We start from the raw sequence: 196,221 nt of genomic DNA, 5'->3' as shown, positions 1-196,221 counted from the left end.
GCAGGCCCCAGATATAATAATCGACGCCGACGTCGGGACTGTAGGCGATGCCGGAAAGCGGCGGATAGGCGAGCCAGCCGGTCTTTGCGAATTCGCCGATGAAGAGCGAGATCATGATGATGATCGCACCGGCCGTCGTCATCCAGAACGAGAAGTTGTTCAGGAACGGGAAGGACACGTCGCGGGCGCCGATCTGCAGCGGCACGACGAGGTTCATCAGGCCGGTGACGAAGGGCATCGCCACGAAGAAGATCATGATGACGCCGTGGGCGGTGAAGATCTGGTCGTAGTGGTGCGGCGGCAGGTAACCCTCGGAACCGTTGAAGGCGATGGCCTGCTGCACGCGCATGAGCAGCGCGTCCGAAAAGCCGCGCAGCAGCATGATCAGCGCCAGCACCACGTACATGATGCCGATTTTCTTGTGATCGATGCTGGTGAACCACTCCTTCCAGAGGAAGCCCCAGAGGCGGAAGTAGGTCAGCAGGCCGAGAACGGCGATACCGCCGATGGCGACGCCGATGAAGGTCGCGACGAGGATCGGCTCGTGATACGGGATGGAGTCGAGCGTCAGCCGACCGAAGATGAATTTATAGAGGTCCGGGTTGGAAAACATGGATTGCCTCTGTCCCTTATGAATGTCTTGTTATTGAGCGCATCGGATCAATGATCCTGATGCTGCGCCGAACCGGTCGACGAATCGGAAGAAGAGCCGTTGCCCATATCCATGCCTTGCATGGACATGCCCTGCATCGAGTTGTCTCCATGCTGCATGGTGTGGCCGGCGGAGCCGTCGGCCTTGACGGGCGTGACTTCGGCCGAGGCGCCATCGCGGTTGTCGTAGATCAGACGCTCGCGGTTTTCCTGGCTTTCCTTGCCGCCGCCGCCCTTGGCGTCGATATGCATCATTTCGCTCATGCACATCTTGCTCGGGTCGGCGCACATGTTGAGGATGGCGTTGTAGAGGCCATCGTCGACGGCGTTGAAATACTGCACCGGGTTGCGTTCGCTCGGCTTGGCCAGCGCCAGATATTCCGGGCGGCCAAGCGCCGAGCCCTGGCTCTTGGCCTTCTGGATCCACTGGTCGAAATCCGCCTGGTCGAGGCCATGGAACTTGAAGCGCATGTTCGAGAAGCCCGCGCCGCTATAGTTGGCCGACAGGCCCTGGAATTCGCCGGGATGATTGATGACGGCGTGCAGCTTCGTCTCCATGCCCGGCATGGCGTAGATCTGGCCTGCCAGCGCCGGAATGAAGAAGGAGTTCATGACAGCTGAAGCCGTGATCTTGAAGTTGATCGGCCGGTCGACCGGCGCAGCCATCTCGTTGACGGTGGCGATGCCGTAGTCCGGATAGAAGAACAGCCATTTCCAGTCGAGCGCGACCACTTCGACCGTCAGCGGCTTCACGTCGGCGGTGATCGGCTTGTCGGCCGCGATGCGGTCGAGCGGACGGTAGGGGTCGAGCTGGTGTGTGCTGATCCAGGTCACCGCGCCGAGCGCGATGATGATGGCAAGCGGAGCGGACCAGATGACCAGCTCCAGACGCGTCGAATGATGCCATTCCGGCTCGTAGGTCGCCTCGGTGTTCGACTGGCGGTATCTCCAGGCAAAGAACAGCGTCAGGAAGATCACGGGGATGATAATGATCAGCATCAGCACGACCGAGATGATGATCAGGTCTCGCTGCTGCATGGCGATATCGCCGGAGGGGGCCATCACCACGAGATTGCAGCCAGAAAGCAGCAAAAACAGTGGGATGACAGATAAGCGGCTGAAAATCTTCGATAGTCTTAGCACGTCTTAAAGCTCTTTTTGTTTCGACCCTACCGCGACTAAAGGACGGCGGTCATGAACGATATGAGGTGTTTCGTCGCACCGCAGCAAGTGCGAGTGCAATGCGGTATGGAATGCGGTCCCACCTATCGGGAAAACATGCTGAAATCCAGAAGGTTTTCCATCGATCATTCGCTTTTATCGCGGCTAATATACCCGGATCGGAACAAATGACCATCGGTCGCCTTTTCCCATATTCAGATGACAAGGCGACAAAGCCGGGCAAGGACGGGTTAAATGGCTAATTTGCGAATTATTTCATGCTAGATACTTGATATGTTCGCACGATTGGCCGACATTTTGATTATGCGCGAATTCGTGGAGGAGTTCGCGCTTGGAGAGGGAGGCTCCCATACATGGTCAGCGTGACACATGAAACTTTAAACCCCACGTCTTCAACACTCGAAAGTGACGCTCGCAGCATGCATGCCGGCGGCTCCGTCGCTCCCGGCAACATCGCCATCGGCGTGATCATCGGTCGCACCTCCGAATTTTTCGATTTCTTCACCTATGCCATCGCATCGGTGCTGGTTTTCCCGAAATTGATGTTTCCCTTCGCGGACCCTCTGCACGGCACGCTGCTTTCCTTCCTCGTGTTCGCGCTTGCCTTCATCGCCCGGCCGATCGGTTCGTTCATCTTCATGGCGATCGATCGTCGATACGGGCGCGGCGTCAAGCTCACCATCGCTCTGTTCCTGCTCGGCGGCTCGACGGCTGCGATGAGCTTCCTGCCCGGCTACTCCGAGGTCGGCGCCTATGCGATCGTCCTGCTCGCTCTCTTCCGCATAGGCCAGGGCCTTGCGCTCGGCGGTGCATGGGATGGTCTGGCTTCGCTTCTGGCTCTCAATGCCCCGGCCAACCATCGCGGCTGGTATGCGATGATCCCGCAGCTCGGCGCGCCGATCGGCTTCATGCTCGCAAGCGCGCTGTTTGCCTATTTCGCCACCAGCCTGACGACGGCGGACTTCCTCGATTGGGGCTGGCGTTATCCGTTCTTCTGCGCCTTCGCGGTCAACGTCGTCGCGCTTTTCGCTCGCCTGCGTCTGGTGGCGACAGAAGAATTCGGCACCCTGCTGGAGCGTCATGAGCTCGAGCCGGTGAAGATGACGGAGCTGCTGCGCGTACATGGCCGCGACGTGCTGATCGGCGCCTTCGTGCCGCTGGCAAGCTTCGCGGCTTTCCATCTGGTCACCGTCTTCCCGCTGAGCTGGGTGACGCTTTACAGCGAGCAGACTCCCGGCTCGTTCCTCTTGATGGAATTCCTCGGCGCCATTTGCGGCATTGTCTCCATCATCTGTTCCGGCCTGCTGGCCGACCGGATCGGCCGTCGCAACCAGCTCGCCGTTGCCGCCGTGCTGATCGCCTGCTTTGCTTTCATCGCGCCATGGCTGCTCGATGGCGGCGTGACCGGCCGTCACATCTACGTCGTCCTCGGCTTCACGCTGCTGGGCCTTTCCTTCGGTCAGGCGGCAGGCGCCAGCGCCTCTCGCTTCAGCCGCAACTATCGCTACAGCGGCTCGGCCCTGACCTCGGATCTGTCCTGGCTGATCGGCGCCGGCTTTGCGCCTTTCGTGGCGCTCAGCCTCTCCAGCCAGTTCGGCCTCGTCTATACCAGCCTCTATCTGCTGTCCGGCGTCGTCTGCACGCTGGTTGCGATCTTCTTCAGCAAGACGTTGGAGACACGAGACAACTGAGCCGGATGTTCGAATTGAAAACGGCCGCGGCATGAAGATGCCGCGGCCGTTTTCGTTCAGGCTGAATGCATGAGCCAGGCAAGCGCCGGCGCCGCCAGCACGTTGGTCAGTCCCACCAGCACCATGACGAGACCGGCGATCGATCCTTCCTCGCGTCCGATCTCATGCGCCTTGGCGACGCCGACACCGTGCGCTCCCATGCCGTAAAGCGCGCCCCTGGCCATGCCCGATTGCAGCGGCAGCAGCCGCAACAGCGTCTGCCCGACGATGGCGCCGAACAGGCCGGTGATGACGACGAAGACGGCGGTCAGGTTGGGCACGCCGCCGATATCGCCCGAAACCACCATGGCGAAAGGCGTGCTGATCGAGCGCGGCATCAGGCTGAGCCGCAGGCTGTCGTCGAGGCCGAGGAGGCTGGCAAGCCCCCAGGCCGAAACCATGGCCGTCGTGCTGCCGACCGTCACGCCGAACAGGAGGATGGGCCAATAGCGCCTGATCAGCGCGCGCTGTTCGTAGATCGGCACGGCAAAGGCGACGGTCGCGGGGCCGAGCAGGGCAAGCAGCCAGCGGCTGTCGTGCATGTAGTCCTGATAATTGGCATGCAGCACGAGCGCGATGACGATCAGGACGGCGGGTGCCGCCACCAGCGGCGACAGCCAGATCGAGGGCCAGCGCCGATAGAGCGCCTTGGAGAGATAATAAAGGCCGATCGTCGCCAACGGCCAGAACAGGCCGGATGCGGCGTTTTCAATGGTGGACATGACGGGATGCTCCTGGATGCATCATCAGGCGGTAGCCGATGTCGATGGCTATCGCGGTAACGCCCATGACGATGATGGTGCCGGCGAAGATGACCGCAAGCACCTTCAGCCCGACGATGCCGATGAATTCACCGTGGTCGAGCAGGGCGAGGACCGCCGGCACGAAGAACAGCAGCATCTCGGCGAGAAACCACTCCGCGCCGCGCTTCATGCTCGTCACGCTGGCTTTGCCGCTTGCAAACAATGCGAGCACCAGCAGCATTCCGGCGATCGCGCCGGGTATCGGCAGATGCGCGAGGCGCACGATGGCCTCGCCCGCCTGCCAGAAGGCCAGCAGCAGCAGGATCTGAGCCAGGCGGCTCAGGTTCGGATGGTTCTTTAGCTCGATACGCATGGAAAAACTCGGGAAAATCTGATGACCTGAAGATAGGCCTTTCCGGAGCATGAACAAAATGAATTGATTTCATTGAAACCAGTCCTATAAGGAATAGTGATGGAGCTTCGGACGCTGAGAGCCTTTGTCGAGGTGGTGCGCCAGGGCGGTTTTTCGGAAGCCGCCAAGGTGGTGTTCACGACGCAATCCGCCGTCAGCAAGGCCGTGCGGCAGCTCGAGGATGAACTCGGCCTGCCGCTGCTCAATCGCGTCGGTCATCGCACGACGCTGACCGACGCGGGCGAGGTGGTCTATCGCCGGGCGGTGGCCATTCTTGCCGGGCGAGACGACCTGCTTGCCGAACTGTCCGAGCTGCGCGGCCTGACGCGCGGCACCTTGCGCCTCGGCCTGCCGCCGATCGGCAACGATGCGCTGTTCGCGCCGGTTTTTGCCGTCTTCCGCAACCGTTATCCCGGCATCGAGATCAGGCTGGTGGAACAGGGGGCGAAGCGTCTGGAGGAAATGGTGCTTGCCGACGAGGTCGATCTCGGCGCCTCGCTCCTTCCGACGCTCGATGCGCTCGAGTGGCAAAGCGTGCGCTGCGAGCCGATACATGTTCTCCTGCCGCCGGCGCACCCGCTCGCCGGCCGCGATTTCGTGCCGTTGGCGGCGCTGAAGGGCAATCCCTTCCTCCTGTTCGAAATGGGCTTCGCGCTCAACGGCATCATTCTCGATGCCTGTCGTACGGCGGGCTTCGCGCCGGATATCGCCGCCCGCTCGAGCCAGATCAATTTCATTGTCGAGCTGGTTGCCGCCGGCCTCGGCGTCGGCTTCCTGCCGCGATTGATCGCGGAGCAGCGCTGTCGGCCAGGCATCGGTCACGCTCTCGTCGTCGAGCCGGAAATGGACTGGCATATGGCATGGATATGGCGGCGTGGAGGTTATCTGTCGCATGCCGGCCGCGCCTGGCTCGACCTTGCCGCGGAGATCGCGGTGAAAACTTGACTCCATTCTCAAGCTTTTGTGATAGAGGGATACGACTGTAAACTTGAAAATGGCAGTCAGGAAAAATATAGGCTATCGCATTGCTGCCGGTGGCGGCAGCTTCATAGCGAGGGGATTCATGACTTTTTCCTTTTCTCATCTCACCAGTGCGCTGGCGCTTGCCGCAGGCCTCGCCGTTGCTCCGATGATGGCGAACGCCGCCGACTCCGAAGGCATCGTCGTCTACAACGCCCAGCACGAGGCGCTGACGCAGGCTTGGGCGGATGGTTTCACCAAGGAAACCGGCATCAAGGTCACGATCCGCAACGGTAGCGACATGCAGTTCGCCAACCAGATCATTCAGGAAGGCGCGGCTTCCCCGGCGGATGTCTATCTGACGGAAAATTCCCCCGGCATGACGCTGGTCGACGCCAACAAGCTTTTTGCGCCGGTCGATGCCGATACGCTGGCCCAGGTGCCGGAAACCTTCAAGGCCGCCGATGGCAACTGGATCGGCGTTGCCGCCCGCTCCACGGTTTTCGCCTATGACAAGACCAAGCTGAAGGAAGCAGACCTGCCGAAGTCGCTGCTGGATCTGGCCGATCCCAAGTGGAAGGGCCGCTGGGGCGGCGCTCCGGCCGGTGCCGATTTCCAGGCGATCATCAGCGCGCTTCTGGAGCTGAAGGGCGAGGATGCCACCCGCGCCTGGCTGAAGGCGATGAAGGAAAACGCCAGCTTCTACAAGGGCAACAGCGTCGCCATGAAGGCCGTCAATGCCGGCGAGATCGAAGGCGCTGTCATCTATCACTACTATTGGTTCGGCGATCAGGCGAAGACGGCTGAAAACAGCAAGAACGTCGCCCTGCATTACTTCAAGAACCAGGATCCGGGCGCTTTCGTCAGCATCTCCGGCGGCGGCATTCTCGCCTCCAGCCAGCACCAGAAGGAAGCCCAGGCATTTCTGAAGTGGATCACCGGCAAGGGTGGCCAGGCCGTTCTGCGCGACGGCGATTCCTATGAATATGCCGTCGGCAATGGCGAAGCCTCCAATCCGAAGCTGGTGCCGCTCACCGACCTGCAGGCACCGAAGGTCGAGCCTTCCAAGCTGAACAGCAAGAAGGTCACCGATCTGATGACGGAAGCCGGGCTGATCTAAAGCGAAAGCCCGCCGGAGCGCGTTTCGAGCGTGCTCGGGCGGGCTTTGCTCTTGCATCACTGTCGCATGCCCTGCTAGGGGCATACGGATGGCCTTGGGGCCGATCGATCGGACAACCGCCGCAAGCGGCGGTTGTCTTCCTATTTCAGGGCGTGAAAGGCAGCTCGGATTTGCTGCAGAAGAACACATATGCCGGCGAGCCTGCCGCCATGCGAATGCCCCAGTTGACGGCTGCGCCCCGCAGCCGCGTCCGGCACGCCTCCGTCGTCGCCCTTGCCTCCATCGTCGCGCTCCTGAGCCTCGTGCCGCTCGGCTTCATCATCTGGATCACGATCGATACCGGCTGGGCCGAAGTCGTTGCTCTGATCTTCCGCAATCGCGTCGGCGAACTGCTCGTCAACACCGTCCTGCTCGAAGTCTGCACCATCCCGCTGTCGATTCTGCTGGCGGTGACGCTCGCCTGGCTGACGGAACGTACCGATATTCCCGGCGCCCGCATCTGGTCCTGGCTGGCCGTCGCGCCGCTTGCGGTGCCCGCCTTCGTTCACAGCTATGCCTGGGTCAGTCTCGTGCCGAGCATGCGCGGACTGTGGAGCGGCGTGCTCGTGTCGGTGCTTGCTTATTTTCCCTTCCTCTATCTGCCGGTCGCGGCAACGCTCCGCCGGCTGGATCCCGCGATCGAGGATGCCGCCGCCTCGCTCGGGCTTGGCCCCTGGCGCGTCTTCTTCCGCGCGATCCTGCCGCAGCTTCGTCTGGCCATCTGCGGCGGATCGCTGCTGATCGGCCTGCATCTTCTGGCGGAATACGGTCTCTACGTGATGATCCGCTTCGACACCTTCTCGACTGCGATCGTCGACCAGTTCCAATCGGCCTACAACAGCCCCGCCGCAAACATGCTCGGCGGCGTCCTCGTTTTCTGCTGCCTGCTGCTGCTCGGCATAGAAGTGCTGGTGCGCGGCAACGAGCGCTATGCCCGCATCGGTTCGGGCGCCGCTCGCCCAACGGATCGCCGTCGTCTCGGCTGGTTCGTCGCTCCCGCCATCGCCTTGCCTGTCGTTACCGCCGTGCTGACGCTCGGCATTCCCTTCGTGACCCTTGCCCGCTGGCTCTATCTGGGCGGAATAGGCATCTGGCGGATCGATACGGTCGGTTCCGCCTTGCTGCAAACCATCGTTCTGGCAATCGCCGGCGGTCTGCTCGCCACCATCGCCGCGACGCCCATGGCATGGCTGTCGGTGCGCGCGCCGGGCCGGCTGCAGCGGATTCTCGAGGCCTGCCACTATTATGTCGGCTCGCTGCCGGGCGTCGTCGTCGCGCTGGCGCTGGTCTCGATCACCGTCCGGCTGATCCTGCCGCTCTACCAGACCTTCGCCACGCTGCTGCTTGCCTATGTCCTGCTCTTCCTGCCGCGCGCCATGGTCGGCCTGCGCGCCAGCATCGCCCAGGCACCCGTCGAGCTCGAGCGTGCCGCCATGGCGCTCGGCCGCACGCCCGCGCAGGCCGTACGGCAAATCACCATGCGTCTTGCCGCTCCCGGCTTTGCCGCCAGCGTGGCGCTCGTCGCGCTCGGCATCACCAATGAGCTGACGGCAACGCTGATGCTCTCTCCCAACGGCACGGAAACGCTGGCGACGAAATTCTGGTCGCTGACCAGCGAGATCGACTATGTTTCGGCAGCGCCTTACGCCTTCATGATGGTCGTGCTGTCGCTGCCGCTCACCCTTCTTCTCTACGTGCAATCCAAGCGAACGGCCGGACAATGACCTTTCTGGCGATCAAGAATATCAGCAAGCGCTATGGCCCCGTGCATGCGTTGAACAATATCGACCTGACGGTCGCCGCCGGCAGCCGTACGGCCATCGTCGGCCCTTCCGGTTCCGGCAAGACGACGTTGCTGCGCATCATTGCCGGCTTCGAGATCCCCGACGCGGGACAGGTGATACTGGAAGGCGAAACCCTGGCGGACGGCGAGGCCATCGTGCCGGCGCATCGCCGCGGCATCGGCATCGTCTCGCAGGACGGCGCCCTGTTCCCGCATCTGAGCGTGGCGGAGAACATCGGCTTCGGCATGGAGCGCGGCGCGCGTGATCGCGAGCAGAGGATCAACGCCCTCATCGATATGGTCGAACTGCATCGCGGCATGCTCGATCGCCGCCCGCATCAGCTTTCCGGCGGCCAGCAGCAGCGCGTTGCCCTTGCGCGCGCGCTCGGCCGCAAGCCGAGGCTGATGTTGCTCGACGAGCCTTTTTCCGCGCTCGACACGGGCTTGCGCGAAAACATGCGCAAAGCGGTCGCCCGCGTGCTGCAGATTGCCGGCATCACGGCGGTTCTGGTGACGCACGACCAGACGGAGGCTTTGTCCTTCGCGGACCAGGTCGCCGTGCTGCGCGAGGGCGCTCTGATACAGGCGGGGACCCCGCAGGCCCTCTACCTCAGCCCGCAGGACCGCGAGACCGCGCTTTTTCTCGGCGATGCCATCGTGTTGCCGGCCGATCTCGACGGCGGATCTGCCAAATGTATTCTCGGACACATTCCGGTCGATGCCGCGAACCGGCAGGGACGCACCGACATCATGCTGCGCCCGGAGCAGTTGCGTCTGGGAGCCGTCGATGACGCCGGCGCGAACGCGGCTTGCATCGGCAAGGTCACCGATATCGAATTCGGCGGCGCCATCTGCGCGGTGACCGTCGTCCTGTCCAATGCCAACGGCTCGGAGACATTGAACATCAAGAGCTCCGGCGTCGGCTTGCCCGAAATCGGCAGCATGGTGTCGGTGACCGTTCTCGGAAAGGCGCATGTCTTCAACAAGCTTGATGGCTGAGCATTATTTGCGTTGAAGCAGGCGGTGCTTTGGGGAAGATAGGCTCCGCCATCATTGCCCCATGCCGAAGGAATGACCATGTCTTTGCCCGATGAGATCGCCCAGGATCTCCCTTTCCTCACCTCGCTTCGTCACAACCTTCATGCCTACCCCGAACTCGGTTTCGAGGAGGAGCGCACCAGCGGCATCGTCGCCACCTTGCTGGAGGAGGCCGGGCTGACCGTGCATCGCGGCCTCGGCAAGACCGGCGTGGTCGGCACGCTGCAGGTCGGCAACGGCACGCGCCGCATCGGCCTTCGCGCCGACATGGACGCGCTCGCCATGCCGGAGAAGGCCAACCGGCCGTACAAATCCACCATTCCGGGCAAGATGCACGCCTGCGGTCACGACGGCCACACGACCATGCTGATCGGCGCGGCGCGGCATCTTGCCGCCAAGCACGGCTTTTCCGGCACGGTGCATTTCATCTTCCAGCCGGCCGAGGAGGGCCGCGGCGGCGCGCAGCGCATGGTGGAGGAGGGCCTCTTCGACCTGTTTCCCTGCGATGCGGTTTACGGGCTGCACAACATGCCCGGTCTTGCGGTCGACGAGATGGCCGTCGTCGAAGGGCCGCAGCTTGCTTCGTCGGACAGCTGGCGCATTACCTTCCGCGGCACGGGAACCCACGGCGCCAAGCCGCATCTCGGCAAGGACCCGATCACGGCGGCGGCGACGTTCCTGTCTTCGCTGCAGACCATCGTCGGGCGGGTGGTCGATCCGTTGCAGCCGGCCGTCGTCAGTGCCTGCTCGCTGCAGGCGGGCGATCCGCAGGCGCTGAACGTCATTCCCGATACGGTCGATATCGGCGGCACGGCACGCGCCTATACGCCCAAGGTCCGCGATCAGCTGGAGGAAGAAATCGGACGGCTGGCGCATGGCACGGCCGCCATGTTCGGCATCGCGGTCGACTACCGGTTCGAGCGCCGCATTCCGCCCGTGGTCAACGATGCCGATGCCACCGGGCGGGCGCTGAAAGCCGCAACGACAGTCTTTGGCGAGAACGTGCTGACCCGCTTCCCGCCATCGACCGCCGGCGACGATTTCGCGTTTTTCGGCCAGAAGGCTCCGGGCTGCTACGTCTGGCTGGGCAACGGTCCGGCGGTGGACGGCGCCCTGCATCACAACACGGCCTATGATTTCAACGACGACGCGATCGCCTCGGGCGTGGCCTTCTGGACGACATTGGTCGAGCAGGAACTGGGAGAGTAGTCGGGAGCGTTCTGCTCCAACTGAGCCTCCAAGCTTGTCGCGCAGCTGATATCTCCCTCTGAGTGCTGGCTATGTGAAGCGAAGAACCTGAACCTCCCCGGGCCCAGGCGCCTTGAGTAGCTTGCTGGTCAACATATCGGCAGTGCCTCGATCCTGCTTTCGCTTCCTTGAAAAGGCATTGACGTCGCTCCGAAACCTAATGTAGTTAGGTTAAAAACTAATATCATTAGGAATTGGAATGGCGCGCGCTGGATTGACGACGGATCGGCTGGTGCAGGCCGGGGCGGAACTGGCCGACGAGATCGGATTCGCTCATATCACCGGGGCCGCGCTTGCAAAGCACTTCAACGTGAAGCAGGCCAGCCTCTATTCGCACATGGCAAGCTTCGATGACTTGAAGCGCAGGATCGCGCATCTGGCGCTCGGCGAAATTGCGGCCCGGTCCGCCGAAGCGCTGGCAGGCCGAACGGGCAAGGAGGCGCTGGTCGTGCTCGCGAATGTCTATCGCGACTATGCGCGCGAGCATCCCGGCCGGTTTGCCGCGGCAAGGCATCCCCTGCCGGCAGGACAGGCCAGCGGAAGCGCGGGGCCGGCGATTGCGCAAATGATGCGGGCCGTCCTGCGCAGCTACGATCTTCCGGACGCCGAGCAGGCTCATGCCATCCGCCTGTTGGGCGGCTTCTTCATGGGGTTCGTGACCCTGGAGCTGGCGGGCGGTTTTTCCCACAGCCCGCCCGATCCGGAATCCTCATGGCTGCGGGCCCTGGATGCACTCGACGCGACGTTGCGAACCTGGCCGGCCGCCGCGCCCTGATCGCCATCAAAACGTCGGCGTGCGATCGCCGGCAAACCTGTCGGGAGACATCATGAACGACAAGTGCAACGGAGTAAGGCTGCCGGAGCGGACGGTGCCGTTTCCGCTTTCGATAAGCCGGGAGGCGCAGGAGGCGCTGCGTCGTGCGGTCGGCGAAGACGGCATCCCCTTGAATGCGCTGCATGTCATGCCTGACTTGAGCGATTTCAATGGCTGGATGAAGCTGAAGGCCTTCGCCGATGTCTACTATCAGGCGGCGGCCGAAAGGCTGGCGGGACAATTGCGCGCCAGCGTGGAGACGGTGCGGATCGAAGAGGCCTGCGTCCACATCGCGACGCCGGGCGGCGCGTTCCCGGAAGACTATGCCTATATCGACCTCCATGGCGGCGCGCTCGTCATGGGCGGTGGCGCCGCCTGCCGTGCCGGCGCGCAGACCCAGGCGGACCAGCACGGAATCCGTTGCTACGGCATAGACTATCGCATGCCGCCGGAGCACCCCTATCCCGCGGCGCTCGATGATTGCGTGGCGGTTTATCGCCATATGCTGAAGCAATACAGGCCTGAAAACATCATCATCGGCGGCCGCTCCGCTGGGGGTAACCTGGCAGCTGCGATGACGTTACGGGCCCGCGATGAAGGATTGCCGCTGCCGGCCGCGCTCGTTCTTCTCTCGCCAGAGCTGGACCTCACGGAGTCGGGAGACAGCTTCGAGGTCAATCGGCTCGTCGATGTCGTCCTGCCGGGATCGCTCATGCCGAACAATCTGCTCTACGCGCAGGGCACGGATCTCGCCCATCCTTACCTGTCGCCGCTCTTCGGCGATTTTTCCAAGGGCTTTCCGCCGACATTTCTACAGAGCGGCACGCGAGACCTGTTCCTCTCCAATGCCGTGCGAATGCATCGATTTTTGCGCCGCGCCGGGGTTCCCGTCGAGCTTCATGTCTTCGAAGCTATGCCGCATGGCGGTTTCATGGGCGCGCCCGAGGACCGCGAGTTGAGCGAGGAAGTCACGCGTTTTGTGAGGCAGCATCTGGGTCGGGGCCAGCGCACGTAAGGCAGTGGGAACGACGACCGCCGCCGCCCATCGCGGGAGGTCAGCGACGACCTGCCTCTCGAAGCAGCGCGTCGAATATGATGAGCCGCGTCTTCTCCGCATCGATTTCGGCGGCGAAATGGGCGTTGAATTGCGCATGCGAAGCGCGCGTTTCGACGACGGTGCGCCCGCGCGTATGCTGCCCATATAGTTCCGCGTCGATGCGCGCGTGCCGAAGGGTGGCGATTTCCGGCTCGACGAAAATGGCGGCCGCCGTCGGATCGTAGATGGCCATGGCCGGCCGGCCGCGGCTGATGGCGATGTTGACGTAGCCTGCCAAAAGATCGGCGAGCAGCTGCGCCTTTTCGCCGTCGATCTCGCGAATACGCGCGACATCCTCGGGCCAGGCCAGTACCTTGCGGCAGATATCGAGATCGACCATGCGCAACGGCAGATCATGCGCCAGTACGATGGCGAGCGCCTCCGGATCGGCAAAGGCATTGAATTCCGCCGATGCGGTGTGATTGCCCGAGGTAACCCCGCCGCCCATCCACGTCAGCTCGTCGATGCGGGCAGCGAGGTCCGGCCGCGCCAGCGCCAGGGCCGCGATGTTGGTGAGCGGCCCGAGCGCCAGAATGCGCTTCGGCCCTTTGCCATCGGAAAGCCAGTCGCCGAGCGCGGCAAAGGCATCGCTCACCGCAAGCGGATCGGCCGGCGGCAGGCTCCGCCCTGTCGTCGGAATGCCGGTCTGGCCGAGAATGCTCTGCGCTGTTTCCAGCTTGCACAGAACGGGCAGCTCGCGACCGGTATGGATCGGAAACGTCCAGCCGAAGACGGCGGCTGCGCTTGCCGCATTGGCCTGGACGTGGGACAGCGGCGCGTTGCCGCTGACGAGCGAAACGCCGTCGATGACAAGATCCGAATGCGCCACCACCAGAATGGCGGCGATGTCATCGAACCCCATGTCGGTATCGATCCAGATTCCCATGCTCTATCTCATCGGTCGCGGCAAAAGCGCGAAAACGGGCGTTCGCCTCTCGGTCTGGAAGACGGCCGGTCTCGCCGTCCGGGCGGAATTGGCTGCGGGATGCGCGAGGAAGCTTGCGCGTCCCGCAGATCGCTTAGCCGGCGAGCGCGTCGAGGACGCGGATCCAGGAGCGGATGCCCTTGTGGTAGGATCGCAGTTCGTATTTCTCGTTCGGCGAATGGATGCGGTCGTCGGAGAGACCGAAGCCGATGAGCAATGATTCCATGCCGAGCATTTTCTGGAAATCGCCGACGATCGGGATCGAGCCGCCCATGCCGATGACGATGGCGGGCTTCGGCCATTCGTTGGAAAGCGCCGTCTTCGCCTTGGTCAGGGCCGGCGAATCGTAGGAGAGCTGGATGGCCGGCGAGCCGCCATGCTCATGAAACTCCACCGAGCAGTCCGCGGGGATCTTCGAGCGCACATAGGCGCGGAAGCTTTCGCGGATCGCCGCCGGGTTCTGCTGGCCGACGAGCCGGAACGAGACCTTCGCCGATGCCTTGGCTGCGATCACGGTCTTGAAGCCGGCGCCGGTATAGCCGCCCAAGATGCCGTTGACCTCGGCCGTCGGCCGCGCCCAGGTCTGTTCCATCACCGAGCGGCCCTTTTCGCCCGAAGGGATCGACAGGCCTACTTCGCCGAGGAATTTTTCAGCTGTCATCCCGAGCTTTTCCCAGGAGGCCTTGATGTTGGAGGGTGTTTCCTCGACGCCGTCGTAGAAGCCGGAAAGCGTGACGCGGCCCGTTTCGTCGTGCAGGCCCGCGAGGATGTCGGTCAGGATATGGATCGGATTGGCTGCCGCGCCACCGAAGACGCCCGAATGCAGGTCGCGATCGGCTGCGGTGATGACGATTTCCTCGCCCACCAGCCCGCGCAGGCCGGCAGAAATCGCCGGCGTTTCGCCGTCCCACATGCCGGTATCGCAGACGAGGGCGAAGTCCGCCTTCAGTTCGGCGGCGTTGGCTTCGAGGAACGGCTTGAGCGAGGGCGATCCGGATTCCTCTTCGCCTTCGAACAGGATGGTGATGCGCACGGGAAGCGCGCCCTTGGTCTCCTTATAGGCGCGCACCGCCTCGACGAAGGTCATCAGCTGGCCCTTGTCGTCCGAGGTGCCGCGGCCGGTCAGGATCTTGCGGCCGTTGCCCATGTCCTTGATCGCGGGAGCGAAGGGATCGCTCTCCCAGAGCTCGATCGGGTCGACCGGCTGCACGTCGTAATGTCCATAGAAAAGGACATGCGGCGCATCGGCGCTGCCGGCATCGTGATGGGCAACCACCATCGGATGGCCGGGCGTGTCGCGCACGGAGGCGGTGAAGCCGAGAGAGTTCAGATAGGCGACCAGCCATTCCGCTGCCTTGCGGCATTCCGCCTTGAAGTCCGGATCCGTCGAGATGGACTTGATGCGCAGCAGTTCGAACAGATTGTCGAGGCTGGAGGGGAGGTTCTGATCGGCGCGATCGAGAACGGGCGATAGATCGGTCATGTCCGACTCCTTACATGAGATTTGGAGGGACGATAGACCAAAGCCCAGCTGGTTTCGAGGCATCAAAACCGAAAATTTACCGTAGTTCGCCCCTTGAGGCAGAGGCCTGTTCTTATGTGAGTGATTGAGAATGTAATTTACAAGTTTTTTAGACTATTGGAAATAACCTCAATCCAGGAGCGTATTCTGGAGACGCGAAATGTTTTCAGTGATTGCATGCATTCGTGACGATCATGACATCCGGCTCGTCCTCGTGGCCGCGGTCATCTGCCTCATCGGCAACCTTGCCACCATGCTTTTGTTTTCGCGTGCGCAGGAGTGCCGCTCGCATCAGCGTCGCCACTGGATCGCCGCCGCGGCCTTTGCCAGCGGCATCGGCATCTGGGCGACGCATTTCATCGCGATGCTGGCATATGAGGGTAGCCTTCCTTTTTCCTACGGCCTCTCGCTGACCATGTTCTCGATGATTCTCGCGATCATGGGATCGTGGCTTGCCATTGCCGTCGCCTTCGAATGGGATAGCGGCGCCTCGTTCGCCGTTGGCGGCATCCTGATGGCTTTCGGGATTGCCGCCATGCATTTTACCAGCATGCAGGCCATAGAGGGCTCGGCCCGGCTTTCCTACAGCATGCCGCGCGTATTCGCCTCCATCGCCATGGGGACAGGTTTCTCCTCGCTGGCCTTTCTCGCCTTTCGCAGCCTTCCTGGCGTACGGCGCATCTTTGCCGGCGCCTTCCTGCTGCTGTTTGCGGTCTGCTCCCTACACTTCATCGCCATGAGCGGGGTCACATTCACGCTCGAATCGGAGGTATCGACAGCCGCTCTCTCCATCGACAGAAGCATCCTTGCCGGCATCGTCACGGCTGCCGCCATAGGTCTGATTCTCATTGCTCTCGGCGCCACCTTCATCGACCGCCAGCTCACCGACCTTCGCGGCTTCGCCAATGCCTCGCTCGAGGGGCTGCTCGTCTTGCGCGACGGTCGCGTGCTCGACGCGAACGAGAGATTTTTCGACATTTCCGGATGGTCCGCCCATCAGGTGATCGGCATGGCGCCCGAAACGTTCCTGACGATAGATATGGATGCCGAAGCCGCCGTCCCGTTCGAGACGACGCTTTCGGGCCGGGACGGCAAGGCTATCCCCGTCGAGACGGTGCAGCGCTCCATCACCTATCGCGGCCATGAATGCAGCGTGCTTGTCGTGCGCGACCTGACGGAGCGGCGCCGGGCGCAGCAGATGATCGAGCATCTGGCGCACCACGATATCCTGACGGACCTGCCCAATCGCTCGCTGTTCGAGAAGCGCATGCGCCAGGCGCTGCAGACGGTCAACCGGAGGGGCGGCGAAGTCGCGATCTTCTGCCTGGATCTGGATCGCTTCAAGGCGATCAACGACGTGTTCGGCCATGCCGAAGGCGATCGCATCCTCTGCAAGGTCGCCGGGATCCTGCAACGCGTGATCGAGGAGGGCGATACGGTGGCACGGCTGGGCGGCGACGAGTTCGCCATCATCCAGCCGAAGCGCCCGCAGCCGGAAGGAGCCAGGCGCCTTGCCGAGCGCATCCTCGCGGAGTTCGCCGCGGAAATGGATATGGCGCGCGATCCGACGGCCGTCGGCGTCAGTCTCGGCATTGCCATCTATCCGCGCGACTGCGCGAACGCCGAACAGCTCTATGCCAATGCGGATACGGCGCTTTACCGCGCCAAGCGCGCAGGCCGGGGCCATGCCTGCTTCTTCGATGCGGAAATGGACAAGGCCGTGCGGACGCGCCGTCAGCTCGAGAGCGATCTGCGTCAGGCCATTCTGCGCAAGCAGCTCTACCTTGAGTATCAGCCGATCTTCGATGTCGGCAGCCAGAATGTCAGCGGCTACGAGGCGCTGCTGCGTTGGGCACATCCGGAACGAGGCGTCATCGAGCCGGAAACCTTCATACCCATTGCCGAGGAGAGCGGCTCCATCGCGGCAATCGGCGAATGGGTGCTGGAGCAGGCGTGCGAGGAGGCGGCGCGCTGGCAGGAGCCTGCCAATGTCGCGGTAAACCTGTCGCCGCTGCAATTCATGATTCCCACCCTTTACGACCAGATCGAGCGGATTTTGCGCGAAGCCGGCCTCGATCCGCGGCGTCTCGAGCTGGAGATCACCGAAGCGGCCCTGATGCGGGAGCGTGCGGCTGTCATTGCCACCTTGCAGCGGCTTCACCGTCTCGGCGTGCGCGTGGTCATGGACGACTTCGGAACCGGCTTCTCATCGCTCAGCAATCTGCGCGCCTTCCCCTTCGACAAGATCAAGGTCGACCGCAGCTTTACCGGGGCGCTGGAGCATGATCCGGCGGCGCGCTCGATCGTCCGCGCCATCATCGGTCTTGGAAACAGCCTGAACATGCCTGTCGTGACGGAAGGCGTGGAAACGGAGCTTCAGCGCCGCATCGTCGTCGAGGAAGGTTGCGCGCAGCTTCAGGGCATGTTCTTCGGCAAGCCCGATGTCGGGCCGAGCCAGTATTTCATGCTGGATAAGGCCGTCGGTCAGGCCTGAAGGTTCCTAGCATTTTCCAGAATGCGCCGGATATATTCCAGCAGCAGCTCGCGCTCGAATTGGCGGAAGTTTTTGAGAAGATCCGTATCGGCGGCCATGGCGGCCTCGATGGCGTCGGCCTGCATGGCGGCGGCCTTGCTGGTCAGGAAGATAAGCTGAGCCCGCTTGTCCGAGGGATGCGGGCGGCGCTCCACCAGCCCGTCGCGCTCCATGCGCGACAGCGTATTGGCCATCGTTGCCTGCTCGATATCGACCCGCTCCAGCAATTGCTTCTGCGTGAGCCCGTCTTCGGACCATAGTTCCAGAAGGATGGGAAACTGACCGGGGGAAAATCCAAGCTTTGCCGCGCGTTGCTGTAACGAGCGAGCGAATCCCTTCGCCATCTGGCTGGCAAGGTAGGCAGCGGAGTCCATCCGATTAAATCCCATGATTGCAAATATGCCGACAATTCAAAATCAAGACAATCAGCAATTCTTGGGTAGAGGCGCTCCGAAAACAGCAACTTCGATGCGTTTTTTTACATTCTTGGATTGTATTTTTGGCATGAAAAAGCCGCCATGGCCTGGAGGTTCGCCATGGCGGCTCGCAAAAGGGGGGACAAAGGCCCGGAGAGGGGATAGGCCTTTGTCCGAGTCTGACGTGGCGGGGGACAGGCCGGTTGTCAGACCCTCGGCGTATCAATCGCCGGTGAGTAAGATTTGTGGTTTCAAATGTGGTTTTTCAAGGGAATATGCAGATTAGATTGATTAAAAGTTAGTAACGTTTCGGTGAGAGATCCCGCGCTCCCCAAGGCTGCAAAAGCAGAACTTTATATGGACGTTGGAGGTGCGTCACGCTATCCATGCTTCCATGAAAAAAGGTGATCATCTCTTCCTCGTCGACGGCTCCGGTTTCATTTTCCGGGCCTTTCACGCTCTGCCGCCGCTGACGCGCAAGTCCGACGGATTGCCGGTCGGCGCCGTCTCCGGTTTCTGCAATATGCTGTGGAAGCTGCTGACCTCGGCGCGTGATACCTCGGTCGGGGTGACGCCGACGCATTTCGCCGTCATCTTCGACTATTCCTCGAAGACCTTCCGCAAGGAGATTTTTCCGGAGTACAAGGCAAACCGTTCTGCCCCGCCCGAGGAGCTGATCCCGCAATTCGGCCTGATCCGCGAGGCGACGCGCGCCTTCAATCTGCCCTGCATCGAGACCGATGGCTTCGAGGCCGATGACATCATCGCCACCTATGCCCGCCAGGCCGAGGCGACCGGCGCCGATGTGACGATCATCTCGTCCGACAAGGACCTGATGCAGCTCGTCACGCCGACGGTCCACATGTACGACAGCATGAAGGACAAGCAGATCGGCATTCCCGACGTCATCGAGAAATGGGGCGTGCCACCCGAAAAGATGATCGACCTGCAGGCCATGACCGGCGATTCCGTCGACAATGTCCCCGGCATCCCCGGCATCGGCCCGAAAACGGCGGCACAGCTTCTGGAAGAATTCGGCGATCTCGACACGCTGCTTGCCCGCGCCGAGGAAATCAAGCAGCAGAAGCGCCGGGAGAACATCATCGCCAATGCCGAGCTGGCCCGGATCTCCCGGCAGCTGGTGGCGCTCAGGACCGACGTGCCGCTGGACCTTGAGCTCGACGCATTGATTCTCGAGCCGCAGAATGGCCCGAAACTGATCGGCTTCCTGAAGGCGATGGAATTCACCTCTCTGACGCGCCGCGTCGCCGATGCCTGCGATTGCGATCCGGCGGCGATCGAGCCGTCCGTCGTCAAGGTCGAACTGGGCGATACCGCGCATGGCCCGGATCTCGACGTCGATGAAAATGCCGAACTCGTCGCGGGCAGCGCGGTCGTGGCCGCGGGTTCCTCCGTTCCGGCACCGGCGGTAAAGCCGCGCTTGGCTGTCGACGGGCTGACTGAGCCGGCCGACCTTGCCAATGCGCGCGCGGCAAGCTTCGCCACCGCGCCGATCGACCATTCGAAATATGTGACCATCCGCGATGTCGCCACCCTCGACCAGTGGATTGCCGATGCGCGCGAGACCGGCATCGTCGCCTTCGATACGGAGACGACGTCGCTCGATGTCATGCAGGCGGAGATCGTCGGCTTTTCGCTGGCAATTGCCGATAATCGCGCCGATCCAACCGGCTCCTCCATCCGCGCCGCCTATGTGCCCCTCAGCCACAAGAACGGCGTCGGCGACTTGCTTGGCGGCGGTCTGGCGGACAATCAGATTCCGCTGCGCGATGCATTGCCGCGCTTGAAGGACCTGCTCGAGGACACCTCCATCCTCAAGATCGCGCAGAACCTGAAATACGACTACCTGCTGATGAAGCGCTATGGCATCGAGACCAGGTCCTTCGACGACACGATGCTGCTCTCCTACGTGCTCGACGGCGGCTCCAACGCCCTTCACGGCATGGACAGCCTGTCCGAGCGCTGGCTCGGCCACAAGCCGATCGCCTACAAGGACGTGGCCGGCAGCGGCAAATCCAACGTCACCTTCGATCTCGTCGATATCGATCGCGCCACGGCCTATGCCGCCGAGGATGCCGACGTCACGCTGCGTCTCTGGCTGGTCTTGAAGCCGCGGCTCGCGGCGGAAAAGCTGTCGGCCGTCTACGAGCGGCTGGAGCGGCCCCTGGTGCCGGTGCTCGCCCATATGGAGGAGCGTGGCATCACCATCGACCGGCAGATCCTGTCGCGTCTCTCCGGTGAGCTGGCGCAGGGCGCGGCGCGGCTGGAAGACGAGATTTATACGCTGGCAGGCGAACGTTTCAACATCGGCTCGCCGAAGCAGCTTGGCGATATCCTCTTCGGCAAGATGGGATTGGCCGGCGGCAGCAAGACCAAGACGGGCCAATGGTCGACTTCGGCGCAGGTGCTGGAAGACCTGGCGGCCGCCGGCTTCGAGCTGCCGCGCAAGATCGTCGACTGGCGTCAGCTCACCAAGCTGAAATCGACCTATACGGACGCCTTGCCGGGCTATGTTCATCCGCAGACGAAGCGTGTCCACACCTCTTATTCGCTGGCATCGACGACGACGGGGCGCCTGTCCTCCTCCGAGCCGAACCTGCAGAATATTCCGGTGCGCACGGCGGAAGGCCGCAAGATCCGCACGGCCTTCATTTCAACGCCCGGACACAAGCTGGTGTCGGCCGACTACAGCCAGATCGAACTGCGCGTGCTGGCGCATGTCGCCAATATCCCGCAGCTCAAGCAGGCCTTCGAAGACGGCATCGACATTCACGCCATGACGGCGTCGGAAATGTTCGGGGTTCCGGTGGAGGGGATGCCCAGCGAGGTGCGCCGCCGCGCCAAGGCGATCAACTTCGGCATCATCTACGGCATTTCCGCCTTCGGCCTCGCCAACCAGCTCTCCATCGAGCGCTCGGAAGCCGGCGATTACATCAAGAAGTATTTCGAGCGCTTCCCCGGCATCCGCGATTACATGGACAGCACCAAGCAGACGGCGCGCGACAAGGGCTATGTCGAGACCATCTTCGGCCGCCGCATCCATTTCCCGGAAATCCGCTCCTCCAATCCTTCCGTCCGCGCCTTCAACGAGCGCGCTTCGATCAACGCGCCGATCCAGGGTTCGGCCGCCGACGTCATCCGCCGGGCCATGATCAAGATGGAGCCGGCTCTGGCTTCGGCCGGGCTCGGCGATCGCGTGCGAATGCTGCTGCAGGTGCACGACGAACTGATCTTCGAAGTCGAGGACGCGGATGTCGAGCGCACGACGCCGATCATCGTCTCGGTCATGGAAAACGCCGCCATGCCGGCGGTGGACATGGCGGTGCCGCTGAAGGTCGATGCGCGTGCCGCCAACAATTGGGACGAGGCGCACTGAGGTCAAAGCAGGCATAGCGAGAAGATCAGCCCGCATGGTGGGGTGCTGAGGCCTGAAAGGCCGAAGCCTCGAACCACGGGGGCGGGTGGGGTATCGCTCGGGGCCACCTCGCGCTTCGAGGCCCTGACGCCAACGCGCCAAGGCACCTCAGCATGAGGTGGTGAGAGATCTGCGATCCGGCAGGAATGTGAAAGCGTCGCGATGATCCCGGACCATCGCAAATCCGTAACACTTATTTCCCGATCAGCACTTCCAGCGCGGAGATGATCGTGCGCTCGGCATCCTCAAGCGTGCCGCTATTGTCGATATCGATCACGTCGTAGCTGCCGTCAAAGGTGATGGTGCTGCGATCCAGGCGCTTCAACACGTCTTCACGGCTCTCGCGTCCGCGCGCCATCAGCCGCTCGGCAAGCACCTCGCGCCGCGCCGTGATGTTGATGACCTTCAGCCGTGGGAATGCGGTCTGGAAATGATGCAGCGCCGAACGTGAACCATTGGCGATGACCAGATTGCCGCGCGCAAGCTCGCCGGCAACTTCGGCAGGAATGCCGTATTTCAGCCCATGCGCCTCCCAGGAGACGGCAAAGGCACCGGCCTGCTCCATGGCGTCGAAGTCCGCTTCCGAAACGCTTCTGTGGTCCTCATTGCCGGCATCGCCGTCGCGGGTGATGACCCGGCGGACGAAATGGACGTCCGGCCGGCCGGCGAAATGCCGGGCGGCGAGATTCATCAGCGTATCCTTGCCGGCGCCGCTCGGACCGACGACGACAGCGAGCGTGCCCGCCGCTGTATCCGCCAGGCCGATCTTAGCCGGCTTGATATTCGCGTCCGCGCTCATGCGACCCGCCGTCCTTCGCGCCACACCGAGCGCGTGACCGGCACGCCTTGATCGCGGCGAACGCGAACCAGGTCGCCGCGCAGGCCCTCGGCGATGCGCCCGCGATCATTGAGGCTGACCGTCCTTGCCGGCGTCGTCGTCACCATGGCGATGGCTTGCGGCAACGAAATACCCCCGACTTCGTCGGCGAGGATGAAGGGCGCGTGCAGCAGGCTGAGCGGCACGTAGTCGGAGGAGAGCACGTCCAGCACGCCGAGTTCGGCGAGATCGCGGGCCGCGATGTTACCCGAGTGCGACTTGCCGCGCACGATGTTCGGCGCCCCCATCAGCACGCTCATGCCGGCGCCATGCGATGCCTTCGCCGCGTCGATGCTGGTCGGGAATTCCGCCAGGCGGACGCCGTAGTTGATGGCTTCGTCGACATGGGCGAGCGTCGCGTCGTCATGGCTGGCGATGGTGATGCCGCGCTCGGCGCAGACCTTGGAAATCGCGTCGCGGCTGGGTGTCGCGTACTTCGCCGATTCTTCCTGGCGCTTGGCGACGAACTTGGCAAAGGCCTCGTCGCTCAGGCCGCGCTTCTTCTGGTAGTAGAAGATATATTGGTCCATGGTCTGGAACTGGCGCTGGCCCGGCGCATGGTCCATCAGCGAGACCAGGCGCACGTAGGGATCCTTCTCGAAATCCTCGAAGTGATCGAGAACGTTGTCGGAGGAAACCTCGCAGCGCAGATGGATCAGGTGGTCAGCGCGCAGTCTATCTTCGCGCTGGGCCACCTGGATGGCGTCGGCCATGTCGCGCATCTCGCCCTTTTCGAAGCCGCCGTCCTCGTCCGACCCCATGCGCAGGCAGTCGAATACGGTCGTGATTCCCGAGGTGACGATCTGGGCGTCATGCGCCTGGATGGCGGCCGTCTTGTTCCAGCGCACGCCCGGACGCGGCGAATAATGCGCTTCCAGATGGTCGGTATGCAGCTCGACCAGGCCGGGGATCAGGTAATCGCCCTCGAAATCCTCGCCGATAGCGGACTTGCCTTCGGAAATGCCGGCAATGCGACCGTCACGGATCAGCACGGAGCCTTCGACGATCTTGTCTTCGAGGACGATGCGGGCATTGGAAAGGACGGTTTCTTTGGTCATGTCAGGTCTTTCACTATTAGGCGCCGTTCAGCGGCAGCCAGGAACGGACGGTAAAGGGTGCGCCACGCTTTTCTTCGATAAAGATGGCCAGGCCCGAAATGTCGAGCGGTTTGCCGGTATGCGCGGCGAAGCGCTCACGCAGGACGTCGTGCATCTCGGCCTGGCGCTCGGCCGGGACGCGCCCGGTCAACGTCATATGGAAACGGAACTCGTCATTGACGTAAGGATAGCCCCAGCGCAGCAGATTGGCACGCTGCGGCTCGGTCAGGCCCTCCGGCTTGCGCCGCGCGATATCATGATCCGAAAGCGGCGCGCGGAACGGCTCGAAGGTCTTGACCACGCGCGAGGCGAAATCCTGCAGCGGCTGGCAAAGCGAGCCCGGCACGAGCGCGAAGAAATGGCCGAGCTGGCCAAGCACCAGCTCCGGAATGGTGAACGCCTTGGTCCGCGAGGCGAATTCGGCGGCGACTTCGAGAAGATCGCGTTCGGTCACGGAGCCGGCAAGCTCGAACGGTGCCTTCAGCGTTGCATGGAAGCCGTAGCGGCGCGGATCCGCCGTCAGTTCGGCATGGTCTTCCGGCACCGGCCCCATGGCCTTGTCGGAAAAGATCTCGTCGGAAAATGCATCGCGACCCAGCCAGCGGGCGGCCAGCGACGTCAACGGATGATCTTTGGGCGGCGTAAAATAGAGAGCATAGCGCAAGGCTGCATTCCTTGGAAAAATCGGCTGCGCGGGACACTGTTGGGTGATTTGCGACAAACCGCAAGAGCAGCAAGGCAGCAACGAATCGAATCCGGCTAAAGCCGGCTCGAACGCTGCGGTCTTGCCGGCCTCCGCTACCGGATTCCCGTGACAGAATGATGATGCGCCACGATTTTTCTTGTTCTTTTATTTGCCCCGCGTACCCATCAGGCGGGAGCGCAGTGCGTTGGACGCGGCGTCGAACAGGAAGACGACGATCAGGATCAGCAGCACCATATAGGCGACGTTTTCCCAGTTGGCGTTGGTGCGCATCGCTTCCCAAAGCTTCAGGCCGATGCCGCCCGCGCCGACCGCGCCGATGATGGTCGCGCCGCGCACGTTGGATTCCCACTGGTAAAGCGTCTGGCTGACGATGACGGGCACGATCTGCGGCATGATGCCGTATCGATGCACCAGGATCGTCGACGAGCCGGTGGATTTCACGCCCTCGCGCGGCTTGTTGTCGATGTTTTCCAGGCCCTCGGAGTAGAGCTTGCCGAGCGTGCCGGTCTCGGTGAGGAAGATCGCGCCGCTGCCGGCGAGCGGGCCGGGGCCGAAGGCGCGCGTCAGGAACAGCGCCCAGATCAGCATGTCGACGGAGCGCAGGAAATCGAAGAAGCGCTTCAGCACCTGATTGAGCAGCCGGTTCGGCGTGATGTTGCGGGCCGCGAGGAAGGCGAGCGGGAAGGCGGCGAGCGAACCCAGCAGCGTGCCGAGAAAGGCCATGACGATCGTCTGGAACAGCTTGGTCCACACGTCGCCGTGCTGCCAGGCGCCATTGTTCCAGATGTTGTCGAAAGCCAGCGAGAGATTGGATTGCGAGGGATCGAGCCGCGGCCCGGAGACGATCAGGCCGATGACTTCGCTCGCCGGCTTGTCGAAGAATGGCGAGTGCGTGTCGAAGACGAAATTGGCCCAGCCGAGGAAGCGCTTGCGGATCTTCACGCGGTCCGTGGAAATGCTGACATCGCCGGCAAAGCCCATGTTTGCGAGGATGTTGTCGTCATAGACGGTCATCCAGCTCGGCACCGGCTGCGACCCGACGATCTTCGGCGCGTCGCCGCTGATGTCGATCGGGATGGTGATGCCATGCGCCGTGAGGATCGCCTGCGTCTTGGTGATCGTGACCGTGCGGCTGCTGCCGCTGACCGAGACGGTCATGCTGCCGTCTGGCGCGGTCGTCACCCAGTCCGGGTTGGGGTTGTCGCCGAGCGGCGAGAAGCGTGGATACTTGATGCTGATCTTGTCGCCGGAAATACGGAACTCCGGCTGCACGTCATAGCTGATCCACTCGCTGAGATAGATGCCGACGCGCTCCCAATGCGCTTCCGCGATGACTTTCGGCAGGTCGAAGAACCAGACGGCATAGAAGCCGTAAAGGATCACGCCGACGAACATCATCAGCGCGCCATAGCGCTGGCGGAACGATCGATGAAAGAACTCCGGATAACGCGCTTCGATTTCCTGCATACGGCCGGCGTCGATAACGGACATGGTCAACCTCAATGCTGCAAAAGGAAGGCGTGCTCACCGACGAGGCGGCGGCGGAGCCATGCGGAAAACTGGTCGACGGCGATGATGGTTACGAAGAGCAGCAGCACCAGCGCCATGGTCTTGGCACCGAAGCCGCGCGAGATCGACAGCTTCAGCTCCTCGCCGATACCGCCGCCGCCGACGGCGCCGATGATGGTGGAGGCGCGGACGTTGATCTCCAGGCGCAGCAGCGCATAGGACATGAAATTCGGCAGCACCTGCGGCAGGGCTGCGAAGCGGACACGTTCGGTCCAGCTCGCACCGACGGCGCGCATGCCCTCATCGGGCTTCATGTCGACATTCTCGACGACTTCGTAGAACAGCTTGCCGAGCGCGCCGATCGTGTGCAGGCCGACCGCGATGATGGCGGCGATCGGTCCGATCGACAGAATTGCCGAGAACAGCCCGGCGATGACGATTTCCGGGAAGGCGCGCAGGATTTCCATGATGCGCTTCGTCACCAGGCGGACGGGATTGGACGGCGACAGGTTGCGTGCGGCAAAGAAGCTCAAGGGTACTGCGAAGACGAAGCCGACGATGGTCGACACCAGCGCCACGTTGATCGTGATGATCATTAGCTCGAAATATTCGGGAATATAGAAATCGCCCCAGATATAGACGCGGCCGAGGGGGAAGTTGAATTCCTCGCCGCCGACGCCGTTTGCGCCGTTGGGGCTCGGCAGGTCGAAGAGCGCGCGATAGACGTCCGCCCAATCCTTGGGAATGAGCCAGCTCAGGAAGTCGAAGAGATGCGGTAGCCGCTCGAAGAAATGCCCGGCATTGCTTTCGTCGGCAAAGCGGACGGAACTGACGAAGGCGATCAGCAGGATGAGCAGGCCGATGCCCGTATAGAGGCGGCGGCGTGCCACCATCTTGCTCCAGGCGTCGCCGATATCCCTGGCGCTCTGCGGTGCGCCCTGCATCTTCAGCTGCGTATCGGCAATCGTCATGAAATCCTGCCCTTGTGATAGCAAAAGGGCGGCCGTTGCCGGCCGCCCCGTATTCGGAATGCGCATCAGCCGCCGATAGCAGCCTTACGAACGTCGATAACGGCGTTGTAGAAGTCCGGGGTAACCTTGACGTAACCCTTGAAGTCGCCGCCTTCGATGGCCGAGAAGCACTTGGCGTCGGTCGTCGGCAGCTTCAGGAAGAAGTCCGTCAGCTTGGCCTGCCATTCGTTGCCGAGAGCGTTGCGAACGACGAGCGGGCCGTTCGGGATCAGCGGCGAACGCCATACTTCGACGAGCTTGTTCGGGTCTACGGCGCCCTTGTCGACTTCCTTGCGGAAGGTGCCGGAGGTGAAGCCGTCCTTGAAGTCGCCGATGCCCGAGGAGTCGTCGACAGCGACGTCGACCTTGCCGTCATAAGCGGCAAGCAGGTTGTTCTCGTGGCCGCCGTTGAACTGGGTCGAGGCGAAGAACTTGTCGTTCGGCATGCCCGTGTCCTTCGGGATCTGCGTCAGCGGAACGAGATAGCCCGAGGTGGAGTCCGGATCGGCGTAGCCGAGCTTCTTGCCCTTGGCGTCCTTGATGGTCTTGATGCCGGAGGACTTGAGAGCGAGACCGATCGAGTAGTAGCCGGTCGAGCCGTCTTCCTGCTGCGTGGTCAGGATCGGGGTAACGGCCTTCGGGTCCTTGATGGCGACGGCAGCGTAGCCGGAAGCGCCGAGTTCGGCGAAGTCGAGCGTGCCGCCGAGCAGGCCCTGGATAACGCCGTCATAGTCGGCGGCCGGGAACAGCGATACCTTCTCGAAGCCGAATTCCTTCTTCAGGTGGTCGGAGAGGCAGGCATAGTTGCGCAGGCGGTCGGCTTCGTTTTCGCCACCGAGAATGCCGACGCGGAATTCCTTGAGGTCTTGGGCGGCAGCGCCGCCAGCGAGCGCGAGAAGCGCCGTGGCTGCGAGAAGAGTCTTCTTCAACATTGGGTTCGTCTCCTGATTAACCGGTGTCCCCGGATGCCTTCGGTCTAGAAGAAATGTGCCCTTGACGCGGGCTCTCGATCCCGGCCGTCCCTCTCAGAGACCGGCCAGTGCCAGCGGTTGCGGGCCGGCAGATTCGATGGCCGCGGCTTGCGCGGCCGGATCGGCGAAGTTGATGGAGGTCGACGTCATGGTCTCGTCGATGCCGGCGCCATCCTTGTCGGTGCCGTAGATTTCCTTGACGGCCGCAGCCGTCAGTTCGGACGCCTTGCCGTCGAAGACGACGCGGCCGGCAGCCATGCCGATGATGCGTTCGCAATAGTTGCGGGCCGTATCCAGCGTATGCAGGTTGGTGATGACGGTAATGCCTTCGCGCTCGTTGATATCGCGCAGCGCATCCATGACGATCTTCGCGTTCAGGGGATCGAGAGAGGCGATCGGCTCGTCGGCCAGCATCATCTTCGGCTGCTGCATCAGGGCGCGGCAGATGGCGACGCGCTGCTGCTGGCCGCCGGAAAGCGTGCCGGCCATCTGAAGGGCCGTCTGCTCGATGCCGAGGCGCTCAAGCGCCGCGATGGCCTCGATGCGTTCCTCGCGGGTGAAGACCGAGAGAAGGCTCATGATCGTCGAGCGCTGGTTGAGGCGACCGAGCATGACGTTGGTGAGCACGTCGAGGCGCGGAACGAGGTTGAACTGCTGGAAGATCATGGCGCAGTCGCGCTGCCAGCTGCGCAGCGCGCGGCCTCTGAGCTTGGAAACCTCGACGCCGGAGAAATGGATGGAGCCTGAGCTCGGATCGGCCAGGCGGTTGATCATGCGCAGCAGCGTCGACTTGCCGGCGCCGGAGCGGCCGATGACGCCGACCATCTGCCCCTGGGGTATGTCCAAAGTCACGGAATCGACAGCGAGCTTGTTTCCAAACCGGCGCGAGACATTCCTGAGTTCGAACATAGTGCTTCCCTTTCGCGGCTGCCGGGCTGCAGAAATTTCAGCGGTACCGGTGCTAGAATGGGCGCGTGCCCCAGCCTCGAAGGAAGTTTCGAAGGGGGCTGGCGCCAACCACAAGGCAACCGATTAGCCCCGCTTCATGAAGCTCCAATGTCAGTTTTGTGTAAGTGCTGTTACAATTCCCGGCGATTTTGCAAGATTAGCCGGCTGAATGCTTTCTTTGTATTTAGCCGTCAAACATGCCCGTCGGCAGGCCATCCATGCTGAAGGCATTCTTTTCGCGCCGGTATTCCTCGATGGCCTCCGGCCCTTTCGCCTTCGCCCACTGATCGAGGCTCGGCCTTTCCCCTTCATAGGAGAAGAGCGGCACGCCGAAACCGCAGGATGTCTGCACCAGATCGATATCCAGCCACACGATCTGGCGCGCACCGAGCGGCTCTTCGCCCGCATAGTGATCGTGCAGCAATTCCCGATATTCGGCAGACGATCGATGAATGATCCGGCCATGGCCGTAGAGGCGCAGGATCATCGGCGGCCCCGCGACGGCGCAGAACATGATCGTCAGCCGGCCGTCGGCCTTCATATGGGCCGAGGTCTCGTTGCCGCTGCCGGTGCGGTCGAGATAGATGGCGGTGTTCGGGGAGGTGATGCGCAGGCACAGCGTTTCGCGCGGCGAAACGTTGACACGGGAATCCGATGTCGCCGATGCAGTGAAGAAAACATGTTGCCGCGCGATGAAATCGCGCAGCCGGTCGTCGATGTTTAAAAACTGCTTTGCCATGAGAGAACTCCTCCCGATCCGGGACTAGTAGGGCCGCCTGAAAGCTGGATCGGCCATCGGCGCCTTGCAAGTCCGGCTCGGGCGGAATCAGTTCTCAGGCGTCGTAGCGATCCAGAAATTCTTCCGCCGAAAGGGCGCGGAAGTTCGCGAGCGCCGTGCGAAGGCGGTCGTGATCCCAGTCCCACCAGGCAAGCTTGTCCATGCGCGCGCCGACTTCGGCGGTGAAGCGCTCGCGGATCAGTTTCGCCGGCACGCCGCCGACGATGGTGTAAGGCGCCACATCCTTGGAGACGACGGCGCCCGCACCGATGACGGCGCCATTGCCGACCTCGACGCCCGGCAGGATGGTGGCGCCGTGGCCGATCCAGACGTCATGGCCGATCACGACGCGATGGTCGCGCCGCCAGGTGAAGAAATCGGTTTCCATATCGGCATCCGGCCAGTAGTCGGCGGCGCGGTAGGTGAAGTGATGCAGCGTTGCGCGCCATGTCGGATGGTTCGTGGCGTTGATGCGCACGGCGGCGGCGATGTTGACGAACTTGCCGATCGTCGCGCACCAGACGGCGCCATCCTGCATGATGTAGGAATAGTCGCCGATCTCGGCTTCGTCGATGCGGCAGCGGTCGGAGACTTCGGTATAGCGGCCGAGCGTCGATTTGTTGACGCTGGCCGTGGGGCTGATGAAGGGCGTCTCGCCCAATTCGCGGCTCATGCTGCTGCCTTTCGCGGCGAGAATTGCGAGACGTCGAGAATGCGGCTGCCGACGGCCTCGCGCACCTCCTCGTCATGGAAGATACCGAGAAGGGCCACGCCCTCCCGCTTCTTCTGCTCGATCATGTCGACGACGACGGCCCGGTTCCGGGCGTCGAGCGACGCCGTGGGTTCGTCGAGCAGCAGGATGGCATGGTCGGTGATGAAGCCGCGGGCGATATTGACGCGCTGCTGCTCGCCGCCGGAGAAGGTGGCGGGCGGCAACTGCCAGAGCTCCTGTGGCAGGTTCAGCTGTGCCAGCAGTTCGGCTGCCCTGTCGCGGGCATCGGCCACGGCCACGCCACGGGCCACCAGCGGTTCGGCAACGACATCGATGGCGGCGACGCGCGGCACGGTGCGCAGGAACTGGCTGACATAGCCCATGGTCTGCCGGCGCACCTCGAGCACGGTGCGCGGGTCGGCGGTGGCGAGATCGACGATCCTGCCCTTGTGGGCGACGAGGATCTGGCCGCTGTCGACGGCATAGTTGCCGTAGATCATCTTCAGCAGCGAGCTTTTGCCGATGCCGGACGGGCCGCCGAGCACGACGCATTCGCCTGATGCGACGGAGAAGGAGACATCGGCGACGACGGGCAGGCGAATGCCGTCGCGCAGGTGCATGGTGAAGCTTTTGAAGACTTCGGAAACGACGAGTGGGGTTGCCATATTTGTTCCTCAGACCTGCAGGATCGAAGAGACGAGCAGTTGGGTATAGGGTTCACGCGGGTCATCGAGCACGCGATCGGTCAGACCGTGCTCGATGACGTATCCATCCTTCATCACCATCATGCGATGCGACAGCAGCCGGGCGACGGCGAGGTCGTGCGTGACGATGATCGCCGACAGGCCGAGATCGTTGACGAGGCCGCGCACCAGATCGAGCAGGCGGGCCTGCACCGAAACGTCGAGGCCGCCGGTCGGCTCGTCCATGAACACCAGGCGCGGGCCGGTCACCAGATTGCGGGCGATCTGCAGGCGCTGGCGCATGCCGCCGGAAAAGGCGCGCGGCTGGTCGTCGATGCGGTCGGCATCGATCTCGACCCGCTCCAGCCAGTCGATGGCCGTGTTGCGGATGTTGCCGTAATGGCGGTTGCCGATGGCCATCAGCCGCTCGCCGACATTGGCGCCGGCCGAAACCGTCATGCGAAGGCCATCGGCCGGGTTCTGATGCACGAAGCCCCAGTCGGTGCGCATCAGGAAGCGGCGCTCGGCCTCGTTCATGCGGAACAGGTCGCGATAGGTCTCGTCGCGCATGTGGTATTCGACGCTGCCTGTCGTCGGCAGCAGCCGCGTCGAGATGCAGTTGAGCAGCGTCGTCTTGCCGGAGCCGGATTCGCCGACGATGGCGAGGACCTCGCCGGGCCAGAGCTCGAAGGATACGTCGCGGCAACCGATGCGGCTGCCGTAGAACTTCGAGATGTCCTTGACCTTGAGAAGGGGTGAGTCACTCATTCGGCAGCCTCCTTGCCACCAGGCAGTCCATCGGATGCGAGCCCATCTGACGCCAGCATGTGGCCGGCATGGCCGTGGGCACGACGGTCTTCACAGAAATCGGTATCGGAGCAGACGAACATGCGCCCGCCCTTGTCGTCGAGGATCACCTCGTCGAGATAGACCTGCTCGGCGCCGCAGAGCGCGCAGGGCTTGTCGAAGCGCTGCACCTCGAACGGATGGTCTTCGAAATCCAGGCTGACGACTTCGGTATAGGGCGGCACGGCATAGATGCGCTTTTCACGTCCGGCGCCGAACAGCTGCAGCGCGTCGGACAGATGCATTTTCGGATTGTCGAACTTCGGCGTCGGCGACGGGTCCATGACATAGCGGCCCGCGACCTTGACCGGATAGGCGTAGGTCGTGGCGATGCGGCCGTTGCGGGCGATATCCTCGTAGAGCTTCACATGCATCAGGCCGTATTCCTCGAGCGCATGCATCTTGCGCGTCTCGGTTTCGCGCGGCTCCAGGAAACGCAGCGGTTCCGGGATCGGCACCTGGTAGACCAGCACCTGGTTGGGGCCAAGCTTGGCCTCGGGGATGCGGTGGCGCGTCTGGATGATGGTCGCCTCGTCGGTGCGCGTGGTGACGGCGACATTGGCGACCTTCTGGAAGAAGGCGCGGATGGAAACGGCATTGGTGGTGTCGTCGGCACCCTGGTCGATCACCTTCAGCACGTCGTTCGGCCCGATGATGGCCGCCGTCAGCTGCACGCCGCCGGTGCCCCAGCCGTAAGGCATCGGCATTTCGCGGGAGGCGAAGGGCACTTGATAGCCGGGTATGGAGATCGCCTTCAGGATGGCGCGGCGGATCATCCGCTTGGTCTGCTCGTCGAGATAGGCGAAGTTGTAGGTGGCGAGTTCGGTCATTCGGCTGCCTCCGTCAGGGGATCCATGCCGCTATCGCGAGCGGCCTCGAAATCGCGGCGCATACGCCGCACCAGGTCGAGCTCGGCCTGGAAGTCGACATAGTGCGGCAGCTTCAGATGTTCGACGAAGCCGGTCGCCTGCACGTTGTCGGAGTGGGAGATGACGAATTCCTCGTCCTGCGCCGGCGCAGTGATGTCTTCGCCAAGCTCTTCGGCGCGCAGCGCCCGATCGACCAGCGACATGGCCATGGCCTTGCGCTCGCTCTGGCCGAAGACCAGCCCGTAGCCGCGGGTAAACTGCGGCGGCGCCTTGGCCGAGCCGGCGAACTGGTTGACCATCTGGCATTCGGTCACCTGGATGCGGCCGAGCGAGACGGCAAAGCCGAGTTCCGGCACATCGAATTCCACCTCGACTTCGCCGATGCGGATTTCGCCGGTGAAGGGATGGTTGCGGCCGTAGCCGCGCTGGGTCGAATAGCCGAGCGCCAGCAGGAAGCCTTCATCGCCGCGGGCAAGGGCCTGCAGGCGAAGATCGCGGGTCATCGGGAATTCCATCGGCTCGCGCGTCAGGTCGCCGATCTCATGATCGATCGGCATGGTGCCGTCGCCTTCGATCAGGCCTTCCTGGGCGAGGATTTCGGAAACGCGCATGACGCGACCCTCTTCCGCCGGCCGCTGCATCGGTTCGTCCACCGCCTCGTCGGTCAAGAGGCTCGGGTCGAGCAGACGATGCGTATAGTCGAAGGTCGGGCCGAGAAGCTGGCCGCCCGGCAGGTCTTTGTAGGTGGCGGAGATACGGCGCTCGATTTTCATCGCTGCGGTGTCGAGCGGCTGGGAATAGCCGAAGCGCGGCAGCGTCGTGCGGTAGGCGCGCAGCAGGAAGATCGCCTCGATCATATCGCCGCGCGCCTGGCGGACGGCAAGCGCCGCCAGGGTGCGGTCATAAAGCGAGGCTTCGGCCATGACGCGATCGACGCCGAGCGCGAGTTGCTCGACGATCTGGTCGATGCCGAGCGCCGGCAGCGAACGGTCGCCGCGGCGACGGTCGGCCAGCAGCCTGTGAGCATTGGCGATGGCGGCTTCGCCACCCTTTACGGCAACATACATATGTCACATCTCCGTCGCGATGATCTTGGTGGTGCGCGGCAGGCAAAGGAATTGCCGGCCGGCCGTCAGGATGAGATCGACGCCGCGCGGGAAGAGCGCGCGATTGTCGTTCCAGATGCGCAGGAATGCGTCGGGCAGTCCGGCCGGGGCGATCATGGTCAGATCCTTGATGCCGGGGCCGGAAAGCGCCAGTTGCTTGCCGCCCTCCAGGCTTTCGATCTCCAGCACGATGGTCGTCGAGCGATCCGGATATTCCTGCGTGCCCACGCCGAACTGGCTGAAGGAGGAAAGCGCCATGCCGGCCTCGACGAAGGCGAAATGCGCCTCCAGCCGTTCGGAGACGATGGGTGCTCCCGTGTGGAAGGCCAGCCATTCCGGCAGTGTCGATCTTCCCAGGCTGTTGGAAAGCCAGACCGGCGTGTCGTGATCGCAAAGCGTCAGGCCGATGGCGCCGGCAGCAATGCCGAGCGGCGCCGGCGGCGCGATGTCGGTCGTGACGGTCTGCAGGGTTCCCGGACGCGCCATGGCGTCCATCGTCATCTTGAAGACGCTCTGTGCGTCGAAGACCGGGTCGCTGAAGCCGCCGGTCAAGGCCTCGTTGCCGAAGGTGGGCGTGTTGAAAAGGCTCATCAATCTTCTCCGCGAACCATGGTGAAGAAATCGACGCGGGTCGCGGCCGTCTCTTCGGCGCGCTTGCGATCGTAGTCTGCGATGCGCTGGGTGACCGGCTGCAGGAGCGCCTTCTCGACAAAATCCCTTGTGGCCGATTGCTGCCAGAGGGCATCGAAGATCGCCGAGAGCCGAGCTTTTTCCCGATCGGTCCCAAGCGCGTGCGAATGGCCGATGGCGCCGGATGCCAGCCGTATGGTGGCGCGCGTCACGGTGACTTCGCCGAGGTTGAAGGGGGAGCCGCCGCCGCCGATGCGGCCGCGTACCATGACAAGCCCGGTTTCCGGCCCGCGAACCGGCTGGGCTGCCGGCTTGCTCGGCAGGGCTTCCCATGCCGCCTCTAGCTCGTCGCGCTCCGCCTGCGCCAGAAGATCGGCGACGCGCTTGCGTTCCCGACGCTCCTGTGCGGCCGCTTCCTGCCTTTGTGCTGAATTCATCGCGCTTTCCTCTAAATGTCTATTGATATAGACAACCATACAAGATAGTTTTATATTTATTAGTGAGTCGTGACAAGCGTGTGACAGGGCGAGTGGGCGAGATGGCAGGACAGAAGATACAGAGGCAGACGGGCGTGGCGCTCTGGCGGCAGATCGCCGACCGGATCCGCACATCCATCAACCACGGAGATTTCGACGAGACGGGCATGGTGCCGCCGGAAACGACGCTGGCGCTGCAATTCGGGGTCAACCGGCACACGATCAGAAGCGCGCTCGCTGCGCTGGCGCAGGAAGGGATCGTCAGGGCCGTGCAGGGGCGAGGAACGCTGATCGAGCGCAAGGAGCGCCTGAGTTTCCCGATTTCGAAGCGGACACGTTTCTCGCAGGGCATTGGCGATCAGGTGCGCGAGACCCGCAGCGTCCTGCTTGCGACCAGCGAGGAAGCCGCGAGCACGGAATTGGCCCGGCAGCTCAAGATCAGGGCCGGCACGCCGCTGGTACGCCTGGAAACGCTCGGCCAGGCGGATCATCGCCCTGTGTCGCGCGCCACGAGCTGGTTCCCGGCCGACCGCTTCGGGAAGATCGCCGAAATCTACCAGGCGACCGGATCGATCACCAAGGCATTCAAGGAGCTTGGCGTGCCGGACTACGTGCGCGTCGTCACCGAGATCACCGCGACCCATGCCGACGAGAGCGATCTGGCCGATCTGCAATTATCGCCGGGCGCCATCGTATTGGTTGCCCAGGCGCTCAATGCGGATCTCGACGACGTGCCGGTGCAATATTCGATTTCACGCTTCGCCGCCGACAGGGTGCGTTTCACCGTCGAGAATTGAGGATATAGCTGCCCCTCATCCGGCCTATCGGCCACCTTCTCCCCGTTTTGACGGGGAGAAGGGGAAAGACGCGCCCGCTGTCGCATCTCAACCCCGTGCGAATCGGGAATTTACGACAGAAATCGTCCCCTCTCCCCGTTTACGGGGAGAGGGCTAGGGTGAGGGGCTTTTCAGAGGTAGCGAGTTAAATGGCGCTCAATGCGCGCCGGACATGTCGCCGAGGACTTCCTTCGAGGCGACCGTGGAGTCGGCCTTGAGCTTGTAGACCATCGGCACGCCGGTCGCGAGGTTGAGCTCCAGGATCTGCGCCTTGCTCAGCCGATCGAGAACCATGACGAGCGAGCGCAGCGAATTGCCGTGGGCGGCAACCAGCACGTTCTGGCCGGCAAGCACGCGCGGCAGGATCTCCGTGAGGTAATAGGGCCAGACGCGGGCGCCGGTGTCGCGCAGGCTCTCGCCGCCGGGCGGCGGAACGTCGTAGGAGCGGCGCCAGATGTGAACCTGTTCTTCGCCCCACTTGGCGCGGGCATCGTCCTTGTTGAGGCCGGAGAGATCGCCGTAGTCGCGCTCGTTCAGCGCCTGGTCCCTGATGGTTTCCAGGCCCTGCTGGCCGATTTCATCGAGGATGATCTTCAGTGTGTGCTGGGCGCGCGTCAGCGCCGAGGTGAAGGCGATATCGTACTTGATGCCGTAGTCGGCCAGCGCCTTGCCGCCCGTCTTGGCTTCCTCGATGCCGAGCGCGGTCAGATCGGGATCCTTCCAGCCGGTGAAGAGATTCTTCAAATTCCAGTCGCTCTGCCCATGGCGAACGAGAACGAGAGTACCGCTCATAAAATTTCTCCTTGATAGAGCAATTCCAGGAAAGGTGCGTGGCGGTCTTCCGTCAGGAATTGCGGGACAATAAAAGTGCTGGAGCGGGTCGGCAGTTCCGTGCCGATCCGCTCCAGCATCGCATCAACGTGTGGAGAGCCCGAGAACATCGAGCATGGAATAGAAGCCGGGTTTCTTGTCGCGCGCCCAGAGTGCTGCCTGCAGCGCGCCGCGCGCAAACAGCGAACGGTCGCCGGCATTGTGCGACAGCGTTACCCGCTCGCTCTCGCTGGCGAAGATCACCGAGTGATCGCCGATCACGCCGCCGCCGCGCAGGGTTGCAAAGCCGATCGTGCCTGCCGGCCGCGGGCCGGTATGGCCATCGCGCATGCGCACGGAATTGTCGTTGAGATCGATGCCGCGGCCCTTCGCCGCCGCCTGGCCGAGCAGAAGCGCCGTGCCCGAGGGCGCGTCGACCTTGTGGCGATGATGCATTTCCAGCACCTCGATGTCCCAGTCCTTCGAAGGCAGCGCGCGCGCCGCCTGCTCGACAAGCACGCTCAAGAGGTTGATGCCAAGGCCCATATTGCCCGATTTGACGATGCGGGCATGGCGGGCTGCCGCCTTGAACTTCGCCTCGTCTTCGTCAGAGCAGCCGGTCGTGCCGATAACGTGGACGATGCGCGCCTGCGCGGCCAAGCCAGCAAAGGCAACGCTGCTTGCCGGCGTCGTGAAATCGATCACGGCTTCGGCATGGAGGAAGGCGGCGAGCGGATCGTCAGTGGCTGCAACGCCGATAGGCCCAAGCCCTGCGATCTCGCCGGCATCCTTGCCGATGAAGGGCGAGCCGGGACGTTCGACGGCTGCATGCAGGCTTACGCCGTCCGTCGCATGGATAAGGCGGATCAGGGTCTGCCCCATGCGGCCCGCCGCGCCAACCACCACCAGCTTCATCGCATCGTCGCTCATGTCGTCTCTATCGTTTATTTGCGGGAATTGCTTGATACGGCCGGTAGCTGCAGGTTGTTGAGCCGAGCGTAAAGGCCATTGTCGGCCGTCGCAAGCGTCTCGTGGTTGCCTTCCTCGACAACCCGGCCGTTCTGCATGACGACGATCTTCTCGGCGCGGACAACCGTCGACAGGCGGTGCGCGATGACGACGACCGTGCGGCCGCTCATCGCCTCTTCCAGCGCCTTCTGCACAGCCGCTTCGGATTCGGTGTCGAGCGCCGAGGTCGCCTCGTCCAGAAGCAGGATCGGCGCGTTGCGCACCAGCGCGCGGGCGATCGACAGGCGCTGCCGCTGGCCGCCGGAGAGCGTCACGCCGTTTTCGCCGACGGGGGTGTCGTAGCCCATCGGCTGCGCCTCGATGAAATCATGCGCATAGGCAAGACGGGCTGCTTCCTCGATCTCGGTATCGGTCGCTTCCGGGCGCCCGTAGCGGATATTGTCGCGGATCGTGCCTTCGAAGAGATAGGGCTGCTGCGAGACATAGGCGATCTGCATGCGCAGCGACTGCTTCGTCACATGGGCGATATCCTGCCCGTCGATGAAGATGCTGCCGTCCTTCGGATCGTAGAAGCGCGGAATCAGGTTGATGACGGTGGACTTGCCGGCGCCGGAAGGGCCGACGAGCGCCGTCGTCTGCCCGCCCTCGGCGGTAAAATTGACGCCGGACAGGACTGCTTCGTCGCCATAGGCGAAATGAACGTCGCGGAATTCGATGCGGGCGTTGGTCACGGCGAGCGGCTTGGCATCCGGCAGGTCGCGCTGGCGCGGTTCCATGTCGAGCAGTTCGTAGATCATCCGCGCATTGACGACGGCACGCTCCAGCTGCGTCTGCAGTTTGGCGAGGCGGCGGGCCGGATCATAGGCCAGAAGCAGAGACACGATGAAGGAAAACACCGCGCCTGGCGGCACATTTGCATAGATCGAACGGTAGGCGGCATAGGCAAAAACGCCGGCGACGGCAAAGCCCGCAACCGTTTCGATCAGCGGGCCGTTACGCTCGGAAATGCGAACGATACGGTTTTGCCGATTCTCGGCCGCCGTAATCAGCTTGTTGATCTTGCGGTCGAGCTCGCGCTCCATCGTAAAGGCCTTGACGATGGAAATGCCTTGAATGGTTTCCTGCATCGCCCCGAGCACGCGGCTGTTGAGAACGACCGCCTCGCGCGTGACGGCGCGCAGGCGCTTGGAGATATGGCGCAACGCCAGAAACACGGGCGGGGCTATGACGAAGAAGATAAGGCTGAGCAACGGGTCCTGATAGACCATGTTGCCGAGCAGAAAGACGAACGACAGAAAGTCGCGCGCCGTGGATGTAATGACGAGGTTCATCACATCGCGGATGCCGGAAACGTTCTGGCTCACCCGCGCGGCAATCTGAGCCGAGCGGGCTTCACTGAAGAAACCGACCGACAGCGTCATCAGATGCGCATAGAGGCGCCGTTGATAGCGGGCAATGATGTCGTTGCCGATCTTGGACAGAATAACCGACTGGAAATAGCCGGCAAAGCCTCGCGCTATGAAGGCTGCGAGAATCGCAAGGCAAATCAGCCACATGACTTCGGCGCGGCGCTCGTAGAAAGCGCCGTTGACGATCGGCCTCATGACAAAGGCCATCGTCGCCGTAGATGCCGCGACGACGATGAGACAAAAGATTGCGATCGAATAGCCCCAGATATGATCGCGACCGTTTTCAGCAATGATACGCTTCAGCACAACGGTGATGGTCTCACTGTCGACATCAGTCTTTTTCGGATCTGGCGACTTCAATAATCGGCTTCCTGTGTTGAACCAAGCGAGCCGCATGTGCTGCGTGCTTTCGCGGCTCTATAAAGAGTTAGGACGGCTTTGGCTAGGGATGGCCTGCCGCACTGGTTAAGGCCGATCACGGAGCCGGGTCCATTATAGAGGAAAGCGGCCTCTTCAAAAAGGTATGGCGCACCGGCTGTTTCGGCGCGCCATGGGCTGTTTGCCAAGCGGTTAACGCCGCCAGCGGCGGCCTTCGGTCGCGAGGCCGAAGCTTGCCGGCTTGCGGGCATAGGTCGCAAGGCCGGAAAGGGCGGCCAGCGGATGCGTCACCACATGCGTCGGGATCGTCTTCATCATTTCGGTATGCGGCGCCTTGTCCTCGAAAGCGGCGCGAAATTCCGGCTTCTGCAGCGCCGGCAGGATCTTCTGCGGGATGCCGCCGGAGAGATAGACGCCGCCGCGCGCCATGAAGATCATGGCGATATCGCCGGCGACACGACCCAGATAGGTGACGAAAAGCGTCAGCGTCTCTTCAGCCTGCGCATTGGTGCCGGCAAGCGCGTGGGTGGTGATGTCGGCCGGTTCCTTCAGGCTCGGCTCGATGCCGTCGACCTTGCAGATGGCGTGATAGAGGTTCTGCAGGCCGCGGCCGCAAATGACCTGCTCGGCTGAAATGCGGCCTTCGATGGGTTCCAGGTGCGGCCAGATCTGCAGGTCGCGTTCCGTGCGCGGCCCGAGGTCGATATGGCCGCCCTCGCCGGGCACCGGTATCCATTGATGCTGCGTGTGAACGAGGCCGGCAACGCCGAGCCCGGTGCCCGGTCCGAGAACGGCGCGCGAGGCGGTGGTGTTGCCGGAGGTTTCACCGATGGTTTCGCGATGCTCGTCGGCAACCTCGGCGATCGCCAGCGCCTGCGCCTCGAAATCGTTGATGACGAGCACGTCCTCGATGCCGAGATTGGCGATCATCGTCTTCGGGCGGATTACCCAGTCGCAATTGGTCAGCGGAATTTCGTCGCCCTGCACGGGGCCGGCCATGGCAAGGATGGCGGCGCGCGGCCGCACCTTGCTCTTCTCGAGGGTCAGCTTGATCGCGTCGTCGATCGTCTCGAAATTCGCGGTCTGCACGACCGGAAAATGCTCCTGTTCGGAGTCCGCATCGGCAATAATCGAGAAGCGCGCATTTGTGCCGCCGATATCGCCGATCAGGATTGGGAAAGGCAGGGGGGCATCGCTGTGATTGAGCTCGGGCATGGCCAGGTCCGTGGTCTGCCGCCGGCAAGGCGGACTAATGGTTCAGTGTTTTGATCAGCCGCTCGGCGGTGGATTCGTTGAGCGCCATCGGAATGTCGTAGACAACGGCAAGCCGCGTCAATGCCTTCACGTCGACGTCGTGCGGCAGGGGAGTGAGGGGATCGATGAAGAAGACGAGCATGTCGATCTCGCCGGTGGCGATCAGGGCGCCGATCTGCTGGTCGCCGCCAAGCGGCCCGCTTTTCAGCCGGGTGACTTTCAGATCCGGGCAGGCGTCAAGCACCCGGCCGCCCGTCGTGCCGGTTGCAACGATATGCCAGTCGGCAAGGGCTGCCTGATTGCGCCGCGCAAACTCCGCCATCGCATCTTTTTTCTGATCGTGCGCGATCAGCGCGATGCATTTGCTGCCGGCCATGAAATCCTTGCTCCACCCAACGCTTTCAATCGATTTATTCGCCTTCTATACCAAGGGCGCGCCTTTTGAAAGACTACCCCGACGGGGACAGTCCGGGCTTCACTGCTGCGGGATCTGGCCGGGTGGCGTATTGCCGGAAGCAGGCATCGCGTCCGTTTCCGCCGCCGAACCGCCACCCTTGACGCCAAAGGTGGCGGCGCGGGCGGAAGAGACCGACGGTGCAGCCAATACGGCCTGGCAGGTCTTCGGCAGATCGGAAACCATGACTTCGCGCGGCTTTACCGGAGGTTTCGTGCCGGGCTTCGGCTTCGCCCACGGCTCGGGGCCCAGCCACCAGGCGAGCGTCTTGTCGCAACCGTCGCCGGCGGCGACCGGGGCTTGCGGCGTGCAGCCGACCGAGCCGGCCGGGCAGCTAAGGCGGATATGGAAATGCGAGTCGTGCCCATATTCCGGCCGCAGCTTGCCGAGATTGGTGCGGTCTCCGGTCCATGTGTCGCACATCTTCTTCTTGATCGCCGGGTTGACGAAGATGCGCTCGACTTCCGGATAGCTGGCGGCGCGCATCAGCAGGCGCGCATGCGCCGGCGTCCAGACTTTGTCGTTGATCGTCAGGAACTTGTCTTTCGCCAGCATCGTGGTGAAGGGCAGGGCCTCGCGCTCCTCGGCCGTCATCCTGTGCCGCGGCATCGGCGTCAGCCAGACGTCGGCATCGAGGCCGATCTGGTGCGAGGCATGGCCGTTGAACATCGGGCCGCCACGCGGTTGCGAGATATCGCCGACGAGCAGGCCCGGCCAGCCGTCATTCCTGGCCGCATCGCGCGACAGGCGCTCCAGCAGGCCGATCATTTCGGGCCGGCCCCAGCGGCGATTGCGCGACAGGCGCATGGCCTGCCATGTCGGGCCATCGGCCGGCAGCGCGACGGCGCCTGCAAGGCAGCCCTTGGCGTAGAAGCCGATCGATTGCGGCGCTCCCTGCGTCGGCAGCGTCACCGCTCCGAAGACCGCCTTGGCGCTTCCGGGCGAGGGCGTGGCCTGCTGTGCCAGCGCATCGCCGGCGACAAGACCCATCCCTATCGTCGTGGCGAGGGACAATTTGCCGATCGTTCGAAAGGCGCGTGCCAGAAGTGAAGCCATGCATATCCTTGAAAGGCGGTCGGCACTATCCGAGATGATTTGGGCCGAAGTGATTTGCGGCGAGACTATCCTGAAAAAGGAAGGAAGTTAATCCGCGGCAATCACAGGTGGCCGACGAGCGACCGCCTTTCTTGGCATGGGCCGATGTCCCGGGCCGATCAGTTCGCCAGAATTTCCGCCGTCTTGCGGATGCGCGACAGCCGCGGCAGCACCTTCGCGCAGGCGAAATCCTGCATGTCCTGCGAGAAGGTCGTCACCGCGTCTTCCGCAACGATGACGGCATAATTTGCCGCATAGGCATCGCGCACGGTCGATTCGACGCCGAAATTGGTCGCGACGCCCGTCAGGATCAGCGTCTTGATGCCCCGGCGGCGAAGCTGCAGGTCCAGTTCCGTGCCGTAGAAGGCGCTCCACTGGCGCTTGACGATGGCGACATCCGGCGTCAGCGCTGCTATCTCCTCGGGCGCCGCGAGCGCTGCCGGCGGCAAACCTCCCGGGGGAAGCGTGAAGGTTTCGTCGATCGGCTGATTGACAGCGTCGGCATAGTCCGAGGAAAATCCGACCGTCACGAAAACGGTCGTTCCGCCATCGGCCTTCAGTCTGTTGGCGATGGCGACCGTGTTGGCAACGATCTGCTGGCCGGAGTGGGGCGCAAGCGGGCGGCTGAGAACGAAGCCTTGCAGGTCGATGGAAACGAGGGCGGTGGTCTTGGGATCGTAGAGTGGCATTTGGGGGCTCCGGGAGAAATATGAGGATATCCTCGCAATGAAAAATATGAGGGAATCCTCACAAAAATCAAGTGAAGAATTGAAGACGCGTGTTCCCAAGCGCCAGCGCGGCCATGATCGTGTCGCTGTTCTGCTGGAGGCGACAGCCAGGGTTCTTGCGCGCAAGGGCTACGACGCGGCAACGATGACCGAGATTGCGGTGGAGGCAAATTCCTCCATCGGCTCGCTTTACCAATTCTTTCCGACCAAGCCGCTGCTTGCCGAGGCGCTGCATGTCGATCGCCTGGAGCGGCTGAAGGCGGGGCTTCGGAACATGGCGGACCGCAGCGCCGGTCTCTCCGCAGCCGATAGCGGCGAAGCGATCTTCGATGCTCTCGGCGCCTTCATCGAGCAGTATCCGGAGTTTGTGGTGCTGGCCGGCCGCCGCGATATTCCCAGGGAGCGCAAGGCGCAGTCGCGCGCGGAATTGAAGGAGCTGATTGCGAGCGTTCTGCGGCAGGCGCAGCCGCCGATAACAGACGATATCGGCGTGATGTCCGGCATCGTGCTCGAACTGCTGCGCATCGCCGTCGTCGTCACCAACGATCCGGACGCCGCGGAAGACCGCCGCGTCGTCGGCGAGTTGCGCCTGATGCTGCGCAAGCGCCTGGAGGAGGCGACCGCAACACGCTGATTTCGGATGCCGGTCTTCGGCGTCTTTGTGAGAGGCTTAGCTATTGCGTCCTGCTTTTTGCCCTCATTTGCCTTATGCTGATTCTCAAGAAATCATCAGGAGATCATGAATGGCGTTGTCGCGGTTGAAAGCAGGCTTGGTCGTATCTCTTTTTTGCCTGCTGGCAATGCCGATATCCTCGAAGGCGGAGGAGCCGCAATTCCGCATCGGCACGGCCATTCTCGGCGATCTCAAATACCAGCCGGGCTTCAAGCATTTCGACTACGTCAATCCTGACGCGCCGAAGGGCGGCGATGTGAAGCTGTCTAGCAACGGCACGTTCGACACGCTCAACCCGATCCTGTTCAAGGGAAATCCGGTCGCAGGCATCGCCTCCCTCGGCTCCGGTCTGATCTTCGACAGCCTGTTGAAGTCGGCGGATGACGAGGTCTCCTCCTCTTACGGATTGCTTGCCGAGGGTGTTTCCTATCCGGACGATATCTCCAGCGCCACCTTTCGCCTGCGGCCCGAGGCCAAATGGGCCGACGGGCAGCCTGTGACGCCCGAGGATGTCGTCTTCAGCTTCGACAAGGCGAAGGAGCTCAACCCGCTCTTTACCAGCTATTACAGCCATGTGACGCGCGCCGAAAAGACCGGCGATCGCGACGTGACATTCTCTTTCGACGAAAAGAACAATCGAGAGCTGCCGTCGATTCTCGGTCAGTTCCCGATCGTGCCGAAGCATTGGTGGGAGGGCACGGGGCCGGACGGCAAGCCGCGCGATATCTCCCGCACCACGCTCGAGCCCGTCATGGGCTCGGGGCCCTACAAGATCGTTTCGGTCTCGCCCGGCTCCACCATCCGCTATGAATTGCGCGACGACTATTGGGCCAAGGACCTGCCCGTCAATGTCGGCGAGAACAACTTCAAGTCGATTTCCTATACCTATTTCGCCGACAACGATGTGGAGTTCGAGGCCTTTCGCGGCGGCACCATCGACTATTGGCAGGATAACGTCGCGAGCCGCTGGGTGACCGGCTATGATTTTCCGGCCGCCAAGGACGGGCGCATCAAGCGCGAGGAAGTGCCCAATCCGCTGCGCGCGGCTGGTGTCATGCAGGCCCTGGTGCCGAACATGCGCCGCGATCAGTTCAAGGACGAGCGCGTTCGCGAGGCGCTGAACTACGCCTTCGATTTCGAGGAACTCAATCGCACCATCGCCTTCAATCAATACAGCCGCATCAATAGCTACTTTTTTGGCACCAAGCTTGCGTCGTCCGGCCTGCCGCAGGGCGACGAGCTGAATGTCCTGAACGAGGTGAAGGACAAGGTCCCGGCCGGTGTCTTCACCGCGCCCTACACCAATCCCGCCGGAGGCGATCCGCAGAAAGCCCGCGACAATCTGCGCAAGGCGCTCGATCTGTTCAAGCAGGCGGGCTATGTCCTCAAGGGCAATCAGATGGTGAACGCCCAGACGGGCCAGCCTTTCGCCTTCGAAATCCTGCTCGGCAGCCCCTTCGTGGAAAAATGGGTGCTGCCCTACACGCAGAACCTGAAGAAGATCGGCATCAACGCCACCGTGCGCACGGTCGATTCATCGCAATATATCAATCGTATCCGCAGTTTCGACTATGACATGATCTGGACCGTCTGGGCCCAGTCGCTCAATCCCGGCAATGAGCAGATCGACTACTGGGGCTCCGCTTCGGCCAATCGCCAGGGCTCGCGCAACTACGGCGGCATCTCCGATCCCGGCATCGACGCCCTCATCAACAAGGTCATCTTCGCCAAGGACGTCACCGAAAAGGATGCGACCGCCAAGGCGCTCGACCGCGTCCTGCTGGCCCATCACTACGTGGTGCCGCTGTACTACACGACCAGCTTCCACATCGCCTATTGGAACAAGTTCGAGCATTCGGCTGAGCTGCCCAAATATTCGATCGGCTTTCCCGATGTATGGTGGTCGAAAAACGCCGGGAAATGAGCCTCTCTTGCAATGAAGGGCTTGCTGGCTCCAAATGCTCAGGCTGATTCGGATAGGTTCAAGCCGAAATGACTGCGCCGGCCTGTATCCGGCGGAAGGGACTATGATTTGATCGACGGATGGATTGAGGCGAGGCGGACTATACCCCATTTCGAGGGAGCGGCCGGCTGATGGGCGCTTATATCCTGCGACGCCTGCTGCTGATGATCCCGACCATCGTCGGCATCATGGCGATTTCCTTCACCATCGTCCAGTTTGCGCCCGGCGGCCCGGTCGAGCAGGTCATCGCGCAGCTGACGGGCCAGGGCGACAACGCCACCGGCCGCCTGTCGGGCGGCACCGACATGCTGGCCCAGCAGTCCCTCGACGACAGCAGCTCGAAATATCGCGGCGCGCAGGGGCTCGATCCCGAGCTGATCGCCAAGCTCGACAAGCAGTTCGGCTTCGACAAGCCGCCGCTCGAGCGCTTCGGCCGGATGATGTGGAACTATATCCGCTTCGATTTCGGCGAGAGCTTCTTCCGCAATACTTCGGTCATCGACCTCATAGCCGAGAAGCTGCCGGTGTCGATCTCGCTGGGGATCTGGATCCTGATCTTCTCCTATGCGATCTCGATCCCGCTCGGTATCCGCAAGGCCGTGCAGGACGGATCGACCTTCGATGTCTGGACGTCGGGCATCATCATCATCGGCTACGCCGTCCCGAGCTTCCTGTTCGGCATCATGCTGATCGTGCTGTTTGCCGGCGGCTCCTTTTTCGACTGGTTCCCGCTGCGCGGCCTCGTGTCGGACAATTTCGCTGATCTCAGCTGGTGGCAGAAGATCCTCGATTATCTCTGGCATCTGGTGCTGCCGCTGATTTCGCTGTCGCTCGCCGCCTTCGCCACCACGACGCTGCTGACGAAGAATTCCTTCATCGAAGAGATCAAGAAGCAGTATGTTATCACCGCCCGCGCCAAGGGCCTCAGCGAACGGCGCGTGCTCTATGGCCATGTCTTCCGCAACGCCATGCTCATCGTCATCGCCGGCTTCCCCGGCGCCTTCATCTCCGCCTTTTTCACCGGCTCGCTGCTGATCGAGAACATCTTCTCGCTGGATGGCCTCGGACGCCTCAGCTATCTCTCCGTCGTCCAGCGCGACTATCCCGTGGTGTTCGCAACGCTGTTCATCTTCTCGCTGCTTGGCCTCGTCGTCAGCCTCGTGTCCGACCTGATCTACACCTGGATCGATCCGCGCATCGACTTCGAGCGGAGGGACGTGTGATGGATACAACCAATCATGCCGCGCCCCCGCTCACGGTGAAGCCGCCGCGCAAGGGCCTGTTCTCGCCGACCAACGTGCGGCGCTGGGAGAATTTCAAGGCGAACCGCCGCGGCTACTGGTCGCTCTGGCTCTTCCTCGTTCTGTTCGTCCTCGCCCTCGGGGCCGAGTTCATCGCCAACGACCGGCCGATCCTCGTCTCCTACAAGGGCGAGATCCTGACGCCGATCTTCGTCGACTATCCGGAGGAGAAGTTCGGCGGCTTCCTGGCGCAGACGGACTATCGCGCCCAGGACATTCAGGACGAGATCAACGCCAATGGCTGGATGATCTGGCCGCCGATCCACTATTCCTATCAGACCGCCAATTCCAACCTTCCCCAGGGAATGTCGGCTCCGACCCCGCCTTTCTGGGCGATGAGCAGGGAACAACGCTGCTCGGGCTATGCCGGCGGCGTCGCCGACCCGAACTGCAACTGGAGCAATTTCAACTGGCTTGGCACCGACGACCAGGCGCGTGACGTGCTCGCCCGCCTGATCTACGGCTTCCGCATATCGGTGCTGTTCGGCCTCGTTCTCACCATCTGCTCGGCTGTCGTCGGCGTCTGCGCCGGCGCGGTGCAGGGTTATTTCGGCGGATGGACGGACCTGCTGATGCAGCGCTTCATCGAGATCTGGTCGTCGATGCCGGTGCTTTACATCCTGCTGATTATCGCCTCGGTGCTGCCGCCCGGCTTCTTCATCCTGCTCGGTATCCTGCTGCTGTTTTCCTGGGTGGGGCTCGTCGGTGTCGTGCGCGCCGAATTCCTGCGGGCGCGCAATTTCGAGTATGTCCGCGCCGCCAGGGCGCTTGGCGTCGACAACCGCACCATCATGTATCGCCATCTCCTGCCGAATGCGATGGTCGCGACGCTGACCTTCGTCCCCTTCATCCTGTCCGGTTCGATCACCACCCTGACCTCGCTCGACTTCCTCGGCTTCGGCATGCCGCCCGGCTCGCCGTCGCTGGGTGAGATGATCGCCCAGGGCAAATCCAACCTTCAGGCTCCCTGGCTCGGGCTCTCGGCCTTCTTCACCATGTCGATCATGCTGTCGCTGCTGATTTTCATCGGCGAGGCCGTGCGCGACGCCTTCGATCCGAGGAAGACGTTCCGATGAGCGAAAACTCAACTCCGCTGCTCTCCGTCCGCAATCTGTCGGTCGCCTTTCATCAGGGCGGAAAAACCTCGACTGCCGTCGACGGCGTTTCCTTCGATATAAGAAAGGGCGAGGTGCTGGCGCTGGTCGGCGAATCCGGCTCCGGCAAATCCGTTTCCGCGAATTCGATCCTGAAGCTGCTGCCCTATCCGGCCGCCAGCCACCCCTCCGGCGAGATCCTGTTCAAGGGCAAGGATCTGCTGAAGGCATCGGACAACGAGCTGCGCGCCGTGCGCGGCAACGACATCACCATGATCTTCCAGGAGCCGATGACCTCGCTCAATCCGCTCCATTCGATCGAAAGGCAGATCAGCGAAATCCTGGCCTTGCATCAGGGCATGACCGGCCATGCCGCCCGCAGCCGCACGCTGGAGCTTTTGAACCAGGTCGGCATCCGCGAACCGGAGAAGCGCCTCAAGGCCTACCCGCACGAGCTGTCCGGCGGCCAGCGCCAGCGCGTGATGATCGCCATGGCGCTCGCCAACCGTCCCGAACTGCTGATCGCCGACGAGCCGACGACGGCGCTCGACGTTACCGTGCAGGCGCAGATCCTCGAGCTGCTGCGCGAGCTCAAGGGTGCCCACGGCATGTCGATGCTGTTCATCACCCACGACCTCGGCATCGTCCGCAAGTTCGCCGACCGCGTCTGCGTGATGACCAAGGGCCGTATCGTCGAGACCGGCACGGCGGAAGACGTCTTCACCCGGCCGCAGCATGAGTATACCCGCCATCTGCTGGCAGCCGAGCCGCGCGGCGAGCCGCCGGTGAGCGACGCCGCCAAGCCTGTCGTCATGGAAGGCAGCGATATTCGCGTCTGGTTCCCGATCAAGGCGGGTTTCATGCGCAAGGTCGTCGATCACGTAAAGGCGGTCGATGGCATCGATCTGAAGCTCAGGGCCGGCCAGACGCTCGGCGTCGTCGGCGAATCCGGCTCCGGCAAGACGACGCTCGGCCTCGCGCTCGCCCGGCTCATTTCCTCCCGGGGACGCATCGCCTTCGTCGGCAAGGACATAGCCGGCTATTCGTTCCGGGAGATGCGGCCGCTGCGCAACCAGCTGCAGGTCGTCTTCCAGGATCCCTACGGTTCGCTCAGCCCGCGCATGTCGGTAGGCGAGATCATCGCCGAGGGGTTGAAGGTGCATGAGCGGTCGCTTTCGGCCGAGGAGCGTGACAAGCGCGTCTGCTGGGCGCTGGAGGAGGTCGGTCTCGATCCATCCACCCGCTGGCGTTTCCCGCATGAATTTTCCGGCGGCCAGCGCCAGCGCATCGCGATTGCCCGCGCCATGGTGCTGAAGCCGCGCTTCGTCATGCTGGACGAGCCGACCTCGGCGCTCGACATGAGCGTGCAGGCACAGGTGGTCGACCTTCTGCGTGATCTGCAGAAGAAGCACGACCTTGCCTATCTCTTCATCAGCCACGACCTGAGAGTGGTAAAAGCGCTTGCCAACGAGCTGATCGTCATGCGCTTCGGCAAGGTGGTGGAGCAGGGCGCCTCGGTCGATGTCTTCCGGGCTCCGAAAGAGGATTATACCAAGGCGCTTCTCGCCGCCGCATTCAACATCGAGGCAGTGCCGACTGCCGCCATCCAGCAATGAAGGCCATCGCCATGCCGGCCAAAAGCCCCGTTCTCGTCGATCTCAAATTCGATCCCGCGATCGTTGCCAAAGCGCTCGAAACGGCCTTTGCCGATCGCGGCAGCATCAATCTCGCCGACCCCACCAGCAAGAGCGCGGATCTCTCCCATGTGGATTATGCGCTGCTGTGGAAGCCGGATGCCGATCTGTTCCAGCGGGCGCGCAACCTCAAAGTCATCTTCTCGGGCGGTGCCGGCGTCGATTCCATGATGTCCGTTGCCGGCCTGCCGGACATTCCGATCGTCCGCTTCGTCGATCGCAGCCTCACGACGCGCATGAGCGAATGGGTCGTGATGCAGTGCCTGATGCATCTGCGCGACGTGCAGGGGCACATGCGCAACCAGCGCCAGCATGTATGGGCGCCGCAGCATGGTCCCGAGGCGGCCGACGTCACCATCGGCATCATGGGCCTCGGCGTTCTCGGCTGCGATGCCGCCGCCAAATTGAAGGTCATGGGCTTCAACGTCATCGGCTGGTCGCGCGGCAAGAAGCAGATCGACGGCATGGAAACCTTCGATGCCGGCGGGCTGGATGCGTTTCTGGCGCGCACCGATATCCTCGTCGGCCTGCTGCCGCTGACGCCGGAAACGACGGGCATTTACAACGCCTCGCTCTTTGCCAGGCTGCACCGCCAGAGTGCGCTCGGCAAGCCGGTCTTCATCAATGCCGGTCGCGGCAAGAGCCAGGTTCAGGCCGATATCGCCGCGGCGATCCGTACCGGCATTCTCGGCGGCGCCTCTCTCGATGTCTTCGCCATCGAGCCGCTCTCGGCGGACGATCCGCTCTGGACCCTGGAAAACGTCATCATCACGCCGCATGATTCCGCGGTGTCGGAGGAAAAGGCGCTCATGCGCCATGTCGAGGAGCAGATCGCGCGCTTCGAACGCGGCGAGCCGCTGCAGCATCTGGTGGATCGCAGCCGGGGTTACTAAGTCTGTATCGTCGGCAGCGACCGGGGTCTTTCGCCTCGGCTGTTGCCAGCGATACGCGACCCATTTACTCTGGTATCAATTTTCTTTCAGTGACTGGACTTTCGGTCAACATTTTTTGATAACAGAGCGCTATGCACGCATGCCGGCACGCTTGCTGGCGAGCAGCATGACGTGCGCAGGGCAGGAGACGGGGCAGGAACGACATGACCAAGACGGATATCGCCACCCGCGTCTATAACCATACCTGGAAGCTCGATCCGATCGTCCGCAGCCTGATCGATACGGATTTCTACAAGCTCCTGATGCTCCAGATGATCTGGAAGCTCTATCCTGATGTCGATGCCACCTTCTCCCTGATCAATCGCACCAAGAGCGTTCGCCTTGCCGAGGTGATCGACGAGAAGGAGTTGCGCGACCAGCTCGATCATGCCCGCACGCTCCGGCTCTCCAAGAAGGAGATGATCTGGCTTGCGGGTAACAGCTTCTACGGCCGCGCCCAGATCTTCGAGCCGGAATTCCTCGCCTGGCTGTCGAATTTCCAGCTGCCGGAATACGAGCTTTCGAAGCGTGACGGCCAGTATATTCTCGACTTCCATGGCTCGTGGAAGGAAACGACGATGTGGGAGATCCCCGCGCTCGCCATCATCAACGAGCTTCGCTCGCGCACGGCGCTGAAGGCGCTCGGTCCTTTCACGCTCGACGTGCTCTATGCGCGCGCCAAGGCGAAGATGTGGGAAAAGGTGGACCGGCTGCGGGAGCTGCCGGGCCTGCGCATCTCCGATTTCGGCACCCGCCGCCGCCATAGCTTCCTCTGGCAGCGCTGGTGCGTCGAGGCGTTGAAGGAAGGCGTGCCCCACGCTTTCACCGGCACAAGCAACGTGCTGCTCGCCATGGATTCCGATCTGGAGGCCGTCGGCACCAATGCGCATGAGCTGCCGATGGTCGCGGCGGCACTTGCCAGGAACGACGAAGAGCTCGGCAAGGCGCCTTATAAGGTGTTGCGCGACTGGAACCGCCTCTACGGCGGCAATCTTTTGGTCGTGCTGCCCGATGCCTTCGGCACCGCCTCCTTCCTGCGCAACGCGCCGGAATGGGTAGCCGACTGGACCGGCTTCAGGCCCGACAGCGCTCCGCCGATCGAAGGCGGCGAAAAGATCATCGACTGGTGGAAGAAGATGGGCCGCGACCCGCGCCAGAAGCTGTTGATCTTTTCCGATGGCCTCGATGTCGAGGCGATCATCGACACCTACAAGCATTTCGACGGCCGCGTGCGCATGAGCTTCGGCTGGGGCACCAACCTGACCAACGACTTCGCCGGCTGCGCGCCGACCGAACTCAAGGGCCTCAGCCCCATCTCCATCGTCTGCAAGGTGATCGAGGCCAACGGCCGCCCGGCCGTCAAGCTCTCGGACAATCCCCAGAAGGCGACGGGAGAGCCGGCGGAAGTCGAGCGCTATCTGAAGTTCTTCGGCGCGGAGGACCGTGTCGACCAGGAAGTGCTGGTTTAGAGCGGCTCCGCGTTTCATGGAATGGCGGAACCGCACTATCTCTCAGTTCTAAGCAATTCCGCGCTGAAAACCGCTCTACGCTTTTCCCGGAATTGCTCTAATGCCGGACGGTTGCTTCCATCCGGGCCACACGCCGGAACAGCGTCCAACGGCCGTTTTCCCAGCGATACTGATCCGGCGAAATAACATAGGCCACGTCGCTGAGATCGGCGCTGATCAGCTCCAGAAGCTGCAGGCCCTCGGTGTCGTTCTCATGCGTGAAGAACACCTTGTCGCGGGACAGGAACGCCGCGATCGGGGCAGCGCCGCCGGATTGCTCCTGCACCTGCGCCCAGAAGTTCGGCACGAAGGCGACGCTGGATTCGAACTGGCCGTCCACCTCGACATATTGAAACCGGCTGCGCCTGGCGATCTGAACGCCGGTCTTGGCGAGGAATTTCTGCAGGTTGGCCTGCGCCATCTCCGCCAACTCGCGGACATCTATACCCCAGTCTTCCAACGCCGAGGACATGACGTAGCTGACGGCGGTCTCGCCGTTGACGACGAAGAGCTTGATCAGGTTTTCGGCTTCGTCGAGATAGACGAATTGCGGCGGATCAGGCTCGTCTTTCGCGGCCTGTATCATCTGCTGCCGGGCCACGTCGACGAAATCGCGCGCCTTCAGGACCGGAAGAACCTTGGCGATCTCGCCGTTGTCGGCCATGGTTTCCGTCATGTTGAGATAGTTGAGCAGCGCCTGCGCGCGAGCCCGTCCCCGCTTTTCGCGCAAGGCCAGCAGCGCATTGTTCAGGAACTTCGTCATCGTGTCGCCGTTGCGGCTGTGCAGCGTCAGGCTGCCGGCGGCGGGGTCGTAGTCGACGCGGATCAGGTCGCCGAAGAACGGCAGCCGTTCCTGCAGATAGGCCGCAAAGCTTGCTTCGTCCCGCAGGGCTTCGTCAGGGATGTTGAGGTCGAGCGTCTTCGTTGCCGCCGTGTCCGCAGGCTCGGACGTAGGGGGCGTCTGTTCGCGGCGCGTGTCCGCCTGCTTGCCTTTGCCGAAGAGCCTTTTCAGGAAGTTGAACACGCGCATCCCCGAGTCCTGAACGGTATTGCTGCAGAACCTAGCGCGGCTGCCGTTCCGGGGCAATGCCGGCATGATGATGGGTTACCCCGTAAGTGCCTGCTTGCCCGCGCAAAAAACGCGTATAGTCTGCGGGAACGGGCCAGATGGCCCGATTGCGGGAAGGGCGGCGCATATGAGGAATGTCGGGGGTGGCAGGCTGTCGATCTGGACGCTGCTTTTGTGTCTTTTCGCATTGGCGACGCCGGTTGTGGCGCTCGCGCAGGCTGCGCCGCAACCGGCGGCTCCCCCTCCAGACAAGGTGCGCCAGCTGATCGAGCTGATGAACGAGCCTGACGTCAGGCAATGGCTTGGCGCGCAGCTCAACAATCAGCCGGTTGCCGCCGGCAATCCGGTCACGACCAACGGCGATCAGATGTCGGTTCTGTCGGGCATGCTCGGCCATACGCGGCGCCATCTCGAAGTGGTGTCCGGCGCGGCGATGACGCTGCCCTATGAGGTCATGACGGCATCGGAAAAGCTGGAAGGCGAGGGCAGGGCCGTTGGCCTGCTGCGCATCGTCATCCAGATCGTGATCCTCTTCTTCCTGGGGCTGGTGGCCGAGCTCACGGTTGCGCGTTTCATCAACACCAGGCACATGCAGCGCGCCGAAAGGGCCGCCGGCACCGAGACGGCGTTGCAGGCCGCACGGTTTCAGTTCCTGGGCGGCGTCGTGCCAGCCGTCATTCATGGTCTGGTGACACTCGTTCCGCTGCTTGCTTTCGATTGGCCGCCGGCCATCGAAAGCTTTGCGATTGCCTGCGTCATCGCATTGGTCTCCATCCGATTGGCGATTTCCATCGGCAAGCTGATGATGGAGCTGATCGCGATGCGCCGCGCCAACGATGTGCTGGACGAGGATGGAGGGACCGCCCGCATCGCGGAGCGGCGGCGCGTGGCAACCTACTGGTATCGGCGGTGCACGCTGTTTGCGGTCTATTTCGCCTGCGGCTGGGCTGTCATTCAGGCCGTGATTTCGCTCGGTTTTTCGGCGGGCGCGCAGGATCTCATCGGCTACGCCCTCGGCGTCGGCCTGTTCCTGATCGCCGTGACCGCCGTATGGTCGAGACCGCTCGCGCCGGAGAAGCGCGGAGCGAAGACGGTTTCCTGGCTGCTGACGATTTTCTTTGCGGCTCTCTGGTGCCTGTGGGTGGCCGGTTTCGATGGCCTCCTCTGGCTCGGCATCTATGCGATATTGCTGCCGCGCGTTCTCTCCGTGTCGACGCAGGCGATCGAGGCGCTGCACGATGCCGCCGACGGCATCTTCGGCGCCGGAAAACTGGCGACCGTTCTTCTCGATCGCGGTGTGCGGGCGCTGATCATCACATTCGCCGCGCTCTGGCTGGGCCGGATGCTGGGTGTCGAAGCGCATGCGATGATGAGCGGCAGCGAATCCATTGTCGGTCGGGTGGCGCGCGGCATTCTGGGCGGCATCGTCATCCTGCTGATCGCCGATCTCGTCTGGCAGCTGGCGAAAACCTACATCGACGGTAAGCTGATGCAGGCCCTGCCAGCCGTCAGCGACAGCGAGGACATGAGGGCGAGCCGCGCCCGGCTGCAGACGCTGCTGCCGATCTTCCGCAACATTCTGGCCGTCATCATCGGCATCATCGCGGTGATGATGGTGCTGTCGGGCCTCGGCGTCCAGATCGGGCCGCTGATCGCCGGTGCCGGCGTTGTCGGCGTTGCGGTCGGCTTCGGTGCGCAGACCATCGTCAAGGATGTCATCAGCGGTATCTTCTACCTCTGGGACGATGCTTTCCGCATCGGTGAATATATCGAAAGCGGCCACTACAAGGGCGTGGTGGAGTCCTTCAGCCTGCGCTCGGTGAAGCTGCGCCATCAGCGTGGCCCGCTGGCGACGATCCCCTTCGGTTCTCTCGGCGCGGTCAACAACATGAACCGCGACTGGGCCATCGACAAGATCATCGTCAAGGTCACCTATGACACCGATCTGGTGAAGCTGAAGCGGATCATCAAGGATATCGGCCAGCGCCTGCTCGAGGATGCCGATCTGGCCCCGAGCATCATTCAGACGCTGAAGATGAAGGGCGTCGAACAGTTCGGCGATTTCGCGGTCGAGATCAGACTTGCGATTACCGCCAAGCCCAATGAACTCTCGGTCATCCGCCGCAATGCGCTGGCGCTGATCAAGCAAGCCTTCGACGAAAACGGCATCCAGTTCGCCTTCCCGACGGTACAGGTGGCAAGCGACAAGGATGCTGCTGCAGCCGCTGCCCGGCAGCTCATCGAGATGCGTGCGGCTGCTCTGGATGGCGGGCAGCAGGCCGGCTAGCGGCGGAGCGAGGTCACTGCCTGGGCGCGGCCGTGCTGCCGCGCACGATCAGCGTGACGCCGATCGTCTCGCGTTCGCCCGGCACGGCGTCATCGAGAATGGCCCGCACGGCGCGTTGCGCGATCTCGGCGAAGGGCTGCGCCATGGTCGTCAGCCCCGGCTCCACCATGCCGCCCTCCGGCACGCCGTCGAAGCCGATGACCGAGATGTCGTGCGGAACCGAAAGGCCCCGCGCCCGCAGCCAGTTGATCGCCAGCAAAGCAATGTTGTCGGACATGGCGAGGAGCGCCGTCGGCGGTTCGGGCGCGGAGAACAGCAGTTCCAGGCCGGCCTCGACGCTGGCCTTGTCGTTGATCGTCTCATAGATCGGCACGTCCTGCCGGCGGATACCGAAGGCTTCGAGCGCCTGCCAGTAGCCGAGCGCACGGTCGCGCGACGTGGAGTAGATCGCCTGCCTGATCTCGTCGACGCCGACCGGCCCGACATGGTCGTGCGAAAGTTCGGTCGCGAGCACGGCAAAACGCCTGTGGCCCAGTTCCGCCAGATGTCGGGCGGCGGCGGCCGCGCCGCCGAGATTGTCGACGCTGATCGAAGCGATCGACGGGTCGTCGTCGTTCAGGGCCAGAGCGACGAAGGGCAATTGCCGCTCGCGCGTCAACTGCACAAGCTTTTCGCCGCCTTCGACGCAGAGAAGAATAAAACCGTCGACCAGCGCGCTCCTGATGTTCCAGTCCAGCTTTTGCCGGTCCTTGGCCGAAACCAGCGCCAGGCCGGTGCCGTTGGCGTCGCAGACCTGGGAAACGGCCGCCAGAAGCGCCCTGGCCCAGGGATCGTCGAAGAAATAGGCAAGCGGCTCGACTGCGGCGACGCCGATGGCGTTGACCTTTCCGGCCCGCAGCAAACGACCTGTCAAGCTTGGGCCGGCATAGCCGAGCCGCTTGGCCGTTTCGAGCACATGCTCGCGCACCTCTTCGCGCACCACGTCCGGCCGGCTGAAAACATTGGAGGCGGTTCCCTGCGATACGCCCGCCGCCCTGGCGACATCCGCGAGCCTGATGGTGCCCTTGGCCAATGCAATCTCCCTTTGTTTCGCCGGCAGACCCTAGCAATGAATTTGTATCGGTTCAATTCTGCTTGACAGAAGATTTTTGGAGCGTACGATTGAACCGATTCAATCAATGAATGCGAGTCGATATTGAATCGATTCAATAAAAGGGAAACCGATGCTGACCAACTATTTTTTCAAGGATCTCTATGATGATCGCTGGGGCAACCCCGCCAATCCGAATGCCGCCGATCCGCCCTCGCCGGAGGGCAACGGCGTCGGCGAGCAAGGCATTCTGGGCCGGCTGGCCGGCTTCCTGCGCCGACGGCGGAATCGTCCGTCTGCCTGGTCCTTCACGATCCCGAGCGAAATGCCCGAGGCGGACGGTGAAACCGATAGTCGCCGCTGCACCCGGAACGAAGACCCGAAGTTCCTCGCCGTCGCCAAGGCCCTGTCGCGGAATTGCTAATGCCGTCTCCGCGTCAGAAGTTTTCCTTGTAAGGCCGCAAATCCAGCTCCTGTGTCCAGGCCGAAGGATGCTGGCGATGAATGTGCCAGTAGCTCTCGGCGATGGCGTCTATATTCAGGAGCCCATCGGCATCGACATCCGGCCGGCGCGAGCGCAGCCGCTCCCCGTCGATGCCGCCGTCGATGATGGTGTGGGCGACGTGCAGGCCGAGCGGACCGAATTCGCGCGCCATGCTCTGGCTAATCATGCGAAGGCCCGCCTTGGCGGCGGCAAACTGCGCGAAGCCCGTCTTGCCGCGCAGGCTGGCGGAAGCGCCGGTGAAGATCACGGTGCCGCGGCCGAGCGGCGTCAGATGACGCGCCGCCTCCCGGCCGACGAGAAAGCCGCCGAAACAGCAGATGCGCCAGAATTCCTCGAATTGTGCGGCCGTCAGATCGCGAAAGCCGATCGGACGGTTTATGCCGGCGTTGAAGACGACGAAATCGGGCGCAGCAATGTCGTCTCGCGCCGTGAAGGCATGCTCGAAGAGCCGAATGACCGCAGCTTCATCCGTCGCGTCCGTTTCGACGGCTTCGGCGCTGCCGCCGGATGCCTTGATGCTCGCGGCGACCTGATCGATCTTCGCCGGCGTCCGGCCGGCAATGACGACATGATAGCCCTTGTCGGCGAGAAGGCGGCAGAGTGCGGCTCCCAGCCCCTGTTCCGCTCCCACTCCGACGATGATGGCGCTTGGCGTGCTCATTCGGCGGCCTCCCTGGCATCCAGCGTCGGATAGTCGGTATAACCCTCGGCGCCGCCGCCATAAAACGTGGGGCGATGATAGGGGTTGAGGGGCGCGCCGCTGCGGATGCGCTCCGGCAGGTCGGGATTGGCGATGAACAGCCGGCCGAAGGCGATGGCGTCGGCATGACCGGCGGCAACCGCCGCTTCGGCTGTGTCCGGCTGGAAATTGCCCGCGGCGATCAGCGTGCCCGACCAGGCGGGGCGGAACAGTTCCGCGGCGGACGGCACGTTCTTGTGGTCGACTTCGGCCTGGCCGGCGCCGCTTGCGCGCGGCTCGATCAGATGCAGATAGGCGAGATTGAGCCGGTCCAGCTCGCGAATGACATGGCCGTAGAGACGCAATGGATCATCCTCGCCACTGTCGTTGGCGATGCCGAATGGCGACAGGCGAACGCCGACGCGATCCGAACCCCAGACATCGGAAACCGCCTCGACGACCTCGAGCAGCAGCCGCGTGCGGTTCTCGATCGAGCCGCCATACTGGTCGGTGCGCTGGTTCGTGCGCGCCTGCAGGAACTGCTCGATCAGATAGCCGTTGGCACCGTGGATTTCGACGCCGTCGAAGCCAGCCTGCTTCGCATTGGCGGCCGCCTGCGCATAGACCTCGATCAAGAGCGGCATCAGGTCGATATCGATCGCCTGCGGCGTCTCGAAGGGAACGCGCTCGAAGGAGGCGGTGAAGGCTTGTCCCTTGGCGGCGATGGCGGAAGGGGCAATCGGCAGAGCGCCGCCCGGCTGGTGAGACGAATGGGAAATGCGGCCGACATGCCAGAGCTGCAGGAAAATCCTGCCGCCCTTGCCATGAACGGCATCCGTCACGACCTTCCAGCCGGCGATTTGCTCCACTGTATGGATGCCCGGCGTTGCCGGCATGCCCTGTCCTGCGCGGGAAATCTGCGAGCCCTCGGAAATAATCAGGCCGCCCTTGCTTGCGCGCTGGGCATAATATTCGGCATTCAGTGCGGAGGGCACGTTGCCCGGCTGGCTCGCCCGCATGCGGGTCAGCGGCGCCATGACGATGCGATGTTCAAGCTCGTAGGGGCCGATGGTGAGCGGCGAAAATAAGGTGTTTGTCATAAAATTCTCCTGCCTGGAGCCAAGATTGCTCCCCGGGGCGGAAGGGCCTGTCAGCGGCGATTCGGTCTCGGGAGTTCGAATAAGATGATGTTCATCATTTATTCGAACAATCGGACGTGCGCAACTGAATCTGACGTCAGGCCGGAATCCTCGCAAGAAAGTCGAGCAAGCTGGCGTTGAACTGCGCCGGCCGCTGCAGCGGCGCGAAATGGCTGACGCCGGGCAGAAGGATCAGCTCCGCGCCGGGAATGTGCCGCACGAGATGATCGGCATGTTCGCGCTTGATGAACTCGTCATGCTCGCTGTGCACGATGGCGACGGGCACATGGATATCGGCGAGATCGGCGATCGTATAGTTCGGCTCCGTCCGCTGCATCAGGCCGACGGCCTCGACGAAGGCGTCGAACCTGTCGGGCGTGGCGGAGAGGGCGGCATAATCCTTCGTGTGGCGGGAGAAGCAGCGCTCGATGACGGGCGTCGCCACGAATTCCTTGGTGCCGCTCGGGTCCATGTTGCAGGCAAAGAAGAAAACGCCGGACACGCGCTCCGGATGGGTTCTTCCAAGGATCATGCCCGTGCAGGCGCCATCGCTCCATCCGGCAATGGCTGCCTTTTTAATCTTCAGCCTGTCCATGACGGCGAGAACGTCGGATGCCATCAGTTCGTAGGCGTATGGCCGCTCGTCGCGTGTGCTGCGGCCATGACCGCGGCTGTCGATGACGATGACCTGATGGCCGGCGTCGATCAGGGCCGGCACCTGATAGCCCCAATTGCCGCTGTTTCCGAGCCCGCCATGCAGGAGGATCACCGGAGCGCCGCTGCCATGGGACGCATACCAGATGCGGGCGCCATCGTGATCGACATGGCCCTCCGTCTCGGCTTGCGGCAGGGATGCGGCACCCTCGGCTTCGAAGCGATGAAGCTCGTCGTCGCGAAAATCCATATCCACCTCCCATTGTGCTGCCTCCACCCGACAGCCATCGGACGAGACTATTCGATCCGGCCCCGTTTTTCCAACGGGGTCGCGATCATGCCGTTGCAAGATGCTCGAAGAGATCCCGGGCCGGTGACGGCAGGTCATCGAGGGAGCGCGTGCAGATCGAAAGCCGGCGCGTGGCCCAGCTGTCGGTGAGGCGCAGCGCCGCGATCTTTGCCGACCGGCCGCAGCGACGCGCCGCGGTTTCGGGCACGATGCCGAGGCCGACGCCATGGCCTGCCATGTCGCAGATGCTCTCGAATGTCCGCATCCGCACCCGCATCTTCAATCGGGCGCCGAGGCGGGCGGCCCGCGCGTCGATGTGGTCCTGTAGCGCCCCGCCGGCGAGCCCGATGAAATGCTCGTGCAGGATATCTGCGAAAGCGATCTGCTTCGTTGCGGCAAGCGCATGATCGCGAGACATGACCACCACCAGCCGGTCGATCGCGAAGGGCCGCAATATCAGGCCAGAGGTATCGACGGCGTCGGACAGGATGCCGATGTCGGCGTGCCCGGCTGAAACGGACCGCGCGATTTCGATGCTCTGCCGCTCCTTGAGGTCGATATCGGTTCGCGGATGCCGGCTCATCCAGTCCGCAAGCCGTGACGGCAGGTATTCGGCGATTGCGGCGGTATTGGCCGCAAGCCGGATGGTTGCCCGCAGGCCGCTCGCATGCTCGCCGAGTTCGCCGCGCATCTGCGCCAGCTGCCGCTGTATCAGTCGCGCGTGGTGTGCCAATGCCTCTCCGGCCGGTGTCTGGCGGATGCCGCGTCGCCCGCGTTCCAGAAGCTTTACGCCGCCATTGGCCTCCATGTCGCGCAGCCGCTCGCTGGCGGCCGGCAGCGAAAGCCCGACATCGGCGGCGCCATGGGTAATGCTGCCGGCATCGACGACGGCGAGGAAAAGGCGAAGGTCGGTCAGATCGAAGCGCATGGATCGGAGATTATCGCATGTTCAGCCTTCGGGATAGCCGAAGGCTGCCTTCGCGTCATCCGCATTGTCCATGGCCCTGTATTTGCTAGGGAAGGGATATGATGGATCATTCGATATCGCTTCTCGCCGCCATTTCCGCCACCTTCTTTGTCGCCGGCATGGTCAAGGGCGTCACCGGCATGGGGCTGCCGACCGTGGCGATGGGGGTCTTGAGCACCCTGATTTCGCCGCTTACGGCGGCCAGCCTGCTGATCGTGCCGTCCTTCGTCACCAATGTCTGGCAGCTTCTGGCGGGCCCGAGCTTCCGCGCGCTCGTGCGACGGTTTTCCCTGCTGGCGTTTGCCGTCGTCGTCGGAACCTTTGCCGGCTCATATCTTCTGGCGGCTGGCGATACGCGGCTGACAACGGGAGCGCTGGGCGGGGCGCTCATCCTCTATGCCGGCCATGCCTTGCTTGCCCGCCAGCTTCATGTGCCTTCGACGCTGGAGCCGCTGCTATCGCCGGTCGTCGGTTTGATCACCGGCCTGCTGACCGGCGCGACCGGCGTCTTTGTCGTTCCCGCCGTGCCCTATCTGCAGGCGCTGAGGCTGGAGAAGGAAGAGCTGGTTCAGGCGCTCGGCCTTTCCTTCACCGTTTCCACCGTGGCGCTGGCCGGCGCGCTCGCCTGGCATGGCGCCTTCCGCATCGACAATCTTGCGCTGTCTGCGCTGGCGATCGTGCCGGCGCTCGCCGGGATGTGGGCCGGCCAGATCATCCGCAACCGCGTCAGCCCGGCAACGTTCCGCCGCTGGTTTCTGCTGTGCCTTCTGTTGCTTGGCGCCGAGATGGTCGTCAAAGCCGCTTTCTGAGGCAATCCCGCGTTGCCGGGTTGCCCCGTGCGTTCCCATATGCTTCGAAGTTCGTTTCCGACGGAGGCCGGTTGATCGATGGAAAAAGAGCAGCAAGCGATTTCTGATGGTCATCCGCCCGCCGATGCCCTGCTCGTCGTCGATGTGCAGAATGCCTTTGTCGAGGGGCCGGAGGCCGTGCCCGGCGATGCAACGCTGAGGTCGGTGGTCGAGCTCCTGCTGGATAAGGCGCGGTCGGCATGGGCGCCGGTGATTTTCCTGCAGAACGATGGCCCGGCCGGTGCGCCGGATGAGCCGTTTCAGCCGGGATGGAAACTCCATTTCCCGCCTCAGCCAGGCGAAGTGGTCATTCGGAAGACGGAGGATGATGGCTTCGAGGGCACCGATCTCGATGCCGTCCTCGCCGCATTCGGCGTGCGCGAACTGGTGATATCAGGCGTGCTTTCGGAAATGTGCGTCGCCGCGACGGCGCGGTCGGCACTTCAGCGCGGCTATGGCGTACTGCTGCCGCATGATGCGCACGCCACCCATGACGTTCCCGCCGGGCCGGGGTCGCAAGGCGTGCCCGCAGCCATGGCTGCACGGGCGGCGGAATGGTCGCTGGGCGACCAGGTGCGCATCTGCGCCTCGGCGCGCGATGTTCAGTTCAGAAAGCGCTGTTAATCGCGCGATAGATGCGAAGACAGACGGCGGCGGCCAAATCCCTCTCAGCGCGGCTGAATTGCGCTCGGTGGCACATAAGTCGAGCCAACTCTTGAATATCGCGTCGAATCGTAATAATTGAAGTTACATGAAACGCGACAGCAGACTTTCCTCCGTTCTCCATGCCCTGCTCCATATGGCCGAGCAGGATGCGCCGGTGACATCCGAAACCCTGGCGCAATGCATGCATACCAATCCCGTCGTGGTACGGCGCACCATGGGGCTTTTGCGCGAGGTCGGAATCGTGCGTTCCGCCAAGGGGCATACAGGCGGCTGGACGATCGCCGCCGATCTCGGAAGCGTGACGCTGCGCCAGCTGCACGAAGCACTCGGCGAACCGGCCATCTTCGCCATCGGCAATCGCAACGAGACGCCGGAATGCCTTGTCGAGCAATCGGTCAATTCCGTGCTCGACGATGCTTTTGCGGAAGCGGAGGCGCTTCTGCTCAAGCGTTTTGAGAGTGTCACGCTTGCCGATCTCGCCGTCGAATTTGTAAGGCGTCATGCGCAGTGGCGCACAGAAAGGACCCTCTTATGACCCATGACGTCATCGTTATCGGGGGCAGCTACGCCGGAATGGCGGCCGCCCTCCAGCTTCTCCGCGCCCGGCGCAAGGTGCTGGTGATCGACGCCGGCAAGCGCCGCAATCGTTTTGCGGATGCCTCCCACGGCTTTCTCGGGCAGGACGGCGTCAATCCTGGCGAGATCGCCCGTAAGGCGCGCGAGCAGCTTTCCGCCTATCCGACATTGTCCTGGGTCGAGGGGATCGCCAAGCAGGCCGAGGGCGAGAAGAATGCCTTCGCCGTAACCACGGCAGACGGCGCGCGCCACGATGCCCGGCGCCTGCTTTTCGCCACCGGCGTCTCCGATGCGTTGCCCGAGGTCGAGGGGCTGGGGGAGCGTTGGGGCCGAAGCGTCTTCCATTGCCCCTATTGCCATGGCTACGAGCTCGATCAGGGCCGCATCGGCTGCATCGCCACCGGCCCCATGTCGCTGCATCAGGCGCAATTGCTGCCGGAATGGGGCGAGGTGACGCTGTTTCTCAACGGTTCGTTTGCTCCGGACGAGGCACAGCGCGCCGATCTGGCCGCGCGCGGCGTGGCGATCGAGGAAACGCCGGTCGCAAGGCTTGAGGGAGCGGCCGACGTGCGGCTTACAGACGGACGACTGCTGCAGTTTGCCGGCCTCTTCACAGCATCGCGCGTGTCGCCCTCAAGCCCGGTCGCCGAACAGCTCGGCTGCGCGCTTGAAGAGACGCCCTTTGGCTTGCAGATCCAGACGGATGCTATGAAGGAGACGACCGTTTTCGGCGCTTTCGCCTGCGGCGATGCCGCGCGCATCCCGCATTCGGTGTCGCTGGCCGTCGGCGACGGCGCCTGGGCCGGCGCGCAGCTGCACCGCTCGCTGGTGTTTTAGAACTGGCCCCGGAGGGTGCTTCTGCCCTCCAAGCTCCGGCACCTTTGCCCTATTTCTCTTCGGGCACCTTCAGGATCAGCGCCTCGTCCGGGCCGATGGTGCGTCCGTCCCGCGCCCGGATTTCGAGCTGCACCGGCTGTCCGGTGGCGCGATCCACCAGCAGCGAATGATCTTCCGCCGGCGCGAAGAGATGGCGTTCGCCGAATTGCCGCAATGCCACCATGACCGGGAAGAGGTCCTTTCCCATCGCCGTCAGGCGATATTCCATGCGCGTGCCGCCCTCGCTCGCGGGAGCCAGCTCCAGAATGCCGCTCGCCACCAGCGTCCGCAGGCGCTCGGTCAGAATGTTCTTGGCGATGCCGAGGCTCTTCTGAAATTCGCCGAAGCGTGTCAGCCCGTCGAACGCATCGCGCACGATCAGCAGCGACCACCAGTCGCCGATGACGTCGAGCGAGCGGGCGCTTGGGCAATAATCGCCTTTCAGGCTTTTTCGCGCGACCATCCGCTCAGCGCTCCCGGTCTTTTGTCGGCAAGAATGGTTGCATGATTAAACCAATAATGGTACCTGATTGATGGTTTCATTATTAAACCGAAAAATCGGGAGTTTTGCAATGACGATCGATCAGGACGCGCCGCCGGCGGGCAGCGCGAACGATAGCGCGCGCCTTCATTCCTCGCTTAAAGACGTGTTCGGGAACGAGGGGGTACAGCTCTCCGCCGAAGGCAATCTGCCGCTCACGCGCGCCACGATTTTCCTGTTTGCCGTCGCCAGCGGCCTCGCCGTGGCGAATGCCTATTTCGCTCATCCGCTTCTCGATGTCATGGCTGACGACCTCAAGCTGTCGCGCACGGTTGCCGGCCTGATCGTCGGCGCGACGCAGCTCGGCTATGGGCTTGGGCTGATCCTGCTTGTGCCGCTCGGCGATCTCGTCGACCGGCGCAAGCTCATCGTCGTGCAATCGCTGCTGAGCGTGGCGGCACTCGTCTGCGTCGGCTTTTCGTCCAGTGCGGCCATGCTGCTCGGCTCCATGGCCGCCGTCGGCTTCCTGGCGGTGGTGACGCAGGCCTTGGTCGCCTATGCCGCCAGCCTGGCGCATCCCTCCGAGCGCGGCCATATCGTCGGCATGGTCACGAGCGGCATCGTGCTCGGCATTCTTTTGGCGCGCAGCGTCGCGGGAACGCTGACCGATCTCTCCGGCTGGCGGACGGTCTATATCGTCTCTGCCGTGCTGACGCTGGTGATCGCTCTTCTCCTCTGGCGTGCGCTGCCGCGCCAGCAAAGACCGCAGGCGAGTCTTTCCTATTTCGGCCTCATCCGCTCGCTTGGCATCCTGCTCGCCGAAGAACCGGTCCTGCGCATCCGCGCCGTCATCGCCATGCTGATCTTCGCCAATATCACCACGCTCCTGGCGCCGCTCGTCCTGCCGCTGACCGCGCCGCCTTATTCGCTGTCCCACACCGAAGTCGGCCTGTTCGGTCTTGCCGGCGCAGCCGGCGCGCTCGGCGCCATCAGGGCAGGGCGCTGGGCCGACCGCGGCCATGGTCAGCGCACGACCGGCATCGCGCTCGCGCTGATGCTCGCCGCCTGGCTGCCGATCTCGATGTTGGATCACTCGATCTTCTGGCTCATCCTCGGCGTGCTCGTCATCGACTTCGGCCTGCAGGCGACGCACGTCACCAATCAGGGCATGATCTACCGTGTCAGGCCCGATGCGCAGAACAGGCTGACCGCCGCCTATATGGTCTTCTATTCCATCGGCAGCGCCGTCGGCTCGTCGACATCGACCATCATCTATGCCCATGCAGGCTGGCCGGGCGTCTGCCTGTCCGGCGCGGCCATAAGCCTCGCGACGCTTCTCTTCTGGGCGCTCACCTTGCGGGCAACGCCGAGGGTGGCGACGCAAAGCGTCGTTTAAGACGACAGCCAGCTTTTCAGCGCTCGGGCCTGCTCAGGGCAGGATCGCCGGCAACTGTTCTTCCAGAAGGGAGAGGACCGCTCGAATTCGGAGTGGAACGGGCTTTATGGCCGGATAAAGAGCATGCAGATCGAATCCCGGCACGGTAAATCCAGGCAGCAGGCGTATCAGCCTGCCGCTGGCAAGATCCTCGGCGCAGACCGGCTCCTGCAGCACGCCGATGCCAGCTCCATCGAGCAACAGGCGGTGCAGCGGCCGCCAGTGACTGGTGCTCAGGACGGTGTCGATGGCGGCGAAGCCGATTTGCTGGTCCGCGCCGATCAACGGAAGCCGGCCGTTGTTGAACAGGCCCGAGACCCGAAGGAAAGGGTGGTTGGCAAGCTCATCCGGCTCTGCCGGCGTTCCATGCAGATCGAGATAGCCCGGCGATGCCACCAGAACGCGGGCGATATGGCCGAGCTTCCGGGCAACGAAGCTGCCCTCGCCGAGATCGCCCAGGCGCAGCGAGAGATCGACGCCCTCCGTCACCGGATCGACGATCCTGTCGTTGAGCACCAGATCGATCTTGAGCAGCGGATGACGCTTGCGCATCTGCAGCAGGATCGGCGGCAGGATGATGTCGCCGAGCCCATGAGGCGCCGCGATCCGAAGCGTGCCGCGCAATGACTGATCGCCGTTTACGACCGTCAGGGCGTCGCTTGCGCTGTCGAGAACCTGCTTGCTGCGCTCGTAGAAGGCGGCGCCGACATCGGTGACGGAAAGCTTGCGGGTGTTGCGCAGCAGCAGCCGCGTGCCGAGATATTGCTCCAGCCGATCGATGCGCTCGCTGACGGCGGGCTGGCCCATGCCGAGATCGCGGGCGGCGGCCGACATACTGCCCCGTTCCACCACCCTGACATAGACGCGCATTGCCACCAACAGATCCATGCGGGGCAATATATCGGTACAGCCGATAAATGTAAGTGGATCAAGCGGTCTGGTGGCCGGGTCGCTGATCGCCGAAAACGATGCGCGCTTTGGCTCTCAATCGCAAAACACAGGTCAGGCTCATGGGCGATATCAGGCTTTACATGTTTCAATCGGGCACGCAGCGGTGCAAGGCCCATGACATCAGGATGAACCAGGGAGACGGCGCCGACTATGAAATACCGGTGCCGTGGTTTCTGCTGACCCATCCCAGGGGCAACGTCATCATCGATGGCGGGCTTGCGGCTGAAGGGCTGGCCGATCCGCGCGGTTATTGGGGCGATGTCGTCGATAGCTATCGGCCCATCATGACCGAAGAGCAGGGATGCGTCGCGCAGCTGGCGCAGCTCGGCATCTCGCCCGAGGACGTCCGCTTCGTCGTCTTGTCGCATTTACATTCCGATCACAGCGGCGCTGTCGGCCGGTTTCCCAATGCGACCCACATCGTCCAGCGCCGGGAATATGAATATGCCTTCGCGCCGGACTGGTTCGCGGCCGGCGCCTATGTCCGCCGGGACTTCGACCGGCCCGGCTTGAAATGGCATTTCCTGGAGGGCGATGCCACCGACGCTTACGATCTCCATGGCGACGGAACGCTGCGGATGGTCTTCACGCCGGGTCACAGCGTCGGCCACCAGTCCTTCCTGGTGCGCTTGCCCAACACGGGCGCGGTTTTGCTGGCCATCGACGCCGCGTATACGCTTGATCATTGGAATGAGCGCGCGCTGCCTGGCTTCATGGCTTCGGCCGTCGACACGGTGCGATCGGTCGGCAAGCTGCGCGCGCTCGCCGAGCGGACCGATGCGCTGGTGGTCACGGGCCACGATCCCGAAGCCTGGCCTAAGTTCAGGCAGGCTCCGGCTTATTATGATTGAAGCTGTATCCGGTGAGCCTTGAAAAGCAGGCCCTGCCGGGATGCTCTGAAAATCAGATCCTGCAGGGCCCGCCGGGACGCATTTCGCCGTCGGCGCGCTACTGCGGGATCTTCGGTCTCATTCGACCGACGGCATCTGGCCGGTTTCGTAAAACTGCGTCCGGTGCTGGCGGACCCATTCCTCGATGCCGGTCGGCTGGAAATCCTCCAGACCGGGTTGCGGCACGAATGGAGCAGCCAGCATCGCATCCGCCTCGTGCCGGTGCGATGCGAAGAAGCGGAATTTCGAGGCGACGCGCCGCCCCGTTCCCGGCCCCATCGCCGCATCCACTTCCCTCTCGAATTGATCGAGCGGCTGGGCGCGATAGGTGACGGGGCGTCCGAGCCCCGCACTGATCCGCGAGGCAAGTTCGCTTCCCGACACACTTTCCAGCCCGGCGATGCGATGGTCGCCGGAATGGACGCCGCGCTCCAGCAGCGTGATGGCGGCGCGGGCGCAATCGTCGACCGAGGTCCAGGCGATGCGCTGGGATTCGGCGATCGGCGGCGCGAAAGCCCCCTCATCGATGATTTCCATCCGCGCCGAGGGCTTCAGGAGATTGTCGAGATACATGGTGGGGCGGACGACGGCGAAGGGCAGGCCCGAAGCGCGGGCCACGTCCTCGATCATGGCGTTGGCGACGAAGCTCGGCTCCTCGCAGGGCGCCGGGCGGCTGGCGCTGGCAAGCTTCAGGACAACGGATTCGAGGCCGCAGGCAAGGGAGGCCGACACCGCATTTTCGGCTTGTATGCGCATGGCCTCCTGCGGTCCTATCGGAACCTGCAGCACGGCGTGCCTGATGCCGGTGCTGGCGGCGCGAAGCGAGGCGGGATCGCGAAGGTCACCTTCGGCAAGCTCTATGCCGAGGGCCGCGAGCGCCCGAACGCGCGTCCGGTCCCGGACAAGGGCCCTGACCTTGAAGCCGCGCCGAAGAGCAGCGCGGACGACGGCGCCACCTTGGACGCCGGCGGCGAGATAGACGAGGATCGGTTGGGATTGATCGATAGTGGACATGCAACGGTTCCTTCGAAATAGGTCTGCCGAAGGAACATCGTCGGATGGCCACCGAACAGACCCGAAACGCGCACGAGGCGCAGGGACTGTCGGGGTATCCACGCATCGCGTGGAACAGAGCTTCCCCATTTCGGGAGAAGGGCCTGGGCCTACCGAGACCAAGCCAGCCATTTTCGACAGGGAGAATGTAGGCCGGCTTCAAGATCGGCGTCAATGGAAAGATGGAGCCGCGCCGCGCCATCTTGCACTAGACTTGGGGCAGAAACGCCTCGATCCGTTCGGCATCGTCAGGTGTCGCCGGGTTGTAGACGACCATGCTCAGATCCGTCCGGCCATCGACCGAGAAGGCCGAATATTCGAATGCGAGCGGGCCGAGGACGGGATGGCGTATGTGCTTGACGGCCTCGCCATGCGTGCCTGCAATGACGTTGTCGCGCCACATGGCGCTGAACTCGGGGCTGGCCCGGCAGAGCTCGGCGACGAATGGCTCTATCTCGGCCGCCGCGCCTGCGCGGGCGGCATCGACACGGAACGAGCCCAGAGCGAAGCGCGCCACGCTTTCCCAGTCATATTGCGCCGCGCGGGCACGCGGATCGAGGAAGATATAGCGCAGGATATTGCGCTCTTCCGGCGGCAGCGATCCATAGTCCACCAGCATGATGGTCGCCGCCTTGTTCCAGGCGACGACATCCCAGGTGGCGGTCCTGATGAGGGCGGGGCAGGGGTCGAGGGCATCGAGTACGCGCTGCAGCCGCGGCGTCACGCCGTCGTTCTTGCGGTAGCGTGCTTCGGGTGGGCGCCCAAGCCCGAGCAGGAACAGATGTTCCCGCTCAACCTCTGTCAGCATCAGGGCGCGGGCGATCCGGTCGAGCACGTCGGCGGACGGCGCGCCGCCGCGCCCCTGTTCCAGCCATGTGTACCAGGTCGGGCTGATATTGGCGCGCTGCGCCACTTCCTCGCGCCGCAGCCCGGGCGTTCGCCGCCGCTCGGAGGCAAAGCCGAGGACGGCTGGATCGAGTCTGGCGCGTCGGTCCCTCAGATAGGCCCCGAGCGGATTTTCCGTTTCGAGAAGATCGGTCATCCTGTTAGTGCTTTTACTATGATAAGGTCACTACTTTACCAGAATAGCAGATGGGCTCAAACTTGTCTCCAGCGAAATAAGGAGACTGTGCTTATGCGTGTATTCGTTACTGGCGCGACCGGAAATGTCGGCTCGAACGTCGTCAGGGAATTGATTGCGGCCGGCCATCAGGTGCTCGGCCTTTCCCGTTCCGAAGAGAAGGCCGTGGCGCTCGCCGCCGCCGGCGCCGAGGTTCTTCACGGAACGCTCGAGGATATGGAAATCCTGAAAAGCGGCGCCTCGCAGTCGGACGGCGTCATCCATCTGGCCTTCAATCACGACTTCTCGAGGTTCGCGGCGAATTGCGAAGATGATCGCCGCGTCATCGCAACGCTCGCCTCGGCGCTCGCCGGTTCCGCCCGCCCGCTCGTCATCACCTCGGGAACGGCGATTGCCAATACGGTGCCGGGCGAACCTGCCCGGGAAGACAATCCGACCGTCGGCTCCGACAGGCACCCCCGCGCGGCTTCCGAAGAGGCTGCCACCCTTGCCGGCGAGATCGGCGTCAACGTCTCGGTCGTGCGGCTGCCGCAGGTGCATGATCCGGTCTCGCAGGGGCTGATTACGCCCTTGATCCAGATATATCGGGAAAAGGGCGTCTGCGCCTATGTCGGGGACGGACACAATCGCTGGCCGGCCGCGCATTTTTCCGACGTCGCCCGCCTTTATCGCCTTGTCGTCGAGCGTGCCGAGCCGAACGCGAGATATCACGCCGTCGCCGAGGAGGGTGTCGCGATGCGCGATATCGCCGAGATTATCGGCCGGCGCCTGAACCTGCCCGTCAAATCCGTCGGCGAAGAGGAGGCCGGGCAATATTTCGGCTGGCTTTCCATGTTCGCCGGCCACGACATGCCGGCCTCCAGTGCCCAGACGCGGCAGAAGCTGGGCTGGAACCCCACCGGCCCGACGCTGCTCGCCGATCTTGCCGAGCTGCAGGTTTCCGGGGCGTGATCTTCATTGCAGGATTCCGATCCGCTCGCGGATCGGAATCAGACGGGCCGCATGGCCCAAGGCCCGGTCGGTTTCACTGGCCGGGTTTTTTCGTTTGCGGGAGCCAGGAACGCAGGTTTCCGATCAAGAACGGCAGACAGCCGGCAAGATGCGGGAATTCGGGAAAACAGCGATTGGACAAAAATATATATGGCGGACAGGGAGGGATTCGAACCCTCGGTACGCTTTCACGTACACACGCGTTCCAGGCGTGCGCCTTAAACCACTCGGCCACCTGTCCTTTGGCGTTTCGCACCCGGTCAGGAAGCAAATCGTCGGAACGGCGCGATATATACCGATGAATTTCGCGCAATCAACCCGAATCTGACAGATTTTTGACTTGTCGATGCAAAACTCTGTTTCTCATCCCCATTGCGCTTGTTTCGCGCGCAAATTATCTAAGAAGAAGATGAGGCGGCCTAAGACCGGTCGGCCTGAAAAGGCCGGGCGTAATGTGTATCCGGAGGGGTTTATGCGTTTCCTGCTGCGTTTTGCCAGCCTCGTCGCGCTCGTGGTGGCGGTCATCGCCGGCACCATCGATTCCATTCAATCCGTTGCGGCTTCCGCCGTGGTGCTCACGCCGATGGGCGATGCATGGAACGATGTCAGCCCTTCGTCGCTGGCCAGGCTTCGTTCGGCGATTGCCTATTACGTCCATCCGCAGTTCTACGACATGGTGATGCAATGGCTGTTGTTTCAGCCGGCTTTCGCCGTCTTCCTGGCGGTCTCGCTGCTCCTGTGGATGATCGCCTACAAGCGCCAGCCCGCAGCCGGCCGCTTCAGCGCCTGAGAGGGTTGGAGCGCGCCTTTCGGCCTGTGCCATTTGAGGAATTCGGGGCTGCCGGAGGGTGTCTGGCGACGGGCTTGTTGCCGCGCTGCAAGGGCTGGAGCCAGCGATTGCGAAGCGCCGATCGGCCGCCTCTTTGACCAATAAAATTGCAGTTTTGGGCCGAAATTGTTTAAAAAACGGGTCATTTGGGCGGGTTTTCACCAATTCCCACAAATCTTTACCAACTGAAAAATTTCTCGTGAGTTTTTCGTGCAGCCATGCAAGGATGCGCGCCAGCTTGGCCTCGGGGGAGGTCAGCGGTTCCGCAGACATGCCCGGTCAACGGGCTTGCGGGAGGACCCAACAAGATAGCAACAACAGGGCTGCGACACATGAAAAAATCCCTTCTGACCCTTTTTGCCTTGGCCGCCATGTCGGCAACGGCGCTTGCGGCCGATATCAAACCGGCAATCGTCTACGGAACCGGTGGCAAGTTCGACAAGTCCTTCAACGAAGCTGCCTATAACGGCGCCGAAAAGTTCAAGAAGGAAACCGGCATCGCCTATCGCGATTTCGAGCCGACGGGCGACACCCAGGGTGAGCAGGCGTTGCGCAACTTCGCCAGCAAGGGCTTCAATCCGGTCATCGCCGTCTCCTTCGCCTGGACCTCCGCTCTCCAGAAGGTTGCCGCCGAATATCCGAAGACCGAATTCGTGCTGATCGACGACAGCCTCGATCTGCCGAACGTCCGCTCGGTCAAGTTCAAGGAAAACGAAGGCTCCTACCTCGCCGGCGTCATGGCGGCCATGGCTTCGAAGACCGGTAAGGTCGGCTTCGTCGGCGGCATGGACATTCCGCTGATCCGCAAGTTCGAGTGTGGCTACGAGCTGGGCGCGCGCGCCACCAATCCGAAGATCGAAGTCTTCCAGAACATGACCGGCACGACCGGCGCTGCCTGGAACGACCCGGTTCGCGGCGGCGAGCTCACCAAGAACCAGATCGACCAGGGCGCGGACGTCGTCTACGCGGCTGCCGGCGCGACCGGCCTCGGCGTGCTGCAGACGGCTGCCGACAACAAGAAGCTGTCGATCGGCGTCGATAGCAACCAGAACTACCTGCATCCCGGTTCCGTTCTGACCTCCGTCGTCAAGCGCGTCGATCTGGCGGTGTACAATGCCTTCAGCGATGCCAAGAACGGCAAGTTTACGCCCGGCACCCAGGAGCTCGGCCTGAAGGAAGACGGCGTTACCGTTGCCATCGACGACAACAACAAGCCGCTCGTCACTCCGGAAATGCAGGCTGCCATCGACAAGGCGCGTGCCGATATTGTTGGCGGAACCATCAAGGTCCACGACTATCTGACCGACAACGCCTGCCCGAAGAGCTGATAATGAAACAAGGGCGTATGACGTGGCAAACCGTCATACGCCCTTTTCTTATCCGGAATCCGGTTTCTGGAGCCCCCTATAGTGAGCCAATCGCCTGCCATCGAGCTCGTGGGCATCGACAAGAAGTTCGGTGCTGTCCACGCAAACAAAGATATCAACCTGACCGTCGCCAAGGGCTCGATCCACGGGATCATCGGCGAGAACGGTGCCGGGAAATCGACTCTGATGTCGATTATCTACGGATTCTACCAGGCCGACAGCGGCGAAATCCGCATCAACGGCAACCCCATCGCCATCCGTGACAGCCAGACGGCGATCTCCGCCGGCATCGGCATGGTCCACCAGCATTTCATGCTGGTCGATAATTTCACCGTCCTTGAGAATGTGATGCTAGGCGCCGAAGGCGGCGCGCTGCTCGCCAAGGGCGTCGCCGCCACGCGCGCCGAACTGAGCCGGCTGGAAAAGGATTATGGCCTGGAGGTCGATCCGGACGCGCTGATCGAAGAACTGCCGGTAGGCCAGCAGCAGCGCGTCGAAATCCTCAAGGCGATGTATCGCGGCGCCGAAATCCTCATCCTCGATGAGCCCACCGGCGTTCTGACGCCCGCCGAGGCCGACAATCTGTTTCGCATTCTCCGCGTGCTGCGCGACCAGGGCAAGACGATCATCCTCATCACCCACAAGCTGCGCGAAATCATGGCGATCACCGACACGGTTTCCGTCATGCGCCGCGGCGAAATGGTCGCGACCCGCAAGACGGCGGAAACCACGGTGGAGGAACTGGCCGAGCTGATGGTCGGGCGCCGCGTGCTGCTGCGCGTCGAAAAGGGTGCGTCCAATCCCGGCGAGGTGCTGTTGTCGGTCCGCAACCTCACCGTCAAGGACGGTCGCGGTGTCATCATGGTCGACAATGTCTCCTTCGATGTCCGCGCCGGTGAAATCGTCGGCATTGCCGGCGTTGCCGGAAACGGCCAGTCCGAACTGCTGGAGGCGATCGCCGGCATCCGCAAGCCGGCCTCGGGCGAGATCCTGCTCCATGGCAAGCCGATCGGCAATGCCGATCCGGCCGCCCTGCGCGATCTCGGGCTTGCGCATATTCCGGAAGATCGGCATCACATGGGCCTCGTTCTCAAGTTCGAGGAGTATGAGAATTCCATGCTCGGCTATCACCGCGACCCCAAATACGGGCGCGGCGGCATGCTCGATCTGGAAGCCATGCGCAAGGATGCGATCGAGAAGATCGAAAAATACGATATCCGCCCGCCGAATGCGCGGCTGAAGACCGCCAACTTCTCCGGCGGCAACCAGCAGAAGATCGTCGTCGCCCGCGAGATCGAGCGCGATCCGAAGGCTCTGCTGATCGGCCAGCCGACGCGCGGCGTCGATATCGGCGCCATCGAATTCATCCATCGCCGCATCATCGAGATGCGCGACGCCGGCAAGGCGATCCTGCTGGTATCGGTGGAGCTGGATGAGATCCGCGCGCTTTCGGACCGTATCCTCGTCATGTTCGCCGGCCATATCGTCGGTGAAAAGTCGGCTGAGGCCGGTGAACAAACACTCGGCCTGATGATGGCCGGCATTGCCGCATGAGGCGTTTATGAGCACGGCTTCCGTTCCGCTCCCAAATTGGATCAACTACGGTTTGATCCCCATTCTCAACCTGATCGTTGCCTTCCTGATATCGGGCCTTGTGGTCTGGTTCATCGGCGAAAGTCCGCTCGACGCGCTCGTGCTGCTGCTGCAGGGCGCGCTCGGCAGCGGCGAGGGCATTGGCTTCACCCTCTATTACGCGACGAGCTTCATCTTCACCGGCCTTTCGGTCGCCGTCGCCATCCACGCCGGCCTGTTCAATATCGGCTCGGAAGGCCAGGCCTATGTCGGTGGTCTCGGCTGTGCCCTGGTGGCGCTGGCGCTCGACAAATACGTGCCCTGGTACGTGACCATGCCGTTTGCCGTTATCGGCGCGGCGATCTTCGGCGCGCTCTGGGCCCTCATCCCCGCCTGGCTGCAGGCCAAGCGCGGCAGCCATGTCGTCATCACCACCATCATGTTCAACTTCATCGCATCGGCGATGATGAACTTCCTGCTGGTGCATGTGCTGATCGTGCCGGGCAAGATGGCCCCGGAAACCCGTACCTTCCTCGAGGGAGGCCAGCTGCCCAAGCTCGGCTGGTTGATGGATATCTTCGGGTCGACCATCGGTGCCGCCCCCCTCAACGTGTCCTTCCTGATCGCGTTGGTCATGTGCTTCCTCGTCTGGGTGCTCGTCTGGCGCACCAAGCTTGGCTATGAAATGCGCACGCTGGGCTTGAGCCCCTCGGCCGCCGTCTATGCCGGCATTCCCTATGCCCGCACCGTCGTCATCGCCATGCTTATCTCCGGCGGCCTTGCCGGCATGATGTCGCTCAATCCCGTCATGGGCGCCTCCGCGCGCCTGCAGGTGGAGTTCGTGCTCGGCGCGGGCTTTGTCGGCATCGCCGTGTCGCTGATGGGCCGCAACCATCCGCTCGGCATCATCCTGGCGGCGATCCTGTTCGGCATCCTCTATCAGGGCGGCGATGCGCTATCCTTCGACATGCCGAACATCACGCGTGACATGATCGTGGTGATCCAGGGTCTCGTCATCCTGTTCGCAGGTGCGCTCGAGTACATGTTCCGGCCTGCGCTCGCGCGTATCTACCAGCAATTTGTCAGGACGTGAGGAGCGGACGATGGAATATTATGAGCTTCTCATCAGCATATTGGGCTCGACCATCCGCCTGTCGATTCCGCTGATCTTCACCGCGCTTGCGGGCCTGTTCTCCGAGCGCGCCGGCATCTTCGATATCGGTCTTGAAGGCAAGATGCTTGCATCGGCCTTCGCGGCGGCTTGCATAGCCGCAATCAGCGGTTCGCCCTGGGCCGGGCTCGGCGCCGGTATCGTCGTTTCGATCGTCCTTGGCCTGCTGCACGGCTTCGCATCGATCACCAATCGCGGCAACCAGATCGTCTCGGGCGTTGCGATCAACTTCCTGACCGCCGGTCTGACGATCGTTCTCGGTCAGGCATGGTTCGGGCAGGGCGGACGCACGCCGACCTTGCCCGCCACGGCGCGCTTTTCCGCCATCACCCTGCCGGGCGCCGACGCCATTCGCGATGTGCCCTTCATCGGGCCGCTCTACGCCAACGTCATCTCCGGCAACAACATCCTGACCTATCTGGCCTTCCTCGCGGTGCCGATTTCGTGGTGGATCCTTTATCGCACCCGTTTCGGCCTGCGGCTGCGCGCCGTCGGTGAAAATCCCGGCGCCGTCGATACGGCCGGCATCTCGGTCGAATGGCTGCGCTACCGGTCGCTGATCGCCGCCGGCATTCTCTGCGGCTTCTCCGGCACCTATCTCGCCATCGCCCAGTCGGCCGCCTTCATCAACAACATGTCGGCGGGCAAGGGCTATATCGCACTGGCCGCGCTGATCTTCGCCAAATGGAAGCCGGTACCGGTCATGTTCACCTGCCTTCTGTTCGGTTTCCTCGATGCCTTCGCCAATTTCATGCAGGGCAAGTCGATCCCAGGCATGGGCGAGGTGCCGGTACAGATTTTCCAGGCGCTGCCCTATATCCTCACCTGCATCCTGCTTGCAGGCTTCATCGGCGTCGCCAAGCCCCCGAAGGCGGGTGGCGTGCCCTATACCAAGGAGCGCTAGTCCATGTCGCATGATCTGTTCGAGGCCGCTCGCGGAGCGATGGCTTTCGCTCATGCCCCCTATTCGAAATTTCCGGTCGGCGCGGCGATCCGCGCCGAGGACGGCAAGATCTATGCCGGCGCCAATATCGAAAACCTGTCCTTCCCGCAGGGCTGGTGCGCCGAGCCGACCGCGATCAGCCACATGATCATGGGCGGCGCCAAGAAGATCGTCGAAATGGCCGTCATCGCCGAGAAGCTGCCGCTCTGCCCGCCCTGCGGCGGGTGCCGGCAGAAGATCGCCGAATTTGCCAGCAAGGAAACGCGGATCTATCTTTGCGACGAAACCGGCGTGAAGAAGACCATGACCATGGACGAGATGCTGCCCTTCAGCTTCGAAACCGAGATACTCGGATGAGCGCGGCCGCCGACATCCTTGCCGAGAAGCTTGGCGATCTGAAACCGCGCTACGGCATCGTTCTCGGCTCCGGCCTCGGCACCCTTGTCGATGCGGTCAAGGACGCCTTGCGCATTCCCTATGCCGATCTGCCGGGCTTCCCGGTCAGCGCCGTGTCCGGCCATGCCGGTACGCTGGTCGCCGGCAAGCTCGGGGATGTCCCCGTCATCATGCTGTCCGGCCGCGTGCATTATTACGAAAAGGGCGACGCCAATGCCATGCGCGCGCCGATCGAGACGCTGAAGGCGCTCGGCGTCGATACGCTGATTCTGACGAACTCGGCCGGGTCGTTGCGGGAGGAGATGCCGCCGGGCTCGGTGATGCAGATCACCGACCACATCAACTATTCCGGCATGAACCCGCTGATCGGCGAGGAAAGCGACAAGCGCTTCGTCGGCATGACCAGCGCCTATGACGTCGACTTGATCATGCGGATGCGCAAGGCGGCGGAAAAGGCTGAGATCAAGCTGTCACACGGCGTCTATATGTGGTTTTCCGGACCGAGCTTCGAAACGCCGGCGGAGATCCGCATGGCGCGCATTCTAGGGGCAGATGCCGTCGGCATGTCGACCGTTCCGGAGGTCATTCTGGCCCGTCTTTTCGGCCTGAGGGTTGCCGCCGCCTCCGTCATCACTAACTATGGTGCTGGCATGACCGGTGGCGAGCTCTCGCATGACGAGACGAAGGACATGGCTCCGGTCGGCGGCGCACGTCTGGCCGCTGTTCTGAAAGAAATGATTGCTGACGAAGGAGATCCACAATGACAGGCCATTCCCTGAGAGAAACGGCAGCTGTTGCGCTTTCCCTTCTCGATTTGACCAACTTGAAGGATGACTGCACGCCTGCGCAGATCGAGGCGCTTTGCGCCCGCGCGCAGTCGCCCTATGGCAACACCGCCGCCATCTGCATCTGGCCGCGCTTTGTCGCCCAGGCGCGCGGCATTCTCGGAACCGATCATGCCGTGAAGATCGCGACCGTGGTGAACTTCCCCGCCGGCGACATGGAGGTGGCGGATGTTGCCGCCGAAGCCCGCGAAGCGATCGCCGACGGTGCCGACGAGATCGATCTGGTCATTCCCTACCGCGCCTTCCTGGCCGGCAATGAACAGGCCGTCACCGATATGGTCGCTGCCGTCAAAGCCGAATGCAAGGGGCCGATTATCCTGAAGACCATCCTCGAAACCGGCGAGATCAAGGACGCGGCGCTGATCCAGCGCGCCTCTGAACTTGCGATCGATGCCGGTTCCGATTTCATCAAGACCTCCACGGGCAAGGTCGCCGTCAATGCCACGCTCGAGGCCGCAGACATCATGCTGCGGGCAATTCGCGCCAGCGGCCGCAAGGTCGGCTTCAAGCCGGCGGGCGGCATCGGTTCGGTCGCCGACGCGGCGCTCTATCTGAGCCTTGCCGAAACCATCATGGCGCCCGACTGGGCCATGCCCTCGACCTTCCGTTTCGGCGCATCGAGCTTGCTCGACGATATCTTGAACGTGCTGGCCGGCGGCGAGTCCAAAACGGCCTCATCAGGCTATTAACCCTATGATCCCGCAGGAAATCATCCGGCAGAAGCGGAACGGCGCCGCCCTTTCGGCCGCCGATATCGACAGCTTCATCGGCGCACTCGGACGTGGCGAACTGGCCGAAAGCCAGATCGGCGCCTTTGCCATGGCCATCTGGTTTCGCGGCATGACGCGTGAGGAAACGGTGGCGCTGACGCTGGCCATGGCCCGCTCCGGCGACACGCTGTCCTGGTCCGGTATCGGCAGGCCGATCGCCGACAAGCATTCGACGGGTGGCGTCGGCGACAACGTCTCGCTGATGCTGGCTCCCATCGCAGCCGCCTGCGGCCTTGCCGTGCCGATGATCTCGGGTCGCGGTCTCGGCCACACCGGCGGCACGCTCGACAAGCTGGAATCCATTCCGGGCTATGGCATCACCCCGGATGCCGTCCGTTTCCGCAAGGTGGTCGACGAGGTAGGCTGCGCCATCATCGGCCAGACCGGCGCGCTCGCACCCGCCGACGGCAAGCTCTATGCGGTTCGCGATGTCACCGCGACCGTCGATTCCGTGCCGCTGATCACGGCCTCCATCCTGTCGAAGAAGCTGGCGGCGGGGCTGGAAACGCTGGTGCTCGACGTCAAGATCGGCAGCGGTGCCTTCATGACCTCGCAGGAGGAAGCCGAGACGCTGGCGCGCTCGCTGGTGGAGGTCGCAAACGGCGGCGGGGTCAAGACCTCGGCCCTGATCACCGACATGAACCAGCCGCTGGCCGATGCCGCCGGCAATGTGGTCGAGCTTCGCAACTGCCTGGAGTTCCTGAAGGGCAGCAAGGCCGGCACGCGGCTCGAAACGGTCGTCCTCGCCTTTGCGTCTGAAATGCTGGTTCAAGCCGGCGTTGCGGCTGATATCGTCGAGGCAGAGGGCAGGGCGCGGGCGGCCCTGGCATCCGGCAAGGCGGCGGAGATCTTCGGCCGCATGGTGCATGGTCTCGGCGGCCCGGTGGACCTGCTCGAAAATCCCGATCGCTATCTGGTCAGCGCGCCGGTGCAGAAGCCGGTTCTCGCCGCTGCCGATGGCTGGCTCGGCGCATGCGATGCCCGGGGGATCGGGATGAGCGTGATCGATCTCGGCGGTGGCCGCCGCCGTCCTCAGGACAAGATCGATCATCGCGTCGGCTTCAGCGATATCTTGCCGCTCGGCACCAAGGTAAGCAAGGGTGATCGTATCGCAACCGTTCACGCCGCGGACGAGGCGGGCGCGGAGAAGGCTGTTGCCGATCTCTCGGCCAATTATCGCCTCGTCGACACAGCGCCCGCTGCATCACCCGTCATCATCAGCAGGATCTGATGGAAAAGGCTTAATGGGCGTAGTCACCCATTAGGGGCGATCATATCATTGCTTCAGCAGCAAAGTGCCGCTCTGGACTCCGAAAGAGTTCAGTTTCTTCATGAAGCTCATGCCGATCAGCGTGGTACTGAGAGCGCTGTCCTTCGCCACCACGGCATCGACATCACGAACGCGGACGGTGCCGATCTCCAGACGATCGAGTTTGACATAGGCGACCTTGGATGTGCCATTCGCCGTCTGGATCGGATAGCGATAATCCAGATCGACGCTGCTGAAGCCGAGGCTGCGCGCGGTACTTTCGTTGATCGCGACATACGTCGCGCCGGTATCGATCATTCCATGAACCGTGCGGCCGTTTATCGTGAAATCACCTTGATAGTGGCCGCCCGCATCGGCGCGCAGTGAAACGCTGCCGTAGGAAACAGGCGCGTCCACCTTTGGTGGCGCAAGCGCAACCGCTTCCACCGGCATAGGCTTCTCCGCGTGTTCGCCATAGCCATTCACCAGCATCGGCACCTGGGTCGCCGCAGCGGCGATGATTCCGGCAAAGACAAGAACGCGAACGAGCATCGACAAGACCCCTCCTGCGGGCCTTGCCATTTGTAAGCCAGGTTTACTGAAATCACGCTAAGGCAATCAATAAAAAGCCCGGCAGTTGAACAACTACCGGGCTGCAAGAAGCGTATAGCTGCGGATTTTACTTCGTGCCGTACATGCGGTCGCCGGCGTCGCCGAGGCCGGGCACGATGTAGCCAAGCTCGTTGAGATGGCTGTCGATCGCCGCGGTGAAGACCGGCACGTCCGGGTGCGCCTTGCGGAAGTTGGCAATGCCCTCCGGAGCCGCGAGCAGGCAAAGGAAGCGGATATTGTGCGCGCCGCGCTCCTTCAGCTTGTCGATGGCGGCAATCGAGGAATTGCCGGTTGCCAGCATCGGATCGACGACGATGATGAGGCGTTCGGAAATATCCTCCGGTGCCTTGAAGTAGTATTCGACCGGCTGCAGCGTTTCGTGGTCGCGGTAGACACCGATATGCGAGACGCGAGCCGAGGGCACGAGGTCGAGCATGCCTTCGAGCAGGCCGTTGCCGGCGCGCAGGATCGAGGCGAAGACCAGCTTCTTGCCCTCGAGGATCGGCGCGTCCATCGGCTGCAGCGGTGTCTCGATGGTCTGGATCGTCAGTTCCAGGTCGCGCGTGACTTCGTAACAGAGCAGCGTCGAAATCTCGCGCAGCAACCGGCGGAAGCTTCCCGTCGACGTGTCCTTCTTGCGCATGATTGTGAGCTTGTGTTGCACAAGCGGGTGATCGATGACAGTGACGCCGTCCATGGTTTCAGCCTTCCAGTAATTCCGCGATATGAGATGTTTCTTTCACGGAAATCGCCTCTGGTGCAAGAAAATAGGCCGCTTTTCGAGATTTCATCCCCAACAGCGGCCCAAATCCTGCTTTTACAACTTAGCCAACAATGCCGCCCGCGTTGCCTCGTCCACGAAGGCAGCTTCGATCGCCGTGCGCGTCATGGCATCGATCTCGTTGTCGCTGAAGCCGAAGGCGGATGACGCCAGTTCATACTCACGCTTCAGCGATGTGTGGAAGAACGGCGGATCGTCGGAATTGATCGTGACCTTCACGCCGCCATCGCGCAGCTTGCGCAGCGGGTGCGACTGGAAGTCCGGGAAGACCTTGAGCGCGATGTTGGAGCCGGGGCAGACTTCCAGCACGGTGCCGAGATCGGCAAGGCGCTTGACGAGATCCATGTCCTCGATGGCGCGCACGCCATGGCCGATACGATCAGGGCGCACCAGCTCGACGGCGTCGGCGACGGAAAAGGCGCCGCAGACCTCGCCGGCATGGATGGTAATGCCAAGACCGGCCTCGCGGGCGATATCAAAGGCGCGGGCGTAGTCGGCCACGCGGCCCATGCGCTCTTCTCCGGCCATGTTGAAGCCTGTTATCAGCGGGTTGTCGCTTTTGGCGGCATATTCGGCCGCCTTCACCACGCGGTCCGGGCCAAAATGGCGCTCGCCTGTCACGATCAGCCGCGCCTCGATGCCGGTCTTTGCCTTTGCTGCACGGATGCCGGCCGAAACACCAGCCATATAGGCATCGGCGCCGAGGCCGATACGGTCGCCATGGTCGGGCGAGACGATGAGTTCGCTATAGATCGTGCCGATGCCGGCAAGCTCCTCGAGATAGGTTTCCGTCAGCAGCGCATAGTCTTCCTCGGTGCGGTAGACCTCGGAGACCTTGTCGTAGCAGACGAGGAACTCGGCAAAATCCTTCCAGAGGTAGACGCCGTCCCTGAGGAAGGCGCTGGTATCGACGCCATATTTTTCCGCCTGCGCCAGCGTCAGCGCCGGCGGTGCCGCGCCCTCCAGATGGCAGTGCAGCTCCACTTTCTTCAGATGCGATGTCAAAGGAAACTCCTCCCGTGCGGCCCCGCCGCAATACCCAGATGTCGTGCGACCGTCTCGCCGATATCGGCATAGGTCTGGCGGATGCCGATGGAGCGCGAGCGAATGCCCGGCCCGTAAGCCATGACCGGCACGCGCTCGCGCGTGTGGTCGGTGCCGCGCCAGGTCGGATCGCAGCCGTGATCGGCCGTCAGAATGACGAGATCACCCGCCTTCAGCTTCTTGTGCACCTCCGGCAGGCGCGCATCGAAGGCCTCGAGCGCGGCGGCATAGCCCGGCACGTCGCGGCGGTGGCCATAGACCATGTCGAAATCGACGAAATTGGTGAAGACCAGATCGCCGTCGGCGGCCTCGTCCATCACCGCCAGCGTCGCATCCATCAGCGCCATGTTGCCATTGGCCTTGATGACTTTGGAAATACCCTGATGGGCGAAGATATCGCCGATCTTGCCGACGGCGTGCACGGTGCGCTCGGCCTTGACCAGACGGTCGAGCAGCGTCGGCTCCGGCGGCAGCACCGAGAAATCGCGACGGTTGCCGGTTCGCTCGAATGTCGCCGCGCTCTCGCCGACGAAGGGGCGGGCGATGACGCGGCCGATATTGTAGGGGTCGAGCAGGGTGCGCACGGTCTTACAGAGGGCAATCAGCCGATCGAGGCCGAAATGCCGCTCGTGCGCCGCGATCTGGAAGACGGAATCCGACGACGTGTAGCAGATCGGCTTGCCGCTGCGGATGTGTTCTTCGCCCAGCCTGGCAATGATATCCGTACCCGACGCGTGACAGTTGCCGAGGATGCCGGGCAGGTCGGCTGCCTCGCAGATGGCTTTCACCAGCTCCGGCGGAAAGGCGTCGCCCTCGGCCGGAAAGTAACCCCAGTCGAACATAACGGGCGTTCCGGCGATCTCCCAATGGCCGGACGGCGTGTCCTTGCCGCGGGAGACTTCGCTGGCGCAGCCATAAAGGCCATACAGCTTTTCCGGTAGCGGCATGCCGGCGGGATAATTGCCCGTCGCCGCCTTGGCGATCTCCAGCAGGCCGAGGCCGGCCATGTTCGGCAGCGTCAACGGCCCTTGCCGCAGGCCTTCGCGGTCGGCAGCGCCGGCCGCGCAGAATTCGGCGATATGGCCGAGCGTATCCGCGCCTTCATCGCCATAGCTTGCCGCATCCGGGCCGCCGCCGACGCCGAAGGAATCCAGAACAAAGAGAAAGGCGCGCGCCATACATCACCCGATCAAGAATGTCGTCATTCCGGGAAGGTCCCCCGGAATATAGGACGTCACCCATATAACGGAGGCATCGACTTGGCAATTTTCCGTTTTGGAATGGCCCGCCTGACTACCGTCTCGACGCCGCAGGCCTTAGCAGTCGCTGCAGCTGATCGAATTGCCGACGCGCTGGCGATAATAATATTGCCGGCTGATGGTGATCTGGTTGGTGCCGCTCGGAAGGAAATTGGAGCCGAAGGTCAGAAGCTGATAGGGAAGAGCGAGCTCGCTGCGAACCAGGAAGGTACTTGCCTGGTTCATATTGGCCGGCACGGTGACGGGGCTGCCGGCGCTATAAGGCTTGCTCCCGTCCTGTGCCCAGGACCAGGCCACGGTGGCCTTGCCCGTGCCGTCGATCGCAATACCGGTGATCTTCAGCGTCAGGCCGGTCGTGCTGTAGGGCGCGAAGATGGCGCCCGCCACGGAGGGCATGGTCGCCAGCACGGATTTGGTGACGCTCGACTGCTGCGAGACGATGTCCGCGATCGATCCCGCGGAACGGCTGGCGCGCTTCGAAACATTGAGGCCGACGGTAAGCTCGAAGGCACCGAGATAGAGCATCAGCAGCACGGGAAAAAGAATGGCGAATTCGATCGCGCCGACGCCGCGTTTATCTCCCGCAAAGCGCCGCAGGATGCCGACGGGCGTATTCTCTTTACCAACCATGGTCACCGGCCCGCTCACGGATAGTTCTCGTTCTGGAAGGCTGCTGTCGCAACGATGAGATAGACTGACGCCGAGCCGTCGGACGGGCGTACGTTCGTAAGGTAGGGGCGCAGCAGGTCGGTGATGATTTGCCAGCGATAGTAGGCCCGGACCATGTTCAGAGACTTGGACCCGCCGGGCGTGAACGTGAACCCTGTGGTATCCAGATCGGAATAGGGATCGGTGGACGACTTTCTCGGGATCGTCGTCGGCATGGACGCAAAGCTCGTATAGGTCTTCACGTCGAGATAAAGGTTCGCAGGTGTCTGCACTTCGGACGAGGAGCAAGTAATGAGCACGGAAATCTCATTGCAGAATGCCTGCCGGAACTGCTGTGTGGTGGTATACGACGTCTTGTTGGGGTCGACGGTAATCTGCCCCGTTCTGATCTGACGCGACAAGGTGTCGACGGCATTGGAAACGATCTGCTCGGCTGTGAAGGCGACGAAGGTCTCGATGATCGCAAAGACGATCAGGAAATAGGGAATCGCCAGCAAGGCAAATTCAATCGCTGCCGCGCCATCCCGAGAGCGGACGAAGCCGCGCAATCCGCCGCGGGCATGTCGCCGCGCTGGGCTTGTATTGGCGAGAGGGTCGTCATCTGGCGTCATGGGGAATCCGCGGCGATTTACACGCGGACGACACTAGAATTGCTTTGTTGATAATCCGTTTCTCTTCTCTATTCATATTTAGAGGAAACAGGGATTATTGATCGCCGCGCAAGTATCACGGAATTACTTTAGAATATTTGCGCTAGCGAATGTAACTATTGTCCGGCCGCTGGGGTGGCCGCCGCATTGTTCTGCTGTGCATGCTGCTCGCAATTGGGCGTGCACGACAACACGGCCCGGTCCGTCTGGCGATAGACGCGCACCGTATTGCCTTCGTCGATCGACACCAGGATCTGCTCATCCACGATGGCATTGCCGTCGGCATCGAGCAGAATGATGTTCGTCGTGCCGAAGGCGCGGCCGGTCAGCACGATGGTCTTCGGATCGGCGACCGTGGCGTCGGCAACCTGCGCATTGCCGACGATGACCTTGCTGACGGGCCGATCGAGCTTCAGTACGCGCGCGTGATCCATATACACGCGCAGCATGCTTTCTCCGGCAGCGTGGGAAAGCTGTGGCACCGCGCCGGCCAAGGCGACGATACCGGCTAGGAATGCTGTTCTGCCGCCGATTGGCATGGCTTGGCCTCGCAAAGCATATGGTGAAAAGTGTTGTCGTATAGAATGAGAAAAAATGGTGAATGAACGATTAAGAAGGCCGGCTGTCGTGCGACTATGGTGCAAATGTCCCATATGCGGGCCATGCGGTCGCTGCTTCTTTCAAAACATGAGTTACTTTGAGACGAATCGTATATCGCACTAATATTCATGCATCTAATAATTTCTATTTGGCTGAAGAATTTCTTTAAAAATGCATCGAAGGACATAAGATTCGTATTAACTATTCTATTTTGGCTTTCGTATTTACTGTACGTTAACCTAGTTCTTTAAAGCGATGGAAACGGCAGATGGATACCGTGCAACTCATCCGATCAACGGCAACAGTTGACGGACGTGCTGTCAACAAAGTGGAGTTAAACTCATGTCCAAGCTTATTTCGCGCTTCCTGAACGATGAATCGGGTGCGACTGCTATCGAATACGGCCTGATTGCTGCCCTGATCTCGGTTGCCATCATTGCTGGCGCCACCACCCTGGGCAACACGCTCAGCACCACGTTCAACAATATTTCGACCAAGATGAATGCGGCCTCGACCGCGCATTAATACTTCAAGCTATTGAATCGGTACGTTTAGCCCGGAAACCGCAAAGCGATGGAAAAGGCAAATGGATACCGAGTAACTCATCCGTTCAACGGCAACAGTTGACGGGCTTGATGTCAACAAGGTGGAGTTAAACTCATGTCCAAGCTTTTTTCTCGCTTCCTGAAGGATGAATCGGGTGCGACCGCTATCGAATACGGCCTGATTGCCGCTCTGATCTCGGTTGCCATCATTGCCGGTGCAACGACGCTGGGCAACACGCTCAGCACCACGTTCAACGGCATTTCGGACAAGATGAATACGGCTTCGACCGCACATTAAGCGATCGAGACGTGAACCGGTATGTTTAGCCCGAAAACCGCCCAGTAAAATGGGCGGTTTTAGTTTCCACTACATGGGTTTGGAGCAGTGCCATGCTTGAAGTTGCGGTCTTACTTATCTTTCCGCTTTGCATGTCGACTGCGGCCATTTCCGATCTATTGACCATGACGATACCCAATCGGGTATCGATCGCACTGGCGGTAGCCTTCGTCGTATTGGCGCCGCTCTGCGGGTTGCCGTTGTCGGAGCTCGGTATGCACTTTGCCGGCGCCGGCATTGTCTTCTGTGCCTGCTTCGCTCTTTTTGCGCTCAATGTCATGGGAGGCGGCGACGCCAAGCTGCTTGCCGCCGCTGCATTGTGGTTCGGCCTTGATCCGTCTCTTTTGTCGTTCGCCGTCTATGTCGCCCTCATCGGCGGCCTCATAACGGTCGTCATCGTGCTGTTGCGGTCTCAGTCGCACATTATCATGGCTATCGGCCTCCCCCTGCCGAATTCATTGCTGCATGCCAAGAAGATCCCTTATGGCATCGCCATCGCCACGGGCGGAATTCTCGCCTTTCCGGCATCGCCGCTGGTCATCGCGGCGACAAAAGGGATGCTTTAGGCCCCAATTCGCGAGTACAACTCGCTCTTCATGTGACGCGTCTCTAATTTGCGCCAAGTAATCATGGTTAAGTAACAATAAATGTAACGTACCATTAACCATAATTACACCAATTGCCGGTCATTCTACGGGGCGAAGAATCCTGTTCCCCAAGGAATGACCATGAAACCCGCTCGCTTAATGATACTCGCAGTGGCAGCCGTTGCCGCCGGCATGGCCGGCTTGCTGGCGGTGCGCCTGGCCGGTTCACGCGATATCGTGCCGCAGCAGATTGCGGCGGTGGTGGAAAAGGAAGCCACGGTCAATGTGCTTGTTTCAAGCGCCAATCTGCCCGTCGGCTCGCGGCTGGACGAGAAATCGATTCATTGGATGGGTTGGCCGGAAAGCGGCATCGTCAAGGGCTTCATCACCCAGGCCGATCGACCCGACGCTTTGAAGGATCTGACCGGCGCGGTCGTTCGCCTGCCGATATTTGAGGGCGAGCCGATCCGCGAGGAGAAGGTCGCCGATTCAAACAGCCGCATCCTGTCATCGCTGCTGCCGGCAGGCAAGCGGGCGGTTGCCACCGAGATTTCCGTCTCCACGGGCGCCGGCGGCTTCATCCTTCCGAATGATCGCGTCGATGTGATCATGGTTCGCAAGGGCTCGCAGCAGCAGCTCGTGACCGAAACCGTCCTCAGCAATGTCCGCGTATTGGCCGTCGATCAGCAGATCGAGGAAAAGCAGGATGGAAGCAAGGCCGTGGTCGGCGCGACAGCCACGCTGGAGCTGACGCCGGACCAGACGAAAGTCCTGGCCGTCGCGCATCAGATGGCCGACCGCCTGACCCTGGCATTGCGCTCCGTCGCCGATGCGCAGCAGCCCGATACGACCGCGGCGGATTACCTGCTGGCCGGCGACAATGGCGGCGGGCTCGTCCAGGTCATCAAGTCGGGAGCGATCGTGACCGACGGTCCGACCGGGCCGAAACCACAATGAGTAGGGGCAAGAACATGTTCAAGACAAGCAGGAAAGCCAGCCTTCCTCTCGCTGCGGCTCTCTCTTTCTCGGTTGCCTTCGCCGGTCTGCCCTTGGCCGGCCTGCCGGCCTTTCTTCACATGCCATCTGCGTTTGCGGGCGGCTCCGACAGCATCGTCACCATCGCCGGTCTCGGCAGCAAGCGCACGTTGAAGCTTGGCCTCAACAAGGCGCTCGTGGTGGATCTGCCGGCCGACGCACACGATATTCTCGTTTCCGACCCTAAAATGGCGGATGCGGTGACGCGGACTTCGCGCCGCATCTATCTTTTCGGCAAGACGGTCGGCCAGACCAACATCTTCGTCTTCGGTGCCGACGGCAAGGAAATCGTCAGTCTCGACCTCCAGATCGAGCGTGATATCGCCGGCCTTCAGGACAACATCAAGCGCTTCATCCCCGACTCCGACATCAACGTCGAGATCATTTCCGACAACATCGTTCTCACCGGCATGGTGCGCACGCCGCAGGATTCGATCCGCGCGCAGCAGCTCGCCGAAGCCTTCCTGAAGGGCGGCGAGGCCACGACCCGCACGGAGACCGCTTCCGGAAGCGGCGGCACCGACTCCGTCGCCCTCTTTGCCGAAGGGCGGCAGACCTCGCAGATCGTCAACATGCTGCAGATCGAAGGCGAGGATCAGGTAACGCTGAAGGTCACGGTCGCTGAAATCAAGCGCAGTGTCCTGAAGCAGATCGGGTTCGACAATCTGGTCAGCAATTCCTCCGGTCTCGGTGTCGCCCAGCTCGGCAACATAGGAAATACCGGAACGATAAACTCTCTCGGCGTCAACGGCGATCCCACCAATGCCACCGGTGCGGGCGGTCTCTCGACGCTCTTCAAATATGCCCTCGGCAAGTACAATATCAGCACCTACCTGAACGCACTGGAACAGGCCGGCGCCGTCCGCACATTGGCCGAGCCGACCCTGACGGCGATTTCCGGGCAGGCCGCGACGTTCAACTCCGGCGGCCAGACGCTTTATTCCACCACCGACAAGGACGGCAACACGACGATCACGCCCTATACCTATGGTATCTCGCTGGCGTTTACGCCTGTGGTCCTTGCCGGCGGCCGTATCAGCCTGCATGTGCAGACCCAGGTCTCCGAACCGGTCGCATCGTCATCGGTCCCGACTTACAACAACCGCGCCGCCAACACTTCGGTCGAACTGCCGTCCGGCGGGTCGATCGCTCTTGCCGGCCTCCTCAGCGACAATGTGCAACAGTCCACGTCAGGCACGCCGGGCGCATCGAAAATCCCGATCCTGGGTGCATTGTTCCGTCAAAAGAGCTTCCAGCGGGATGAAAGCGAGCTGGTGATCATCGCGACGCCTTACCTCGTGCGCCCGGTGGCACGCGACAAGCTGGCTCGCCCGGACGACAATTTTTCGCCGACGAACGATGCCGGCATCTTCTTCATGAACCGTGTCAACAAGATCTACGGCCGCAGGGATGGTCCGCCGGTCGCCGACGCCGATTTCCACGGCACCGTCGGCTTCATCTACAAATGAGGGGGAAACGGATCATGAAGCGCGCCTTTTCAACGGGATCAACCAGAGATCAAAAGATGGCAAGCCTCGAACGCAATGCGCCCCGCACCGTGCGGCCTCGTTTCCCGCGGCTGGCGCTGATCCTGCCGGCACTGGTGCTGGCGGGCGCCGTTACCGGCTGTGCCGGCTCTCCGGACGGCATGACGACGAGCGCCATCCGGGACGACTACCGTCAGCGGCATCCGATCGTGCTGACGGAGAAGGAGCACAATATCGACATACCGGTCGCCGCGAGCGACCGCCATCTGACGACGGGTATGCGCGATGTCATTCGCGGCTTCGTGCAGGATTATCGCGCGCATGCCAGCGGCACGGTCGAAATTCTGTCGCCGCGCGAATCGGTAAACACTCCAGCGGCATCGGCGTTGAGCCAGCAGATCCGCCGGGAACTGGTTGCAAACGGCGTTCCGTCCGGGCGCGTCGTCACCAGCTACTACGCGGCCGGCGGCCCCGGCGATGCGGCACCGATCCGCCTGCGCTTCACGGCGACCACGGCAGCCACCAACAGCTGCGGCCAATGGCCCGACGATCTTGCCGACAACGCTTTCGACAACCAGAATTATTACAATTTCGGCTGCGCGACACAGCAGAATCTGGCGGCGCAGGTCGCCAATCCGACGGATCTGGTCTCGCCGCGCGCGATGACGCCGATCGACGCCGATCAGCGCAGCAAGGTTATCGACAGCTATCGCAACGGCTCGTCCCCGGTCAGCTCGGCAGCGGTCGGCGGCTTCGGTAGCGGAAATTGAGAACGAGGGGCCGGCGGAACCGGATGAGATCATGAACGCCATCGAATACGATATTGGTTCGTCTGCCGAGGAGACCGAGGAAGGTTCGCGCTCGGGCAATCTTGAAAATCTGCGGCCGCTGCCGCGTATTTCCGTGCACGCCTTCTGCGAAAGCGAACAGCTGCAGCGGGTGATGGACCAGTGTGCCAATGATCGCCGTATGTCGAAGGTCAGCCTGCGGATCACCAGCGGCGGCGTTGCGGCGGCGGCGAACATGTTCGCCTCGGCGCCCACGCCGAATCTGATCATCCTCGAGACGCGCGCCAATCCGCGCAACGTGCTGACCGAACTTGAGCCGCTCGCCGCCGTCTGCGATCCGAGCACCAAGGTCATCATCGTCGGCTATCACAACGATATCGGCCTGTATCGCGAGCTCATCCGCAACGGCATCTCCGAATACATCGTGCAGCCGACCGATATGGTCGATCTGATGACGGCGATGACGGCGATCTTCATCGATCCGGATGCCGAGCCGCTCGGCCGCAGCATCGCCTTCATCGGCGCCAAGGGGGGAGTGGGTGCATCCACCATTGCCCACAATTGCGCCTTCGGAATTTCGAGCCTTTTCTCCACCGAAACCATCCTTGCCGATCTCGACCTGCCTTACGGCACGGCGAATATCGACTTCGATCAGGATCCGGCCCAAGGGATCGCCGAAGCCGTCTATTCGCCGGAGCGTCTGGATGAAGTCTTTCTCGATCGATTGCTGACCAAGTGCTCGCAGCATCTCTCGCTGCTGGCGGCGCCCTCCATGCTGGATCGCGCCTATGATTTCGAAGGGCAGGCTTTCCTGCCGGTGCTCGACGTTCTTCAGCGCAGCGCGCCCGTGGCTGTCCTCGACGTCCCCCATGTCTGGACTGAGTGGACGCGCTCGGTGCTTGCCGCCGTCGATGAAGTCGTCATTTGCGCGGCACCGGATCTCGCCAACCTGCGCAATGCCAAGAACCTGATCGACGCTCTGCGCAAGCTGCGGCCCAATGACAAGGCGCCGCATCTCATCCTCAATCAGGTCGGCATGCCGAAGCGTCCGGAGATCAATCCTTCGGAATTCTGCGCGCCGCTGGAAACGGATCCGATCGCCATCATTCCCTTCGACATCAACCTGTTCGGCAATGCGGCGAACAGCGGGCAGATGATTTCGGAGACGGATCCGAAGTCGCCGATTGCAGAGACCTTTTCGCAGATTTCGCACATCGTCACCGGACGCGTCGCTTTGAAGAAGGCGAGAAAGGGCGGTCTGCTCGGCCTCCTGAAGCGGAAATAGTCGTTTGATTTTGCGTGAACTTCGCAAAGGCGAACCCTTCGTGAAAATCATGCAGCAGCAGTAGAATTGGATCGAAAGCATGTTTGGCAAGCGCGGAAGTGAAGGTCCTGCAAGGAGCGGCGGCACGATGCCTCCGCCGGCACCGGCGCGTGCGCCCGCCGCGGGTGCGCCCACGGCACCGGCCGTTCTGATCGAGCCGTCGCGCGATACGGCGCAGCCGCGCCAGCAGGTTGCGCCGCCGCCGATGCAGACGCCCAGCCGTCGCCGCCCCGTCCGCACCGAAGAATATTACGACACCAAGTCGCAGGTCTTTTCCGCGCTCATAGACACGATCGACCTGTCGCAGCTCTCCAAGCTCGGCAACGAGGCCGCGCGCGAGGAAATCCGTGATATCGTCAACGATATCATCACGATCAAGAATTTCGCGATGTCGATTTCCGAGCAGGAGGAACTGCTCGAGGACATCTGCAACGACGTGCTTGGTTATGGTCCGCTGGAGCCGTTGCTGGCCCGCGACGACATCGCCGACATCATGGTCAACGGATCGGGCCAGACCTTTATCGAAGTCGGCGGCAAGACCGTCGAATCGGAAATCCGCTTCCGTGACAACGCGCAGCTTCTCTCCATCTGCCAGCGCATCGTCAGCCAGGTCGGCCGGCGCGTCGATGAATCAAGTCCCATCTGCGACGCCCGCCTGCCTGACGGCTCGCGCGTCAACGTCATTGCCCCGCCTCTGGCGATCGACGGCCCGGCACTCACCATTCGTAAGTTCAAGAAGGACAAGCTGACGCTCGATCAGCTCGTCCGCTTCGGCGCCATCACGCCCGAAGGCGCGACGCTGCTGCAGGTCATCGGGCGCGTGCGCTGCAACGTCGTCATTTCCGGCGGTACGGGCTCGGGCAAGACGACGCTTCTGAACTGCCTGACCAACTACATAGACCGCGACGAGCGCGTCATCACCTGCGAGGACACGGCCGAGCTTCAGCTGCAGCAGCCGCATGTCGTCCGTCTCGAAACCCGCCCGCCGAACATCGAGGGCGAGGGCGAGATCACCATGCGCGATCTGGTCAAGAACTGCCTGCGTATGCGTCCCGAACGTATCATCGTCGGCGAAGTGCGCGGACCCGAGGTCTTCGACCTGTTGCAGGCGATGAACACGGGTCACGATGGCTCCATGGGCACGATCCACGCCAATACGCCGCGCGAATGCCTGAGCCGTATCGAATCGATGATCGCCATGGGCGGCTTCAGCCTGCCCGCCAAGACCGTGCGCGAGATCGTTTCCACATCGATCGATGTCATCATCCAGGCCGCGCGCCTGCGCGACGGTTCGCGCCGCATCACGCAGATTACCGAGGTGATCGGCATGGAAGGCGATGTGATCATCACCCAGGACTTGATGCGCTACGAGATCGAAGGCGAGGATGCGAACGGCAAGATTATCGGCCGGCACGTTTCCACCGGCATCGGCAAGCCGCATTTCTGGGATCGGGCCCGCTACTATAACGAGGAACGGCGCCTGGCCGCCGCCCTCGACGAGATGGAACAGAAGGCGCAATAGGATTTACGATGTTCGGTGCCGATCCAACAGTGCTGTTGATTGTTTTGCTGACGGCGGTCTCTGCTGCTGCCGTCTGCTACGGCATTCTCTACTCGCGGATCGAAAACCAGAAGAAGGCCGATAGCCGCGTCAACCGGGTCAAGCAGGCTGAAACCGACCGCGTGAAGGTCAAGGCAGCGCGTGACCGCGTCCAGGAAATGTCCAAGCGGCGCAAGTCGGTGCAGGACACGCTCAAGGATCTGGAGCGGCGCCAGTCCGAAAACAGCAAGAAGAGGCAGTCGCTCAAGGCGCGGCTGGCGCAGGCCGGCCTGTCGCTGACGCCGTCGCGCTTTTATCTCTTCAGCATGTTGTTCGGCCTCTTTGTCATGCTGATCCTTTTCATCCTCCACGCGCCGCCTCTTGTCATCCTGGGGCTGCCCTTTGCCGTGATGTTCGGCCTGCCGCTCTGGGTCATCGGCTTCCTCATCAAGCGCCGCCAGGCCAAGTTTCTCGACGAATTTCCCAATGCGCTCGATCTCATTACCCGTTCGATACGCTCCGGCCTTCCGCTCAACGATGCCGTGCGGCTGGTGGCCGCCGAGGCCCGTGAACCGGTCAAGGCGGAGTTCCGGCGTGTGGTAGAGGCCCAGCAGGTCGGCCTCAGCATGTCGGATGCCTGCACGCGCATGACGAACCACATGCCGCTGCAGGAAGTGAGCTTCTTCGCGATCGTCATCACCATTCAGGCCCAGGCGGGCGGCAACCTGTCGGAAGCTCTGGGCAACCTCGCGAAGGTGCTGCGCGAGCGCAAGAAAATGAAGGCGAAGGTCAAGGCGCTGTCGATGGAGGCAAAGGCATCCGCCGTCATCATCGGCGCTCTGCCCTTCATCGTCATGCTGCTCGTCTACCTGACGTCGCCGCAATACATGATGATCCTGTTCACCGATCCGCGGGGCCATCTGATCCTGATCGGCGCCGGCCTCTGGATGTCGATCGGCATCTACATCATGCGCAACATGGTCAATTTCGAGATCTGAGCGGAAGGGAGCCGCATAGCCCATGTCCGATCTGGCTGCCAAACTGACCGATCCGAGCACGCTGCTCGCCGTCGTCGTCGCGATCGCCGTCTTTGCCACCTTCTACACGATCGCCATCCCCTTGCTGGAGCGCGGCGATCTCAGCAAGCGCATGAAGGCCGTGTCGACGGAGCGCGAGCAGATTCGCGCGCGGGAGCGGGCGCGGTTGACCGCCGAGGGCGGCAAGGCATCGCTGCGCAACCACAACAACCGGAACGTCCGGCAGATCGTCGAGCGCTTCAATCTGCGAAACGCGCTTGTCGATGCCAACACCGTCAATCGTCTGCGCGCTGCCGGCCTGCGCTCGGAAAATGCCCTCAACATGTTCCTCGTGGCGCGTTTTCTGCTGCCGTTCCTGTTCCTGGCGATTGCGATCGTCCTTGTTTTCGTTCTCGGCTGGTTTGCCGCAAAGCCGCTGCCGATCCGCCTGCTCGGCGTCATCGGCACCGCCTATCTGGGCTTCTATTCGCCGAATATCTACGTTTCCAACCGGATGTCCAAGCGACAGAAGTCGATCAAGCGCGCCTGGCCCGACGCTCTCGACCTGATGCTGATCTGTGTGGAGTCGGGCATATCGATCGAAGCCGGCATGCATCGCGTGTCCGAGGAGATGGCGGAGCAATCGCCGGCGCTGGCCGAGGAAATGGTGCTGACCACGGCGGAACTCTCCTTCCTGCAGGAGCGTCGCACCGCCTTCGACAATCTCGCCGCCCGCACGCAGATCGAGCTGGTGAAATCGGTAACGCAAGCCCTTATTCAGGCCGAGCGCTACGGCACGCCGCTCTCGCAGGCCTTGCGCGTCATGGCGCAGGAAGGCCGCGACGAGCGCATGAACGAGGCGGAGAAGAAAGCGGCTGCCCTGCCGCCGAAGCTGACCGTGCCGATGATCGTCTTCTTCCTGCCGGTCCTGATGGCCGTCATTCTTGGTCCCGCGATCATCCAGGCCATGGACAAGTTCTGATCTGCCCGCTTGCCGCGGCATGCGGGTGTGGCTAATCTCGCGCGGCAATGTCGCCGCGCAGAGCGTACGATCTCCCGGATGCAAGCGGAGGTTCCTGTCCGGCCGGCAAGGCTGAACTTCAGCCGTCTCGGGAGGTGCCGCATGTCGTCCATGGCCGTATTTTTCAGTGTCATTGCCGCAGTCTTCATCGGGGCCGTCAGCCCCGGTCCAAGCTTCGTGCTCGTCTCCCGCATCGCCGTTTCCCGGTCGCGCAAGGCAGGTCTCGCCGCAGCCTTCGGCATGGGAACCGGCAGCGTCATTTTCGCCACCCTGGCCCTGTTCGGCCTCAGCGCATTGCTGATGAAGGTGGAGTGGCTGTATCTCGCGCTGAAGGTCGGCGGCGGGCTCTATCTGATCTATGTCGGCATCCGTATCTGGCGCAGCGCCGCACAGGATCTGCCCATCGATATGCCCGCCACGCCTGCGGCGGGAGGTGTTGCGCGCAATTTCCTCTTCGCGCTCGGCACGCAGCTCAGCAATCCGAAGACGGCGATTTTCTATGGCAGCATCTTTGCAGCACTTCTGCCGGCGGCGCCGGTTCCCTGGCTGCTGTTTGTGGTTCCGCCCGCGGTCTTTCTGGTCGAAGTCGGCTGGTATACGGTGGTGACCATCGCCTTCTCATCGAACCGCCCGCGCGCCCTCTATCTGGGTGCAAAGCTCTGGATCGACAGGGTTGCCGGTGCCGTGATGGGCGCGCTTGGAGCCCGGCTGGTGGCGGAGGGCCTGCCGCGCCACATCTGGCGCTGAGCGCCAAGCCATCGGGCAGTCACGGAAACGCCCGATGATCCGAACGTCCGCCTTCAGGCTCGTCGCGCGGAAAACCCTGTTGAGCGCGGCGGATCGTTATTGGACTGTCTGCTTGGCATCGCTGTTGGTGGCAAGCTTCTGCCAGGAATTGCGCTGCGCCAGCATGCCGCGCAGATAGGCGACATTGGCGTTTGCCTGCTCCGGCGTCAGCTCCTGGCGGGCAATCTGTTCGGCCTCGGCGAAACGGCCCTGCAGCCCGACGACCAGCGCCAGATTCTGCCGCACGCGGCTATCCGCGCCGGGCTGGGCAACGGCGGAGCGAAGATAGCTTTCGGCATTCTTGAGATCGCCCGTGAGCACGTAGGACATGCCGAGATTGGACAGGATCGTCGGCTCGTTGGGCGCCAGTAGTAGCGCGTCGCGATATTTGGCGCGTGCATCGACGGAGCGCCCGAGCTGATCGAGGATCGCGCCTTGCGCGGAGACGAGGCGCCAGTCGGGCCGATCCGGAAGCTGGGCGCGGTCGATGGTCGATAGCGCTTCGGCAAGCTGGCCCGCCGCGGCCTGCGCCTTGCCGTAGGCGGCGAGCACGCCACGATCGCCCGGATTGGCGATTGCCACCTGCTGCATGACGGCGAGCGCCTGATCGTTGCGGCCGCTCATGCGCAGGGCATTGGCGTAGTTGACGCCGGCGTCGCGGTCCTTCGGATTGGCGTCGTAGGCCTTGCCGTACGTCGCGGTAGCCTGCGCCAGATCGGTGCTGTTCATCGTGTCGAGAGGCTTCGAGGCCGTGGGGATCGAGCCGGTCGTCATCTTGTCTTTTCCGGTCGTCGAGCAGCTTGCGAGCGCGAGCGCCAGAAGCGCTGCGGAAGCACCCCGGAAAAGGAAGGTTCTGAATGAAGATGTGGTTGAGACCGCGGGCATCTCGCTTATCCCTGAATTCCTTGGATCTTGCGCCCGGCCTAGAATCGGAACAGGGAAAGGTTCGACGCAATGTTCGCTCCAGCAATAATCTGTTAACCCTAACAGACGGTTAACTCTCGATTCCCTGAAGTCAGTGTCAAAGGATGGTCATGGCCCCCTATCAATTCATCGAGCGCGCGACGCCTTTCAATTCGAAGGGTGGCTCGACGCTGCCGATCTTTGCCGTCACCCCGGCGCACATCGAAACGGGCACCATCGATCCCATCGCGCTCGATTGGGCCCGCAAGGCCGGCTACAAGGCGGAAAGCGGCTCGCTGCTGCTGATCCCGACGGCGGACGGACATCTCGGCGGGGCCTTGTTCGGCCTCGGCGCCAATCCCTCCGAGCAGCCCTTCCTGACGGGTAGGCTCGCACGCAGCCTGCCGGCGGGCGATTGGCATATCGAGACGGCGCCGTTGACGGCAAACCGGCTTTCGCTCGGCTTCGGTCTCGGCAGCTATCGCTTCGAGCGCTACAAGTCCGAGAAAGCGACGGTGCCGACGCTGATGATTCCGCGCGATGCCGATGCCGCCGATATCAAGCGTCAGCTTGCCGGTGTCTTCCTGGCGCGCGATCTCATCAACACCCCGACCAACGACATGGGGCCGGAACAGCTCGAAGCCGCTTTTCGGGCATTGGCCGAACACTACAAGGCGGAAATGTCGGTCATCATCGGCGATGATCTCCTGAAGGAGAATTTCCCGCTGGTGCATACCGTGGGACGCGCCAGCGCCGATGCGCCGCGTCTTCTGGAAATGCGCTGGGGCAAGAAGGGCCATCGCCGCATCACGCTCGTCGGCAAGGGCGTGTGCTTCGATACCGGCGGCCTCGACATCAAGCCGGCATCCTCGATGCTGCTGATGAAGAAGGACATGGGCGGCGCCGCCAACGTCATGGGCCTGGCGCTGATGATCATGGATGCCAAGCTCAAGGTCGACCTGCGCGTCATCGTGCCGGTCGTCGAGAACTCGATTTCCTCCAACGCCTTCCGGCCCGGCGATATCTACAGGAGCCGCAAGGGGCTGACGGTACAGATCGACAACACCGATGCCGAGGGGCGGCTGATTCTCGCCGACGCGCTCGCCTACGCCGACGAAGACGCGCCGGACCTGATGATCGACATGGCGACGCTGACGGGCGCTGCCCGCGTCGCGCTCGGCCCGGATCTGCCGCCCTTCTTCACCGACGACAACGACCTTGCCCGCGATCTGACCGAGGCCAGTCTGGAGACGGACGATCCGCTGTGGCGCATGCCGCTCTACATGGGCTACGACAAGGATATCCGCACGAAATTCGCCGATATCACCAACGCTCCGGCCGGCGGCATGGCCGGTTCCATCACCGCTGCCTTGTTCCTCAAGCGCTTCGTGACGAAAACGCCGAGCTGGGCGCATTTCGATATTTACGGCTGGGCCCAGAGCGAGCGGCCGCATTCGCCCGGCGGTGGCGAGGCGCAGGCGATCCGGGCGCTGTATCACCACATCCGCCAAAGCGTGCGCTGACGCCGGCGGACGCCGGGTGAAAATCATCCGGCTGCAGGCTCATCGGCAGCGGCCGCCCCTGGCGGCCGATTGCAAGGAGAGGGCCGCTCGTTGTAAATATTCTGCCCGTTCTTGTTTTGGAGGAGACGGAGCATGGATCGTTTCACGGGCGGTTGCCTGTGCGGCAGCGTCCGGATCGTGGCATCGGGACTGCCGTACCGGGTCGGTCTTTGCCATTGTCTGGATTGCCGCAAGCATCATGGAGCGCTTTTTCACGCGTCCGCCATATTCCCGCAGGATGCGGTGACGATCGAGGGGCAGACCCGCGACTACGCCGGGCGCTTCTTCTGCCCCCGCTGCGGTTCCTCCGTTTTCGCGCGCACGGCAGACGAAATCGAAGTGAATCTGGGATCGCTGGATGCGCCCGACCAGCTGACGCCGACCTACGAGCTCTGGACCGTCCGCCGCGAGTCCTGGCTGCCGCCGTTTCCCGTCGCCAAGCACTATGACCGTGATCGGGACTCCTCCGGCCGTTCCGAGGGATAGCAGCTCGCAACAGGCTTCACCGGGTCGAATTCGTCCTTGCCCCTCGGAAGGGCAGGCCTACCGCTCTTCGTTGCCTTGTTGATGGATGGCTCGCGTTTACCGGGAACCCAACGCCCTCAAGCGTCGTTTTACGCTCAGGAAGAAATACATCCCTTGAAACCACCATAATCCTCCAGCAAACTGGAACGGTAGCGTAACGAATCTCGGGGTTGCCCTTGCCGCTTGAACTCTCTGCCTCGCAGGCTCTAGGCCTCTGGCATGGCGTGACGCTCGCTCAGGTGCGCCGCGAGGACCATGATTTGACACTACGGCAGACGGCGATCCTGCTGCAGATCTATCTCGTGCCGCCGCCGCATACCGTGCGCGGTCTTGCCGCGACGCTCGGCGTCACCAAGCCGGTCATCACCCGGGCGCTTGACACCATGGGCGAGATGGGCTTGGTCGATCGCGTGCGCGACGAGCGCGATCGCCGCAATGTCATCATCAAGCGCACGGTCACCGGCGCGCTTTATCTGGAAAAACTCGGCGATCTCGTCATCGAGCACGGCCGCAAACTGTAATCTGGGAATTTCGTCATGACGCTCGACCGCCGTCTCAATGCTTTCAGGCCCGATCTCGCGGAGGCTTCTCTCAAAGGCAAGGTGGAGGCCGAGCGCTTCGTCGAAGGCGGCAGCGCCCGTGTCGCTATTCCGGTTATCGCGCTCCGGCCCAGGCCGGATCTCGCCTCGGGCATCGATACCGAGCTGCTGATGGGTGAAGAGGTGGCGGTGTTCGAGCGCCGCGACGGCTGGTGCTGGGTCAAGGCGCTGGCCGACGGTTATGTCGGCTATCTTCCCGAGGCCGCGATCAGGGAAGGAACGGCAGCGCCGACGCATATCGTCGTTCCGCAGCGCACCTTCCTCTATCCCGAGCCGGAACTGCGCAAGCCGCATGCCGCCGTCCTTTCCATGGGCAGCCGCGTCCACGTTGCCGGTACGGCGGAGGCGCGCGGCAATCACTATGTCACCCTTGAGGACGGCACCGCCATCTTCGCCAAGCATGTGCAGCCGATCGGCAACAACGAGGGCGGCGACTTTGTCGATGTCGCCTTGCGCTTCCTCGAAACGCCCTATCTCTGGGGAGGCCGCTCGGGGCTGGGCATCGATTGCTCCGGCCTCGTGCAGCTGGCGCTGTCGATGACCGGCCGCACAGCGCCGCGCGATACCGACATGCAGGCCGCCGGCCTCGGTCAGCCGATCGACCGCGACGAGTTGAAGCGCGGCGACTTTGTCTTCTGGAAGGGCCATGTCGCAATCATGGAAGATCCGGAAACCATCGTTCATGCCAACGGCCACACCATGACCGTCGCGCGGGAGAATTTCGCCGCCGCCATCGAGCGCATCGGCTGGCTCTACGAGCGCCCGACGGGCTATCGCCGCTTCGTCGAGTGATCCCGCATCGGAACCGTCCTTTCGCTCGTTCGTTATCTCTTTGATCGAGATATCCTATCGAGAGGAGAAGAGAGATGCCCATCACGGCCATGGAAAAGACGGTCCGGGATATTCTGTTCGACAACCGCATGCGCAGGAACGGCAAGATCGACAGGCTGCGTGAGTTGCGCAATGAGGCGCGCGGTATCCAGCGCGCCGGCAGCGAAAGCGCGATGAGCGCGGATGACGGCCTTCAGGACGATCTGCGCGTGATTGAAAAGGCGCTGCATGATCTCGATGCCGATGTCATGGAAAAAGGCGCCGCGACCTTATAGTCGCTGCGCCTTCGTTCAGCCTGCCCATTCGAGCGGTTTCGCTTTCCCAGGATTGCGGTGAATTGCGTTAGGCCGTGCGTGGCCGCGCAATCCAGATCCCGGCAACGATGACGATGCCGCCGAGGGCCTGCAGCAGCGTGACGTTTTCGCCGAACAGGATCCAGGCGAAAAGGGCGGCCGCGATCGATTCCAGGAAAATGACGAGTGAGGAGAAAACGGTCGGCAGCCGTCCGAGCGCCACCGATAGCAGGCCTTGTCCGCCGGCATGGCTGACGAGGCCGAGTGCCAGAAGCACGCACCATCCCGAGATCGACTGCGGCAGGATCCGCGGCTCGAAGAAGAAGGCGATGAGAAACAGGATGGCCGAGGTTATGATGCTGAGCTCGAAAGTGACGCGGGCGGCATTCGTTCTCGGGCGGGCCGCGCCGACTGCGAGGAAATAAAGGCCGAAGAAGGCGCCGGTGACGATCGCCAACCCGTCGCCGACGGCGCGGCTCGGATTGAACGCCAGGCTTTGCACCACCAGCGCCGTGCCGCCCGCAAGGCAGATCAGAAGCCCGATGAGCGTAGCGCGATCGACCCTCTGCCGCAACAGAAGCCAGCCGAAGATGACGACCCAGAGCGGCGCCATCGTCGCGAAGAACGTGGCGTTGGCAATGGTTGTCCGCATGATGGAAAGGTGCCAGAAGAACAGGTCGCCCGTAAAGGCAATGCCGGCAAGGATGGTCGGCAGCGTAAAGCTGGCGCGAGGCGCATCGGGTTCGGCAGCCTCCGCATATCGCATCCAGATCCAGAGGACCGGCAGCGCCAGGAAGACCCGCCAGAACGCGCTGGCGAACGGCCCGACATCGGCGAGGCGCACAAGGCTTGGCGAGATGCTCATGGCCAGCGCTGCGAGAAGCATCGCCACAACACCGAGGAGAAAGCCATTCGCATCGGCGTTTTCGCCGAGGCTGCGGCTGCGTGTATCGTATTCGGTGTCCGGCTGTGACATTCTTTTGCCTTTGCAAGTCAGCTGAGTTGTGGCGCAAACCTATTACAGACGGAAAGAGTATTTGGCTCCATTTTGAGAGTTTTCATGCAATTTTGTTTCCTCTTTGCGGTAAGGATGTTTTCAAATGCGCAAATCCGCCGATCTCGATGCATTCGACCTGGCGATTCTCGAGATTCTCCAAAAGGACAGCACCGTCCCGCAGCGCGAAATCGGCGAGCAGATCAACCTGTCGGCACCGGCCATACAGCGGCGCATCAAGCGTATGGAAGCGAGCGGCGTCATCCAGGCGAATATCGCGGTCGTCGATCCGGCAGCCGTCGCTTTGCCGATCACAATCATCGTCGAAGTCCAGATCGCCGACGAACGCTACGATCTTCTCAATGCGATAAAGCGCAGCTTCCTCGAGGCCTCCGAGGTTCAGCAATGTTATCAGGTGACCGGCGAGGCGGATTTCGTTCTGGTCGTCGTGGTGGCCAGCATGTCCGATTATCAGGCGCTTAGCCGCCGCCTTTTCCACGACAATCCGAATGTGACGAAGTTCAAATCGCTCGTCACCATGGATCGGGTGAAGGTCGGTCTTTCCCTGCCATTGACGCGGGAGTAGCCGGCTATTCGTATGGCGCGGTCATGCTGGCCGCTTGGGCCAGTCCGCAACGCCGCCGGTCCAGTCCTCGAAGGCCTTGGACAGGCGAAGTACCAGCATGTCGTCGAAGCGCGGGCCGACGATCTGCAGGCCGATCGGCATGCCCGAACGGGAGAAGCCGCAATTGATCGACGCCGCCGGCTGCTCCGACATGTTCCAGGGAACGGTGAAGGCGATGTGTTCGAACGGCAGGGCGGGGTCGTTGGTGGGGGAGGCCCATTCGACGGGATAGGAAACGATCGGGTTGGTCGGCGAAAGCACTGCGTCCACCTGCGTGAAAAGCCTGCCGCAGCTCCTGCGCATCTCGATGGTCTGGTTGAAGCCGCGAACGGCGTCGACACCGCTGACCTCGGCGCCTCGCTTCGCCCAGCTATGGATGTAGGGCAGGATCGAATTGCGGCGTTCCTCGCTCAAGCCCATGATGTCGCCCCAGAAACGCGCGCGCCAGAAGGCATCGAGCCCATCCAGCATCTGCCGCGTCAGCACCGGCGCGACGTCGACGATGACCGCGCCCGCTTCCTCGAAGCGTCTGGCGGCGGCTGCGACCGCATCGCGCACCTCGTCATCGACAGCCAGGCCGCAGCCGGCGTCGAGCATCAGGCCGATCTTCATGCCGCTGACGTCGATGTCGAGATTCATCCAGTCGATCTCGTTCGGCGGCAGGCTGGTGCCGTCGCGCCAGTCGGAACGAGACAGCGTTGCCATCGAGAAGGCGGCATCCTCGACCGTGCGGGTCATCGGCCCGGCGCATCGCCCGACATAATAGGGATCGACCGGAATGCGGCCATGGCTCGGCTTGAAGCCGAAAATGCCGGTCCAGCCGGCCGGAAGGCGCACCGAGCCGCCGATATCCGTGCCGATATGCAGCGGCCCGTAGCCGGCTGCGGCCGCGGCCGACGCGCCGGCGCTGGAGCCGCCCGGATTCTGGCTGGGGTCCCACGGATTGCGGCTGAGCTTGTGGAAGCTGGAAAGGCCTGATGACAGCATGCCGTAGTCGGGGCAGGTGGTCTTGGCGAAAATCACCGCGCCGTCCTCGCGCAGGCGGGCGGCGATTGGCGCGTCCTCGGCGGCGGGAACAAGCTCGACGGCCGCCGTGCCGAGCGGCACCGGCTGTCCCTTGGTGGCGATCAGTTCCTTCAGTGTCACCGGAATGCCGTCGAGGGGGCCAAGCGGCGCACCCTTCGCCCAGCGTTCGGTGGACGCGGCCGCCTGTCTGCGCGCATCCTCGGGATCATAGGCATAGAGCGCCGCTATCGTCGGCTCCCACGCCTCGACATGCTGTTCGAGCGCCAGCCAGTATTCGCTGGGCGAGAGACTCTTGTCGGTGAATTTGCGTCTGAGGTCTCGGATGGAAAGATCGGTCGGTTCGGTCATGGTCTCTACTTTTCTGTCTCAATCAGCGCGTCGCCTCGCGGGGGTCGAGGAGATCGCGCAGCCCGTCGCCGAGCAGGTTGAAGCCGAGGACGGAGAGCGCGATGGCAAGCCCCGGCAGGAGAGCCAGCCACGGCGCGACGTGGAAATAGGTCTGCGCGTCGGCTAGCATCCGTCCCCAGGTCGGCGCCGGCGGCGGCACGCTCAGGCCCAGGAAGGCAAGCCCGGCTTCGGTCAGGATCGCAAGGCCGAGCTGGATCGTCGCCTGGACGATGATGCTGCCCATGATGTTCGGCAGGACATGGCGGAGCGTGATGGCAAGCTGCGTGTTGCCGATGGCGCGTGCCGCCAGCACATAGTCGCGGCTCCACGCCTGCAGCGCCGAGCCGAGCGATACGCGGGCAAAGACCGGCAACATGAACACCGCGATGGCGATAATGGCGGTCATGCGCCCCGTCCCGAGAAATGCGCCAAGGATCATGGCCGAAAGGATCGGCGGCAGCGCGAAGATCACGTCGCAGGCGCGCATGACCAGCGTTTCGAAGAGGCCGCGCTGAGCGGCGGCGGAAACGCCGATGATCGTCCCGATCGTCCCGCCGATCGCGACGGCGGAAACGGAGATCGACAGCGAGTTCCAGCAGCCGGCCATCAGCATCGACAGGACGTCGTGGCCGAGCTGATCGGTGCCGAGAAGCCCGAAGCCGAAGGGTGGCTGCAGCTTGTGGACGATCTGCATCTTTGCCGGCGGAACCGGCGTCCAGAACAGCGAAACGACGGCGACGCAGGCGAGCGAGAGGATGATGAGGGCGCCGACAATCAGGTTGGGGCGGCGCAGCGCCCGAAAACTGCGGCGATGGGGCCCGGCGGTAGCTCTGGCTTCGGCTATCGTCATCGTGCCCCTCCGGCGCGCAGGCGGGGATCGACGGCGAGATAGGAGAGATCCACCAGAAAGTTGACGACGATGACGAGGCCGGCAAAGAACAGCACGACATCCTGAAGCACGATGACATCGCGCTGGCTGAGCGCCTGATAGGCGAGGCGGCCGAGACCGGGCAGGGTGAAGACGTTTTCGATCAGCACGGCGCCGGCGACCAGAAAGGTGAATTGCAGCCCGAGAATGGTCAGCACCGGCACGAGCGCGTTCGGCACCACATGCCCCCAGAGCACGCGGCTGCGCGACAGGCCCTTGGCGACCGCCGTGCGGGCAAAATCCTCATGCAGCATGTCGAGCACGGCCGAGCGCGTCACTCGGGTCAGCACCGCCGCCTGCGGCAATGCAAGCGCCACGGCCGGCAGCACGAGGGATTTCAGGGCCGGCCACAATCCGTTGCTCCAGCCGGGAAAGCCGCCGGCCGGCATCCAGCCGAGCGATGTGGCAAACAGCAGCACCAATAGCAGGCCGACCCAGAAGCCCGGCACGGCGATGCCCATCTGCGAAAACAGCGCGGCAAGGATATCGAAGAAGCCGCCGCGCCTTGCCGCGGCCGCCACGCCGAGCGGCACGGCAATGAGGACGGACAGCACGACGGCGAGGGCGGCGAGCGGCAAGGTCACGGCCAGCCGCTCGGCGATCAGACCGGCGACCGGCACGCCGTAGGTATAGGATTTGCCGAGATCCCCCGTCAGCGCGCCGGCAAGCCACTGCCCGTAGCGGACGATCAGCGGCTGGTCGAGACCCATGTCGTGCCTCAGCGCCGCAAGCGTTTCCGGCGTCGCCGAGGTGCCGAGCGTAATGGCGGCCGGATCGCCCGGCAGCAGCGCCATGACCACGAAGACCAGCAGCGAGACGGCAATCAGCGTCAGGACAAGTCCGAAAATCCGGCGGGTGAGCAGTACGATCATAGCATGTCCATGGCCGATCACGCCGGCATCGAGATGTTTGACGGCGGGCAGCGCGATCCGCCCGTCGGCATCGTCGCACGGAAGCGCTCAGTCTTCCCAGGATACGTTGGTCAGCACGTTCGAGGGGATGGGCTCGTTCTCCCAAAGACCCTTCAGCTTCTTGTCCCAGACGCCGAGCTTCGGCATGACGAAGAGGAAGAGAGCCGGCACATCCTCGGCAAGAATGGTCTGCGCCTCTCCATAGAGCTTGTTTTGCTCGGCGGGATCGGCGGTGAGCTGGATCTTCTTCATCAGCTCGTCGAAGGCCGGATTCTTATAGTTGAAGTAATAGGGGTCGCGCGAATAGATATCGATATCCAGCGGCTCGGCATGGGCAATGATGGTCATGTCGTAGTTGCGGCCGCTGAAGACGTCCTGCACCCATTTCGCCGGGAATTCCGTCGGCTCGATGTTCATCGTCACGCCGATATCGGCAAACATCGCCTGCATCACCTGCGCGCTGCGCGGGGCATAGGCCATCTGCGGCGTCTTGATGGTGAAGCTGAAGCCGTTTGGATAGCCGGCTTCGGAAAGCAGCGCCTTGGCCTTGGCGGGATCGTAGGGCAGCGTGCCGGTCAGGTCCTTGTAGCCGGGGTCGTTCGGGGTGTAGTGGCTGCCGATCGCCGTGCCGAAACCGGACCACGCGCCGTCGATGATCGTCTTGCGGTCGAGCGCCATCATCAGCGCCTGGCGCACGCGCGTGTCGTCGAAGGGCTTGCGGGTGTTGTTCATGCCGGCCACAACCTTCAGCTCGGTATTGCCGACCTTGGTCATCAGCCTGGGGTCGCCGTCGAAGGAGCTCATCAGCTCCGGCGCGGCAAACTCCGGAAAGGCATCGACATCGCCGGCCTTCAGCGCCGCGGCCTCGGCCTGCGGATCGGAAATGAAGCGGAATGTCACCTTTTCGAGCTTCACGTCGACCGACTTGTTCCAGTAGTCCGGGTTCTTGACCAGATCGACATGGTCGCCCTTGGCCCAGGCGGAGAATTTGAACGGACCGGTGCCGACGGGCGTCGTCTTGTCGTTGGCAGAGGATTTCGGCCCGACCATGACCGAAGAGGGCCAGCCGAGCCAGTAGAGCAGGCTGCCGGTCGGCGAGGACAGATGCAGCACCAGCGTTTCCGCATCCGGCGTGTCGATCGAGGCGATGGTCGAAAAGAAGCGCTTCTGCGGATTGACGGAATCGCTGCCTCGGGCGCGATCGACCGCGAACTTGGCGGCGGCCGAATCGAAAGTCTCGCCATCGTGGAATTTCACGCCGCTTTGCAACTTGAACGTATAGGTCAGGCCGTCAGGCGAAATCTCCCAGCTCTTTGCGAGCTGCGGCACGATCTTGCCGCTTTCGTCGATGGCAACCAGCCCTTCGAAGATGTTCTGCCAGGTGACTTGTCCGATCGCGACGGGAGCGGCGATCGTCGGATCGAGGCCCGTCGGCTCGACGCTCATGCCGAGGTTGAGCGTCGTCTTTGCAGCCTCGGCCTGTGTCAGGCCCATCATCAGCAGGCCGGCGGAAAGTGCGGCGCCACAGGCAAGCCGGCGCGCGACATCGCTAAGGCTCTGGCGTGAAAACTTGGTCATCTCAGTTCCCTTGCTTTTGCCCGGAAGCCCGGTTTCCCTCCGGCTTGCGGTCTTTCGATGGATAGTGTCATCTCGCAGGCGCACACACAATTCTGAAAATTTGTGCTAGTGCGGTCGGATGCCCGGCGGCCCGGCGAAACGGTCCCGCCATGCAGGCTGCGCGCCTTCGACCGGCAGCGCCGCCGCCTCAAAGACGCCGCGGGCGATCGCCCGCGCCATGACGATGGCGGCGAGGTGGCAGAGCTCCATGAAACCAGGCATGTCGTCGCGAGCGTGCCTGCCGGTGGAGGCGGCAAACACGGTATCGCCGTCGAGCGGCAGATGCGTCGGCAGCAGGGCGCGGGCAAAGCCGTCATGGGCTGAGATGGACAGGCGATGCGCTTCCGCCTTTGTCAGCCGGGCATCGGTGACGATGGCGCCGATGGTCGTGGCGGTGATGTTGGTGCCCTTCAGCCGCAGGCGTGAATCGATGGTCTCAGGCATGCCGAGACCGCCGAATTCGCCACTCTCTTCGAACGGCGCCGCCCAGAAATGCGGGCCGTTGCCGATGGTGGCGGAGCCGAGGGCATTGACGGCGACGATGGCGGCGATCTTGTATCCCTTGCTGCTGGTGGCGCTGGCCGAGCCAAGTCCGCCCTTGACCGTCGCCGTCGTGGCGCCCGTTCCGGCGCCGACCGAGCCGAGCGCGAATGGGCCCTTGCCGGCCGCCTTGAAGGCGGCATAGCCAAGATCGCGATAGGGCGAATGCAAGCCCCAGTCCTTGTTGCCGCCATTGATGAGGTCGAAGAGGATTGCTTGCGGCACGATCGGCACCAGCGCATTGCCGACCTTGAGGCCTCGGCCGATTTCCCTCAAGCCGGCCTGCACTCCTCCTGCGGCGTCTAGCCCGAAGGCTGAGCCACCCGAGAGAACGAGGCCATCCACCACGCCGACCGTCATTGCGGGATCGAGCAGCGCCGTATCGCGCCCGCCCGGTGCGCCGCCGAGAACGGTGCAGGATGCGACCGCCGGTTCATCGAAAATGATGGCGGTGACGCCGGAGCCAAGCGCAAGATCGGTGGAGTGCCCGACGGCGACGCCTTCGACATCGGTCAGGAGATTGAGATGATCAGCCAATGAAAAATCCTTCGCCGTTTGCAACGCGAGGTCGTCATGGCGATAGGACCGTAAAGAGGATCAAAAGACAAGGTGGGTGTGTTCGGGAGGAGTGCTGTGCGGACCGGCCCTTGTGGTTCGAGGCTCCGGCTTTCAGCCCGCGTGCCTCACCTTGGGGGAGGAGAGAATGCAGCGAGAAACAGCGAAAAGTCTATGCACCGGCTTGATGCGAGAGACCAGCCCTCGTGGTCAAGAGGCCTGTAGGGCGTTTCGAACCAGGAGGGCGGGTGATTTTGTCGGGCAGGCGTAGAGGCGAGCCGATCCATCAAACATGGATCGGCTTTGCCTGCTGGCGGGAGAGGAGATCGCGGATCGCAAGCCTTACTTCGTCCGCGTTTCTGAAATGCTGCTCGTCCAGATCATGGACGTGATATTTGACAGCGATGAACTTGAGCCGATCCTGATCCGGAACGACGATGCCGACGGGAACGCCGGCGTACTCGATAACTTGCTTCTTCATAAATAGACTCCCTCTGCGCACGCACGGCGCAGACATGGCGAATTGACTGTTTGATTCCGGTAGGGAGGACGAACGTCACATTCGACAGCACGGGCGGGAGAGCGCGCCCGAGCGGTCATTGCCAAGCACGGACCGCCCAAGGATCGAAGCGATGACTTCAGTATTCAGCATGTCACTTCCTCATCTGGCGTTGTACTTGACGGGGCTCCAACAACGGAGCACCGCGATCCGGTGCACTATTATCCACTACTTTAGTAGATAATAGCAATTGCATCTTCAGAAACATATTCCGAAAGATGTCAAAATGTCGACGATCGGGAAAATAAAATTCCGAGCCTGGCGGGTTGCGGGGAAGGCTGTGTTAAATGCCTTCACGTTGCTATCCGTGTCGGAACGGCTCGCCGATCACCGACAGACAGATAGGAACTGGCGCGAGATTCGACAATCCCGCAACGGCATTTAAATTCCCTCGCCGCTAAATCACCTCAATGGTTAACGGCGCAGCGAGGGCATCAAAATCCGTCCTCAAGCGCTCTTTCCAGGGCTTTCACGAAGAAATCGGCGCTTTCGGGCGCAAGGCACAGCGGCGGCTTGATCTTCAACACATTCAGGTGATCGCCGGTCGGCTGCATGATGACCCCGAGATCGAGCAGGCGTTCGCAGATCGCGGCCGTTTCTTCGGTCGCCGGCGTCAGCGCCTCGCGGTCGCGAACGAATTCCACGCCGAGATAAAGTCCCGTGCCGTGCACGGCGCCGATCAGCGGGAAGCGATCCATCAGGGCGATCAGCCCTGCCTTCAGCTGGTCGCCGACGACCCGGGCGTTTTCCTGCAGATTCTCGTCCTTGAGGATATCGAGAACGGTCAGGCCGACGACGCAGCTGACCGGGCTGCCGCCGGCCGACGAGAAGAAATAGCCTTCCTTTTCCAGCGACTCGGCAATCTCGCGGCGGGTGATGACGGCGCCGAGCGGATGGCCATTGCCCATGCCCTTGGCAATGGTGATGATGTCGGGCATCACCCCTTGCGTTTCGAAGCCCCAGAAGTGTTCGCCCAGCCGTCCGTAGCCAACCTGCACTTCGTCGGCGATGCAAAGGGCGCCGCGCTGACGGACGGCATCGTAAACGCCGGCAAGATAGCCGTGCGGCAGCGCGATGCCGCCGGCATTGCCGTACACCGGTTCGGCGATGAAGCCGGCAAGCCCGTCGCCTTTCTCGTCGATGGCCAGCAATTTGGCGGCGACGTCGTTGAGATAGTCAGGCCCCGAATCCGGACCCCGGAACGGGCCGCGATAGGTATTGGGCGAGAGGACCGGATGCACCCAGTCCGGCCGTGTCGTCAGCGCCTGCGGGTTGTCGGCAATCGACGTGGAGACGGCATCGCTCGCGACAGTCCAGCCGTGATAGGCCTCCAGCAGGCACAGCATGTTCCTTTTGCCGCTATGGGCCCAGGCAAGGCGGATGGCGAGATCATTGGCCTCCGAGCCGCTGTTGACGAGGAACACGCTGTCCAGCCCTTCCGGCGCCAGCATCGCCAGCCGTTCGGAAAATTCAGCGACGGCGGCGTAGTGGAAGCGGGAATTGGTGTTGAGCCTCGACCATTGCTGCGCGATCGCCGCCGTCAGCCGCGGATGAGCATGGCCGAGCGTGGTGACGTTGTTGACCATGTCGAGGTAGCAGCGGCCCTGCATGTCGAACAGGAATTCGCGCCAGCCGCGCTCGATCTGCGGCGGCAACTCATAATAGTGCTTCTGCGGCTTCGCGAAGCGGGCATTGCGCAGGGAAAGAAGCGCTGACGCATCCGGTCTCGGCGCCTCGCATGCCGGATTGAGGAGAGAGGCGGGCGAGGGCGAGACAACCGACCAGCCGTCCGCCTGATCTGCCGTCGCAAAGAGCGGCGGCACGAGGTTTGGCACGCGGCAAAGCTGCACGCGCAATCCTCCGATCGCCGAGCCTTCGCTACCGATCGTGCCTATTGTCGCACCTTGCTCGATGGCTGCTCCGTCCTCGAGCGCGCTTTCGATACCGTCCAGATGAAGGCTCACGTCCTCGCCGGCCAGCACGAAATGCTGGCCCTCCCTTTGCAGCAGGCCGGCGAAGGGCGCGGCGACGGTGGCTCCGGCTGGCAGGCAGACATCGCAATGAAGGGCGAAATTCTGTGGCGGCGCCATGGTGAGCGGGGCGGCGAGGGACAGGCGGAATTCGCCGTAACGGGTTGCCGCGGCGCCTGACGTCATTGCCGTCTGGGCAAGCAGCCGCCAGTCCATGTCGGGCTTCTGCCAGTTGCCGTCGATGAAGTCGTGTCCGGTAACCGAGAGATCGACGGCCGCGATCTGTGAGGGGTCAAGATCAGGCAGCAGCGGCGACCAGCCTTCGGGCGTAATCGGCGCGACGTCGAAGCCGATCGTCCGCAGGATCGCCGCGTCCATCACGTCCGGCTGCGCGCCGGTCGCGACATCGAAAATCTCGCGCTCGAACTCGAGATTGCCGCGCACATAGTTGTTGTCCGGATCGATGGCGAGCTGCTGCTCGCCGCTGGCGGCAAGGATGACCGCGCGCGCGACGATCAGCGGCCACAGCGCCTTGGCCTCCGCCTCCTGCAGCGGATAGACCGCATGATAGGCCTTGATGGCGGGAAGAATGTAGAAGGGGTTGCCCTCCGCGTGGTGCAGCAGCGAGGCGCAGGTCACGGCAAGGTCGCCGACGAGCCACCCCTGGATGATGTCACCGAAATCGATGACGCCGTCCGGGACGAGCTGGCCATGGGCGTCGGGATGGCTGACGACATTGTCATCGGTAACGTCGTGATGCACCGGCTGCACGCGCAAATCGGCCGCGAGCGGCTGGATGCGCTTGACGGCCGCGACCATTGCCTTGGCGATGCGGTCGCGCGCTTCGTGGTCCGTTATGGCCGACAGGAGCTGCACGGCGACCGGTCCTGCCCGGCGCAGGTCCCATTGCAGGTTCCGGTGGAGGCCGGGATGGTCGAAATCGGCAAGGTCGCGGGCAAGCCTCGCCGAAAGCGCACCGAGCCCGGCGACTGAAGCCGGCGGCAGATGCTTGCAGCGCGTCAGCGTCTGGCCTGGAAGAAAGCCGAGCAGCCGCACGAGATAGTCCTGCTCGCGGAGAGTGACGCTGAGGATGTCGCGGCCGTTCAGCGCCGGCACGACCTCGGGCACGCGCGGGGCATCGGGTTTGTCCTGCAGATGGCGAATGGCGGCGTTCTGCGCCTCGAGCTCCACCAGCTCGTATTCGGCATGACAAATCTTCAGCACATAGGCATTGTCGCCGGCGTCGACGCGGTAGTTGCGATCCTGCTGGCTGCCGAGCTCTGTCAACGTTCCGCTCAGGCCGTAATGCGTCTGCAGGATTTCGGCCGCCTCCTCCGGCGTCACATCCGGTCTCGGCAGTTGCATACGATTTGCAAGCGTGGCGTCGGCCATGGCATCCCCCGGATGGTTCATTTGCATCGACACTAAACCATTCCATCCTAAAGAAAATTACCCAAAACAGATAGGGTGATCGAGCGATGAGGAGGAAGATAGGCCACAGAATGCAGCCGGCTAGGCGTGATCTCTTATTCGACCTCGATCGAATAACTGCAACCGGCGAGGGTCTTGCCCGGGTGGTCGTCAACGGTCGAGACGTTGAGCGAGATGCGCGTGTGCAGCACGGTGTCGGAATTTTCCTGCTGGTCCTTGATCGACAGGATTTCCTTTTCGCCGAGGAACTTGTTCGGCAGATCGACCGAAGCCGTCACGCCGAGCTGCTTGGCAAGCGGATGCGGATCGGGCTCATCGAGCACGGCGAGCGGCCCGGTGGAGGCAAAGACGATCCTGCTCGTCTGCCGTCCGAAGACCGTGACCGGCGCTGAAAGCTGGAATTCCCGCAGGAAGGGATTGTTTGACGGCAGCTCGCTGATGCCGAACCGCTTCATGGCGGTAGCACTCTCCGGCCCCGTCAGCCACATGGCGAAATCGTTGTAGCTCGGCACGTCGTAGGTCGTGCATTCGATCAGCTTGGCGAGATCGATCCGGGCGGGATCCTGTTCCGCGGTCGTGGCAAAAGATGCCGGCGCAGACAGCAGGAACGCCGCCAGCGCCAGCGTTCCATGGCGATAGAATGACATAGTCTCTCCTTCAGCTCCGCACGATTCGATAGCTTCAGTATCAAATCGCGCTTCGGAGCGAAAAGAAAAGAGAGCCGGCCGCAATAGCGCGACGACGCCTCAGCCCATGCGTTCGGATGCGTATGATCCGGGGCTAGCCGGGAAGACGACGGTGCGGTTGCCGTTGAGGAAGGTGCGGAAGTGGATATGGGCATGGATGGCGCGCGCCAGCACCTGGCTCTCCACATCGCGGCCGATCGACACATAGTCGTCGGCAGACTGCGCATGCGTGATGCGCGCCGTGTCCTGCTCGATGATCGGACCCTCGTCCAGATCGGCGGTGACGTAGTGCGCCGTCGCCCCGATCAGCTTCACCCCGCGCTCATAGGCCTGCTTGTAGGGGTTGGCCCCCTTGAAGGACGGCAGGAAGGAATGGTGGATGTTGATGATGCGGCCCGACATCTTCCGGCACAGCGCATCCGACAGCACCTGCATGTAGCGCGCCAGCACGACCAGCTCGGTGCCGGTCTGGTCGACGATGTCGAGCAGCTGCGCTTCGGCCTGCGGCTTGTTGTCCTTCGTCACCTTGATGTGGTGGAAGGGGATGTCGTGGTTGACGACCACCTTCTGGTATTCGAAGTGGTTGGAGACGACGCCGACGATGTCGATCGGCAGCGCCCCGATCTTCCAGCGGTAGAGCAGGTCGTTGAGGCAGTGGCCGAAGCGCGAGACCATCAGCAGCACCTTCATGCGCTTCTTGGCATCGTGGATCTCCGCATCCATGGCGAACTTCTCGGCGATCGGCTTGAAGCCTTCCACCAGCGCCGCCTCGCCGACCCCTTCCTCGGAGATGAAGGAGACGCGCATGAAGAACTTGCCGGTGTCGAGATCGTCGAACTGGCTGGAATCGACGATGTTGCAGCCCTGATCCGCCAGATAGTTCGATATCGCCGCAACAATCCCGCGCGTCGACTGGCACGTCACTGTCAATACATAGCTCGTCATGTCTCTTCTTTCTTATACCGAGGACGCCGCCTGCTTAGATGAAATCCGAGGTCTGGGAAATACCCTCCCCCCAGCCATGTTTCGACGGATATTTAGGCAGGATGGCGAGGAAAAAGCCGTTCCCATTGCGCCTTCGGACGGCGCATCCCCGCCTCAGCTGCTGGTGGCCAGGGCGAGCTTTTGCGGTTGCTTCGCCTGCGTGCCCTCGTGAAATTTTAGGAAGCCGACCAGAAGCCAGACCAGCCCGGCGGTCTTCATGGAGAAGATGGCGGTGGAGCCGATCATCAGGTTCAGAAACAGGAAGAGGGAAAGCGCATGGCCGAGACGCCGCTGGTTGACCGTCTCGCCGCCCGGATAGAGGGAGGCGTAAAGCCAGAACAGGATCAGCCCGAAGATGGTGGCGCCATAGATGATGTAGACGTATCCGCTGTCGAAGAAAATGCCGACCTGGTCGAGCTGCAGGCCGATGGTGCTTTGCAGGTCCATGCCGAGGAAAGCCTTCACCGTGCCGTTGATGCGCCCGACGAAATTATCGCCGGTGACGGTCGGCTTGAGGGCATGAATGACGAAGCCGACGACGATGATCACGGGCATGGTCAGAAGGTCCAGCGCCTTCGGAAGCCAGGGATAGATGAAATAGCCCGCGACGCAGATGAGGCTGAAGATCAGCATCGTGCGGGTGTCGTTCGTGAGCAGGATCAGCACGACCGTCGAGAAGAACAGCAACCGGTCCAACAATCCGAGCCGATTGGAAAAACTGATCAGATACAGCACCATCACGCCGCAGAAGTTGGCGAGAGACACCTGTTCCAGGAAGATCGAGGACGACCGGTGGTCGATCAAGCCAAAGGAAAACCGCCCCTCGAAGCCGAGCGCGCCGCGGAACAGCCCGAGATCGCTATACGTGGCCGGCGGCACGCCGCGCGTGTTCTGGAAATACTCGGCCGGATGGAACAGCGCGACATATTCCTTCACCGACACGATTTCGCAGATGAGCACGGCAAGCACGATAATGCAGGAAATCTTGAAGGTGAGCTTGACCGTGCGCTCGTTGGATAGCCGCCCCATGATCGAAAAGGCGAAGATGATCATGACGTTGCGGAGATGGTCGATATAGGCCTGCTTGTTGATGGCAATGACGAAGATCGTCAGCACGATCGTCAGCAGCAGGTAAAAGAGAGGCGCGATGTCCTCCTCGTAGATCCCTTTGGTCAGGAGATAGCTGAAACTTGCGATCTGGAGCACCACCTCGCACAGCACGACGGCGTTGGGCGTCAGCGGCGTGATATTGTGGTTGATGAAAGCAAGGATGCAGTTATAGCAGACCGCCAGCAGCGAAATCGTGAGAATGACGAAATTGATCGGCTGCTTTTCGCCTGAACTTTGCATTGGATATCCGGGGTCGTGGCGTCTTCTCTGGCCGCGCCAGCATATCAGCCCGATGATTCGCGACAAAGAGCCGGCTGGCCGTCGCCGGTCATTTCGCGGACTTGACCAGCGCGCACGATGGCGCCAGCGCCATTTTTCGGCTCAGGCCCTCGGCCAGGACCTTCATCTGGGGTTTGTCGCGGCCGTTGTGCGGCTGGACGTTGAGCGGCTCCTCCGGCGGCCACCAGTCGCCGGCCGCCCAGTAGCTCCAGCCGAGCCAGACGTCGCTGTTGGCGCTCATGATGCCGAGAACCTGCTTCAGCCCATCAAGGCAGCCGTCATTGGCGGCGACGCCGAACTCGCCCAGAAATCCGCGCTTCCCGTTCTTGCGCAGCCAGTCCGTGACGTCGTTCAGGCCCTTCTTTGCGCTGTCGGTGCCATCGCAGACCGGATGGGTGCCCGAGCTGTCCGCATCGAGGTACTGGTGGAATTCGAAGGCGTAGAAATCGATCGGATCCTTGACGCCGAGCATGACCGTTCCGTTCGCGCCGCCGCCAAGAGCGTCGGCGGACCAGCTATGCGCGCCCGTCCAGTTCGTGCCGGGCACGAGAATGAGATTGCGCGCGCCGACGGTCCGGATGCTGCGGATGGCGGTATTGGCGAGCTCCAGCCAATCGGGGGCCTTGATATCGTGCGGTTCGTTCATCAGGCCGAAGGCGACGCCCTTGCGATTGGAGAATTCGACCGCGAGCCGCGCCCAGAAATCACCGAAGGCCAGATCCGTCGCCGGAGCCTGCTTGAGCTGGATCTTGTCGTAATAGCCGTAATTGTGAGGATCGAGGACGACGGCCATCCCATGCTTCTGGATGAGATCGACGGCATCCTTCAGCCGCTGCAGTTCGTCGCCGTTCAGGGGCTGGCCGAGCGTGGGTTGCAGCCGCTCCCAGCGGAAAGGCAGGCGGATGACGTTCATGCCCTTTTCGGCAAAATAACGCACCGTCGCTTCGGAGGGGTAGGTATAGTTCACGTTGACCGCGCCGTCGCGCTCGCCATATTCCGCACCGGAGAGATTGACGCCGCGGTAGCACAGCTGCGGTGCTGCAAGGCTGCTTTCCGCCTGCGCCGTGAAAGCAAGCATGGCTGCTGCGGCCAGCAGGCGCCGTAACACCGTCTTCCTCTGTGCTGTCATCGCTGCTTCCCGTGTTCCGTGCGGATATCCGCTTCTCATAGGGATCATGGTGTTGAGCAATGATGAAGAGGCAGGTCGTGCCGGCCGCCGTATCGCGATTTCCTTGGAGCGTCCTTAATGTTCCGTTAGCCAAAAATTTCTAAACTCAAGGTATCTGCTGCGTGGAATCCGCCTACGAAGCATTGAAAGTCTGACATGAGCTCAATGGAACGAAGCAAGAGATCGGACCAACTTGCGAGTTGGCACGGTGCCGAGCCGTCTGACGCGCGGCGCGACGGCATGCGCCCGCGCAGTCCGATCTTGCGCCCGCGCGATTTCGTCGACGCAGCCGAGCCAGTCACAGCCGTCGAGCAGCCCAAGACGCCCGCCCCTGACCTTCCGGGGCCTGAAGACGCCGCAGGCAGAGCCGAGCCTGAAGACGCCGCAATCGTGCAAACCGCAGCCGAGCCGGTCGTGATCGCCGCTGCCCCGGCCGTGCAGCCGGCGGCGGTTGCCGCGACGAACGCCGCGGCGCAATCGGCACCGATGCCGGCTGCGAACATGCCGCTGCTCGATATTCGCTCCGCCATTCGCTCGATTTGGGCAAAGAAGCTTGTCGTTGTCGTATTGGCCGGGATCGGTGCCGCGCTGGGTGGCGCGGTCATCCCGCTGATACCGCAGAAATTTACCGCCGAAACGAGCCTTTATTTCGACCCCCGTCCCATCGGCGGGCCCGATTCCTCCCAGCAGGCTCCAACGGCGCCGGAGTTGATCACCACGATGATCGACAGCCAGACGCAGATCCTGTCTTCCGGCAAGGTGCTGGGCCGTGTCGTCGATGCGTTGAAGCTCGATCAGGATCCGCAGTTTGACGGCGGCGCCAGCGGCGAGGCGGCGAAATACATCGCGACGGCTGCCTTGGCAAAAGCCGTGCTGATCGCGCGCGAGTCCAGTACCTATGTCGTGACGGCGAAGGTGACGACCGGCGACCCGCAGAAATCTGCCCGGATCGCCAATCAGATCGTGACCTCTTTCATCGAAGAGGAAAGCAAGGCGGCTGCAAACAGCTATAGAAGCAGCAACACAGCGCTGGACACCCGCCTCGAAGATCTGCGCCAGCAGGTGCTTGCCGCCGAAAAGGCCGTCGAGACCTACCGTGCCGATAACGACATGGTGGCTGTCGAAGGCAATCTGATCTCCGACAAGCGCCTGACTGCGTTGAACGACTTGCTGGTCACCGCCCAACAGAAGACGATCGAGGCGAGAGCCCGGGCCGAGGCGGCCGGCAAACTCAGTTTCGAGGATGTGGTGTCCAACACCTCCTCGTCCGGAACGACGTCGACGGCATTGAGCAGCCTGCGGCAGCAATATGCGACGCTGGCAGCCAATGTCGGCAGCCTTCAAAGCCAGCTCGGCGCCCGCCATCCGCGCCTGCTTGCGGCCAAATCCTCATTGGAAAGCCTTGCCGCGGAAATCCGCGCCGAGTTGCAGCGGCAGATGACCTCGGCCCGCGCCGACTATGAGCAGGCGCAGCGGGCCGAGCAGGATATCGCCAAGGAGCTGTCGGTGCAGAAGGCCTCGCAGGTCAACACCTCAGGCAAGCTTGTCGGTCTGAACGAGCTGCAGCGCCAGGCGACTGCCACCCGCGATATCTACGAATCGCTGCTGAAGCGATCCGGGCAGGCCAGCGATGCGCAGGATCTGTCGCAGAGCAATATTCGCGTGATTTCCGAGGCGGAACCCCCGCTGAAGGCGGATGGGCCGAGCCGGAAGGTGATGATGGTGGCCGGCCTGATTGCCGGCGCGATCTTCGGCGCTGGTCTTGGCATGGCCTTCGCCATTCTTTTCGGCCTGTTTCGGCACCCTGTCATCCGCAGCTATTTCGGCAGGTGATCCCTTTTCCATTTTTCGCGCCGTCGGCTTCTTCAGCATCGAGGATGCAGATGCAATTGTGCGCCGACTGTTCTAGATGTAAATCGGCGCTGGGAATAATTGAAACATGCTAATGAAAGCGCAATGCAGTCATCATACACCGGTGGTGCATCGTGAGACATTCTATGCGAAAGAAGCGCTGTGCTGTCGCGCGCTCCGACGCCGGAGGGAATTGAGCGATGGTGCCTGCGGATAAACTCGTTCTGCCGTTCCTGGCGCTGCCGCGGCCGACCAAGCGCGTGCTGGCGCTCCTGGTCGATGCCAGCCTGTGCGTGCTCACGGTCTGGTTCGCCTATTGCCTGCGCCTCGATGACTGGGTCATTCTCGAAGGCGTCGAATGGCTGCCGGCCATCGTTTCTCTTCTGCTTGCCATACCGATCTTCATCGTCCTTGGTCTTTACCGCGCCATTTTCCGGTATGCGGGTCTTTCGGCGTTCGTGACCGTTGTCAAGGCGGTGGCGATCTACGCTCTCGCCTTCATGACGATCTTCACCGCGATCAGCGTGCCGGGCGTGCCGCGCACGGTCGGCATATTGCAGCCATTGCTGTTGCTGATCGCCATCGGCCTGTCGCGCATGTGGACGCGGTACTGGCTCGGCAATGCCTATCAACGGCTCCTGAACCGCAATCAGCTCGCAAAGGTTCTGATCTACGGCGCCGGGGCGTCCGGGCGGCAGCTTGCGGGTGCGCTTGCCAACAGCGCCGAGCTGAATGTCGTCGGTTATCTCGATGATGACCGCAACCTGCATGGCAGCATCATGGGCGGCCTGCCGATCTACGACCCGACCGATCTGCCCGCGCTCGCGGTCTCGGGCGATATCAGGGACGTGCTGCTGGCCTTGCCGAATGCCACGCGTCAGAGACGCAACGAAATCCTCGAAAACATGCGCAAGGCCCGCGTCACCGTGCGCACCATGCCGGATCTGACGGCGCTCGCCCAGGGGCGTGTCGCGGTCTCGGATCTGCGCGAACTGGATATCGAGGATCTGCTCGGCCGCAATGTGATCGCGCCCGACCGTGACCTGATCGAGAAGAACATTCGCGGCAAGGTGGTCATGGTCACCGGCGCCGGCGGCTCGATCGGCGGCGAGCTCTGCCGCCAGATCCTGAAGAACGGTCCGTCGTCGCTCCTGTTGGTCGAGCAGAGCGAATTCGCCCTCTATGCCATTCATGGCGAGCTGGAGAAACTGGCAGCGTCCGCAGGCTATGCCGAAGTGCGCATCATTCCCTTCCTCGCCTCCGTCAGGGACGGGCAGCGCATCAGGCAGATCATGGAGGCATGGCGGCCGAAGACCGTCTATCACGCCGCCGCCTACAAGCATGTGCCGCTCGTCGAGTACAATCCCGTCGAAGGCATCCGCAACAATGTGCTGGGAACGTTGATAACGGCTGAAGCCGCCCGCGATTGCGGCGTCGAGAATTTCGTCCTCATCAGCACGGACAAAGCCGTGCGGCCGACCAACATCATGGGGGCGAGCAAGCGGCTGGCGGAAATGGTGCTGCAGGCCATGGATGCCGACCGCAGATCGGGTGCCGACAGCACCAATTTCGCCATGGTCCGTTTCGGCAACGTGCTTGGCTCTTCCGGCTCCGTCGTGCCGCTGTTCCGCCAGCAGATTCGCGACGGCGGCCCCATCACGCTGACGCATCCCGACATTACCCGCTATTTCATGACCATCCCCGAGGCATCGCAGCTCGTGATCCAGGCCGGTGCCATGTCCGGTGGCGGCGATGTCTTCCTGCTCGATATGGGCGAGCCGGTGCTCATCGCCGATCTCGCCCGCCGCATGGTGGAACTGTCCGGACTGACGGTGCGCGACGAGGACGAGCCGGATGGCGATATCGAGCTGGAAATCACCGGCCTGAGGCCCGGCGAAAAGCTCTACGAGGAGTTGCTGATCGGCGACAATCCGCAGACGACGGGCCATCCGCGCATCATGCAGGCCAAGGAGGATTTCCTGCCCTGGCCGGAGCTGTCGAACCGGCTTGCCGCGCTGGATGCGGCGCTGGACGAGAACGATATCCCCGAGGCCAGGATCCTGCTGCAGAAGCTGGTCTCCGGCTATGAGCCGAGCAGCGAAGTGGTCGACCTTGTCTATCGCGAGCGCGAGCACGACCTGACGGTCGATCAGCCAAGCCTCGACAATGTCGCGCAGCTATAGGATGTAGCCCCGGAAAATCGGTCCGCCGTTTTCCGGCCTGCCGGACTTAGCGCTCGACGGCCTTTGCCGCCATTCCTTGCTTGGCCTTGATGGCATAGTGCCAGCGCCGCAGCTGATCGCATGTGCGGAACCAGTGCGCCGTCAGCCGCAACAGCGAATGCCGCTTGACGGCCCGGTAGTGGACGCGTTTGCCGATGGTGGTGTCGGCGCGGTGTGGGCTGAAATCGACCAGACCTTCGAGTGTCGTGAACGTCTCGACGCCCGTCGACCACCCCCGCTCCAGAGCGACGTCATAGGGAAGGATCATCGGTTTCAGCGTCGTCAGCAGCTTTTGGGCCGCCTTGCGGTTGACGATATAACAGGCTGCCGACCCCTGCGGGCCGTGCATACAGCGACCGATGATATCGTTTTCGGTGGTCCGACAGATCTGCTTGAAGCCGACGAGACGATGGTTGACGAGCTTGACCAGGCGAGTGCCCTGAACGCTTTCCATTGCGGCGATCGCGCGGGGGATCAGCCTTTCGTTGAGCTCGATGTCGTCTTCCATGATGATCGCCATCTTGTCGCCGCTGGCGACAAATTGCTCGAGCGCGAGCAGGTGGCTGCGATAGCATCCGTATTCGCCCGGCAAAAGCTTGCGGCCGTTGTGATAGATGAACGAATGCGGATGGAAGTCGACGCGATCCTCGTCTGCGATCACGCGCCCATCGATGGCGGGAACGCGTGTAATGTGCAGATCGTATTCCACGGCCTGGTTGCAAAGGCGCTTCCAGCGATCACGCGAACGATCGAGATTGATGACATAGATACGGATTTTCTGGGCGGCATCGCCAGCGATCTCAGAGCCGCCGGGACTCGGAATGCGATTAATCTGTTCGAGAATGACCGTTACTCCTGCAAACAGAAATCGCGTGGACACCAACTAATATGATATTTCTATAGTATATAACATATTCGTGACTTGTCGCAAATGGGTACTGCACGTTTATGTTGTATTTGCAGATAAAAGCATTTCCATTGGTGTAACGCAACGTGATCGAGCCGGCAGCCTCGCGCAGGCAGCCATTTAGGCGCGTTTTTGGTGATTGGGCGTTGGCGCGCATCGGCTGCGTTATTATATTTATGGTATGCGGCACCATGGTGTCGCCTTCGCAGGTAAGGGATCGTCGCAGGCCATGTGGATCAAATCGAAAATCGCTATTGCAGCTGTTCTCCTCGCGAGCCTCGCGCCTGCAGCGGCGTTCGCCGACAATCCGCTTCTCCCCAAGCCATATGTCGCTCCCGTCTATCCTTACAAGAACCTGCCGGGCGTGACGGCGCCGAAAATGGCGGCAGACGAGAAGTTTGAGTGCCGGACGACGACCCTTTATGCGGACTATTTCCGCGAGGGACTGTTCTACAGGAGCCTGCCGCGCCTCGGTTACGTTTGCGAGCAGGATGGCGTCATTTCCAGCAGCACCCGCAAGCCGAACTATAAATATTGGCAATATAACGGCCCGGGCAGATGATGCCGCGGGCAGCCTGCCGAAATAAACGGCAGCGCAATCAAAACTTGCGCGGCGTCAGGCTGACGTCGTGAAAGTTTTGATGATGGTCTGAAAATAAATTTCATGTTTTTGGTAAAATGCGCGAACGTCGTTGACGAATGCGAAAATTTGCCCCAAGATTACGAAAATAAATTACGTAATGGGAACTCAAAAGCATGCGAGTTGGAATCATTGGGCTGGGATTCCGCCTGGGATATCTGGGCTATGTCTTCAAGGCGATCGACGAGAGCTTCGAGATTGCCGGATATGTCGATCCGGAACCTGCGGGCCTGCCTGGTTTGATCGAGCAGGGCATTTCTGCCGGAAAAGCCTATGCGACGCCTCAAGAGCTGATTGCCAACGAAAAGATCGACCTCCTGATGATTGGTTCGCCGAACCACATGCATCTCGATCATATCCGCATCGGCCTTGAGGCCGGCCTCAAGATCTTCTGTGAAAAGCCGATCGTCACGACGATCAAGGACAGCATCGAACTCGCAAAGCTGATGGCGAAATTCGGCCATGAGCGACTGAATGTCGGGCTCGTCCTGCGCTATTCGCCCATGTATCGCGATCTTTTGGTCGCGCAGGCCGAAGGAAAGCTCGGCAAGGTCGTTTCCATCGAGGCATCCGAGCATATCGAGCCCTATCACGGCGCGTTCTTCATGCGTGATTGGCGCCGCTACGAACATTATTCCGGCAGCTTCATGCTGGAGAAATGCTGCCACGACCTCGATCTTTATAATGGCGTGGTCGGCGCTCGTCCGGAAAGGGTCGCAAGCTTCGGCGGACGCAAGAGCTTCATCCCGGAAAACGACCCGGCACGGGAGGGGATCAACGATCTCGAACTTTTCCATCGCAAGCCGAGCGGCTGGATGGGATCGGACAAGGTGTTCGACAGCGATGGCGACATCATCGACTATCAGGTCGCGATCGTCGAATATGCCAATGGCGTCGGCATGAACTTCCACACCAACCTGAACGTGCCGGACCAGTTCCGCCGTTTCGCCATCATGGGCTCGCGCGGCATGGCCGAAGGCGATTTCATTCGCGGTTATTTCAACGTGCATGAGATGCTCACCGGCAAGAAGGTGATCGAGAAAACCTATGCGACGCGCACGACGTTGTCGCAGCACTACGGCGCCGATGAGCAGATGGCCGCCGACATTATCGCGCATGTCAAAACGGGCCTGCACCTGCCGGTTTCGACCCAGAATGCGCTGGAAGCGGGAATTCTCGCCTTGTCGATGGACGAGGCGCGCATGAAGAAGACCGTCGTCGATCTCCGACCGATATGGGACGAGTTCGACGAGGCGCTTCATTCAAGAGCCGCCTAGGGAGGGGCGCAGGATGGGTGTTCAACGCAGCACGGTCATCTTCGCCTGGGTCCTGCTTTTTCCGGCTCTTCTTTACGTCACCGTCATCGTCGCCTATCCGCTGGTGGACACGATAATCCTGTCCTTCACCGACGCGTCGTTGAAGAAGGTGACGAATTGGGTCGGTCTGGAGAACTACGCCAAGATCTTCAACGACACCTTCGCCGGCGTCATCGTCCGAACCTTCATCTGGACCTTCTTTTCCGTGTCGTTCAAGATGGTTATCGGCACCTTGGGCGCGGCGCTGCTGAATTCCGCGGTGCCGGGCCGGTCGCTTTTCAGGGTGCTGACCATGCCGCCCTGGATCGTGCCCATGGCGATCGGCATCTTCATGTGGGGCTGGATGTATAACGGCCAGTTCGGCATGATATCGGGCCTGCTGCAGCGTTTTGGCATCGTCGGCAGTCCCGTCGCATTCCTGGCCTATGGCAGCTCGGCTTTCTGGGCAACGATCGTTACCGACGTCTGGATCGGCGTGCCGATGGTCACCCTTTACATGCTGGCGGCCATGCAGGCGGTCCCGCACGATCTGTATGAGGCCGCCTGGACGGATGGCGCCGGCCGCTTCTATCGCTTCCGCCGCATCACGCTGCCGCTGCTCGTGCCTTCCCTGGTCACCATGTCGATGCTCTCGTTGATTTCGACGTTCAATTCCTTCGACATCATCTGGATTTTGACTCGCGGCGGCCCGAACGGCGAGACGACGACGATGATTATCGACACCTATCGCACCGCGATCGGATCCTACAAATATGGTGAAGGCGCGGCCCGCGCGGTGTTGATCTGCATCTTCCTGTCGCTCTTCTGCCTAGCCTATTTCCGCCTGACCAGCCGCTTTTCCACGGGAGCCAAGCAGCGATGAGCCAGCCTTCGATGATCCATCGCTACAAGTGGTACGAGCTCATCGGCATCTATGCCGGGATCCTGCTGTTCCTCACCTTCGTGCTGGCGCCCTTCGTCGAAGGGTTCCTGGTCTCGCTGAAGCCGCTCAGCCAGCTTTTCTCTTCGCCCTACCGGTTCATTCCCGAAAATGGCTCCTTTGCAGCCTACCGGACGATGTGGACCAGCGTGCCGGGCTTCGGCTGGTACATTTTCAACTCGTTCCTAGTTTCCGGTTCGATCACCATCATCGTGCTCATTCTCGTGGTGCCGGCGGCCTACGCCTTCGCCCGCTTTGAGTTCAAGGGTTCGGGCTTGTTGCTGGGTGGTTTTCTGGCGGTGAAGATGTTTTCGGGCGCTGTGCTGCTCATCCCGCTGTTCCGACTCATGCGGTCCTTCGGCGTGCTGAACACCTATTTCGCCATGATCGTGCCGGGTGTCGCCTTCATCATCCCCACGGGGATCTGGCTGCTGCACACCTATATCAGGCGTATCCCGCGGGAGCTCGACGAAGCCGCTTATGTCGATGGCGCAAGCCAGCTCTATACCCTGCGTCGCGTTATCCTACCGATTGCCATGCCTGGTATCGTCGTCGTCGCGATTTCTTCGTTCATCGAGGCATATGCGCAGCAGTTCATCTATGCTCTTACCTTCAACTCGAAGACTGAATACATGCCACTGCCGGTAGGCCTGTTTGCCTATTTCGGCCGGCAGGAGGTCGTCTGGAATGAGCTCATGGCCGCAAGTTTCGTCGGTATCACGCCGGCGCTGATCCTGATCTTCTTCCTGCAACGGTATCTCGTCAGCGGTCTGACCGCCGGCGCGGTGAAGCAATAAAACCAATCAACCACCAGAGAGAACGGGAGCTTAAACGTGACATTCCATTTCAAGACGGGGCTGCTTGCCCTTGCTTTGCTCGGCTCCACCGCGCTTGGCGTCGTGAACGCCCAGGCCGCCGACAAGGAAATCAGCTGGATCTATTGCGGCGACACCATCGATCCGATCCATGTGAAGTATATCAAGCAGTGGGAAGACAAGAATCCGGGCTGGGCAGTCAAGCCAGAACTCGTCGGCTGGGAATTGTGCCAGGATAAGGCAACGACGCTTGCCGCTGCCGGGACGCCAGTCGCCATGGCCTATGTCGGTTCGCGTACGCTCAAGCAGTTCGCTGACAACGATCTGATCGTTCAGATCCCGATGACGGATGACGAAAAGAAGGCCTATTATCCCGGCATCGTCGATACTGTTACTATCGATGGTCAGCAGTGGGGCACGCCGATCGCCTTCTCGACCAAGGCGCTGTACTGGAACAAGGATCTCTTCAAGCAGGCCGGCCTCGATCCCGAGAAGCCGCCGACCACCTGGGCCGAGGAAATCGCCGACGCCAAGACGATCAAGGAAAAGACCGGCATCCCCGGCTACGGCCTCTCGGCCAAGACCTTCGACAACACCATGCACCAGTTCCTGCATTGGGTTTACACCAACAATGGCAAGGTCATCGACGGCGACAAGATCGTCCTCGACAGCCCCGAAGTTCTGGCAGCTCTCCAGGCCTACAAGGACATCACGCCTTACTCGGTCGAAGGACCGACGGCCTACGAGCAGAACGAAATGCGCGCCATCTTCCTCGATGGCAAGGTCGGCATGATCCAGGCCGGCTCCGGCGCCGCCGCTCGCTTGAAGGAAACGAAGATCAACTGGGGCGTGGCGCCGCTGCCGCTCGGTCCTTCGGCCAAGGGCCAGGGCACGCTGCTCATCACCGACAGCCTTGCTGTCTTCAAGGGCAGCGGCGTCGAGGACAAGGCGATCGACTTCGCCAAGTTCATCACGTCTCCCGGCCCGCAGGCGGAATACGAACTGCAGGGCGGCGCCGGCCTCACGCCGCTGCGCCCGTCGGCGCTGGTTGACGAGTTCGTCAAGAAGGACGCTTCCTGGAAGCCGTTCATCGATGGCATCGCCTATGGTGGTCCCGAGCCGCTGTTCAAGGACTACAAGGGCTTCCAGAACGTCATGATCGAGATGGTCCAGTCGGTCGTGACCGGCCAGGCCCAGCCGGCCGACGCGCTGAAGAAGGCTGCTGCCGACCTCGAGCAGTACAAGTAAGCCTGCAAATCACCGGGCCGCGCGCAATGCGCGCGGCCTTTGGAGCCCTGCCCGCCAACCGGCGGCGCCGCGCGGAGACAGAGTTTGGGAAAGCTGCACCTTAATCAGGTCAAAAAATTCTACGGTCATTTCGAGGTCATCAAGGGCGTCGAACTCGACGTAACGGACGGTGAATTCATCGTCTTCGTCGGTCCGTCCGGCTGCGGCAAGTCGACCCTGCTGCGCATGATCGCAGGCCTCGATGAAGTGACCACCGGCGACATCATGATCGATGGTGTCCGCGTCAACGATCTGGCGCCCGTCAAGCGCGGTATCGCCATGGTCTTCCAGTCCTATGCCCTCTATCCGCACATGTCGGTGTTCGAAAACATCGCCTTCCCCCTGCGGGTGGAAAAGATGCCGGAAGACAAGCTCAAGGCCAAGGTCGAGCATGCCGCCCGCATCCTCCATCTCGATCAACGCTTGCAGCAGAAGCCGGGTCAGCTTTCCGGCGGCCAGCGCCAGCGTGTCGCCATCGGCCGTGCCATCGTGCGCGAGCCGAAGATCTTTCTCTTCGACGAGCCGCTGTCGAACCTCGACGCTGCTCTGCGCGCCGACATGCGCATCGAGCTGGCGAAGCTGCACCGCCAGCTGCAGGCGACCATGATCTATGTGACGCACGACCAGGTCGAGGCCATGACCATGGCCGATCGCATCGTCGTGCTGAACGCCGGCGAGATATCACAGGTCGGCGCCCCGCTGGAGCTTTATCACAAGCCGGCGAACACCTTCGTCGCCCGCTTCATCGGCAATCCCAAGATGAACTTCCTGCCTGTGACCTGTACGAACGTCAGCGATGCGGGCGTGGAGATCGACTACAAGGGCCAGAAGGTCGTGTTGCCGGTGACCCCGCGCGCAGGCGCGGTCGGCAAGGCGCTGACGCTCGGTATCCGGCCGGAACATGTCCAGCTCGGCGATGGCGATCTCAGCTTGACCATCGTGCCGACGGTTGTCGAACGTCTCGGTGCTCAAACCGTTGCCTATGCCACGGCGGATGGCATCGACGAGAATTTCTGCGCGACTTTGCCCGGCAGCGCTGCCATCCGCATGGATGCGCCGATCAAGACAGGTATCCGCATTGGCGATTGCCACCTCTTCGACGAAAGCGGCGAGGCTTTCGAGCGGCGGGTGGAACTGACCGAAATCGACATGGAATTGCTGAACCAGGCCGCCTCCTGACGGGAGGCGGTTGCCGGACCATCCTCGCCCTTCGACACGTTCAGGGTGAGGGTGGAGCGAACCTGGTCCTCGATACGGCTTACCACTTTTGGGCTACGGCATAGAGGATCAGCCCCATGGCGAGGAGGCCCGAAGGGCCGTCTCGAACCACGAGGGCGGATCGCCCGAAGCAGCTACCAGACCAGGCCGCGAGCCGCCACGTCTTCGACGCGCGTCACCACGCCGTCGCGATGAAAGACCATCTGGTCGAAGAGGTTGGAAACGACGCAGGTGTGGTTGGGGATGATGCGGATCTTGTCGCCGATCCGTGGGCGAGGGCCGGCGCACTTCGACAGGTCGATGACGCCATGCTCTTCCGAAAGCCCCTTGATGACGGCGTCGGGATAGCCGACCACCTGACCATAGTCGGCAAAGCCGAGAAGATCCGAGGTCAGAGCCTTCGAGCCGGCATCGATGACGGCGCGGTCCTCGGTTGGCCTCGAGACGACGGTGGCGAGGATATGCATCGCGCAATCCTCTTCCCGGCAGTGGCCCGCGCGCACCATCGAGCGGTCGTTGTAGATGTAGGTTCCGGCGCGATGTTCCGTCGCGGCGGTCACAAGATGCGCGTCGAAGAGGCTGGGCGTGCCGCCATTGCTGACGATCGGGCACGCCACGCCATCCGCCTTCAGAAGCTTTACCGCTTCCGACAGGAATTCCTGCGTCGCGGCGGCATTGTCCGGCTTTGGGTAGGTCATGAGGCCGGCAAAGGCGAGCCCCGGCTTGCTGGCGATGTATGTGCCGAGCCTTGCGGCTTCCGCGGGCGATTGCACGCCGCAGCGCGCGCCGCCGGTATCGCATTCCACCAGCACCGTCAGCGGCTTGCGCGCCGCAAAGTAGCTGGAGAGCCCGTCGACGGTGACGGCGCTGTCGGCCACGACCTTAAGGCCGGAAATGCGATTGTTGAGCGCCGAGAGGCGAACGAGCTTCTCCGGGCCGAGAATATTGAAGGTAATCAGGATATCCTCGAAGCCCGCGTCGGCGAAGGCTTCCGCTTCGGTGATTTTCTGGCAGTTGATGCCCTTGGCGCCGGCGGCGACCTGAGCGCGTGCGAGCGCGGGAATCTTGTGCGTCTTGATGTGCGGGCGGAAGTTCAGGCCGTGCTGATCCATGTAGGACTGCACGCGTGCAATGTTTCCGGCCAGTCGGTCCTCGTCGATGATCGGGCGCGGGGTCGATAGTCCTTCGATCCGGTCGCCAGGCTTGGGGCTGATTTCCGAGGCGATGTCATGTGCCATCTCAGGCGTCTTTCCGTTCTTCTGCAAAGGGATCCGCCACCATCGGCCAGATATCCTTCCGCGCACGGCGATAGGGCGTGCGCGCCGGATTGTTGGGATAAGGCGTTCCCGCGGAGCAGTAAAGGATCTGCGCCGCGATCTTGGAGAAGGACGCGTAGAAGTGATTGGTCGATTTGATCACCAGGATCTTCTTGGTCGCCGGCTCGATGCCCATGACGGAGAACAGGCTCGGATCGAAGCTCTGGGCGCGCGTCGAATTCAGGATGATGTCGATACCGTCGAGCTGGATATGCGCGGCATCGCCGAACGGCGCAAAGCTCTCGCCGAAGCGCATCTCGGCGTTGGTGACGAGACGGACGATCTTGACATGACCGTCGATGGGATTGCCCGTGCCCGGCGCGGATTTCGCACCGAAGCGCAGCGGGATTTCCGCACCTTCGCCGGCCGCCATGCAGATCTGCACGGCCATGGGATCCCAGATCGTGCCGATCGCCGTGTCGGTGGCGCCGCGATCGAGCAATTCCTGCAGGACGACCGTCGCATCCCCCGCCGTGCCGCCGCCGGGATTGTCCCATAGGTCGGCAATGACGACCGGGCCGGAGGTTGCGGCCATCGCCTCGCTCACCGCCTGCTTCTCGTCGATCTGCGGCATGATGAAGGTGCCGCGTTTCGAGAAAAGTTCGAGACCGAGCTCCCGGCCGATGGCGGAACCCTTGTCGGGCTTGTTGTTGGTGACGACGAGCAGTTTCGTCCCCATTTCCGGCACGTCGCCGGCCATGAAGCCGTGAATGACAGAAATCGACAGGACGTCGGCATCGCTCTTTTCCAGCGCCATGATCTTGTCGACGAAGGAGCGCATCGGCTCGCGCGACGTCGGGAAGACATCGATCATGCGGCAGTCGAAGACGGACATGACCGGCTCGACGCGGCCTTCGAGCGTATCGATGGCAATACGCCAGAGGTCTTCGGCGCGATCGACGAAATCCGTATGCGGGAATTCCTTGAAGTAGACGAAGAAATTCGCGGCGGCGAGGCGCTTCCCGGTCAGGTGGCTGTGCGGATCGAGTTCGGCGCAGACCAGGATATCCGGCCCCACGATCTCGCGGACGCGCGACAGGAAATCGCCTTCCGTATCCTCGTAGCCATCCGCGACCATGGCGCCGTGCAGCCCGAGAACGACGGCGTCGACCGGCATGGCGGCCCGCAACTGGTCGAGAATTTCGTCCCGCAGGTCCTCATAGGTCCGGCGGTTCACCAGGCCCGCCGGATCGGCCCAGGTGGCCGTGCCCTCGATCACTTCCCAGCCCTTTTGAGCGGCAATGCGCCTGCCGACGGTAATCGGGGCGGAACACAGCGTCGGCGTTTCAGGGTGCATGCCGGGGGGTGCATAGAGAGAGGCTTCGAAAGCACGCCGGTCGATGCAGATGGGAGAGAAGGTGTTCGTCTCGGTCGCGAGGGCCGCGGTGAAAATGCGCAATGCTGTCGCCTCTATTCCATGGGGTTCGGCAGGTAACCGGTGAAGCCGCAGATTTTCCAGCGCCCTTCATGCAGGCGGCAGTAATAAAGAGTCTGCCATTTCATAACGTCGGTGCTGCCGTCCGACTTCTTCAGGCTACCGTCGAACTTCTTGCGCACCAGGGCCATGTCGCCTTCGATCTCGATGTCTTCGAGCGTCGTCGTGGTGAAGATGGCCGTGCGCGGATCCTCGGCGAAGGACTGGGTGGCGAAGTCGCGCGCCTGGCGCAGCCACTCGTCGCGATAGGCTGATAGCGTCGGGAAAGCGAGGCGCCACTTGTCCGGGCTGACGTCGCGCTTGCCGTCGATGCCGATGAAGCCCTCTTCGACGAAATCGCCCGCGACCATCGACCAGTCGGCGGCAAGAAAAGCGTCGATGTCGCGCGGAACGAGCATCTCCCAGATCGAATGCCGGGGCGTATCGCTGGCAGGGAAGGGATTCTTGAAAGGATCACGCATGGTAGCAGCCGCCATTTAAATTCTTTTCATAATTTACGATTTTCACTGGTCAAATTCTGCTTTCTATGGTCATTTGTCAACGTATCAAGAAAATAATTTGCAGGAACCGCATGGTGGCCATCACATGTCAAGGTTCCCGCCGAATGGGAACGAATGACGCGCCGCATCCGCCCGCAAGCCTGTCCACGGGCGCTGGCGGAAATGGTGAGATTGAGATGGATCGCGTCGCTGCCTACGTATCATACGTTTGCAAAGCAGCGACAAAGGGGGGCTGATGGATATCTTCACGACCATGCAGGACGAGAGGGGCCGGCTTTCGCAATCGGAAATCCGCATCGCCGATATCGTCCTCAATGATTTCGAATTCGCGGTCAATGCTTCCATCATCGAGCTTGCGGGCAAGGCGGATGTCTCGCCGCCGACGGTGACGCGCTTCTGCCGGCGCCTGGGCTGCGAAAGCTTTTCCGATTTCAAGGTGCAGCTTGCACGCACCGCCTATGTCGGCATGCGCTATCTCAAGCCGGAGCCGAAGAGCATCGCGCCGGCCGACGTCGCCCAGGACATTATTACCAAGGCGCAGAACGCGCTCTTCCTGCTGCATCGCGGCCTGGATGTCGATGCCATCGAGCGGGCGGCCAACCGGCTTGCCGGCGCGGAGATGATCTATGCCTTCGGCTCCGGCGGCAATTCCTCGATGATCGCCAACGAGCTGCAGAACCGCCTGTTCCGGCTTGGCCTTCGCATTACCGCGAGCTCCGATCACAGCATGCAGCTGATGATGGCGGCGGCGGCCAAACCGACGGACGTGCTGATCGGCTCCTCCTTCTCCGGCCGCAACGCCGAGCTGGTGCGCGCCTTCATGCTGGCGCGCGAGGCCAAGGTGCCGACTATCGCGCTGACGCAGAGCGGAAGCCCGGTGGCGAATGCGGCCGAGATCACGCTGCCCGTCGATCTGCCGGAAGGAGACAATATCTATCGGCCGACATCGACCCGCATTGCCTATCTCGCCGTGGTGGACATTCTCGCCAGCCTGATCGCCTACCGCATCCAGCCGCAAGCCACGGTGACGCTGCGCCGCATCAAGCAGCAGCTCGTCACCCATCGCGACGGCGACGACCGCCAGCTGCTCGGGGACTAAGGCCGTTTCCGCGGCAGGCACGCAAAAACAACGACAGGGCGGCGGGCCTTCGCCGTTCGGGGACTTAATCGAAGGAACACCATATGAGCAAATCCGTTGCCATCGTCACGGGGGCGGCCGGCGATATCGGCCGTGCCATCGCAAAGCGCCTGTCGGATGACCATGACGTCATCCTGCTCGTCGATATCGACGAGGCGGCCGTGCGGAAGGCGGCGGAGGCGCTCGGCCCGGCGGAGCGTTTCGTGGCGCTCAAGGCGGATATCACCAGCGACGTCGATGTTGCCAGCATGGCCGGGGCCGCAGCGGATTTGGGCGGGGTGAAGACGCTGGTCAACAATGCCGGCGCTGCCCGTGCCGTCAGCCTTCACGATACCACGCCCGCTATATGGCGGGCCGACAATGCCCTCAATCTCGAAGCGGCATTCCTGTGCTTCCGCGCCGTCGAGGATCTGCTGAAGGCGTCGAAGGGGTCGGTCATCAATATCGCGTCCGTCAACGGCATGGCCGTCTTCGGCCATCCGGCCTACAGCGCCGCCAAGGCCGGCCTCCTGCATTTCACCCGGCTGGTCGCTGTCGAATACGGCAAGTTCGGCATCCGCTCGAATGCGGTGGCGCCCGGCACCGTGCGCACCCAGGCCTGGGAAGTGCGCGCCGCCGCAAACCCGAATGTCTTCGAGGAGGCGAAGCGCTGGTATGCGCTGCAGCGCGTCGTCGATCCGGTCGATGTCGCCAATGCCGTGTCCTTCCTCGCAAGCCCGCTCGCTTCGGCCATAACAGGCGTCTGCCTGCCCGTCGATTGCGGCCTGACGGCAGGGCAGGCGGAACTCGCCCGCACCTTCTCCCAATCCGATCACTACTGACGCTCGTTGCCAAAGAGGAACTTGATGCAGCCGTCCTCCTATCATCTCGAAAACACCTGGTCTCCCGAGGGCGGAAAGCATGGTCGACTGACCCTGACGCTTTTCAATTTCTCGGATGCGCCGCTTGCCGATTTTCGTCTCGCCTATACGACGCTGACCCGCTTCATCGATCCGCAAGCCTGCGACAACGCCGTCTTCGTGCGCCGCAACGCCAATTTCCATGAGTTCGCACCGCCGGCCGGCGTGTCCATAGCGCCCGGCGAGAGCTGGACGTTCACGGTTTCCGCTCTTCACCGGATTGCGCGGCATTGCACCGATGGCGCCAAGTCCGCCTACGTGACGCTGGCGGATGGCACGCATGTCACGGTCTTCACCTCGGACCTGCTGCTTGCCGATCGCGCCAGCGAGCCGCCGCCCGTGCTGCTGCCGGAAGGCAGGCTGGAGCTTCCCTACGCCATCCAGCCGTGGCCGGCGGCGATCGACGTCAAGCCGGGCGAGGACTTTCCGGTCGCGCTCTATCCGGCCAAGGGCTCGGACGCCGCAAGCGTAAAGGCGCTTGCCTCGGCGCAGGCGCTCTTCCGCCGCCTGTTTCCTTCCAATCACGTTCCCTTCAGCCTCATAGCCGCGCCGCAGGGCAGGGCGCTGCGTTTCATCGAGCGGCCGGCGCTCTCCAGCGAAGCCTATGAGCTTTCCTTCTCCGGCAATGAGGTCGTGCTTTCCTTCTCCGCCGCTTCAGGCCGCCTTTATGGCCTGACGACGCTGGCGCAGCTTCTGGATGGCGCGCGACGCGAGCCGGGCAAGTTCCGCTTTCCGGTTGCGGGCGTGATCGCCGACCAGCCGCGCTACGGCTGGCGCGGCTGCCATCTCGACGTATCCAGGCAATTCACCCCCAAGGCGGATGTCCTGCGCCTGCTCGACATTCTCGCCTGGCTGAAGCTCAACATCTTCCATTGGCACCTGACCGACGACGAGGCTTGGCGGCTCGAGATCCGCGCCTATCCGCAGCTGACCACCACGGGCGTGCTGCGCGGACCGGACGAGCCGCTGCTGCCGCAGCTCGGCAATGCCGCCGAGCCGGTTGGCGGCTTCTATTCGCAGGCCGATGTCAGGGAAATCGTCGCCCACGCCACCGCGCTCGGCATCGAGGTGATCCCGGAGATCGATATCCCCGGCCACAGCACCGCGACGCTTGTCGCCCTGCCTGACCTGACGGATGGGCAGGAGGCGCCCGACAGCTATCACTCGGTCCAGGGGTATCCGAACAATGCGCTGAACCCGGCGATCGAGCTCACCTATGAATTCCTGGCCAAGGTCTTCGATGAAATGGTTGAGCTCTTCCCGTCCGAATATATCCATATCGGCGGTGACGAGGTCGCCAACGGCTCCTGGCTCGCATCGCCGCTGGCGCGCAAGCTGATGGAGAAGGAGGGCCTCTCGGGGACATTTGCGCTGCAGTCCTATTTCCTGAAGCGTATCAAGGCCATGCTCACCGAGCGCGGCCGCAAGCTTGCCGGCTGGAACGAAGTCGCCCATGGCGGCGGCGTCGATCCCGAAAGTACGCTGCTGATGGCCTGGGAAAAGCCGGAGGTAGGCATCGAGCTGGCGCGCGAGGGCTATGAAGTCGTCATGACGCCGGGCCAGGCCTATTATCTCGACATGGTGCAGGCCGACGCCTGGCAGGAGCCGGGCGCGAGCTGGGCAGGCACCGTGCCGCCGGCCCACACCTATGCCTACGAGGCCGAGGGCGATTTTCCGGATGAGCTGAAGCATTTGATGAAGGGCGTGCAGGCCTGCATCTGGCAGGAGAACTTTGTCTCCCGCGACTATTTCAACCGTCTCGTCTTCCCGCGCCTGCCGGCCATTGCCGAAGCTGCCTGGACGCCGAAGGCACAGAAGGATTGGCTGCGCTTTGCCGCCATCGTGCCGCTCAGCCCGAAGCTTTAGGGTTATCGCCGGAGGCTGGTATCGGCCGCCGGCATCCGATCACGCCCGAGGCCGCCGAAAGTTTCTTTCGGCGGCTTTCCTCTGCCGGTAGTGGGAAAGCGACGGCCGGAAGATTGCATCGTTGCCGCCTTGTCGAATTAGCTGGCTCAGACGGTTCCCATGTCGGTCGGGAAGAAGCCTGCCCAGGCCATCACCGCCATGGCCGTGATGACGAGCAGATACCACATGCTGACGTAATCCCCGACCAGCCGCCGGTTCAAGGCGGCAAAGAGAAGAGCGACGCTGAAGGCAAGCCAGAGCAGGTTGCAGACGTGGTTCATTTTGTTGTTCCCCTTATTCGCCTTACCCTCCCTGCCTCAAAGGTTAACCGCATGGAGATGCGGGAGGTAGCGCGGTAGCGGGATGGAGGTCTGCGCAAAACGGGAAGCGCAGACGGATCCGTCAAATGGCCTGGCGGCTTTGGCGACAGCGCGTCGTATCGCGGCAGATTCACCGAAACGCTAAGAAAATCTTAACGCCATGCCGACAGCCCGGGAACATCTCGGCACCGCTCTTCGTTATTGCATCACGGTGTGAGGCGAGGAGTTGAAATCATGGACTATTATACGACGATGGCCGCGTGCGCCGGCACCGGTTCCTTCCTGATCGCAGCGCTCGTAGCGCTCTACGGATGAGGAGCCTTGCCATGGAACATGGTGATTGGAACAATCCCGTCATACTCGAACTCGGCCGCGCCGGTCATTTCGCGATCATCACCAACGCGCTCGATGCGGCCAACTGCATGAGCGAGGAGTGGCCGCTGAATAGCGGGCCTGCGGTAGACGAGGCTGTGCTGGTGTGCCTCGACGCCGTTCTCGGCAAAGCTTCCGCCGAGGAGGCGCGGGAAGCTTTTCTGGAAGCAGTGCGCGAAGCCGGGCTCAGCGTCAGGCCGGACTCCGAAAGCCTTCATTAGGTCGGTCGCATCAGTGGCGGTGTGTCCAGCCCCAACTGCCGGGCCGATATCGCTTCGACAGAAGATGCTCAGATTATCCAGAAGATCAGGCCGAGGATCACGATCACCGCGAGGATGAAACCCATCATCCGCCCAAGCCCTTCGTTGACGTTACCGTCGCCGACGATCAGCTCATACCAGTCGCGCTTTTCACTCATCGAAGGTCCCTCGAGTTCCCTCTCATTAGGGTCCCGGTTATCTCGACAGTCAATGATTTATAGGGGTTGAAAAACAGAAGGCGGCGATGCGGTTCCTGACAGGCTGGAGCCGGGTTCGGTCGCCCCGAATTTCTCAAATCGTTTGCCGATTACGCAGGCTGATCGCATCTTTCAAAACCAGTGTCCACCGCGCCTCCGGCGAACCGGAGTGCGTATCACGAACACTGCTATGTTTTGAAATAATTGAGAAATCCACGTTTCTCAAAAATGGAATGGTGCCCAGAAGAGGACTCGAACCTCCACACCCTTTCGGGTACCAGCACCTGAAGCTGGCGCGTCTACCAATTCCGCCATCTGGGCGACGGACACGCATGTAAGGGGGTGGCCGTCCGGTGTCAACAGGGTTTTTGAAGTTTTCGTGTCAATCGTGAAAAAAGCCGTTCAAGCATGGGTCAGAGCCGGGCTGCCGCCCATGCTTGAATCAAGCCAAGTCCCTGTTCCAGCAAGGCCTTTGCCTCGCTTTCGCTGCTCGATTCGACATAGCAGCGCATTTCCGGTGCATTTCCGGAGGGACGGAAATGGATGATTCGGTTATCCACAAGCGCAACACGCAGTCCGTCGATATCGCTCGTCGAGGCGACGGCTGCGACGGTCTTGAGAAAATCCGCGAGATTGGCGTCGGAGGCGCGCAGATAGGCCATCAGCGCCGCGCTGGTTTCGACCGGAAAATTCTCGAGGCGGTCGGCGGCGGCAAAGGGCAGGCGGTAGCTGCCGGCAACGGCCGAAAGCGGCTTGCCTGCCTTTGCGGCGGCATGGAGCGTCGCCAGGATCGGCAGAAAGCTGTCGCGGGTCGGCAACGGGTCGAAGGGTTTGCCTTCGACGCTGAAGCGGCTGGCCGTCAGCGTGCCGCCATTGGCCTCGAAGCCCATGACATTGGCCTTTCCGGCGGCAACGGCCTCGTCCATGCCGGCGATCACGTAAGGAGAGCCGACGCGGGTGCGGGTGACGGCATAGGAGCCGGCTGCTTCGATACCGGAATTGGAGGTGACCGGGGTGACCACCACGTCGGCGCCGAGGAAGTTGGCGGCGAAGAGGCCGAGCAGATCGCCACGCAGCGGCTCGCCGGCTTCGTCTGCCACCAGCGGCCGGTCGCCGTCGCCATCGGCGGAGACGATGGCGTCCAGTCCATGCTCCGGCGCCCAGCCCTTCATGAGGCGGATCGTCTCGGAAGAGACCGCTTCGGTATCCACCGGAATGAAGCTTTCGGAGCGGCCGAGCGGCACCACGCGGGCGCCGTAATGCGCAAGCACCTGGCCGAAAAGATCGCGCGCCACCGTGCTGTGCTGATAGACGCCGATGGTGAGGCCGGCAAGGCTGCCTGATGGCAGCAGGCTCTTGTTGCGGTCCAGGAACAGCGCTTCCGTCTCTGTCGTACGGTTTTCCGCCTCGGCCGGCGTTTCGTCGAGCACGGAATCGCCGATCGCCAGCGCTTCCTCGCCGATCGCGACTTCGTCGCGCTTGTCGATCTCGCCGTCCGGCCGGTAGAATTTGATGCCGTTGCGGTCGGCGGGGATATGCGAGCCGGTGATCATCAGCGAGGCCGCTTTCAGCTGCAGCCCGTAAAGCGCCAGCGCCGGCGTCGGCAACGTGCCGCAGTCGATCGGCGTCAGGCCGGCGCGCCGCAGCGCGCCGATGCAGGTGGCGGAGATCGCCGGGCTCGATTCGCGAAAATCACGGCCGACCAGAACGAGATCGCCGGGCTTGGCGTGGCCGCTCTTCAGCAGGTAGCGGGCAAAGGCCGTCGCATAGAGAGCGGACGCCCGTCCTACCAGGTCTGCTGACAGGCCGCGAAGGCCGCTGGTGCCGAATTTCAAGCTGCTCACAGGCGATCTCCCTTGGAATGCTCCTGATGTTATGAAGTAAGGTGCGTTGTCGATCAACTCATCGAGAAGAGCTGTCTGCCAGCATTGGTAACACTGGTTTTGCGGTCTCTGCGACCTTAGATAGATGAGAGCTGCCGTGAAAAGATACCGTTTCACCGCAGGTAGGACAGGAGTTCGTCATGGCTGTTTTCGGCAGGGTCGCGTCCGGATGCGCGCTTGCACTCGCCTTGTTGCTGCAGGCGGATTTCGCCGCAGCGGCCTCGAATTCTCCGAAGATCGTCATACAGCCGCGCAGCACGAATTCCGTCATCTGCGATTCGCGGGGCTGCTTCGGGTTCGGGGAGCGGCAGTTCTACACCCGGCCTGGCCAGCCGCTTCCGATCACGCCGCCTTACAATGGAGGCGTCAATCGCTACGACGCGCCACGGGTTCAAATTCCGCCGCGCGAAACCTACATGCCGCCCAGAGCGGTCTATCCTTCGCCGGCCCAGCAGCGCGCGCGGCATCAGATGTGGTGCTCCGAACGCTACCGGACGTACAATCCGGGCACCAACCTTTATTCCACGATCCATAATGGCTTCAGGACCTGCCACTCGCCTTTCGACTGAAGGTTCGGCAGGGGAAGGGGGCGCTCAGCTTTCCAGCGACGCGCGATCCGTGTGGCCAAGATCGCGGTCGGGGTCGATGATATCCCGCACCCGCTGCTTCAATTCCTTCGGCCCCGGGAAGCCGCCGTCGCGCTTGCGTTCCCACAGGAGCTCGCCATCGATGCGGATTTCGAAGACGCCGCCGGTGCCGGGGATCAGCGCCACCTCGCCGAGGCTGTCGGTAAAGGTCTGCAGCAGCTCCTGCGCCATCCAGCCGGAACGCAGAAGCCAGTTGCATTGCGTGCAGTAGAGAATGGTGATCCGGGGCTTGTCGCTCATCGTATGATCCTCGCTGTTTGCTGACATTTATGCTCAACTTTAATCGGCCGCAAGTCAGGGCGGTTTCGAGAAAAGTGCAAGGGGATTTTCCCGCCCGGAATTGCGGAAAGACAAGCAGACAGAGCGATTTGGCGGCGCTGTGAAACGCGGAGCCCGCTCCGGGCTCTTGCCTCACGCGTCTCCGCATGCTCATGTCTGGCCGGACTATCGTTTGGGGATTATCGGAATGCGCGTCGCCATTGTCGAGAACATGAACAACACGCCGCTCGGTGCCCTCGGCATCGCGCTCGAGGAGGCGGGGGCAGAGATAAGATTGTTTCGTCCGTGGGATGGCGAGGCGCTGCCCAACGACACGCTATCCTACGACGCGCTGGTCGTGCTCGGCGGTGAACAGAGCGCGCGCGACGATGAAACCCACCCATACCTGCCCGAACTGGCGCGCCTGATGCGCCGTTTCGAGCGCGACGACAAGGCGGTGCTTGGCATCTGCCTCGGCAGCCAGCTCCTGGCGCGCGCCTACGAGGCGGAAAACCTTCTCGGCACCGCTCACGAATTCGGCTGGAAGACGGTCGGCCTCACCGATGAAGGCAGGGCGGATGCGTTGCTGGCCGATGTCGGCGACGAATTCACCATCTTCGAATGGCACTCCGATACCTTTGCCTTGCCGGCGGGCGCCGTGCACCTGGCAACCAATGGGGTGACACGGAACCAGGCCTTCCGCATCGGCCGCGCCACCTATGGCACCCAGTTCCACTTCGAAGCCAACGCCGCCGTGGTCGATCGCTGGCGGAGCGAATTCCAGGAAACGATCGAGCGCAAGGAACCGGGCTGGCTGGAGAAATATCCAGAGCTTGTCGCCAAGCACGCCGCGGCGGCGGAGACGGCCGGTCTCGCCATCGCGCGGGCTTGGGTGCGGACGATAGAAGCGCAAGTGGAACGTCCTCAGGCGGCAGAGGCCTGAGGACTGGTAAAAGCTTTCAATGATCAGGCAAGGCTCGGCGATCCGGTGGCGTCCCGCGTCGCGTCGCCAGCCTTGGAAGACGGGAGAGAAGGACATCATGAGTACGATGGAATTACCCAGCGAAGGCCGCTGCCGTTGCGGGCAGGTGCGTTTGAAGATCAGCGCCAAACCAATGGTCACCATGGCCTGCCATTGCACAGGCTGCCAGCGCATGACGGGCGGCCCCTATTCGTTGAGCGCCGCCATCCCCACGGAGGGTTTCGAGGTGACGGAGGGCGAGCCTGTCATCGGCGGCCTGCATGGGGATATCATCCATCACTATTTCTGCCCGCATTGCATGAGCTGGCTGTTCACGCGGCTCGAGGGCGTCGACTCGTTCGTCAACGTCCGCGCCACCATGCTCAACGACATTAGCTGGTACGCACCCTTCATCGAGACGTGGACGAGCGAAAAGCTCCCCTGGGTGACGACGCCCGCCAGGCACAGCTATGCCGCGCTGCCGGCCATGGAAGACTATGAAGGCTTGATCAAGGAGTATATGGGGCAAGTTTCTTGATGTAATGCGACTGGCTTGAAAGCTCGTCGCGACCTGTGAAAGGATTGACCAGTGCCCGGAGGAGCACTGGTCTTCACTCATTATGCAGCGCACCTCTTCAACGCGACCTCTCGACTGCCAACGTGCTTCCGTTCCTTCAAAACTTCACTCACACGAGCAGGGTTAACGTCGAAGCTGGCCGCAATCCGGTTCTGGAACTCTCCATTCCAACTCCGCAACCAAATTTCGACAGCATCTTCAAAAGTGAGCGTATAGCTCGGCTTTTCATTATCATTCATCATAAAAGTCTCCGATTAAAAGTGCCCTCTTGAAACGGAGACTCGGAAATGCGATTCTGAATGAGTAAACGGTTCAGATATCGGCATTCTCCGAGTTACTCCGCCCAGCGGATTCGGGCTTATCCACTGACACCACGGGTCACACTGCCAATCGGGGTCCAGCCGATTTGCTTTGTGGCCCTTTTCATTAATGCCAGCCGCGACGGTGTTCGATGGTGCGGGTGGCTAAATTTCTTCTAATCATGTCGTCTCCGAGTATAGGCGCAAGCGACGCCCACCCAAATATCGCATTAACTCAGCTGGTTTGCAATCATACTTGAAAAAATTAGCTGAAAAATATAGCTTGTTATTGTGAAGTTCGAGAGGTCAAGAGATGAGTCGCGTGAGAAGCCCAGGGTATCCGAGTCTTTCACTATCGCAAGCGATTGATTTTTCTAAGAAAATTCATGCAGTAAATCGAACAAATGCAATTGATCGAGAGGCTGCGGCTAAGGATATGGGTTACTCTGGAGTAACTGGACATTCCGGCAAGATAATAGCTAGTCTTCTTCATTATGGTCTTTTGGAGAAGGCGGGAGCCGGTGGAGTGCGAATCACTTCGCGAGCAATTGATATTTTACACCCCGATAGAGTCGCAGATCGTAAAAGTGCCTTGTATGAAGCTGCTTTCGCGCCAGATCTTTTTGGTCGGCTACGACAGCGTTTCTCAGACGGTATTCCGTCGGAAAACAGCTTAAGGTCTTTTCTAGTTCGAGAGGGATTTTCCGATGTCGCCATTACACCCGCAGTCTCAAGCTATCTGGAAACATGCCGATTTCTACAGCAAGAGAGTGCTTACGAAAGTTCTGGGCAAGAGCCAGTTCTCACGTCCGCGACCGAGCATACTGAAAGTACAAGCCTAGCTCTTATCCCGAGCGAAACATCAATAGCGGGACCAGTAAGCGATTATTTCAGCATTAAGACCAACGTTGCAGAGCGGGTTGTCTTCACGGAGGAGGGCGAACCTGGTCAGTACCTCAAGCTTATCGCTAGCGGAGAGATAGACGACTATCTGCTGGAGGCGTTAGAGGACTTTGTGAAACGACAACGTAAGCGATTAACAAAAGTTGCATAGAGAGTGAGGCTGATTTGATAGCCTCACTCATCTCCCATCTTCAGCGCGGCAATAAACGCTTCCTGCGGGATTTCGACCTTGCCGAACTGCCGCATGCGCTTCTTGCCTTCCTTCTGCTTGTCGAGCAGCTTGCGCTTGCGGGTGGCGTCGCCGCCGTAGCACTTGGCGGTCACGTCCTTGCGCAGCGCCTTCACCGTCTCGCGCGCGATGATGCGCCCGCCGATGGCGGCCTGGATCGGGATCTGGAACATGTGCTGCGGGATCAGATCCTTCAGCTTTTCGCACATGACGCGGCCGCGCTTTTCCGCAGCAGAGCGGTGCACGAGCATGGAGAGCGCGTCCACCGGCTCGGCATTGACGAGGATCGACATCTTGACGAGATCGCTCTCGCGATAGTCCGTCAGGCTGTAGTCGAAGGAGGCGTAACCCTTGGAGATCGACTTCAGGCGGTCGTAGAAGTCGAAGACGACTTCGTTAAGTGGCAGATCGTAGGTAATCATGGCGCGGTTGCCGACATAAGTCAGCTCGGTCTGGATACCGCGGCGGTCCTGGCAAAGCTTCAGGATCGAGCCGAGATAATCGTCCGGCGTCAGGATCGTCGCCTTGATCCACGGCTCGCGGAATTCGGAGATCTTGACGACGTCGGGCATGTCGGCCGGATTGTGCAGCTCGATCTCGGTGCCGTCGGTCATGGTGAGCTGGTAGACGACGGACGGAGCCGTCGCGATCAGGTCGAGATTGAATTCGCGTTCCAGGCGCTCCTGGATGATTTCCAGATGCAGCAGGCCGAGGAAGCCGCAGCGGAAGCCGAAGCCGAGAGCGGCCGAAGATTCCATCTCGAAGGAGAAGCTGGCGTCGTTGAGGCGCAGCTTGCCCATGGCGGAGCGCAGGTCTTCGAAATCGGCGGCATCGACCGGGAAAAGGCCGCAGAACACCACGGGCTGCGCCGGCTTGAAGCCCGGCAGGGCCGCGGCCGTCGGGCGCTTGTCCTCGGTGATGGTATCGCCGACGCGGGTGTCGGCCACTTCCTTGATCGAGGCGGTGATGAAGCCGATCTCGCCGGGGCCGAGGCTGTCGACGGCCACCATCTTCGGGGTGAGAACGCCGACGCGCTCGATCTGGTATTTTGCGTCCGTGCCCATCATGCGGATGGTCTGGCCCTTGGTCAGCGTGCCGTCGATGATGCGCACCAGAACCATGACGCCGAGATAGGTGTCGTACCAGCTGTCGACCAGCAGCGCCTTCAAGGGCGCCTTTTCGCCGCCCGGGCTCTTCGGCGCCGGCAGCTTGTGGACGATGGCTTCGAGAACGTCCGGAATGCCGAGGCCGGTCTTGGCCGAAATCAGCACGGCGTCGGAAGCGTCGATGCCGATCACTTCCTCGATCTGGTCCTTGATGCGGTCGGGTTCGGCGGCCGGCAGGTCGATCTTGTTGAGGACCGTGACGAGCTCGTGATTGTTGTCGATCGCCTGATAGACGTTGGCGAGCGTCTGCGCTTCCACGCCCTGCGATGCATCGACGACCAGCAGAGAGCCTTCGCAAGCCGACAGCGAGCGCGAGACTTCATAGGCGAAGTCGACGTGTCCGGGCGTGTCGATCAGGTTGAGGATATAGGTCTCGCCATTGTTGGCCTTGTAGTGCAGGCGCACCGTCTGGGCCTTGATGGTGATGCCGCGCTCGCGCTCGATCTCCATGTTGTCCAGCACCTGCTCCGACATCTCGCGTTCGGCAAGGCCGCCCGTCGTCTGGATCAGGCGGTCGGCCAGCGTCGATTTGCCGTGGTCGATATGGGCCACGATCGAGAAGTTGCGGATATGCGAAAGCGGAGTGGTGGAATTGGTGCTCATGCGCGCCATATAGCAGCGCCGCCCCGCGCCGCAAAGCGGAAAAGCGGGGCTTTGGCGGCTATCTTCACGCTATGTTAGCCTTTTCCGGCCCGCCGTCGATGAATGTCGGAGCGCCCTTGATTCCATCATGAGATCGTGTATTTCTCATATAGTGGAATTATGAAGTGTGAGACACCGGTAATGGCGGATGATGATCTGGAATTGGCGATCGGCGCGCGCATCAAGGAGCTTCGCATCGCCCGCGGCCTGACGCTGGACGAACTTGCCGATGCCTCATCCGTCAGCCGCGCCATGATCTCGCGCATCGAGCGGGCGGAGGCAAGCCCGACGGCCTCGCTGCTGTCGCGGCTTTGCGCGGCGCTCGGCCTTTCGCTTTCGGCTTTCTTTGCCGAGGAGGACGAGGACGTGTCGCCGCTTGCTCGCCGCGATCAGCAGGCGATCTGGCGTGACCCGGGAACGGGGTATGTCAGGCGTGCCGTCTCGCCGCCCGGAACGGGCTCGAAGGTCGATGTCGTCGAAGTTGCCTTCCCCGCCGGCGCGCGGGTCATCTTCCCGCCGAACACCGCAAGCCTCGGCATGACCCAGCATGTCTGGCTGTTCGAGGGCGAGATGGAGGTGACGCATCGCGATGTCGTGCATTGCCTGATGCCTGGCGATTGTATCTTCATGGGCGTGGGTGACGGTCACGCCTTCCATAATCCCGGCGAGGTGCCGGCGCGCTACGGCGTCATCCTCGACCGTGGGCGCTCATAACTACCAAGGATCGTTTCATGTCCGACATTCTTCTTCTTTCCGCCGGCGACGCCCGCGCCCTCCTCACCGATCTCTGCGACGTGCTTGCCGATTGCGTCAATGGTGGCGCCTCGGTCGGCTTCATGCAGCCTTACGGGCCGGCCGATGCCGTGCCCTACTGGCAGGGCGTCGCCGATAGCGTCGAAGGCGGCGCGACGCTGTTGCTCGTCGCCGTAATCGAGGGCAGGGTTGCCGGAACGGTGCAGGTGGGCGCCGCGCAGATGCCGAACCAGCCGCATCGCGGCGATCTCAAGAAGCTGCTGGTGCATCGGTCGGCGCGCGGAAAGGGGCTGGCACGTCTCCTGATGGAAGCGGCTGAGCGCGAAGCACTCAGCATCGGCAAGACCTTGCTCGTGCTCGATACCGCGACCGGCAGCGATGCCGAGGCGATCTATCCGCGCCTGGGCTGGCAGCGCGTCGGCATCGTGCCGGACTATGCCATGTGGCCTGAAGGCGGCCTGTGCGACACGACATTCTTCTACAAGCGTGTCGCTGCCTGAACCTCGCCAATGTGCTGCAGGGCCGTGAAGTCCGAGAGGTCTTGGATCAAAGCGCCTGATCGCAGGATGAAAAGTTTGAATTTGTCAGCGTCAGGCCCGGTCTCTACAAACCACCGGCAAGGAGAGAGGCCATGGACCAGAAGCTTGTCGAAAGTGGCACGGATGGCGGCGCGGCGCTGATGCCGCATCCGGATGTCGCACCGTCGACCGGCGGCATTGCCGCCGGCGTGCTCATGTGCGTGATGTCCATGTCGTCGATCCAATTCGGTTCGGCGCTGTCGGCCTCCGCCATCGCAACATTCGGCCCAACGGGCGCAACATGGCTCCGGCTCGCCTTCGCATCCGTTATATTGGCCGTTATCGTCAGGCCGAAGGTGACGCGTTATAGCCGCGCGCAATGGATTGCCGTGCTGGTGCTCGGCACCGTGTCGGCGCTGATGACGATTTCCTTCTTCTCGGCGATCGCGCGCATTCCGCTGGGTCTTGCCGTTGCGATCGACTTCCTCGGGCCTCTGCTGGTCGCAACTCTCGGCTTCGGCCTCAGCCGCCAGCTTCTCTGGCCCGTCGTCGCCGCCATCGGCGTGTTGCTGCTCGCTTATGATGGTGAGGAGTGGGTGGGCAATCTGCCGGGGATCCTCTACGCCTGCGGCGCGGGCGCGGGCTGGGCGTGCTATATTCTGCTGACGAAAAGGGTTGGCGATGCCTTCAAGGGTCTCGAAGGTCTTTCCATGTCGCTGCTGGTTGCTGCCGTGGTCGCCACACCCTTCGGCTTCGCCTCCGCCGTTCCGCACATCACGGCCTCCGGTCTTCTCGAAATGGCCGGGCTGGCCGTGCTTGTCCCGCTGCTTCCCTATGCCTTGGAAATGACGGCGCTGCGGCGCATGCCGACCTCATCCTTCGGCATTCTCATGAGCCTCGAGCCCGCCATCGGCGCCTTTGCCGGCTTCGTCATCCTGTCGCAGCCGATGACGCCATCGCAAATGTTCGGCACGGCGCTCGTCGTCGCCGCCAGCATCGGGGCAACGATCTTCGCGGCGAAAAGCTGAGCGGCTCTATCGGCCGTGCGTCGACGATTCCTGTCCGGCATTTCCTTGTCGATCGGGCGCCTGCAGCCTGGCGATCTGCGGGGCGACGATTACGATGAACAGTCCGGGGTCGCCGAAAGCCCTCGCGGAGAGCATTGCTCCATGCACCGAGGCCATCACTATCTGGGCCTCCTCTTCCGGCCGGTTGTCCAACCGGAACCGGCCAGCCTCCGCTCCTGATTGCAGCACCGACGCGAGCCATTCCGCAAGCCCATGGAAATGGGCGCGGACCTGCGATGCGACCTCTTCCGGCAGCATCTGCATCTCGCTGGCAAGCATCGCGCAGACGCAGAAGGGCAGCGAGGCGTCGCCAATGCAGGAATGCCAGAAGTTCACATAGGCCTGCAGCTGTTCGGAGGGGTCTGAGATCCCCTCGCGCAGAGACTTCAAACCTGCCCCTGTCTGCTGCCTGTAGCGATCCACCAGCGCCGAAACCAGCTCGGCCTTCGTCGGAAAATGATGGTGGATGCTCGCCTTCCTGATGCCGATCGCAGCCGAGATATCGGCATAGCTGAAGCCGTTATAGCCTCCCGCCACGACGAGGGACTGCGCGATGTCGAGGATTTTTTCTGAGGTCGAAGTCGTTGATTTCATGTCGCTGCCTACCTTCTGGTAGGCTTATTGTCAAGGCTGCGGCAACACTTCCGGCTCTCACAAAACGGTGTTCGAACGTCATGTTGACTCTAAAGATTTAACTTCCTACTAGTAGGTAGGCAACAACAAGGAGCTTGCCGATGCAAAGCCATACCTCGACCCAGCCCAACTGGCTGCGATCCTACTATTTCACGCGCGCCCTGTTCTCTGTGGCCTGGATCTCCGCCGCCATTCTCTTGCGCGGACAACCGCTGCCCGCAGCATTTCTGCTGGTGATCTATCCTCTATGGGATGCCGTCGCCAATCTCATCGACGCCCGCGTAAATGGCGGCCTCAAGGCCAATCCGTCCCAGTCATTGAATGTTGTGGTCAGCACGATCACGACGCTCGCCGTTGTCGTGGCGGTCAGCAACAGCACCTACGCCGTTCTGGCGGTGTTCGGAGTTTGGGCGATCCTCTCGGGTCTGCTGCAACTCTATACGGGGGTCAGGCGCTGGCGTGCTTATGGCGCCCAATGGGTGATGATCCTGAGCGGCGCGCAGTCGGCCCTTGCCGGCGGCTTCATGATCAGCCGAGCCTTTGGCGCCGCTGCGCCGTCGATTCTGGATATTGTCCCCTATGTGGCGTTCGGCGCCTTCTACTTCCTGCTTTCCGCAATCTGGCTCGCCGTCGCATCCTACCGCAAAGTACATGCATAGGCAGCACCTGACACTGCGGCGGCAAGTTTGAAGTCATTTGCCGCCGTCGGGAGAGCTGGATCGTTCATTCATCGCCACCGCTGTTGGCGATGACATTTCGTCAATCCGTTCGCCTGCCGGCATTGATATCCGTAACGATCGCTATCGGCGTAAAATCGCAGTGAATGTCACCCATGTCTGGTGGCATCTGCCGCCGAATTCGGCTTTGTCGCGCGAGATGCCTTAGACGGTTTTCCGCGCGGGATCGTCGAGCGCCGGATTATAGAACAGCGACAATGTCAGGCTTTTGGCGATGCGTTCCGCTGTCGCCATGAACCAGTCCTTCGCCGCCTCGGAAGGCGCGATATCGGCAAGCGTCGCGGAGAAAAGCGACAGCCATTCCGGAAAGAGGTCGGCCGCCATGCCCTCGACGCCGAGATGCGCCTGCACCGGCTTGCCGCCATAGGCGCCGTTCTTGAAGGCGACCGACGACCAGAAGCGTTTCATCTTTTCCATGTGATCGGGCCAGCGCCCGGCAAGACGTCCATCGAACACCGGTCCGAGCCGGGGGTGCGCCTGGACGCGCCCATAGAATGTGTCGACCAGCCTGTCGATGAAAGCGGCATCGATGCCGATCCTCGCCATCTCGGCCTCGGCCTTTTCGCGAATGCCGGCAAGATGAGCCGCGCGAGCCTGCAGGTCATGTTCCATGGTCTTCTCCGGGCGCTCGGGCGAGATATCGCCGCGGCCAGCTTCCGTTTCCCTATGTATGCAATTCGCCGGCATAACCAAGACGTCATGGTGATGTTGCGGCAATCTGTCAAAACCGCATGGCGATGGCCACGCCGCCTTTATGACGGCCCGCATATTTTCCAGCACGATTTCCCCTCACGAAAGCGCCTCCGCGCTTGACCCGCATAATGACCCACTTTAGAATTAGAATAATTCTAAAGTTATGAGGTTGCCCCCATGCTGCTAGGTCTGTTCCGTCCCTCGAAACGTCACTTCACCTCCCTTTCCGAACAGGAGATCCTGGCGATCGCCATCGCGGCGGAGGAGGACGATTCGCGCATCTATCTCGCCTATGCCGATATCCTGCGCCAGAACTACCCCGATTCCGCCAAGGTTTTCGAGGATATGGCCGAAGTCGAGGATACCCACCGCAAGACATTGATCGACATGCATCGCCGCCGCTTCGGCGAACGGATCCCGCTGATCCGGCGCGAGCATGTGCGTGGCTTCTACGAGCGCAAGCCGGATTGGCTGCGCAAGAACCTCTCCCTCGATGCCATTCGCGAGGAGGCCGAGGCAATGGAGCGGCAGGCCTATAATTTCTATGTCGAAGCGGCCAAGCAGGTTTCCGATGCCTCGACGCGCCAGCTTCTCGGCGATCTCGCACTCGCGGAGCAGGGGCACGAGGATATTGCGCACCTGCTGGAAGACAAGCATACGCCGGATACGGTCAGGCAGGAAGAGGATGCGCAAGCGCGCCGCCAGTTCGTGCTGACCTATGTGCAGCCGGGCCTTGCGGGCCTCATGGACGGGTCCGTTTCCACCCTGGCGCCGATCTTCGCCGCCGCCTTCGCCACCCAGCAGACCTGGCAGACATTCCTTGTCGGCCTGTCGGCCTCCGTGGGCGCCGGTATTTCCATGGGCTTCACGGAAGCGGCACACGACGACGGAAAAATCTCCGGCCGCGGCTCGCCGATCAAGCGCGGCCTTGCCTGCGGCATCATGACCGCGCTTGGCGGCCTCGGCCATGCGCTGCCTTACCTCATTCCGCATTTCTGGACAGCGACGATCACGGCGGCCGTCGTGGTTTTCTTCGAGCTCTGGGCCATCGCCTTCATTCAGAACAAATACATGGAGACACCGTTCCTGCGCGCGGCCTTCCAGGTCGTTCTCGGCGGCTCGCTGGTCCTCGGCGCCGGCATTCTCATCGGAAACGGATGAGGCCCTGTCGGGTCGCTCCGCTATTCACGAAATGTTAAAGTTCGGAACGCCCGCCGCCGCCGTCGGTTAGCACCACGAGGCCGCTCTTGGCCTCGCATGCTAACCCAAAGGAGATATCCAATGGCAAACCAAGGTGGAACGCACGACCAGCACGTCAAGGCAGGCCAGCAGAGTCACAAGAACACGGAGGACAACACCAGGAATGCCTCTTCTTCCGGCTCGCACGAGCAGCACTCCGGCGGCTCCCGTGGCGGCACCCACGAGCAGCATGTCAAGGCGGGGCAGCAGAGCCACAAGAACCATTAGGGTTCATCGCGACAATCAATTCGTCCGCGCCTGCGGACTGCTCTTACCACATGAGGAAACGCAAAAGGCCGGCCCGATGGGGCCGGCCTTCCTGTATGCAACGAATTGCTTTTCCGTTTACTTGACGGCGCCGACCAGAATGTCGTTGCCATTTTCGATGGTAACCCAGCGGCCCGCATTGAAGCTCGCCTGACGCTTCAGGTAGGAATAGGGGGTCCTGTACCAGACCTTCACATCGTCTTCGAGGTTGTCGAGGATGTAGTCGCCCTGCTTGGTGCGCAGCGTCAGCACGGCATGGCCTTCGCCGTCCGGCTTGCGCACGACCGTCATCAGCAGGTCGGAAGCGGAAATGCCGCTCTGCATCAGCAGCTTGCGTTTCAGCAGCGCAAAATCCTCGCAATCGCCGGCAGTCTTCGGATATTCCCAATATTCTTCCTGGCCGTAGACTTCCATGTCGGTCGCTGGCCGGATGGTCTTGTTGACGCGCAGGTTGATCTGGTTGACCAGTGCCCAGGCGGCAGCGTTCATGTCGATGGGGCCGACATTGCGGGTCGGGCCGCATTCGTCGGTGTGCCTCTGGCAGAAATCATAGTGCCCGATCGGCTGGGAAGTGACGCTGCCGACGGTCATCGACGCGGTCTGTTCGGACGCCGGCACCGCCGACGACGACATCGCAACTATAGCAGCGAAGGCAATCAATACGCCCTTAATACGCACGCCCACTATCCTTGTATCGTCCCTGCATTTGTTAACAAATTGTTAATGTAGGGGGGCGTGGGAAGTCAATCGTTACTTAAGTGTTAACGCCGGAACCGGGCCTTATGGTTAATTTCGGCACAATCCAGAGGCTAGTCGCCACAATTTCATGCCTCCTGTGATTACACAGGCATGGCGGGACAGCGCCCGGAAACGGACGCATGTTGAATTCGATTGGAACGTATCTACTTGTTTCTACAGTGTATTATGCAGCGCCAGCGTCTCGGAAACAGCGAGCATGCGCTCGAGATCCTGCGGGCGCGACAGGCGATGGTCGCCATCGCGCACAAGTGTTAACACCACATCGTCGGCCGGCAGGTGCTCGACCAGCTTTAACGAATGCGCGAAGGGCACGTCGGCATCCTGCATGCCCTGCAATATGTGTACCGGGCAGCCGGTCTCGATGATCCCCGTGAGCACGCGGTTGGCGCGGCCGTCCTCGATGAGGGCACGGGTGAAGATGTTCGGCTCCGGGCTGTAGTCCGATGGTTCTTCGAAATAACCGCGTTCCGCCAGCGAGCGCCGCTCGACGTCGGAGAGATTGGGCTCGATGAGATCGACGGTGAAATCGGGTGCCGGCGCGATCAGCACGAGGCCCGCGACGACGGGTGCCTTCTTGCGCTTGCGCAGCTCCTGGATGACCCTGAGCGCGATCCAGCCGCCCATCGAGGAGCCGACGAGGACGATCTTCTTCGGCTTGGTATGATCGATGACATCGAGCGCCTCTTCCAGCCAGCGCGAGATCGTGCCGTCGGTGAACTTGCCGCCGGACTGGCCATGGCCGGAATAGTCGAAGCGGATGCAGCCCACGCCGAGCCGCGCGGCCAGCGCATCGAGTTCCACGGCCTTGGTGCCGGTCATGTCGGATCGATAGCCGGACAACCAGACGAAGCTGATATTCCCGGCGCCCTTGCCGGCGGCGCGTTGGATGATTGCGATCTGGCGTTCGTTCTCGCCCGTGCCGACGGAAAGGAAGGTCGGCTGGATTGTTGTGGCTGTTTCGGACATCGAAAACTCCGGGATTTTTCGCCCTATAAAGCAGATTCGCGCCGGCGTGACCCGAAAAAACCTCGATCTTTACGCAAGGGTCACTATATAATCCGCGAACGATACTGTGTCCTTGGCGCATCTCGCGCTTCCATGACATTCTATTGACACGCGGGAGGTGCTTTTTTCCTGCTGTCATGCTATTGACTTCAACACAGCTTTTACGACATTTCCGTCAGTTGCGCCGATGGGGAGCGAGAGGCTGCAGCTATCCGAAACAATTCGTGGAGAATACGACCATTCGCAGACCCTTTAAAACCGATGCGCCCGTAAAGGACGGGCCACGTTCCAACAGGGAAATTCGCATTCCCAAAGTTCAGCTTATCGCAGCTGACGGCGCGAATATGGGCATCGTCCCGACCGACCAGGCATTGAGAATGGCGGAGGAGGCCGGTCTCGATCTGGTAGAGATTTCCCCCAATGCTGAACCGCCTGTGTGCAAGATCCTCGACCTGGGCAAGCTGAAATACGCCAACCAGAAGAAGGCCGCCGAGGCGCGCAAGAAGCAGAAGATCGTCGAAGTCAAAGAAATCAAGATGCGCCCCAACATCGACACCCATGACTATGAGGTGAAGATGAAGGCGATCGGCCGTTTCTTCGAGGAAGGTGACAAGGTGAAGGTGACCTTGAAGTTCCGTGGCCGCGAAATGGCCCACCAGGAACTCGGTATGAAGCTTCTTCAGCAGGTCAAGGAAGATACGCTCGAGATCGCCAAGGTGGAAGCCGAGCCGAAGCTCGAAGGCCGCCAGATGATGATGGTGCTTGCGCCGAAGTGAGGCGCAAGGCGAAGCAAGAGGTCGGAGCCGTCCCATTGGGCGGCTTTTTCCTTTTGTGCGCCGGATCGATCGTTGTCATCGATCTGCAAAGATTCCGGCGTCTGGCCCGTTGCACTTGTGGGCAACTGCGGTTATAAGCGCGCGTCCGAACTGACCGGCAGGGCATGCCGTGGCAGTTCAGAATGCTGGCGGAGCGGTTCGTCACCGGATCCGCCGTTTAACAACAAACGCTCCGGCACCTTGTTACAGCCCGGCTTGTCCGGTTCTGTGGGAAGGGCTTTTAGCAAAGCGCGCCAGGAAGCATCGAAGGAGTAGCAAAATGCCCAAGATGAAGACGAAGTCCTCTGCCAAGAAGCGGTTCAAGATCACCGCAACCGGCAAGGTCAAGGCCGCAGCTGCTGGCAAGCGCCACGGCATGATCAAGCGTAGCAACAAGTTCATTCGCGATGCCCGCGGCACCATGGTTCTCGCAGAACCGGATGGCCGTAAGGTTATCAAGAACTACTTGCCGAACGGTCTCTAAGACTATTCGTAACGCTATAGACTAAGGAGATCATGAAATGGCACGCGTAAAAAGAGGCGTTACCGCCCACGCCAAGCACAAGAAGGTTCTGAAGGCAGCCAAGGGCTTCTACGGCCGCCGCAAGAACACCATCCGTACAGCCAAGGCCGCCGTCGACCGTTCCAAGCAGTACGCTTACCGCGACCGCAAGGTCAACAAGCGCAACTTCCGCGCCCTCTGGATCCAGCGCATCAACGCTGCCGTCCGCGAATTCGGCCTGACCTACGGCCGTTTCATCGACGGTCTGAACAAGGCTGGCATCGAAGTGGACCGCAAGGTTCTCTCCGACATGGCGATCCATGAGCCGGAAGCTTTCGGCGCCCTCGTTGCTGCCTCCAAGAAGGCACTCGAGTACCTGAAGGAAGCTGGCACGAAGAACGAGTTCGAAGCCACCGTTGGCTAAGAACGCCTTCTAGACGGTTTTTGTCATATTTGTGAAACCCGCGCTTGTGAAACCAGCGCGGGTTTTGTATTTTCCGGGATACAATCAATTTACGATGATCACCTCGGGGATTCCCGCTGTCGGGGATAGGTGAAATTGTTGAATGGCAAGACCAGAGAATTAAATTCCATACCCAATCTCAGCGGCAAGGATATCGAGGCCTTGCTGACGGTGCTGGTGAGCGGATCCAAGCGTATCGAACGTGTCCCCCTTTCCTCAGGTCAGGTGTGGATCAAGCGATACGGCACGGAAAAGCCATCGGTCTGGCGCCATCTGCAGACCCTTTGCTCACGTATTCTCCCCGTCGCCTTCCTGCGTCCCTGCGCCTATCTCGCGCCGCAACAAATGGCGGAACGTGAAACCCGGCGCATAGGCATGTTCAAGGAGCACGGGATCGCCGTTCCGGAAATCCTCTATGCATCGAACGGCGCAATCGTCCTGGCCGATGCGGGAATAACGGTGCAGCGGCGCCTCGGGCAGCTGAAGGATAGCGACCCAGCCGCCCATGACGATCTCATGGTCGCCTGCGCGGCCGAACTCGGCCGGCTGCATGCCAAGGGGCTGTGCCACGGCCGGCCCTATCCCCGCGATATGTTCTTTGCCGGCAACCGGCTCGGCTTCATGGATTTCGAGGAGGACCCGCAGACGGTCATGCCACTCGCGGTCGCTCAGGCTCGCGATGTCTGGCTGCTGTTCCTGCAGATCGCGACCGGCGCCCGCCTCGGTCTTGCGACGCAGAACAGGGCCTATGAAGCCTGGTTCGAACAGGCGCCGGCAGCCGCGCGTGGCGAGCTTCAGCGCATGATTCGCTTTCTCGGCGGTTTTTTGTTCCTTGCCCGGTTGATTGGCCGCGTGCACATGGGTAGTGATCTGCAGCGCTTCATCGTTGCGACAAGCTTTCTGATGCATGCGTTCACCACTTATTCCGTGGACTGAGAGCCGGATGGCCCGTGGTCCGCAAGGCAGGACCAGATGACGGAACTCGTATCACTTGAAACCCAACTCATGGCCGAAGTGGCCGCAGCGACCGACGAACAGTCGATCGAGGCAGTCAGGGTTGCCGCGCTCGGCAAGAAGGGCTCGGTTTCGGAACTGCTGAAGACGCTGGGCTCGATGTCGCCGGAAGAACGGCAGACGCGCGGCGCGGCAATCAACGCGCTGAAGAATTCCGTGACCGATGCGATCAACGAGCGCAAGGGTGCGTTGCGCGACGCGGCGATCGAAGCCAAGCTGAAGGCCGAGACCGTCGATGTCAGCCTGCCGGTGCGCTCGTCGCCAGCCGAGCGTGGCCGCATCCATCCGATCAGCCAGATCGTGGACGAGATCACCGCGATCTTCGGCGACATGGGTTTCTCGATCGCGGAAGGTCCCGATGTCGAGACCGACTACTATAACTTCACGGCGCTGAACTTCCCCGAAGGGCATCCGGCCCGCGAGATGCACGACACCTTCTTCTTCCAGCCGGACGAAAAGGGTGAGCGCAAGGTGCTGCGCACCCACACCTCGCCGGTGCAGGTGCGCACCATGGAAGCGCAGAAGCCGCCGATCCGCATCATCATCCCCGGCAAGACCTACCGCCAGGATAGCGACGCCACGCATTCGCCGATGTTCCATCAGGTGGAAGGCCTCGTCATCGACAAGACGGCGAACGTCGGCAATATCCGCTGGGTGCTGGAAGAGTTCTGCAAGACCTTCTTCGAGGTCGACAATGTGACGATGCGCTTCCGCCCGTCGTTCTTCCCGTTCACGGAGCCCTCCTTCGAGGTCGATATCCAGTGCGACCGCTCCGGCCCGATCGTCAAGTTCGGCGAAGGCACCGACTGGATGGAAATCCTCGGCTGCGGCATGGTGCACCCGAACGTGCTGCGCTATGGCGGCCTCGATCCGGACGAGTATCAGGGTTTTGCCTGGGGCATGGGCCTCGACCGCATCGCCATGCTGAAATACGGCATGCCGGACCTGCGTGACTTCTTCAACGCCGATGTCCGCTGGATGAACCACTACGGCTTCCGCCCGCTCGACATGCCGACGCTGTTCGGCGGTTTGAGCGCGTAAGGAAGGGATAGAGCACATGAAATTCACACTCTCCTGGCTGAAAGAGCACCTGGAAACCGACGCCACGCTCGACGAGATCTGCGCCCGCCTGACGATGATCGGGCTGGAAGTCGAAGACGTCGACGACAAGGCCGCGTTCAAGCCCTTCGTCATCGCCAAGGTTCTCTCGGCTGAAAAGCACCCGCAGGCCGACCGCCTGAAGGTGCTGATGGTCGATACCGGCAGCGGCGCGCCCGTTCAGGTCGTCTGCGGCGCACCCAATGCGCGCGCCGGCCTCGTCGGCGCCTTCGCGGCGCCCGGCATCTATGTTCCCGGCATCGACGTGACGCTTGCCATCGGCAACATTCGCGGCGTCGAAAGCCGCGGCATGATGTGCTCGGAAAAGGAACTGGAAATCTCCGACAGCCACGACGGCATCATCGACCTGCCCGAGGATGCGCCCGTCGGCACGAGCTTTGCCTCTTATGCCGGTCTCGACGATCCGGTCATCGAGATCAACCTGACGCCGAACCGCCCGGATTGCACCAGCGTCTTTGGCATCGCCCGCGATCTTGCTGCTTCCGGTCTCGGCACGCTGAAGTCGCCTGCGGCACCGTCCTTCGCCGTCGAAGGCGAAACGACGACCGAGCTCAGGATCGATCTGGACGACGCCCGCCTTTGCCCCGGCTTCGCCCTTCGCCTCGTGCGCGGCGTCAAGAACGGCCCGAGCCCGAAGTGGATGCAGCAGCGCCTGCTCGCCATCGGCCTGCGCCCGATCAGCGCGCTGGTCGATATCACCAACTACATGACCTTCGATCAGGGTCGGCCGATGCACGTCTTCGACGCCGCCAAGGTCAAGGGCAATCTGGTCGTGCGCCGCGCCATGGACGGCGAAACCGTGCTGGCGCTGGACGAGCGCGAGTACAAGCTCAACCCGAGCAATGTCGTCATCTCCGATGACAATGGCGTCGAGTCGATCGGCGGCATCATGGGCGGCGAACATTCCGGTTGCGACGAAAACACCACCGACGTGCTGATCGAGTCGGCCCTCTGGGATCCGATGAACATCGCCAAGAGCGGCCGCAGCCTCGGCATCATCACCGATGCGCGCTATCGCTTCGAGCGTGGCGTCGATCCGGAGTATATGGTTCCGGGCCTCGAGCGCACCACGGAGCTGGTGCTTGCCTGCTGCGGCGGCACGGCCGCCAAGGCGCGGGTCGAAGGCTACAAGGGTTATGAAGCCAAGGTCGTCGATTTCCCGCTGTCGGAAGTCAAGCGCCTGACCGGCCTCGAGGTCTCGGCCGACGAGAGCAAGTCCATCCTGACGAAGCTTGGCTTCTCGGTCTCCGGTTCGGGCGAGCGCGTCTCGGTCGCCGTTCCGTCCTGGCGTCCCGATGTCGACGGCAAGGCCGATCTGGTCGAAGAGATCATGCGTATCCACGGCGTGGACAACATCAAGCCGCAGCCGCTTAGCAGCCACAATGCCGTCAACGGCAAGATCCTGACGACGCTGCAGATCCGTACCCGTACGGCCAAGCGGGCGCTTGCCTCGCGCGGTATGCTCGAAGCCGTCACCTGGTCCTTCATTTCCGAAGATCAGGCCAAGCTGTTCGGCGGTGGCTCCAACGCCCTGAAGCTTGCCAACCCGATCGCCGCTGATATGTCCGACATGCGTCCCTCGCTGCTGCCGGGCCTGCTGTCGGCAGCGCAGCGCAATGCCGACAAGGGCTATGGCGACGTCGCGATCTTCGAAGTCTCCGGCACCTATGAAAACGACACGCCCGCAGGTCAGCGTCGCGTCGCCGGCGGTATTCGCCGCGGCACGGCAACGCTCGCCGGCGCCGGCCGCATGTGGTCGAACGCTGCCAAGGGTGGCGGCAAGCCGGTCGACGTCTTCGATGCCAAGGCCGATGCTCTTGCCGTGATCGAGGCCTGCGGCCTGCCGATGGGCAATATCCAGATCGAGCAGGGCGGCCCGGCCTGGTATCATCCCGGCCGCTCCGGCACCATCAAGATGGGCCCGAAGGTCGTGCTCGGCTATTTCGGCGAGTTCCACCCGAAGACGCTGGAAGCCCTTGACGTATCCGGCGCGCTGGCCGGCTTCGAAGTCTACGTCGATGCCATGCCCGAGCCGAAGAAGAAGGCGACCCGCACCAAGCCGGCGCTGGAGCTTTCTCCGTTCCAGGCCGTCAAGCGCGACTTCGCCTTCGTGGTCGACAAGTCCGTGGAAGCCGGCGCTGTCGTCCGCGCCGCCGTCGGTGCCGACCGCAAGCTGGTGACCGGCGTCAACGTCTTCGACATCTTCGAAGGCGCATCGCTCGGCGAAGGCAAGAAGTCTATCGCCATCGAAGTTCAGATCCAGCCGGCCGAGCGCACGCTGACCGATGAGGATTTCGAGGCGCTGACACAGAAGATCGTGGCGAACGTGACGAAGTCGACGGGTGGGGTGCTGAGGGGATAAGGCAGCCTATCAGCAGCGCTTGCGCTTGCCGATAGTGTGGCACCCCCCTCTGTCACTTCGTGACATCTCCCCCACAAGGGGGGAGATTGGTAATTCGCTGAACTCATCTGCCTCGAGCAAACATCGAAGCTGCAGACGCTGAGGCTTTTAGGTTTGAAAGAGCGTGCGGCATACTCCCAACAATCTCCCCCCTTGTGGGGGAGATGTCGCGACAGCGACAGAGGGGGGTATCGGCGTCGCCGCATACTCGGTGCCGCATCGTCTATCGATGCAGATGATAAACCTTGTTCACCACGCTCCATCGCCCGTCGATCTTCACCAGCGACAGATAATCCGAAAAGCGCATGCCGGCGAATTCGTCGACGACCTTGACGCTGGCTGCGTCGCCTTCGATGTCGATCAGCTCGATCTCCATCAGAGGGATCGTGTCCGGCGGCGCGCTGCCTTGTTCGGCGATGGCGGAAATGAATTCATCGCGCGTCATCCACTCCAGCGCGCCCTGATAATTGCCGATGATCGTCGCTCGTGGATGAAACGCCTTGCGCAGCGCTGGCTCATTCGCAAATGCCATGCCATCGACATAGAGATGAACAACCGCACGGATTGCCTGCTCTTCCGACATCTCGTCATTCCTTGTTTGAGTATTCGGTAAACTATCACAGCCGAGGCCGGCGAGCAAAAGCCCGAGCCGTACATCGACCTATTCCACGAATACGCGCACGCTTGCCGCCCGCCCGGCGGCATCGATGACGGTCAGCGTCGAATAGCCGGCACCGTCGGGAGTCCACTGGTTGGTGCGGCGGCGCGACATGTCCGGCAGCGGCTTGCCGTTGGCGAGCCAGCGGAACGGCGCCCGTCCGCCCTGCAGTTTCAGCGCCAGTGGCATGATCTCATTGCCGCCGCTGCTGGCGCCGAGATCGACGCGCGCTCCTTCCGGCGGATAGACGATCTGCGGCGCCGGTTCGCGGCTGGAAGCGGCCAGCAGCCCGGCGGCGGTAACGGAAAAGCGCCGCTGGCTGATCGGCAGCTCGGTCGGAGCGATACGGACGGCGCCCATGGGCGCCGGAGGGAAGGGGGTTATGGCAACGCCGGATTTGGCAAAGGCCTCGAACAGGATGGGAGCAGCCGAGACATAGCCGGCCAGCCCCGGCACCGCGCCATTGTCCGGGCGGCCGACCCAGACGCCGAGCACATGCGCGCCGTCATAGCCGATCGACCACGCATCGCGATTGCCGTAGCTGGTGCCGGTCTTGTAGGCGATGCCGAGTTGCTTGCTGCCGCGCGGCGCGATGATGTCGGAAAGGATATCGGTGATGTTCCACACCGCGATCGGCTCCATCAGCGGCTCGCCGTCGATCGGACCCGGCTCGTCCTGAACGCCATCGCCGATCCGCATCGCCTTGCCGCGATTGGCAAGCCCGGCATAGAGCTGCACGAGGTCCTTGAGGGTGACGCCGACGCCGCCGAGGCCGATGGCGAGGCCGGGTGCCTCGTTTGGCGGCAGCTTCGGCTTCACCTCGGCGCGGCGGAAGCGCACCAGCAGCCGCGTCGGCCCGACGGCATCGAGCAGGCGTACGGCCGGCACGTTGAGCGAGAGCTGCAGCGCCTGGCGCACGCTCACATCGCCCTGGTAGGTCATGTCGAAATTGCGCGGCCGGTAGCCGTAGAAATCGGCGGGACGATCCTCGATGATCGTTTCCTGCGCCACATAGCCCTGCTCGAAGGCAAGGCCATAGATGAAAGGCTTCAGCGTCGAGCCGGGCGAACGCAGCACGCGGGTCATGTCCACCCAGCCGGCGCGCGAGGAATCGAAATAGTTGGCCGAACCGACTTCGCCGATGATCTCGCCGGTCTTGGCATCGGCCATGATCATGGCGACCGAGACTTTCGGCCCAAGCCGCTTGGCCGCCGCATCCGCGACGGCTTCCAGCCCTTGCTGGACGTCGCGCCGCAGCGAGGTCTTGTGCTTGCTGATGCCGGGCTGCTTGCGGAGCGCCAGTTCGGCGAGATGCGCGGCATAGGCCGGCAATTGCCGCCGCTCCGCCGGAATGGGGGAGAGCGAGGCGCGTTCCGCCTCTCCTTCGCCGATGACGGTGGCGACGGCGGCCCGCTCCAGCACGCGATGGCGGGCGGCCTGCGCGGCCGCGAGATTGCGGTCCGGCCGTCGCTTTTCCGGCAGCTGCGGCAGGGCCACCAGCAGGCCGGCCTGAGCGACGGTCAGATGCCGCGGCTCCTTGCCGAAATAGGCAAGGCTTGCGGCCCGAACGCCTTCCAGATTGCCGCCATAGGGTGCATGCGTCAGGTAAAGGTCGAGGATCTGCTCCTTGCTGAGCCGCCGCTCGATCTGGATGGCGCGGACGACCTGCAGCAGCTTCGCCGTCATCGAGCGCTCGCTGCGCGGCTCGATCAGCCGCGCCACCTGCATGGAAAGCGTCGAGCCGCCCGAGACGATGCGGCCATGCGTGACGAGCTGCAGGAAGGCGCGGCCGATCGCCATGGGATCGACGCCGTGGTGATCGTAGAAGCGCCGGTCCTCATAGGCGACCAGCATGCGCAGATATTGCGGATCGACATCGGCAACGTCGGTTTTCAGCCGCCAGCGCCCCTCGGGCGTGGCAAAGGCGCGCAGCAGATCGCCATTGGCGTCGAGCACTTCCGCCGAGACCACGCGGGCATTGTCCAGCGGCGGCGGATAGGCGCGGTCCGCAGCCTCAAGGCCGAAGACCAGCGCCACCGCTGTCAGGGCAGTGGCTCCAAGGCCTATCGCAATCTTCCATCGCGCCTTCATGGCTGCTTCTTACTGCTGTGCGGCCAGCACTTCCATGCGGCCCATCGCCGTGCGCGCCGAGAACTGCGGACGATACATGTCCTCGACGCTCGCGGCCGGATGATCGTAGACACCGGGGGTCACGGCGCGCACGACATAGGCGAAGGTCATGTCACGGTCGGCTCCGGAACCCTGGTCGAAGGCGGCGACAAAGCGATCATTGCGGAATTCGACATGGGCCGGCTGGACGTCGCTGAGCCAGTCGAAATTCGAAAGCTGAGCGCTGTTGACGATGCTCGGATTGTCGATCTCAAAGCCTGCCGGCAGGAGATCGGTCACGAGGATGCGTTGCGGCCAGTCATTGTCCTCGGTCACATGCAGCACGACGACATAGCGTTCGTTCTGCTGTGCCTGGCTGACATTCGCCTCTTCGCCATCGAGCGTGTAGTATTTGCGCTCGATCTTGAAGCCGTTGCCGCTTGCCGGCAGCTGCGCAACCGGAGCTGCGACCGTGGTCACGGCGGCAGACAATGGCTGGCGCGTCGTGTTGGTGACGGTGAGCGGATGGCCCATCAGCGCATCGCCGGACATCTGCGCCATGTATGTGCCGCTATGGGCGGCGCCGTTGACGTCGAGCGTCAGGCCGTCATCGCCGTTCTGCAGGGCGCGGGCGGCGAGCAGCATCCAGGTCTGCTCCTGGGTGCTGGTATATTTCCGGCTCTGCCAATCCTTGGCGACGACGCTTGCGAGATCCGGAATGATCGGCGGTACCGGGCGGCTTTCGGCGGCAAGCGCCAGCACGGCGGCGCCGTCGCGCAGCGACGAACCGTAGTCCGAGCGGGCGAAGCTGACCTTGGTGATCGCCCCCTGCTGCGACATCTGCAGCGAATCCACGAAGATGTTGCGCGAGCGCTGTGCATCTCCGTAAAGCGCCAGTGCGGCGGCCAGATGCGCCTTGGAGAGCGGCGTCGGGAAGTCGTTCAGCATCGTGTCCGCATAGTAGCGCAGATCGCTGATCGAAGCTTTCTTGTTGCGCGCCAGCACATAGAGCGCATAGGCGATCTCGTTGCCGTTGTCCTTGACGTTGGTATTGGCGCTCAGCGCGTTCTGGAGGTTTTCCAGCGCCTGCACCATGGCCTGATCCGGCACGTTGTACTTCTGTTCGCGCGCGCGGGTCAGGAAGTCTGTCACGTAGGCGTCCAGCCAGAGATCGCCCGAGCCCGGGCCCCATAGGCCGAAGCTGCCGGTCGAGGACTGGTAGGACATTTCGCGATAGATGGCGTCCTGCACGCGCTTGTGGATTTCGGCGTCGTCCGCAAGGCCGTTCTTGATCGCCATGTCGCTGAAATAGAGCAGCGGCAGCGCGCTGCTCGCCGTCTGTTCCGCGCAGCCATAGGGATAGCGGCTGAGGCTCATCAGCAGGGCCGGCACGTCGAAGGCGCTGGAGCGGCTGACATTGACGCTGACCGAGGCGCCGGGCAGGACGCTGTCGGCAAGAAGGTCGGCATTGACGGTCAGGCTCTTGCCGGGCGCAAGCGCGATGACGCGCCGTTCGGTGAGCGGCAGCTGCGACGGGCGAACGGGAATATCGACCGATTGATCGAGCGATAGTCCCGAAGCATTCGACAGCTTGATCGAAACCGTGCCGTCGCCCGGTTGTCCGCCGGTCAGCGGCAGCGTGATGTTGTATTTGCCGTTGGCTTCCAGGTTGATCTTCTGCTGCGTGGCACTGGCGTCCACGTTGACCGCATTGTTGCCCGTGACCGCGAGCGTGTACTCGCCCGCAGGCGCATCGGTATTGGCGACATCGAGGCGCAGGTTCGCCTTGTCTCCGGGCGCCAGGAACTTCGGCAGGCTTGCGGTGACGACGACGGGATCGCGGATAATGACGTCCTGCGTTGCGTGACCGACGCCGGCCTTGGACCAGGCAACCGCCATCAGACGTGCCGTGCCGTTGAACTGCGGAATATCGAAGCTGACATTCGCCTTGCCGTCCGCATCCAGCTTGACCGGGCCGGAGAAGAAGGCAACCAGCTTTTCCTTCGGCGGGCTTGCCTGCAAGGCTGCCTGCCCACCATCGCCGCCCGTGCGCAGCTTGCCGGTCGCGCCGAGCGAGCCGTCGATGAGGCGACCGTAGATATCGCGGATTTCGAGGCCGAGCTGGCGCTGGCCGTAATACCAGTCGTCCGGTGCCGGCGGCTGGTAGCGCGTCAGGTTGAGGATGCCGACATCGACGGCGGCGATCGTGACGTAGGCGTCCTCATTGGCGCCCGCGCCTGAAACCTGAAGGCCGATGTTGAGCGGCTGACGCGGCAGCGTCTTGTCGGGCGCGTCGATCTTGATCTGCAGCTTGCGTTCGCCGGGGTCGACCGGCGCCCATTTGATGCCGATGGCGCGCATCGGCATGCGGCTTTCCTGGGCTTCGCCGGGACGGAAGAGCGTGGCCGTCAGATAGGTGCCGGCGCCCCAGTCGGCCGTTACGGGAACGTCGACTTCGCCGCCCGTAGCGCCGATATCGGCATTGGTGACCGAAATCAGCGTTTCGGAGCCGGCCGTTACCATCAGCTGACCGGCATAGCGCGAAGTCACCTTGAGTTTGGCGGTGTCGCCGACATGGTAGCTTGCCTTGTCGAGCGCGATCTCCAGCGCATCCGGCGTCTCGGTCGAGCTGGCGGCGACATACCAGCCGGCATTGAACTCGACGCTGGATTCCGGGCCGTTGGCATCGGCGGTGGAGACTTCGAGCCGGTAGCGGCCCCAGGTGACGGGCATGGAAATCGCCGCACCGTCCATCGTGGCGTTGACGGTGCCGACGGCCACCTGCTTGGTCGAGATGATCGGCTCGTACTTCCAGCTGTTGCCGTCGCGATACCATTGATAATCGCGCTCGACGCTCAAAAGCTTCCAGGTCAGGCCTTGCATGGCCTGCTTCTGGCCGTTGGCGTCGACAGCGATGACGTGGAAGTTGCCGACGGAGTTTTCGCCGAGATCGCCGTCGAATTCCGGCTTGATGCCGATGCGCGGCCCGTCCGCCTTGACGGGGAGGGTCAGCGAGCGCTCGACGGCGCGGCCGCCGGCTTCCTGCATGCGAACCGTGATATTGGCGTTCAGAAGCTGCGTGGTCGAAGGCGTGTCGTTGATGGTGACGTCGAAGGTGGTCTTGCCGTCTTCGTCCAGCGCCTGCAGGTCTTCCAACGGCACCTGCGTGCTCTCGGCCTTGCTGTCGCCGCCGCTGCTGTCGTCGTCATTGTCGTCCTTGCCCGCGCCTTCATCGGCAAGGCCGAACTGATAGCCCTTGTAGGCGTCGCTCTGGCGCGTCGGCTTCAGCGTCACTTCGCCTTCCAGATTGAGGCCTGCCGCCGGTGCGCCGTAGAGGTAGCGTCCGACGACGTTGACCGGCGTCGGCTGGCCGACTTCGATCTCCTTGGCATCGCTTGCCATGTCGAATTCGATGCGATCCGGCACGAAATCGTCGACGAGGAAGGTCTGCGAGCCGATGGAGGAGCCCTTCGGGTCGGTATAGATATTCATCGTCCAGGTGCCGCGCATCGAGGTCTGCTGCAGCGGCAGGTCGACATTGTAGCCGCCAAGCTTGCCGCCGTCGGTGACGATGCGGCGGTCCTCGACGCCATCCGGGCGCAGGAAGACGAAGGTCAGCGGCAGGTTTTCGACTGCCGTCGAGCTGACGTCGCGGGCAAGCGCCGAAGCATGCACCGTCTCGCCGGCGCGATAGATGCCGCGTTCCGTCCAGGTCAGCAGGTCGATCGCGCCGGGCGCGGTTCTGCCGGCGACGCCGCGGTCGGAAAGATCGAAGCCGGCGCGCGTCATGTCGAGGAAGACGTAATCCTGATCGCCGTTCTGGGCGGTGATGACAGCCGGCGTCATGCCCGCCGTGCCGCGCATCAGGCCGGCGCTGAAGACGGCGCGGCCGTTGTCGTCGGTCTTTGCCGTGCCGAGGATCTCATTGTTCTTGGCAAGCAATTGCAGCTGAATGCCGGCCAGCGGCTTGGCGCTGCCGAGCGAGCGGGCGAAAACGTTCAGTCCGTCGGTGCCGGCATAGGTGGTGACGCCGATATCGGAGACGACGAACCATTGAGTCGCCTGCGGATCCCATTCCTGGCCGCCGCTGTTGGGCGCAACCGCGGTCAGCACGTAGACGCCGGGCTTGCGCTTCGGCAGCACCTCGTCGACCGGGAAGCTGGTTGCCACTTCCTTGTTGAGGTCCTGTTGGATTTCGATGGAGCCCTGCCAGACCAGCTCGCCATTGGTGTCCTGGATGGTCTGCGCGCTGTAGCTGTCCACCTGCGTCAGGAACTGCGAATTGTTCAGAAGCTGCGCGATATTGCGGTCGCCGATGCGGTAGAGCTTGAGATTGGCCGTGTTGGCGTTGACGGAAATGATCGGGATGCCGCGGCGCGCGGTCGAAGGCAGCACGAAATTGTCGCCGGTGAAGCGCAGCGACGCGGTGCGGTCCTTGACGTAGACGTCGACATTGACCTGCGAGGGGAGATTCTCATCCACCGACGATGGCAGGCCGGCACGCAGCGAAACGCGGTAGTGCTGGCCGAATTCCAGGCCCTCGACGCAGATCTGGTTGTCCTTGGCATCGACGCCCTTCGGCGCGGCCCCATTGACGGTGACGAAAGGCGTGTAATCGACGCCGCTCTTCACCAGCTTTTCGGAGAACTGCACGCAGGCGCGCGGCGAGGCATTGTCGTTGTCGAGCGTATTGCCCGTCACGCGGAAGCCCTGGCGCTCCCTCAGGTCAACATAGGCTGCCTGGACTGCGGCGGAGCTGGCGAGATCGAGGCTCGCCTTGTAGGCGCTGAGCGCCGGGCGATAGCTCTGTGCGTTCTTCAGCGCTTCGGCCAGCACGGCCAGCGCATCGGCGCGGCTGCTCGTCGTGCGGGTCAGCTGGTAGCCGTTGAGCGCGGCATAGGCTGCCTTGGTCGCAACAGACGTGTCGTTCGTGATCGTGTTGGCGGCGCGCGCCATCTCGATCCACAGATCGCCATTGTCGGGGCTGAGCGAGAGTGCGCCCTGGAAGGCGTTCAGGGCATTGTTGACGTTGCCCGAGGTCAGCTCGATACGGCCGAGCGCGATCAGGCTTTCGACGCCCTGGCCCTTCAGTTCGTCGCCGAGCGTCAGCGTGCTCTTCGCGTCGCGCGCGCTCTGGACGAAATTGTCGGAGAGGAAGGAAAGGGCGGGGGCCGCGCCGATATCCGGCTCGCTGGTGGCCGCCGTCTCGACGACCTTGCCGGCGATCGCGCCCGGGAAGCTGTTGAGCTGGTTGAAGTCGGACTTCAGGAAGCACCACTTCACCTTGGGATTGTAGGTGAAGGCCTTGCAGGACTTGTCGCCGATGCAGGAGGCTGAGCACTGGTCCAGCGTCACGTTCTGCTCGGTGCGCAGATCGAAGCCGAAGTAGTCGCCATCCTTGGTGGTGACCACCTGACGCTTGACGTCGGCGGCGAGCGAAGGGCTCAGGGATGCGAAAGTGGCGAGAAGAAAAGCGGAGAAGCCGATAAACGCGCGCTTAGACATAAGTCCTCCCAACGCTGCCCGTTTTTGATGGCGGCAATCTTCAAATTTCGAACCCGTTTGTCAACCGAGCGTCGAACGCTGGAGACGATTTACGCCCATAACGATCTGTCTAGGAGCTTGAAAGAGCCTGCAATTCAGGCGTTTCACATGTTCTCTCATCCCTTGATGGCGCTTCACTTTTCTTTTCAGTCCCAAAATGACACCGGCCTCGACGGCCGATGTCTTTGCCTGAGCAGGAGGAGCACCTGACCCGTCATATATTTGTCAGGGCAAGTGCGGCATCATTATACCGTTTGCCGACGACGTTCTCCGGTGTGATGATCTCGCCGAGCTCCTTCACTTCCTGTACCGAAAGGACGATATCGGCGGCCGCCGCGTTCTGCTCCAGATGGTGCAGCTTGCGTGCTCCGGGGATGGGCACGATATCCTCGCCCTGATACAGCACCCATGCGAGCGCCAGTTGTGCGGCCGTGACGCCCTTTTCCCCGGCAAGCGCCTGGAGTCTTGCGACCAGGGCCGCGTTGGCATCGAAGTTCCCGCTCTGGAAGCGCGGCAGCGAGCGGCGGAAATCGTCGCTGGCAAGATCGTCCGTCTGGCGGATCGCCCCGGTTAGGAAGCCGCGGCCAAGCGGGCTGTAGGGCACGAAGCCGATGCCGAGCTCGCGGCAGGCGGCGAGCACGTCCTCCTCGGGATCGCGGCTCCACAGCGAATACTCGCTCTGCACGGCGGCGATCGGATGCACCGCATGGGCGCGGCGGATGGTGGCGGCCCCGGCTTCGGAAAGGCCGAGCGCGCGCACCTTGCCCTCTCTCACCAGCTCCGCCATGGCGCCGACCGTATCTTCGATCGGCACGTTCGGATCGACGCGGTGCTGGTAGAAGAGGTCGATGACATCGGTGCCGAGCCGCTTCAGAGAGGCTTCCGCCACCTCCTTGACATGTTGCGGCCGGCTGTCGACGCCGATCATCGCGGCCGGGCCGGTTTTCGTGTGATCGAGCTTGAAGCCGAATTTGGTGGCGATGACGACGCGGTCGCGAACAGGCTTCAGCGTGCGGCCGAGCAGTTCCTCGTTGGTGAACGGGCCATAGGTTTCGGCCGTATCGAAAAAGGTGACGCCGAGATCGACGGCGCGGCGGAGCGTCTTGACGGATTCGGCCTCGTCGGTCGCGCCATAGGCAAAGCTCATGCCCATGCAGCCGAGTCCGACGGCGGAAACAGTGAGATCCTTACCAAGCCTGCGGGTTTTCATGGTGTATTCCTCTTGAGCTTATGAAAGCGGCAGCGGGTCGATGCCCGTTGCCGACAGGCTCAAGTTAGTGTTCGGCACAATGAATGAAAATCCATGCAGATCCTTACAGCTTGTTCTATAATTTAGATCAATGAACAGGACACAGCTCTCCCAGCTCGCGGTTTTTGCCGCCGTCGCCGCCCATCGCAGCTTTCGTGCCGCCGGCAAGGAGCTGTCGATCGCGCCGTCAGCGGTCAGCCATGCCGTTTCCAGTCTCGAGGAAAGCCTCGGCGTGCGGCTGCTCGCCCGCACCACCCGAAGCGTTCTCCCGACCGAAGAGGGCCAGGCATTGCTCCAGCGGTTGTCGCCGGCTTTGGAGGAGATCGATATCGCGCTGGAGGATGCGCTTGCGACCCGTGGCCGGCCGGCCGGCAATCTCCGCATCACCGCTCCGCGCTTTGCCTCCGACCTGTTGATGGCGCCGCGCATCGGCGATTTCCTCAACGCCTATCCGGATATCACGCTGGAGATCGCCAACGAGGACGGTTTCAGCGATATCGTCAAGGAAGGCTTCGACGCCGGCATCCGGCTGGAGGAGAGCATAGAGGGCGACATGATCGCGGTGAAGGTTTCGCCTGACATCCGCACCGTCATTGCCGGCTCCCCGGCCTATTTCGAGAAACACCCGAAACCGGTGCATCCGCGCGATCTCGTCCATCACCGCTGCATCAAGCGGCGGTTTACCGATGGCTCGCTCTATCGCTGGGAGTTCGAAAAGGATGGCCGCGAATTGATTGTGGCGATCGACGGGCCGCTGATCGTCATCGAGGACCGGCTCGCGGTTCTGGCCGCCGTCAACGGCGCCGGTCTCGCCTATCTGTTCGACATACGCGTGCAGCAGGAACTGGCGGAGGGCAAACTCATCCGCGTGCTGGAGGATTGGTGCCCCCCTTACCCCGGCTTCTGCATCTATTATCCGAGCCGCCGCCAGATGCGCCCGGCGCTCAGGGCCTTCATCGACTTCTTCAAGTATACGGGACTGTGAGGGCGGCGGCATTGCCGGTCCGCCGCCCCATGCGTGGCGGTCAGGCAAGCGGTGTCAGGCTGCGGCCTTTTGATTGGCTGCGGTCATCGCCAGCTTCGAGAGGATCTTGTCGGTATTTCCCTCCTCCTGCAGCGTCTGGTCGAGCAGCTCGACGACCTTCTTCTGGCCGAGCGTGTTCGCCCAGGTCCGCAGCGTTCCGTAGCGGGCGATCTCGTAGTGCTCGACGGCCTGCGCCGCCGATATCAGTCCGGCATCGAGAGCCGGTGTTCCCTTGAATTCTTCGATGATCTCCTCGCCTTCGGCAAGGATCCCCTGAATGGCTTCGCAGGTCTTGCCCTGGGCGCGCTTGCCGATCAGGTCGAAGACCTGCTGCAGGCGTTCGACATGGCCCTCGGTTTCCTGCAGATGCTTTTCGAAGCCGGCCTTCAGATCCGGAGCTTGCGCCGCGCGCGCCATCTTGGGCAAGGCCCGCACGATCTGCCTTTCGGCATAGTAGATGTCCTTCAGCGTGTCGTAGAAAAGATCTTCCAGTGTCTTGTCCTTCGGCATTGTTTCTCTCCATGTTCGGGGCTCGGATTTTCAAGGGCTCGCCGCAGTCGGCGACCCCTATCCAAGTCGGTGTGGGCCGAATTGTTCCCGTTGCTGACGGATTCGGGTGGCGATCCGGTTCAAAGTCGGCTGAGTTGCGGCGATGGCAGGGAGGAATTGCGAGCGATGAAAAAACCGGGATCGATGAAGGGGCTCGAGGATCTGGGCCGCGTCAGGCTGTCGAAGAACTTTTTCTTTCGCGATTTCCTGCATTCGGAAATCGCCGATTTCTATCGCATCCCCAATATTCCGGAGGATCCCGATCTCGCGATCGAAACGGGCCGCAGGCTGTGCGAGGAGTTGCTGGAGCCGCTGGAGGCGACCTTTGGCCGGCTACATATCCGCTCCGGTTACCGCTCGCCCGAGGTCAATGCTTTCGGCAACAGGAACGGGCTCAATTGTTCGACCAACGCCCATACCGCCGCGCACCATATCTGGGACATGCGCGATCTCGACGGCTGCATGGGCTCGGCCGTCTGCATCGTCGTGCCATGGCTGATCGATCACCACACTCATGAAGGCGATTGGCAGAAGCTCGCCTGGTGGATCCACGACCATTTGCCTTATGCGTCGCTCTGCTTCTTTCCGAAGCTTTGGGCCTTCAATATCCAATGGCACGAGCGGCCGATGCGGACCATCCAGAGCTATGTCAGCCCGCGCGGCATGCTGACCAAGCCGGGCATGGCCAATTGGGAAGGGGATCATTCCGCTCTTTATGAGGGTTTCCCGAAGCTCAGAAGCTGATGCGGTAGCGAATGTGGCCGTCGCTCTCGACATAGGTGTCGTAGAGCTTGCGGGCGGTCGCATTGCTTTCCTCGGTATGCCAGTAGAGGCGGGCCCAGCCGTTCTTCTTGCAGAGCGAGACCAGATCGTCCAGCAGCGCGCGCCCGACGCCGCGGCCTCGGGCGCTTTCGTCGACGAACAGGTCTTCCAGGTAGCAATCCGGCGCGCGTACCCATGTTCCCTCATGGACGAGGCAGAGGGTGAAACCCTTTACCTCGCCGTCGACCTCCGCCACGCGCATGAAGATCGCCGACGCCGGATCGAAGACCCGGCGCCAGGTCGCATCGGTGATGTCGGGCGCGATGGTGACGCCGTAGAAAGCCAGATATCCGTTCCATAGCGCGCGCCAGCGCGCTTCGTCGTCGGGTCTGGCGTCTCGGATCGTCACGGTCATCGGCCGGCCTTCTGTTTATTCGCCGGCTGCGTCGAGCAGGCGCATGGCTTCGTCGGAAAGCGAAAGCTTTGCCGAATTGATTAGCGCGTCGAGCTGGCCGAGGCTAGTGGCGCTGGCGATCGGAGCTGTGACGCCGCGCTTGCGCAGCAGCCAGGCAAGCGCGATCTCGGCCGGCTTCGCGCCGGTTTCGGCCGCAACCTTGTCGAGGGCAGCAAGAATGCGCAGGCCCTTGTCGTCGAGATAGGCGGCAACCCGGTTTTCGCGCGCTCTGCCTTCCGTATCCGCCTTTGTCCGGTATTTGCCGGTCAGGAAGCCGGCGGCAAGGCTGAAATAGGTGATGACGCCAATCTCTTCCTTCACGCAGAGATCCGCCAGCGGGCCCTCGAAACTGTCGCGGGCATAGAGGTTATATTCGGGCTGCAGCACGTCGTAGCGCGGCAGGCCGGCCTTGGCGGCGGCATCGAGCGAGGCCTGGAGCTGCGTCGCATCGAGGTTGGAGCAGCCGACATGGCGGATCTTGCCCTGTTCCTTCAGCTTCGCATAGGCGGCGAGCGATTCCTCGTGCGGCGTTTCCGGGTCCGGCCAGTGCGACAGATAAAGATCGATATGATCGGTCTGCAGCCGCTTCAGAGAGGCTTCGGCTGCCTCGATGATATAATCGGCCTTGAGCCCTTTTTTGCCCGGACCCATGTCCGATCCGACCTTGGTGATGATGATGGCCTTGTCGCGAGCAACGCGGCTTTGTTTCAGCCATTTGCCGATGATCTCTTCGGAATCGCCGCCCTTGTTGCCTGGAACCCAGCGGGAATAGACATCGGCCGTGTCGATGGTGTTGAGACCGGCCTCGAAGAAGGCGTCGAGCAATGCGTAGGAAGTCTTCTCATCGGCCGTCCAGCCGAAGACGTTGCCGCCGAAAACGATGGGGGCGACCAAAAGATCGGTTCGTCCAAGCTTGCGCAGGTCCATGATGCATCTCCAAATCACTTGAGCAGGAAGCCGGCGTCAGAGGCGCCGGCAGGGAGGGACAAGGCAGGCTACCGGCCTTTCGCGGTGAACGCCACTAACGATTTCTTTATTCCGCCGTCGAGCGCCGGTAGTGGCTTGGCGGCAGGGCGTTGTATTTCGACCAGACGCGCCGCATGTGCCGCGGCGACGCGAAGCCGGATTTTTCCGCCACGCTCTCCATGTCCAGCCGCGAATTGGCGAGCACGTCCCGCGCCAGCGTGACGCGCATCAGATTGACATAGGCCGTCACCGACAGGCCGGCATGCTCCTGAAACAGCCGTGAAATATGCCGGGCGCTCATCGCTCCGATGGCGGCGAGTTCGGAAGGCGACCAGGTGTGAGCGGGATCGGCCATGATCGCATCCTGAGCGCGATGGATGGCGGGATGCACATGGTTTCTGCCGCTGAGCCAGGGCGAAAGCTGCGGCTCGGCGCCGGTCCGCCTGATGTAGACGACCATGTGCCGGGCAATGGTCAGCGCCGTCATCGGCGAGGTCAGCTTGGAGGCGAGATGCAGCATCAGGTCGGTGCCTGTGGTGATGCCGGCGCTCGAATAGCGGTCCCGGTCTTCGACATAGAGCCGGTTGTCGAGGACCCTCGCCGTCGGCGCGTGTTCTCGGACCTCGTCGAGGCAGGCGGCGTGCGTGGTGCACGCATAGCCGTCCATCAGGCCGGCACGCGCCGCAAGCACGGCGCCGGAGCAGATGGTGACGAGGGTGATGCCCGGACGGATCGCGCCTCTCAGCCAGGCGGCAAGCATGGCTGTTTCGGGCTCGATATCCTCGGCATCGTCGGGCGGCGTGACGCTGCCGGAGAGGATGACATAGGCGCCGTCGGGAATGTGATCGGGCAAGGGTTTGAGATCGGCAAGCGTCAGCCCGACCGAGGTCGTCTGCGATGGTTGGGCGGCGATGAAACTATAGTCGAACAGGACGTCGTCCTGTTCGACATTGGCGCGGCGCAGCACCTCCACCGGCCCGGCCACATCCATCAGCAGCGTATAGGGCGGCAGAAGGACGTAGACGGGAATGGTCCGTCGATGGAGGCGCTGGCCGTCTTGGCTCATGCGGCGCTCCGGATCGGGGCATCGGCAAGCGCTTCCTCGACGGTTGCTATGCGGGCGAAACGGCCCGACAGCACCAGTTCGCTACGCTTCTTGATATCATCGACGCTGAAGACCGTGCCCGAGGCGTGCGTCATCGGGAAGGTCAAGGTCGCCTCGGTGACGTAGTCGACCTCGTAACCGAGATCGGAGGCGTGCCGCGTGGTGGTCTCGCAGCATTGCTCCGTGCGAATGCCCGAGACGATCACCTTGCGGATGCCGTTCGCCACCAGCCAGACATCGAGACCGGAACCGACGAGTGCCGAATGGCGGCGCTTGTGGAACACGGCATCGGCCTCCAGCGAGATTTCGTCGAGCTTGCGCACGAAGCCGCTCTTCAGGCTGAAATGCGCGTCGTCATCCTCGACATGGAAAATCTGGATGACGGGAATTCCCTTCGCCTTGGCTCCGTCGATCAGCGCCTGCAGGCGGCTGGTGAAAACAGGCAGATCGTCGGCTCGCCAATAGGGGCGCTGACGAAAGGATTCCTGAGCGTCGATGACGAGCAATGCAGTATCCGCGTGGGACATTTCGGTATCTCCTGTGCTTGAAGGATAGCCGAGACTAGGTCGCGCTTGAAGGGTGCGAAAGCCATCTGGCGGACAGAAAGAGGACAAATACGGACATCGCGCCATGACAGCGGTGCCACCGCGTTTGCGCGTGCGGACCGCTTCGGGCGTTGCGCCTTCGGCAAGGGCCGAATAAGGTTGCGCCGGTTTTGTCCAGAGCGGAATGACCCGCGTTTCGCTTCACGCACCGTGTTCATAAAGGATCCCGCCGGAAGGGCCGTCTTGCGATCATCGCCATGCGGCCGTCTGCTTCGGGACGATGTTTCAGGAGAGAGAGTATGCTGCGCTTCGGAATTCTATCGACGGCGAAGATCGGCCGCGAATTGGTGGTGCCGGCCATTCAGGATGCGGAAAACTGCGTTGTTACCGCGATCGCCAGCCGCGATCTCGATCGCGCCCGGCAGATGGCGGATCGCTTCTCGGTGCCGCATGCCTTTGGCTCCTATGAGGAGATGCTCGCCTCCGACACCATCGACGCGGTCTACATCCCCCTGCCGACCTCGCAGCATGTCGAATGGACGATCAAGGCGGCCGATGCCGGCAAGCATGTGCTGTGCGAAAAGCCGATCGCGCTCAGGGCGGATGAGATCGATAGCCTGATCGCCGCCCGGGATCGCAACAAGGTGCTGGTGACGGAAGCCTATATGGTCACCTATACGCCGGTCTGGCGGAAGGTCCGCTCGCTGCTCGCCGATGGCGCCATCGGCCGCCTTCGCCATATCCAGGGCGCCTTCACCTATTTCAACCGCGATGCCGGCAACATGCGCAATATCCCGGCGCTCGGCGGCGGCGGCCTGCCCGATATCGGCGTCTACCCGACGATCAGCACCCGTTTCGTCACCGGCCGCGAACCCCTGCGCATCCAGGCCGTGACGGAGCGCGACCCGGAATTCGGCACCGACATCTATTCCAGCGTCAAGGCCGATTTCGGCGACTTCGAGCTCACCTTCTACATCTCGACGCAGATGGCCAATCGCCAGGTCATGGTCTTCCACGGCACCGAGGGTTTCATCGAGGTGAAGTCGCCCTTCAATGCCGATCGTTATGGCGCGGAAGAGCTGGAGCTGAGCAATCGCGGTCACTCGGAATCGCAGATCTTCCGCTTCCCCGACAGCCGCCAGTACAAGCGTGAGGCGGAGGCCTTCGCCTCGGCCGCCCTCGGCGAGGGTACGGAAATCGTGCCGCTGGAAAGCTCGAAGCTCAATCAGAAGGTCATCGACGCCATCTATCGCGCCAGCGAAAAGGATGGCTGGGAGCCGGTCTGACCTGCTTTTGGGGAGCGGCTCGGCTTTTCGCGAAAGCGCTGAGCCGCTCTATTTTTTACGCAGTTCCGGACGGAAGACCGCTTCGCATCTTTCCTGGAATTGTTTCAGGGATTTTGCCGGTGGCGGAAGACGAAGCGTGAATAGCCGAAGAAGCTGAACGCCGTCGCCGCCGCCGAAGCGAGCGTCAGGGCGATGATCGGCCTGAGCCCCGGCTCGGCCATCAGCAGCGAGCTGAACAGGGCGTAGTTCAAAAGCGCGGAGGTCAGGCCCACCGATCCGTAGCGAAAGCCCTCGGCCGCCAGCGACCGGTCGGATCGCCCGAAGGTGAAGTTGCGGTTGATGAACCACGTCGCAAGCAGCGCACTCGGGATGGAGACGGCCCGGCCGATGAAGGGGCCGACCGGCGTGAACCACAGCAGCAAGTGCAGGACGCCGGCGTCGACCACGAAACCGACGCCGCCGGCGATCAGGAAGCGAAGCAGCTTCTTCATGCGGCCTTGGCCCTTTTCTTCCGGCTTGCCGGCTTCTCAAGTTCCGTCGTGTAGACCGTCTGGTCTTCGCCGCTCTCGCGCGAGGTCGGCTTGGCCAGGCTCATATAGTGGATGCGCAATTGCTCCGCACGCGCACGCGCCACGGAATCGAGGATCAGGCCGGCGGTAAACAGCATGAAGGCAATCATCATCAGCGCCATCGAGAGCACCCAGGTCGGCATGCGTGTCACGAGGCCGGTTTCGAAATACTCGAAGAGGACCGGGATAGAAAAACCGATGCTGAGCTCCATGGAAATGGCGCTCAGAATGCCGAAGAAGGCGAAAGGCCGCGTTTCCTTCATCAGCATCGCGAACATCCAGAGGATCTTCCAACCGTCGCGGAAGGTGGAAAGCTTGGAGTGCGAGCCTTCCGGCCGCCGGCCATAGTCGAGCTCCAGTTCGCTGACGGGCAGCTTCAGCCGCGAGGCGTGGACCGACATTTCGGTCTCGATCTCGAAGCCGCTGGAAACTGCCGGGAAGCTCTTGACGAAGCGGCGCGAGAAGGCGCGGTAGCCGGAAAAGATATCGGTGAAATCGGTGCCGAAAATGGTGCGGTAGAGCCAGTTGAAAATGCGGTTGCCGAAGGCGTGGCCCTGGCGGCCGGCGTCGTTATGCACGTTGCGCCGCGTGCCGACGACCATGTCGGAGCCTTCCGTCAGCAGCGTGCGGATCAGCTCTTCGGCATCTTCCGGCGCATAGGTGCCGTCACCGTCGGCCATCAGATAGATGTCGGCGTCGATATCGGCGAACATGCGGCGCACCACATGCCCTTTGCCCTGGCGGCGCTCGCGCACGACCGTCGCGCCGGCGAGCATGGCGTGCAGCGCGGTGCCGTCGGTGGAATTGTTGTCGTAGACGTAGATCGAGGCCTGCGGCAGTGCCTTGCGAAAGCCCCGTACGACATCGCCGATCGTTGCGGCCTCGTTGTAGCAGGGCAGAAGGACGGCGATGTTCAGCTTCTCATTCCACATGGTCTTGGCCGGTTGCTAAGTGTGAAGTCCAGGTGAGGCCCGATGGACAATCCGGACGAGAGCTTATCCCGTTGGCTGTTAATAAGACCCTATGGCTGCGCAATAAAAATGGCGGGATCCCGGCATTGCGAAAAACATTATCGTGATGATTTCGGCAGCGGGTATCCGCTTTACTTTTTTTTGATGGGCAGCCGCTAGCGTATCGCCCGAATATGCTTCCAACATGGGGTTCATCGACATGGCGCAGAGCTTGGCAATGCCGCCCGAGGCAGCCGGAGCGGCAGACAGGAAGGCGCCGCTGCGCTGGTCACATCCCGCCTGGGTCGCGCTCATCTATGCCGTCGTCGTCATCGTCGCGCAGCTCGTCATTCATCGCCACTTTACGGACTATGTCGGCCCCGACAACGACGATACGATGCGTCTCGTCGAGGTGCGCGATTTCCTCGCCGGTCAGGGCTGGTTCGACATGATGCAATACCGCCTCGGCCTCGAAGGCGGAACGCTGATGCACTGGTCGCGCTTCATCGATCTGCCGATTGCGAGCCTCATCCTCTTCTTCCGGATGTTCTTCTCACCCGAAGGGGCCGAAGCGGCGGCGCTCACCATCTGGCCGCTCTTGCTCATCCTGCCGCTGCTGTTCTTCATGGGCCTTGCGGGTCGGCGCATCGCCGGTACGGAAGGCATGCATTTTTCGCTGATCCTGACGGCGCTCTTTATCCTGATCTCGTCGCGCTTCGTGCCGGGATCCATCGATCACGACAATGTCCAACTCGGCCTCGTCGCCCTCACGGCCGCCATGCTGGTCGATGAAACCTATCGGCCGCGCAATTTCGCCATCGCCGCCGTCGCGCTTGCCGTCCAGCTTGGCATCGGCGCGGAGACGACGCCCTTCGTCGCTGTCACCTGCATGGCGGTATCCTGCTTATGGGCCTGGAAAGCCGAGGTCTTCGCCCCCACTGCAAAGGCCTTTGCCCTGACTCTGACGATTGCCGTCAGCGCCGCCTTTTTCTCGCTCGTGCCGCCGCGTCTCTATTCCACGGTCACTTGCGACAATCTTTCGCTCGGCTTCTACGGCATCACCAGCGCCGGCTGCATCGGGCTTCTACTGTCGGCGCTCTTTGCCAGCCGCCTGTCCCGCCCGTGGCGGATTGCCGTACTGGCGGCCAATGGCGCGTTCGTTTTCGCGACGATCGTGGCGCTCGCGCCGCAATGCCTGCGCAATCCGCTCGCCGATCTGGATCCGATGCTGGTGGACCTCTGGCTGAGCAGGGTGACCGAAGCACAGCCGATCTTCTCGATCGCCCGCACCGAGCCCGACACGCTCGGCGCTTTCTATGCCACGGGCCTTCTGGCCCTGATCGTCTGTGCGGTTCGCATCCTGCGCCGCGATCGCGCGAGCCTGTATGCGATGCTGATGGCCGTGATCGGGATCAACTGGGCGATTACGCTCGTGCAGGTACGCGGTGCGGAATTCGCCAATCTGCTGGCAATCCTGCCATTGGCGCAGTTGATCGCCGAATTGCGCCGGAACTATATGGCCAATACCGGGAGCCTGCGTTCCGCCTTGCTCTATGTGCTGACGATGCTGGTTTCCGTTCCGGCCGTGTGGGCAGTCGGCGGCGCGCTTGCCAGCAAGGGACTTGGTAATGGCCTGGCCGTCGCGACGCCCGCCAAGGCCGAGGAGACTGCTGATTGCGCCTCGAAGGCGGCGCTTGCGCCTATCTCCGGCCTGAAGCCCGGCGTGATCGTGTCAGCTTCCAACATGGGTGCGCCGCTTCTGCGCTTCACGCCGCATCGCGCTCTTTCCGGGCCCTATCATCGCGATCAGGCCGGGATGCTCGCCGAACTGCATATTGCTCTTGCGGAGCCGCAACAGGCGGAAGCGCTCTTGCGCGAGGCGAAGGTAACCCTGCTCGCCTTCTGCAAGGGCGATCCGCAGGTGGGGATGCTGGCCGAGCGGGCGCCCAAGGGGCTCTATGCCCAACTTGGCGCGGGCCATGTGCCGGCCTATCTGCAGCCCATTCCAGCCTCGGCCAGTTCGGATGTTCAGTTCTTCCGCTTCAAGCCGCAGGATTGAGCTAGGCGCGGCGGCGATGCCCCACCATATCGGCCGTGATGAGGTAGCCGATGAAGCCGAGATTGTAGCCGCCGAGGGCGACGAAGAGCGTCACCAGCGGCGGAGGAACGATTGATATCGCCACCGCCGCCATGAAGGCGATGCTCATCAGCGCCACGCCCAGCAACGCGCCGATCGTCGAGCGCTGCAGGCCGGCGGCAATTCCGATGATCGTGGCGGTCGCGAATATCATCGCTCCATGTCCTCTTTACCAAAACCCAGTTTGCACAGATTTACGCGTGGATGGCTAAAAAAGGCTTTGCCGACAGGGTTAACGCTTGATGAAGCACGGCCGCACCGCAGGGCCTTCGCTATGGGCAATGACGCGGCAGCACGTTAAATCTGCGTACAATCCTTTTCTCCGCGCAATTCCGGTTTGAGGGGTTGTGCGCTAGGCTCCGCATTTTCCGCGACATGGGCTAGAAAGAAGCCATGAGCAGCTTTTTTGAGAGTGATTCGCCGTCGAACCTGACGGAATATTCCGTCTCGGAATTGTCCGGGTCGATCAAGCGCACGGTCGAGAACGCGTTCGACCAGGTGCGCGTGCGCGGGGAAATCTCCGGATATCGCGGACCGCATTCCTCGGGCCACGCCTATTTTTCGCTAAAGGACGACAGGTCCCGCATCGATGCGGTGATCTGGAAAGGCACCTTCTCCAAGCTGAAATTCCGCCCCGAGGAGGGGATGGAAGTGATCGCGACGGGCAAGGTGACGACCTTCCCGGGCTCCTCGAAATATCAGATCGTCATCGAGACCCTGGAGCCGGCCGGCGCGGGTGCCTTGATGGCGCTGCTGGAGGAGCGCAAGCGCAAGCTCGGCGCCGAGGGTCTTTTCGATCCCGAGCGCAAGCGCAGGCTTCCCTTCATGCCGAAGGTGATCGGTGTGGTCACGTCGCCGACCGGCGCCGTCATCCGCGATATCCTGCACCGCATCTCCGATCGTTTCCCCGTGCATGTTCTGCTCTGGCCGGTGAAGGTGCAGGGAGAGGGCTCCGGCGACGAGGTGGCGAACGCCATTCGCGGTTTCAACGAATTTGCGCCCGATGGGCCGATCCCGCGCCCCGATGTACTGATCGTGGCGCGCGGTGGCGGCAGTCTTGAGGACCTCTGGAGTTTCAACGACGAGGCTGTCGTCCGTGCTGCCGCGGCCAGCGGGATCCCGCTGATTTCGGCCGTGGGGCACGAGACCGATTGGACCTTGATCGATTATGCGGCAGACGTACGCGCGCCGACCCCAACCGGGGCGGCGGAAATGGCCGTGCCGGTCAAGGCCGAGTTGGAAGCCCAGCTCGCAAGCCTTGCCGCCCGACTGCAGGGCGGGGTGAGCAGGCAGATGGATCAGCGCCGGCAAACTGTGCGCGCGCTGTTGCGCGCCCTGCCGTCGCTCGACCAGATTCTGGCTCTGCCGCGCCGTCGCTTCGACGAGGCCGCCGCCGGCCTCGGCCGGGGACTGGAGCTGAACACGCTTAACAAGCGCCGTTCCTTCGAACGCATGGCCACGCAGCTGCGGCCGGATATCCTGTCGAACCGCATTGCCGAGCGCCGCCAGCAGCTGGGTGAGAGGATGACCCGCGCCGAGCGGACCATCGAGCGCATGCTCGACCGTTCGCGCGCCCGCATCGAACGCGCCGATGCCGTTTTCGCCACGCTGCCGTCGCGCCTCGAAGCGCAGACGGGCCGCGCCCGCGACCGTCTTGGCAATCTCGTGCAGCGCACCGATACCGCCATCCGCCATCAATTGACGCGCGCGCGCAGCGAGCTGGTGGCGCAGGAGCGCATCCTGCAATCGCTCTCCTACAAGAACGTTCTGAAGCGCGGATACGCGGTCGTGCGGGACGAGGATGACCGCCCGGTTTCGCTGGCGGCAGCGCTTTCGACCGGCGCCGCCATCTCGATCGAATTCGCGGATGGGCGCATCGGCGCAGTCACCGGCGAGAGCGAGGCAACGCCGCCGTCAGGCGCTCCGCCTTCGAAGAAGCGCGCCACCAGGCCGGCCGAACCTGCCGCTCCGCCGAAACAGGGAAGCCTCTTCTGATGCGCATCCTGCTGGTCCTGGCTCATCCGCTCGAGGATAGCTTTGCTGCTTCTGTGGCAAAGGTTGCGCGGGAGACGCTTGTTGCCGGCGGCCATGAGGTCGATCTGCTCGATCTCTATCGCGAAGGTTTCAATCCCAGTCTCTCGGAAGCCGAGCGGCGCGGTTACTTCGACCAGCCTTATGATACCGCAGGCGTCGACGACATCGTGACGCGGTTGCGCGCGGCCGAAGGCCTGATCCTGGTCTTTCCGCAATGGTGGTTCAATTTTCCGGCCATTCTCAAGGGGTTCTTCGATCGCGCCTTCGCGCCCGGGGTCGCTTTCACCCATGACCCGGCCGGCGGCCGCATCGTGCCGCAGCTCACCAACATCCGCCTGTTCTGGGCGCTGACGACGACCGGCTCGCCCTGGTGGATCGTGCACTTCTATATGGGCAATCCCGTGCGCCGCCTGTTGAAGCGCGGCATCGCCGCCTTTTGCGCCAAGCGGCTGAGTTTCCGCATGCTGGCGCTGCATGACATGGATCGCGTCACCGAAGCCGGCCGCAAGGCGCATCTTGCCCGCGTCAGGAAAGCCCTGGCGACGATCTGATCCTGCGATTCTTGCCAAAAAAGATGCCGCGGCAGGAGTGCCGCGGCGCGTTCGCATTTGAATGTCTGGACCTGGTTATGCCCATTCGCCCTTGCGCATGACGGGCACGCGCGAGCCGTCGGCATTGATGCCGTCGATATCCACCTTGTCCGAGCCGATCATCCAGTCGATATGGATCAGGCTGGAATTGCCGCCCTGCGCCTTGATCTGCTCCTGGCTGAGCTTGGCGCCGTCGATGAAGCACTTCGAATAGCACTGGCCGAGCGCGATGTGGCACGAGGCGTTTTCATCGAACAGCGTATTGTAGAACAGGATGCCGCTCGCCGAGATCGGCGAGGAATGCGGCACCAGCGCCACTTCGCCGAGCCGGCGTGCGCCTTCGTCGGTGTCGAGCACCTTGTTCAGCACTTCCTCGCCGCGCGTCGCCTTGGCTTCAATGATCCGGCCGCCTTCGAAGCGCACCTGGATATTGTCGATCAGCGTGCCCTGATGCGACAGCGGCTTTGTGGAGGAGACATGGCCCTCGACACGCAGCGCATGCGGCGTGGTAAAGACCTCTTCCGTCGGGATGTTCGGGTTGCAGGTGATGCCGTTCTTGGCTGTCGAGGCGCCGCCGTGCCATTCATGGCCATCGGCGAGACCGACCGTCAGGTCGGTGCCCGGTCCCTGGAAATGCAGGGCGGCAAAGCGCTGGCCGTTCATCCAGGCCGAACGCTTGCGCAGATTGGCATTGTGTTCCGCCCATGCGGCGATCGGATCTTCGACATCGACGCGCGAGGCCGAGAAGATCGCCTTGGCGAGCTTGGCAACCGCGATGGCTTCCGGGTCGTTCGGGAAGACCAGCTTCGCCCAGGAGAGGTTCGGATAGGAGACGATGTTCCAATTGGTGTCGAAATTCGAGATCTTTTCCAGCGCCGGCTTGTAGGCGGCCGAATTGGCGCGATTGGCGCGGGCTACCTTGGCCGGATCCTGATTGGAGAGCAGCATCGGGTTGTCGCCGGCAATGGCGAGCCGCGCCGTATTGTTGGAGAAAGCCTTGGCCATACCCTCGTAGAGCCAGTTCGCGGCGCGGTCGAAGCTTGCATCCTGACCATATTCATAGCGGGCAAGCGTCGTCTCTTCGTCGGAATAGAAGGTGGAGACGAGCCCGGCGCCGGCCTTATAGGCCTCGCGCGTGATCAGCCGCACCAGCGGCATCGCCGCGACGGGCGCGGTCACGAGCAGATCCTGGCCTTCCTGAAGCTGCAACCCGACCTTTACGGCCACTTCCGCAAGCTTCTCCAGCTTGGTGTGATCGACGGGATGATGGTTGGGGGAGGCTGATGTCATGGCGAAACCTGCGTGCTTGCTATCGAAAGATGGTTTGAAGACTTAGACCGCTTTGCGGCGAAATTGAAGGCGCTTTGTCCGATCCCGGAGATCGCCAAGTGATCGTCGAGCGATCGTCAGGCAATCAGCGGCGCGGCCTTGGCCTTGAGCGCGGTCAAGGCATCCTGTGGGCTGAGCCTCACCTGCAGGCCGCGCTGGCCGCCGTTGATGTAGACATAGGCCTCGGTCATCGCCTGCGCCTCGATCGCGGTCGGCACCAGCTTCTTCTGGCCGAAGGGGCTGATGCCGCCGACATGATAGCCCGTCAGGCGTTCCGCATCGGCGGGTTTCATCATGGCAGCCGACTTGCCGCCGAAGGCCGCCGCGAGCTTTTTCATGCTGACCTCGTGATTGGAGGGGACGACGGCGCAAACCGGCTTACCGTCCACTTCCGCCATCAGCGTCTTCAGCACGCGATACGGCTCCTCGCCCAGCGCTTCCGCCGCCTGCAGGCCGACACGCTCGGCGGTCGGATCGTAGTCGTAGGTATGGACGGTAAAGGCGACCTTGGCCTGGGTCAGCACTTGCGTCGCGCGGGTGGTTTTTGACATGGCAGTAATATTTCCAGGCGTGCGACGTTATCGGTGCTCGGAATGAGCGCGATCGAGCTTTTCGAGAATTTCCAGGCCACGAGTTTTGTCGCCCTTGGCCGCTCTGAGCCGAAACCGTGTCTCGGCATCGAACTCCGTGAGTGCTTTTGTGGTCAGCTCTTCGAAAAGCTTGTTGAGGCTTGTCCCGCGAGAAGCAGCAAGAGCCTTCAGCCGTTCGTGCTGATCGTTTGGAAGGCGAATTGTCAGCGTGCTCATGTCAAATCTTCCTCCGAATAAGGAACTCACCTGCTGTCTGAATTTCCAGCTGCGGAAACAGCAATTCCGCTTGGGCGAAATCTTTCTTGTTTGCGGTTATCAATGCCGAAGCGCCGCCACCAACCGCGAGTTCGATCAAATGATTGTCTCCCTCGTCGCGCAAATTTGGGCGCCATAGGTAATATATGGGAATCCACAGGCAGCTTGAAAGAAATGCATCGAGGAGCACAATGCGCTCTTCTTTTGAGATGAACCGACTATCGAAAAGGGCATCCCTTCCGCAAACGTCCTCGTATTCGGCAAACAAAGCATTGCTGACCAGTGGAACCAGGCGCTCTTCAAGACAGAGGCGGATGACCTGTCGTGGTGCACCATCGGCGTTCATGATCGCGGAAACGAGGATGTTCGTGTCAATGACGACCTTCATGCGAAAATGATAGCATATACGCTATCACTTTCAAAGATGCGGCGGCCATTTAAGCCTCGAAGAAGCCCGCATAAATATCCGGCTTGAATCCAACAAGCAGTTTTCCGTCGGCTTCCAGAACCGGGCGCTTGATCATCGAAGGCTGTGCCAGCATCAAGGCAATGGCCTTGTCCTGCGTCAGATCGGCGCGATCCGCTTCCGGCAGGGCTCTGAAGGTCGTGCCGGCGCGGTTGAGGACGACTTCCCAGCCCGCGTCCTTCGTCCAGCGCTCCAGGTGATCCCTGTCGATGCCGACGGCCTTGTAATCATGGAAGTCATAGGCGATGCCGCGACCTTCGAGCCAGGTGCGCGCCTTCTTCATCGTGTCGCAGTTCTTGATGCCGTAAATGGTGATCGTCATGTCGAATCCGTCTCTTGCTGTCTGATAGCGCATAGCATGCGAACAAAGCCCGGCGAAAGCCGGAGGTATGGTGAAGCGGTTCTCTTCATCCATTGCGGTTGCCACCGACAATCCTGTAAATATGCAGCATGCATATTCATGGCGGACAGAGCATGACGACAGACAGGGAAACTTTGCGGCTGGAAAATCTCTTTGGCGCCATGAGCCTCGCTCTGGTGGACAAGATGGAAAAGGCTTTTGCCGACGAAACCGGCCTTGGGCCGAGCGCCATTGCTGCCATCGTTCAAATCGGCACCGAGCCCGGCCTGACCATCGAGACCCTGCGCCGGATGATCGCGCTCTCCCATTCCGCCACCGTGCGCCTTGTCGACCAGTTGGTGGCGTCCGATCTCGTGTTGCGCGCCGGCGGCGTCGAAGGGGACAAGCGCGCCCGATCGCTGCAATTGACCGAGAGCGGCCGTGTGCTTTTCGATCGTAGCCTTGCCGCCCGCCGCGCCGTCATCGGCCGGGCGTTCAAAGCCTTGAAGCCTGAAGAGGCGGATCAGCTAGGTCGCCTGGTCGAGAAGCTGTTGCCGGCCCTGGTCGATCTCGGCGACGATCAGGATGTGGTCTGTCGCGTTTGCGATCAGGGCGTTTGCGACCAGGATCGCTGCCCCATCACCTTCATGACATAGCCTCGGGAACACGGCCTTGACAGCCCTTCAAAATATATGCACTATGCATGCATATATTTTGAAGGGCGCATGATTGCTTCCTTCGATGATCTGAACATCGCCTGCATCAATTCGATCGGAGGCATGATCGTGATGGAAAATCGTTCAAAAATAACCCGGCTAACGGACGTCGTCCTCGCGGCCCTTATGGGCGCGCAACATCTTGTTCGCCGTCTCGGTACGCTCCTGCGGGAAGCGACCGTCATCGCCTTTGCCATACGATGTAAGGTGATTGACGGCCGGTAGGGCGGCCTAGTCTTCCAGCGTGCCCGGCTTGCGAACGACCGAGCTTGGCTTTTCCGAGCCGATCTTCATCAGGTCGCCCCGACGGCGTACCAGCCGGTCCGAAACGCGGGTCACGATCAGGCCCGCCTGCGGTGCGCGGACATCGATGGTTCCGTCCGGCATGCCTGGGGCTGTGATGATGGTCGCCAGCAGATCGCCCGCTTCGACGCGCTCGCCGATGTTGCGATGGAAAAGCACGGTTCCAGCCTGCGGAGCGCGGATCATCTCGACATTGTCGAGCGGCACGGCAGGCCCGGCAAAGGCGCCGAGTGCGACGCTGTCGTCCTGCACCGCGCCGCGCGCCGCCAGGAAGCGCCAGAGGCCTTCGGCATCGTCCTTTGCCATTTCCGGATAGACATCGCGGGTGCCGCGCAATTCGACCGTCACCGAAAGCTTGCCCGGCAGTTGTGCCTTCTTTTCTCCAGGCACTTCGTATTTCCAGGCAAAGCTGACGGCTTCCTCGAAAGCCGAGCTTTCGCCGTCCGACAACAGCACGGCATCCATCTTAAGCGCTGCGGCGAGGTCCGCCGCCTCGGGCCAGAAAGCCTCGTCGATATAGGCATATTGCAGGGATTCGTCGTCACAGTGGAGATCGATCACCAGATCGGCGCCGAGCGCCATGTGGATCAGCTGCCGCTTCAGCCTGTCGACAGCGGGATAGCGTTCGAGATTCTCGATCAGATGATCGCGGTCGCGCAAGGAGATCAGTGGGAAATCGCGGTTGAAATTGGTGCGCGAGCCCAGGTCGAAGCGGCCTTGCATCTCGCCGAAGTGCGATTGCGCCGCGCCGATCGGATTGGCATGCGGCACGACGACGATATCGCTCGAGATAGTCCCGGCAGCTTCCGCTTTGCGAAGCCGCTCGCACAGGAAATGCACCAGGGCCGTGCCCGGAAGCTCGCCGGCATGCAGGGCGGCCTGAATATAGACCTTGGGCGCATCGGCCCTGTTGCCGGCGAAATGCAGGATTGGCAGCCGCCAGGCAATCCCCGGAGTGTCGCCCTCTATAACGATTTCGGTGACGTTCATGTGCGGGCCTCCTGCTGCCGATAATGATCGCAGACCCATATCAAGCGTTGCCCGCATGCCGCAACCGTTTGTCGCGATCCGACCAGATTAGGGTCGGAGAGAGTGGGTCGAAATGCCTGTCAGAGGCTGCGGTTCCTGCGCAGGCAGAAGCTCAGGATCAGGCCGAACAGCACCGCGCCGACGCCGAAGGAGAAGGGCGCGGCATAACCGAGATGATCGGCGAACAGACCCGCGATCGGGCCGGTGCTGCCGAGCGACACATCGAGGAAGATCGAATAAAGCCCGAGCGCGACGCCGCGATTCTGCGGCGGGATGCGTTCCATGGCTTCGTTGCCGAGCGCCGGGAAGACAGGCGCAAAGCCGGCGCCGGCAAGCGCCGCGCCGATGATGGCGACGGTCGGGGAGGGGGCGAGGGCAAGAGCCGCCAGCCCGATGATCTCGATGACGAGAGAAATTCGCACCAGCGGCAGGCCGCCGAAGCGGGCGACTGCCTGTGCAAGGCCGAGGCGTACGCCCATGAAGGCGAGGCCGAAAGCACTAAGGGCGAAAGAAGCGCCATCCCAGTTGCGGCTATGGAAGAACAGCGCGACGAAAGCCATGACCACGCCGAAGCCGCTGGAGGCAAGCGCGAGCGCGATGCCGAACGGCGCGACCCGGCTCAGCACCTGGCCGGTGCCGATGCCCTTTTCCTTGACGCCGGGCACGGGCGGCCGCGTCTGCGCCAGCATGAAGCCGGCGACGGCAAGGACGATGGTGACGACGCCGATGGCGAAGAAGCCGTATTGCCCCTGCAGCCAGGCGCCGAAAGGTGCGGCGAGCGCGATGCCGCCGTAGGTGGCGATGCCGTTCCAGGAGATGATGCGAACCGTCTCGCGCGACCCCATCAGGCCGATCGCCCAGGTGATCGCCGCCGTGCTCACCCAGCTTTCGCCGATGCCGAGCGCCAGCCGGCCGGCAAGCAGCAGCGCAAGGCTCGCCGTCGGGACATGGACCGTGAACGTGGAGGCGAGCGTCAGCACGCCGGAAAGCCCGTAGGCAAGGAACCCGAGCAAGACCGAGCGGCGTGGCCCGTATTGATCGCAGAGCCGCCCGACCTGCGCGCGGCTTACGATGGTCGCGACATATTGCGTACTGACGGCGATGCCGGCCCAGATGACGCCGAAGCCGAGGCCGCTATCGACATAGGTCGGCAGCACCGCGAGCGGAAGGCCGATGGCGATGTAGCCGAAGAATGTCAGTGCGACGATCGACAGGAGGGATAGCGTCGAGGTGGAGCGGACGGTCTGGGAGGCAGTGTTCACGGGATATCGCCTGCGGGCACCGGCAACGGTGTCCATGCTGTTTGCCACGAAGGACGGGGTTTGTATCGGATAGCCATGACGGCGGCGGCCCAGCGGCCGTGCGTCGCCACGGATAACCGGTATCAGGCAAGGGCAGGCATGGTCAACGAATTGCTGCCTTGCAGCAAAAGCCATTGACGGGATGAATTGATTATGCGTGCCTCTGAAAATCCCGCATCGCGGGAGCAGGGCCGGTTTGCCGGCCCCGCCCGAAACGCCTCACATCGTGAGGATGACACTGGCTGTCGTGCGCCCGGCCTCGAGATCGGCGTGGGCGCGGGCCGCATCCTTGAGCTCGTATTCGGCGCCGATCGGATTGACCAGTCCGGCCTGCAGCGCCGCCATCAGCGCCGTCGTGCCTTGACGATAAAGTTCAGGATCGTTCGCGTAGGTCAATATGCTCGGTCGCGCCAAGCCGATGGCGCGGGGCGCGGTCAGCTCCTCGATCTGGATCGGCGGGATAGGGCCGGCGGCCTGGCCGACGCTTGCCACCATGCCGAAGGGGCGGACGGAGGCAAGCGTCTGCGACAGCATCGTGCCGCCGATCCCGTCGATGGCGAGATGGACGCCGCGGCCATCGGCAATGCGGCGCGCTTCCTCCACCCAATCCTCGGATGTATGCAGGAGAACCACATCGGCTCCGGCCTCGTAGGCAAAACCGGCCTTGGCTTCGGAGCCGACCGTGGCGATGACGTTCGCGCCGAGCCGCTTGGCAAGGCGCGTGACGAGCTGGCCGAGGCCGCCGGCTCCTGCGTGGACCAGCACCCATTCGCCGGCTTTTACGGGATAGACCTTTTGCAGCACCATATGGGCTGTCAGCCCGCGCAGCATCGTGCTGCCGGCAACCCGCTCGCTGACGTCGTCGGGTAATTTCACAAGACGGGCGGCCGGCATCGTGCGCACCTCGGCGTAGCTGCCGAGCGGGTGGCCGATATAGGCGACACGGTCACCGGCCTTCAGCCCTTCGACGTCGGGGCCGACCGCCTCGATGACGCCGGCGCCCTCGAAACCGAGCACGCTCTGACCCGGCGGCAGCGGATAGAGCCCGGAACGGACATAGATATCGACAAAGTTGACGCCGGATATGCTTTGGCGGATCCGGGCTTGGCCGGAGCCTGGTTCTGTGGCTGGGAGATCGACGGCTTTCATGGCCTCGGGTCCACCGGGGCCGGTAATGGCAATCGCTAGGGGCATGCGGAAGTCTCCTTTCAGGAGACCTTTGACCATAAACGCCGATTTGAATAAATTCGGTATGAACTCACCGTATCTGTGCAATAATGCACCGATGATCGATTGGCAGGACCTTCTTCATTTCGCCACCCTGGCACGAACCGGCTCGCTTTCGGCGGCGGCGCGGGAGCTGGGCGTCGACCACGCAACGGTCGGCCGGCGCATTGCCGCGCTGGAGCGGTCGCTCGACCTGCGCCTCATCGACCGGCGGCCGCGCACCTCGCCTTTGACGGCGGACGGCCGCGCCATTGCCGAACTGGTGACGGGGATGGAGGAGAATGTCGAGGCGATCAGGCGTTATTCGAAGAGCGCCGTCGCCGGCCTTTCGGCTGCCGTCAAGGTCAGCGCGCCGCCCTCGATCGCCGCCCATCTTCTCGCCCAGAAAGCCGCCCTGTTCCGCGCGGAGCATCCGGATATCACCCTCACCATTGCAGGCGTCACCCGCCGGGCCGCGCTCAATTACGGCGAGGCCGACATTGCCGTGCGCATGACGCGGCCGGAAGAGAGCGATCTGCTGGTGCGGCGCATCGGGGTCATGCGCTTTGGCCTCTATGCCATACCGTCCGTGGCGCAAATGCCCGAGAAGGATTGGGCTTTCATCGGTTACGACACGGCAATGGAGCATCTGACGCAGCAGACTTGGCTGCGCAGCCTCCTCGACGGCCGGCCGATCGTCTTTCGCGCCACCGACGTATTCGGCCAGCTCGAGGCCGCGCGCGCCGGCCTCGGCGTCGTGGCGCTTCCGGCCTTTCTGGGCAATCGCGAGGCGGGTCTGACGCGCCTGCCCGTGGCGATCCCGTCGCCCACGCGCGACCTCTGGCTCGTCACCTATCCGGATCTGCGCCGCTCGCCGGCGATCCGGGCGGTGATGGACTTCGTCACCGACGTCATCGGGCGAAGCTGCCCGCTGCGCGATGGCGCTGACGCGGCCGCGTAAGGCCAGCTTCCGATCAGAATTTTCCTGTTGCAGCCAGGCGGCGAATCTCTATCCATAGGTGGATGGGCGATCCTTACGGTCGGTGATCGATGACGAAGCTGGGCAGTTGGTTCGTGGTGGACAAGGCGGATCTGGTCGCGGGCATATCGGTTGCCGGGCTGATGTTGCCGGAAGCGGTCGCTTACGCAGGGATTGCAGGTCTGCCGCCGCATCGGGCCATCCTCGCCGGCATCGCCGGATGTCTGGTCTATGCCATATTCGGGCGCAGCCGCTTCGCCATCGTCTCTCCCACATCCTCGTCGGCCGCCATTCTTGCCGCCACCTTGGCGGTGGTGCCGGGCGACGCCACCGTCAAGGCGGGGCTTGCCACGGTAGCCGTGGCGCTTGCCGGCATTCTTTTCGTCGTCGCCGGCGCATTGCGCCTTGGCGGCATCACCGGCTTCATTTCGCGGCCCGTGCTGCGCGGCTTCGCCTTCGGGTTGGCGATCACCATCATCCTGCATCAGCTTCCGATCCTCGTCGGCGTGCCCGTGCAGGGCTCGAACATCCTGACCTATGCGGCCGCGCTGTTCGGTGCCGTCCTGCAATGGAATCCGATCAGCGTCGCCGTTGGTGTCGTCGCGCTGGCGGCATTGCTGCTGCTGAAGCGACTGCCGGGTGTTCCCGGCGCCTTCCTCGTGCTCGCCGCCGGCATCCTATCCTCCTATCTGTTCGGCCTTGAAAGCCATGGGGTGAAGCTGGTCGGACCTATCGAGATCCTGCCGCAGTGGCCGTCGTTGCCGGATGCCGACTGGACGTCCTATTCGCGGCTCGTGCAGTTCACCGTGCCGCTCGTGCTGATCCTCTTTGCCGAATCCTGGGGAACGATGCGGGCCCTAGCGCTGCGCTACGGCGAGACGCTGGAGGTCAATCGCGAGCTTGGCGCGCTCGGTGCTGCCAACATAGCGAGCGCCGTCGTTCAGGGCATGCCGGTCGGCGCGGGTTTTTCCGCCGGTTTCGCCAGCGAGGCGGCCGGGGCGAAGACGCGGGCCACCACCGTCTTTGCCGCTATCGGCCTTGCGGTCCTGATTGCCTGCGCCGGGCCGCTCGTCGCGCTTCTGCCGGAACCGGTGCTGGCAGCCGTTGTTATCGCAGCCCTTACTCATGCGCTCGATCCAAGCCCGATCCTGCGTCTGCGCCGCCTGCATCGCGATTTCTACGTGGCGCTGGGCGCCGCTGTCGGCGTGCTGGCCTTCGGCGTCCTCAACGGCATGCTGCTGGCGATCGCGCTCTCGCTCGCCGCCATGATGCATCGCCTGGCGTCGCCGCATGTCGCCCGTCTGGGCCGGCTGGACAACAGCCATGACTTCGTCGATATCGCCAGACACGACAATGCCTCCGAGATACCGGGCATCGCCATCTGGCGCCCCGGCGAAACCCTGTTCTTCGGCAATGCCGATACGATCTTCGGCGAGATACTTTCGGACAGCCGCAGCGAAACCGGGCTGCGGGCCGTCATCCTCAGCCTGGAGGAAAGCTCCGACATCGACAGCACGGCGATGGATGCCCTGACGGAATTCGATGGCGCCATGCAGCGCACGGGCCTGCGCGTCCAGTTTGCCCGTGTGCATGACCGCGTCCGCGATCTCATGACGGTCGCCGGCATTGCCGACGTCAACGGCCGCTGCAGCTTCAGCGTCGATGACGCCGTTGCGGCGGTGATGGCGGGCGATCAGCCAAAGGCTTGAGCGCCCCATTCAGTCGTGCAGCGTCCAATAGCAAAGATGATCGTGAGTTGCCTTGCCGTAGAGGCTATTGATCAGCACGAAATCCCTGGCGGTCCACGAAACGGGTTCCTCAAGCAAGATATCCGGAACAACGTGCCCGCGATAAAGCAGCGTCATATGCGGCTCGACCAGCTTTTCGCGCCCTCTCTTGAAGCCTGTCAGTTCCACGGCTTCATCCAGTTCGCGATGAAGCGCTTTCAGCTCCGCGTTTCCATCCTTGTTCCACAAGACAAGCGGCCGATTGTCTCTATTGCCGAAGCTTACAGCCCGATCGAACAGGACTGGAAACGATCGCTTTCTGATCGTCGACGCTGCTTCCATTGCCGCAAACGCTACGTCCTCCGGCAATTCGCGCGCCGGATCGATTTGCATTTGATAGAGGGTGATATGAAATAGATCCTTGCGCCGCGGCTTCGTTGAAAAGCTGTATTGGCGGTGAAACGTTCCGGCGAGTTCAAAGCTGCGCGCGGCAGTCTCCTGGTCGGGCAGGATGGCAAAATAGAGTCCATTGGCGGGTTCTTGCCCCGGAGGCGGCGGTGTCCGGCTGCGCGATCCATTTCCAAGATTGAGTGAAAGTTGCCCGCTGTTCTTCATGGATCGCTCAAAGCTTGCCCGCTCTGCCTCCTTCCATTTTCCCGATCCGGAAATCATACGACGAGACAGCAGTCAGATCAAGAACAAAACAAGAACAAATAGCAGCTGAGAGCGGCTGCGACCGGCGATCCTCATTTTGAAAAGAGCGACCGAATAAAAGTCCGGCCTGATCTGTTCATTCCAAGTTGGGGTTTCGTAGCCGTTCTCTCTCAAAAAGGAATGACCATCCATGTGTGCCAAAATTTTCTTTTCGGCCGTTGTTCTCGCTCTTATCGGCCTTGGGGTCGCGTCTTGCTCCACGTCCGGTGGCGGCAGTTCCGGCAGCGGCATGACGCAGAGTTCTCCTCCGTCCGGCGGCGGGTATTGATAGACGTGCTCGCCACCGTCTTTGCGCGATTTCGTTGTGGCAAAGACGGTGGCAACGTTCGATCTTCGCAAGAATCGGGTTGAATTCGACGCTCTCCGGGACGATTTTCATGACAAGTGGAAACACGGGAGCTTTCGTCATGAACGAGACAAGGCAGAATTATTCGATCTTCGAAACCGCCGGCGGTTTCTGCGGCATCGCCTGGAGCGATGTCGGCATCCTGCGCTTTCAATTGCCGACCAAGGATGCGGGAGCGACCGAGCGCCTGCTTCTGCGCCGGCTGCCGGATGCGCAGCCCGGCACGCCGACCCCGGCGGTCGCAGAGGTGATCGCCCAGGTGAAGCGTTATTTCGCGGGCGAGGAGATCGACTTTTCCGGCGTCGCGCTCGATCTCGGCGAGCAGGATGCGTTCTTCAGGCAGATCTACGATGCCGCCCGGCAGGTCGGCTGGGGCCATACCACCACCTATGGAAGCCTGGCCAAGCAGCTCGGTGCCGGGCCGGAAGCCGCCCGCGATGTCGGGCAGGCCATGGCCAAAAATCCGGTGGCGCTGATCATCCCCTGCCATCGCGTGCTGGCGGCCGGCGGCAAGATCGGCGGCTTTTCCGCGCCCGGTGGCTCGAACGCCAAGGCGCGCATGCTGGAGCTGGAAGGCGTTCAGCTGGCGCCGCCGAAGCCGGTACAGCAGTCGCTGGCGTTTTAGATCATGAAATCAAGGGCGAAGGGTCTCGGCCGCTCGCCCTATTCTTTCCGCGCCTGACGGGCGCGGGAAAACAGCAGCGTGTCCTTGTCGTTGAGACGGACCGGCTTCGGATCGCGATAGCCGGCCTTTTCGGCGACGCGGATCGAAGCCGTATTGCCGGGCGAGATGAGACAGACGCTGCGGTCAAATCGAGGCTGATCGTCGAGCCAGGCAACGGCGGCTCCCAGCGCTTCGGTGGCAAAGCCCTTGCCGTGAGCCCATGTCGCCAGCGCCCAGCCGGCTTCCGGAATGCCCTTGATCGGCGGTTCCATGACCCGATGAAAATCGGCAAAGCCGAGATCGCCGGCATACCGGCCGGAAGATTTCTCGCGCACCGCCCAGTAGCCATGTCCGAGCAACGGCCAAAGGCCGTGATAGGACAGCATCCGCATCCATGATTCCCTGGAGGTGGAGACGACGTTGCCGAAAATATGCTTTACGACCAGCGGATCGCTCCACATGCCGGCAAGCGGTACGAAGTCATCAAGCGTATGGCCGGTCAGGATGAGCCGCTCTGTTTCCAGTCGCGGCGGCGAGAGCGTTGGTTCCATGAAGTCAAACCTCCGGAGCTAGCTTTGGGCGGTCGGCTGAAGGCGCTGAGCCAGAGCATCCATATCCGGCAGAAACCAGACCTCGCGCCCCTTGTTCGATTCATAGACGAAATCGCGCAACGCGTTGCTGCCCGCGACCCATTGCGAGATATCGCCGAGGATGACGAGCTGAGAGCGATAGTTGACGAATTTCTGGATGATTGCGCCGGCGATGCGGGTCGAGAGCTGGAAAAATTCCTCGTTCAGCCGCGATGTCGGAACGACCACAAGCTTGGCATCCGCATCCCACGCCGCGCTGATCCAATCGTTCACGTCCCTTTCGCTGGCCAGAAGCGGGCCGCTGTCATCGCCGATGACGACCTTTCGGCCGGAGAAATCTTTGACTGTGTACATGCTCTTCGACTTTGCGTTCTGTTGAAAGGAAAGCTCGCGCCACCATTCCGTGCGGTTGGCCGAGGATAGCTATCATGCGGGGCATGCCGATCCTAGAGCCGCTATGCATGATCCCTCGAGCCCGCGGAGGTCGGAAGCCCTTTGCCGGATAGCCGTAGAACCGCGGCGACCAATGCATCGGGGTCCGCACCCGGATCAAATTGGCCATCGATCATCAGCAGCGCCAGCCCATGGGTCAAGGACCAGAGAAAAAGCGCCGCCGTGCCGATCTCGTCGGGCGGCAGGCGCTTCGAAAGACCAGCCTTGAGAACCTCGTATGCGGCCGAGCGCAGCGAGCGTATCCTGTCGTCGGCGGCGAAGGCGGTATGGAAGCCCTCGCCGAACATCAGGCGGTACAGCCCCGGATTTTTCCGGGCAAAGGCGACATAGGCCATGCCTGCCGGTGCCAGCTGGCCCTTGGCGTTGCTGGGCGCGGCCTGGAGGCGTTCCGCCAATTCGGCAAAGCCGCGCTCGGCAAGCGCCACGGCAATATCGTCCAGCCCGGAAAAATGATGATAGGCGGCCGGCGCGGAAACGCCGACGCGGCGTGCGATCTCCCTCATGCTGAGTGCCGTCGGTCCGCCCTCCTCCAGCAGGGTACGGCCCGCCGCGAGCAAGGCGTTGCGTAAATCCCCGTGATGGTAGCGCGAGGGAGGGCCGGCCTCGTTGCTGGTCAATCGATCGTCTCCAATCTTTACGTCGTTAAGATTATGGGCTATTTCTTCCCCGCCCGCAATCCTGCCGTCACGGAGCTCCGGCGATGACCCATATTCCCGTCTATGTCTATGCGTTGTTCCTGCTGCTGTTATGGATCGGCGTGTCGCGTTGCCGGCCGCGCACGATCCGCGTCGAACGCCTTGCCGTCATGCCGGTCCTGATGGCGGTTCTGGGCGCACGCGGCTTTGACGGGCTCTTCTCGGAGGCAAGTTCGCTCGATCTGCTTTTCGCGCTCATCGGGCTCGGTATCGGCGTGGCAATCGGCTGGCGGCATGTCGGCGCCTGGAAGCTGGAGGTCGACAGGGTGAAGAGATCGCTCTCGCTGCCCGGCGATATCATGATGCTGGTCATCATCCTTGCATCCTTTGCCTTTGAATTCCTGTTGCATGCCGCAGCGGCGATGCATGCCGTCTGGTTTTCAGCCCCCGTCGTCCCGCCGCTTGCCGCCGCGATCTGGGCCGGCTTCATTGGCATGTCGCTCGGTCGCAACCTGCATCTGCTGTCGCGCTACATGAGCGTTGCCGCGCAATCGGCCGATCAGGCGCGATAAGCGACATCAGGCCGAACCAGGGTCGCTATCGCCCTCCATCAGCGGCAGCTCGCCGAGCGCATCGGCGAAGCGGCGGACGAGCCGCGTGAGCGATTGCCGGTCGTCATCGGTCCAGTCGGCAAGCGCCTGGGTCAAGGCCCGCCTGCGTGCCGCGCGCACCGCCCTGAAGCGTATGCTGCCCTCGTCGGTAATCTCCGCGATCGATCGGCGCCGATCTTCGATGTCGGCGTTGCGGGTGACGAGCCCGAGGCTTTCCAGCCGCGCCAGCTGGCGGCTGACCGTCGTATAATCGCGTCCCACCTGCTCGGAGAGTTCGGCAACGCCGAGCGGTCCTTGCATCCCCAGCCTCGCGAGCAATGGAAACAGGGCGCGGTCGAGCTGCACGCCCGCCGCGCGCAAAAGAGCTTCGTCGCGTTGCGGCGCGTTCAGGAAATTGACGATGTCGAGCAGGCCGCCGGCCAGCTCATCGAGAATATGTGTATTTTGCACCTTTACAGATCCCGCCTTTTCGATTTAAGTGTATTATACACATAAATAGAGAGCGCGCCATGCCTGTACCATCCAGAATTCTTGTCATCGTCGGCAGTGTCAGGCCGAACCGCATATGCCCCGCTGTTGCCGAATGGGTGACGTCGATCGGCCGCGCGATGCTGCGGGCCGAGTTCGAGATTGTCGATCTCCGCGACTGGCCCTTACCGATGGACGGCGAGCCGAGCATCCCGGCAACGGGGGACTATCGCACCGGTCTCACCAAGGCCTGGAGCGAAAAGATCGCCAGCGGCGACGCCATTGTCTTCGTCAGCCCGCAATATAATTGGGGCTATCCGGCCGTGCTGAAGAATGCCCTTGACCATCTCTATCGGGAGTGGGCCGGCAAGCCGGCCATGATCGTGACCTATGGCGGCCATGGCGGCAACAAATGCGCCGCCCAGCTTCATCAGGTGTTGACCGGATTGAAGATGAAACCGGTCGAAACCATGCCCGGCTTCACCCTGTCGCGTGCCCGCATCGAGGCGAATTCCGGCGAGGTGGAGCCCGAGACGGAGTTCGCCGAAGGACGGCCGATGCTCGAACAGGCATTTGGCGAATTGGGCCGCGGCTGACCGGCAGTTTGTCCGTTGCGCATCCCGGCTATCCGGTGGAGGCCGCCGCACGATCGATCGCCAGCTTCATTTCGCGATAATGCTCGGTCAGTTTCGCCAGGTCGAAAGCCCTGTTGAGGCCGCTTGGGTTCGGTAGCATCCAGACCGACGCGCCGGCAAAGTCATCCGGTTGCCTGCCCCATTCGATATCGGCCCGAAGGCTGATGGCCGTATAGGCCGCCTTGCCCAGAAACGCCAGGTGGCCTGGCGCAAGCCTTCGGATCTTGTCTTCAAGCACAGGGGCGGCGGCAATATAGTCGCTCCTTTTCAGCTCGCTGGCACTTTTCGTCGGACGGGAGACGGCCGATGTCAGGCCAAGGCCGTATTGCAGCATCTCCAGTTCTTCCTCCGCCCGCAGCAGGCGAGGGGTGAAGCCGGCAAGATGCAGTACCCGCCAGAAGCGATTGCTGCGGTTCGAGAAGTTATGGCCGTCCCGATGTGCCGTGAGCGCGGGATTCAATCCGCAGAAAACCACCGAGAGGCGAGGGGCAAGAATCTCGGACAATCCACCGGCCGGTGCGGCCGTTTCGCATTGGGCGTCCATACTTTCGGCTCTGGCATCATCTTGCATATGGAGACTTCCGGCGGAAGCGGAGGCGAGAGCCGACGCGGCGTAGCGCTGTCCGCGCAGAGGTTAGCCGATAAGGCCCCTCAAGCCACTCGATTATTTTGACCTGTTCCAGCACTTTGTTATTGTCGTGCTTTGGAACTAATCGCGTGCGAGATTGTTTATATATGACTTTGTTACGACGGTGACGTCGTGCCCGGCCGGCTGGGGAAGCGGCGCTGTTGAGGGATATATCATCATGAAGATTTCGTCTGGATTTCGTTCAGTCGCGGTTGCCGCCATCGCCGCCGCGGGAATTGGCTTTGCCGGCGCCGCGCATGCCGATAGCGGCACGATCCGCTTCTCCGTCTACAAGGCGGCCTTCTTCGTTGGCGGCTCCGGAGGCGAGGGCACGCTGACCTTCCATGGCCGCAAATATCCCATCTCGATCGGCGGCATCTCGGGCGGTCTCGCCTTTGGAGCCTCCAAGACATACTTCCACGGTACCGTGCGCAATATTCGC

The 196,221-nt window shown here is 62.3% G+C and carries 193 protein-coding genes and 2 tRNA genes (1 of these 195 running past the window's edge); 94 read left to right on the top strand and 101 right to left on the bottom strand.

The window, feature by feature from the left end:
• Together GR212_RS04005 and cyoA are read right to left on the bottom strand one after the other, a co-directional pair.
• Window positions 1–613 (bottom strand): cbb3-type cytochrome c oxidase subunit I (locus GR212_RS04005; RefSeq protein ID WP_204326233.1); only part of this gene is annotated, 613 nt, incomplete at its 3' end.
• 47 nt (window positions 614–660) lie between these two features.
• Window positions 661–1,794 carry a ubiquinol oxidase subunit II gene (gene cyoA / locus GR212_RS04000; protein ID WP_163985138.1) on the bottom strand — a complete coding sequence of 378 codons (1,134 nt, stop codon included), beginning with the start codon at window positions 1,792–1,794 and terminating at the stop codon, window positions 661–663.
• 392 nt (window positions 1,795–2,186) lie between these two features.
• Here cyoA and GR212_RS03995 point away from each other — a divergent pair, with 392 nt between their 5' ends.
• Window positions 2,187–3,524 carry an MFS transporter gene (locus tag GR212_RS03995; protein ID WP_163985137.1) on the top strand — a complete coding sequence of 446 codons (1,338 nt, stop codon included), beginning with the start codon at window positions 2,187–2,189 and terminating at the stop codon, window positions 3,522–3,524.
• A 56-nt stretch (window positions 3,525–3,580) separates the two neighbouring features.
• Here the strand turns inward: GR212_RS03995 and GR212_RS03990 are convergent, their stop codons facing one another.
• Window positions 3,581–4,285 (bottom strand): LrgB family protein, encoded by a 705-nt coding sequence (locus tag GR212_RS03990; RefSeq protein WP_163985136.1) that lies wholly within the window; start codon window positions 4,283–4,285, stop codon window positions 3,581–3,583.
• A complete protein-coding gene (locus tag GR212_RS03985) occupies window positions 4,272–4,679 on the bottom strand; it encodes a CidA/LrgA family protein (protein ID WP_163985135.1) in 408 nt (135 codons plus the stop codon). Before GR212_RS03985 ends, GR212_RS03990 begins: the two co-directional genes overlap by 14 nt.
• A gap of 99 nt (window positions 4,680–4,778) precedes the next feature.
• On the opposite strand from GR212_RS03985, the gene GR212_RS03980 reads away from it, so the two are divergent.
• The 7 genes from GR212_RS03980 (at window position 4,779) to GR212_RS03950 (ending at window position 12,735) form a co-directional block, all read left to right on the top strand.
• Window positions 4,779–5,663, top strand: coding sequence for a LysR family transcriptional regulator (locus GR212_RS03980; protein ID WP_163985134.1), 885 nt, complete (start codon window positions 4,779–4,781; stop codon window positions 5,661–5,663).
• A 118-nt stretch (window positions 5,664–5,781) separates the two neighbouring features.
• Complete coding sequence (locus GR212_RS03975) at window positions 5,782–6,798, top strand: iron ABC transporter substrate-binding protein (RefSeq protein WP_163985133.1); 1,017 nt, start codon at window positions 5,782–5,784, stop codon at window positions 6,796–6,798.
• A 209-nt stretch (window positions 6,799–7,007) separates the two neighbouring features.
• Window positions 7,008–8,561 (top strand): ABC transporter permease, encoded by a 1,554-nt coding sequence (locus tag GR212_RS03970; protein WP_246725678.1) that lies wholly within the window; start codon window positions 7,008–7,010, stop codon window positions 8,559–8,561.
• Complete coding sequence (locus GR212_RS03965; protein ID WP_163985131.1) at window positions 8,558–9,619, top strand: ABC transporter ATP-binding protein; 1,062 nt, start codon at window positions 8,558–8,560, stop codon at window positions 9,617–9,619. The genes GR212_RS03970 and GR212_RS03965 overlap by 4 nt, the downstream gene beginning before the upstream one ends.
• 78 nt (window positions 9,620–9,697) lie before the next feature.
• Window positions 9,698–10,867 (top strand): M20 aminoacylase family protein, encoded by a 1,170-nt coding sequence (locus tag GR212_RS03960; protein ID WP_163985130.1) that lies wholly within the window; start codon window positions 9,698–9,700, stop codon window positions 10,865–10,867.
• Window positions 10,868–11,105: 238 nt separating this feature from the next.
• Window positions 11,106–11,681, top strand: coding sequence for a TetR/AcrR family transcriptional regulator (locus GR212_RS03955; protein WP_163985129.1), 576 nt, complete (start codon window positions 11,106–11,108; stop codon window positions 11,679–11,681).
• Between the two features lie 52 nt (window positions 11,682–11,733).
• A complete protein-coding gene (locus GR212_RS03950; protein WP_163985128.1) occupies window positions 11,734–12,735 on the top strand; it encodes an alpha/beta hydrolase in 1,002 nt (333 codons plus the stop codon).
• A 40-nt stretch (window positions 12,736–12,775) separates the two neighbouring features.
• Here GR212_RS03950 and GR212_RS03945 read toward each other — a convergent pair whose 3' ends face one another.
• Both GR212_RS03945 and GR212_RS03940 read right to left on the bottom strand, forming a co-directional pair.
• A complete protein-coding gene (locus GR212_RS03945) occupies window positions 12,776–13,702 on the bottom strand; it encodes a nucleoside hydrolase (protein ID WP_163985127.1) in 927 nt (308 codons plus the stop codon).
• Window positions 13,703–13,835: 133 nt separating this feature from the next.
• Window positions 13,836–15,224 (bottom strand): M20/M25/M40 family metallo-hydrolase, encoded by a 1,389-nt coding sequence (locus GR212_RS03940; RefSeq protein WP_163985126.1) that lies wholly within the window; start codon window positions 15,222–15,224, stop codon window positions 13,836–13,838.
• 199 nt (window positions 15,225–15,423) lie between these two features.
• On the opposite strand from GR212_RS03940, the gene GR212_RS03935 reads away from it, so the two are divergent.
• Window positions 15,424–17,757: a bifunctional diguanylate cyclase/phosphodiesterase gene (locus GR212_RS03935; protein ID WP_163985125.1), complete on the top strand. Its 2,334-nt coding sequence runs from the start codon at window positions 15,424–15,426 to the stop codon at window positions 17,755–17,757.
• On the opposite strand, the gene GR212_RS03930 is transcribed toward GR212_RS03935, so the two are convergent.
• Complete coding sequence (locus GR212_RS03930) at window positions 17,748–18,170, bottom strand: MarR family winged helix-turn-helix transcriptional regulator (RefSeq protein ID WP_163985124.1); 423 nt, start codon at window positions 18,168–18,170, stop codon at window positions 17,748–17,750. The two genes, GR212_RS03935 and GR212_RS03930, sit on opposite strands and share 10 nt — an antisense overlap.
• Window positions 18,171–18,606: 436 nt before the next feature.
• Here GR212_RS03930 and polA point away from each other — a divergent pair, with 436 nt between their 5' ends.
• Window positions 18,607–21,609, top strand: coding sequence for a DNA polymerase I (polA, locus tag GR212_RS03925; RefSeq protein ID WP_163985123.1), 3,003 nt, complete (start codon window positions 18,607–18,609; stop codon window positions 21,607–21,609).
• 232 nt (window positions 21,610–21,841) lie between these two features.
• Here polA and phnN read toward each other — a convergent pair whose 3' ends face one another.
• The 15 genes from phnN to phnG form a co-directional block, all read right to left on the bottom strand.
• On the bottom strand, window positions 21,842–22,447 hold the full coding sequence (gene phnN, locus GR212_RS03920; protein ID WP_163985122.1) for a phosphonate metabolism protein/1,5-bisphosphokinase (PRPP-forming) PhnN: 606 nt from the start codon (window positions 22,445–22,447) through the stop codon (window positions 21,842–21,844).
• Window positions 22,444–23,583, bottom strand: coding sequence for an alpha-D-ribose 1-methylphosphonate 5-triphosphate diphosphatase (locus GR212_RS03915; RefSeq protein WP_163985121.1), 1,140 nt, complete (start codon window positions 23,581–23,583; stop codon window positions 22,444–22,446). Before GR212_RS03915 ends, phnN begins: the two co-directional genes overlap by 4 nt.
• A 16-nt stretch (window positions 23,584–23,599) precedes the next feature.
• On the bottom strand, window positions 23,600–24,286 hold the full coding sequence (locus tag GR212_RS03910) for a DUF1045 domain-containing protein (RefSeq protein ID WP_163985120.1): 687 nt from the start codon (window positions 24,284–24,286) through the stop codon (window positions 23,600–23,602).
• A gap of 186 nt (window positions 24,287–24,472) precedes the next feature.
• Window positions 24,473–25,819 carry a phosphonate ABC transporter, permease protein PhnE gene (gene phnE / locus GR212_RS03905; RefSeq protein ID WP_163985119.1) on the bottom strand — a complete coding sequence of 449 codons (1,347 nt, stop codon included), beginning with the start codon at window positions 25,817–25,819 and terminating at the stop codon, window positions 24,473–24,475.
• Window positions 25,820–25,827: 8 nt separating this feature from the next.
• Window positions 25,828–26,808: a phosphonate ABC transporter, permease protein PhnE gene (gene phnE / locus GR212_RS03900; RefSeq protein ID WP_163985118.1), complete on the bottom strand. Its 981-nt coding sequence runs from the start codon at window positions 26,806–26,808 to the stop codon at window positions 25,828–25,830.
• Window positions 26,809–26,873: 65 nt separating this feature from the next.
• Window positions 26,874–27,779, bottom strand: a complete 906-nt coding sequence (phnD, locus tag GR212_RS03895; protein ID WP_163985117.1) for a phosphonate ABC transporter substrate-binding protein — start codon at window positions 27,777–27,779, stop codon at window positions 26,874–26,876.
• 93 nt (window positions 27,780–27,872) lie between these two features.
• Window positions 27,873–28,727 carry a phosphonate ABC transporter ATP-binding protein gene (gene phnC, locus GR212_RS03890; protein WP_163985116.1) on the bottom strand — a complete coding sequence of 285 codons (855 nt, stop codon included), beginning with the start codon at window positions 28,725–28,727 and terminating at the stop codon, window positions 27,873–27,875.
• Between the two features lie 223 nt (window positions 28,728–28,950).
• Window positions 28,951–29,505, bottom strand: a complete 555-nt coding sequence (locus tag GR212_RS03885) for a pyridoxamine 5'-phosphate oxidase family protein (RefSeq protein ID WP_163985115.1) — start codon at window positions 29,503–29,505, stop codon at window positions 28,951–28,953.
• Between the two features lie 94 nt (window positions 29,506–29,599).
• Window positions 29,600–30,217, bottom strand: coding sequence for a DapH/DapD/GlmU-related protein (locus tag GR212_RS03880; protein WP_163985114.1), 618 nt, complete (start codon window positions 30,215–30,217; stop codon window positions 29,600–29,602).
• Window positions 30,214–30,921 carry a phosphonate C-P lyase system protein PhnL gene (gene phnL / locus GR212_RS03875; RefSeq protein WP_163985113.1) on the bottom strand — a complete coding sequence of 236 codons (708 nt, stop codon included), beginning with the start codon at window positions 30,919–30,921 and terminating at the stop codon, window positions 30,214–30,216. The genes GR212_RS03880 and phnL overlap by 4 nt, the downstream gene beginning before the upstream one ends.
• Before the next feature lie 9 nt (window positions 30,922–30,930).
• On the bottom strand, window positions 30,931–31,707 hold the full coding sequence (gene phnK, locus GR212_RS03870; RefSeq protein WP_047634880.1) for a phosphonate C-P lyase system protein PhnK: 777 nt from the start codon (window positions 31,705–31,707) through the stop codon (window positions 30,931–30,933).
• A complete protein-coding gene (locus tag GR212_RS03865) occupies window positions 31,704–32,615 on the bottom strand; it encodes an alpha-D-ribose 1-methylphosphonate 5-phosphate C-P-lyase PhnJ (protein WP_163985112.1) in 912 nt (303 codons plus the stop codon). Before GR212_RS03865 ends, phnK begins: the two co-directional genes overlap by 4 nt.
• Complete coding sequence (locus tag GR212_RS03860) at window positions 32,612–33,721, bottom strand: carbon-phosphorus lyase complex subunit PhnI (protein WP_163985111.1); 1,110 nt, start codon at window positions 33,719–33,721, stop codon at window positions 32,612–32,614. The genes GR212_RS03865 and GR212_RS03860 overlap by 4 nt, the downstream gene beginning before the upstream one ends.
• Before the next feature lie 3 nt (window positions 33,722–33,724).
• Window positions 33,725–34,351, bottom strand: a complete 627-nt coding sequence (phnH, locus tag GR212_RS03855; protein ID WP_163985110.1) for a phosphonate C-P lyase system protein PhnH — start codon at window positions 34,349–34,351, stop codon at window positions 33,725–33,727.
• Window positions 34,351–34,827, bottom strand: coding sequence for a phosphonate C-P lyase system protein PhnG (gene phnG / locus GR212_RS03850; protein ID WP_163985109.1), 477 nt, complete (start codon window positions 34,825–34,827; stop codon window positions 34,351–34,353). Before phnG ends, phnH begins: the two co-directional genes overlap by 1 nt.
• 101 nt (window positions 34,828–34,928) lie before the next feature.
• Here phnG and phnF point away from each other — a divergent pair, with 101 nt between their 5' ends.
• The gene (gene phnF, locus GR212_RS03845) at window positions 34,929–35,663 is read left to right on the top strand and encodes a phosphonate metabolism transcriptional regulator PhnF (protein ID WP_163985108.1); all 735 of its coding nucleotides are present in this window, start codon (window positions 34,929–34,931) and stop codon (window positions 35,661–35,663) included.
• Window positions 35,664–35,858: 195 nt separating this feature from the next.
• On the opposite strand, the gene GR212_RS03840 is transcribed toward phnF, so the two are convergent.
• From GR212_RS03840 to GR212_RS03810, 7 genes are all read right to left on the bottom strand, one after another.
• A complete protein-coding gene (locus tag GR212_RS03840) occupies window positions 35,859–36,494 on the bottom strand; it encodes a 2,3-bisphosphoglycerate-dependent phosphoglycerate mutase (RefSeq protein ID WP_163985107.1) in 636 nt (211 codons plus the stop codon).
• Between the two features lie 123 nt (window positions 36,495–36,617).
• Complete coding sequence (gene dapB / locus GR212_RS03835; protein ID WP_163985106.1) at window positions 36,618–37,442, bottom strand: 4-hydroxy-tetrahydrodipicolinate reductase; 825 nt, start codon at window positions 37,440–37,442, stop codon at window positions 36,618–36,620.
• 14 nt (window positions 37,443–37,456) lie between these two features.
• Window positions 37,457–39,250: an ABC transporter ATP-binding protein gene (locus GR212_RS03830; RefSeq protein ID WP_163985105.1), complete on the bottom strand. Its 1,794-nt coding sequence runs from the start codon at window positions 39,248–39,250 to the stop codon at window positions 37,457–37,459.
• Between the two features lie 210 nt (window positions 39,251–39,460).
• Complete coding sequence (locus GR212_RS03825; RefSeq protein WP_163985104.1) at window positions 39,461–40,483, bottom strand: glucokinase; 1,023 nt, start codon at window positions 40,481–40,483, stop codon at window positions 39,461–39,463.
• A gap of 34 nt (window positions 40,484–40,517) precedes the next feature.
• On the bottom strand, window positions 40,518–40,898 hold the full coding sequence (locus GR212_RS03820) for a methylglyoxal synthase (protein WP_163985103.1): 381 nt from the start codon (window positions 40,896–40,898) through the stop codon (window positions 40,518–40,520).
• Between the two features lie 99 nt (window positions 40,899–40,997).
• Window positions 40,998–42,032 (bottom strand): penicillin-insensitive murein endopeptidase, encoded by a 1,035-nt coding sequence (gene mepA, locus GR212_RS03815; protein WP_163985102.1) that lies wholly within the window; start codon window positions 42,030–42,032, stop codon window positions 40,998–41,000.
• A gap of 158 nt (window positions 42,033–42,190) precedes the next feature.
• Entirely contained in the window at window positions 42,191–42,760 is a 570-nt protein-coding gene (locus GR212_RS03810; RefSeq protein ID WP_163985101.1) for an isochorismatase family protein, read from the bottom strand.
• A 37-nt stretch (window positions 42,761–42,797) separates the two neighbouring features.
• Between GR212_RS03810 and GR212_RS03805 the strand changes: the two genes are divergently transcribed.
• From GR212_RS03805 to pncB, 7 genes are all read left to right on the top strand, one after another.
• On the top strand, window positions 42,798–43,433 hold the full coding sequence (locus GR212_RS03805) for a TetR/AcrR family transcriptional regulator (RefSeq protein WP_163985100.1): 636 nt from the start codon (window positions 42,798–42,800) through the stop codon (window positions 43,431–43,433).
• Between the two features lie 109 nt (window positions 43,434–43,542).
• Entirely contained in the window at window positions 43,543–45,396 is a 1,854-nt protein-coding gene (locus GR212_RS03800) for an extracellular solute-binding protein (RefSeq protein ID WP_163985099.1), read from the top strand.
• 170 nt (window positions 45,397–45,566) lie between these two features.
• Window positions 45,567–46,658 (top strand): microcin C ABC transporter permease YejB, encoded by a 1,092-nt coding sequence (locus GR212_RS03795; RefSeq protein WP_163985098.1) that lies wholly within the window; start codon window positions 45,567–45,569, stop codon window positions 46,656–46,658.
• Complete coding sequence (locus GR212_RS03790; protein WP_163985097.1) at window positions 46,658–47,812, top strand: ABC transporter permease; 1,155 nt, start codon at window positions 46,658–46,660, stop codon at window positions 47,810–47,812. Before GR212_RS03795 ends, GR212_RS03790 begins: the two co-directional genes overlap by 1 nt.
• The gene (locus GR212_RS03785; RefSeq protein ID WP_163985096.1) at window positions 47,809–49,446 is read left to right on the top strand and encodes an ABC transporter ATP-binding protein; all 1,638 of its coding nucleotides are present in this window, start codon (window positions 47,809–47,811) and stop codon (window positions 49,444–49,446) included. Before GR212_RS03790 ends, GR212_RS03785 begins: the two co-directional genes overlap by 4 nt.
• An 11-nt stretch (window positions 49,447–49,457) precedes the next feature.
• Window positions 49,458–50,417, top strand: a complete 960-nt coding sequence (locus GR212_RS03780) for a 2-hydroxyacid dehydrogenase (protein ID WP_163985095.1) — start codon at window positions 49,458–49,460, stop codon at window positions 50,415–50,417.
• Window positions 50,418–50,620: 203 nt separating this feature from the next.
• On the top strand, window positions 50,621–51,925 hold the full coding sequence (pncB, locus tag GR212_RS03775; protein ID WP_163985094.1) for a nicotinate phosphoribosyltransferase: 1,305 nt from the start codon (window positions 50,621–50,623) through the stop codon (window positions 51,923–51,925).
• A 97-nt stretch (window positions 51,926–52,022) separates the two neighbouring features.
• Here pncB and GR212_RS03770 read toward each other — a convergent pair whose 3' ends face one another.
• Complete coding sequence (locus GR212_RS03770) at window positions 52,023–52,994, bottom strand: hypothetical protein (RefSeq protein ID WP_204326232.1); 972 nt, start codon at window positions 52,992–52,994, stop codon at window positions 52,023–52,025.
• A gap of 166 nt (window positions 52,995–53,160) precedes the next feature.
• Between GR212_RS03770 and GR212_RS03765 the strand changes: the two genes are divergently transcribed.
• Entirely contained in the window at window positions 53,161–55,320 is a 2,160-nt protein-coding gene (locus GR212_RS03765) for a mechanosensitive ion channel family protein (protein ID WP_163985093.1), read from the top strand.
• 13 nt (window positions 55,321–55,333) lie between these two features.
• Here the strand turns inward: GR212_RS03765 and GR212_RS03760 are convergent, their stop codons facing one another.
• On the bottom strand, window positions 55,334–56,392 hold the full coding sequence (locus tag GR212_RS03760) for a LacI family DNA-binding transcriptional regulator (RefSeq protein ID WP_163985092.1): 1,059 nt from the start codon (window positions 56,390–56,392) through the stop codon (window positions 55,334–55,336).
• Between the two features lie 151 nt (window positions 56,393–56,543).
• Here GR212_RS03760 and GR212_RS03755 point away from each other — a divergent pair, with 151 nt between their 5' ends.
• Entirely contained in the window at window positions 56,544–56,834 is a 291-nt protein-coding gene (locus GR212_RS03755) for a hypothetical protein (protein ID WP_163985091.1), read from the top strand.
• Between the two features lie 13 nt (window positions 56,835–56,847).
• On the opposite strand, the gene GR212_RS03750 is transcribed toward GR212_RS03755, so the two are convergent.
• The 4 genes from GR212_RS03750 to GR212_RS03735 form a co-directional block, all read right to left on the bottom strand.
• Window positions 56,848–57,576 (bottom strand): SDR family NAD(P)-dependent oxidoreductase, encoded by a 729-nt coding sequence (locus tag GR212_RS03750; RefSeq protein ID WP_163985090.1) that lies wholly within the window; start codon window positions 57,574–57,576, stop codon window positions 56,848–56,850.
• Window positions 57,573–58,694 carry an alkene reductase gene (locus GR212_RS03745; RefSeq protein ID WP_163985089.1) on the bottom strand — a complete coding sequence of 374 codons (1,122 nt, stop codon included), beginning with the start codon at window positions 58,692–58,694 and terminating at the stop codon, window positions 57,573–57,575. The genes GR212_RS03750 and GR212_RS03745 overlap by 4 nt, the downstream gene beginning before the upstream one ends.
• 136 nt (window positions 58,695–58,830) lie before the next feature.
• Entirely contained in the window at window positions 58,831–59,637 is an 807-nt protein-coding gene (locus GR212_RS03740; RefSeq protein WP_163985088.1) for an alpha/beta fold hydrolase, read from the bottom strand.
• An 85-nt stretch (window positions 59,638–59,722) separates the two neighbouring features.
• A complete protein-coding gene (locus GR212_RS03735) occupies window positions 59,723–60,604 on the bottom strand; it encodes a LysR family transcriptional regulator (RefSeq protein WP_163985087.1) in 882 nt (293 codons plus the stop codon).
• 98 nt (window positions 60,605–60,702) lie between these two features.
• Here GR212_RS03735 and GR212_RS03730 point away from each other — a divergent pair, with 98 nt between their 5' ends.
• From GR212_RS03730 to GR212_RS03715, 4 genes are all read left to right on the top strand, one after another.
• Entirely contained in the window at window positions 60,703–61,452 is a 750-nt protein-coding gene (locus GR212_RS03730; protein ID WP_163985086.1) for a sulfite exporter TauE/SafE family protein, read from the top strand.
• A 78-nt stretch (window positions 61,453–61,530) separates the two neighbouring features.
• Window positions 61,531–62,115, top strand: coding sequence for an isochorismatase family protein (locus GR212_RS03725; protein ID WP_163985085.1), 585 nt, complete (start codon window positions 61,531–61,533; stop codon window positions 62,113–62,115).
• A 127-nt stretch (window positions 62,116–62,242) separates the two neighbouring features.
• Complete coding sequence (locus GR212_RS03720) at window positions 62,243–62,692, top strand: Rrf2 family transcriptional regulator (RefSeq protein ID WP_163985084.1); 450 nt, start codon at window positions 62,243–62,245, stop codon at window positions 62,690–62,692.
• Entirely contained in the window at window positions 62,689–63,570 is an 882-nt protein-coding gene (locus tag GR212_RS03715; RefSeq protein WP_163985083.1) for an NAD(P)/FAD-dependent oxidoreductase, read from the top strand. Before GR212_RS03720 ends, GR212_RS03715 begins: the two co-directional genes overlap by 4 nt.
• A 49-nt stretch (window positions 63,571–63,619) precedes the next feature.
• Here GR212_RS03715 and GR212_RS03710 read toward each other — a convergent pair whose 3' ends face one another.
• Window positions 63,620–64,072: a winged helix-turn-helix transcriptional regulator gene (locus GR212_RS03710; protein ID WP_163985082.1), complete on the bottom strand. Its 453-nt coding sequence runs from the start codon at window positions 64,070–64,072 to the stop codon at window positions 63,620–63,622.
• Window positions 64,073–64,181: 109 nt separating this feature from the next.
• Here GR212_RS03710 and GR212_RS03705 point away from each other — a divergent pair, with 109 nt between their 5' ends.
• On the top strand, window positions 64,182–65,486 hold the full coding sequence (locus tag GR212_RS03705; RefSeq protein WP_163985081.1) for an MFS transporter: 1,305 nt from the start codon (window positions 64,182–64,184) through the stop codon (window positions 65,484–65,486).
• A gap of 33 nt (window positions 65,487–65,519) precedes the next feature.
• Here GR212_RS03705 and GR212_RS03700 read toward each other — a convergent pair whose 3' ends face one another.
• Window positions 65,520–66,413, bottom strand: coding sequence for a LysR family transcriptional regulator (locus GR212_RS03700; protein ID WP_163985080.1), 894 nt, complete (start codon window positions 66,411–66,413; stop codon window positions 65,520–65,522).
• Between the two features lie 122 nt (window positions 66,414–66,535).
• Between GR212_RS03700 and attM the strand changes: the two genes are divergently transcribed.
• Window positions 66,536–67,327, top strand: coding sequence for an AttM family quorum-quenching N-acyl homoserine lactonase (gene attM, locus GR212_RS03695; RefSeq protein ID WP_204326231.1), 792 nt, complete (start codon window positions 66,536–66,538; stop codon window positions 67,325–67,327).
• A 117-nt stretch (window positions 67,328–67,444) separates the two neighbouring features.
• On the opposite strand, the gene GR212_RS03690 is transcribed toward attM, so the two are convergent.
• Window positions 67,445–68,380 carry an SDR family oxidoreductase gene (locus GR212_RS03690; RefSeq protein WP_204326230.1) on the bottom strand — a complete coding sequence of 312 codons (936 nt, stop codon included), beginning with the start codon at window positions 68,378–68,380 and terminating at the stop codon, window positions 67,445–67,447.
• A 247-nt stretch (window positions 68,381–68,627) separates the two neighbouring features.
• Window positions 68,628–69,461, bottom strand: a complete 834-nt coding sequence (locus GR212_RS03685; protein ID WP_163985079.1) for a helix-turn-helix transcriptional regulator — start codon at window positions 69,459–69,461, stop codon at window positions 68,628–68,630.
• A gap of 93 nt (window positions 69,462–69,554) precedes the next feature.
• Between GR212_RS03685 and GR212_RS03680 the strand changes: the two genes are divergently transcribed.
• Window positions 69,555–70,451, top strand: coding sequence for an SDR family oxidoreductase (locus GR212_RS03680; protein ID WP_163985078.1), 897 nt, complete (start codon window positions 69,555–69,557; stop codon window positions 70,449–70,451).
• A gap of 190 nt (window positions 70,452–70,641) precedes the next feature.
• Here GR212_RS03680 and GR212_RS03675 read toward each other — a convergent pair.
• Window positions 70,642–70,731 (bottom strand) — tRNA-Ser (locus GR212_RS03675).
• A 231-nt stretch (window positions 70,732–70,962) separates the two neighbouring features.
• Between GR212_RS03675 and GR212_RS03670 the strand changes: the two genes are divergently transcribed.
• The 9 genes from GR212_RS03670 (at window position 70,963) to deoA (ending at window position 79,614) form a co-directional block, all read left to right on the top strand.
• Window positions 70,963–71,280 (top strand): hypothetical protein, encoded by a 318-nt coding sequence (locus GR212_RS03670; RefSeq protein WP_163985077.1) that lies wholly within the window; start codon window positions 70,963–70,965, stop codon window positions 71,278–71,280.
• A 371-nt stretch (window positions 71,281–71,651) separates the two neighbouring features.
• A complete protein-coding gene (locus GR212_RS03665; protein WP_163985076.1) occupies window positions 71,652–72,647 on the top strand; it encodes a BMP family lipoprotein in 996 nt (331 codons plus the stop codon).
• A gap of 81 nt (window positions 72,648–72,728) precedes the next feature.
• Window positions 72,729–74,240, top strand: coding sequence for an ATP-binding cassette domain-containing protein (locus GR212_RS03660; protein WP_163985075.1), 1,512 nt, complete (start codon window positions 72,729–72,731; stop codon window positions 74,238–74,240).
• Window positions 74,241–74,247: 7 nt separating this feature from the next.
• The gene (locus GR212_RS03655; protein WP_163985074.1) at window positions 74,248–75,351 is read left to right on the top strand and encodes an ABC transporter permease; all 1,104 of its coding nucleotides are present in this window, start codon (window positions 74,248–74,250) and stop codon (window positions 75,349–75,351) included.
• Window positions 75,352–75,361: 10 nt separating this feature from the next.
• Window positions 75,362–76,333, top strand: a complete 972-nt coding sequence (locus GR212_RS03650; RefSeq protein WP_163985073.1) for an ABC transporter permease — start codon at window positions 75,362–75,364, stop codon at window positions 76,331–76,333.
• Window positions 76,334–76,336: 3 nt separating this feature from the next.
• The gene (locus tag GR212_RS03645) at window positions 76,337–76,729 is read left to right on the top strand and encodes a cytidine deaminase (protein ID WP_028754402.1); all 393 of its coding nucleotides are present in this window, start codon (window positions 76,337–76,339) and stop codon (window positions 76,727–76,729) included.
• Window positions 76,726–77,532, top strand: a complete 807-nt coding sequence (locus tag GR212_RS03640; protein WP_163985072.1) for a purine-nucleoside phosphorylase — start codon at window positions 76,726–76,728, stop codon at window positions 77,530–77,532. The genes GR212_RS03645 and GR212_RS03640 overlap by 4 nt, the downstream gene beginning before the upstream one ends.
• A complete protein-coding gene (deoC, locus tag GR212_RS03635; protein WP_163985071.1) occupies window positions 77,529–78,302 on the top strand; it encodes a deoxyribose-phosphate aldolase in 774 nt (257 codons plus the stop codon). Before GR212_RS03640 ends, deoC begins: the two co-directional genes overlap by 4 nt.
• 4 nt (window positions 78,303–78,306) lie before the next feature.
• Window positions 78,307–79,614: a thymidine phosphorylase gene (gene deoA, locus GR212_RS03630; RefSeq protein ID WP_163985070.1), complete on the top strand. Its 1,308-nt coding sequence runs from the start codon at window positions 78,307–78,309 to the stop codon at window positions 79,612–79,614.
• 45 nt (window positions 79,615–79,659) lie between these two features.
• Here the strand turns inward: deoA and GR212_RS03625 are convergent, their stop codons facing one another.
• The 7 genes from GR212_RS03625 to GR212_RS03595 form a co-directional block, all read right to left on the bottom strand.
• Window positions 79,660–80,184: a TIGR02281 family clan AA aspartic protease gene (locus tag GR212_RS03625; RefSeq protein WP_163985174.1), complete on the bottom strand. Its 525-nt coding sequence runs from the start codon at window positions 80,182–80,184 to the stop codon at window positions 79,660–79,662.
• A gap of 127 nt (window positions 80,185–80,311) precedes the next feature.
• Window positions 80,312–80,941, bottom strand: coding sequence for a uracil phosphoribosyltransferase (gene upp / locus GR212_RS03620; RefSeq protein WP_112801400.1), 630 nt, complete (start codon window positions 80,939–80,941; stop codon window positions 80,312–80,314).
• A 120-nt stretch (window positions 80,942–81,061) separates the two neighbouring features.
• The gene (locus GR212_RS03615; protein ID WP_163985069.1) at window positions 81,062–82,030 is read right to left on the bottom strand and encodes an adenosine deaminase; all 969 of its coding nucleotides are present in this window, start codon (window positions 82,028–82,030) and stop codon (window positions 81,062–81,064) included.
• A complete protein-coding gene (locus tag GR212_RS03610; protein ID WP_163985068.1) occupies window positions 82,027–83,247 on the bottom strand; it encodes a phosphopentomutase in 1,221 nt (406 codons plus the stop codon). Before GR212_RS03610 ends, GR212_RS03615 begins: the two co-directional genes overlap by 4 nt.
• 138 nt (window positions 83,248–83,385) lie before the next feature.
• Window positions 83,386–83,958 (bottom strand): TadE/TadG family type IV pilus assembly protein, encoded by a 573-nt coding sequence (locus tag GR212_RS03605; protein ID WP_163985173.1) that lies wholly within the window; start codon window positions 83,956–83,958, stop codon window positions 83,386–83,388.
• Window positions 83,959–83,972: 14 nt separating this feature from the next.
• On the bottom strand, window positions 83,973–84,608 hold the full coding sequence (locus GR212_RS03600) for a TadE/TadG family type IV pilus assembly protein (RefSeq protein WP_163985067.1): 636 nt from the start codon (window positions 84,606–84,608) through the stop codon (window positions 83,973–83,975).
• Window positions 84,609–84,763: 155 nt separating this feature from the next.
• Window positions 84,764–85,186, bottom strand: coding sequence for a pilus assembly protein N-terminal domain-containing protein (locus GR212_RS03595; protein WP_163985066.1), 423 nt, complete (start codon window positions 85,184–85,186; stop codon window positions 84,764–84,766).
• A gap of 403 nt (window positions 85,187–85,589) precedes the next feature.
• Here GR212_RS03595 and GR212_RS03590 point away from each other — a divergent pair, with 403 nt between their 5' ends.
• The 11 genes from GR212_RS03590 (at window position 85,590) to GR212_RS03540 (ending at window position 95,674) form a co-directional block, all read left to right on the top strand.
• Complete coding sequence (locus GR212_RS03590) at window positions 85,590–85,772, top strand: Flp family type IVb pilin (protein WP_163985065.1); 183 nt, start codon at window positions 85,590–85,592, stop codon at window positions 85,770–85,772.
• A 135-nt stretch (window positions 85,773–85,907) separates the two neighbouring features.
• Complete coding sequence (locus tag GR212_RS03585) at window positions 85,908–86,090, top strand: Flp family type IVb pilin (RefSeq protein WP_163985064.1); 183 nt, start codon at window positions 85,908–85,910, stop codon at window positions 86,088–86,090.
• A 92-nt stretch (window positions 86,091–86,182) separates the two neighbouring features.
• Window positions 86,183–86,695, top strand: coding sequence for an A24 family peptidase (locus GR212_RS03580; RefSeq protein WP_163985063.1), 513 nt, complete (start codon window positions 86,183–86,185; stop codon window positions 86,693–86,695).
• Between the two features lie 162 nt (window positions 86,696–86,857).
• Window positions 86,858–87,673 (top strand): Flp pilus assembly protein CpaB, encoded by an 816-nt coding sequence (gene cpaB, locus GR212_RS03575; protein WP_163985062.1) that lies wholly within the window; start codon window positions 86,858–86,860, stop codon window positions 87,671–87,673.
• Window positions 87,674–87,687: 14 nt separating this feature from the next.
• Window positions 87,688–89,220 (top strand): type II and III secretion system protein family protein, encoded by a 1,533-nt coding sequence (locus GR212_RS03570; RefSeq protein ID WP_163985061.1) that lies wholly within the window; start codon window positions 87,688–87,690, stop codon window positions 89,218–89,220.
• 56 nt (window positions 89,221–89,276) lie between these two features.
• Window positions 89,277–90,008 carry a CpaD family pilus assembly protein gene (locus GR212_RS03565; RefSeq protein WP_163985060.1) on the top strand — a complete coding sequence of 244 codons (732 nt, stop codon included), beginning with the start codon at window positions 89,277–89,279 and terminating at the stop codon, window positions 90,006–90,008.
• Between the two features lie 31 nt (window positions 90,009–90,039).
• A complete protein-coding gene (locus GR212_RS03560; RefSeq protein ID WP_163985059.1) occupies window positions 90,040–91,311 on the top strand; it encodes an AAA family ATPase in 1,272 nt (423 codons plus the stop codon).
• Between the two features lie 79 nt (window positions 91,312–91,390).
• A complete protein-coding gene (locus GR212_RS03555) occupies window positions 91,391–92,872 on the top strand; it encodes a CpaF family protein (RefSeq protein WP_163985058.1) in 1,482 nt (493 codons plus the stop codon).
• Between the two features lie 8 nt (window positions 92,873–92,880).
• Window positions 92,881–93,888: a type II secretion system F family protein gene (locus GR212_RS03550; RefSeq protein ID WP_163985057.1), complete on the top strand. Its 1,008-nt coding sequence runs from the start codon at window positions 92,881–92,883 to the stop codon at window positions 93,886–93,888.
• A 22-nt stretch (window positions 93,889–93,910) separates the two neighbouring features.
• Window positions 93,911–94,888 carry a type II secretion system F family protein gene (locus tag GR212_RS03545; protein WP_163985056.1) on the top strand — a complete coding sequence of 326 codons (978 nt, stop codon included), beginning with the start codon at window positions 93,911–93,913 and terminating at the stop codon, window positions 94,886–94,888.
• A 141-nt stretch (window positions 94,889–95,029) separates the two neighbouring features.
• Window positions 95,030–95,674, top strand: coding sequence for a LysE family translocator (locus GR212_RS03540; RefSeq protein ID WP_163985055.1), 645 nt, complete (start codon window positions 95,030–95,032; stop codon window positions 95,672–95,674).
• A 96-nt stretch (window positions 95,675–95,770) separates the two neighbouring features.
• Here GR212_RS03540 and GR212_RS03535 read toward each other — a convergent pair whose 3' ends face one another.
• Window positions 95,771–96,598: a tetratricopeptide repeat protein gene (locus GR212_RS03535; RefSeq protein WP_163985054.1), complete on the bottom strand. Its 828-nt coding sequence runs from the start codon at window positions 96,596–96,598 to the stop codon at window positions 95,771–95,773.
• Window positions 96,599–96,747: 149 nt separating this feature from the next.
• Between GR212_RS03535 and GR212_RS03530 the strand changes: the two genes are divergently transcribed.
• The 5 genes from GR212_RS03530 (at window position 96,748) to GR212_RS03510 (ending at window position 100,408) form a co-directional block, all read left to right on the top strand.
• On the top strand, window positions 96,748–98,139 hold the full coding sequence (locus GR212_RS03530; protein ID WP_163985053.1) for a leucyl aminopeptidase family protein: 1,392 nt from the start codon (window positions 96,748–96,750) through the stop codon (window positions 98,137–98,139).
• Between the two features lie 132 nt (window positions 98,140–98,271).
• Window positions 98,272–98,664 carry a GFA family protein gene (locus GR212_RS03525; protein WP_163985052.1) on the top strand — a complete coding sequence of 131 codons (393 nt, stop codon included), beginning with the start codon at window positions 98,272–98,274 and terminating at the stop codon, window positions 98,662–98,664.
• Between the two features lie 215 nt (window positions 98,665–98,879).
• The gene (locus GR212_RS03520) at window positions 98,880–99,224 is read left to right on the top strand and encodes a MarR family transcriptional regulator (RefSeq protein ID WP_163985051.1); all 345 of its coding nucleotides are present in this window, start codon (window positions 98,880–98,882) and stop codon (window positions 99,222–99,224) included.
• Between the two features lie 15 nt (window positions 99,225–99,239).
• Window positions 99,240–100,094, top strand: coding sequence for an NlpC/P60 family protein (locus tag GR212_RS03515; RefSeq protein WP_163985050.1), 855 nt, complete (start codon window positions 99,240–99,242; stop codon window positions 100,092–100,094).
• Window positions 100,095–100,168: 74 nt separating this feature from the next.
• Window positions 100,169–100,408: a hypothetical protein gene (locus GR212_RS03510; protein WP_163985049.1), complete on the top strand. Its 240-nt coding sequence runs from the start codon at window positions 100,169–100,171 to the stop codon at window positions 100,406–100,408.
• Between the two features lie 67 nt (window positions 100,409–100,475).
• On the opposite strand, the gene GR212_RS03505 is transcribed toward GR212_RS03510, so the two are convergent.
• Window positions 100,476–101,402, bottom strand: a complete 927-nt coding sequence (locus GR212_RS03505) for a DMT family transporter (RefSeq protein ID WP_163985048.1) — start codon at window positions 101,400–101,402, stop codon at window positions 100,476–100,478.
• 124 nt (window positions 101,403–101,526) lie between these two features.
• Between GR212_RS03505 and GR212_RS03500 the strand changes: the two genes are divergently transcribed.
• Window positions 101,527–102,006 (top strand): Lrp/AsnC family transcriptional regulator, encoded by a 480-nt coding sequence (locus GR212_RS03500; RefSeq protein ID WP_163985047.1) that lies wholly within the window; start codon window positions 101,527–101,529, stop codon window positions 102,004–102,006.
• Between the two features lie 21 nt (window positions 102,007–102,027).
• Here the strand turns inward: GR212_RS03500 and GR212_RS03495 are convergent, their stop codons facing one another.
• The 11 genes from GR212_RS03495 to GR212_RS03445 form a co-directional block, all read right to left on the bottom strand.
• Complete coding sequence (locus tag GR212_RS03495) at window positions 102,028–103,419, bottom strand: amidase (protein ID WP_163985046.1); 1,392 nt, start codon at window positions 103,417–103,419, stop codon at window positions 102,028–102,030.
• A gap of 22 nt (window positions 103,420–103,441) precedes the next feature.
• Entirely contained in the window at window positions 103,442–104,308 is an 867-nt protein-coding gene (locus GR212_RS03490) for an ABC transporter permease (RefSeq protein ID WP_163985045.1), read from the bottom strand.
• Entirely contained in the window at window positions 104,305–105,258 is a 954-nt protein-coding gene (locus GR212_RS03485) for an ABC transporter permease (RefSeq protein WP_163985044.1), read from the bottom strand. The genes GR212_RS03490 and GR212_RS03485 overlap by 4 nt, the downstream gene beginning before the upstream one ends.
• Window positions 105,259–105,345: 87 nt before the next feature.
• Complete coding sequence (locus GR212_RS03480) at window positions 105,346–106,875, bottom strand: ABC transporter substrate-binding protein (RefSeq protein WP_163985043.1); 1,530 nt, start codon at window positions 106,873–106,875, stop codon at window positions 105,346–105,348.
• Window positions 106,876–106,980: 105 nt separating this feature from the next.
• Window positions 106,981–107,991 carry a P1 family peptidase gene (locus GR212_RS03475; RefSeq protein WP_163985042.1) on the bottom strand — a complete coding sequence of 337 codons (1,011 nt, stop codon included), beginning with the start codon at window positions 107,989–107,991 and terminating at the stop codon, window positions 106,981–106,983.
• A gap of 304 nt (window positions 107,992–108,295) precedes the next feature.
• On the bottom strand, window positions 108,296–108,490 hold the full coding sequence (locus GR212_RS03470) for a hypothetical protein (RefSeq protein WP_034489296.1): 195 nt from the start codon (window positions 108,488–108,490) through the stop codon (window positions 108,296–108,298).
• Between the two features lie 512 nt (window positions 108,491–109,002).
• A complete protein-coding gene (locus GR212_RS03465) occupies window positions 109,003–111,930 on the bottom strand; it encodes an aminotransferase (RefSeq protein ID WP_163985041.1) in 2,928 nt (975 codons plus the stop codon).
• Between the two features lie 134 nt (window positions 111,931–112,064).
• A complete protein-coding gene (locus GR212_RS03460; protein ID WP_163985040.1) occupies window positions 112,065–112,616 on the bottom strand; it encodes a hypothetical protein in 552 nt (183 codons plus the stop codon).
• 99 nt (window positions 112,617–112,715) lie between these two features.
• On the bottom strand, window positions 112,716–113,600 hold the full coding sequence (gene purU / locus GR212_RS03455) for a formyltetrahydrofolate deformylase (RefSeq protein WP_163985039.1): 885 nt from the start codon (window positions 113,598–113,600) through the stop codon (window positions 112,716–112,718).
• Between the two features lie 153 nt (window positions 113,601–113,753).
• A complete protein-coding gene (locus tag GR212_RS03450) occupies window positions 113,754–114,989 on the bottom strand; it encodes a hypothetical protein (protein WP_163985038.1) in 1,236 nt (411 codons plus the stop codon).
• An 88-nt stretch (window positions 114,990–115,077) separates the two neighbouring features.
• Window positions 115,078–116,157, bottom strand: a complete 1,080-nt coding sequence (locus tag GR212_RS03445; RefSeq protein WP_163985037.1) for a glycoside hydrolase family 5 protein — start codon at window positions 116,155–116,157, stop codon at window positions 115,078–115,080.
• A 195-nt stretch (window positions 116,158–116,352) separates the two neighbouring features.
• On the opposite strand from GR212_RS03445, the gene GR212_RS03440 reads away from it, so the two are divergent.
• Together GR212_RS03440 and GR212_RS03435 are read left to right on the top strand one after the other, a co-directional pair.
• Complete coding sequence (locus GR212_RS03440) at window positions 116,353–118,029, top strand: GumC family protein (RefSeq protein WP_163985036.1); 1,677 nt, start codon at window positions 116,353–116,355, stop codon at window positions 118,027–118,029.
• A 218-nt stretch (window positions 118,030–118,247) separates the two neighbouring features.
• Complete coding sequence (locus tag GR212_RS03435) at window positions 118,248–120,230, top strand: polysaccharide biosynthesis protein (protein WP_163985035.1); 1,983 nt, start codon at window positions 118,248–118,250, stop codon at window positions 120,228–120,230.
• A 46-nt stretch (window positions 120,231–120,276) separates the two neighbouring features.
• Here the strand turns inward: GR212_RS03435 and GR212_RS03430 are convergent, their stop codons facing one another.
• Window positions 120,277–121,149, bottom strand: a complete 873-nt coding sequence (locus GR212_RS03430) for a glycosyltransferase family 25 protein (RefSeq protein ID WP_348643431.1) — start codon at window positions 121,147–121,149, stop codon at window positions 120,277–120,279.
• 256 nt (window positions 121,150–121,405) lie between these two features.
• Between GR212_RS03430 and GR212_RS03425 the strand changes: the two genes are divergently transcribed.
• The 6 genes from GR212_RS03425 to GR212_RS03400 all read left to right on the top strand — a co-directional run bounded on the left by GR212_RS03425 (window position 121,406) and on the right by GR212_RS03400 (window position 127,332).
• Entirely contained in the window at window positions 121,406–121,738 is a 333-nt protein-coding gene (locus tag GR212_RS03425; protein ID WP_163985033.1) for a hypothetical protein, read from the top strand.
• A 194-nt stretch (window positions 121,739–121,932) separates the two neighbouring features.
• Complete coding sequence (locus tag GR212_RS03420) at window positions 121,933–123,093, top strand: Gfo/Idh/MocA family protein (RefSeq protein WP_163985032.1); 1,161 nt, start codon at window positions 121,933–121,935, stop codon at window positions 123,091–123,093.
• Between the two features lie 13 nt (window positions 123,094–123,106).
• Window positions 123,107–123,994: a carbohydrate ABC transporter permease gene (locus GR212_RS03415; protein WP_163985031.1), complete on the top strand. Its 888-nt coding sequence runs from the start codon at window positions 123,107–123,109 to the stop codon at window positions 123,992–123,994.
• Entirely contained in the window at window positions 123,991–124,848 is an 858-nt protein-coding gene (locus GR212_RS03410) for a carbohydrate ABC transporter permease (protein ID WP_163985030.1), read from the top strand. The genes GR212_RS03415 and GR212_RS03410 overlap by 4 nt, the downstream gene beginning before the upstream one ends.
• Window positions 124,849–124,884: 36 nt before the next feature.
• The gene (locus tag GR212_RS03405; protein WP_163985029.1) at window positions 124,885–126,114 is read left to right on the top strand and encodes an extracellular solute-binding protein; all 1,230 of its coding nucleotides are present in this window, start codon (window positions 124,885–124,887) and stop codon (window positions 126,112–126,114) included.
• 84 nt (window positions 126,115–126,198) lie between these two features.
• Complete coding sequence (locus GR212_RS03400) at window positions 126,199–127,332, top strand: ABC transporter ATP-binding protein (protein WP_163985028.1); 1,134 nt, start codon at window positions 126,199–126,201, stop codon at window positions 127,330–127,332.
• Between the two features lie 173 nt (window positions 127,333–127,505).
• Here GR212_RS03400 and GR212_RS03395 read toward each other — a convergent pair whose 3' ends face one another.
• Genes GR212_RS03395 through GR212_RS03385 form a run of 3 tightly spaced genes read right to left on the bottom strand, consistent with a single transcriptional unit; the run spans window position 127,506 to window position 130,583 of the window.
• Complete coding sequence (locus GR212_RS03395) at window positions 127,506–128,609, bottom strand: D-TA family PLP-dependent enzyme (protein ID WP_163985027.1); 1,104 nt, start codon at window positions 128,607–128,609, stop codon at window positions 127,506–127,508.
• Window position 128,610: 1 nt separating this feature from the next.
• The gene (locus GR212_RS03390; RefSeq protein ID WP_163985026.1) at window positions 128,611–130,086 is read right to left on the bottom strand and encodes a M81 family metallopeptidase; all 1,476 of its coding nucleotides are present in this window, start codon (window positions 130,084–130,086) and stop codon (window positions 128,611–128,613) included.
• Window positions 130,087–130,097: 11 nt separating this feature from the next.
• The gene (locus GR212_RS03385) at window positions 130,098–130,583 is read right to left on the bottom strand and encodes a hypothetical protein (protein WP_163985172.1); all 486 of its coding nucleotides are present in this window, start codon (window positions 130,581–130,583) and stop codon (window positions 130,098–130,100) included.
• Between the two features lie 274 nt (window positions 130,584–130,857).
• Between GR212_RS03385 and GR212_RS03380 the strand changes: the two genes are divergently transcribed.
• The 3 genes from GR212_RS03380 to GR212_RS03370 all read left to right on the top strand — a co-directional run bounded on the left by GR212_RS03380 (window position 130,858) and on the right by GR212_RS03370 (window position 134,525).
• Window positions 130,858–131,721, top strand: coding sequence for a MurR/RpiR family transcriptional regulator (locus GR212_RS03380; RefSeq protein ID WP_163985025.1), 864 nt, complete (start codon window positions 130,858–130,860; stop codon window positions 131,719–131,721).
• Window positions 131,722–131,804: 83 nt separating this feature from the next.
• Window positions 131,805–132,581 (top strand): SDR family oxidoreductase, encoded by a 777-nt coding sequence (locus GR212_RS03375; protein ID WP_163985024.1) that lies wholly within the window; start codon window positions 131,805–131,807, stop codon window positions 132,579–132,581.
• A 24-nt stretch (window positions 132,582–132,605) separates the two neighbouring features.
• Window positions 132,606–134,525 (top strand): beta-N-acetylhexosaminidase, encoded by a 1,920-nt coding sequence (locus GR212_RS03370; RefSeq protein ID WP_163985023.1) that lies wholly within the window; start codon window positions 132,606–132,608, stop codon window positions 134,523–134,525.
• 146 nt (window positions 134,526–134,671) lie between these two features.
• Here GR212_RS03370 and GR212_RS03365 read toward each other — a convergent pair whose 3' ends face one another.
• Window positions 134,672–134,845, bottom strand: coding sequence for a hypothetical protein (locus tag GR212_RS03365; RefSeq protein WP_163985022.1), 174 nt, complete (start codon window positions 134,843–134,845; stop codon window positions 134,672–134,674).
• Between the two features lie 365 nt (window positions 134,846–135,210).
• Between GR212_RS03365 and GR212_RS03360 the strand changes: the two genes are divergently transcribed.
• A complete protein-coding gene (locus GR212_RS03360; RefSeq protein WP_163985021.1) occupies window positions 135,211–135,477 on the top strand; it encodes a DUF982 domain-containing protein in 267 nt (88 codons plus the stop codon).
• A gap of 68 nt (window positions 135,478–135,545) precedes the next feature.
• On the opposite strand, the gene GR212_RS37490 is transcribed toward GR212_RS03360, so the two are convergent.
• The 3 genes from GR212_RS37490 to GR212_RS03350 form a co-directional block, all read right to left on the bottom strand.
• Window positions 135,546–135,674 carry a hypothetical protein gene (locus tag GR212_RS37490; RefSeq protein ID WP_281411016.1) on the bottom strand — a complete coding sequence of 43 codons (129 nt, stop codon included), beginning with the start codon at window positions 135,672–135,674 and terminating at the stop codon, window positions 135,546–135,548.
• A 273-nt stretch (window positions 135,675–135,947) separates the two neighbouring features.
• Window positions 135,948–136,034, bottom strand: a tRNA-Leu gene (locus GR212_RS03355).
• Between the two features lie 92 nt (window positions 136,035–136,126).
• The gene (locus GR212_RS03350) at window positions 136,127–137,557 is read right to left on the bottom strand and encodes a phosphomannomutase (RefSeq protein ID WP_163985020.1); all 1,431 of its coding nucleotides are present in this window, start codon (window positions 137,555–137,557) and stop codon (window positions 136,127–136,129) included.
• 179 nt (window positions 137,558–137,736) lie between these two features.
• Between GR212_RS03350 and GR212_RS03345 the strand changes: the two genes are divergently transcribed.
• On the top strand, window positions 137,737–138,165 hold the full coding sequence (locus tag GR212_RS03345; RefSeq protein WP_163985019.1) for a BA14K family protein: 429 nt from the start codon (window positions 137,737–137,739) through the stop codon (window positions 138,163–138,165).
• 24 nt (window positions 138,166–138,189) lie between these two features.
• Here GR212_RS03345 and GR212_RS03340 read toward each other — a convergent pair whose 3' ends face one another.
• The gene (locus GR212_RS03340; protein ID WP_153367239.1) at window positions 138,190–138,483 is read right to left on the bottom strand and encodes a SelT/SelW/SelH family protein; all 294 of its coding nucleotides are present in this window, start codon (window positions 138,481–138,483) and stop codon (window positions 138,190–138,192) included.
• Between the two features lie 226 nt (window positions 138,484–138,709).
• On the opposite strand from GR212_RS03340, the gene GR212_RS03335 reads away from it, so the two are divergent.
• The 3 genes from GR212_RS03335 (at window position 138,710) to GR212_RS03325 (ending at window position 141,392) form a co-directional block, all read left to right on the top strand.
• The gene (locus tag GR212_RS03335) at window positions 138,710–139,444 is read left to right on the top strand and encodes a type 1 glutamine amidotransferase (RefSeq protein ID WP_163985018.1); all 735 of its coding nucleotides are present in this window, start codon (window positions 138,710–138,712) and stop codon (window positions 139,442–139,444) included.
• Window positions 139,445–139,541: 97 nt separating this feature from the next.
• Entirely contained in the window at window positions 139,542–140,000 is a 459-nt protein-coding gene (locus GR212_RS03330) for a GFA family protein (protein ID WP_163985017.1), read from the top strand.
• A gap of 651 nt (window positions 140,001–140,651) precedes the next feature.
• Entirely contained in the window at window positions 140,652–141,392 is a 741-nt protein-coding gene (locus GR212_RS03325; protein WP_163985016.1) for a hypothetical protein, read from the top strand.
• A 23-nt stretch (window positions 141,393–141,415) separates the two neighbouring features.
• On the opposite strand, the gene lepA is transcribed toward GR212_RS03325, so the two are convergent.
• Entirely contained in the window at window positions 141,416–143,248 is a 1,833-nt protein-coding gene (lepA, locus tag GR212_RS03320) for a translation elongation factor 4 (protein WP_163985015.1), read from the bottom strand.
• A gap of 171 nt (window positions 143,249–143,419) precedes the next feature.
• On the opposite strand from lepA, the gene GR212_RS03315 reads away from it, so the two are divergent.
• From GR212_RS03315 to GR212_RS03305, 3 genes are all read left to right on the top strand, one after another.
• A complete protein-coding gene (locus tag GR212_RS03315; RefSeq protein WP_163985014.1) occupies window positions 143,420–143,992 on the top strand; it encodes a helix-turn-helix domain-containing protein in 573 nt (190 codons plus the stop codon).
• A gap of 17 nt (window positions 143,993–144,009) precedes the next feature.
• Window positions 144,010–144,531: a GNAT family N-acetyltransferase gene (locus GR212_RS03310; protein WP_163985013.1), complete on the top strand. Its 522-nt coding sequence runs from the start codon at window positions 144,010–144,012 to the stop codon at window positions 144,529–144,531.
• Window positions 144,532–144,662: 131 nt separating this feature from the next.
• The gene (locus tag GR212_RS03305) at window positions 144,663–145,577 is read left to right on the top strand and encodes an EamA family transporter (protein ID WP_163985012.1); all 915 of its coding nucleotides are present in this window, start codon (window positions 144,663–144,665) and stop codon (window positions 145,575–145,577) included.
• A 6-nt stretch (window positions 145,578–145,583) separates the two neighbouring features.
• Here GR212_RS03305 and GR212_RS03300 read toward each other — a convergent pair whose 3' ends face one another.
• On the bottom strand, window positions 145,584–146,210 hold the full coding sequence (locus GR212_RS03300) for a TetR/AcrR family transcriptional regulator (protein ID WP_163985011.1): 627 nt from the start codon (window positions 146,208–146,210) through the stop codon (window positions 145,584–145,586).
• 140 nt (window positions 146,211–146,350) lie between these two features.
• On the opposite strand from GR212_RS03300, the gene GR212_RS03295 reads away from it, so the two are divergent.
• The gene (locus GR212_RS03295; protein ID WP_163985010.1) at window positions 146,351–146,908 is read left to right on the top strand and encodes a DUF308 domain-containing protein; all 558 of its coding nucleotides are present in this window, start codon (window positions 146,351–146,353) and stop codon (window positions 146,906–146,908) included.
• A gap of 222 nt (window positions 146,909–147,130) precedes the next feature.
• Here GR212_RS03295 and GR212_RS03290 read toward each other — a convergent pair whose 3' ends face one another.
• On the bottom strand, window positions 147,131–147,598 hold the full coding sequence (locus tag GR212_RS03290; RefSeq protein ID WP_163985009.1) for a group III truncated hemoglobin: 468 nt from the start codon (window positions 147,596–147,598) through the stop codon (window positions 147,131–147,133).
• A gap of 258 nt (window positions 147,599–147,856) precedes the next feature.
• Here GR212_RS03290 and mbfA point away from each other — a divergent pair, with 258 nt between their 5' ends.
• Window positions 147,857–148,840: an iron exporter MbfA gene (mbfA, locus tag GR212_RS03285; protein WP_163985008.1), complete on the top strand. Its 984-nt coding sequence runs from the start codon at window positions 147,857–147,859 to the stop codon at window positions 148,838–148,840.
• A gap of 120 nt (window positions 148,841–148,960) precedes the next feature.
• Window positions 148,961–149,146, top strand: coding sequence for a hypothetical protein (locus tag GR212_RS03280; RefSeq protein ID WP_163985007.1), 186 nt, complete (start codon window positions 148,961–148,963; stop codon window positions 149,144–149,146).
• Between the two features lie 117 nt (window positions 149,147–149,263).
• Here GR212_RS03280 and GR212_RS03275 read toward each other — a convergent pair whose 3' ends face one another.
• Entirely contained in the window at window positions 149,264–149,863 is a 600-nt protein-coding gene (locus GR212_RS03275; RefSeq protein ID WP_163985006.1) for a transglutaminase-like cysteine peptidase, read from the bottom strand.
• A gap of 234 nt (window positions 149,864–150,097) precedes the next feature.
• A complete protein-coding gene (locus GR212_RS03270) occupies window positions 150,098–150,910 on the bottom strand; it encodes an alpha/beta hydrolase (protein ID WP_163985005.1) in 813 nt (270 codons plus the stop codon).
• Window positions 150,911–151,188: 278 nt separating this feature from the next.
• On the opposite strand from GR212_RS03270, the gene infC reads away from it, so the two are divergent.
• The 6 genes from infC (at window position 151,189) to pheT (ending at window position 157,224) form a co-directional block, all read left to right on the top strand.
• Complete coding sequence (infC, locus tag GR212_RS03265) at window positions 151,189–151,725, top strand: translation initiation factor IF-3 (RefSeq protein ID WP_028750883.1); 537 nt, start codon at window positions 151,189–151,191, stop codon at window positions 151,723–151,725.
• A gap of 319 nt (window positions 151,726–152,044) precedes the next feature.
• On the top strand, window positions 152,045–152,248 hold the full coding sequence (rpmI, locus tag GR212_RS03260; RefSeq protein ID WP_003544621.1) for a 50S ribosomal protein L35: 204 nt from the start codon (window positions 152,045–152,047) through the stop codon (window positions 152,246–152,248).
• Window positions 152,249–152,285: 37 nt separating this feature from the next.
• Complete coding sequence (gene rplT / locus GR212_RS03255) at window positions 152,286–152,690, top strand: 50S ribosomal protein L20 (protein ID WP_112801302.1); 405 nt, start codon at window positions 152,286–152,288, stop codon at window positions 152,688–152,690.
• 129 nt (window positions 152,691–152,819) lie between these two features.
• Window positions 152,820–153,665, top strand: a complete 846-nt coding sequence (locus tag GR212_RS03250) for a serine/threonine protein phosphatase (protein ID WP_163985004.1) — start codon at window positions 152,820–152,822, stop codon at window positions 153,663–153,665.
• 36 nt (window positions 153,666–153,701) lie between these two features.
• Window positions 153,702–154,784 carry a phenylalanine--tRNA ligase subunit alpha gene (pheS, locus tag GR212_RS03245; protein WP_163985003.1) on the top strand — a complete coding sequence of 361 codons (1,083 nt, stop codon included), beginning with the start codon at window positions 153,702–153,704 and terminating at the stop codon, window positions 154,782–154,784.
• A gap of 16 nt (window positions 154,785–154,800) precedes the next feature.
• Window positions 154,801–157,224, top strand: a complete 2,424-nt coding sequence (gene pheT / locus GR212_RS03240) for a phenylalanine--tRNA ligase subunit beta (protein ID WP_163985002.1) — start codon at window positions 154,801–154,803, stop codon at window positions 157,222–157,224.
• Between the two features lie 262 nt (window positions 157,225–157,486).
• On the opposite strand, the gene GR212_RS03235 is transcribed toward pheT, so the two are convergent.
• From GR212_RS03235 to GR212_RS03220, 4 genes are all read right to left on the bottom strand, one after another.
• Window positions 157,487–157,846 carry a nuclear transport factor 2 family protein gene (locus GR212_RS03235; RefSeq protein WP_163985001.1) on the bottom strand — a complete coding sequence of 120 codons (360 nt, stop codon included), beginning with the start codon at window positions 157,844–157,846 and terminating at the stop codon, window positions 157,487–157,489.
• Between the two features lie 78 nt (window positions 157,847–157,924).
• On the bottom strand, window positions 157,925–160,012 hold the full coding sequence (pbpC, locus tag GR212_RS03230; protein WP_163985000.1) for a penicillin-binding protein 1C: 2,088 nt from the start codon (window positions 160,010–160,012) through the stop codon (window positions 157,925–157,927).
• A gap of 9 nt (window positions 160,013–160,021) precedes the next feature.
• Window positions 160,022–165,535, bottom strand: coding sequence for an alpha-2-macroglobulin family protein (locus tag GR212_RS03225; RefSeq protein WP_163984999.1), 5,514 nt, complete (start codon window positions 165,533–165,535; stop codon window positions 160,022–160,024).
• Between the two features lie 253 nt (window positions 165,536–165,788).
• Window positions 165,789–166,784, bottom strand: coding sequence for an aldo/keto reductase (locus GR212_RS03220; RefSeq protein ID WP_163984998.1), 996 nt, complete (start codon window positions 166,782–166,784; stop codon window positions 165,789–165,791).
• A gap of 130 nt (window positions 166,785–166,914) precedes the next feature.
• Between GR212_RS03220 and GR212_RS03215 the strand changes: the two genes are divergently transcribed.
• Window positions 166,915–167,808 carry a LysR family transcriptional regulator gene (locus tag GR212_RS03215; protein WP_163984997.1) on the top strand — a complete coding sequence of 298 codons (894 nt, stop codon included), beginning with the start codon at window positions 166,915–166,917 and terminating at the stop codon, window positions 167,806–167,808.
• A gap of 54 nt (window positions 167,809–167,862) precedes the next feature.
• On the opposite strand, the gene GR212_RS03210 is transcribed toward GR212_RS03215, so the two are convergent.
• Window positions 167,863–168,357: a ferritin-like domain-containing protein gene (locus GR212_RS03210; protein ID WP_163984996.1), complete on the bottom strand. Its 495-nt coding sequence runs from the start codon at window positions 168,355–168,357 to the stop codon at window positions 167,863–167,865.
• A gap of 165 nt (window positions 168,358–168,522) precedes the next feature.
• Between GR212_RS03210 and GR212_RS03205 the strand changes: the two genes are divergently transcribed.
• On the top strand, window positions 168,523–169,140 hold the full coding sequence (locus GR212_RS03205) for a hypothetical protein (RefSeq protein WP_163984995.1): 618 nt from the start codon (window positions 168,523–168,525) through the stop codon (window positions 169,138–169,140).
• On the opposite strand, the gene GR212_RS03200 is transcribed toward GR212_RS03205, so the two are convergent.
• From GR212_RS03200 to GR212_RS03185, 4 genes are all read right to left on the bottom strand, one after another.
• A complete protein-coding gene (locus GR212_RS03200; protein ID WP_163984994.1) occupies window positions 169,130–169,573 on the bottom strand; it encodes a GNAT family N-acetyltransferase in 444 nt (147 codons plus the stop codon). The two genes, GR212_RS03205 and GR212_RS03200, sit on opposite strands and share 11 nt — an antisense overlap.
• A 15-nt stretch (window positions 169,574–169,588) precedes the next feature.
• Window positions 169,589–170,539 carry an aldo/keto reductase gene (locus GR212_RS03195; protein WP_163984993.1) on the bottom strand — a complete coding sequence of 317 codons (951 nt, stop codon included), beginning with the start codon at window positions 170,537–170,539 and terminating at the stop codon, window positions 169,589–169,591.
• Window positions 170,540–170,645: 106 nt separating this feature from the next.
• Entirely contained in the window at window positions 170,646–171,644 is a 999-nt protein-coding gene (locus GR212_RS03190) for a GlxA family transcriptional regulator (protein ID WP_163984992.1), read from the bottom strand.
• A complete protein-coding gene (locus GR212_RS03185) occupies window positions 171,641–172,210 on the bottom strand; it encodes an isochorismatase family protein (protein ID WP_163984991.1) in 570 nt (189 codons plus the stop codon). Before GR212_RS03185 ends, GR212_RS03190 begins: the two co-directional genes overlap by 4 nt.
• 317 nt (window positions 172,211–172,527) lie before the next feature.
• Here GR212_RS03185 and GR212_RS03180 point away from each other — a divergent pair, with 317 nt between their 5' ends.
• On the top strand, window positions 172,528–173,514 hold the full coding sequence (locus GR212_RS03180) for a Gfo/Idh/MocA family protein (protein ID WP_163984990.1): 987 nt from the start codon (window positions 172,528–172,530) through the stop codon (window positions 173,512–173,514).
• A gap of 104 nt (window positions 173,515–173,618) precedes the next feature.
• On the opposite strand, the gene GR212_RS03175 is transcribed toward GR212_RS03180, so the two are convergent.
• A complete protein-coding gene (locus GR212_RS03175) occupies window positions 173,619–174,005 on the bottom strand; it encodes a GtrA family protein (RefSeq protein ID WP_163984989.1) in 387 nt (128 codons plus the stop codon).
• Window positions 174,002–175,015 (bottom strand): glycosyltransferase, encoded by a 1,014-nt coding sequence (locus tag GR212_RS03170; protein WP_163984988.1) that lies wholly within the window; start codon window positions 175,013–175,015, stop codon window positions 174,002–174,004. The genes GR212_RS03175 and GR212_RS03170 overlap by 4 nt, the downstream gene beginning before the upstream one ends.
• A 223-nt stretch (window positions 175,016–175,238) precedes the next feature.
• Between GR212_RS03170 and GR212_RS03165 the strand changes: the two genes are divergently transcribed.
• Window positions 175,239–177,092 carry a hypothetical protein gene (locus tag GR212_RS03165; protein WP_246725663.1) on the top strand — a complete coding sequence of 618 codons (1,854 nt, stop codon included), beginning with the start codon at window positions 175,239–175,241 and terminating at the stop codon, window positions 177,090–177,092.
• A 1-nt stretch (window position 177,093) separates the two neighbouring features.
• Here GR212_RS03165 and GR212_RS03160 read toward each other — a convergent pair whose 3' ends face one another.
• Complete coding sequence (locus tag GR212_RS03160; RefSeq protein ID WP_163984987.1) at window positions 177,094–177,324, bottom strand: homogentisate export protein; 231 nt, start codon at window positions 177,322–177,324, stop codon at window positions 177,094–177,096.
• A gap of 239 nt (window positions 177,325–177,563) precedes the next feature.
• Here GR212_RS03160 and xseA point away from each other — a divergent pair, with 239 nt between their 5' ends.
• Window positions 177,564–179,165, top strand: a complete 1,602-nt coding sequence (gene xseA, locus GR212_RS03155; RefSeq protein WP_163984986.1) for an exodeoxyribonuclease VII large subunit — start codon at window positions 177,564–177,566, stop codon at window positions 179,163–179,165.
• Window positions 179,165–179,755, top strand: a complete 591-nt coding sequence (locus tag GR212_RS03150) for an NAD(P)H-dependent oxidoreductase (RefSeq protein WP_163984985.1) — start codon at window positions 179,165–179,167, stop codon at window positions 179,753–179,755. Before xseA ends, GR212_RS03150 begins: the two co-directional genes overlap by 1 nt.
• 75 nt (window positions 179,756–179,830) lie before the next feature.
• On the opposite strand, the gene GR212_RS03145 is transcribed toward GR212_RS03150, so the two are convergent.
• From GR212_RS03145 to GR212_RS03125, 5 genes are all read right to left on the bottom strand, one after another.
• Window positions 179,831–181,084, bottom strand: a complete 1,254-nt coding sequence (locus GR212_RS03145) for an aminopeptidase (protein WP_163984984.1) — start codon at window positions 181,082–181,084, stop codon at window positions 179,831–179,833.
• Between the two features lie 116 nt (window positions 181,085–181,200).
• On the bottom strand, window positions 181,201–181,674 hold the full coding sequence (ybaK, locus tag GR212_RS03140) for a Cys-tRNA(Pro) deacylase (RefSeq protein WP_163984983.1): 474 nt from the start codon (window positions 181,672–181,674) through the stop codon (window positions 181,201–181,203).
• Between the two features lie 27 nt (window positions 181,675–181,701).
• Window positions 181,702–181,929 (bottom strand): toxin-antitoxin system HicB family antitoxin, encoded by a 228-nt coding sequence (locus GR212_RS03135; RefSeq protein WP_163984982.1) that lies wholly within the window; start codon window positions 181,927–181,929, stop codon window positions 181,702–181,704.
• Between the two features lies 1 nt (window position 181,930).
• A complete protein-coding gene (locus GR212_RS03130) occupies window positions 181,931–182,356 on the bottom strand; it encodes a putative toxin-antitoxin system toxin component, PIN family (protein ID WP_163984981.1) in 426 nt (141 codons plus the stop codon).
• A 49-nt stretch (window positions 182,357–182,405) separates the two neighbouring features.
• Window positions 182,406–182,756, bottom strand: coding sequence for an ArsC family reductase (locus GR212_RS03125; RefSeq protein ID WP_163984980.1), 351 nt, complete (start codon window positions 182,754–182,756; stop codon window positions 182,406–182,408).
• A 152-nt stretch (window positions 182,757–182,908) separates the two neighbouring features.
• On the opposite strand from GR212_RS03125, the gene GR212_RS03120 reads away from it, so the two are divergent.
• Window positions 182,909–183,430, top strand: a complete 522-nt coding sequence (locus GR212_RS03120; protein WP_163984979.1) for a MarR family winged helix-turn-helix transcriptional regulator — start codon at window positions 182,909–182,911, stop codon at window positions 183,428–183,430.
• Between the two features lie 291 nt (window positions 183,431–183,721).
• Here GR212_RS03120 and GR212_RS03115 read toward each other — a convergent pair whose 3' ends face one another.
• The 3 genes from GR212_RS03115 to GR212_RS03105 form a co-directional block, all read right to left on the bottom strand.
• Window positions 183,722–184,783 (bottom strand): M14 family zinc carboxypeptidase, encoded by a 1,062-nt coding sequence (locus GR212_RS03115; RefSeq protein WP_163984978.1) that lies wholly within the window; start codon window positions 184,781–184,783, stop codon window positions 183,722–183,724.
• A 119-nt stretch (window positions 184,784–184,902) separates the two neighbouring features.
• On the bottom strand, window positions 184,903–186,084 hold the full coding sequence (locus GR212_RS03110) for an MFS transporter (protein WP_163984977.1): 1,182 nt from the start codon (window positions 186,082–186,084) through the stop codon (window positions 184,903–184,905).
• 258 nt (window positions 186,085–186,342) lie between these two features.
• Entirely contained in the window at window positions 186,343–187,317 is a 975-nt protein-coding gene (locus GR212_RS03105) for a quinone oxidoreductase family protein (protein WP_163984976.1), read from the bottom strand.
• A 91-nt stretch (window positions 187,318–187,408) separates the two neighbouring features.
• On the opposite strand from GR212_RS03105, the gene GR212_RS03100 reads away from it, so the two are divergent.
• Together GR212_RS03100 and GR212_RS03095 are read left to right on the top strand one after the other, a co-directional pair.
• Window positions 187,409–188,290 carry a LysR family transcriptional regulator gene (locus GR212_RS03100; RefSeq protein WP_163984975.1) on the top strand — a complete coding sequence of 294 codons (882 nt, stop codon included), beginning with the start codon at window positions 187,409–187,411 and terminating at the stop codon, window positions 188,288–188,290.
• A gap of 89 nt (window positions 188,291–188,379) precedes the next feature.
• Complete coding sequence (locus GR212_RS03095) at window positions 188,380–190,017, top strand: SulP family inorganic anion transporter (RefSeq protein ID WP_163984974.1); 1,638 nt, start codon at window positions 188,380–188,382, stop codon at window positions 190,015–190,017.
• A gap of 9 nt (window positions 190,018–190,026) precedes the next feature.
• On the opposite strand, the gene GR212_RS03090 is transcribed toward GR212_RS03095, so the two are convergent.
• Together GR212_RS03090 and GR212_RS03085 are read right to left on the bottom strand one after the other, a co-directional pair.
• Window positions 190,027–190,650, bottom strand: a complete 624-nt coding sequence (locus GR212_RS03090) for a 2'-5' RNA ligase family protein (protein ID WP_163984973.1) — start codon at window positions 190,648–190,650, stop codon at window positions 190,027–190,029.
• A gap of 72 nt (window positions 190,651–190,722) precedes the next feature.
• Window positions 190,723–190,980: a hypothetical protein gene (locus tag GR212_RS03085; RefSeq protein WP_163984972.1), complete on the bottom strand. Its 258-nt coding sequence runs from the start codon at window positions 190,978–190,980 to the stop codon at window positions 190,723–190,725.
• Window positions 190,981–191,156: 176 nt separating this feature from the next.
• Here GR212_RS03085 and GR212_RS03080 point away from each other — a divergent pair, with 176 nt between their 5' ends.
• Window positions 191,157–191,720 (top strand): methylated-DNA--[protein]-cysteine S-methyltransferase, encoded by a 564-nt coding sequence (locus GR212_RS03080; protein ID WP_163984971.1) that lies wholly within the window; start codon window positions 191,157–191,159, stop codon window positions 191,718–191,720.
• Between the two features lie 38 nt (window positions 191,721–191,758).
• Here the strand turns inward: GR212_RS03080 and GR212_RS03075 are convergent, their stop codons facing one another.
• The 3 genes from GR212_RS03075 to GR212_RS03065 all read right to left on the bottom strand — a co-directional run bounded on the left by GR212_RS03075 (window position 191,759) and on the right by GR212_RS03065 (window position 193,419).
• Window positions 191,759–192,310 carry a GNAT family N-acetyltransferase gene (locus GR212_RS03075; RefSeq protein ID WP_163984970.1) on the bottom strand — a complete coding sequence of 184 codons (552 nt, stop codon included), beginning with the start codon at window positions 192,308–192,310 and terminating at the stop codon, window positions 191,759–191,761.
• 18 nt (window positions 192,311–192,328) lie between these two features.
• Window positions 192,329–192,703, bottom strand: coding sequence for a DUF4180 domain-containing protein (locus tag GR212_RS03070; protein ID WP_163984969.1), 375 nt, complete (start codon window positions 192,701–192,703; stop codon window positions 192,329–192,331).
• Window positions 192,704–192,804: 101 nt separating this feature from the next.
• Window positions 192,805–193,419 (bottom strand): TetR/AcrR family transcriptional regulator, encoded by a 615-nt coding sequence (locus tag GR212_RS03065; RefSeq protein ID WP_163984968.1) that lies wholly within the window; start codon window positions 193,417–193,419, stop codon window positions 192,805–192,807.
• Between the two features lie 83 nt (window positions 193,420–193,502).
• On the opposite strand from GR212_RS03065, the gene GR212_RS03060 reads away from it, so the two are divergent.
• Complete coding sequence (locus tag GR212_RS03060) at window positions 193,503–194,009, top strand: hypothetical protein (RefSeq protein ID WP_163984967.1); 507 nt, start codon at window positions 193,503–193,505, stop codon at window positions 194,007–194,009.
• Between the two features lie 6 nt (window positions 194,010–194,015).
• On the opposite strand, the gene GR212_RS03055 is transcribed toward GR212_RS03060, so the two are convergent.
• On the bottom strand, window positions 194,016–194,498 hold the full coding sequence (locus tag GR212_RS03055) for a MarR family winged helix-turn-helix transcriptional regulator (protein ID WP_348643430.1): 483 nt from the start codon (window positions 194,496–194,498) through the stop codon (window positions 194,016–194,018).
• A gap of 59 nt (window positions 194,499–194,557) precedes the next feature.
• On the opposite strand from GR212_RS03055, the gene GR212_RS03050 reads away from it, so the two are divergent.
• Complete coding sequence (locus tag GR212_RS03050) at window positions 194,558–195,112, top strand: NADPH-dependent FMN reductase (protein ID WP_163984966.1); 555 nt, start codon at window positions 194,558–194,560, stop codon at window positions 195,110–195,112.
• 28 nt (window positions 195,113–195,140) lie between these two features.
• Here GR212_RS03050 and mug read toward each other — a convergent pair whose 3' ends face one another.
• Window positions 195,141–195,722 carry a G/U mismatch-specific DNA glycosylase gene (gene mug, locus GR212_RS03045; protein WP_163984965.1) on the bottom strand — a complete coding sequence of 194 codons (582 nt, stop codon included), beginning with the start codon at window positions 195,720–195,722 and terminating at the stop codon, window positions 195,141–195,143.
• Between the two features lie 235 nt (window positions 195,723–195,957).
• Here mug and GR212_RS03040 point away from each other — a divergent pair, with 235 nt between their 5' ends.
• On the top strand, window positions 195,958–196,221 hold the 5' portion of the coding sequence (locus tag GR212_RS03040; protein WP_163984964.1) for a hypothetical protein. 177 nt of this gene lie beyond the right edge of the window; the window shows 264 of its 441 coding nt (coding positions 1–264); the start codon lies at window positions 195,958–195,960; the stop codon falls past the right edge of the window.

It is taken from the genome of Martinezella lusitana (genome assembly GCF_010668395.1).
In the GTDB taxonomy this organism is placed as follows: domain Bacteria; phylum Pseudomonadota; class Alphaproteobacteria; order Rhizobiales; family Rhizobiaceae; genus Rhizobium; species Rhizobium lusitanum_A.
The sequence above is the reverse complement of the archived record's forward strand: the minus strand, read 5'-3'. Positions and strand labels throughout refer to the sequence as shown.

What these genes read in the sequence shown, in the direction of transcription:
- phnG (WP_163985109.1), bottom strand. Translation starts at nt 34,827, where the DNA reads ATGAATTCAGCACAAAGGCAGGAAGCGGCCGCACAGGAGCGTCGGGAA.
- GR212_RS03460 (WP_163985040.1), bottom strand. Translation starts at nt 112,616, where the DNA reads ATGTCATTCTATCGCCATGGAACGCTGGCGCTGGCGGCGTTCCTGCTG.
- GR212_RS03750 (WP_163985090.1), bottom strand. Translation starts at nt 57,576, where the DNA reads ATGAGCACGCCAAGCGCCATCATCGTCGGAGTGGGAGCGGAACAGGGG.
- GR212_RS03070 (WP_163984969.1), bottom strand. Translation starts at nt 192,703, where the DNA reads ATGTACACAGTCAAAGATTTCTCCGGCCGAAAGGTCGTCATCGGCGAT.
- GR212_RS03700 (WP_163985080.1), bottom strand. Translation starts at nt 66,413, where the DNA reads ATGGATCTGTTGGTGGCAATGCGCGTCTATGTCAGGGTGGTGGAACGG.
- GR212_RS03550 (WP_163985057.1), top strand. Translation starts at nt 92,881, where the DNA reads ATGTTCGGTGCCGATCCAACAGTGCTGTTGATTGTTTTGCTGACGGCG.
- GR212_RS03540 (WP_163985055.1), top strand. Translation starts at nt 95,030, where the DNA reads ATGTCGTCCATGGCCGTATTTTTCAGTGTCATTGCCGCAGTCTTCATC.
- GR212_RS03785 (WP_163985096.1), top strand. Translation starts at nt 47,809, where the DNA reads ATGAGCGAAAACTCAACTCCGCTGCTCTCCGTCCGCAATCTGTCGGTC.
- GR212_RS03705 (WP_163985081.1), top strand. Translation starts at nt 64,182, where the DNA reads ATGACGATCGATCAGGACGCGCCGCCGGCGGGCAGCGCGAACGATAGC.
- GR212_RS03440 (WP_163985036.1), top strand. Translation starts at nt 116,353, where the DNA reads ATGAGCTCAATGGAACGAAGCAAGAGATCGGACCAACTTGCGAGTTGG.
- GR212_RS03610 (WP_163985068.1), bottom strand. Translation starts at nt 83,247, where the DNA reads ATGGCGCGCGCCTTTCTCTTTGTTCTGGATTCCTTCGGCGTCGGCGGC.
- GR212_RS03290 (WP_163985009.1), bottom strand. Translation starts at nt 147,598, where the DNA reads ATGGAACATGACCTGCAGGCTCGCGCGGCTCATCTTGCCGGCATTCGC.
- GR212_RS03090 (WP_163984973.1), bottom strand. Translation starts at nt 190,650, where the DNA reads ATGAAGAACAGCGGGCAACTTTCACTCAATCTTGGAAATGGATCGCGC.
- GR212_RS03215 (WP_163984997.1), top strand. Translation starts at nt 166,915, where the DNA reads ATGAACAGGACACAGCTCTCCCAGCTCGCGGTTTTTGCCGCCGTCGCC.
- GR212_RS03945 (WP_163985127.1), bottom strand. Translation starts at nt 13,702, where the DNA reads ATGGGAATCTGGATCGATACCGACATGGGGTTCGATGACATCGCCGCC.
- deoA (WP_163985070.1), top strand. Translation starts at nt 78,307, where the DNA reads ATGATCCCGCAGGAAATCATCCGGCAGAAGCGGAACGGCGCCGCCCTT.
- GR212_RS03075 (WP_163984970.1), bottom strand. Translation starts at nt 192,310, where the DNA reads ATGGAACCAACGCTCTCGCCGCCGCGACTGGAAACAGAGCGGCTCATC.
- GR212_RS03375 (WP_163985024.1), top strand. Translation starts at nt 131,805, where the DNA reads ATGAGCAAATCCGTTGCCATCGTCACGGGGGCGGCCGGCGATATCGGC.
- GR212_RS03490 (WP_163985045.1), bottom strand. Translation starts at nt 104,308, where the DNA reads ATGACGATAGCCGAAGCCAGAGCTACCGCCGGGCCCCATCGCCGCAGT.
- GR212_RS03605 (WP_163985173.1), bottom strand. Translation starts at nt 83,958, where the DNA reads ATGGTTGGTAAAGAGAATACGCCCGTCGGCATCCTGCGGCGCTTTGCG.
- GR212_RS03865 (WP_163985112.1), bottom strand. Translation starts at nt 32,615, where the DNA reads ATGACCGAACTCGCCACCTACAACTTCGCCTATCTCGACGAGCAGACC.
- GR212_RS03995 (WP_163985137.1), top strand. Translation starts at nt 2,187, where the DNA reads ATGGTCAGCGTGACACATGAAACTTTAAACCCCACGTCTTCAACACTC.
- GR212_RS03625 (WP_163985174.1), bottom strand. Translation starts at nt 80,184, where the DNA reads ATGCTCGTTCGCGTTCTTGTCTTTGCCGGAATCATCGCCGCTGCGGCG.
- dapB (WP_163985106.1), bottom strand. Translation starts at nt 37,442, where the DNA reads ATGAGCGACGATGCGATGAAGCTGGTGGTGGTTGGCGCGGCGGGCCGC.
- GR212_RS03930 (WP_163985124.1), bottom strand. Translation starts at nt 18,170, where the DNA reads ATGGACTCCGCTGCCTACCTTGCCAGCCAGATGGCGAAGGGATTCGCT.
- GR212_RS03880 (WP_163985114.1), bottom strand. Translation starts at nt 30,217, where the DNA reads ATGAGCCGCGAATTGGGCGAGACGCCCTTCATCAGCCCCACGGCCAGC.
- GR212_RS03810 (WP_163985101.1), bottom strand. Translation starts at nt 42,760, where the DNA reads ATGCCACTCTACGATCCCAAGACCACCGCCCTCGTTTCCATCGACCTG.
- GR212_RS03465 (WP_163985041.1), bottom strand. Translation starts at nt 111,930, where the DNA reads ATGGCCGACGCCACGCTTGCAAATCGTATGCAACTGCCGAGACCGGAT.
- GR212_RS03120 (WP_163984979.1), top strand. Translation starts at nt 182,909, where the DNA reads ATGACGACAGACAGGGAAACTTTGCGGCTGGAAAATCTCTTTGGCGCC.
- pbpC (WP_163985000.1), bottom strand. Translation starts at nt 160,012, where the DNA reads ATGAAGGCGCGATGGAAGATTGCGATAGGCCTTGGAGCCACTGCCCTG.
- GR212_RS03165 (WP_246725663.1), top strand. Translation starts at nt 175,239, where the DNA reads ATGGGGTTCATCGACATGGCGCAGAGCTTGGCAATGCCGCCCGAGGCA.
- GR212_RS03310 (WP_163985013.1), top strand. Translation starts at nt 144,010, where the DNA reads ATGTCCGACATTCTTCTTCTTTCCGCCGGCGACGCCCGCGCCCTCCTC.
- GR212_RS03795 (WP_163985098.1), top strand. Translation starts at nt 45,567, where the DNA reads ATGGGCGCTTATATCCTGCGACGCCTGCTGCTGATGATCCCGACCATC.
- GR212_RS03805 (WP_163985100.1), top strand. Translation starts at nt 42,798, where the DNA reads ATGAAAAATATGAGGGAATCCTCACAAAAATCAAGTGAAGAATTGAAG.
- GR212_RS03825 (WP_163985104.1), bottom strand. Translation starts at nt 40,483, where the DNA reads ATGCCCGAGCTCAATCACAGCGATGCCCCCCTGCCTTTCCCAATCCTG.
- GR212_RS03790 (WP_163985097.1), top strand. Translation starts at nt 46,658, where the DNA reads ATGGATACAACCAATCATGCCGCGCCCCCGCTCACGGTGAAGCCGCCG.
- phnE (WP_163985118.1), bottom strand. Translation starts at nt 26,808, where the DNA reads ATGACGATTGCCGATACGCAGCTGAAGATGCAGGGCGCACCGCAGAGC.
- GR212_RS03640 (WP_163985072.1), top strand. Translation starts at nt 76,726, where the DNA reads ATGAGCGCGGCCGCCGACATCCTTGCCGAGAAGCTTGGCGATCTGAAA.
- GR212_RS03210 (WP_163984996.1), bottom strand. Translation starts at nt 168,357, where the DNA reads ATGCCGAAGGACAAGACACTGGAAGATCTTTTCTACGACACGCTGAAG.
- GR212_RS03325 (WP_163985016.1), top strand. Translation starts at nt 140,652, where the DNA reads ATGAGTCGCGTGAGAAGCCCAGGGTATCCGAGTCTTTCACTATCGCAA.
- GR212_RS03990 (WP_163985136.1), bottom strand. Translation starts at nt 4,285, where the DNA reads ATGTCCACCATTGAAAACGCCGCATCCGGCCTGTTCTGGCCGTTGGCG.
- attM (WP_204326231.1), top strand. Translation starts at nt 66,536, where the DNA reads ATGGGCGATATCAGGCTTTACATGTTTCAATCGGGCACGCAGCGGTGC.
- upp (WP_112801400.1), bottom strand. Translation starts at nt 80,941, where the DNA reads ATGGACGGCGTCACTGTCATCGATCACCCGCTTGTGCAACACAAGCTC.
- GR212_RS03955 (WP_163985129.1), top strand. Translation starts at nt 11,106, where the DNA reads ATGGCGCGCGCTGGATTGACGACGGATCGGCTGGTGCAGGCCGGGGCG.
- GR212_RS03225 (WP_163984999.1), bottom strand. Translation starts at nt 165,535, where the DNA reads ATGTCTAAGCGCGCGTTTATCGGCTTCTCCGCTTTTCTTCTCGCCACT.
- lepA (WP_163985015.1), bottom strand. Translation starts at nt 143,248, where the DNA reads ATGGCGCGCATGAGCACCAATTCCACCACTCCGCTTTCGCATATCCGC.
- mbfA (WP_163985008.1), top strand. Translation starts at nt 147,857, where the DNA reads ATGCTGCTAGGTCTGTTCCGTCCCTCGAAACGTCACTTCACCTCCCTT.
- GR212_RS03130 (WP_163984981.1), bottom strand. Translation starts at nt 182,356, where the DNA reads ATGAAGGTCGTCATTGACACGAACATCCTCGTTTCCGCGATCATGAAC.
- GR212_RS03480 (WP_163985043.1), bottom strand. Translation starts at nt 106,875, where the DNA reads ATGACCAAGTTTTCACGCCAGAGCCTTAGCGATGTCGCGCGCCGGCTT.
- GR212_RS03715 (WP_163985083.1), top strand. Translation starts at nt 62,689, where the DNA reads ATGACCCATGACGTCATCGTTATCGGGGGCAGCTACGCCGGAATGGCG.
- GR212_RS03940 (WP_163985126.1), bottom strand. Translation starts at nt 15,224, where the DNA reads ATGACCGATCTATCGCCCGTTCTCGATCGCGCCGATCAGAACCTCCCC.
- GR212_RS03690 (WP_204326230.1), bottom strand. Translation starts at nt 68,380, where the DNA reads ATGTCCACTATCGATCAATCCCAACCGATCCTCGTCTATCTCGCCGCC.
- xseA (WP_163984986.1), top strand. Translation starts at nt 177,564, where the DNA reads ATGAGCAGCTTTTTTGAGAGTGATTCGCCGTCGAACCTGACGGAATAT.
- GR212_RS03730 (WP_163985086.1), top strand. Translation starts at nt 60,703, where the DNA reads ATGATGGATCATTCGATATCGCTTCTCGCCGCCATTTCCGCCACCTTC.
- GR212_RS03580 (WP_163985063.1), top strand. Translation starts at nt 86,183, where the DNA reads ATGCTTGAAGTTGCGGTCTTACTTATCTTTCCGCTTTGCATGTCGACT.
- GR212_RS03970 (WP_246725678.1), top strand. Translation starts at nt 7,008, where the DNA reads ATGCGAATGCCCCAGTTGACGGCTGCGCCCCGCAGCCGCGTCCGGCAC.
- GR212_RS03820 (WP_163985103.1), bottom strand. Translation starts at nt 40,898, where the DNA reads ATGGCCGGCAGCAAATGCATCGCGCTGATCGCGCACGATCAGAAAAAA.
- GR212_RS03500 (WP_163985047.1), top strand. Translation starts at nt 101,527, where the DNA reads ATGCGCAAATCCGCCGATCTCGATGCATTCGACCTGGCGATTCTCGAG.
- GR212_RS03410 (WP_163985030.1), top strand. Translation starts at nt 123,991, where the DNA reads ATGAGCCAGCCTTCGATGATCCATCGCTACAAGTGGTACGAGCTCATC.
- GR212_RS03885 (WP_163985115.1), bottom strand. Translation starts at nt 29,505, where the DNA reads ATGGCAAAGCAGTTTTTAAACATCGACGACCGGCTGCGCGATTTCATC.
- GR212_RS03555 (WP_163985058.1), top strand. Translation starts at nt 91,391, where the DNA reads ATGTTTGGCAAGCGCGGAAGTGAAGGTCCTGCAAGGAGCGGCGGCACG.
- GR212_RS03425 (WP_163985033.1), top strand. Translation starts at nt 121,406, where the DNA reads ATGTGGATCAAATCGAAAATCGCTATTGCAGCTGTTCTCCTCGCGAGC.
- GR212_RS03645 (WP_028754402.1), top strand. Translation starts at nt 76,337, where the DNA reads ATGTCGCATGATCTGTTCGAGGCCGCTCGCGGAGCGATGGCTTTCGCT.
- GR212_RS03530 (WP_163985053.1), top strand. Translation starts at nt 96,748, where the DNA reads ATGGCCCCCTATCAATTCATCGAGCGCGCGACGCCTTTCAATTCGAAG.
- GR212_RS03420 (WP_163985032.1), top strand. Translation starts at nt 121,933, where the DNA reads ATGCGAGTTGGAATCATTGGGCTGGGATTCCGCCTGGGATATCTGGGC.
- pheT (WP_163985002.1), top strand. Translation starts at nt 154,801, where the DNA reads ATGAAATTCACACTCTCCTGGCTGAAAGAGCACCTGGAAACCGACGCC.
- GR212_RS03195 (WP_163984993.1), bottom strand. Translation starts at nt 170,539, where the DNA reads ATGGACCTGCGCAAGCTTGGACGAACCGATCTTTTGGTCGCCCCCATC.
- GR212_RS03340 (WP_153367239.1), bottom strand. Translation starts at nt 138,483, where the DNA reads ATGAGCGACAAGCCCCGGATCACCATTCTCTACTGCACGCAATGCAAC.
- GR212_RS03205 (WP_163984995.1), top strand. Translation starts at nt 168,523, where the DNA reads ATGAAAAAACCGGGATCGATGAAGGGGCTCGAGGATCTGGGCCGCGTC.
- GR212_RS03765 (WP_163985093.1), top strand. Translation starts at nt 53,161, where the DNA reads ATGAGGAATGTCGGGGGTGGCAGGCTGTCGATCTGGACGCTGCTTTTG.
- GR212_RS03545 (WP_163985056.1), top strand. Translation starts at nt 93,911, where the DNA reads ATGTCCGATCTGGCTGCCAAACTGACCGATCCGAGCACGCTGCTCGCC.
- GR212_RS03385 (WP_163985172.1), bottom strand. Translation starts at nt 130,583, where the DNA reads ATGCGTGATCCTTTCAAGAATCCCTTCCCTGCCAGCGATACGCCCCGG.
- GR212_RS03515 (WP_163985050.1), top strand. Translation starts at nt 99,240, where the DNA reads ATGACGCTCGACCGCCGTCTCAATGCTTTCAGGCCCGATCTCGCGGAG.
- GR212_RS03395 (WP_163985027.1), bottom strand. Translation starts at nt 128,609, where the DNA reads ATGGCACATGACATCGCCTCGGAAATCAGCCCCAAGCCTGGCGACCGG.
- GR212_RS03315 (WP_163985014.1), top strand. Translation starts at nt 143,420, where the DNA reads ATGGCGGATGATGATCTGGAATTGGCGATCGGCGCGCGCATCAAGGAG.
- GR212_RS03600 (WP_163985067.1), bottom strand. Translation starts at nt 84,608, where the DNA reads ATGACGCCAGATGACGACCCTCTCGCCAATACAAGCCCAGCGCGGCGA.
- GR212_RS03985 (WP_163985135.1), bottom strand. Translation starts at nt 4,679, where the DNA reads ATGCGTATCGAGCTAAAGAACCATCCGAACCTGAGCCGCCTGGCTCAG.
- GR212_RS03115 (WP_163984978.1), bottom strand. Translation starts at nt 184,783, where the DNA reads ATGAACGTCACCGAAATCGTTATAGAGGGCGACACTCCGGGGATTGCC.
- GR212_RS03085 (WP_163984972.1), bottom strand. Translation starts at nt 190,980, where the DNA reads ATGCCGCTGCCGGAACTGCCGCCACCGGACGTGGAGCAAGACGCGACC.
- GR212_RS03345 (WP_163985019.1), top strand. Translation starts at nt 137,737, where the DNA reads ATGGCTGTTTTCGGCAGGGTCGCGTCCGGATGCGCGCTTGCACTCGCC.
- GR212_RS03150 (WP_163984985.1), top strand. Translation starts at nt 179,165, where the DNA reads ATGCGCATCCTGCTGGTCCTGGCTCATCCGCTCGAGGATAGCTTTGCT.
- pheS (WP_163985003.1), top strand. Translation starts at nt 153,702, where the DNA reads ATGACGGAACTCGTATCACTTGAAACCCAACTCATGGCCGAAGTGGCC.
- deoC (WP_163985071.1), top strand. Translation starts at nt 77,529, where the DNA reads ATGACAGGCCATTCCCTGAGAGAAACGGCAGCTGTTGCGCTTTCCCTT.
- GR212_RS03135 (WP_163984982.1), bottom strand. Translation starts at nt 181,929, where the DNA reads ATGAGCACGCTGACAATTCGCCTTCCAAACGATCAGCACGAACGGCTG.
- GR212_RS03800 (WP_163985099.1), top strand. Translation starts at nt 43,543, where the DNA reads ATGGCGTTGTCGCGGTTGAAAGCAGGCTTGGTCGTATCTCTTTTTTGC.
- ybaK (WP_163984983.1), bottom strand. Translation starts at nt 181,674, where the DNA reads ATGTCAAAAACCACCCGCGCGACGCAAGTGCTGACCCAGGCCAAGGTC.
- GR212_RS03280 (WP_163985007.1), top strand. Translation starts at nt 148,961, where the DNA reads ATGGCAAACCAAGGTGGAACGCACGACCAGCACGTCAAGGCAGGCCAG.
- GR212_RS03860 (WP_163985111.1), bottom strand. Translation starts at nt 33,721, where the DNA reads ATGTATGTTGCCGTAAAGGGTGGCGAAGCCGCCATCGCCAATGCTCAC.
- GR212_RS03745 (WP_163985089.1), bottom strand. Translation starts at nt 58,694, where the DNA reads ATGACAAACACCTTATTTTCGCCGCTCACCATCGGCCCCTACGAGCTT.
- GR212_RS03735 (WP_163985087.1), bottom strand. Translation starts at nt 60,604, where the DNA reads ATGCGCTTCGATCTGACCGACCTTCGCCTTTTCCTCGCCGTCGTCGAT.
- cpaB (WP_163985062.1), top strand. Translation starts at nt 86,858, where the DNA reads ATGAAACCCGCTCGCTTAATGATACTCGCAGTGGCAGCCGTTGCCGCC.
- GR212_RS03585 (WP_163985064.1), top strand. Translation starts at nt 85,908, where the DNA reads ATGTCCAAGCTTTTTTCTCGCTTCCTGAAGGATGAATCGGGTGCGACC.
- GR212_RS03570 (WP_163985061.1), top strand. Translation starts at nt 87,688, where the DNA reads ATGTTCAAGACAAGCAGGAAAGCCAGCCTTCCTCTCGCTGCGGCTCTC.
- GR212_RS03160 (WP_163984987.1), bottom strand. Translation starts at nt 177,324, where the DNA reads ATGATATTCGCGACCGCCACGATCATCGGAATTGCCGCCGGCCTGCAG.
- GR212_RS03235 (WP_163985001.1), bottom strand. Translation starts at nt 157,846, where the DNA reads ATGTCGGAAGAGCAGGCAATCCGTGCGGTTGTTCATCTCTATGTCGAT.
- phnH (WP_163985110.1), bottom strand. Translation starts at nt 34,351, where the DNA reads ATGAGCCTTTTCAACACGCCCACCTTCGGCAACGAGGCCTTGACCGGC.
- GR212_RS03525 (WP_163985052.1), top strand. Translation starts at nt 98,272, where the DNA reads ATGGATCGTTTCACGGGCGGTTGCCTGTGCGGCAGCGTCCGGATCGTG.
- GR212_RS03200 (WP_163984994.1), bottom strand. Translation starts at nt 169,573, where the DNA reads ATGACCGTGACGATCCGAGACGCCAGACCCGACGACGAAGCGCGCTGG.
- GR212_RS03535 (WP_163985054.1), bottom strand. Translation starts at nt 96,598, where the DNA reads ATGCCCGCGGTCTCAACCACATCTTCATTCAGAACCTTCCTTTTCCGG.
- phnL (WP_163985113.1), bottom strand. Translation starts at nt 30,921, where the DNA reads ATGGCAACCCCACTCGTCGTTTCCGAAGTCTTCAAAAGCTTCACCATG.
- GR212_RS03380 (WP_163985025.1), top strand. Translation starts at nt 130,858, where the DNA reads ATGGATATCTTCACGACCATGCAGGACGAGAGGGGCCGGCTTTCGCAA.
- pncB (WP_163985094.1), top strand. Translation starts at nt 50,621, where the DNA reads ATGACCAAGACGGATATCGCCACCCGCGTCTATAACCATACCTGGAAG.
- GR212_RS03740 (WP_163985088.1), bottom strand. Translation starts at nt 59,637, where the DNA reads ATGGATTTTCGCGACGACGAGCTTCATCGCTTCGAAGCCGAGGGTGCC.
- phnK (WP_047634880.1), bottom strand. Translation starts at nt 31,707, where the DNA reads ATGAGTGACTCACCCCTTCTCAAGGTCAAGGACATCTCGAAGTTCTAC.
- GR212_RS03145 (WP_163984984.1), bottom strand. Translation starts at nt 181,084, where the DNA reads ATGACATCAGCCTCCCCCAACCATCATCCCGTCGATCACACCAAGCTG.
- GR212_RS03105 (WP_163984976.1), bottom strand. Translation starts at nt 187,317, where the DNA reads ATGCCCCTAGCGATTGCCATTACCGGCCCCGGTGGACCCGAGGCCATG.
- GR212_RS03935 (WP_163985125.1), top strand. Translation starts at nt 15,424, where the DNA reads ATGTTTTCAGTGATTGCATGCATTCGTGACGATCATGACATCCGGCTC.
- GR212_RS03685 (WP_163985079.1), bottom strand. Translation starts at nt 69,461, where the DNA reads ATGACCGATCTTCTCGAAACGGAAAATCCGCTCGGGGCCTATCTGAGG.
- GR212_RS03960 (WP_163985130.1), top strand. Translation starts at nt 9,698, where the DNA reads ATGTCTTTGCCCGATGAGATCGCCCAGGATCTCCCTTTCCTCACCTCG.
- GR212_RS03755 (WP_163985091.1), top strand. Translation starts at nt 56,544, where the DNA reads ATGCTGACCAACTATTTTTTCAAGGATCTCTATGATGATCGCTGGGGC.
- GR212_RS03185 (WP_163984991.1), bottom strand. Translation starts at nt 172,210, where the DNA reads ATGTCCCACGCGGATACTGCATTGCTCGTCATCGACGCTCAGGAATCC.
- GR212_RS03295 (WP_163985010.1), top strand. Translation starts at nt 146,351, where the DNA reads ATGCAAAGCCATACCTCGACCCAGCCCAACTGGCTGCGATCCTACTAT.
- GR212_RS03180 (WP_163984990.1), top strand. Translation starts at nt 172,528, where the DNA reads ATGCTGCGCTTCGGAATTCTATCGACGGCGAAGATCGGCCGCGAATTG.
- GR212_RS03170 (WP_163984988.1), bottom strand. Translation starts at nt 175,015, where the DNA reads ATGTGGAATGAGAAGCTGAACATCGCCGTCCTTCTGCCCTGCTACAAC.
- GR212_RS03965 (WP_163985131.1), top strand. Translation starts at nt 8,558, where the DNA reads ATGACCTTTCTGGCGATCAAGAATATCAGCAAGCGCTATGGCCCCGTG.
- GR212_RS03975 (WP_163985133.1), top strand. Translation starts at nt 5,782, where the DNA reads ATGACTTTTTCCTTTTCTCATCTCACCAGTGCGCTGGCGCTTGCCGCA.
- GR212_RS03495 (WP_163985046.1), bottom strand. Translation starts at nt 103,419, where the DNA reads ATGACCGAACCGACCGATCTTTCCATCCGAGACCTCAGACGCAAATTC.
- phnD (WP_163985117.1), bottom strand. Translation starts at nt 27,779, where the DNA reads ATGTTGAAGAAGACTCTTCTCGCAGCCACGGCGCTTCTCGCGCTCGCT.
- GR212_RS03980 (WP_163985134.1), top strand. Translation starts at nt 4,779, where the DNA reads ATGGAGCTTCGGACGCTGAGAGCCTTTGTCGAGGTGGTGCGCCAGGGC.
- GR212_RS03125 (WP_163984980.1), bottom strand. Translation starts at nt 182,756, where the DNA reads ATGACGATCACCATTTACGGCATCAAGAACTGCGACACGATGAAGAAG.
- phnE (WP_163985119.1), bottom strand. Translation starts at nt 25,819, where the DNA reads ATGTCCGTTATCGACGCCGGCCGTATGCAGGAAATCGAAGCGCGTTAT.
- GR212_RS03950 (WP_163985128.1), top strand. Translation starts at nt 11,734, where the DNA reads ATGAACGACAAGTGCAACGGAGTAAGGCTGCCGGAGCGGACGGTGCCG.
- GR212_RS03220 (WP_163984998.1), bottom strand. Translation starts at nt 166,784, where the DNA reads ATGAAAACCCGCAGGCTTGGTAAGGATCTCACTGTTTCCGCCGTCGGA.
- GR212_RS03300 (WP_163985011.1), bottom strand. Translation starts at nt 146,210, where the DNA reads ATGAAATCAACGACTTCGACCTCAGAAAAAATCCTCGACATCGCGCAG.
- GR212_RS03270 (WP_163985005.1), bottom strand. Translation starts at nt 150,910, where the DNA reads ATGTCCGAAACAGCCACAACAATCCAGCCGACCTTCCTTTCCGTCGGC.
- rpmI (WP_003544621.1), top strand. Translation starts at nt 152,045, where the DNA reads ATGCCCAAGATGAAGACGAAGTCCTCTGCCAAGAAGCGGTTCAAGATC.
- GR212_RS03370 (WP_163985023.1), top strand. Translation starts at nt 132,606, where the DNA reads ATGCAGCCGTCCTCCTATCATCTCGAAAACACCTGGTCTCCCGAGGGC.
- GR212_RS03725 (WP_163985085.1), top strand. Translation starts at nt 61,531, where the DNA reads ATGGAAAAAGAGCAGCAAGCGATTTCTGATGGTCATCCGCCCGCCGAT.
- GR212_RS03360 (WP_163985021.1), top strand. Translation starts at nt 135,211, where the DNA reads ATGGAACATGGTGATTGGAACAATCCCGTCATACTCGAACTCGGCCGC.
- GR212_RS03560 (WP_163985059.1), top strand. Translation starts at nt 90,040, where the DNA reads ATGAACGCCATCGAATACGATATTGGTTCGTCTGCCGAGGAGACCGAG.
- GR212_RS03670 (WP_163985077.1), top strand. Translation starts at nt 70,963, where the DNA reads ATGCGTTTCCTGCTGCGTTTTGCCAGCCTCGTCGCGCTCGTGGTGGCG.
- GR212_RS37490 (WP_281411016.1), bottom strand. Translation starts at nt 135,674, where the DNA reads ATGAGTGAAAAGCGCGACTGGTATGAGCTGATCGTCGGCGACGGTAAC.
- GR212_RS03080 (WP_163984971.1), top strand. Translation starts at nt 191,157, where the DNA reads ATGAACGAGACAAGGCAGAATTATTCGATCTTCGAAACCGCCGGCGGT.
- polA (WP_163985123.1), top strand. Translation starts at nt 18,607, where the DNA reads ATGAAAAAAGGTGATCATCTCTTCCTCGTCGACGGCTCCGGTTTCATT.
- GR212_RS03485 (WP_163985044.1), bottom strand. Translation starts at nt 105,258, where the DNA reads ATGATCGTACTGCTCACCCGCCGGATTTTCGGACTTGTCCTGACGCTG.
- GR212_RS03655 (WP_163985074.1), top strand. Translation starts at nt 74,248, where the DNA reads ATGAGCACGGCTTCCGTTCCGCTCCCAAATTGGATCAACTACGGTTTG.
- GR212_RS03470 (WP_034489296.1), bottom strand. Translation starts at nt 108,490, where the DNA reads ATGAAGAAGCAAGTTATCGAGTACGCCGGCGTTCCCGTCGGCATCGTC.
- GR212_RS03450 (WP_163985038.1), bottom strand. Translation starts at nt 114,989, where the DNA reads ATGCAAAGTTCAGGCGAAAAGCAGCCGATCAATTTCGTCATTCTCACG.
- GR212_RS03780 (WP_163985095.1), top strand. Translation starts at nt 49,458, where the DNA reads ATGCCGGCCAAAAGCCCCGTTCTCGTCGATCTCAAATTCGATCCCGCG.
- phnC (WP_163985116.1), bottom strand. Translation starts at nt 28,727, where the DNA reads ATGTTCGAACTCAGGAATGTCTCGCGCCGGTTTGGAAACAAGCTCGCT.
- GR212_RS03770 (WP_204326232.1), bottom strand. Translation starts at nt 52,994, where the DNA reads ATGCGCGTGTTCAACTTCCTGAAAAGGCTCTTCGGCAAAGGCAAGCAG.
- GR212_RS03680 (WP_163985078.1), top strand. Translation starts at nt 69,555, where the DNA reads ATGCGTGTATTCGTTACTGGCGCGACCGGAAATGTCGGCTCGAACGTC.
- GR212_RS03100 (WP_163984975.1), top strand. Translation starts at nt 187,409, where the DNA reads ATGATCGATTGGCAGGACCTTCTTCATTTCGCCACCCTGGCACGAACC.
- GR212_RS03510 (WP_163985049.1), top strand. Translation starts at nt 100,169, where the DNA reads ATGCCCATCACGGCCATGGAAAAGACGGTCCGGGATATTCTGTTCGAC.
- GR212_RS03175 (WP_163984989.1), bottom strand. Translation starts at nt 174,005, where the DNA reads ATGAAGAAGCTGCTTCGCTTCCTGATCGCCGGCGGCGTCGGTTTCGTG.
- rplT (WP_112801302.1), top strand. Translation starts at nt 152,286, where the DNA reads ATGGCACGCGTAAAAAGAGGCGTTACCGCCCACGCCAAGCACAAGAAG.
- mug (WP_163984965.1), bottom strand. Translation starts at nt 195,722, where the DNA reads ATGCAAGATGATGCCAGAGCCGAAAGTATGGACGCCCAATGCGAAACG.
- GR212_RS03505 (WP_163985048.1), bottom strand. Translation starts at nt 101,402, where the DNA reads ATGTCACAGCCGGACACCGAATACGATACACGCAGCCGCAGCCTCGGC.
- GR212_RS03050 (WP_163984966.1), top strand. Translation starts at nt 194,558, where the DNA reads ATGCCTGTACCATCCAGAATTCTTGTCATCGTCGGCAGTGTCAGGCCG.
- GR212_RS03335 (WP_163985018.1), top strand. Translation starts at nt 138,710, where the DNA reads ATGCGCGTCGCCATTGTCGAGAACATGAACAACACGCCGCTCGGTGCC.
- GR212_RS03595 (WP_163985066.1), bottom strand. Translation starts at nt 85,186, where the DNA reads ATGCCAATCGGCGGCAGAACAGCATTCCTAGCCGGTATCGTCGCCTTG.
- GR212_RS03305 (WP_163985012.1), top strand. Translation starts at nt 144,663, where the DNA reads ATGGACCAGAAGCTTGTCGAAAGTGGCACGGATGGCGGCGCGGCGCTG.
- GR212_RS03330 (WP_163985017.1), top strand. Translation starts at nt 139,542, where the DNA reads ATGAGTACGATGGAATTACCCAGCGAAGGCCGCTGCCGTTGCGGGCAG.
- purU (WP_163985039.1), bottom strand. Translation starts at nt 113,600, where the DNA reads ATGACGAGCTATGTATTGACAGTGACGTGCCAGTCGACGCGCGGGATT.
- phnN (WP_163985122.1), bottom strand. Translation starts at nt 22,447, where the DNA reads ATGAGCGCGGACGCGAATATCAAGCCGGCTAAGATCGGCCTGGCGGAT.
- GR212_RS03720 (WP_163985084.1), top strand. Translation starts at nt 62,243, where the DNA reads ATGAAACGCGACAGCAGACTTTCCTCCGTTCTCCATGCCCTGCTCCAT.
- GR212_RS03445 (WP_163985037.1), bottom strand. Translation starts at nt 116,157, where the DNA reads ATGACAGCACAGAGGAAGACGGTGTTACGGCGCCTGCTGGCCGCAGCA.
- GR212_RS03435 (WP_163985035.1), top strand. Translation starts at nt 118,248, where the DNA reads ATGGTGCCTGCGGATAAACTCGTTCTGCCGTTCCTGGCGCTGCCGCGG.
- GR212_RS03840 (WP_163985107.1), bottom strand. Translation starts at nt 36,494, where the DNA reads ATGAGCGGTACTCTCGTTCTCGTTCGCCATGGGCAGAGCGACTGGAAT.
- GR212_RS03095 (WP_163984974.1), top strand. Translation starts at nt 188,380, where the DNA reads ATGACGAAGCTGGGCAGTTGGTTCGTGGTGGACAAGGCGGATCTGGTC.
- GR212_RS03190 (WP_163984992.1), bottom strand. Translation starts at nt 171,644, where the DNA reads ATGAGCCAAGACGGCCAGCGCCTCCATCGACGGACCATTCCCGTCTAC.
- GR212_RS03415 (WP_163985031.1), top strand. Translation starts at nt 123,107, where the DNA reads ATGGGTGTTCAACGCAGCACGGTCATCTTCGCCTGGGTCCTGCTTTTT.
- GR212_RS03590 (WP_163985065.1), top strand. Translation starts at nt 85,590, where the DNA reads ATGTCCAAGCTTATTTCGCGCTTCCTGAACGATGAATCGGGTGCGACT.
- GR212_RS03565 (WP_163985060.1), top strand. Translation starts at nt 89,277, where the DNA reads ATGGCAAGCCTCGAACGCAATGCGCCCCGCACCGTGCGGCCTCGTTTC.
- GR212_RS03710 (WP_163985082.1), bottom strand. Translation starts at nt 64,072, where the DNA reads ATGGTCGCGCGAAAAAGCCTGAAAGGCGATTATTGCCCAAGCGCCCGC.
- GR212_RS03915 (WP_163985121.1), bottom strand. Translation starts at nt 23,583, where the DNA reads ATGACCAAAGAAACCGTCCTTTCCAATGCCCGCATCGTCCTCGAAGAC.
- phnF (WP_163985108.1), top strand. Translation starts at nt 34,929, where the DNA reads ATGGCAGGACAGAAGATACAGAGGCAGACGGGCGTGGCGCTCTGGCGG.
- mepA (WP_163985102.1), bottom strand. Translation starts at nt 42,032, where the DNA reads ATGGCTTCACTTCTGGCACGCGCCTTTCGAACGATCGGCAAATTGTCC.
- GR212_RS03665 (WP_163985076.1), top strand. Translation starts at nt 71,652, where the DNA reads ATGAAAAAATCCCTTCTGACCCTTTTTGCCTTGGCCGCCATGTCGGCA.
- GR212_RS03365 (WP_163985022.1), bottom strand. Translation starts at nt 134,845, where the DNA reads ATGAACCACGTCTGCAACCTGCTCTGGCTTGCCTTCAGCGTCGCTCTT.
- GR212_RS03650 (WP_163985073.1), top strand. Translation starts at nt 75,362, where the DNA reads ATGGAATATTATGAGCTTCTCATCAGCATATTGGGCTCGACCATCCGC.
- GR212_RS03060 (WP_163984967.1), top strand. Translation starts at nt 193,503, where the DNA reads ATGACCCATATTCCCGTCTATGTCTATGCGTTGTTCCTGCTGCTGTTA.